We start from the raw sequence: 225278 nt of genomic DNA, 5'->3' as shown, positions 1-225278 counted from the left end.
TGTCACGCACGGCGCGAAGCCCCTGAGGCTACAACGTGCGCCCTCCGGGTCTAAGCCCCGGGGTCTTGTTGTTCAAGCCACACAGGATACAGAAGCGCAAAGCTATGACTCACCCAGTCGACAAACGCATGTACCTGCGGTGCAAGATGCGTTCTGCTTGGATACAACACGGACACCGGACGCGGCCTTGGCCGAATGCTTTCAAGTACCTCCACCAAAGAGCCGTCAGCCAGGTACCGCTCCAGCGTGATCCCCGGTGCCTGAAGAATGCCAAAACCGGCTACGCCACATTGCACATAGGCATTGGACTCATTGACGACGATGCCTCGGTGGCTGGTATAACCCCTGTCGATGCCGCCCTGCGAGAACTGCCAAGGGAGCGGCCGGTGGCTATGACCGGATAGAAAACGTATGCAATGGTGAGTATCCAGCGCCTCCAGAGTCTCCGGCGCCCCGAATTCATTGATATAGTCAGGCGCCGCGCACGTCACCATGGTTGCCATACCAATACGTCTGGCCACCAGACTGGAGTCTGGTAACTCTCCGATCCTGAGCACGCAATCCACACCCTCTGCAATCAGATCCACCGTACGGTCGGTCACCCCCAAAGCCATTTCGATTTGCGGATGACTATGGGTGAACGCTCTCAAACTTGTAATGAAGGCCGGTTGGGAAAGCGCCGATGGGATATCAACGCGCAGTTTTCCGCGAAGAGATGCCCCCGCAGCATCGAACATGGAGGTTGTCTCAGCCAGGCGACCGAGAATATCCATGACCCGTTCGTAGAACTGCTCACCCTCAGTGGTCAGTCGCACTTGTCGGGTTGTACGCTGAAAAAGTCGCACCCCAAGTGTCGCTTCCAGCTCCTGTATGGCTCTGGTGACCTGAGGGCGCCCCAATTGAGTGGCATCAGCGGCTTTCGTGAAGCTCCCAAGCTCGGCAACGCGAACAAAAACCTGCATTGATTGAAGCAGTTCCATACACCCTCGATCATTTTGTTGCTGCTTTAAGGGATCAATCCTGGGGCATTGTTGCTTCTAAAGACAACAGTGCTGTTCTACTTGGCGCATTTATTGTTGTCCACCCAAAAGGAACAATGGCTGCACCCTCACCCGATATCACGGGTGCCCTTTAAGGAGAAACGAAATGAAAGCCTGGCTTTTGAATGATTTTGGTCTCGACAATTTAGTGTTAAGTGAAACCCCCACTCCAGAACCAAAAGCTGGAGAGTTGCTGGTCAAAGTGGGCGCTGTTTCACTCAACTTCCGCGACAAAGCCATCGTCGACGGTATTTACGAACCCCATAAGGTGCCCAAACCGCTGATACCCGTGAGCGATGCAGCAGGAACCGTAGTCGCTGTGGGGGAAGGCGTCAGCCGATTCAACGTGGGCGACCGGGTAAACTCGCACTTGTATTCGCGCTGGATTGATGGCGCTCCTGGCCCGGACGAACCCGATTACTGCTTTGGCTCACCCCTGCCAGGCGGGCTGGCCGAGTACATGATCATTCACGAGGATAGCGCTGTGCGCGCCCCCGATAACATGTCGGACGAAGAAGCTTCGACACTGCCTATCGCCGCGCTGACGGCCTGGTATTCACTTGTGGACTACGGCCAGATCAAAGCCGGAGAAAGCGTGCTCGTGCAGGGTACGGGCGGTGTGTCGATCTTTGCTGTGCAACTGGCTACCGCGTTGGGCGCCAAAGTCATTGTCACCTCGAGCAATGACGCGAATCTGGAGGCTGCCATGAAACTGGGCGCAGTTGCCGGGGTGAACTACCGGACCTACCCGGACTGGGAAGAACAAGTGCTGAAGCTTACCGACGGCAAAGGGGTCGATTTGCTGCTGGACGTGGCCGGTGGCAATGGCCTGAACCAGTCAATCGCAGCGACCAAGGCGGCTGGCAAGATCGCACAAATCGGTTTCCTGACAGGACAAACCACCGCGCTTGGCCTGATGCCGTTGATTTTCCGGCAGACGACCATCCGTGGCATCGCAGTCGCGCCACGCTCGTCGTTCGACCGCATGAACGCCTTTCTTAACGAGAACCAAATCAAACCCGTCATTGACAAGGTCTATCCATTTGCAGAAGCTCGCCAAGCTTATGAACACTTGGCGAGGGGCGCTTTCGGCAAGGTCGTTATCAAGATCGCCTGATTGCTTGTGGGGGTAATGTTGAGTTACCCCTGCTTGTTGACACGGGTTTGCTTCTGAGAACGGCCAAGGGCTTTCTTTTCATTCGAAACCTGCAACTTCAAGCACTCTTGCAGACCGAATTCTACAAATATTCATACTTTTAGTTCGTGTGCGACCTCTATGCCACGCGTTAACTTCGCTCAAGGCATCGCAAAGCCGATGGCAACTCGTTAAACAGTTTCTGGTACTCCAAAGTGAAATAACTCGAATGGCTAAACCCCCAACGTTCGGCAATATCGGCAATGCTTGCATGGGGATCTTCTTTCAATGCGCGGCGCGCACCGTTCAATCGAACCGAGCGCATATAGTGGATAGGTGTCACCGCAGCCACGGACTGAAAACTGTACTGAAGTGTGCGTCGTGATACTTTCAAACGTCGACAAAACTCAAGTACGTTTGATGAAGCTGCAGGTTCTTCTATCAACCACTGATGACACCGTTCAACAATGTAACCGCGGGTACTTGGCCGCGGCGATTCCTGAGGAACATTAATCACTCGCTCCAACCATTCGACGACCAGGACCGTCAGCGACTGCAATGTCGCGCTTGTCGGCGATCCCTCCATTAAAGACTTGAACATCACTATGCCAGGCACTAAACGGTGTGCTTGCAGGCACACTCGCTTGGGCCGATTCAGTTGCATCAATGCATGGAGTACTGCTTCGTCCAACAGCCCGCGTAATGTTGCATAGGGAATCGACATGCAGAGTACATCCATGCCCGCCGGAGTAAAAACACGATATTCGTCGTTCGGCAGCAGCACCGTGGCGTATTGTTCGGCCATCACCCCTTGATCATCCACTGCTGGCCAAGCAAGCGGGAATAAGAGGTTAACTGCATTCTGCGGGAGGCAGATGTGCTGGATAACCTGCTGATTGAGACGCTCACGAAACAGCTGAACTTCACCCGCCTGGACTACATCCAACCGCCCTTCGAGGCTGCCGCAACTGAGCTGGTCATAGCGCTGTCGCCAGCCTGGCAGTGCGTTGGCATGCTCGACAATATCGGTTGTTCGAAGGGACTGGCGCACACTGAACCTCTACGGGCTGAACCCTGCAACGGGCAAATGTTACAAATTATTAGCAAGCGTTATGCCAATAGCCCTCCCCCCTTCACTACGCGCTAAACGCCCCTGAGGATCCATTTCAAGCACCAACTTAATGCATCCTTGCGTTAAGTTAGTGCACTTCTTTAGCACAACTCACATTAAAAGCCTGCGGCATGATGAATTGCCAATTTGTGTTAAATGCCGCCAACAACTGCACCTTAAAGTGATTGTGCCTGCCCGCTTTCGATTACGTTGCTGGGAACTTTAAGGACTCCACTTATGAGTAAGACACTCAAACGCCGTCACTTTAAATTAGCTCCGATGGCCTTGGCATTAATCTTTGCCGGCCTTACTTCAACCGCCCATGCACATGGCGGCGCAGCGCAGATGGTGCCTCTAAAGTCGACCCTGGAAAACTTTGGGGCCACTGTCAAATGGGACGACTATGCCAACCTCTTCGTTATTTCCAAAGACGGGGCCTATGTTAAGGTAAAACCGAACAGCCACGTGGCGATGCTTAACGGCAAAAGATTTGAGCTTAGCGTACCGGTGGTTTTCAAAAACAATACAGCACTGATGTCGCACGACTTCATTAATGAAGTATTCCAGTCTGGCCTGGATAAAACCTTTAGCGTCGAAACCCGTCCACATCCACTTAATGCTTTGAGTGCCGACGAGATCAAGCTCGCTGTCGAGGCGATCAACCGTTCAGCGCACTACAAACCCAATTTCCGGTTCACGGAGATATCGCTCCGGGGGCCGAAAAAAAGCGAAGTGTGGGACTTCATCTATACCGGAAAACCCGTGAGTCAACCTCGCGAAGCCGCTGTGACCGTCCTCGATGGCAGGCACGTCGTCGAAGCCGTGGTAGACCTGGGCACCCAAAAAGTTCTGAGTTGGGAAGCGATCAAGGATGCGCACGGGATGGTCTTGCTGGACGACTTCGCGACCGTGCAGTCTGTCATAGAAGGCAGCACTGAATATGCTCAGGCGCTGGCCAAGCGTGGCATCAACGATCCCAAGAAGGTCGTCACTACTCCGCTCACGGTGGGCTATTTTGATGGTAAAGACGGCCTTACGCAGGACAAACGCTTGCTTAAGGTGGTCAGCTATCTGGATGTCGGCGATGGTAACTACTGGGCTCATCCGATCGAAAACTTGGTCGCCATCGTCGACCTGGAAAGCAAGAGCGTGATCAAGATCGAAGATGCAGGGATAGTGCCGGTGCCAATGAAGCCCACGCCTTATGACGGGCGCGGACGTAAAGCGGCAACCGTCAAGCCACTGGAGATCATCGAACCTGAGGGCAAGAACTACACGATCACCGGTAACAGCATCCACTGGCAGAACTGGGACCTGCATCTGGCACTCGATTCGCGGGTAGGCCCAGTGATTTCCACGGTCACCTACAACGATCAGGGCAAGAAACGCAAAGTCATGTACCAAGGTTATTTGGGCGGCATGATCGTGCCCTATGGTGATCCAGACGTGGGCTGGTACTTCAAAGCTTATCTCGATTCCGGGGACTACGGCATGGGGACTCTCACCTCCCAGATCCAGCCCGGCAAAGACGCGCCTCAAAACGCAGTGCTACTGGACGCGACCATCGCCGACTACAAGGGCTCGCCCACCAAAATCCCGCGCGCGATGGCGATCTTCGAACGTTATGCAGGCCCGGAATACAAGCATCAGGAAATGGGCCAACCCAACCTCAGCACCGAGCGCCGGGAACTGGTCATTCGCTGGATCAGCACCATCGGCAACTACGACTACATTTTTGACTGGGTCTTCCAAGAAAACGGGGTAATCGGTATCGACGCCGGTGCAACGGGCATCGAGGCGGTTAAAGGCGTGAAGTCCAGCACCCTTCATGACGCCACAGCCAAAGAAGACACTCGCTACGGTACCTTGATCGACCACAATATTGTCGGCACCACCCACCAACACATCTACAACTTCCGCCTGGACATGGACGTAGATGGCGAGAACAACTCGTTGGTCGAACTTAATCCGGTGGTTGCCAAAAACGACCGCGGTGGGCCGCGCACCAGCACCATGCAAATTGACCAAAACGTGGTCAGCACTGAACAGCAAGCTGCGCAAAAGTTCGATCCCGCGACCATTCGCCTGGTCAGCAACACGGGCAAGGAAAACAAGATGGGCTATCCGGTTTCCTACCAAGTGATCCCGTATGCCGGGGGGACGCACCCGGTGGCTAAGGGCGCCAACTTCGGCAGCGACGAATGGTTGCTTAACCGACTGAGCTTCATGGACAAGCAAATATGGGTGACCCGTTACGACCCTCAAGAGCGTTATCCCGAAGGGCAATACCCGAATCGCTCTGCAACGGATACCGGTCTGGGCCTGTTCACAGCCAACAACCAATCGATCGAGAATAGCGACAACGTGGTGTGGCTGACCACGGGTACCACTCACGTGGCACGCGCAGAGGAGTGGCCGATCATGCCAACCGAATGGGTTCACGTACTGCTCAAGCCTTGGAACTTCTTCGACGAGACCCCCACACTGAACCTCAACTCACCGAAATAAGCACAGCCTTTGCAGCCGTTTCCAACGACCCCCGCTTTGCCTGCGATTAGTCATATATGCAGATTAAAACCCATGACGCGCCTGCACACAGTTTGAAAACGCTCGTCAACGAGAAGGTAAAAGTGGCCACTGATACCGACTGGAAGTTAGTGACCAAGGCGGGCCTTGAGGCCATTACTCAAGAAATCTTGAAGCAGCTTTAAGCGGCTTCAGTGCATTCTCTGCGACCGTCTATATCAGTGACCAACGTCATAATTGGCCACGGGTGTATTCGGTCCTTTTCGTTGTGGCTGAGGCGAAAGAGGATTTCAGTGAGCATGTGCGCAACATTCCCAGTTTGAAGAAAGGCACCCGTCAAGGAAGCGGCTCGTTGAGTCAGGTAAGGTTTTTTTCGAAATAAACGCGCTTGAAACCCTCTTCCTCGCGGCGCGCCACTTTTCTATAACCGAGCTTGGAGTAGATCGAGAGGTTGCGAAATCGGCGACCATCGGAGCGGGCTTGCGCCCGATCATTGGCACATATCGCGCATAGGCCTGTTCAGCACAATCTTTGATAACGGGTTCATCACATGCTTGGGCTAGCCGAATCATATAGGTCTGCTAAGTCACAGGGGATTCAATACTGTCCGAGTGGCCTCCCTGTAGCAACATCTGCTCGACCTTCCATGGCTTTCACGATTTAACACGTACCAGCGTTGTGATGGTTGGGAGTAATGAGACTGGAAAAGCGCGCAGCGTATGCTGCGTGAAGGGTTATCGACACTTTGGCGAGTGCCAGAAACGAGAATCAAAACTGGCAGTGCCCGGTGATCGTCTACATTCGGCCAAAAGTAGACAATCGACATGAAGTTACTTGCCAATGATATATGGATATACGTATATTCGATTTTTCATATGTACAGAGCGACCCATGATCACTCCTCCCGAAGTCTTTAAGAGCCTCGCTGACGAAACCCGCGTCCGCGCCATGCTGCTCATCGCCGATCAAGGTGAACTCTGCGTCTGTGAACTGATGTGTGCGCTTGACGACAGCCAGCCGAAAATCAGCCGCCATCTCGCGCAACTGCGCAGCAATGGTTTGCTGCTTGATCGCCGTCAGGGCCAGTGGGTCTATTACCGTCTCAACCCGGATCTGCCAGCGTGGGTGCGCGAAATCCTGCAAGTGACGTCCCTGGCTAATGCTGATTGGCTAAAGGACAACGTCGTCCGCCTGCAGGACATGGACGGACGTCCGGTGCGCGAAGCTGCCTGCTGCTTAATCCGGATGAGAGAGTTTTGAAATGTTGCTGGCTTTCGCTGTTTTCGTCTTCACCCTCGTACTGGTCATCTGGCAACCCAAAGGATTGGGCGTCGGTTGGAGCGCCACGTTCGGTGCCGTGATCGCTCTGGCTGTCGGTGCCGTTTCGCTGCAGGACATTCCTACAGTGTGGGCCATCGTCTGGAACGCCACCGCCACGTTTATCGCGGTGATCATCATCAGCCTGCTGCTGGATGAAGCCGGCTTCTTTGAATGGGCGGCACTCCACGTTGCACGATGGGCAAAGGGCAGTGGCTATCGACTGTTTGCGTTCTGCGTGTTGCTCGGCGCGGCAGTGGCGGCAGTGTTCGCCAACGACGGTGCGGCGCTGATCCTTACGCCTATTGTCATGTCGATGTTGCTGGCGCTGCGCTTTTCACCGGCGGCGACGTTGGCATTCGTGATGGCTGCAGGGTTCATTGCAGACACGGCCAGCCTGCCGCTGGTGGTGTCCAATCTGGTCAACATTGTCTCCGCCGACTACTTCGGCTTGGGCTTTGCCGAATATGCATCGGTGATGGTGCCGGTGAGTCTGGTCAGTGTCGCGGCGACGTTGCTGGTGCTGTTTGTGTATTTCCGGCGCGATGTGCCACAGCGCTACCCAGTTGAGGCGCTTCAGCAACCCAAAGCAGCGATTCGTGACCACGCCACCTTCGTGGTCGGCGGCTGGACACTGCTGATATTGCTGGTCGGGCTGTTCACTCTGGAACCACTGGGGATTCCTGTCAGTGCCGTCGCGGCATTGTGTGCGGCGATCCTTTTTGCGGTCGCTGCCAAGGGCCACAAGATCGCTACCCGACGGATTTTGCGTGATGCGCCGTGGCAAATCGTGGTGTTCTCGCTGGGCATGTACCTGGTGGTGTATGGCCTGAAGAATGCCGGGTTGACTGACCTGCTGGCCGCCGTCCTCGACCGCCTGGCCGGGCAAGGTTTATGGAGCGCCACCCTCGGCACCGGCCTGCTGTCCGCGCTGTTGTCATCGGTGATGAACAACATGCCCAGCGTGCTGATCGGTGCACTGTCGATCCAGGCCAGCGACGCCCAAGGGCTCGTTCGCGAAGCGATGATCTACGCCAACATCATTGGCTGCGACCTTGGCCCGAAAATCACCCCCATCGGTAGCCTCGCCACGTTGCTCTGGCTGCATGTGCTGGAACGCAAAGGTCTGCGCATCACCTGGGGCTACTACTTCAAGGTCGGCATTGTGCTGACCCTTCCTGTTCTGTTGATCACTCTTTCGGCGCTAGCACTGCGCTTGAGCCTTTGATGTCCACCAAAAGCGGTAGGAGCAATCCATGCGAGTTCTGTTCATGTGCACGGCCAACAGTTGCCGCAGCATCCTCTCTGAAGCCATGTTCAATCATCTTGCGCCAGCGGGATTCGAAGCGGTCAGTGCCGGCAGTTTTCCTAAAGGTCAGGTGTTGCCGCGAAGCCTGTCGACGCTGCAACAGGCCGGCATCGCCATTGTTAGCCTGCACAGCAAAGGCAACGATGCCTTCGAAAGCAACCCGCCGGACATCGTCATCACCGTGTGCGACAAAGCCGCCGGCGAGACTTGCCCGGTGTATTTCGGCACCGCGCTGAAATCCCACTGGGGACTGGAAGATCCATCCGATGTGAATGGTGACGACGCGACGATTGACGCAGCTTTCCGAGCGACATTGGCGCGCATCGGACTACGCTGCCAGGCCTTCCTCGATCTGCCCTTTGCAACCCTCAGCCGCGATGAATTGAAAACCGCACTCGACCGAATCGGCACGTTTTAAGGAGAACCCATGTCCGCCCATCTACCCAACCTCGACCTGACCTTGTTCGATGGCGGCAAACCGGCGAAACCGGGCGAGCACAAACCGCGCATCCTGCTGCTTTACGGCTCGACCCGCGAACGCTCGTTCAGCCGTCTGCTGGTAGAGGAAGCCGCGCGCCTGCTCGAACACTTCGGCGCCGAAACGCGAATCTTCAACCCGTCCGACGATTTTGAAACGGAGGCAGGCGTGAAATCTGGAGAAGTCACGCAAAAGTCACGCACATGAAAAAGGCAAATGCGGTAAACATTGGCCTAAGTCATTGAAAAATATGGTCGGGACGGAGTGATTCGAACACTCTACCCCTAGCACCCCATTCAAGCTTGTATCTCTACAGGCCGCTAATTTCAAGGCTTCGCGCTTGGCGCTCGCTGCAACGATGCCCAACAGTGCTGAACCGTGAGTGACAAAGTCACTCGAAAAGTCACTCAACCTTTTTTGCCCCCCAACCGACTTCCTACCGACCGAACACTATCCCAAGCCTGCCGACATAAAACCCTATCCAGCCGCTTCAGCAAAGCCCCCGTTGATGGATTGGGTTTAGTTCTCCTCCGCAGCCCGGCCCGTCTAGCCCTAAGGGACGGTGAGGTTAAGGGCTTCTCTGTTCATGAGCTTTATCTCTAACCCCCTCACTACCTTCCACTGACTCACCTTCTGGCTAGGCACCTGCATCTTGGTACGTACAATAAACGTATCTATTGACAGCCCTCCAACCCAGCGCTACCATGTGTCTCGTACGGCTTATGTACGTATGCAAATGACACATAAATCAAAGCCGATTACGAAGTATTAATCAACCACAGATGCCATAAACCACGAAGGAGTCGTAATGGAAAGTACTCGAGAAGGAGCTCAGCTCGTAGAGAGCTGGACGTAAACCAGAAGAAGGAAGTGCATCACTTTATATATCGATACACACAGAGGAAAGCACTATGTCTTTTGTAGCAGAGACACTACAGGGTGCAAAAACTGCAAGACTTGATCTTAAAACTACAGAATTTGCAAAAGAATTTATTCGTAAAGCAGCAACCATTTCCGGTTTAGATATGACCTCTTTCATATTGGCATCGGCTTTCGAAAAAGCTGAGGCAGTTATGGATACATATCAACGGATTGAACTTTCGGAGAAAGCCTTCGCTCGAGCGCACGAATTAAGCCGAGCAAGCTCCGAAGCCCCGAAGGCCCATAAAAATCTAGTAAAACTATTAAGGAGTAGAAATGAACGATCCAGACCTAACATACGCCCAGGTGAATCTGAATGATGCGTTGGAGGATGTAAAACTTCCGAAGAAATTTAGCTGTGGGGATGCCATACTCGACAAGTATGTAAACTCGGGCAATCTCAAACGCGCGATTCAGTCTGAGAACCTTCACGCCACCGGCATGTTTGATGATACGAAAGAACTCATCGGCTTCATGACGGTGGGCTTCGGTATCTTAGATAAGACCCGGGTGAAGACGTTCCTTAAAGGAAACCAGCCTCCACAGCTTCCTGTGGCGAAGGTCATCATGATCGCTGTTGATGAGCGCCATCAAGGTCTCGGGCTTGGTACAGACCTGATGCTGGAAGCGTTCACCAAAGCAGTGACCGTTCACAAAACGATCCCGTTGAAGGGTGTTTACCTTGATGCAGCCCCTGGCAAGGAAACGTTCTACTCTGAGATGTTTGGGTTCACGGCTCTTGAAGGGCCAGGCCCCGCCGGTAGTACTCCGATGTATATCCCAATTGAGAACGTCATCGCCGCCCTTTTGGAGGCAGACAATCTCGAGTAATGAGACGAGGCCATGCCCAGCTCACCATAATGGCTAGCAGTAAACCTGCTAGCCATTTTTTTATGCGCACCCATCCTCCCCAACCTTATAAAGCACAAACCGATCAGATTATCGAGAGTCAAACTAGGGGACAGCGTGCCACTCCCCGCTCAAGCTGAACTTCACGAAATAGAACTAACCCGAATGTATTCCATTAGGCTGGGCATAAAATGATGGATTGGACTTACTTACCGTCCCACGCAATAAAATAAAGGCCGAGATAGCGGTTAAAAAACCGCCGTACCAATTTCGTACCAGCAGTATATGCCTTCATCAAACTTGGCTTTCTCTCTCACCTTCTGTAGCAAAGATTAAGCAACAGCTTTCGGCTCCAATCGCGAACACTGTCGTTGCATTCCAACCCCCTGATCCCGTCACTCCGTCCGATCCATGGATTCCAAGCTGCTACGCTCTCTTTTCACTGAGGAATCGCCATGCCGAACTCAGACCTACTCCATCACTGCTGTACAAAATCAATGAAAACCAATTCGCCTTGGAGGCTGCCATTTTAGAACTCTCGAGCTGGGTTGAGCGGCGTGGTTCAGCCGAGGTCGCCGACAACATCCGCTGCACTCTGTCGGCTATCGACCGTAAAGAGGAATTCATCAAGATGACACTTGCAGTGATGATGGCACCGGCTGTCGACTGGCAGTAGTGCCTTGCCCTTCTGTACTAGCTCGATTCAACGGAAAAGATTTGGCTCTAATGATAGGCAGCAATCAGCCAATTCTTGACGCTTGGATCGGCGGTCACCCAGTAGGAGTGAGCGTACGCTGAACGCATCTCGCGATTACTCACACAGTAACCTTGCAGCACCTCGCCAATAAACACCATCATTCTAAGAAAACGCTGCTCTGAAGCGTCGCCCCATGATACGATCCGCTATTTAAATGCCAAGAAGACCTTACATTATGCATATTAAAGAGCTAAGCTTATATAATGTATACAAGGACGGAGAGACCTCAAGATTAAAATTTGAGACCCCTTTAACCATTCTTACTGGTTATAACGGAAGCGGCAAAACAACTCTTCTTGGGATAATTCACAGCACCTTGTCTATGATAGCAGGGGAGGAGTACCAGTTTCCAAAAAGCAACTGGGGCTGCGAAATATCGCTCAAAAATGAAACAAAGCTATTTCATGCAAAAATAGCAAGACCAGTAAAACCAAATTTTAAGCCTCCAACCTTGAAAGGTCGAAAAGAGACTATTGATCCAGCGGCGCTCGAGAATTTCTACAAAAGAATATTTAGCGAAACTATAGATCCAAGTAAACAGATTGACACCATCGTTAAGAAAGAAGGGGAAGGTCGCCCGAGCCTTTCAATAAACATTGTCAACATCATTAGAAACACTCAAAACGAAGAAGTCAAACTTAGCTCTACGCTATACTGCGATGAAATTTTCAACTCTAAAGAACAAGAGTATGAATCACAAAAACTAGAAGAGCTTGATATATTTTCCAAAAACAAGAATCTCGATAAAACCCTATTACTTTTATTAAAAGACTTCTCCAGCGAAGTATCGGACAGCAGCACATCCACCAAAGTTTACGAACAATGGCAGGAACTACTCGAAATAATCAACCTAGACCAACTTAAGGCCAAGAAAGAACTTGCCGAGCACATACGCTCCATAAGAAATTTCAACATTAAAAAAACTGATACCAACACATTTCTTGAGGAGGCAAACATATTCTTCAAGAAAACTCACCGCACATTAATAATCAACGAAAAAAATCTACTTGCCTTAAAAACAAACAGAGGCGAAGTTCAATGGTACGACTTTTCTAAAGGCGAAAAAACTTTAATTTGCCTGTTGCTTGCCGCCCACTTAAATCGGTCTGCAGAAAAGATTTTTCTTCTTGACGAACCTGACCTATCTCTTCACATCACTTGGCAAAAACAACTATTACCCAGCCTTCAAAAACTCTCTCCTAACTCTCAATTTATTGTTGCCACCCACTCCCCTGCCCTTGTTGGGCGTTGTGAAAATGAAAAAATCATTAACATTGCATCGCTTTCAAGGGCTTGAAAATCATGGAAGAATTTGGTTTTTGTATCGACTCGGAATACATTGAGGCGCAATCATTATTTGACGAACATCCTGAAACAACGCCAAAGGAAGTCATAGTCTGGACCGAGTCAGAAGATGACATACGCCTATGGATGCAAGTGTTCGTAGACAATGAAGAATTTACTTTTACATTCTTTCCTGCAAACAAATTTAAAACTGCGGACGGCACCTCCAGCAACGGCTGCAGCAGACTAATCAAACTATACGACTCTAAAGATATAGTGCCAGGCAAACAGAATATTATTTGCCTAGATAGCGATTATAAATTTGTTGCCAAACAAAGTGCTGATTACAATGGGAGAGATTATTACACCCCGCACTTTTATTGGACCTACGTACACTCAAAAGAGCATATCTTTCTAGATTGCGACCTTGTAGATGATATTGTTTCGCACTCTACTTGCACACCGCCAACCAAACTTAAACAGCACACAAATGAAATCTATAGCGCTATAGCCCAGCAAATTTATTCACCTCTAAGCTCAATAATTTTTTTAATGTCGTTGAACTTTGACAGACTCACCGACGAAACCGAAGATTTCAAAGTAAGATTCCGCGATTCTCTATTTATTCTTCTGCTCCTAAGAAGAGGAATTCTCGACTTCACCTCATGCAAAATATGGAAATCCTTCTTGCTCGCCATGCAAGAACTTGACAACACCCTAACAAAGCATATTTCAGACGCAAATAAAACAACCAACCTATCAAGATTCCGTCAAAAACTCACAGACATTGGAATAACGTCTAACAACATATACCTATTCACAAGAGGGCACGACTGGGAGCCGGTAACAAAACACATTACCAAGTGCTACCTCGAGCTCATCCAAGAGCAAAAATTTCAAGAAATAAGATCGACATCAAAGCAGATTGAGAAGGACATTCAAGCAATTAGAAATAAGACCCCAAAACTCGAACAAGCTTTATTGAGTGTAATACCAAGAGTCGATAACTTTCCATTCTTCCAAGACACACTAAGAGAAGCTCGCTCTGTTTATGGCGATAAGTCTCAGCGTTAAAGCAGATGATTTAATGTAAAATTCTTCACGTTCAACCCCTCGGCTTTTAAGCGCGAGGGGGAGATACACCCACGTCTCGCACTCAGCCAACATGCCCAATCCTAAATTCATGTCTTTGGTGACAGTGTTAGCTCGACCAACATGTGCTGGTTTAACTTTGGTTGAACCACTCTCACCACCTCGCGCCCCTTCAGAAGGGCTAGGTCTAATAGCAACTCGTTCCCTTTTTCATAGAAAAAGCCAGAGTTCGCCCTCGGTTGAATACGGTCGATGGTGGTTTCTGGAAACAGACAGGGTCTCCATCCATCTGAGCTCCTGATGATTAATCGCCCCCTGTCTCAAATCATACGCCTGCCGTTTTCAGCTTCCCAAGCTGATAAAGAGGGTTCGATTCCCTTCACCCGCTCCACTATTTTCAAGGCATGTAGCTGTGTTCAGCCTTTACCGCATCCCATTGGGAGTCGTATTGGGCGACGTTTGATTAAATCAGTCGCAAGCAACCGAAAAGCCTGACCCCTACCGGCGTATAGGTGCCAATCCTAAAATCTGTGGGGGTTCGAAAAAAAGTAATATTAGTAATATCCTCTCCGAAAACCAGCGACAGCCCGCGTAGATCAGGGCCTCCAGAGCTTTTGAGGAGAGGCGATATTTAAGCGATAGGCAGGCGATATTATTACCTTTCTATGGAGCTATATTTTCATTCCTTAAAACTCAATGAATCCGGGGTTTGACGGAAATATTACTTTTCGTATCGCTTCATATTACCTTCCCTTGTAATACCGAAAGACCACTGAAACCGGGGCCTTCAGGCCCATTACCACCGCCGTATAGCTAATATCGCTCTTTTTGAAACGACCACCCTCCCCTTAAAAATCAATATCAATAAAACGACGTTTTTTCGTTTAGCCTGGATCAGTTGCATAAAGGGAAAGCTTATCGTTGATCGTATTCAGCTCTGTGAAAACCATCAAACACGGTACAGCCCCCGTCAGTCCTGGCCTGCAGTGAATTAAGTCTCTCCCCATACCCAGCCAGCCCCCGCCCAAATAAGATCGTGCGCGTTTCTGAAAATCCACCGAAACCAACGTTTTCAAAGTTTTCACCCAATGAAACCGGGGTTCCATCGCTACCCCGTCCGAGACCGTACTGAGAAGCACCGTGCAACCGTGCTGCCTTTCCCTTCAAAACTTTGCATTCTGTGCAATGGCCGATCCCCTGCAGAGCCCAACGGCCCGCCTTGGTTGCCGGTTCGTTTGCACTACATCCGGATTTGCACAAAAAAAGGACGCAAGGCCCGTCGGCGGGAGGGGGATAAGTGCTTTTTCTTAAGTTTTTTATTCTTGGCAGAGATTTTCCATTGACGTGATTGCGTATCCGTCAGATGTTCTGTTTTTTTGAATATCGAGGTTGTATCTGATGCTTTATGTCTATTCGAGCAAAACTGCACTCAAAATCCATACTGAACGGGATTTGATAGGGGAGCTTCGTGACAAGGCTGGAGACGAAGATATCGAAGGGGCGTTGCGTACTTGCGGGTACTTGAAAGAGATAACGATAGGTGACGAGGACTATGCCGAAATAGAGCTTTTTTTGGCACGTCCGGGAGAAGAGTTTGGAGCTGTCGCCCTAGTTAATTTTGGCGGAAGGATTGAGACCTATGCCATGGCGACGTTTCATGATGCACTCGACTTCCTGAAGGAGTACACCCCAACCATCAAGACAATCGTCGAATTGGCTGATCGGAAGATATTAGAAGAGCTCAAATATAAATAACTGCTTATGAACGAAAGAAAAATCCCACATTAGGAGTGGTTTTCTGCAAGCTCAGTTAGCAGCTGAGTTGCTTTCCTCGCATGGCACTGCAACGATCATCAGTCCATACACGGGAACGGTCAATACAAAGTACAGTACTTTAAAGAGTGACCGCTCCTAGCTTTGTCGAGAACAAGGCCGCTTTCACGGCATCTGCGGTGAAAGCGGCCGCATTACTTGGTACCGGCGTTGGCCCATGCGTATGCCCAGCCAGTTGCGTGTTCATCTGCTGTACCAGGTCGAGCAAATCACACACCACCTGGAACAGGTTCACGCTTTCAGATCCGATATGGTTCTTAGGCGCAACCAACCGCTGACTAACCCCCGCCACGCTCTTACGCAGCCCTTCGATACGTTCCTGCATATCCCCACCCACCGTGGCGTTATGCTTCTGCCCCACGACCAGGTTCAAGTCCCGGCCGGTGGCCTGATGCAGATCATCCACCGCCGCCAAGCTCGCAGACCCGCCAGACAGCAGTTTCAACGCGCCCAGCGCCTCTATTTTCTTGATCCCGCCCACTGACTCGGTTGAATGGTCGTCCACTGTCCTGGTGTGGTTCTGGAAGGTCTCAGTGTTATCCAACGCTACCACTTCGCGCTCGATCGCCTTGTCCTGGATCTTGCCGTCAGTTTGGCGCAGCCAATTGCCATCGGCATCGACCCGTTGCTGGCACGCTTCGCTGTGTTGCCAAACCTGATCCCCTTTCGGGACTTTGGGCATGCTCAGGCCGTGCGGGAGGATGGTCTGGATATAGGGCTTGTGCGGCAGGCCGTAAGCGAAGCACACGACCACTTGAGTGCCTTCTTCGGGAAAGGCATAGATGCCCATTTCTTCGCCGCCCGTGGGCAGCGGTAGCGGCACTCCGTCCAACATGGGTAGATCCGGATCCGGCTCGCCATCGGGCAACAGCACTTGAATATCCACGGCATAGCGCGGGCGGAAGTCGTCGCAGATCCCGGCGCCGCTGGGGGCATCGGCCACGGCCACGACCCGGGCAAAGCGCGGCAGGTGGTAACCGCCTGAGAGCTCGGGGAATTGTCGTTCTACGCTACGGCGGATTGCGTCGTCCATCGGATGGCCATCTGGTTGTCGACGAGGGCCACACTGGTGATGCGCTCGCCTTGGTTGATTGTTGCACCTGGTCGCAACCCGGGAAGGGCCGCGATCAGTGCGCTTTGATTGCCCTGGTAGCCGTCGAATAGCTCGGCAGGCAGTTGTAGCGGCGCTCGCACGCCAAAGAAGCTGTCGGCCCAACTGCCCACAAACACTTCCCCATCGCCTTGCTGCTGCCAGATAAAGTCGGGGATGTTGAACACGCGGGCCATACTGTCCATCGCTTGATAACCCGCCGCCAGGCTGTAGAAAAACGGGGCTTTTACACTGGCGTACGCTTGTGCCGGCACACGAAAACGCAGGCCGGTGTGTTGGCTGATTTCGGTCAGCACGGCGCGCAGATCCACGTGACGCAGGTTCAGCGGCAGCGCTTTGGCAAGGATCGCGGCCATCTCGCGGCAGAACAGCACCTGCTGCACGCTGTTGGCGGCGGTGCAGCGCTCGACGTAGCCAATGAAGTGGCGTTGCAACGTGCTCTCGTTGTAGCCGATGTCGAGTGTGACAAGCCCCCTCACGGGGGCAGCGGCTTGAATGGTGAACGTGGCCCGGCCCGGGCTTTTCAAGTCCAGCCGCACCTCGTCTTTGACCAAGGTCACCGGCTCGCCGTTGATGCTGAGGATCTTGTGCAGTTTCATGCGCCACTCACCCCGCCCAACCAGCCATCGACCTTTTTCAACGTGGCTTCAAAGCCTGTCAGTTGCTGCTCGCCTTCGGCCGAATCGGCGCCGGTACCGCCGCCACCACTTCCCACAGCCGCGCCCGGGCCCGATTGCGCCTTGACCCCATTGGCCGGGCGCCGCCCTTCGACTTTCTGCGGGTTGGAGACTTTTTCGCTCAAGGTGAACTGAATCCGCCAGGCACTGAGGGTGTCGTCTTCCCGGGCGCTGACGCCTTCGGAAAACTCCACCTGACGGATGCCGAACGCGCTCGCGGTGTCATTCACCACCCGATAAGTTTTGAGCTGGCCACCGCCCTCGGTGGCTTCGGCCATTCGCATCAGGTCGCGAAGTTGCACCTGGTCAACGTAGGGAATCATCATCGAAGCGGTCAGGGTCTTGGGCTTAAAACCCTTGTGCGCGGTTTCGGTGTTGCTGGTCTGGCCCGAAAGATCAGCGGCTTCAATGCGCATATTCGCGGTGATTTTCAGGTTCTTGCCGCGCACCTGTTCGCCATCGAGTAGTAGCGTCATAGGCCCACCAGTTCGCGCACAAAACTCAAGCCCTGTTCCGACCCCACCAGCAACACACCGGCACACAGCACCCACTCATGCCCCGGGGCTTCTTCCTTCAACAGATCCCTGCGCAAGTCGCTGGCTGTTCCCGGGCCGATCATCCGCGCGCGCAGGCTGCTGTCGGCATGGCCACCGGCGAGCAAGGCCTTAAGGTCGTTCAGTTGTTGGTCGCGTCCTTGCTGCTGCGCCACCTTGCGTTTGGCCAATGCCGCCAGATCGCTCATCGGTGAGCTGTCAGCCGCGTAGCTTTCCAGCACCGCCAGTTGGCCGGACATGGATTGTTTGGCGGCCTTGAGCAAGGTACAGCGCTCCAGCGGCAACGCCTGCCAGCGCGGCAATGTCCCGGCGCTGGGCAGTTCCCACTTTTCGGTTTCCAGTTTCGACAGGTGCCGCGCCCGGCGTTCGGCGCGCACCAGGTCAGGCATCGGCAGCAACGCATTGAACCGGGACAAGCTTTCGGCCAACTGGTCGAGACGAGTGGCCAGAAAACATCAAGCACAATGCGTACTGCGGCCCATCCGGGCGGCTGGCATCGCTGACATCCACCAGTTTGTTGGCCAGTTGCTGCACCAGGTTCGGCGCTGACAGAAAGCGCTGGTAGCCCGTGCCTTGGCCCACGCCGCTTTGAAACGGCGTCACCACCAGACAGGCCGGGGCTTCACCCATCTGCTGGGTCAGTGCCGATCGGCCCGCATCAATCGCGCCTTGGGCCGCCGCACCCACTGGCCCCGGGTTAGTACTGGTCATGCCGTCAAGCCCGCTCAAGCGCAGCGCCGTGCTGACCAACTCGCCGCTGGCCAGATCCTTAGCCGTGCTCAACTGGCCCATCCATTGGGTGGCTTGCTCGGGCCAGCGCAGGGTTACGGGTGCCCAGCTCATGAGATGGCCGCCCCCCAGTGAATGGCGTCGGCAGCCTTCAAGTCGTTGTTGGTCAGCGCTTGATCGAGTTGCTGTTTCAACTCATTGGCGTACACCAACAGCTTCATTTTGAATTGGTTGAAGTCCTCCCCCACTTGCCGCAATTGCTGGGCCGTGTGCAGGCGAAAGACCTTTTCACCCTGGGCATCACGGCAGGGATAGTGCATATCAATACCCAGCAAAATGGCCGCGTTCAGGTTTAACTGGTCATCCAGCTGACTGCTGTAGTCAGCGCGTGTGCCAATGGCGCTTGAAGTGAAGCCCGATGTGATGGCTTCTTCACAACGCTGATCAATGTCTTGGCGCGTACGCAATGTTTGCTGTTGCACGTTGAGCTTATAAGGCCGGAATTCCAGCAGGTTCTTGAGGTAGTACGGCTGCTGATCCTTGCGGTAATTCAACGAGCCGTCATAGATATTCTTCGCCACATCGACGGCTTCGTCCGGAATCGAATCCCCATGCAAAGCCGTTGTATAGCGGGTCAGAATCAGGCCATCGGCGGCCAGTAGAAAACAGAAACGGGCCATGTTTATTTCCCCAACGCCAAAATGAAGGCTTGGCCTTCGTAAGAGAAGGTAGCGCCCGCGTTCCACACAAACCGCGAGTTATCGACAACTTGGTGAACTATCCCGACGTTGTTACTGAAACCACCCACCGTGGTGGACATAAGACCGAACACCATCCCGAAGCACTCGGTTGGGAACGGCGTCGGGAAGTAGCGGTAGTCAGCGCTTGAAAGGCATTCGTTAGTGGTCGCCCATTGCAGCACCCAACCGCCCAGCCAGGTCGGTGCGGCAAAGTACCCGTTACGCCCGATCGACCAGGAGCAACCCCGGCGCAGTTTCTTGGGGGTGACGATGGTGCTGTCATCACCACCTGCATCGATTTGCGCGTCAGTGGCAATCCGGGCCACACCCAGATCGGCTGTGCTCGCGACCTGCGAGCTGTCCACGATCAAACCCTGCCCTTCAAAGCTAATCGGATTGGCGCCTGCCTTGGCCCGTCTCATCAACAACTGACCGTTACTCGCGGCGATTAAGATCGCAGGCAAGGCCGTGTTGTGACGCATCCAGGACGAACCGTCCCAGTAACAATTTTGCGACAGACAGGATTCGGTGATGGAACTCAAAAAACCAAACTGTCCCGCATGAATGTCCAGGCTGTTATTGGGCAGCGGGTTCAGGATTGGCACGGCGTCGGTGATGCCGTACTCCCTTAAAGTAGTGCCTTTGTTCGCCTTATTGCCCAATGTGGTGTTGATCGTGCCAATGTCTTTATTAATCTGGACTACAGCGTTATTGGTTTTGTCGATTGCTTTGTTGATCGGCGTTAGCAGCTCATCCACTTGCGTGTAGCTGTAAGTATTTCCGCTGTCCATGAGCGTGCCACCGTAACTCCAGACAATCGGGTTGGCCCCGGCGCTGACCTTGCGAATAGTGGCCCGACCGTCCGTGACGGCAACGCACACCGCCGGTTTGCTGGTGTCGTGGCGCATCCACTGGCTGTCAGCCCAGTAGCAGTTTTGGCACAAGCTGGACTCAAGAATCGAACTGACAAAAGCAAAATTGCCCGCGTGTAGATCCAGGCTGTTACTGGGCAGCGGATTCAGATTGGGCAGCGCATCGGTGATGCCATAGCCGCGCAACGTGGTGGCCTTGTCGGCTTTCGTGCCAAGCGCAAGGTTGAGCGCCGTCAGCAGCCGATCAATTTCAACGATGCTGTAGGTGTCGCTACTGTCACGAATGGACGCCGATGACGTCCAGGCAATCGGGTTGTCGCCCGGGCCTACCCGTTGCACGCGCAAACGCCCCCCGCCACCAATCAACACGACAGCAGGCTGGGTGATGTCGTGGCGCAACCAATCACCGCCATTCCAGTAGCAGTTCTGGCACACGTGGGTTTCATTTTCGGCAGAGACAAATGCGAATTTGCCCCCGTGCAAATCCAGACTGGTGCCCGGCAACGGATTGACGTTCTGAATGGCATCGGTGATGCCATAGTCTTTTAACGTCGTGCCCTTGTTGGCCTTTTTCTGCAACTCAGACTCAACCCAACTGCGCCCGGCGAAATGCTTCACCAGTGCATCGGTGATCGGCTGAGACTGGCGCGTATCGGTCAGGGTGTCGGAGTTGGGTATATCCGCCAACGGGACAACGTAATGGCGCACCCCGGCGCTGTCGGAGTAGTCCAGTAAAGGATCGCCAAAGGTGACGGCCCAACTGACCACGGCATCGCTCAGTTTTCGTTCAAGGTACACATTCAGCCAGGCTTTAGTGGGTAATGTGGCCGGGACTACCGGCGTAGCGGCCGCTGTAAATACCCGCAGGCCTTCAACGTAAGCAATGCCGGGCTTGAGTTGATAGCCCGCCCCAACCTTTTCCAGTTGCAGACCCGTACCGAAGAAGCACGCACGCCCGAACATGTCCCGATTACTCAGGCGCTCGCGCTCGTCGATGCTGTGCAGGCGCACGGTGAAGTCGTGCTGCCAAGTCTTGGCGTCGATGGTGATGCCAGTCAGCGCCTGGGCGCCGTCGAACACCACCAGAAAGTTGCGGGTCACGTTGTTGCCCAATTGTAACGGCGGGATGTTGCGGCGCTTTTGTTGCAATGGCACATAGGCCACGGCCAGCAACACGTTCTCGGCAGTTTCAAGGCCGATCCAGTTCCAGTCGAAGTCCCCGATTTCGCTGCCCATCATCAAGCTGTAAACCACCTGATTGGGGTTCACAAAGCCTTTTTGGGTCACGTCGTAGGTGGCCACAATCTGACCCGCCGGCGGCTTGGGCAAGGCACGGTTAACCGCACTATTGGGATCCAGCCCGGGCACGTTGGCCAACACAAAGCGGCTGACGATCAGGGATTGTTGTGCGCCGACTTTCTGCGCAATCAGGCTTTCGCCTGCAAGGGTAATGCTGGCACCCACGGGAGGCTCCTACAGGCTGGCAACCAGCGTTTGCTGGTCGTCGTTAAAGTCCACCGCGACGATGCGCAGCGATACAGGGGTAATGGTCACGAAGTCATAACGGCGGCAGGTGCGCCCGTACTGCTGGATCAGCACCCGCATCAGTTCCGGGTTTTGCGACAGTTGCGAGTCAGAGAGGCGCAGTAGCACCACATCCCAGTCCCGATCGGGCAAGCGCTCGTCGATCTCGACGTAACCCACGCCTAAGCGTTGCAGGATGCGTTTGAGGCCCGCCGTACTGCCCGCGTCCACGGCATTGATAAAGGCGAACTTGACCCGAAGCCGGTACAGGCTTTCGGGCTCGTCCTTGAAGCGGCTTATGTCGCGCTGCCAAGCCAGCAGATCGAGCACGGTCAGGTGGCAGGTTTCGGCGTCCATTTGCAGCAGGGGCCACTGCAACCAGCCTTCCACCTTGTCCCACCAGGACTGACCTGCGGCCTTGAGTTTGGTCAGCTGCGGGCCGTCCAGCCAGAAGGGTAAATTGAGCTTGATCATGCGAGCGTCACCACCAGGCTGTTGATACGGGGGATGCTCAGTTCGGAAATGATGTCGGCATTATCAAAGTGCAGCGACTCGATACCCGGGAACTGTTGGTGCAGCTCTTCGCCCAGACGGCTGAAAGAAAACCGCGACTGCGGGTACGTCAGGGTCGGCTGAAAGTCCGTGGCTGTGCTTTCACGGAACGCCGCTCGCACAAATAACGCCACGTCATCGCGCAGGCTGTCACGCTTTTCATTGCCGATCAGGGCGCGTGGCCACAGCGTCAGGCGGATGGCGTGCTGGGTTTCCGGCATGACCATCACCACCAGATCATCGCCGTGGCCATGGTTGCCCTGGTCACGGATATGGGCGTTGATTTGCTCCAGATAGGTTTCGGCCGGCACGTCGGCTTCGAACAACACATAGGCGTTGGCACTGCCCGGGCCACGGGGTGCGCCGTGCAGGAAATACACGCCGTCCGGACGTACGCCCGGGAAGGCCGAGATCATCGCCCGGTACACCGCGTCGGTGTGCCACTGGTTGACCGCCGAGAACTGATTGCGCACCCGCAAACGCAGTTGATCGTCGGGTTCTGGATCTGCCCCGGGAGCAATCAGCCAGCCGTCGGGGTTCACCACCTGAGCAATGCCCGCCAAGGGCACCGGCAAGATCGCGTAGTAACCCGGCGCCAAGTTATAGCCGCTGCCCTCTTCCTGCGCTTCGACCGGGATTTCGAGCTGCAACAGCCCATCGGCAAAGGTCGCGGGTGTGGTCGTGACCATCTGATAGATATGCCCATTGATGGCGGCGGACTGCACCACGATGCCCGCAGGCAGCTCCAGCGTCCCACCGGCCGCAATGCGCGTAAACAGCATCATGCCGGTGGCCTTGGTCGCGCCCTTGCGTTCGACGTTTACCGCCCAGGCCAGCATATCCAGCCAGGTATCCCCGGCCGTTTTGACAAAGAAGTTGGGCAACACGGTGTCGCTGATAAAACTGATCAACCACAGCACCGGCTTGGTCACCAGTGCGGTGATCAACCGCCAGAACGGCGAATAGGCGCTGGTGTTGCTCAACTTGCTGCCTTGCGCCGCGACTTCACTTTCCCACGCCTTGCGCAACCCGGCCTCGGTGGTCGGGATCCCGGCGTCTGTCAGCGCCTGTTTAAAATCTACCTCGCTCACACATACACCTCGATCGCGCCGAATTTAAGGGTCTTAGCCGTCACCAGGTACTTGCCCGAGTCATAGGGTTCAATCAACGCCGTGCCCGGTACCAGGCGCACATCGGCCTCCACCAGCAGCTCCAGTTGTTGAATGCAGTCGCGCTGACGCAGACGGCTGCGTTCGGCCACCAACGTCACCAACAAGCCGCTTTCGCGGATCATGTGCGCAATGTCCTGGGCGATACTGGCGCGGTCATCGATGAGCAACGGCTGACGCGACGGATCCAGCGACAGGTCGTTGTCCACAATCAGCAGGTCGATGTAGTCACTCATCCGCCCACCGCCATGCTCATCATGTTTTCAAGCTCCAGGGCGTTCATGGGTTTGGTGTTGGTGATGGTCAGGTTCTCTACATGGGTGCCCTTGTTCTGGGTCTGGTTGTTGTTCTGGATGCTGCTCAACAGCCCGCCCTTGGGCACGGCGTTGGGCCGCGACGGCGACAGGCTGCCCAGCGAACTGTTAAGGCGTTCCTGACTTTGCTCAGACTTAACCTGCGGCGGTGCTGCCATCACCAGTGCCGGGGCTTGGCGTGGCGGTTGTAGCGCATCGATCTGCGGGACTTTGGGGGTTTGAATCTGAGGCGCTGCCAGTAAAGACGGAACCAACGGTTGACTGGCCGCCATGACCAGCGGCGACGGTTGCGGCACCCGGTTCAACGGGGTCTGCATCTGCGTCAGCATGCTGGGGGCAGCTTGCGGCTGTTGCGCCATCACCAAGGGCGGCGCGGGCTGTGCCTGAATCTTCGACATGGCCAAATCGGGCACTTTCGGCGGAGCTGGCAAGTCGCCAAAGGCGGCATCGATCTGCACGCCCGGGATCTTGTTCAGCATCGCAATCAGGCCATTGATGGCACGTTTGAAAATGGTGGTAATCCCGTCCCATGCCGCCTTGGCCATGCCTGTCCAGCCGCCCATGGAGCTGAACCAGTCGCTCAAGCCTTTGAGCTGGTCACTGACCCACTGGAACGCCGCGCTGTTCATCAGCGCGCTTGTCCATTCATCCCAGTAGTAAACGGCCGCCGCCACGGCAGCAATCAGCGCAACCACGCCGACCACCACCCACACAATCGGGTTGGCCAGCAGTGCCGCGTTGACCAGCCAAATCGCGCCTTGCCACAGCAACATAGCGCCACGAACAAGGCCCATCCACGCGACCATGGCCGCCATGCTCAACACAAAAGTAGTGACCAAGACCACGTGCATCAGGAACATGGCGATACTGCGAAAACCCGTCCAGGTGAGGATTTTCCAGACGGTAATCATGCCCAGCCAGACCATTTTCCCCAGCCCCACCACCAGCGTCAGCGCCGACATGGCCACCGTAATGCCGAGGATGGTCAACGCCGCGATACTCACCACGCGGGTGATGTTGGGGAACAACTGCGACCAACGCGTCAGGGTCTGGGCAATGCCGGTCAGCTTGGCCATCAGCGGTTCAAGAATCGGCATCAACGCCTGACCGAAGGCAATGCGCAGCGCCTGCACAGCGGCGCCGAATTGCTGCCACGGATCGACCATGGCCCGGGCCATCTTGTCGGCGCTCTCCAGCCCGCGCACGTTGGCCAACTGCTCCATGCCGTTGCGCAGCCGCCCGGTGTCCTTGGCCAGTGCGCCAATCACCCGCGCCCCCTCGCCACCAAATGCATCGGTCAACGCAGTGCCAGCGGCAGCGGTGGTCAGGTCGCCAAACTTGCCTTGCAGCTTGTCCAGGATGTCGAGCATTGGCAGCAACTTGCCGTTCTGGTCGGTGAACTTCATCCCCAGCTTCTCGGAGCCAGCGCCGATGTTTTCAAACAGCGCCTTGTACATGCCCCCGGCGTCGCCACCTTCCATGGTGCTGCTCAGCGTACCGATCACCGCGAACTGCTCGGCCAGGTCGACACCCGCCGTGGTCGCGATCGCACCGACTTCATTGAACGCATCCTTGAGCTGGGCGCCGTCGGTGCGGAACAACTGCACCGCCAAGGCGGTTTGCCCGCCCATCTTCTCGACCCACTGGCTTTTACCCATGGCGTCGGCCTGATCTTTGAACAGGTTGTACATCGTGCCGACGTAAGCGCCCATGGTGTCGGCGTCGGTCTTGGTGGCCTTGGCCAACAGGTTGCTGGTGTTGGTGAACGTGGCCAGTTGGCTGCCGCTCAAGCCCTTGATCGCACCTTCAATGCTGTACGCCGAGGCCACAAAGTCGCGGGCGTTTTCACCGTAGGCCACCGAGAATTCCAGCGACTTGCGGTTCAGCGCATCCAGCGCGTCTTCGGCCACGCCCAGCGAACGGACTTCGCCCAGGGCGCGGTTCATTTCCAGCGCCGGTTCCAGTGACTGACTGATCGCAACGCCCGCACCCACCATGCCCGCAAGCCCAAGGCCCATAGTCTTGATGTTGTTCTGCCCCTGCTCGGCCAAGTCCGAAAAGCTGGTCTTGACCCGGCCCAAGGGCGCGGTGATCTTGTCGGTCAGGCTCAAGATAAAAGCTAGCCGGGCGCTGCGATCTGCCATGTGAATTTATCCGTTCAATGCGTAGGCAATGCCATTGGCCACGGCGATTTCCATCCTTCGCCAGTGCTCATCCTCCAGCCACTTGGCCGTCCCCATCACCTCGGCAGTGGGTTCGGCACCGGGCAGCCAGCGGTTGGCCAGGGCCACCAACTGGCCCAAGCCGTTTTCGCTTAGTCGTTCGGCGTGCTCGAGGGCTTTTTTACGGCGATCTCAACGTCAGGGCTGTATTCCTCCAGCAATGTGCCGGCCAGTTGCATGACCAGCACCGGGTTGGCCAGCAGCGGTTTCAGGGTGGCGCGCTGTTCCTGTTTAACCGTGCTGACCAGCAGGTTGTTGGCCGGGGCCACCTTGTTGGTTTGGGTCAAGGCGTTGAAGTACTTGGTTACGTCCTGCGGGGTCAGGTCGAAAGTGAATTCGGCTTCGCCTACTTCCAGGGTGATTTCGCGACGTTCAGACATGGGATGTTTTCCGTTCAGGTTTAAAAGTGGGTGATTGGGGTTAGCGCAGGCAGATCCGGCGCACGTGGTCTTGCAGCCCCAGGATCATTTCTTTACTCAGGGCGAGCTGATCGCGGAGGGCGAAATAATCCGGTCGAGCGTCTGTTGCGAGTTCGGCGGTGCCTGCATCAGCCACGCGGCCGGGGCTGGTTTCGCTGGGCTCGGTGGCACGGCACACGGCGTTGACACGCAGCCGCTGACGGCCAGCATCAACATCACGCAGCAACTCGCTGTTTTCAAAAAGTGCATGGTTCAGTGCCTCTGTTCGGGTGCGGTCAATGTCGTCACGGTCAGCCAGCATTTCGCCGCTGATCCGGGCCGCTTCGCGCAGGCCGGTGACTTCGGTTTGAGCGGTGGCCAACGCCTGTCGGGCGTCGTTGCGCTCATCCATGAGGCGGTCAAACAGCAAACACATCGCCGCGCCCGCCAACAGCCAGAGCAAGGTCGAACTGATCCCGTTCACAGGCTCGCCTCGCACAGCTTCACTTCCGCCAACCGGCGCGCATGCAAGCCCGGGACAAACACCTTGCGGCCCTGGGTGTCAGTCACATAAGCCCACACGGGTGTTTTGCCGTCCGCCGCCCAAGCCAAGGCTTTACAGCCTTCGGCCATGCGTCCGGCATTGATCAGGCCCACCGCACGACTGGCACAGGTGCTGGGCATACCGACGTTATGGCCATGGCTACTCAGGGCATCGAAAGTGTCCTGGGCAACCCGCTGGTTGGCCAGGCAGTCGGCAAGAGCGAGCTGTCCCTTTTCAATCACCAGTTGCTCAACTTCGGCGCAACGGGCCGCTGACCAGTAATCACCCACCACCACCGGATAAGGGCTGGTATGGCGGGTAATCCCCTTGCAAACCGTGGGCAGGCCACGGGCCAGGGTGTCGGCATACACCAGGTTCTGGCCCTCGCCTTCCCACTTGCCCAGAAAGGCGATCAACGCAGCGCTGGTCAACGCAATCGCGCCGGTAGCGATCTTGTGGCGCAGGGTCATAACTTATCCTTCCAGTCACGCAGCATCTGGCGGTACTTGGGGGCCAGCAGCACGATTTGCAGCACCATATAAAGGGCGGTCAGCATGTAGGCCACCGCCGACCAGTCGACAGCGCCGGTCGCGCCGGTTGCCGCCACACCGATGGCCGGTGACGCCTTCACAATCGCCATGGCGGTGTCCTGAGCGGCCTGATTTGTGCTCATCGGCGGCCCTCTTTCTCAAACAGTGACTGGCATGGCACGCAACGCAGCATCCCGCCCAGCGCTTGTCGAGCGGCGGGAATCGCGTTGTCACAGTCCAGACACTCAGTGCGGCTTGGCCCGGTCGGGCGCGCAGTGGCCAGCTGGGCGGCAATCGCCTGATCGCGCTGACGTTGCTCCAGCGCCTGGGCGCGATCGAACGGGCAGACCATCAGCTCAGCCCCTCAGTCTCGGCAGCGGCCAGATACGGCACGCCGTTGATGCGGATAAAGTCCGGGCTGGTGACGTCAAACGGCACCTTGTGTTTGGATTTCTCGCCGCCTTTGGGGTCGATGCTCAACAGGCTGGACACCTTCAACTTGCAGCCGAAGGCCTCAATGCGAAGCTCCTCATCGCCGGTCTTGGCGAAGAACACTGTGTCGAAGGGTTCCAACTGGCGAAAGCTGCCAGCGGTGCGGGCCGCATCCATCAGCAGGCCGAAGTTGTAGCTGTCCAGCTCAAACTCACCACTGGCCGACACATCGCCATCCACGTGGCCATTGGGCACGCCACGGGTCTGCGCCACGGCGCTGTTATCGGTGACATCGAGGGTGCAGCTCTCCACGTGAACCAGCAGGTCGCCCAGGTTCACGTCAAAATTCTTGCCGCCAATACGTGACATAAAGGGTTACTCCGTGGCGTCGTTGGAAAGATCCAGGGCGATATTGGCCGTGATGTCTTTCGGGCAGTTGTGGGGTTTGAGCTTGATGTAGGCCTCTACGGCGGTTTTGCTCTTCCAAACCAGCACGATGTCGCCGTCCTTCGGGGTCTGGATTTCACCCGGGAACACCTGACCGGCAAACGTCACGGACTTGGCCATGGCACGCAGCGGCGCCATCAGCGCGTTGATGTTCACCGCCATGCTGTTGGGTGTGCTGTTCAGGCGGCGATCGCCCACGCGGCGGATCAATAACGGGCGCACCTGACGTGCCGCCTTGTCAGCCAGACGCAAATGCTCGATCACCTGAAAGTCACTGGCCGGGGTGTCCAGCAGATTGCCGTCGCCCCAGTACACGCCGGGATAATCTGGGTAGGTCTGCGAGACCGAGAACCGCGCCTTGTCCAGCTCGGCCCGAATGGCAGACGGCAGCGGTACGCCTTCGGCATCCACCGGCACCGGCCCAAGGCCCAGCACCGCACCGCTGGCCACCCGCATCGGCGTGTCGGCAATGCTCATCGCCGCATTGGCCAAACGACCGGCCAACACGCCCAAATCGTTACCGTGCAACTGCGGCACCACCAACACACGGGGTGCGGCCACGTCCGCCGTAATGGCCTTCTGTTCGGTCAAATACTGCGACCACGGCTGCACTGCACTAATGCCTGCACTGCACGCCATCACAAACGAGCGACGGCCATACACGTTGTTCAACGCCACCGCGGCATCGTTCATTTGCGACAGCTCAACGCCATCAATCACCGGCGTGGTGATCAACACCGCCTCGACTGAAAAGCCTTGTTGCTGAGCCTTCTCCAGCGCCACCGTCCACTCACCGTCTGCACTGACGGGCGCTGCCAGACAGGCCCAGCGGTCGCCACCGTTCAAGCGTGCAGCGGTGATCTGGGTTTTCAGGTCGCTGGCCGGAATGCCCAGCTCGTTGTCCAGGTCACTGTCGGTATTAAGGGCCAACAACTTGCCCACGTTCTTGGTCGCCGGGCCAATAAAGAGGAAATAACGCTCGATCGCGGTCACTTCCCCCTGACCCAAATTAAGGTTGTTAACGCTGACTTTGCCGAGTGCCATGTGGTGCCTCGTTAGCGGGGTGAATTAAGGATTTGTTCAAACACTTGGTTAACCAGGTCGCGGGTTTCATTGCCGCTGCTGACGCCGAGGAACTGACGTTTGGGCAGGGTGATGTCCCAGCTTTGCGCGCCCGAGGACTCGGCTCTTTCATCATTCAAAATGCGGATCAACAGACCGGCCTTGGCGTAATTCACGTGTTCCTGAATCCATGCCACCGAAGGTCGGGTTAAGGTCTTTTTGCCCTTCTGACGGGTACGAAAACCCAGACGGCGCAAGCGCTTGGCTTGCTTGTCCGTGCAGGCGATACCGGGCGGGACTTTGTTCCAGCGGCGCATCTGCGCGGCAGTACGGCGCTCGCTGACCCCGTTGTGCTGCTGCGAAGCGACCCAACGGGTCAGGGCATTTTTCCAGCCCAGTTCGGCCTCATTCGGACTGACGCGGGTGACTTGCAGCAGCTTGGCCAACCCGGCTTCCATCTTCTTCTTGCCCTTGGCTGAACCTTTGCGCTCAGCGAACGGCGAACCGTCCAGGTTCTTCTGCTCACGCACCCGCTTGCGGCTCATCGAGCGCACGCGCTTGGTCACGTTATTCAACAGACGGCGGCGCAACTGCGGCGGCAGATCCAGCAATGCCAGCTGCGCGTCCACGTTGAGCAAACCGCGAATATCGAGGTCGAGTGGATTAGCGGCCATGACTGCCCACCTCGCCTTCTTCCGCGATCCACAGATCAAATGGCACAAATGCCCAGGTCTGATCGAACGCCTCGATTTCACCGGCAGGGTCTTCGGCCAAATACTGCGGCTCGACAAACTCCACCGTGACTTCCACATCCGCCAGATCGCTGTCCAGCATGTCGATGGCAAACGTCATCGACGGCAGCCCGTCGCGGTCGCGGTCGTGGTTCTCCAGCCAACTACCCAGCAAGGCCATCAACCGCCCCGGATCATCCGCAAAGCGCTCCAGCACAATCGTTGCGCTGTAGTGCATGTCCGCGAAGTGCAGCCCCTTCACATCCGGCTTCCAGATCAAATCCAACGTGACCTGATTGGCCCAGCTATCCAACTGCTCGGGCATCACCAGATTGCGTTCGATCAAATACGTGGTCAGTGCTTTCAGCTTGTTCATAACAACGCCGCCGTCATACGCCCACGGCCTTGCAGCGAGCGCACAGCCTGCTGACTGAAAGACAAAAAGGTTTCGGCGCGCTCCGGGGCTTCCTTGCCCGTGTTTTCGGCGCTGTCACGGCGGGTCACTGTGGCAAACTGGGTCAACAGGCTGGCTTTAGCGCGTGCATACACGGCGCGCTTGTACGTCGCTACGTGAAAAGCACGCTCGGGCAGCACCATAGGGTCAGCAGATTCCACACAGACAACGCCTACGGATTGCCACCTGGACTTGCAGCGCGCCAAATCGGTATTGACCTCGACCATGGCAGTGGTCAGATCCGCGACCAGCATGTCGCCCAGGTACTCACCCGGCAGGCGATAGCCTTTCTGGAACTCGCTCACCGACAAGTCCGGCCAAAAGCCGTCATTGTCGATTTGCTGTTCCACCAACGTGGTGGGTTTGCCTGAAAAGCTCATTGCTGGCCGCTCAAATAGGGCGGGAGAACTGTTTCAGGGAGGCAGGCCATAAATGGCTAACTCTCATCCACAGTTTCCCGCTGGGGGGGTAGTCGGTTATTCAGTGGCCGGTGCGGCCTGTTGCTTCGCCAACGCCTTACGGCACTTGGATATGCGGGTTTCATTACCGGCTTTGGGGTACAGCTCGGTCGAGCGCTCAAGGTGCTTGATTGCGGTGCTCAACTCCCCTGCTTCCATGGCGCGCATGCCGATCAACTTGTGGTACTTGCTCGGGATCTGCTCCGTCAGTTCCCACTTGCCATCGACAAGGGGCAGCATGTTCGACAGATACGGCTCAGGGCTGCGCTGGGCGGTGTACTCGGCAAAAGCCCACTCGATCACTGCGTCAGCGACAAAGGTCTGAATGTCGCGGCGCTTGAAACGCTCCGGCATCACCTGACCCTGCTCGATCGCAAAGTCCGCCAGTTCCAGACCGTCTTCAAACTGCTCGGTGTCGAACAGCCAGACCATCACCTGCACCAAGACACGGTTGTGGAAATTCAGGCCCGACTCGCAATAGCGCTGCACATAGTCCTGATACTTGGGCAGCAGCTCGTCGCGCTTGAGCGACTGACGCCCAGCCAGCCCCTTGATCGCACTCAGGCGCTCAAGGTCTTGATCCAGCGCGGCTTCTTGCAGCATCAGATGCTTGCGGGCATTGGCAGGACTGCTCAGCGCATCGGCAGGCGAATAAGCCACCGGAGCACCGGCCGCCGCGACGGCAGCGGCGGTGCCCAGTGCCAACGTGCGGCGCTTGTGGGTCAGGGCCAGGCTCACGCTACAAGCTCCACGTTTTCAGTCAGTGCGATCTTTTCCAGTTGCTCGATCACATAACCTTCGTTGCGGCTGTTGTAGTCCTCAACGCGGGAGCGCTTAGGGTTGTCGACCGTCTGCTTCCGCCAACTGGAGTCCTGAAAGTAGATCGACAGGTTGTCCCAGCTGGTGACCAGCACGGCGTTGACCGGAAAGTTCGGCACACTGAACGACGGCAGACCGCCGTAGGTTGAGATGACCTGAGCGTTTTCGATACGCTCCTTTTCGGTCGGGGTGTCGCCCTGTTTGGTGTACAGCTTGGCCTTGTCAGCCGCCAACAAGTCGCTACCGATGATCGCGATCAGATCACCGTCTTCACGCAGGATTTCGTCAACCATTTGCTTGGTGTCATGCACCAGGGCATCAAGGTTGGCGTAGTCCCCACCCGCACCCAAAGTGATCTTGCCAGCGGTCGCGCCTTCTTTAAGCACTTGCTGCGGGGCATCTTCGCGAAGCTGCTGCAACCAGCCTTTGTTCACGTCCTGCAACTTGGGGTTGGCTTCCAGATCGGTCTGGGCTGCGGCACTGGTGCCGTGAAAGCCGATCACAATGCGGTCTTGCGCGATACGCTTTTGCACAGCGGCTGAGTAGCGGTCTTTGAAGTCTGGGAACTTCGCCCAAGCATCGATCTTGGCGTACGGCAGGCCCACGTCCGACTGGGTATCCGCCAGTTCGTAGGTCGTGTGCTCCAGCGCCGAAGCGTCCTTGGCCTGCCGATCGGTGGTTTTAGTATTGGTACGGCCGGTGACCGGGCCATTCACACCGATAAACACCTTCTCACCCTTGATCTCGCTGACCGGGATGATGTTGATGCGTTCCAGAAAATCCGCTTTCGCCGTGATCGCGTCGTTCAGTTCCTGCGCGACCGAAGGATCGACGCTGAACATTCTGCTGGCACGTTCGACACCGTAGGTTTCAGCGATTGCGTCCTGCAACTCGGCGTATTGTTTGGCGCCCTTGGCGCTCAGTTGGGCCATGTCAGAACACCCGCTTTTTAGGAGTGTTTACAGGGCCAGCATTACGCGGCAACTGTCGACCGATTGAGGTGTTCTGCAAGGTGCTGAACTGCTTTTCCAGCTTCGACAATGCAGCCATAACAGCCTTGTTCGATCCGCCGCCATTACGGCGGAACTCACGCTCTTCTTCGGCAGTGGTGACGATTTCGTCTACAGCTGCGCTCACATCATCGATCAGGGCTTGATCAGGTTCTGGGGCGTCTTCGGCAGCAGGCTCAATCACGGCCTGAATGCCAGCAGCGACAACCAGTAGTTGCGCTAGCAGGGCTTTCAAAGCCGTCGCGGTAGCTTCATCCATTGGGGGTTTGCTCTCGGTGGAGGGTGGGGAGGTTTCGGTGGGCTTGTCGTCTGAAGAGAAACGCTTGAACAGGTTCGTGAGCGCGCCAATCAGCTTGCCCAATTCGCCCTGGGGTTTGTCTTCGCTCAAATTGCCCAGTTCGACAGAGGCGGCGTAGTACGCGGCTTTGTCGGTGCGGTTGGAGAAATACAGTTCCTGAGTGCCCAGGCTTGCAGGCTCATCGGTGACGGCAAGGCCGGTGAGATAGGCTTTGCCGGAATTGGCGAAGTTCGGACGAATTTCGATGCTGGTGAACAGCTTTTCGCCCTGATCGTTCAGCCACAGTAACTTTTGGTTCGGCTTGAGTTGGGCTTCAAGGGCAACTTGGCCCGGCTTCAAATCATCCCCTTCTTCAACCAGGCGCACCGCAAAGACAGTGCCGTGCGAACCGCTCCAGCGTTCGTGCTCAGCCCAGATCACAGCCGTGTAGGTTGAAGGTGTGTACGTCTCAGCAATATCACGCAGTTCCTGGGGAAGGATTTCACGGCCATCAGTGGTCGGGCCGCTGGTGGCGACACGTTTCCAGTACGAAACAAGGGAACGGGGCATGGGTGATAACTGCGCTCAATCGGTTGAATGAGCCGCCAAGATAGGGAGCGATCGGGGCTGAAACAAACGGTTCAAATACGCCCTTCTCCTATTTCGAGCTTCTAGGATATTCACGGAACTTAACATCACGTTTTCGGCGTTTTCGCCGCATAGACTGCGGCCCATGCTCTATTCAACCGAAGTCAAAGAAGCCGCAAAACGTCTGTTTCTACGCCGCTGCAAGGCCAAAGAAATTCAGGCGCAACTCAACCTGCCCAACATCCGGATCGTCTATTACTGGATCCGCCAGGGCGGGTGGGAAGACATGCTGTCTGACGAAGAACCGCTGACCGCGATCGGGCGGCGTATCACCCTGCTCCTAGACAAAGCCAGCAGCCTGAGCAAAGACGACCTGAACGAACTGGATCGACTGACCAGCATTCGCGAACGATTGATCAAGCAAGCCCTAAAACCCGTGCAGGCCTCCCCTGCCGAATCTGCGGGCGAGCCGCAAGAGCGTCCACACGGCTCGCGTGAACGATCCAGCCGGGGCAATAGCGGTGGCAAGAAACGTGAAAAAAGGGCCAAGAACGACATCAGCGGCCTGACCGAAGTGGACTTCCTGGATCAGTTCATCTCCAAGATGTACGGCTACCAAAAAGAGCTGTTCGCGGCCAAACAGAACCCCCTCACGCGCCGGGTGCGCAACATCCTGAAAAGCCGTCAGGTTGGTCTGACGTATTACTTCGCCGGTGAAGCCTTCATGGATGCTGTGCTGAGCGGCGACAACCAGGTATTCCTATCTGCCAGCCGATCGCAGTCGGAGATTTTCCGCAGCTACATCATCCAGTTCGCCCAGCAATGGTTCGGCATCGAGCTTACCGGCAACCCAATTACGCTGAGCAATGGCGCCGAGCTGCGTTTCCTGAGCACCAACAGCAGCACCGCCCAGGGCTACCACGGTCACGTCTACGTCGACGAATACTTCTGGATTCGCGACTTTGAAAAACTCAGCACCGTGGCCAGCGCCATGGGCACCCACAAGAAGTGGCGTAAAACCTACTTTTCAACGCCCAGCGCGGTGTCGCATCAGGCGTACCCGTTTTGGTCTGGTGAAGAGTTTCGCAACAGTAAGCGCGGTAAAAAAGCGGGCGGCACTTGGCCGACCGATTCGGCTTACACGCTAGGCGCGCTATGCCCGGACGGCCAATGGCGCAAGACCATCACCATTCAGGATGCGATCGACGGGGGCTGTGATCTGTTCGACCTGGAACAGTTGCAGTTGGAGTACGACGAAGACAAGTTTCAGCAGCTGTTCTATTGCAAGTTCATCGACAGCACGCAAAGCGCGTTTGGCCTCAAAGACCTTGAGCGCTGCTACTCCGACCTGTCGCTATGGGAAGACTACAAACCCGAAGACGAACGCCCTTATGGCAACAGCCCGGTTTGGCTCGGTTACGACCCCAGCCGCACCCGCGACGATGCCACCTGCGTGGTCATTGCCCCACCGCTGGAAACCGGGGCGAAGTTCCGCATCCTTGAAAAACACAGTTGGCGGGGTCAGTCGTTTAAGTACCAGGCTGAACAGGTCAAGAAGCTCACAGAACGCTTCAACGTACAACACATCGGCATCGACACAACCGGCATCGGCTACGGCGTGTTTGACCTGGTGCGCGACTTCTACCCGCGTGCGACCTCGATCCACTACAGCCTCGAAACCAAAAACACCCTGGTGCTCAAGGCACAGGACACGATCCAAGGCAGCCGTATCGAATGGGATGCAGGCTGGACCGACATTGCCCAAGCATTCCTGACCATCAAGCGCGGTACCACCGGCAGCGGCCAAATCACCTACAGCGCTTCACGCACCGAAGCCACCGGCCACGCCGACATTGCCTGGGCAATCATGCACGCCTTGGCCAACGAACCCTTGAATACGAACAAGCGGCGCCGCAGCCGCTACATCACGAGCGGAACCCATGCCCAAAGCACCACGCAAACAGCACCAGGTCACACAGCAGGCACGCCAACAGCAGCCCATGCGCGCGTTTACGTTCGGGGAACCCGAACAAGTCCTGAGCGGCAATATTGGCGAATACGTGGGGGTATTCCCCAGCGACGACGGCGATATCTACAAGCCGCCGGTGTCACGCAACGGACTGGCCAAACTGCTGCGCGCCAACGCGCACCACGGCGCTATTCCCAAGTTCAAACGCAACCTGCTGTTGCGTGAATTCATTCCATCGGCGGGCTGTAGCGCCCGCACCATGGGCTGCGCGGGTCTGGACTACATGGTGTTTGGTGACGCCTTTCTGTACTGCGACACCAACACATTCGGCCAAGTCCTGGAGCTGAAACACCTGCCATCCATCAACATGCGGGTCAAAGTAGATGGCGGTTATCGAATGCTATTGCCGGACAACAAGCACATGGACTTTGAATCGGATGAAATCGTCCACGTCATGGACTACGACGTGGAACAGACCATCTACGGCTTGCCCGACTATCTCGGCGGCATGCAGGCATTGTTGCTCAACGAAGCCGCGACCCTGTTCCGTCGCCGCTACTACAGCAACGGCGCGCACGCGGGTTACATCTTCTACACCAACGACCCCGACCTGACCGAAGAAGACGAAACCAACCTGCGCGAACAAATCAGCGCGAGTAAAGGCGTGGGTAACTTTCGGTCGATGTTCGTCAACATCCCCAACGGCAAGGAAAACGCCATCCAGATCATCCCCGTGGGCGACTTTCAGGCCAAAGACGAACTGGAGAAAGTGAAGAACATCACCCGTAACGACGTGATCGCGGCATGGCGAATGAACCCCGCACTGGCCGGCATCATCCCGGAAAACAGCGGTGGCTTTGGTGATATTGAAAAGATTGATCGGGTTTACACCAGCAATGAGATACGGCCCATTTGCCAGTTGTTTAACCAATTGAATGATGTGTTGAGGGAGGATCGACGGATTGGGTGGCGGGAAGAACACAAGGTGAGTGAAACGGCTCAACACGAATGATCAATTAAAAGATCAAACCCTCAACTTATGGCAAAATACTGATCATTAGGACGCCCTGGGGAGGGATCATGCGGGTTTATTGTAAAGAGTGCGGGAGCAAGGGAAGGATTGCATCAAGGGATGAACTGTCAAAAGAGTTTGCAAAACTCTACTGCCAATGTGGATCTGCTACCTGCGGTCATACGTGGGTTGCCAATTTGACGTTTTCTCATACCCTCAGCCCATCAGCACAGGCAGTCGATCGCTTATTGTTCGACCGCCTGCGGGATATGTCCCAACTCAAGCAACGCGAACTGTTTGATCTTTTGAGTACGCGCCCCTCTTCGGCTTAAATGTTCTCAGCGGCCGACCAAACCGGTGCGTATGTATTACTCAGCGCGAGTGCCTCGGTCACTCTCAGCACGCGCTTCTGCTCATACTCAGGCATAGATCTGAATAGATGAATAAGACCCTGCTCCCGGCTTGTAAGTGGGAGCCATTCTGTTTCAGAGCCGTTTTGCAATTCGCCCAATTTTATACGATCCAACATGTCCACTACTCCATAACGTATCTACTGAATCGACGTTATCGGGACATGCAGGCGTGACTGGATCAATCCTCAGCGCTGAACAAAAAGAGTCTTGTCCATTAATTTGAGCTGAAATCTTTCACCTCAGACATTGCACTGACAATTCTATAAACAGACTGTTTGTCGTCAGGATTCAGCGAGCGATAGCGGGTAATCAGTGTCTGCTCAACGTCATCCATACCACCGACTTCTTGGGTGAATCGCCGTCCTGTCAGGACGTATTGCACATCAACACCCAAGCCCTCCAGCGCCATTAGATAACGAACGTCAGGCGCACCCGTTCCTAGCTCATAGGCTTTTTGAGTTCCTCTACTCACGCCCACTTGCAGCCCAAAATCGGTCTGATTCAGTCCCAAGCGGTCGCGTTCTTCCCTTAGGCGATCACCTAACCCTTCCGATTTGATCATTTTTTTGCTCACAGATATTGACTTGACCAATTTTTTGACCAAGAATTGCCACACATAAACACGAAGTAACACGGACGAACACTATGCCCGCCACCCTCACAACCGAGCAAGCCCGCGCAGCTCTTGACCGCAAAGGAGTAAGCATCGCGGAGTTCAGTCGAAAAAACAGTCTGAACAAAAATCTGGTCAGTGACCTATTAAATGGGAGAAAGAAAGGGCTTCGTGGAGAAGCACACCGTGCCGCAGTTCTCTTGGGCATTAAAGACGGCGTAATTGAACAGTAACGGCAACGACTTAAAGGGAAAAACAGAAGATGAAAATCGTCGTTCTAAAGACTCGCAGGGATGTGGTCAGTGAGCTGATCAGGACTCTACCTGGTGGCTGCAAATTCGCTTCAGATCTGCTCGGCATGAAACAAAAGAAGTTTGAAAACCATGCCTACGAAAGCAACAAAAGCAGCCCTCTCACTGCTGAACAGGTGTACCGACTGGAGCAAGTCACTGGAACAACGCATTACCCCGAATACATTGCAGCAATGTACGGCGGCATGTATGTGCCCGTTGCTGATCCTGACTCACTGGACAAAGTTGAGCTGTACACAATGTGCGTTGAGACGGCAGCCAAACGCGGGACTGTAGACCAGATCATTGCCCAAGCGCTTGAAGACGGCGTTATCGATCACGCTGAAGCTGAGGCCATCCTCAAGGCTGAAACCCTCCACATGGCAGCAAGGCGAGCCGAAGTACAGGCAGTGATACAGCTGCATGCGAAGCAACCGGCGCTCACCGCTCGATAAATCCCAAGCTCCACCCAACCAATCAATCGCCTGTCCCACCACTGTGGGTTTGGGTGAGCTGCGCTCGATTTAGAGGTTTCATCATGGGAAACGCCGTAACTGTCACCACAAAACTGTCCTCGGCCCATGCCGAAGCACTGCTGGCTGCCATGCGTGCGCAGTACCTGCTGAGCCTGAACGAACACTGGTACGCAGACGAATATCGTTACGTCCCCCAGATCGCAAGACACAAGTCGATTCTTGAAAAATCCCCTGTCATGGCAGCCCAGAAAAGCCTGATGGCCGCCCTATCCCTCAGCCTTAAAGCAGTGAAGTAACCATGAGAGAAGATCTGCGTCACGACATCCTGCAGCGCATAGAGGCCGAGTTCGGACTCAAACATCGCGCACCTACAAATTATATGCGGGGCGGCACTTGCCCTAAGTGCAATAAAAAAGAGCTGTACACCCGTTTTGACAGCCCTTGGCAACTGGTCTGTGGTCGCCAAGAAAAATGTGGCCACACGGTGCACGTCAAAGAGATTTACGACGATCTTTTTGAAGATTGGAGCAAGCGCGTACCAGCGACAGAAAACGCACCAACAGCAACTGCACGTGCCTATCTTGAGTTCGCCCGCGGCTTTGATATTTCGCTGATCGCAGGCTGGTTCACGCAGGAAACTTATTACTCCGCTCAGCACGATGCAGGCAGTGCAACAGTTCGCTTTGCCCTTGAAAAAGGTGGTTATTGGGAGCGCCTTATAGACAGGCCAGCGCGCTTCGGAAAAATGAAAGCTCGCTTCAAGCCGGGCGAGTCATATAAAGGCGTTTGGTGGTGCCCACCGTGCGTGGACGTTTTAGAAGCTAAAGAGATATGGATTGTCGAAGGCATATTCGACGCGCTCGCCTTGGTTCATCACAACATTGCTGCTGTATCCGCAATGTCTTCGAATGCCTTCCCTGCCGACTCACTGGAAGCTCTCGTAGCTGCACGACCGGGCAACTTGCCCAAGTTGGTGTGGGCACTTGATAACGAACCAGGCGCGCACGCTTACACCAAACGTTGGGTTCGGATGGCCCGCGAGCTTGGATTTAACTGTGAAGCTGCGCAAATCCCTCAGAGGGAAAACAAAAAGTCTGACTGGAATGATCTACACCAACGGTGGCAGTTTCTCGACGAGGGCGAGAAACGTGATGCTCAGGTAGACAAAGATCTGACGATTGCTCGCCATCACGGCGCTCTTTTAATTGCTGAAAGCGCAACTGAGAAAGCCTTGGTGATGTTCGACTGGAAGCGTCGGAGCGAATTTCACTTGGAGTTCGGTAACCGTCTGTACTGGTTCAAGCTCGATCTTGAGAAGTACAACAAGGCTATTCAAGAGCTTGAGGACAGCGAGCATCACGACGACCAGCAACTGAACAACAAACAGATGCGGGCCAAGGCAATGCAGCAATGCGGCGCGTTACAGCGTATCGCTACCTGCAACCCCAAAGCCCTGTACTACCAAGAGAACAAGCTCACGGATGAGTCCTGGTACTACTTCCGAATCACGTTCGCTCACGATGCGGCGCCGATCAAAAACACCTTTACCAGTTCACAAATCGCATCCTCAGCGGAGTTTAAAAAGCGCCTGCTTGGCATTGCCCCCGGAGGCATGTTCACCGGTACCACTCAACAGTTGGATGCGTTCATTGAAGAACAAACCGACGCCCTCAAGACCGTTCAGACTATCGACTTCACCGGCTACACCCGTGAGCACGGCGCGTATATCTACGGCGACGTAGCGGTACGCGACGGCAAGGTATTCAAACTGAACGAAGAAGATTTCTTCGATATGGAAAGGTTGAGCATCAAGACCCTGAGCCAGTCGGTCATTCTCAATCTGAACACGGACTTGGAGAAGTTCGACACTGAATGGCTGGACATCATCTGGCAGTGCTTCGGTGCCAAAGGTCTGGTCGCACTCGCATTCTGGTTCGGGTCACTGTTTGCGGAACAGATCCGTCAGCACCAGAAAAGCTACCCCTTTATGGAAATCATCGGTGAGCCAGGCGCAGGTAAGTCCACGCTGATCGAGTTCCTGTGGAAAATGTGCGGCCGTATCGACTATGAAGGCTTTGACCCCACCAAAGGTACCCCGGTAGCTCGGGCGCGGAACTTCGCCCAGGTCGGCAACCTGCCGGTGGTACTCATCGAGTCAGAGCGGGAAAAGACGGACGGTAGCCAGACCAAGCAATACGACTGGGACGAACTCAAGACCGCCTACAACGGCCGGAGCGTCCGCTCAACTGGCGTAAAGAACAACGGAAACGATACCCGCGAGCCTCCATTCCGTGGAGCTGTAGTCATCGGCCAGAACCATGCCGTAAATGCATCCGAACCCATACTGCAGCGACTTGTACATATCGCCATGACGAAGGATGGGCAGACACCGCAGACCAAATTATTGGTGGAAAAGCTGGAACGTATGCCGGTCGACCGCGTGAGTGGTTTCCTGATCAAAGCAACGATGAAAGAAAGCATCGTGATACAGACCATTCGCGAACAAGTGCCGGTCTACGAGCAAAAGCTGCTGGCTTTGCCAGAAATCCGCACCGTCCGGATCGCAAAAAACCACGCTCAGCTACATGCATTGATAGATGCGTTGGTTCACGTTATCCCGTTGAAAAAGCACCAGGTAGAAGCGGCCCATGCGGAGATCCAGACCATGGCCAAGGATCGCCAGCTGGCAATCAACGCTGACCATCCGATCGTCGTCGAATTTTGGGAGCTCTACGAGTATTTGAACAGCGAAGCGGGCGGACTGAATCACTCCCGCAATGACGGCCTAATCGCTGTGAATCTCAACGACTTTGCAAAGGAAGCCGCAGAGAAACGCCAAAAGGTGCCGGATCTGACAGAACTCAAACGCCACCTTAAAACCAGTAAGTGCCCCAAGTTCATAGAGACAAACAGAAACGTCTGCTCGGCATGGGATGTCGACACCGCTAACAGAGCGAAGACAGTGCGGTGCTGGATGTTCCAGACAGCCTAACCCCCTCCCCAACTTCTGACGTAACGAACAGTAAGGAAAGAGTTATGGCAAATCGAAGCGCTGCGCAAATTGCCCCCTTCCTCCCGCGCTTTATTCGCATCGGAGAGGCATACGGCTATCTCGGCATGTGCCGAAACGAATTCAATAAAACCGTTCGACCACACGTTCGGGAATTCCCGATCGGAACACAGGGTGTCGGGTTCGACCGACTGGAGCTTGATGCGTGGGCCGACGCCTACATTCAGGCTATGTCGATTGAAAAAGCAGCCAATCAGGACAACAATCGGCCCCGCAGCGAGCGCCAGCGCGGATCCACAGGAGATACGCAATGGCCCAAAAAGCAATCACCGGCCTCCAGAAAATGCCGAGCGGCATCTGGAAAATCGACAAAAAGTACAGAGGAGAACGAATTCAAGAGAGTACTGGCACTTGTGACCGCGCAGAAGCAGAGCAGTACCTGATCCACTTGCTGGAAAAGCTTCGACAGGAAAAGGTCTACGGCGTCAGAAAGGTAAGGACTTGGCGAGAAGCGGCAACCCGCTTCTTGCTGGAGGTGAAGGATCAGGCGTCAATCCATATATCTGCAACCTATATGGCTCAACTTGATCCTTTCATTGGGGACATGCCGATTACGCACATCGATGATGACTCCTTGGCACCGTACATTCATTCCAAGCTGCACCCTGCCGAGGGCAAGCCTGTGACGAATCGCACGGTCAATATTGCCCTTCAGCGGGCAATCAGGGTTCTCAATCTATGCGCGCGCAAGTGGCGTGATGATGAGCGCAGACCATGGCTCGATGTTGTGCCGATGATCTCGCTGCTGGATGAGAAGACGAACTGTCGCAAGCCCTACCCGCTTTCTTGGGAAGAGCAGTCGATCTTGTTCGCTGAGCTGCCACCACACCTGCAGACCATGGCCATGTTCAAGGTCAATACGGGGTGTCGGGAGCAGGAGGTTTGCAAGCTTCAATGGGATTGGGAAATCGCGGTACCGGAACTGGATACCACGGTGTTTTTGATTCCGGCTGGGTTCGGCGGACGAAGCGCAAAGTCTGGCGTGAAGAACCGGGACGAGCGCCTGGTGGTTCTCAACACCGTGGCCAAGTCGGTCATTGAAAAGCAGCGAGGTCAGCACAAGTTGTACGTCTTCCCTTTCGGCAAGCCAGACGGCGATGGGGACGAAACAATGGTTCACCGCATGAATGACTCAGCCTGGAAGAAGGCCAGGGTCAGGGCGGCGAAGAAATGGCAGGAGAAGTATTTGCGGCCGGCACATGATGGCTTTGCCAGAATCCGCATACACGACCTGAAGCACACCTTTGGGAGAAGGCTGCGTGCAGCAGGCGTGACTGAGGAGGATCGCAAAGCATTGCTCGGCCACAAGAATGGCAGCATCACCAGTCACTACTCAGCGGCAGAGCTGGACCAACTGATTGAGGCTGCAAACAAGGTATCAGTAACCGACTCACGCGCACCAGCGCTGACGATCCTGAAGAGGAGGCAGGGGTAACAGGAAAACCCAAGGTCACTCGAAAAGTCACTAGGGTAGAAATGAAAAAGCCACCCAAAAGGTGGCTAAGTCATTGAATTATATGGTCGGGACGGAGTGATTCGAACACTCGACCCCTAGCACCCCATGCTAGTGCGCTACCGGACTGCGCTACGCCCCGACTAGGCGTTACATCTATCTCACAACTTGCGAGAACGTCGAGGAATATACCTTAAGGTTTTGAAATACGGAAGTATTTAAAACCAAGATTATTTACGAAGTACCTGTAAAACATCTTCGAGCTCAGAGATCGTTTGACGGATCAATTGCTTGTATTGGGTGGTATCGTCCTTGGCCTCATCACCAGAAAGCCGCAAACGCGCCCCACCGATAGTGAAGCCTTGGTCGTAGAGCAATGCGCGGATTTGCCGGATTATCAACACGTCCTGTCGCTGATAATACCGGCGGTTTCCGCGACGCTTGACAGGGTTGAGTTGAGGAAACTCTTGCTCCCAGTAGCGCAGTACATGCGGCTTGACCCCACACAACTCGCTTACTTCGCCGATGGCGAAGTAGCGTTTGCCTGGAATTGGCGGGAGCTCGTCGTTATGACTTGGTTCCAGCATATGCCTCTACTCGGGCCTTCAATTTCTGCCCTGGACGAAAGGTGACCACACGGCGAGCCGTGATCGGGATTTCCTCTCCCGTTTTCGGATTGCGGCCAGGCCGCTGTCGCTTGTCACGCAAATCAAAATTGCCAAAACCTGACAGTTTGACCTGTTCATTGTCTTCAAGAGCGTGTCTGATTTCTTCGAAAAACAACTCTACCAACTCTTTGGCTTCGCGTTTATTCAGACCCAGCTCTTCATAAAGACGTTCTGCCATTTCAGCTTTCGTCAGAGCCCCCATACGTCACTTCCTTAGCGTGGCGTTCAACCTTTTTTCGAGCGAGGTGAGGATGTTTTGTGTCGTGGTATTCACCTCATCGTCATTAAGAGTGCGCGATGGATGCTGCCAGGTCAAGCCAACTGCAAGGCTTTTTCTAAGCGGATCAATACCTTTACCCTGGTAAACGTCAAATAACCTTAGGTCAGTGAGCCACTCCCCTGCATTTTCACGTATTACATCCAGTACGGCACTGGCTGCTACTTCCCGATCCACCAGCAACGCCAGATCACGACGAACTTCAGGGAAGCGCGATAGCTCTTGGAATTTAGGCATTTTGCCCAAAGCCACTTCAGCCAAAACCAGCTCGAATACAAACACAGGTCGATCCAAGCCCAACGTTTTCGAAAGCTCTGGATGGATTGCCCCCACAAAACCTACTTCGCGGCCATCACGCTCGATGCGTGCAGTCTGGCCAGGATGCAGTGCGGGGTGTTTGCCAGGCACAAAGGTAAATGCATCCAGCGCGCCAGCAAAACCCAAGACCGATTCGACGTCAGCTTTGACATCGAAAAAGTCCACGACCTCACGGCCTTGCGCCCAACCTTCAGGCAACCGAGTACCGCAGACAACACCGGCGAGCATTGGCTCTTGTTTCAAGCCTTCTAACTGACCGACAAAACGCAAGCCGCTCTCAAAGAGACGAACACGATCCTGTTGTCGGTTAAGGTTATGCTGAAGCGCCTTGACCAAACCAGGCCACAAGGTCGCACGCATAGCAGCCATATCATTGGAGATAGGATTAGCCAGCAATAGCGGCTCTACCCCCGGGCTGAAAAGTTCGAACTGTTTAGGGTCGATGAAGCTGTAAGTAATAGCTTCCTGATAACCACGCGCAACCAGCAAGCGACGCAGCTCTGGCAAATCGCTGCGCGCCTCTGCTTTTGCTTGTGGTGCAAGACGGGCTTGCGGGTAACGAACAGGCAAGCGGTTGTAGCCGTAAAGACGCGCCAGCTCTTCGATCAGGTCTACTTCAAGACTGATATCAAAGCGATGACTTGGCACTTCAACACGCCACTGCCCTGCTCCCTCAGCGGTAATGGTCAGGCCCAGCGCACTGAGCAGACGCTCAATTTCGCTGTCGTCCATTTCCATACCGAGCATTTGACTGATACGGGCTGCACGCAATGTAATGGGAGCAATCGAAGGCAAAAATTGCTCGTTGACAATTTCGACGATTGGACCGGCTTCACCGCCTGTAATGTCAAGCAGCAGACCTGTAGCACGCTCCATCGCTTCACGGGCCAGCTTCCAATCCACCCCACGCTCGTAACGGTGCGAGGCGTCAGTATGCAGGCCATAGGATCGGGCTTTACCCGCTACAGCGATCTGGTCAAAAAAAGCACTTTCGAGGAATATATCGCGGGTACTGGTTGATACACCGCTGTGCTCCCCACCCATGACACCCGCAATAGCCAGGGCTCGGGTGTGATCAGCAATCACCAGCGTATCACTGCGCAGTGTGACTTCCTGCCCGTCGAGCAGCACAAGCTTCTCGCCTTCCTCGGCCATGCGCACACGAATGCCACCATTGATCTCGGCGAGATCAAAAGCGTGTAGCGGCTGCCCTAGCTCAAGCATGACGTAGTTAGTGATGTCGACGGCAGCATCAATGCTCCGCACATCGGCACGACGCAAGCGCTCGACCATCCACAGCGGAGTTGGCCGGGACAAATCAACATTGCGAATGACACGGCCCAGGTAACGCGGACACGCAGCAGGCGCCAGTACTTCAACAGGACGCACTTCGTCATGCATGGCCGGGACTGGGGTCACTACCGGACGAGTCACCTCAGTTGCGTACAACGCACCCACTTCACGAGCCAAACCGGCCAGAGAAAGGCAGTCGCCACGGTTAGGGGTTAAGTCGACTTCGATACTGGCATCTTCAAGGTCGAGGTATGCGCGGATATCTTCGCCAACCGGCGCATCGGACGGCAGTTCCATCAGGCCGTCATTGCCTTCGCCAACTTGCAGCTCAGCTTGCGAGCACAGCATGCCGTTTGATTCGACACCTCGAAGCTTGGCTTTTTTAATTTTGAAGTCGCCCGGCAGTTGCGCGCCGATCATCGCAAACGGGATTTTCAAGCCTGGTCGCACATTGGGTGCGCCACACACAACTTGAAAAGTCTCTACACCGTTACTGACCTGACAAACACGAAGCTTATCGGCATCCGGGTGTTGCTCGGTGCTCAAGACTTCACCCACGACAACGCCACTGAATTCACCGGCGGCCGGCGTTACGCTGTCGACCTCAAGGCCGGCCATCGACAGACGAGCAACCAGCTCGTCACGATCTACCTGCGGGTTAACCCAACCACGCAGCCATTGTTCACTGAATTTCATCCTGCTCTCCTAAAAATTCGTTACGACTAGCGAAATTGCGCAAGAAACCGCAAGTCGTTGTCGAAGAACAGACGCAAGTCGTTCACGCCGTAACGCAGCATGGCCAGACGCTCCACGCCCATGCCGAAGGCAAAGCCAGAAAACTCTTCCGGATCGATTCCGGACATGCGCAGCACATTCGGGTGGACCATGCCGCAACCCATGACTTCGAGCCAGCCGGTCTGTTTGCAAACGCGGCAGCCTTTACCGCTGCACATCACGCATTCCATATCGACCTCAGCAGAAGGCTCGGTGAACGGGAAGTACGATGGGCGGAAACGGACGGCTAGCTCTTTTTCGAAGAAAACTCGCAAAAACTCTTCGATGGTGCCTTTCAAATCAGCAAAGTTGATATCACGGTCGACCAACAAGCCTTCGACTTGATGGAACATCGGGGAGTGAGTGATATCAGAGTCGCTACGGTAAACACGACCCGGGCATACGATGCGGATAGGGGGTTGTTTCGATTCCATGGTGCGGACCTGTACCGGGGAGGTATGGGTGCGCAACAGCATGTTTGCATTGAAATAGAAGGTGTCATGCATCGACCGGGCCGGGTGGTGACCTGGGATGTTGAGCGCCTCAAAGTTGTGGTAATCGTCTTCAACTTCCGGGCCTTCGGCAATGCCATAGCCAATATGAGTGAAGAACTGCTCAATACGCTCCAGAGTGCGAGTGACCGGATGCAGACCACCCGAGGTCTGACCACGGCCTGGCAGGGTCACATCAATGGACTCGGCAGACAGTTTGGCGGCCAGATCAGCCTCATCAAACAGTGCCTTGCGGGCATTGAGAACCTCTGTAACACGCTCCTTGGCAACATTTATAAGGGCGCCGACTTGCGGACGCTCTTCTGCGGGCAAATTCCCCAGGGTCTTCATCACCTGAGTCAATTCACCCTTTTTGCCAAGGTATTGAACCCGGATTTGCTCCAGGGCATTGATATCTTCAGCGCTTTGCACAGCCTCTAGTGCTTGAGAGACCAGCGCATCCAGGTTTTCCATGTACAGACTCCAGATACAAAATAGGGGAAGAGCTTGAAGGCTCTTCCCCTATTTAAGACGTTTAGCACTCGAACCCACACAGGTGAGCTCGAGTAACTGTCGGGGGTACTTAAGCCAAAGTGGCTTTAGCTTTCTCGACAATTGCAGCAAACGCCGCTTTTTCGTTCACTGCCAGATCAGACAGAACCTTACGGTCGATCTCGATGGAAGCTTTTTTCAGGCCGGCGATGAAACGGCTGTAAGACAGACCGTTGATACGTGCACCAGCGTTGATACGAGCGATCCACAGAGCGCGGAACTGACGTTTTTTCTGACGACGGTCACGGTAGGCGTATTGGCCTGCCTTGATTACCGCTTGCTTGGCAACACGGAATACGCGTGAGCGTGCGCCGTAGTAGCCTTTAGCCAGTTTCAGAATTTTTTTGTGACGTTTACGGGCGACAACGCCACGCTTTACACGAGCCATGAGTTACTTCCTCTAGTCTTAACCAAAAATTAACGAAGGCGCAGCATGCGCTCGACTTTTGCAACGTCAGACGGATGCAGCAAGCTGCTACCGCGCAATTGACGCTTACGCTTGGTCGACATTTTGGTCAGGATGTGGCTCTTGAAAGCGTGCTTGTGCTTGATACCGTTAGCAGTTTTCAGAAACCGCTTAGCAGCACCACTTTTAGTCTTCATCTTTGGCATGTTCGGATACTCCGCATTCAGTTGATAAACATAATCAGAAGGCCTGCCGTGCCCAATTGATTACTTCTTCTTTTTCGGGGCGATGACCATGATCAGCTGGCGTCCTTCCATCTTAGGATGCTGTTCTACAGTCCCGTATTCCACAAGGTCAGCTTCAACCCGCTTCAACAGTTCCATACCCAGCTCCTGGTGGGCCATCTCACGGCCGCGGAATCGTAACGATACCTTGGCCCTGTCCCCATCACTCAGGAAACGTACCAGGTTGCGCAGTTTTACCTGGTAATCCCCTTCCTCCGTCCCTGGACGAAACTTGATTTCTTTAACCTGGATTTGTTTCTGGTTTTTCTTCGCTGCGGCAATCTGCTTCTTCTTTTCGAAGATCGACTTGCCGTAATCCATCAGCTTACAAACAGGGGGTACTGCATCAGCGGAGATTTCCACCAAATCCAGTTTGGCCTCTTCAGCCTTAAGAAGCGCTTCTTCAATCGGGACAATGCCAAGTTGCTCGCCCTCAGCTCCGATTAACCGAACCTCGCGTGCCGAGATATTCTCGTTGATCGGGGCTTTCGGTGCAGCTCGTTTATCTTGTCTCATTTCACGCTTAATAATAATTACTCCGTATCATGGCGACCACGCCGGGAAACCGCTTGTGCGAGGAATTCAGCGAATTGCGCGACGGGCATTGAGCCCAGGTCAGCACCTTCACGTGTACGCACAGCGACAGTCTGCATCTCGACTTCCCGATCTCCAATAACCAAGAGATAGGGAACCTTGAGCAAAGTATGCTCGCGGATTTTAAAGCCGATCTTTTCATTTCTCAAGTCAGACTTGGCACGAAATCCGCTCTGATTGAGAGTTTTTTCAACTTCAGCGGCAAAATCTGCCTGTTTATCAGTGATATTCATGATCACTGCCTGAGTCGGCGCCAGCCATGCCGGGAATGCACCCTCGTAATGTTCGATCAAAATACCGACAAAACGTTCAAACGATCCAAGGATCGCGCGGTGCAGCATGACGGGGTGTTTGCGACTGTTGTCTTCGGACACGTATTCCGCGCCCAGACGGATCGGCAGGTTGAAATCGAGCTGTAAGGTACCACACTGCCAGACACGACCCAGACAATCTTTCAGGGAAAATTCAATTTTAGGCCCGTAAAAGGCCCCTTCACCTGGTTGCAGATCGTATTTCAGACCCGCACTGTCAAGGGCTGAAGCCAATGCGCTTTCGGCACGATCCCACAATTCATCCGATCCCACACGCTTTTCAGGACGAGTGGACAGCTTGAGCTCAATATCCTTGAAGCCGAAATCTGCGTAAACATCGAGTGTCAGCTTGATGAAAGCAGCGGACTCAGCCTGCATTTGTTCTTCTGTACAGAAGATGTGGGCGTCGTCCTGAGTGAATGCACGAACGCGCATAATCCCGTGCAACGCGCCGGATGGCTCGTTACGGTGACAAGCACCAAATTCGGCCAGACGCAGTGGCAATTCGCGGTAGCTCTTCAAACCCTGATTGAAGACTTGCACGTGGCAAGGACAGTTCATGGGCTTGATCGCGTAATCACGGCTTTCTGACTCAGTCGTGAACATGTTTTCAGCGTAGTTAGCCCAATGACCAGACTTCTCCCACAAGCTGCGATCAACAACCTGAGGAGTCTTGATCTCCAGGTAGCCATTTTCGCGCTGAATTTTACGCATGTACTGCTCGAGCACCTGATAAAGCGTCCAGCCATTCGGGTGCCAAAACACCATACCCGGCGCTTCTTCTTGGGTATGGAACAGGCCCAGGCGCTTACCGATTTTACGGTGATCGCGCTTTTCAGCTTCTTCGATACGCATGATGTAGGCAGCGAGTTGCTTTTTATCAGCCCAAGCCGTGCCATAGATACGCTGCAGTTGCTCGTTCTTGGCATCACCGCGCCAGTAAGCGCCGGACAGCTTGGTCAGTTTGAACGACTTCAAAAAGCGCGTATTCGGTACGTGAGGGCCGCGACACATATCGACGTATTCTTCATGGAAGTACAAACCCATGGACTGTTCATCTGGCATGTCTTCAATCAGACGCAGCTTGTAATCCTCGCCACGCTGAGAAAAAAGCTCGATGACTTCAGCACGGGGAGTCACTTTCTTGATGACGTCGTAGTCTTTCTCAATCAACTGCTGCATGCGCTTTTCGATAGCCGCCATGTCATCCGGGGTGAACGGACGTTCATAGGCGATATCGTAGTAAAAGCCTTCGTCAATAACAGGACCGATAACCATTTTGGCCGTCGGGTACAACTGTTTGACTGCATGACCGACCAAGTGGGCGCAAGAGTGGCGAATGATCTCCAGCCCCTCTTCATCCTTAGGCGTGATGATCTGCAAGGTAGCGTCGTGCTCAATCAAGTCACAGGCATCAACCAGCTTGCCGTTGACCTTGCCGGCCACGGTGGCTTTGGCCAGACCTGCACCGATTGAAGCGGCGACATCCGCAACAGATACCGGATGATCGAATGAGCGTTGACTACCGTCGGGAAGAGTAATAGTTGGCATGGCGCCTCCTCTCCTAGTGGTGACCCCTACCAAAGGTCACGTGGGTTGGGATGAGCCAGTACGCGATTCGGAGGTATGCCTGCCTCACAGTGGCAGGAGCCTTACGGCAAACCGAAAACCGAACCAGAGTGACTGGAGTTCAAATCAAAAAGGTTTATGGCTCTGCATTGATGCGCTGTGCACATGCAATCGCATGAATGGCCAGGGGCGGCATGCTAGCACAGATGAATTCTCGCCGCCCTTCTCCCTCAAGCACGCACAGCGTAATTAAGTCGCCTTTGCAAAATTGTGAACTTGAGCTTCATTATTCCCTCAGATATTGCGTGAACCACTCTCTGCCTCAACGACTTAAAGGAAGATTCACATGCGCATGATTCGCTTATTCGCCTCCGCCATGCCCTTGGCATTGCTGCTGCCCTTGACCGCCCATGCGGCCAAGTGGCCTGATAATGTGAAAAAGGATTACATGAAAGACTGCGTGGCGGCAGCCAGCCAAAACGTGAGCCAGAAAGATGCCGAGCAGCACTGCGCTTGTGGCGCGGACCAAATTGCTAAAAATTTTACGACTCCAGAAATCCTAGAGCTCATGGATAAGAAAAAGCAGCCGAGCGTTGAACTTCGCACTCGGGCTTTGGATGCTATCCAATCCTGCAAAGCCAAGCCTAAAGCAGCAAAATAGAGTGGCCTTTTAGGCTAAGCGCCCCTGAATTTGCGTCAAATAGCCATAAAAACATGCTCAGGTTAAAAAAAATTAATCATTTGCTGCTTTTTTTTGCTTGGTCCAAAGGCTTGAAACCCCCATAAATTGGGGGGTTTGAGGTTATTGATTGTCAGAACAGCAGCTAACAATGCAGCAAACTACTGTTCAGGGGGGGTTCCAAACCGCACATTTCGACTATGATAGCTGAGTGTGCCCAGTTGGCCTGAGCAGCACAGTACTACTGAAAATATAAGTTTCTTGGAGATACACCATGTCTAATCGCCAAACCGGCACCGTAAAATGGTTCAACGATGAAAAAGGCTTCGGCTTCATCACTCCTCAAGGTGGCGGTGACGACCTGTTCGTACACTTCAAAGCTATCGAAAGCGACGGTTTCAAAAGCCTGAAAGAAGGCCAAACCGTTTCCTTCGTGGCTGAGAAAGGCCAAAAGGGTATGCAAGCTGCACAGGTTCGTCCGGAGTAAATCTCCTTCGAACAAAAAAACCCCGTCCATGTGACGGGGTTTTTTGTGCCTGACACAATGCTACATCCGGTTAACCGCAGTTAATTCGCGTGATGATTGCATTGTTGTCCGCGTTGAGATTCAGCCTATCCGAACGATACTCAAGCGTCATAATGTCTGAGGGCAACAAAATTCGGGCCTCTTGGGCACCGGCTTTTTTACGGGCCTGCTCCAAAAGTTCGGACGATGCCTTTTGACCGATGGCAAAATCTGCTGCCTTTGCATCGCAGCGAGTATGCCCCGCCTCGACCACTGGCTCTTTAACAGACTGAGCCGTACCGCACCCGGACAAGCCTAAAACCGCCACCAACGCCCCCAATGACACTAGCTTCCAAGACATGAAGCCTCCTTAAAATAAATGTTCTGAACCTTTGCGACAGCTCATGGGCAAATAGGTTGCACAGGCCGCCGGCAAAAAATGATTACCCGCGAAGGCTAGAGTTTGCTTGAGCTATAAAAACGTGCACGCCTCCATACATAACAAAATGTGTAACCAGCCTCAGTAAATATCAATGTAATCAAACGCCGGATTTGGCCAGTTATTCTTCAATGCATTGTAAATTTGCCTGACCCAAACACCATCACTTGCCGCAACTTTGCCAACGTAGCCTGAGCCGGCAGCCCAGGTTTCTAACCTGAACAACAGTCCGTCAATGTCAACGCCTCCCACGACGCCTGCAGAGAGGTAGGCCAAACCGGTTTTGGTGACGCGCAATTGCGTATGCATATCGTCACTGGCAGATGCCAACAGTTCACGCACGGCCTCCTCTGTAAGCGCCTCAGGTTTTTTCAAATCAATGTGCATGGCCGCCCTACCCTTAAAAAATATAAGTGTGATGCACCATAGCCGAGTGCGGAAGCTGCAATGCCAAACATGTGATTAAGTGTCGCCTCGTAATGGCGTCTTGCCAGGACTTTGCTAAAATCGTCGCTTGAACGGCCTCTTGAGATACCCATGACTACAGTCACCATCGATGCAAACATAAAAGCCAAATGGCTCCAAGGGCAGTGTTCTTATAGCCCAGGAAGCCCTGAAGAGCTGGCTATCATCGGGATTGACCTTTTAGTCAAAGAGCTTGGCACAGATGCGGCCCGGGCCTTTACCAATCAACTATTTGAAAAATACAAAGACACGACCTTGTCGACCTCAACGTGAACTTGATCCCGGTCGACAAGCTCGTACACCTGCGCCTTGTTTGCAAATCGTTCAACCCTGATAGGCTGCCGTCGATTCCCGCAGCACAATATTCGGCGTTACGATGCGCTGCTCCACTTCCCGCTCAGGTTCAGAAATACGCCGCAGTAATAACTGCGCAGCCATCTCACCCAATTGCAGAATCGATTGACCGACAGTGGATAACGCCGGATAGACATAACGGCTCATCTGCACGTCATCAAACCCGATAACTGAAAGATGGTCCGGCACTCGGATCTTGCATTCTGCCGCCGCACGCAAGACACCAATCCCCATCAAGTCGTTACACGCAAAAATGGCTGTAGGTCGATGACCTTCAAACAACTTGACCGCCGCCTGATAACCGCCAACACAGCTAAAATCACTCTCAAGCATCCAGTAATCTGGCACTTTAATACCTGCTTCAATCAATGCACGTTGGTACCCAGCCATGCGCAACTGGGCAACGCGGGTGATGGCAGGCCCCGTAATACAGGCAATTGCCCGATGCCCCAGATCAAGCAAATGACGAGTGGCCAGATACGCGCCCAGCTCATGATCGATACGCACGAGATCTGCATGAATGCCTTCCAGATTGCGGTCAACTATCACCATAGGGGTTCGCACACCCAGCAACCCACTCGCCAGCCCTACATCACCGCCGGCCGAGGCAACAACCAGACCGTCTACGCGCTTCTCCAATAGCACCCGCAGGTAGTTGCGCTGTTTGGCCGGGTTATCGTCGCAGTTGCACAAAATGACGCAATAATTATTGCGTTCGCAGTAATCCTCTATACCCCGCGCCAGCTCGGCGAAATAAGGATTCAGGCTATTGGCCACCAACAGTCCAATCGTGGCTGTAGTCTTTGCCTTCAGAGAACGTGCGACTGCGCTGGGTACATAATCAAGATGCGCAATGGCTTCCTCCACTTTCAAACGCACCGGTTCACTGACAGGGCGAGTCTTATTCAGTACATGAGAAACTGTCGTGTAGGAAATACCTGCCATTGCCGCTACATCTTTAATGGTTGCCATCGATTAATTCCATCGCCGTACCCGTTTACCGGGGTAAATATCCAGTCACCTCGTCAATATGACAGCCCCCCGACTGCACGGGAAGAACGCCCATACTGCCCAGTTCAACGCATGCTCTAAAACCGGCAGTGCACCGTCGCCCCACGAGTGCAAGCCCTGCACAGCAGAGCACCGGTCGACTCTCCGAACAAAGAGAACGACATTTGTTCGGAAATCCGGCTTTTCTCAAGCTAGATAATTCCCGTCTTGAAATTTTTGCTTTCAAATCATAGCGTTATGGAAACAATTAAATACTTACTGTATTGGCACAGTTAGTGCTCTCTTGTACACATCGTGTTGCCGAACAATGCAATGCGGCGCACAAGATGCCTTGCATCAACGTGGTCACCAATAAGAGAGAAAACAATGAAAGCATCGGTTTTGAAAACACTTGTTCCAGGCACTTTGGCTCTTCTCCTTTCCCTGCCCTTCGCCCACGCTCAAGAAGCCGCCAGCAAACCCAATGTGGTTATTCTGGCAACCGGCGGAACCATTGCAGGTGCAGGCGCGAGCGCTGCCAACAGCGCAACCTATACCGCCGCCAAAGTCGGTGTCGACCAACTGATTGCAGGCGTGCCCGAGTTGAGCCAACTGGCCAATGTACGCGGCGAGCAAGTGATGCAAATTGCATCCGAAAGCATTACCAACGAAAACCTGTTGCAGCTCGCTCGTCGTGTCGCCGAACTGGCTGACAGCAAAGATGTCGATGGCATCGTTATTACCCACGGTACTGACACGCTGGAAGAAACGGCTTACTTCCTGGACCTGGTTGAGAAAACCGATAAACCCATCATCGTTGTTGGCTCCATGCGTCCAGGCACTGCCATGTCAGCAGATGGCATGTTGAACCTATACAACGCTGTCGCTGTTGCCGGCAGCAAAGACGCTCGCGGTAAAGGCGTCTTGGTCACCATGAATGACGAAATCCAGTCCGGCCGCGATGTCAGCAAAACCATGAACATTAAGACTGAAGCGTTCAAAAGCCCGTGGGGGGCTTTGGGCATGGTCGTTGAAGGCAAGTCCTATTGGTTCCGTCTGCCCTCAAAGCGTCACACCATGAACTCTGAGTTCGACATCAAAAACATCAAAACCCTGCCGAACGTGGGTATTGCCTATTCGTATGGCAACGTTGACGACAGCGCCTATAAAGCACTGGCAAAAGATGGCGCCAAAGCCATCATCCACGTGGGTACGGGCAATGGTTCTGTGTCTTCGCGTGTAGTACCAACCCTTCAAGCCCTGCGTAAAGAGGGCGTGCAGATCATTCGGTCTTCGCACGTTAACAACGGCGGGTTCGTGCTGCGTAACGCAGAACAACCCGATGACCAAAATGACTGGGTGGTTGCTCATGACCTCAACCCCCAAAAAGCCCGAATTCTGGCAATGGTCGCCCTGACCCAAACCCAGGACAGCAAAGAGCTGCAACGTATATTCTGGGAATATTGATACCCCCACGCCGAGCGCTGCCCAGCGCTCGGTTTTCGACTGCTTGTTCTCCCGAATGAGCAGTTTTCACATTAGTTTCTAAGACTTGCGCACTAAAACAAAAAAACGCAGTCCCATCCGCAGCCTGAGTGGTTCAAACAGTTGCCAAATGAAGCGCAGTTAAATACTGTATGCACATACAGCAACCAAGGATCGCATCATGGCTAAAAAACCGGCGAAAGCGCCAGCCCTCCCAAGCCCCTATGAATTGTTCGGAGCGCGCATACAAAAAATTATCAGTTCACCGAAAGCCCAGAAAGACAAAATGGCCGTGCTCGAACGGCAAGAGGGTGACAACCCTGAGTTCTGGGAACGCCTGCTAGAGGAAATTTCTGAAAACGATAACGTCACGATCGCTCACCGCGATGATGGCGGGGTCAATGTTTTCTGGACCGTACCAGAGGAAGATTGAATCAATGAGGTTTTGTTTGCTGGCGTTAGTCAGCCTCTTTACCGTGTTAAGTGCTCAGGCCGCAGCCCCAAAAACATTCAGCGAAGCCAAAAAAGCGGCCTGGAAACTCTACGCACCGCAGTCCACCGAGTTTTATTGTGGCTGCAAATACACAGGCAACCGGGTCAACCTTAAAGCCTGTGGCTATGTCCCTCGTAAAAATGCCAACCGGGCAGCACGCATCGAGTGGGAACATATCGTTCCTGCCTGGCAAATTGGCCATCAACGTCAATGCTGGCAAAACGGTGGCCGAAAAAACTGCACCCGCAATGACCCTATTTACAAAGTAGCGGAAGCGGACCTTCATAACCTGGTCCCCAGCATCGGCGAGGTTAATGGTGATCGCAACAATTTCAGTTTTGGCTGGCTGCCTGCACAGTCGGGCCAATATGGCTCGTGCCTGACGCAAGTCGACTTCAAAGCCAAAAAGGTCATGCCCCGACCGTCTATTCGCGGCATGATTGCGCGCACCTACTTTTACATGAGCAAACGATATAATTTGCGCTTGTCCAAGCAAGACCGTCAGCTTTACGAAGCCTGGAACAAGACTTACCCGGTCCAGGCTTGGGAACGCCAACGCAACCAAACCGTCGCTTGCGTCATGGGTCGCGGTAATGAGTTCGTCGGCCCGGTCAACCTGAAAGCCTGTAGCTGAACACCCCTTCATTCGCCGCTTGGCGCCAGTCTTGAGCCTCTCAGTCATAAAGGCTCAAGACGCCCCTTCCAACTGAGCCCTGCCCCGCCCTGACAACGAAGTTTCGACGCTCATTTATTGCCGAACACCTAATGCTCGGCTATTACTCAGAGCATGATAAAACCCGCCCGCTCCAACGAAAAACAAAGCGCAATTGATGAACTTGTCCATCGTATTAAAAGTGGGCTGTTCGCCGACGGCCATCTGCTGCCCGGCGAAGCGCAGCTGTCGCAGGAATTGCAGGTCAGTACTGGCACATTGCGAGAAGCGCTGGCCGAGCTGGAAAGAAGAAAGTACATCGCGATGCAAACCGAGGGCGGAGCGATCGTCACTTATGACGGCTTCACCCTTGACCAAAGCAACGGCTGGACTCAAGCACTGGCTGATACGGGTGCACGAATTAACACCGAAGTGTTGCGACTTGAAGTCGTAGAACGCCCCGAACTGGCGCTGCAATTCGGCATTCGTCACTTCGTTGTCCTAGAGCGTCGGAGACGTCAGGAGGATGGCATCGCCATCTCTCTGGAGCGCTCACTCATGCCCGCCACCGGAGGCCTTGAGGGCCTGCCTCGAGTCGGCCTGATAGACAATTCATTAACAATTACGTTGGCGGCCTATGGCTTCGTTGCTGATCGCGGCGATCAGTGGATTAGCGCGCACCCGCTCAATGAGCAAGATGCAGCGTTACTTGAGCGCACACCAGGGACAGTTTTTATTAAGGCTTTGCGCACGACCTTCGATCGCCACAACCGTTTTATGGAGCAGGTCGAAAGCTGGCTGGACCCTCAACACTTTCGGATGTATCAATCTTTCGGAGCCAGGAAGGAAATCAACAGATTTTGATTTTTATAATAAAAACATCGACTTAGAAAAATAAAAAGCTTCCTTCTCACTTCGGTTCCACACGGGTTAGAACCTGCAACCCGACCAAAGACTGTAAGAAAAAATGTACAAAACTGTCAGGAAAAACTGGAAAATGCCGGAAGTGCTGTTTTAACCTTATCTCTTTGGCTACCCACCGAGCAGCATTGGCGCCCGACTCCAGCCACAGGATGTCGGGTTGACTGCGTGATTCCGGGTAGCGTTTTCTCTGACTTGTGACGTTAATCTTGAAACTCATCATTATTGCTATTTACGTTTGCTCCATTGCCTATGTCCACCTTCGAGGCAAAGTCCGCCACAAACTGGGACGTCAATTGAGCGACCATTCGACCTTTCTGGCCCCCATCAACTGCTTTCTCTACCTGTTTTCGAAGGTTCCGAGCCAGCCCTACTACAAACCCGCCGACTTTGCCCAATTGCAGCTTTTGCAGGATCACTGGCAAGAAATCCGTGAGGAAGCGCGCAACTTGATGCAAGCGGGTGAAATTAAACGCTCTGAGCAGCCGAATGATGTCGGCTTTAACTCATTTTTCAAAAGCGGCTGGAAGCGCTTCTACCTCAAATGGTACGGCGATAATCACCCTTCCGCGGTAGAGATGTGCCCGCGCACTACCGAACTGCTCAACAGCATCGGCACCATCAAAGCGGCCATGTTCGCCGAGCTGCCACCCGGCTCAAAACTGGTGCGCCATCGTGATCCTTATGCGGGCTCATTGCGCTATCACTTGGGCCTGGACACGCCCAATGATTCGGGCTGTTATATCAATGTCGACGGCGAAAACTACTCTTGGCGTGACGGCGAAGCGGTCATCTTTGACGAAACCTTTATCCACTACGCAGAAAACACTACCGATAAAAACCGCATCATCCTGTTCTGCGATGTGGAAAGACCTATGAAATTTCGTTGGGCCGCCTCTTTCAACCAATGGTTCAGCCGCACAGTCATGGCCTCGGCCAGCTCGCCTAATGATGCCAATGATAAAACGGGCAACCTGAACCGCGCCTTTACCAAACTGTATAAAATCCGCTTGCGCGGAAAAGAATTGAAAAAGCGCAATCGCACGCGCTACTACCTGGAAAAATGGGCCATTTTTGGCGGCCTGCTCGGATTGTTTCTACTGATCTAAGCCCATGCGGCGCTATGGCATAGCGACTGAGCCGCTTCAGTCGCTACTTGATCACTAAGGGGGGCAAAGTCCCCAGCAATGAAACAGCCGCAACCGCCATCAACCCCAATGACCACTCAAGCGTCACGCTGCGACGCAAAACAGTGAAACGACCCGCGCGACTCATCACCAGATTGAACAATGCCAGCAGCAGCATCACGCCCACCACGATGACTTTTATCAGCAAGATCAGGGCGAATCCCTCGAATAAAGGCGTTGGCCAGATTGCGCCGGTCAACACCCGGGTATTGATCAGGCCCGTCAGTATGATCCCTGCAACCAATACAAAACCCACGCTACTGAAGCGCCGCAAAACTTGATCCAAGTCTTGCCTGGCGGGGGGCACCAATACCCGCAATAAACCCAGCAAACCGCCCAACCACGCCCCGACGCAGACCAGGTGAATAAACTGATTGAGCATCAACAATTGTCCACGCCAACCTTCGAGCATCGCGCCATGCCCCACGGGCGCAAGGGTGGCCAAAAGCAACAGACCTAACAGATAACCCGTCCTGGAAGACGAACGAACCTGAAGGACGATGAGTAGCAATACATTAATCAATAAATGAGCAGCCCAGACCTGACCAAAAAACGTGCTGCCCAATACTAACCACACTGTCCCTACATTAAGGGCTTCAGGCCAACTGCCCGCCATGGAATGGGTTGCCAAGAGTAACCAGGCCAGAGCGCTGAACAATGCCAGCCATGCCAAGCCGCGCTTGATCCAGCCCTTGGTTCGGTCATAGGTACACGTCATCCGGCCGCGAGGCAGTAAGGGCCCAAAGACACAAAAACCGAACAGCAAGAGCACAGCGCTAAAATGCACAAATCGACAAACAACCATAGCGCTGAACATTAATTCATTGGCTCACTGTGAACGTGTATTGGCCTTGGCTTTTGTGAGTATCGACAGAGACCACGCTCCATTTGACGGTATAAAGACCGGGCGTTAAAGGCGCAGCTGGCGTCACAACCAGCACTTTTTTGTCGTCTTTTTCGGTAGCCACGCTACGCACCTTCAGCGAAGTGTTTTCGCGAACGAGCTCCACTTTGCTGAATGCTTGCTCAACCCCCTCACTGAATTGCAGTCGCAGTTCTTTTGCATGCGCAACGGCGGTATCGGCGGCAGGTGTCGAATGCTCCAGATGGGCATGAGCGAATGCTGATCCTGCACTGGCCATCAGCGCCAGCAACGCAGCGGTTCTGAAAACTCTTTTCAAAAAAACAACAGTCATGGTGCAGAGCCCTTAAGTAAAAGTGTGCGGGGATGATACTCGCCTACTTTACATGAGGCTCTTGAGCTGCAACCTGAATCATTCCTCCAGCACCAAGCCACCTGGCGGTAACGGCAAAGCCGTTTTATATCTGACTTGTTTGAGGGCAAAGCTGGAGCGAATGTTGGCAACGCCCGGCACCTTGGTCAAAAAATCCATCATGAAGCGCTCTAACGCCTGAATGCTGGGCACCAGTACCCGGATCAGGTAATCCGGGTCTCCCGCCATCAAGTAGCACTCCATGACTTCAGGACGGTCTGAAATCGCCGCCTCAAACTTATGCAGGGCTTCTTCTACCTGTTTCTCAAGACTGACATGAATAAACACATTCACATGCAGGCCCAACATATCCGCGTCCAACAACGTCACCTGCTCACGAATCAAACCATGCTCTTCCATCGCCTTGACGCGGTTAAAACACGGTGTGGGTGACAGATTGACCGAGCGGGCCAAGTCCGCATTGGTGATGCGAGCATTCTGCTGAAGACTGTTGAGAATCCCGATATCCGTCCGATCCAGCTTTCGCATGAGACAAAACCACCTGTTTTTTATGTTTATGCAGAATTCTTATCCTTAAACCGTTCAAAGCACAACGAACTACAGAAAAATATTCTTCACTGTCAGGAATATGATGGTTGTAGGACAGTTTTGAGAAACATCAGACAGATCCTGGATAGAACATTAGCTCCCGCGCCCTAATAAACACGACAAGATCGAGCGTAGAGAAAGCCATGAATGAATATGCACCGCTGCGTCTGCACGTTCCTGAACCCTCTGGCCGCCCAGGCTGCAAGACTGACTTCAGCTACCTGCGCCTGACCGATGCAGGTCAAGTCCGCAAACCCCCAATCGACGTAGAACCGGCTGATACTGCTGATCTTGCCAAAGGCCTGATTCGCGTGCTTGACGATCAAGGGCAAGCGCTTGGTCCATGGGCCGAAGGCGTATCATCCGAAGTGATGCGCGCAGGCATGCGTGCCATGCTTAAGACACGCATCTTCGACACTCGCATGGTCGTTGCCCAGCGCCAGAAAAAAATGTCTTTCTACATGCAAAGCCTGGGTGAAGAAGCCATTGGCACCGCTCAAGCGCTGGCCTTGAACATCGACGACATGTGTTTTCCCACCTACCGCCAACAAAGCATCTTGATGGCGCGTGACGTGCCGCTGGTGGATCTGATCTGCCAATTGCTGTCCAACGAGCGCGATCCGCTCAAGGGGCGTCAATTGCCGATCATGTACTCGGTACGCGATTACGGCTTTTTTAGTATTTCCGGAAATCTGGCGACTCAATTCGTTCAAGCTGTTGGCTGGGGCATGGCGTCAGCCATTAAGGGTGACACTAAAATCGCTTCAGCCTGGATAGGCGACGGCGCAACCGCCGAGTCCGATTTCCATACTGCCCTCACTTTTGCCCATGTCTATCGCGCGCCGGTCATTCTGAACGTGGTCAATAATCAATGGGCCATATCGACGTTCCAGGCCATTGCGGGTGGGGAATCAACTACTTTTGCCGGCCGAGGTGTTGGCTGTGGCATCGCCTCGCTGCGGGTCGACGGCAATGACTTTGTCGCAGTCTATGCCGCCTCCGTGTGGGCCGCAGAGCGTGCCCGCCGCAACCTCGGCCCCACCCTCATTGAGTGGGTCACGTATCGCGCAGGGCCCCACTCAACGTCTGACGACCCATCCAAGTACCGTCCTGCCGATGACTGGAGTCACTTCCCGCTGGGCGATCCTATTCTGCGGTTAAAACAGCATCTCATTGCTACAGGTCATTGGTCCGAAGAGGAGCATGCCGCGGTCAGCGCCGAGCTTGAGGCTGAAATCATAGGTGCTCAAAAAGAAGCCGAGCGCTTTGGCACGTTGGCAGGCGGTCAAATGCCAAGCGCGGCGACCATTTTTGAGGACGTGTACAAAGAGATGCCCGAGCACTTGCGCCGGCAACGTCAGGAATTGGGGTTATAACCAGATGAACGACAACAATAAAATTCAAATGGAGAACGCCGTGAGCACCAGCACCATGACGATGATCCAGGCCCTGCGCTCGGCTATGGATGTGATGCTTGAGCGCGATGACAACGTGGTGGTGTTTGGTCAGGACGTGGGCTATTTCGGGGGCGTGTTCCGCTGTACCGAAGGCCTGCAAGCCAAATACGGCAGTTCACGGGTGTTTGACGCCCCCATCTCCGAAAGCGGCATCGTCGGGGCTGCGGTTGGCATGGGTGCATACGGCCTGCGACCTGTCGCCGAAATCCAGTTTGCCGATTACTTCTACCCGGCTTCCGACCAGATCGTTTCTGAAGCCGCACGCCTGCGCTATCGCTCGGCAGGTGAGTTTATTGCACCCATGACCCTGCGCATGCCATGCGGTGGCGGCATCTACGGTGGCCAAACCCATAGTCAAAGCCCCGAAGCAATGTTCACTCAGGTCTGCGGTCTGCGCACCGTGATGCCCTCCAACCCATATGACGCCAAAGGGCTGTTGATTGCAGCCATTGAAAATGATGACCCAGTGATCTTCCTTGAACCCAAACGCCTGTACAACGGCCCGTTTGATGGTCATCACGAACGTCCGGTCACGCCTTGGGCGAAACACCCTGCCAGTGCCGTGCCCGATGGTTACTACACCGTGCCGCTGGATTGCGCCGCGATTGTGCGCCCGGGCACTGAAGTCACCATCCTCACCTACGGTACCACTGTGTATGTGGCTCAGGTCGCTGCTGAAGAAACCGGCATTGACGCTGAAGTGATTGATTTGCGCAGCCTGTGGCCACTTGATCTGGATGCGATTGTGACCTCCGTCAAAAAAACCCGTCGCTGCGTTGTCGTGCACGAAGCTACCCGCACCTGCGGTTTTGGCGCCGAGCTTATCGCGCTGGTCCAAGAGCACTGCTTCCACTACCTGGAAGCGCCGATTGAGCGTGTTACCGGCTGGGATACGCCCTATCCACACGCTCAGGAATGGGCCTACTTCCCGGGCCCGGCGCGGGTTGGTGCGGCTTTGCAACGGGTTATGGAGGTTTAAATGGGTACGCACGTCATCAAAATGCCGGACATCGGTGAAGGCATTGCACAGGTCGAATTGGTGGAATGGTTTGTCAAAGTCGGCGATATGGTCAGCGAAGATCAGGTGGTTGCCGATGTGATGACCGATAAGGCGACCGTGGACATCCCCTCCCCCGTGGCCGGGAAAGTACTGGCCCTGGGTGGACAGCCCGGCGAAGTCATGGCGGTCGGCAGCGAGTTGATTCGGATTGAAGTTGAAGGCGCTGGCAACCTGCGCGAAAGTTCTCCGCCGCTCGCAGAACCTATTCCTGAGCCCCCAAAAACGGCGCCTCAAGCTCGCATCGAAGGGGCGGCTGTCTCAGCCCCGGCAATCAAGTCTGCCCCTGCCCAACGCCCAGCACCTGTAGCCAGGGAAGCGAACGAACGACCCCTGGCTTCTCCGGCAGTCAGAAAGCGCGCATGGGATGCGGGTATCGAGCTGCGTTTTGTCGTAGGCAGCGGCCCGTCAGGTCGAGTGCTGCATGACGACCTTGAGCTGTATCTGGCTCAGGACAACCGCTCACCGTCAGCACCCGCCAGCGGCTATGCCAAACGCACCGACGAGGAGCAAATCCCGGTTATCGGTCTGCGGCGTAAAATCGCCCAACGCATGCAGGATGCCAAACGGCGCGCCGCGCATTTTAGCTATGTCGAAGAAGTTGACGTGACCGCACTTGAAGAGCTGCGCGCACAACTCAATCACAAATGGGGCGAGAGCCGGGGCAAGTTGACTCTCTTGCCGTTTTTAGTCCGGGCCATGGTCGTGGCCTTGCGCGACTTTCCGCAGATCAACGTGCGCTACGACGACGAAGCGCAAGTCATCACCCGCTTTGGTGCGGCCCATATTGGCGTTGCGGCGCAAAGCGTTAACGGCTTGATGGTGCCAGTGGTGCGCCATGCAGAAACGCTGAGCTTATGGGCGGCATCCGATGAAATCGCGCGTCTGGCTAACGCCGTACGTTCCGGCAAAGCCACGCGAGAGGAACTGACGGGGTCCACCATCACCCTGACCAGCCTGGGTGCACTGGGCGGCATTGTCAGCACGCCAGTGGTCAACCTGCCTGAAGTCGCCATTGTGGGTGTCAATCGCATCGTGGAGCGCCCAATGGTGGTCAAAGGCCAGATCGTGATTCGAAAAATGATGAACCTCTCCAGTTCGTTCGACCATCGTGTGGTAGACGGCATGGACGCGGCGCAATTTATCCAGGCCATGCGTGGCTTGCTCGAACAACCTGCCACCTTGTTTTTGGAGTGACCATGCAGCCCACTCAACACACCACGCTGCTGATTATCGGCGGCGGTCCCGGCGGTTATGTGGCCGCCATTCGTGCAGGGCAGCTGGGCATCCCGACGGTCTTGATTGAAGGCCAGTCGCTGGGCGGCACGTGCCTCAATGTCGGCTGCATCCCCTCCAAGGCGCTGATTCATGTCGCCGAACAGTTTCACACCACGCAGCGCTACAGCACCGGCACCTCGCCACTGGGCATCAAGACACAGTCGCCGACGCTCGATATTGGCCAAAGCGTGCAATGGAAGAACAGCATTGTCGACCGCCTGACCACAGGCGTTGGCGCCCTGCTAAAAAAGCATGGGGTCAGGGTTATTCAGGGCTGGGCCACCGTGCTGGATGGCAAAGCCGTAGAAGTCGAAGGTCAGCGCATCGAGTGCGAGCACTTGCTGCTGGCCACCGGCTCTCAGACTGTCGAACTGCCAATCCTGCCTCTGGGCGGTGCGATCATTTCATCTACAGAAGCCTTGCAGCCCACTGCGATTCCTAGGCGTCTGACGGTTGTAGGCGCGGGCTATATCGGTTTGGAGCTGGGAATCGCCTATCGCAAACTGGGCGCAGAAGTCACTGTAGTTGAGGCTCGTGACCGTATCTTGCCGACCTACGATAAAGAACTGACGCTACCCGTGGCCGAATCCCTTAAGGCATTGGGGATCACACTGTATCTGGAGCACAGCGTCGAGGGGTTTCAGGCCAGCACCCAGACTTTGTCAATGCGTAATCGCTTGGGCGAGAGCCAAACGCTGGAAACGGATCAGGTATTGGTAGCCGTTGGCCGACGCCCACGAACACAAGGCTTCAACCTCGAAACGTTAGCGCTCGACATGAACGGCCCGGCGATTCGCATCGATGGCCGTTGCCAGACCAGCATGCGCAACGTGTGGGCCATTGGCGACCTGACTGGGGAGCCAATGCTGGCACACCGAGCCATGGCCCAAGGCGAAATGGTTGCCGAAATAATTGCGGGCAAACATCGCGAGTTCAATCCCGGCGCCATTGCGGCCGTGTGTTTTACCGACCCGGAAATCGTCGTGGTTGGCAAAAGCCCGGTCGATGCCGAGGCGGCAGGTCTGGATTTCATTAGCGCCAGCTTTCCGTTCGCAGCCAATGGACGGGCCATGACCCTGGAATCCAAAACCGGATTCGTCAGGGTGGTGGCACGGCGAGACAACCACCTGATTGTCGGTTGGCAGGCTGTAGGCGCCGGGGTTTCCGAACTTTCGGCCGCGTTCGCTCAGTCACTGGAAATGGGCGCGTGCCTGGAAGACATAGCCGGCACCATTCACGCTCATCCAACCTTGGGCGAGGCCGTACAAGAAGCCGCGTTGCGGGCTCTGGGGCATGCTCTACATCTGTAAATGTTTACTCTGTCCTGTGAGGGTCAGCAATGTCCGATTCTCACAGGGTTTGCTACCTCACGCAGCAAGCAACACTGGGCGTGAAGACCCAAGACCAGTAGAATCGCGCTCTTTTTTCCAGGGCGCTCGTCATGACCTCTCCCAACACTCCAAAAGAAGCCGAGTCCCAGACCAATGAATTGGTCTTTGGCCTTGATGACCGCCCTAAGCCGTGGATCGCGTTTCTGGCCGCGTTGCAGCATCTGCTGGCGATCATTGTGCCTATCGTCACACCCGGCCTGCTGATTTGTCAGGCGCTGGGTGTCTCGTCGCGCGACACCAACATGATTGTGTCGATGTCACTGGTGATCTCCGGCATCGCCACCTTTGTGCAATGCAAGCGCTTTGGCCCCTTTGGGGCAGGCTTGTTGATCGTGCAAGGTACGAGCTTTAACTTTGTCGGCCCCCTGATTGCAGGCGGCGCATTAATGGTGAAACAGGGCACGCCCGTTGAAGCCGTGATGGCGGCTATATTCGGCGTAGTGATTGCCGGTTCGTTTATCGAAATGGGCATTTCGCGTGTCTTACCCTTTGTAAAACGTATGATCACCCCCCTCGTTACCGGAATCGTGGTGCTGATGATCGGCCTGACGTTGATTAAAGTCGGCTTGATCAGCATGGGCGGCGGCTTCACCGCGATGGGTAACGGCACCTTTGCCAATGGCGAAAACCTGATGCTGTCAGGCGTGGTGTTGGCCATTATCGTCATTCTCAACCGAATCCCACTGGTGTGGATGCGCAGTTGCGCCATCGTTATCGCGCTGGCTGTGGGTTACGCACTGGCGGGCTATCTAGGCCGTCTGGACTTCACCGGCATGCACCAGGCCGAATGGTTTCAAGTGCCCGTGCCACTGCATTTTGGCCTCGGTTTCTCTTGGGCCTTGTTTATTCCGATGCTGGTGATTTACCTGGTGACGTCACTGGAAGCCATTGGGGATGTAACAGCGACCAGCAAAGTTTCGCGCCAGCCTGTGGAAGGCCCGCTTTGGATGCAGCGCATCAAGGGCGGCGTACTGGTTAACGGTGCCAACTCGCTGCTGGCAGGCCTTTTCAATACTTTCCCAAGCTCGGTCTTTGCTCAGAACAACGGCGTGATCCAACTCACCGGCATTGCCAGTCGTTACGTAGGCATCTGGATCGCTGCCATGCTGGTGTTGCTGGGGTTGTTCCCAAGCGTAGCGGGTGCGATCCAAGCGGTACCTGAACCCGTACTAGGCGGTGCAGCGATGGTGATGTTCGGCGCAGTTGCCGCTTCGGGGATCAATATTCTGGCCAGCACCACGCTTGATCGTCGTGCACTGCTGATTATTGCCGTGTCATTGGCGTTGGGTCTGGGTGTGTCTCAAGTGCCCGAATTCCTTGCCCACATGCCGGCAGCGTTGCGCAACGTATTAGAGTCTGGCGTCGCAACAGGGGGTATATGTGCCTTGCTACTGAATTGGTTCTTGCCGGAAGTCAAAAAAAACTGATCTCGCCCAAGTAGGGCTGTGGGCCATTTGGCTAGCAGCCTGGACTTGACGTACTTTCTGACAGACGCTATAGCCAAATTCAACACGAGCCTTTCCCTATTTCACTCTATGGATTACGCTTTTTGTAACCCTGATGCCAACTTTGGCTACGAATATGAGCACTTACGGTGAAAGGCTGAAGCACGAACGTTTGCGTCTCAAGCTGACGCAAGCGCAGATGGCCCATGCAGGTGGCGTTAAACGTCAGGCACAAGGCTTTTACGAGCGCGATGTGACCTTGCCTCGCGCCCCTTATCTGGCAGCCATTACAATGCTGGGCGTTGATGTGCTGTTCATCATTACCGGGCGCAATAGCTTGCAAATAGGTGCTCCTGTGCAAAAGCCCCATAATCACAGCCTGCCTTCGCGCAGATAATGCCTTACCCATTGTCTATGGAGATCAGCGTGACCGAACCCGGAACCCATCATCAAAAAGCCCTCGACCGCTTTCTCGATGAACATTCGCAGGTGGCTCAATCACTGGAAACATTGAACCCGTTAGCCGCACGTGCCATGGGCCAGTCGATGAAAGAGTATCGGCAGGAGCGCTTGAACGAAGCCTTTGAAGCCGAAGCTGAACGCTTGGGATTGTTTGCTTGGGAACTGACGCTGCAATTGACCAGTGCCACCCGGCAAGAATTTGAGGCACAGCGCTTGGAGGTTCACCGCGAAGTGGCACAAATGGCGGGCATGGCGTGGGATGAATATTGCGAGATGCATGGTCTCGTGAGTCAAAAGTCCACCCTGTAAACAGACGCTCTACGAAGAGGGCTGGCGACTTGGCCGCCAGATGCTGGTGCAAACCTTCTCCAGCAATGCTTTGTTATGGCTGAACACAATCATCCCCAGTTCCCTTCGCTTGGCCTCTTCCAGCAACACTTGCCAGACCTGCGCCTGAATATGGGCATCCAGTTGGGCCGTCACCTCATCGGCAATCAAGTAACGCGTGCGGGGGTCTAACGCTCTGAGCAAGGCAATACGGGCCAACTCCCCACCCGACAATTCGTCGGGTCGACGCGCCAGCCAGGCCGGGTTCACTGCCAGACGCACTAACCAACTTGCATCTGGTGACCAAGCATCGCGAAGGCTTTCACCCGTGGTGCGATAAGGATTGAAGGTTTGCTCGGGATGTTGCGGCACCAGCTGAATAGGGCAATAGCCGGTCTTAGACAAGGGCTGTCCAGCGACTGTCACGCTGCCCGAAGCTGCGGTTTGCCATTGCGCCAGCACTCTGCCCAAGGTTGTTTTGCCATAGCCGCTGGGCGCTGATATTCCATGAAGATCACCCGGATTGACTGCAAACGACACTGAATCCCACAGTCGCCGGCCTCCTTGCACAATAGTCAGATGGCGAACTTCAAGCATAGGTAAAGCTCCCATTAGCAAGGAATTGCTGCTCAGGCAAAGCGGCCCACAGTGATTGCACCCATGGGCTTCCAGCATTTTCACGGAGCGCTTGGGGAGTTAGCGTTTCGTGCAGTTCGCCACCGTGCAGCACCGCGATTTTGTCGGCAAACCGCGCCGCCAGCGCCAAGTCATGAGTCACCCATAAGATCCCACGTCCCTGCTGACAAAAACCCTTGAGGTGCGTCAGCAATTGGCAAGCATGCTCGTCATCCAGCCACGAGGTGATTTCATCAGCCAGAATATATTGAGCATGGGTCAGGGCTGCACAACTGGCCAGTACGCGTTTGGCCATACCGCCCGACAGCTTGCGCGGGAACTCTTCCACTAATTCGGGCTGAAGGTTGTAATGCTGGAGTTGCTCGGCCACCTCGCCCAAACCCAGTTTGACTCCGCTTAATTGTGCCGCCCGCAGCAACTGCGGCCCCACCCTGATCAGCGGGTTCAAGGCACTGACACCCTGCGGCACATAGCACAGTGTTTTCCCGCGCTGGTCGACCTTAAGCGACTCTCCAAGCACCTGGCCATCCAGCAGAATCTCGCCACGACAGCGCATATTGTCAGGCAACAAGCCCAACGTGCTTTGCAGCAACAGACTTTTACCTTCGCCACTGGAACCCACCAGCGCAACCAGTTCGCCAGGCCGTACTTCAAATGAAATACGGCTCAACAAAGGGTGCCAGGTTTTATGGCCGAGCCAATGATAGTGAGCAATATCAATTGCGAAATCGGCGAATTTCAGCATCAGGTAATCCTTATCCAGAGTTGCTGCAATGCGCGTGCAAACTGGTCAAACACCAGAACCAGACTGACCAGAATCAAACCCGGAAAAAACGCCAGCCACCACGCACCGCTACTCAAATGCCTCAAGGCATCTGCCAGCAATAGCCCTAACGACGGATCATGCGGCGCCAGACCGAACCCCAGGAAACTCAGCGCTGCAGAATGCAGAACCGCGTGCGGAAACATCAGCAAAGTACCGATGATCCACTGTGGCATGAGTAACGGCAGTAAATGATGGCGCCAGCGATAAAAGCTGCTGTTTCCCAATCGATGCGAGAGCATCACATAGTCAGTCTCACGAATGCGCAGGATCTCGGCGCGCAAGATCAACGCCAAACGCGGCCAATGGGTCAACGCCACGGCCAATATTACCCCCTGTTTCCCGCCCCCCAACGTGAAGCAAATCAATACCAGCAATAAGAGATGAGGCAATGCCAGCATGCTGTCGATTACCCCGCGTACCAAGTAATCCAGGGTTTTATTGAGTGAGCATAAGCTGGCCGCGAACAGCGCCAAAAAACCGCTGCTAAAAGCCGCTGTCAGGCCTATTTGCAAGCTGGTGGTCATGCCCTGAAAAGAACGAAGCCACAGATCGCGTCCCAGGCTGTCAGTCCCGAACCAGTCGTGAGCCGAAGGCGGTTGACGGCGCGCCAGCAAATCCATCGGTACGTCCATGCCGGAGATCGACACGCCATAAGCAATCAACAGCAATAACATCAACAACGAAGCACACAGCCTGAATAACGCGTGATTTGGGTTGTAGGTCATGACTGACGCGCCGCCCCCCGATTGAGGTGCAGTAACAGCGCATTGGCGATGCTATTGCTGGTAAAGACCAGTACGGCACAGAACATCACAATCCCCATTAACAACGGAATATCACCGCGCAAACCCGCATCAATGGTTGCTTGCCCTAGGCCAGGATAGGCGAATACTTTCTCGGCCAGCAGCGAGCCGCCAATCAACTCCCCTACGGATGCAAATTGCAAACACACAGCAGGCGTGACGGCATGCCGAACAATATGAAAGTTGACCATTGGCCAACCCTTGTCACCTTGCGCATAGGCGTAACGAATAAATTCACTGTTCATGACCTCGGCCACCCGTGAACGGGTATGGAGCGCGATGTTCCCTACCCCCAGAATGCCGAGGGCCAGCATGGGGAGAATCAAGTGCCTGAGCTTGTCACCCCACGTCGCTGTTTCAGCGGTGCTGCCGGGAGTCCAGGCACAACAGATGGGCGCCCAGTTAAGCGTCACTGCAAACAGCGATAGCAACAAAAGTCCAATCCAGAACGTCGGCAAGGACGCCATCACATACGACAGGGTTGATATCACCCGATCCGGCCAGCGATTCAAATAGCGCCCAGCCGTCAGCCCCAGAGCCAGCCCGACAATCCCGGAAAAGATCCACGCACTGGCCAGCAATGCAAAAGAAGTGGCAAATCGCTCGCCAATCACCTGAGATACGGGGGCGTTGTAGAGCATCGAATACCCAAAATCGCCCTGTAACACTTGGCTAAACCAGTGCAAGAACCGCTCCCACAACGGCAGATCCAACCCCCAGCGGGCGGCAATCATTGGGTATTGTTCAGGCGGGACGTGCAACAAATCGTTGCCTATATAGGCTCGTATGGGGTCGACAGGTGAAAAGCTGAGCAACGTAAATGTGCCTGCCGCCGTGACCAGCAACAGGCCCATCAAACGCACGACAAAGAGCGCTATACCGCGAATCACTGACAGGTCCATTTCCAGCCATCTAGGCTATTGAGCAGCGACCATGAGCCGTGGATTTCCGGGGCGCCTTTACCCAGATCTATGCACTCATCGGTCAGGTATGTGTGCTGGACGTTGAGTAGCCAAGCCCAGGCAGCGTCACCTTTGACCCCGGCACCCGTTTTACCGTCCCATTCCACTTGCTGCCAAAATGGCACCGCTTGTTGCCAGGTCGGCGCATCCAATGCTTGCTGAAGATGCTGGTCGACCACCGGGTTCTGGTAATAGCCGGGGTTGTAATATTCAACGCCCGCCGCTTTGCTGCTGTAGTGGTGATAAAGCTCCATCGGGTCGAGGCTGCCCCAACCAAATAAGGTTGGATTGGCGTGCATATTTCGCTCTACGGTTTCCCAGCTACCCGACTTCAAGTCGACATCAATGCCAATGGGCTTGAGCATCGAACGCACTGCCTGAGCTAAATCACGGCGCGTCGCATCGCCACTGGCATACCACAGGGTAATTTTTGCCGGCAGGCCGTTTTTCTCACGTATACCGCTGGCCGTTTCAACCCAACCCGCTTGATCGAGAATCTGTTTGGCCTTGGCGATATCACCATCCTTGAAAGCTGCCTGCGGGTTATCCCACGGCAACCCCTGCACCCCGGTATAAGCCGGGATAGCGTGACCTTCGAGAATTTGATCTGCCAGCAATTGCCGGTCAATGGCGTAGTTGATGGCCTTACGGATCGCCACATCGGCTGTCACATCATTACCAATGGGATAGCCATGCTCATCTTTTTTGCCCGAGTGAGTGGTCGGCAACACAATGCCCCGATTTTCTACGCTGGGCCGTACCCACAGCTTCATACCCGGCGCAGGCGTTACCGCCAACGAAGGGGCGATACGCACGATGCCTAATTGCTTGCTTTGCGCGGCAGCAGACGAGCTGTCCTCATCGAGAAACACAAAGACCAGCTTATCGAAATCATTTTTCTGGCCCGCATAATGCGGGTTGGCCTCAACAATCAGTTGTTGGCCCGGTTGATAGCTGACCAGACGGTAAGGCCCGGCACCAATAGGGTGTTGCGCATAAGTTTTGGCGTCGTACTTGTCCGCAGACACGATTCCCAGCGATCCAAGGACATTGACGAAGGTGCTTTGCGGCGCTTTGAGCTGAATGCGCACAGTCAAAGGGTCAACCGCCTCAGCCTTGAGGAAGTTCCCCATGTCCACTTTGCCGCCACTGGCCGCCGCGTTGTTGTAGGTGTAAGCCACATCTTTGGCTGTGAGTGGCGAGCCATCTGAGAATTTAAGGTCGGGCTTGAGCTTCAGTGTCCAAGTTTTTCCATCCTCACTGGTCTGGTACTCGCTAAGCAGGAAGCTGTTCCAGGACAAGTCCTCGTTTTGCTTGAGCAAAGGACTGTGCAAGAGCAAGTAACTGCCGTGACTCCAACCCAGCATCGGATCAAATCCTTCTGTTGGCTCATCACCGATGGCCAGTTTCAGGGTTCGTTCCTGAGCTGAATAAGCAGGTGCCACCAGCACGCTTAGCAAAGCAGTGGCCATTAAGGTGTTACGCATCCATGCAGGCTTGAACATCTATCCTCCTGAAATTAAATATTTTTACCGACATGGTCTCGACCGACCGCGGCCACTTGCTACCGTGCCCATCAGTAATAGCACTCTGGTTTCAAATATCCAGCGAGGATGTGATCTTTCATGGCGATCCTCATACGCCACGCATCATTCAGTAACATTTGAGGTAGGAGACGTAGCGAAAAGAGGCCTTTCATCGCCGCTCTTTCAGAGCACGTAAACAGGCTGTGCTATACCGATAGGAATGATTTGTTCCGTCACAGTCAATAGGTTTACCTGACAGAGGTTCGCATGTTCAAAGGTCTAACGAGTCACCTCAATGAGAAGAACGTCCACTCGCTCAACGTCGTGCCGTCCAACAATATCGAACTGTTTGACTGCTACACCGGGCTGATTCTGGGCAACCTGTACCGCAACTTTCCGCTGCCTGTGACCCTTACGGCAGAAAATTTTATCGATTACAAAGTCGCGGGTGCCGATAACCGTGCAGCCTTGGAAAAAGAAGAAGACCTTTTTATGGGCACCTTGAAATGGCTGGCTGACGTTGGCTACATCCATTTCGACGGGATGTCAGGCGTTTCGTTTTTCGAGGTTGTACTCACCAATCCTGGGCTGCTGATATTGCGAGCCTTCCCCGAAGGTACAGACACCGCCCCCACCATCGGCGAGAAACTGTCGCACTGCATCAATAACGAAAGTAATGCCGAGTTGCGGGGGCTGGTGTCTGAGGCGTTGAATTTAGGCAGCCGAATGATCAGACCGATGACTCGATCGGGGATTTGAACCAGGTGCACTGATCTGCATGCCACTGCAAAGCTTCAACGCTGGCCTTAAACGAAGGCGATAACGGCAGGTTTAGTGGCATGCCTTCATATTGATCATAGAGTGACGGTCGCAACTGTGGCGCCAAGCGAATACGCAATGTCTGCGGTTCTATAGCAATCAAATACAAATCAAACAATGTATGCAGATCAGCCCTTAACAATAAGCCGTTAGATAGTGCATGGGTATATTCGCCCATATAGGGGTGAATATGCGCAGCCTCTAGTACCTCAGGCTGATCGCACCCGGTAATAGCACACCTCGTGCCGTATACGGCCAACAGCCCTTTACGAAAAGCTGATTGCCCTCTGCGCCGAACAATACTGGCTACTACACGCTTCCTCGCATCTTGAACATTTACGGGATCGAATGCGTGTGACTGCTCAGCTTCCTTTGCAGCAACCTCAACCTCTAACTGAACTGAATCTTGTTCGCTAAGGTGCGGCATCATTGCTAACAATCTTGTCTTGATGGCTGAACCAATATTCTTTTGTGGTTTTAAGCCGACTACCCAACCAAGCCCAGACTGCTCATAAAGTGCCGAAATATTCTGCATCCTACGCTCAAACGCGCCTTCATCGCGTCCAAAACGATTAGCTAAATCGCGATATACATGAGCCTTAACAAACTTCATTTCCTCCGTTTGCATTCTCAACATTTCGCGATAAGCATCAACCGAGGCGGCCAGCTCTGCATCACTCCATCCTTCAGTCATTAATCTCTCCACCTATGGCGCATAAGCGCACCGACAAGTAGGAGAATTTACCCGACAAAGTAGGACATAACTAATCCCAAGCTAAACAACCTGCCTTAACCTATAAATGTGCCTCAACCACCCACCTCACCTTCGCCAAAGCCATACGCAACGTCCCCATATCTACAGAGCCCAGGGCGAGTCGTATGGCGTGTGGTACATGGGCGGAGGTTGTAAACGGCTGCGCGGTCGAGACGGATACCTGCTCGCGCATCAAGGCAATGACGACTTGATCGGCTCGGCCATCCTCCGGCAAAGGTAACCAGACAAAGTAGGAAAACGGGTGGCGCACAACGGGAAGCCCTTCCAGAGCCTCCCCTGCAATGATTTGCCTGGCCTACGCATCTTGACGCTTCTGTCGCTCCAAATGGCTGACGGTGCCATCGTCTAACCAGCCAGCAGCAATAGCGGTCATGACCCCCGGCGTATTCCAGGCCGTGACCCGAATTATTCGCTCCAACGCAGCAATCATGCAGGCCGGTGCGGCGATAAATCCAATGCGTAAGCCGGCGGCAACACTTTTGGAGAGGCCCGACACATACACTGTCCTTTCCGGAGCCAGTTCGGCCAACGGTGGTGGCGGGTTCTCAACTAGAAAGGCGTACGCCGCGTCTTCAATGATCTGCACATCATGAGTGCGCGCGATGGCTACCATGCTCTCTCGCTGCTCCAGGCTCATGACCCATCCCAGCGGATTGTGCAGCGTGGGCATGCAGTAAACGGCACGAACTAACCGGCTACGGCAAAGCTTGTCGAACGCATCGAGATCAGGCCCTTTATGAGTGACAGGGATGGCCAGCACCTCTAGGTGCAGCGCGAGCGCTAACGCCTTGAAACCGGGGTAGGTCAACGCATCAACCGCAATCACATCACCGGGATTGAGCAGGGTCATGAGCGCTACTGTTAACCCATGTTGTGCGCCATTGACTATCAAGACTTGCTCGGCCTGCACATGCAAGCCGCGTGACTCCAAATGGCGTGCCACTGACGCGCGCTCATGCAAACGTCCGCCGTGAGGCTGATAACGCAACAGCGACTCAAGATCCCCCGAGAGCGCGAGCTGACGTAATGCAGTGCGCAGCAGCTCGGCCTGACCTGGTACTGAGGGGTAGTTGTAGTTTAAGTCATGCATGCCTGCCGTCACTGCGGGCTGATCAATGCCGTGACCGGGCGGCAATGATGTCTCCCTGACGAACGTGCCGCGCCCGGCCTCACCACTGACGAGCCCCATAGCCTCAAGTTCTGCATAAACACGACTGGCCGTCACCAGCGCCAAACCCTCTGCGGCGGCCAACTGCCGATGCGTGGGCAAGCGAGTGCCTGGGAGCAAGCGCGCGGCGCGTATATCTGCAGCAAATGTATCAACCAGCGACTTATAACGTGAACGCGGCATCAGGGCTGTATCCATGACAATTTTTTGATTGTCATCGATCATCCACCCTAGGATGCGTTGCATGCAATCTCGCAAATGGCCTTGGGTGTGCAACTCGATGGAACGTACCTGTGAACAGCAAAGCCGAGCACCTTCAAATACTCTGAGCGGATGGATAAACGGTTTTATTGGCGTCGTGATTTTTAGCGGATCATTGCCCGCCACACGGGTTGCAGTGTTGGAATTTGATCCCGTTTTCCTGACCGTCGCTCGGGCAACCCTCGCTGGCATATTGGCGCTCTGCGTGTTGGTTTTGCTGAAAAGCAAACGCCCTGAACCCCGCCAGCTTTATCCGTTACTGATAGTGGCCATTGGCGTTGTGGTGGGCTTTCCATTACTCACTGCGCTGGCTTTACAGCATGTTACATCCGCACACTCAATTGTCTTCCTCGGCATGCTGCCACTTGCCACTGCGGGATTTGGTGTATTGCGCGGCGGCGAGCGCCCGCAGCCGGCATTCTGGTTCTTCTCGGTACTGGGCTGCGGGCTGGTGGTCGCGTTCGCTCTGAATCAGGGACTGACAGCGTCCCCCACAGGCGACGTTCTGATGCTACTGGCAGTCATTGTCTGCGGCCTGGGATATGCCGAAGGGGCAAAACTGGCGAGAGTCTTAGGCGGCTGGCAAGTAATCTCTTGGGCCTTGGCACTATCGCTGCCCGTGATGGCACCGCTGACCTGGGTATTAGCGCCCTCCTCCTTTGCTTCCATTGGCACGCCCGCATGGCTCGGTCTTGGGTATGTTTCATTTTTCAGCATGTTTATCGGATTTATCTTTTGGTATCGAGGGCTCGCCCAAGGAGGCATCGCCGCAGTCGGACAACTCCAACTGCTGCAACCCTTCTTCGGGCTCGCATTGGCGGCGACCCTCCTGCATGAAACCGTGAGCATCGGCATGTTCAGCGTGACGGGAGGCGTCATCTTGTGCGTGATCGCGGCCAAGCGGTTTGCGACATAAGCGTTCAGTGGGGGGGTTCCTTTTGCGTCCAATTATGATTAACGCGTAAAGACTCACGGCAACATCGCGACACCCGTCTTCATCGCTTCATCGCAGGTGCCCCGCCAATTTCCGCACTTCGTCAGCAACGACAGCCAAGCCTTGAACCTACTCACCCGCGCGGGCAGCTTCAATCGCAGCCAAAAACCGACTGTTTCGGCTGATCTGGAATGGGTATAGCGAGCAGTCCTAGGGATGGGGGGCATCCGTGAAGTGGGCTAATAATTTCCTATACAATAAATTTTAGTTGTATAAGTTTTATGGCTCGCTTTCGAAATCACTGGATTCTGTAGATGAACATGACTCGCCGGCTACTCCCCGTCTTGGGTGACCAGCTATCTTTCAATCTCGCCTCATTGCAGGGGCTTAATACTCAAAGCGATACAGTGCTCTTGGCCGAGGTGATGGAGGAAGCCAGCCATGTCCCTCACCATCCACAAAAAATCACTCTGATCTTTAGCGCAATGCGCCATTTCGCAGAGGCTCTACAAGCGCGTGGAATTCGGGTGCAGTACGTTACGCTCGATGATCCAGAAAATACTGGATCGTTGCCGAGCGAGTTACGCCGTTGGCAGGCCCTCATGCAACCAGATGAAATACACATCACGGAGTGCGGAGACTGGCGTCTGGAGCAGTCACTTAAGGACTGTGGCCTAGCGATCCAGTGGCATTCCGATAGTCGTTTTCTCTGCACGCGCACAGAGTTCTCCAGTTGGGCGAAAGGCAAGAAGCAACTGCGCATGGAGTTCTTTTACCGTGAAATGCGTCGCAAGAGCGGATTACTACTGAATGGTGACGGCAGCCCCGTAGGAGGCGCTTGGAACTTTGATACGGAAAATCGTAAAGCCCTGCCCAAGAACATAAGGCCCCCAGCACCCGCCCGATTTCCGCCAGACGCGATAACCCAAGCTGTTCTTGCCTTGGTTGCAAAACACTTCACCAGCCACTATGGGGCCCTTGATACTTTCGACTACCCGGTGACTCATGCCGACGCCCAAGCCCTGTGGGACTACTTCCTCGACTGGGGCCTTGCGGCGTTCGGTGACTATCAAGACGCTATGGCCAACGAAGAGCCTTTTCTGTTTCATGCAAGGATCAGCGCTGCGCTCAATATTGGCCTATTGGATCTTCGTCAGCTTTGCAGCGATGTGGAGTCAGCCTACTGGTCTGGCAACGTTGCACTGAACGCTGCTGAAGGCTTCATTCGTCAACTGATCGGCTGGCGGGAATATGTCCGAGGCGTCTACTGGCTGAAGATGCCTGAATATGCCGACGGAAATGAATTCAGCAACACAAGGTCGCTTCCAGAGTTTTATTGGACAGGCCAAACAAAGATGAACTGCATGCGCCAAGCCATCAACCAAAGCCTTCAGCATGCCTACGCGCATCACATCCAACGGCTAATGGTTACCGGCAATTTCGCTTTGCTCGCAGGTATCGCGCCGAATCAACTATGTGAGTGGTACCTGGCAATCTACATGGACGCGTTTGACTGGGTGGAGTTGCCCAACACGCTTGGCATGGTCATGCATGCAGACGGCGGCTATATGGGGTCTAAGCCTTACTGTGCGAGCGGCCAGTACATCAAGCGCATGTCTGATTATTGTCGTGGCTGCGCGTACAAAGTGAGCGAAAGCACCACAGATGACGCGTGCCCTTTCAATGCTCTTTATTGGCACTTCCTGATGCGTCACAGCGACCGCCTGCGCAGCAATCACCGTATGGGCATGCTGTATAAAAACCTCGACCGGATGCCTGAATCCAAGCAGCAAGCGCTTTGGCAACGTGGTCAATTGTTGCTCGCAAAACTAGATCACGGTGAGTCATTTTGAAAAAGAGTGAACTCCCGGTCAAAACCTGCATGACCTGCGGCCTACCGTTCACATGGCGGAAGAAGTGGGCACGCTGCTGGGAAGACGTACGTTATTGCTCGGAGCGTTGCCGACGCAGCAAACTTGCTAAATGCTGAGCCAAAAAAAGGGCCTAGATTTTCATCTAAGCCCTTTTTTACTTAATGTGGCGGGAAACCAGGGATTCGAACCCTTATCTAAGGTTCAACCCTATCCTCCCTCAACGAGTAAAATGATGACCCAACCCGACTCAGGTGTCAACGCCAATAGGTTCGGGCGCTCATGCAGATCCAAAGTGAAATCACATTAAGGATTTTCAGCATCCATTAAGACGCAACTCGTTGCACCTTATTAATTGCACCTTATATCTAGGGAAATGCTGGCTAAGCGTGAGCCACGTCGTGCTTGTTCTGAGGTGCCGGGGTGGAACTCCGAGAATGATCAGCATATAGAGGATAGCTTGTGCGGCATGAGCTACTCCGTTTGTTCCTCAGCATGCAATTGTGCTTGACCTTCACCAACGCCAACCATCTGAAGACCACAACTCGCCGCACTAAACGCCAATCCGGAGCGTTGAGATGCGAGTAGCTCGCTCTCCGGGGATCGCAAAGCTGCAAATCTTGAGAAGCTAAAAGCTAGGTATGCTGCGACACAACTCGGAGATGCGTAACCCCCATTGTCGAGCTTTTGAAAGGCTTTCGAGGACGACGATCGCGCCCTCTAGGGCTTATTTGAGGCCATTATTACACGTAGTTTTGCGCTGTCTGGTCGTGGCCAACGGATCGAGTTGAATGCGCTCGGGACAACACAGAAAAATCAGGAATGAGTGCGGCGACTCAAGGCATACGTCAGCAACAGCTCGCTCCCTTATTGACCCGCAAGCCAGGCAACAGTAGCATCCGGCTAAGCGATTACCTGAATCGCGCGGTCGGCACGCAAAGACTTCGTCACAGGCGATACACCCTCCTTATACTCACGCAATCAACAGTCGTCATTCGCGGGCAGCCGACACCGCTATCGACCGGAGCTTGCGATGATTCTTCCAATTTTCCCCGCTGATCTCGAACGCAAAACAGGCATGAAGAGTGCCGCTCGCTTCCTTTTTAAAACGTGGCCTGGCGTAAAGCCGATCATGCATACGCAGGCACTGAATCTTCTTGCCAAGGGTCTTGGATATGACAGCTACCACCACGCCAAGAAGCTTGCATCGTCATGGACTGATGCTCGGCCGGACATCGATATCCACTCGATTGAGTGGAATCTTTCGCGCGTACTCAGCGAGGAATTTCAGGCATCCGACAATCCTAGGGTGTTCATCGATCTAGGTAATCTCCATGCCTACATTCAAACCATCCCCTTGCATCACCTGACCGTCTTCAAACGCTTTCCAGAGCTGCTCGAGAGGGAGCATTGGTTTCGGCTCCCTCCTCACGACGAACAATCGCCCTTCGGGAGGTATCAACATAGTCCGGTCATCCCACTTGAGACCAACTGGCGAATTTCCGAGAACAACGGCAGTGACGAGCCGGGCTATGCATCACCGAGGAATTGACGCGGCTACAATGTCGCGCTCCTCGTGAAATAGATGCTCACCTGACTGCCTGCTTGAGCCTGGCCCAGGTGGCACGTTTGGCGATGGTGTGCGAGCCTTCTAAGGCCTACTCAGCACTGCCGTCGCCTCAGCCTCAATCGCCATCTACATCCATGGCTACATTTCGTAGCACAAATCCACATTTGACATCTGGCGGCGATTCGGACGCTACAAACTGATCGAATCCTTCGATTTTACAAAATATTGATATGCGCCATTGTAACGCCACTATTACCTGATAGGATTCGAGCTTCCCCACGGATGGAATAGACAGATGAAGGCGCTGATCGACGTTATACCCACGGCTGAGCAGCTTGCGCTGTTTTCCCGAGTCACATCTGGCGTTGATGTGATTCGAGGAGCCGCAGGAAGTGGGAAGACGACTACAGCCCTCCTCAAGCTGCGCACCAGCGTGGCGTTCTATTTAAATCGCGCGCGGCGGCAGGCTGAACCCCGACCTGTGAAAGTCTTGGTACTGACGTTCAACAGAACGCTTCGTGGCTACATAAACGAACTCACCGAGCGGCAACTGGGTCAAGAGCCTCTCATTTCGCTGGAAATAGCCACCTTCAACAAATGGGCCCAGCGTTTGACCGGCGCCCGGAACATTCTCGATCTGGAAGTTGCATCAGCCCATCTCCGCCGACTCGCCGCTGCCGCAGGGCTTGAGTCTGAATTCGTTGTTGAGGAAGCTCAGTACGTTCTTGGTCGTTTCCACATTGATGAATTGGACGACTACTTGTCTGCACGCCGAGATGGACGAGGCGTGACGCCTCGGATGGAACGTCCGGCCAGGCAGCAGCTCCTTGAGCTCGTCATCCGACCCTATCTTGGATTCAAAGCAGAGCATGAACGGGTAGATTGGGGGGATCTGGCGTGCGACCTAAGCAACACTCAGCTTGAGCAATACGACGTAATCGTGGTGGACGAGACCCAGGATTTCTCGGCAAATGAGGTACGAGCGGTGCTCAATCAGCGCTCGGCGGACGCCTCAGTGACCTTCGTACTCGATAGTGCTCAACGCATCTATTCACGCAACTTCACGTGGGTTGAGGTCGGGGTAAGTCTGCGCCCGGAAAAGAGCCATACCCTGCAGACCAACTACCGGAACACCCGTCAGATTGCTCGGTTCGCGAGTGCCATGCTCACAGGGCTCCTGATCGACGATAACGGGACGATGCCAAATTACGCTACCGCAAGGGCTGATGGGCCGAAACCGATCGTCTTGAGAGGCTCGTACCCGAATCAGGTACGCGGAGCGATAGAGTTCCTTCGCGACATTGATCTCACCCAACAATCTGTAGCGTTTTTGCACTACAAAGGCTGGTTTCGGGATCTGATACCCGCTCTGAATCGTGCGGGTCTGCCCTTCGTCAATCTGACCGGCTCTCCTGTATGGCCAGAGGGGCCTGAGAACATCGCATTGTGTACGCTGCACTCCAGTAAGGGCTTGGAGTTCGATCACGTCATCATGATAGGCCTGGACGGTTCTGTTCTTCAGGTAGACATGCCTGATGATGAGGATCAAATCGATGTGGCAGAACACGAACCATCAGCGCGGCTGCGCCGCCTGGTCGCAATGGGCGTGGGAAGGGCCAGGGAAAGCGTCCTGATTGGATTCAAGCCATCCGATGCGCCGGACATTATGCATTTCGTAGATGATGATCTGTATGAAGGCCGGGACGTATGACTATTCAGCAGCTGATTGCGGAGCGAGGCATCGAGTCCATCCTCCACTTCACCACCAATCGCGGCTCCCTTGGGCTCTTTGCATCAAGGGCGCTCAAATCTCGCCAGCGCCTTAACGCAGATCAACAGCTCAAGCACATCTTCCAACCTAATGCGCGCTACCGAGACAAGGATCGGGCCTGGCTGGATTATGCCAACCTTTCCGTCAGCCAAATCAATACCGCGTTCTTCAGAACGTGCTCCGGTAGCTGGCATAAGGAGAAGGATTTTTTCTGGTGCATTCTGGATTTCACGCCTGAAATACTGCTTCACGATGATGTCTGGTTCACGACGACGAACAACATCTATACCAACGTCGAGCGTGCAAAGGGCCCTGAAGGGTTGGAAGCCATATTCCAGACCCCAATTCATCAGTACCTAGCAAATTACTCACATCGTTCCGCCAATCATCCGAGTAATCTCCCGACCTGCAACCAAGCCGAGATCCTGTATCCCCAAGAACTGTCGACAGACCATTTGCAACGTATCTACGTGCGTTGCGACAATGACAGTGACGAGCTAGCGGGTCAGATGGCTGCAACGGGGCATTCCCCTGTCAACGTAGTGGTTAGGCCAGAGCTGTTTGAAAGGATCAGGTGAGTAGAGCAATGTCAGAAAATAGGCTGCAACGCACAATTTCATCGGCGCTATGGGCAGCCTACGGCGACGCCATGGGATTCCCGACGGAGCTCGCTTCCGAAAACCTTGTCAGCGAACGACTCGGTCAGCCACGCTCAACCAGAACGGAGCAATGGCAGAGGATTATCGGCGGAAGATTCGGCGCTCAGGTCGTCCTTCCTGCAGGAAGCTATTCAGACGATACTCAACTGCGTCTTTCGACCAGTCGCGCGATCTCAGGTCAAGGATATTTTGATGTAGAGGCATTTGCCAAAATAGAACTGCCTATTTGGCAGGTCTATGCGCTGGGAGCCGGACGAGGAAGCAAGTCAGCAGCGAGCTCACTCTGCAATCGGAGCACGAACTGGTTCAGCAACTTCTTCAACGGGTATGTGAATGGCGGCGGCAACGGTGCAGCGATGCGCGTCCAACCTCACGTATGGGCCGCTGCAGACGTTACAAACAAGCCTTCGTATCTGGTTGATGTCATCCGTAACGCCATTTGTACTCATGGACACATGCGGGGTATCGCGGGGGCTGTTGTGCATGCAGTTTCTCTAGCCCACGTATTCCAACACGGGCGTGTGCCCAATGAAACAGAGTGGTTCCAATTTACATCCGATATCCGGAGTATCCCTTCTCTGATCAGAAGCGACTCGGAGCTCGCAACGTTCTGGGCGCCTACGTGGGAAAAGGCTAGTAACACGTCGCTTCAAATTGCTGTGGATCAGGTTGCGGCTGAATGGGAAGCTTCTGTTGGTAACGCGGTTAATTGCCTGGCCAACAAATCGGCATCACCTGCTGAGCTCTATGTTGAGATAGTCACCAGCGACAAGGGACTGAGCGCCGAAGAAAGAGGCTCAGGACTCAAATGTGCCCTGTTCGCAAACGTCGCAGCACTTCTGGGCCAGCGAGTAGGCTCCCAGGAGATCATTGAGCAGGTAGTCAATTTGCTTAACAGCGATACTGATACGATCGCGACCATGGCGGGTGCATTGATAGGCGCTGCACACCCAGATGTCAGATGCTTGGGTGAAATCCAAGATGAAACTTACCTGCGCCAAGAAGCAAAGCGCCTGTACGCTATCAGTCAAGGTGGACGTGCTGAGAGCTTTACCTACCCAGACATGCTCTATTGGCAAGCCCCTAGGGCTGTGATTGATTCGTTGGAAGCCACTCCAGCAGGCCTCGAACTCTTGGGCTTGGGTAAGGTTAAACCGTCTGGCCGAATCTTCTCCGGCAAACAAAAGTCGGCAGTGTGGCAATGGTTTACGGGTGATTGGGGTCAGACATTGCTCATTCGCTGTCGCCCTGCACTATTAGGTAACGAAGATGCCGTAATCGAAACTCGGAAGGCATCGCCCCCGGTGAGTAATACGGTCGATATGTTTGATGAGCCCACTACGGTCAGTGAGAAACAACCAGCCGTTGAAGCGCCTATTCAACGCCATAATGTATTGCCCGAGGTGAGTGCCCCTCCTTTAGAGTCGGTACAGCCTGTACAACCGATACTACCCACGGCGCATGCTGACTACGTCGCTCCGCGCGAGACGGGATCTCTTGAGCCTGGCAGTCACCACTACGGTGGCCAGACACAAGACAGCATCGCCCCGCCCGACCTGGATGCACTGACCAATGAGGCGATCAAGACATTTGATCCAACGGTCATAGGCCAGCACTTGTTAGACCTTTCTGAATTCCCCAATGGGATTTATCTATGTGTGGCCTACTCATCGATCATCGCTAAGGCACGTGTGGCGCGTCTGCGCAGCAAACGTAAAGAGCAGGCCTGACTGACTCAGGAAGAATTCGTTGGGGATCCTCGTCATTGGGGATCCAGGTCATCCAGGATGCAAATGCTGGATGAATAGCCCCTAGTTTCGTAGACACCTTCATGCCTTAAAATGAGGCCAATCAGGAGGTGCTATGAGCAACCCACGTTATCCCGAAGAATTCAAAATCCAAACAGTCAATCAAGTGACCGAAAAGAAGCTGCCTGTCGCTGATGTAGCGGCGCGTCTCGGCGTGTCGACGCATAGCCTCTATGCCTGGATAAAGCGCTACAGCAAACCTCAAGAAGAACGGCAGCAGGATGATGATCAGCACGCTGAACTGCGTCGTCTGCGAACGGAACTCAAGCGCGTCACTGAAGAGCGAGACATATTAAAAAAGGCCGCCGCGTACTTTGCCAAGGAGTGCGGTTGAAGTAGGCCTTTATCAAGCAGCGAGCCGGCGACTATTCCATTCGACGGCTTTGCCTGACGCTGAAAGTCCATCCCTGCGGTTATTACATCTGGTTGTCTGAGCCACAATCTGCATGCGCTAAAGACGACCAGCGACTGCTAGGTTTGATCAAGCACTCATGGTTGGAGAGCGGAGGCGTTTATGGTTATCGTAAAATCCATGACGATCTGAGCGAGGTCGGTGAGGATTGTGGTCGTCATCGTGTGGCGAGGCTGATGCGTCTTGAAGGTCTCCGTTCTCAGACAGGTTATAGACGCCGCCCTGGAAAGTACGGCGGTAAGCCGGCGGTCGCCTCACCCAATTTGCTGAGGCGCCAGTTCGATGTCGTGGAACCCAACAAGGTTTGGGTAACCGACATCACCTACATTCGTACGTATGAAGGCTGGTTGTATTTGGCGGTGGTGCTGGATCTGTTTTCTCGTCAGGTCATTGGCTGGTCAATGAAGGCGCAGATGACCAGTGATTTGGCTATTGATGCGTTGTTGATGGCGGTTTGGAGGCGTAAACCGAAGCAAGGGGTGATGGTTCATTCCGACCAGGGCAGCCAGTACAGCAGCTCCGATTGGCGCAGCTTTTTGAGCGCAAACAATTTGGTTGCCAGTATGAGTCGCCGAGGCAACTGCCATGATAACGCCGTGGCCGAGAGCTTTTTCCAACTTCTGAAACGGGAGCGGGTCAAACGAAAAATATATACCGTGCGGGAAGATGCTCGTAGTGATGTGTTCGATTACATCGAGATGTTCTACAACGTAAAACGCCGCCATGATTTCAACAATCAGCTGTCACCGGTAGAGTTTGAAAAGCGTTACGCAATGAGCTTGCAAGGTGTCTAGAGAATCCGGGGCGATTCAATGCATTTCTCAAGTGTAATCCTTTCTAGTGAAGCGTTATGAAGTCAGCACCAGCCGCTAAAAGCTGATAATCGGTTACTGTCTGGACTAGCGAATCAGCCAATATTTTCAGTTGATCAATTTCCTCTTGTGGGCGGCCTAAAGTTTTAGCCTCACGATAAAGACGCAGAGCTTCTAAGGCCTCTAAGATCAACGGCTCGCCAGCCTCAGTCATTCCCAGAATTGTCCTCTTCATCAATACCCGCCCTCTCAGTAGTCAAATCAGTATAGCGGTTGCCCACTGACAGTCAGCCTCGACCCAGAGCTGTCGCTGGCCAAAGACAGTTATCGGTCACTTGCATGCTTCCTTGCGCAGTAACCTGCCAGTCAGCTCGCGGTATTTACCACGCGTAAGCACGAGTCACGTCGGTAACTGGGCGAATGCTTCTGACAGAAACCGGGACACTTTGCGCTCAGCATGGGAGAGGGTTAGCTGATTGGCACCGCTATCAACAAGCCCCTCTAAACCTTGGATTTGCTCTCGCAAAACCTTGAGATCAGAGCCAGGCTAAGAGCGCAATTGAGAGCCCGCACAGAGCGGGCTTTTGTAGAGAAGGTTCGTTTGTTACCGGTTGAATCGTTCGACCAATGAGTACTGGGTCGTCGCTGTTTGAGTTAATTCTTTGCTGAGCTCTGCCGAGCTTCTTGCTTGTTCAGATGTTTGATCTGCAAGATTTGCGATGGTCGTAATGTTGCGACTAATCTCCTCTGCAACGGCAGTTTGCTCTTCAGTCGCTGCGGCGATCTGGGTGGTCATATCAGTAATGTGAGCTACCGCATCACTAATACCGACCAATGCCTTGTCAGCTTCTAGTACCCAGGCGACTCCTTCTTCAGCTTGGCGATGTCCATTCTCCATGGTTTTAACAGCACTATTTGACGAGGTTTGCAGCTTGGAGATCAGGCTATGAATTTGAATAGTTGACTGAGTGGTGCGTTGTGCCAACTGACGCACCTCGTCTGCAACCACAGCAAAACCTCGGCCCATATCTCCAGCACGTGCAGCTTCGATCGCGGCATTCAAAGCAAGCAAGTTGGTTTGATCGGCAATACCTTTAATGACATCGACAACCGTTCCGATTTCATTGCTGTCTTTAGCTAACTGTGCAACCGCTTGGCCAGTCTCTCCGACAACGATCGAGAGGCGTTGGATGGCCTCACGTGTATCTCGAGCTACATCACGGCCCCGTCCTGTTAGCTCATTGGCTTCTTGAGTAGCGCTAGCGGTTCTCTGAACGTGGGTTGCGACCTCCTGCGTGGTCGCAGCCATCTGACTAACTGCAGCTGACACTTGCTCAGTCTCGACTCGCTGACGTTCAAGTCCGCGCGAGCTATCTGAGGCAAGGTTATCCGACCTTTCAGCCAGACCAGTGAGCTGCTCTGCGGTGTCTTGCAAACGAGTAAGGCAAGTCTTGAGCCTCGATGCCTGGCTCACAAATGCGGTTTCAAGCCGCGCCTGTGGGCCGCGCTCATCGCTATACATCTGTGCAATTAACTGATCCGAGGTTGTGGGGTCAGCCATTTTCAACAGATGCAGCGCCCCTTGATTTTTCTGACGCGAAACAATCAGCCCGAAGAGAACAGATATTAATACCGCCAAGGTTAATGCCAGAGAAGTACTGAAAAATACTCCCCCTAAGGAGCCCACTAGCCCCATAGCCAAAAGTGGTAGCCAGTCCATGAGGATAGGTTTCCATTTGTCACTGCTGGGGATAGCCGACTTGCCTAGGTTTAGGCGATTGTAAAGGTTCTCTGCGCGTCGAACTTGATCGGTCGTAGGCTTAACCCTGACCGATTCATAACCAATTACCTGGCTACCCTCGAAAATTGGAGTGACATAAGCATTCACCCAGTAATGGTCGCCACTGCTAGTTCGGTTCTTTACGATACCCATCCAAGGCTGGCCTTGTTTGAGAGCGCCCCACATATGAGCAAATATGGCAGAGGGGACATCGGGATGTCGGACGATATTTTGGGGCGCGCCTATTAGATCTGACTTATTGAAACCGCTGATCTCGACAAAAGCATCATTGCAATACGTAATGACACCTCGTGCATCAGTTGTAGAAATAAGTTTTTGTTGCGCTCCCAAGGCAATCTCGCGCTGCGTGACCGGTTGATTGTTTCTCATTTAGATAGATCCCTTGCCCTGTGTCAAGGGTATCGGCAGCTAATATGAAAAGCTTAATAAGTATTTCCATAGGGTATTTTGCACCTGGTAATCCGTCTGCGCTCGGAATGCGGCCCATTGGCAACAACGAACAAGCTGCCACCAAACTCTATGAGTCCTCCATCGCGTCAACACGACCAAGGTGTAAAACAGATCCAATAAATAGCCGCTTCGCGCAGGCTGTAACTTTCCTTGAAAAATAAAAGCCACGCTTACTTTATTCAATCCGCTTAACCTTGCCGCCAAACACTAAGAGTCATTTGTCGACAGTGTCGTAACTTGCGAAGCGTCATCATTACCACGAGCAGAACAGACCCTGTTACGACCAGCTTGTTTTGCACAGTAAAGCGCATCATCCGCTCTAACAACTAACTTACTTGGGGTATCTCCCGAGGGCAGCGCGAATGCTACACCCATGCTAACAGTCACCCGAACTAGACTTTTACTTGTTGAAATCTTTGAACTTTCAATCGCCAGCCGTAACTTCTCTGCAACACCGACGGCGCTTGCCCCATCCGTACATGGGAGGATCACACCAAACTCCTCCCCCCCTAGCCGCCCAAAACTATCATGTGCTCGAAGTTCGGTGCAACACACAGCAACCACCTGTTTCAGAACAATATCTCCAATCGGATGCCCATACGTATCATTTACTTGCTTGAAATAATCAATATCAATCAATATCAAGCTTAACTTCGTACCGCAGGATTCTGAATCCCTGAACTCCTTCTCAAGGACTTCTAAAAAATGGCTCCTGCTCAGTGCGCCAGTTAAAATATCAACATTTACAAGTTCCCGAAGAGTTTTGTGAGCCTGCTTGAGGGCTTTTGCATCCTTCAAATGCTGCCACACGGTGGAATATATCAACAAAGCAAAAGACAGTAGCAATATCGTGACAGCACTTGCACAGAAAATTAGCACTCTATGACGCTTACCAGATGACATCAAATAATCTTCAGGTGAAAGCTGAACAAGAACAACCAAGCCGGCGTCTTCTAAACGACGGTATGCGGTCAAGCTCTCAGACCCATCGAATGCACTAATTCCTCTATACAGCCCTTCAGGCAACGCTTCCTTAACAAAATATGGCGCACTTTTCAAAAGCAATAGCTCGCCAAAATCAATAGCGCCACTATCCTTTGATGCCACTGCACGAGGAACACGATCCATACCTACAAGAGCAATCAAACCATTAGTCCCAACATTAATTTTTTTATAAAAATCCGAAAAGAAAGACATAGGGATTGACACTACCACGACCCCTGAGAACTTATCACCCTCAATTATTGGTCGAGTGAACTGTATAGACCAAATACCAGAAACCCTGCCAAACACGGGCTTACTAATAAATAACTTATCTTTTGAAGGGTTATCACGATGGGCGCGAAAATGATCGCGACCACTCAAATCTACCGCGCCAAAGGCTGGGGCTAGCGACGAATAAACTAGCATCCCCTCCGGAGAAATCAGCGCAACTTGAGCAACCATGTTCCCATAAAGTACAAGTTCCTCTTTAACTATGCGCCCAAAATCATTACGATCTTTAACAGCATGCTCACGCAAATCTTGAGTTAAAGTATCTACAAAACGAACCACGCTTTGAACGTGCACATCGAATGCAACGGCAAGATTCATAGCATCACTACCCGCAGCTTTTTCTACCAAAACGTTCTCTTGATCAAGCCAAGCATGGAGCGTGCCCCACATAGGCACGAGCGTGATCAATAGAAACGCGATGGCTGCTAAGCCCGCTTTCGTTTTGGTAGCACGATGCTGGTACAATCTGAACCTCCATTACTGACCAATAGCCATTAAGATAACTATTCAGATTAGTGACATCATTCAACATACCTAGACACCTGAGCATCAGCTAATCAAAGTATCTGACTAGACCTTAAAAACAGAGCAGCACAATAGACTTGCTGCAACCTCCAACCCTTTCGCCTAGAGTAATTATAGTACAAAAACCCGAACTACAGACTGAGGCTAAAGGGGCAAGCTCCTTATAGCGCTTTGTTTGGTTCGATCAACTAACTGGTTCAGAATCTAAAGACAGCACCTCCAAAACATGTTGATTCCATCACTCCTTTTTTTACTTGCCGATACTTCCTGGGTAGGTTTTCAGGGCGATCAGCCCATGGTCGCCGACGATTCGTCTAGCATGAGCTCGGTCAAGTTGGGCTCTATGGGCGCAATAAACCACGCCGCAGTTGTGGTCAGTCACAACCGGTTGTGGCGGTGACATCGAGTGGCACTGACAGCCGCAGATCAGCAGCAAAGCGGTCACGAAGGCGTGCTTGTTTGGTTTTTCAATCGGTCAGCTTTGGCTGTCAGATTCTGCGCGAGGGTCGAGTTGGGTATTGGAATTTGCAGCATAGTCCGGATCGTTCAATCAAAAGCTAAACGCCATCAGCGAAAGTTTTATTCGGTTCCAGGCCAGCAAGAATCGCTCAGCGAAAATGAAGACTTGTGAATCGTTCAGCCCGGACATCAAATATTCATTGGCCGGAAATACGTGTTATCGATCTGGTCAGCAGGTTTGAGAGTCTGACTGTGCTCCCAGTATCGTGTCCACGGTTTCAGCCTAATCGGGTCGTGCGCTACGTTCTAATAGGTTAAACAAGTACATTCCGGCCAACATGGCCAATACGAATATGATGATTTGGCCGTGCCCTGTAAGCAGAATTGTTAACGCTGGCCCAGGGCAGATCCCCGCAAGACCCCAACCTATACCGAACAACAGGCTGCCGCCAATCAAGCGGGAATCCAACTCCCTTTTCATTGGAAACTGCATCGGGGCACCCAACAAGGATTGTTTGTTTTTGCGCGCCCAATTCAAGGGAATAATCGCCACCGCGATGGCCCCACCCATCACCAGTGCGAGTGATGGATCCCAGGCCCCGGCCAAATCAAGAAAAGCTAATACTTTGGCGGGATTCGCCATGCCTGCCAGGAGAAGACCAAGGCCGAAGATCAGTCCTGCAAAAAAGGCGGTCAACTTGATCATTTTCATGCTCCCACCACATGACGGATGACGTACACCGTTGCAAAGCCAGCAAACATAAAGCACATCGTTGCCGTGATGGATCGTGCTGAGAGTCGAGAGATCCCGCAAACGCCATGGCCGCTTGTACAACCAGATCCGTAACGAGTACCCACTCCGACAAGCAAGCCCGCAATGATCAGCGTCGGCCACCCTGCCTTAATCTCGATCTCTGGCATTACGGTAAACGCTCCCCACAACAACGGAGAAATCAGTAGACCAAGAAGAAATAACGCCTTCTCACTCCAACCCTCACTATCGAATCGCAGCACGCTTCCAAGCAGTCCACTGATGCCGGCGATGCGTCCATTCGCGAGAATAAACAAGCTAGCAGCCAGCCCTATCAAGGCGCCTCCAGCTAATGAAGTCCAAGGCGTGAAGTTGATCCAATCAATGCTCATTTTGCATCTCCTGCATATAAGTGCTGGTAAAAGACATGGATTTCAAAGGTGTCACCTGAGATTCTGAGCTCCCCCTAAAGGCGATCAAAGACCCTGTCGAGACCCGTGTAGGATTTCAGCCCCTGAATCCGCCCGGGCTCTCCTAGAGATATCGAAGCCTCAAAAGGACACAAGATGAGGCAAGGCTCGATCAGTCCGCTTTTGGCTGGTTGCCGCATTTCAGGAGGGGCATCTCTAGGCGAATAGTGATTGCTGAATACCTCAGAAACCCGGGGCGATTAATATTGATCCTCTGGGTATCGCAAAAATTACCGTACGCAGTTACTCAAAGTGGTTACAACGCATAACGTAAGTCAGCCACGAAGCTTGATCCTAGTCACCGGATGTGATGTGGTGGCCGATACAGAAAGACTATTCCCATTCGCCAACTATGGCGCTCGCGACTTTTATTTTTCCAGCATCACGAGGTTTCATGCAGATTGAGTTACAGGAGATTAGCGACCACCTCTATCGTTTCGCTCCTTTTGATGCCCTGCCAAAGGAGTCGGTAGACGCCATCGCTCGGCGAATTGAAGTGAGTTATTTCAAAGCCGGCAGTGACATTCTTGAAGCCGGTGCGACCATTCAGGATCTGCATTATGTTCGTAGTGGTGCGGTGGAGATTTACCGGCGTAATGGTGAGCTCTATGACCGTCTCGTCGAAGGTGACCTATTCGGTCAGGCAGGTCTGTTACGTAGCAACAAGGTACGCTTTCCCGCCCGAGCGTTGGAAGATAGCCTGATCTATTACATCCCTGCCGACGTTTTCGCTGACCTTTGTGCGCAACATGATGCTTTCGCTGACTTCGTTGAAGCAGAGGGAAACTCGAGACTCAAAACTGCTGTTGAAGCTCAGGGGCGTGCTAGTGAGCTTATTCAGCTCAAATGTCGCGCCCTTATCTCACGTCCCTTGGTGTGGGTCACGTCAGATATCTCTGTCGGCGGCGCTGCAAAAATCATGACTGAGCAAAGTGTATCCTGCGTTCTAGTCATGTCTCCAGCAGGTTTAAAGACGGCTGAAATAGAAGGGATCGTCACAGATAGAGACCTTCGCACGCGATTTGTTGCAGTGGGCCTAAACGCTGACGAAACTCGTGCCAGCGACATTATGACAGTCGATCCGGTTGTAATTGGCTCCGATGATTCAGTGTTTGAAGCCATGCTTGTGATGTTGCGCCGCAATATTCATCACTTGCCGGTTGTGCACGATGGTAATCCAATTGGCCTTATAAACCTGTCGGATATCATCAGGTACGAATCGCATAGCAGTTTGTACTTGGTTAACAGAATCTCTAACCAGACCTCAGTTGAAGGTCTGAGATCACTTTTGCGTGACCTGCGAGGAACCTATATCCGCATGGTGCGTGACGGGGCTACTGCGCACATGATCGGAAGCGCGATTTCAGGTATTGGCCGTGCCTTTACCCAGCGTTTGCTTGAGCTGGCCGAGAAAAAGTTAGGCCCGCCTCCAGTGCTTTACTGCTTTATGGTTTTGGGATCAATGGCGCGTGATGAGCAGTTGTTAGTGACCGACCAGGACAACGCGTTAGTACTCGACGACAGCTTCGATCCGATCCAACACGACTCTTACTTCCGAGCCCTGGCAACGTTTGTTAGCGATGGACTGGCCGCGTGCGGTTACAGCTACTGCAAGGGCGGGGTCATGGCGACCAACGAGCAGTGGCGACAGCCTTTGAAGGTATGGCGAAGTTACTTCGATCAGTGGATCGAAAAACCTAATCCAACTACGTTGCTTAATAGCTGTATTTTTTTCGATCTGGATGGGGTTTTTGGCAAGCTTGAGTTGGTACAAGAGCTTAAAGACCTGTGCGCTCGAAAAGCCAGTACACACCCTGTATTTCTAAGCGCAATGGCTCGTATTGCCCTTAATCGAACGCCGCCATTAGGATTCTTCCGTACTTTTGTCGTTGAGACTGACGGACAGCAAAAAAGGATCATCAACCTTAAAGGGCGTGGCACGGCACCGCTGACCGACCTTATCCGGATTCATGCGCTAGCATGTGGCAGTACCGCTCAGAACTCATTTGATCGCATGGATGCTATAGCCCGCAGTAAAGTCATTCCTCCAGAAGCATTAAAGCAACTTCGGTACGCACTAGAGTTCCTGTCGATGGTGCGTATTCGACACCAGGCGGACGCACTTGAACAGGGGGCATCACTCAATAACTACATTGAGCCCGAGCGCTTTTCTAGCAGTGAACGACATAACCTCAAAGAAGCGTTTCAGGTGTTGAGCAATGGCCAAAATTTCTTGCGATTCCGATATCCTTCAAAGGGCCGCTTTTAGCGATGAAAAACCTAAAAAAGCAGCCTAAAAATAGAGTGCTGGACTGGTCTGCCGAGTTCGAGACATTGGCGAAGATTTCGGTTAATCCTCTATTACGAAAGTTCTATCAAGCTGGCGCGGTTTCAGCGCTGGCACCCATTGAGAGCGTTCAACTGCTGGCCATGGACGTAGAGACTACCGGCCTTGACTCACAGTCCCACAGCATGGTGAGTATTGGTGTTATGCCGTTCACGCTGAATCGTATTTGTTGCGGGAATTCACTTTACTGGGTGATAAAACCATCGTCCGAACTGAATGAAAAGTCAGTGACCTTTCATCACATAACCCATGCCGAAATTTTAGATGCCCCCGTGTTTGCGCAGGTGCTTGATCCTTTGCTTGAAGCCATGGCGGGCAGAGTGATTGTCGTCCATTACCGGAATATTGAGCGCGCCTTCTTGGATCAGGCAGTGCGTAGGTATTTAGGTGAAGGCCTTAAGTTTCCAGTCATCGATACGATGCAGTTAGAGGCACACTTCCATAGGCAAAAAATTAGCTGGTTCGGCCGACTGATTGGACGCAAGCAACAGTCCATACGGCTGGCAGACAGTCGCTCTAGGTTGAACCTGCCGGCTTATCACGCACATCATGCATTAACCGATGCTCTCGCGACTGCCGAGTTGTTGCAGGCGCAGATAGCAACTCACTACTCGCCACTCACACCTGTCGGTGAGTTATGGAATTGAACCAAGTTAATAGCTTCAAGGTGCAAGCAGATAGATATGTTACACCTTGAAGCTTGAGGTCAATCTTACCTATAGCCTAGCTCATACTGACTAGCGAGGCTCAGACATTAGTCCTTTCACTAGAGAGATACACCCTATCATTAGAACTATTGCGAAAGGCAACCCCGTGGATACTGCCATTGCCTGCAGTGCCACCAGACCGCCCCCCAATAGCAGAGCAATCGCAATCACGCCTTCGATTACCGCCCAGAACACCCGTTGAGGAACAGGCGCGTCAACCTTGCCTCCAGCTGTGATGGTATCGATCACCAATGAGCCGGAGTCAGAGGAAGTAATAAAGAACACTATGACCAGAATAATACCTAGGAATGAGCTGATCTCCTTGAGGGGGAGCTCTCCCAGCATGGCGAACAACTTCAGCTCTAAGACCGCGTCCTTGACTCCCATAAGGCTTTGAGTGGTCACTTGGTCAATTGCCGTACCGCCAAACGTAGTCATCCATAATACAGAAACTACTGAAGGCACAAGTAGAACAGAGATCAGAAACTCTCTGACAGTTCGACCACGACTGACGCGAGCGATAAACATGCCTACAAATGGTGACCAACTGATCCACCAAGCCCAGTAGAAGGCAGTCCAGCCTTGAGTGAACTCGATATCAGTACGTCCAAATGGGTTTGAGAGCGCAGGCAAATATTCAACATAAGTCACCAGATTTTTAAAGAATCCAGTGAAAATAGCCAGGGTCGGCCCCACAATGATTACGAACACCAACAAGAGCAGCGCAAGCCCCATATTGATCTGGGAAAGCATTTTGACGCCCTTGTCCAAGCCGGAAAGGACTGACCAAAGAGCGATTATGGTGATCCCAACGATCAGTACAACCTTGCTCAGATTCGTCGATTTAACTCCGAAGAGATATTCAATACCTGCAGCAGCCTGTTCTGCGCCAATCCCTAAAGAGGTCGCCAAACCAAATAGCGTGGCAAATACCGCTAGTATATCGATGATATGTCCCGGCCATCCCCAGACACGCTCACCCAATAGTGGATAAAAAATTGAGCGTATTGAAAGCGGCAAGCCTTTGTTATAAGAAAACAATGCTAAAGACAGCGCCACAATCGCGTATATAGCCCAAGGATGGAGTCCCCAGTGAAAGATGGTAGCCGCCATCGCCAAGTCAGCAGATGCCTTCATATCACCTTCGGCACCTCCTAGGGGCGCCCAATCCGTGCGTAAACCGCTCGCATCGACTGTCACACCTCCCATGGAAGCAGCGTAATGCGACATGGGTTCGGCTACCCCATAAAACATCAACCCAATGCCCATCCCCGCAGCAAAAAGCATTGAAAACCAACCGACGTAACTATGGTCTGGTTTGGCATCTCTGCCGCCCAAACGAACCTTGCCCAGCGGAGAGAAAATAAGTGCAATGCATAGCAAGACAAAAACGTTCGCAATGCTCATGAAGAGCCAGGCTAGATGGCTGGTTAGCCAGTTTCGAATGGAGCTAAAAAGGGGTTCTACTTCATTCTGCAATGCCAACGTCAAAATCACGAATAGTAAAATGGTGGCTGCTGAAATGATGAAAACTTTACCGTGGATATCGAGTGAGAACGAAAACTCTCCCTTGATGTTGTCTTGACCAATGACATAGTCAGTATCGATAAGATTGGCCGCTCCAGTAGGAGCAGGAATGCCTTCACTGGGTTGAGAAGGTGTGTTTGGACTATCATCCGTAGGCTTTCCAACCATAAGATTCCCCTTTTGAGATTCACGTCATAAAACGTGTAATTATCAATATCCCCGCTGTTCCTATGGTAAAACGAGATTTTAGCCAAGCTATCCTAGCAAGCTTTGGGAAAAAAATTTCTAAAACCTCAGCTCTTTTAACTTCTTACCAGAGACTTCTCTCGCGTAGCCTTTGCAGGCTTGCAACGCGATTAGTCCCTAATCGCCGTCGCCGTAGACTCCGATAATTCGTTGGGCATGCGCTGAAACAAGTTGGTTTCTAAGGGCACCATAAGCCATGCCGCCGGCACCGGTGGTAGGTTGCACTGCGTCACGAACCATTCGTAGCTCCGTCAAGTTGGACTTAAAGCCGCAGGTCGGCAGTAGCAAGCGATCACCCAGGCGTGATTGTTTGGTTTTTGCATCGGTCAGAGTTCGGCAATAGGATCGGTCACTGGCTGCCAGCGATTGCTCCAGCGTAAGGAACTTGCCCTGCTCTGCCAGAACCCGCGTGGGGCTGGCATTGGCCAGAAGGGTGAACTTGGTTTGGTGGGCAGCTTCCTTGGCGACCAATTGCTCATCGTAGGCGTGGCCTGCCACGGCCATGCAGTTCACGCGCTGCCCACCATCAGGGCAAGGATGATCAGCAGCACCCAGAACCGTATCCGCCATCACGCCAACACCTTGAGCGCTTGGGCATACAACGCTTGCCGATCGGCCACTCCATTCTGGTCACCATTGATGCGCTGGGTGATCCTGTCGAACTGACTAGTGTCGGCAAAGGTGTTGTCGGTCTCTTTGCCAACTAGCCCCGTCGGTGCGATTAAACGCTTGTGGCTCCGGTCGTGCCTAGGGATATTCTCTAGCTCTCAGCTTAAGCAATACAACCACTCATCCACGCACGGAACTATGAACTGGGGGGGGGCTGTTTTTAAAGTCGATGTCGCTAATACGACGGGGAAAACCGTCCTTGTTTATCAGGTTATTGTTTTGATACTCAGCAGGGGCGGTCAGGATGGGTCGTAATCTGGGGGAGTTGGCTAACACTAAGCTTCTATGGCCAGAAACGCACAGATTTCAGCGTCAGATAGGAGTTACTCAAGAGCCTCTGGAGATGCTTGAATTCTCCGCCGAGAAGATCAACCACCTATCTCAAATAACATACAAAAAAGGGCCCTCGAAGGGCCCTTTTGTACTCAAACCAAAATCACTTGGTCAGCCAGGACTCAACGGTATCTGAGCCGTGTTCTGCCTTCCACTCCTTCAGACCTTTGTGATTCCCACCTTTGGTTTCGATGACCTCGCCAGTGTACGGATTTTTGTAGACCTTCACCTGACGTGGTTTACGAGTGCCAGCTTTGGATTTCACTACTGGAGCGCTGCGGCCAACCTGAGGATCTAACAAGTTGATTACGTTAGAGAGGCTGTAACCGTATTCAGCAAGCAGAGCGCGTAGCTTCGTTTCGAACTCTATTTCCTTCTTGAGGCCAGCATCCCCTTTCAGGGCTTCGAGAGCCTCGAGTTGTTCAGCAAGGTGTTTTTCAAGTTGACGGAATTCAGCAAGTTTAGACATGTTTAGTCTCTACGTAGTTAGTATCCTAACAATACACCAAACTCTGGGATTAGCCGTAAATAATTTAGGTATCAGATGTAGTGGTCAACTCATCCCGGACACGGTTTTGAGTTTTTCTTCCGTTTTCGCTGGGGCCAATCCATCGTTAAATTGATGAGGTCGGATCCAGTTGTAGTGATGCAAGCGCTTACCGTAAAACTGCCTGGCGCTTGATGCCGTTTTTAATGCTGTGCTACCTCTGCGCCTACCTCGACCGGGTTAACGTAGGTTTCGCCAAGCTCCAGATGATGAGTGATTTATCCCTCAGTGAGACCGTATATGGGCTCGGAGCTGGGGTGTTTTTTCTCGGTTATTTCCTGTGCGAGGTGCCCAGCAATCTCATCCTCCACAAGGTTGGAGCTCGGCGCTGGATCGCACGCATTATGATTTCGTGGGGCATCATTTCTGCCCTCTTCGCTTTCGTCGAAACAGCTTGGCAGTTCTACACGCTGCGTTTTCTACTTGGCATCGCAGAGGCAGGTCTTGCGCCTGGCTTACTGCTCTACCTCACTTACTGGTTTCCTTCCTATCGCCGCGCGAAAATGACGGTGCTGTGGTTCATCGCCATCCCGCTTTCCGGAATGATTGGCGGGCCTCTTTCAGGCTGGATCATGACGGAGTTTGCCGGCTTCCAGGGTTGGGCTGGCTGGCAGTGGATGTTCGTCCTTGAAGCCATTCCAACTGTCATTGTCGGCCTGATGGTGCTTGCTTACCTTAAGGATGGCGTCCAACAGGCTACCTGGCTGACCGATGAAGAGAAGGCGCTCGTCAGCAAAGAGTTGGCCGAGGACAACAGCCAAAAAGTCACGCACGCCTCGGTCGCAGAGTTTCTGCGCGATCGGCGCCTGTGGATTCTGGCCTGCATCTACTTTTGCGTGGTCATGGGCCAATACGCGATCACTTTCTGGTTGCCAACCCTGATCCGTAACGCCGGTGTTGCCGACACCATGCACATCGGTTTACTCACCAGCCTGCCGTATATGTGCGCCATCGTGGCAATGGTGTTTATGGGGCGCAGCGGGGACAAACACCAAGAGCGTCGCTGGCACCTGGTCGGGCCAATGATTGCGGGCGCGCTGGGCCTAACGCTGGCGGCAGTGTTCGGAGGCAACCTGGTTCTATCGGTATTGAGCCTGTGCCTAGCGGCGGCAGGTGTTCTTTCTGCCTCGTCACTATTCTGGATGTTGCCTACCACTTTGCTCGGTGGAGTCTCCGCTGCTGCGGGTATTGCCGGGATCAATAGCTTTGCCAATCTCGCGGGGTTCTGCTCGCCTTATCTGATTGGATGGATCACCACCACAACCGGTTCAAGTGCCATTGGTATGTATCTGATCACTGGTGTGCTGTGCATAGGCGCCTGCTTGGTACTACGCATTCCTGCCGCCTCGGTCAATCGTTGAGTTAACGGAGAATTCCCCATGACTGCCACCCCAACTCATGCATCGTCCACTACTTTAGTGCAGCGCGCTCACAACATTCGCCGCCACGCTTTGCGCATGGGCCAAGTTCAGGGCCAAGGCTATGTAGGTCAGGCGTTAGGTGCAGCGGACTTGCTAGCCGTGTCGTACTTCCATGCTTTGAACTACAAACCTGAAGACCCGGAGTGGGAAGAGCGCGATCGCTTTTACCTCTCCATCGGTCACTACGCGATCGCGCTATATGCAGCATTGATTGAAGCTGAAATCGTGCCCTTGGACGAACTCGAAACATACGGTTCAGATGACAGCCGTTTGCCCATGTCTGGCATGGCCACCTACACACCTGGCATGGAGATCACAGGTGGATCGCTTGGCCAAGGACTGGGAATTGCGGTGGGTGCCTGCCTGGGCTTAAAGCGCAAAAAATCTGCGTCATTCGTTTACAACCTGCTGTCGGACGGCGAACTGAATGAAGGCTCCACTTGGGAAGCAGTGATGTCGGCCTCTCACTGGAAACTCGACAACCTCATCGCCATCGTCGACGTCAATAATCAGCAAGCCGATGGACGTTCTAGTGAAGTGTTGGCGTTTGAACCTATCGTCGATCGATGGCAAGCGTTCGGCTGGTTTACCCAACGAGTAGACGGCAACGACCTGGACGCATTGGTAAAGGCGTTCGACGCAGCCCGCAGTCATCCAGGTTCTCAGCCCAGAGTCATTATCTGCGACACCAAAATGGGCAAAGGCGTGCCATTTCTGGAAACCCGTGAGAAGGCGCACTTCATACGCGTGGATGAGCATGAATGGGATCTTGCACTGAACAACCTCGATGAGGGGAAAACTGTATGAGCACTACAAATACCAATTCGGCTCAAGCGCCCGTGGTTGTAAAGAAGAAACTGACGACCTCAGCGATGATTGCATCTATAGCCTCTGAAGGTCAGGCCACTAAATCCGCCCCATTTGGTCACGCGTTGGCAGCACTCGCGGATCAGCGAGCAGATATCGTCGGCTTGTCTGCTGACTTGTCAAAATACACTGACTTGCACATCTTCGCCAAAGCTCATCCCGACCGCTTCTACCAGATGGGAATGGCCGAGCAATTGTTGATGAGTGCGGCAGCCGGAATGGCGCGTGAAGGCTTCGCACCCTTCGCCACTACCTATGCGGTGTTTGCCTCGCGTCGCGCCTACGACTTCATCTGCATGGCGATCGCTGAAGAAAATCTTAACGTCAAAATAGTTTGCGGCCTGCCAGGCCTGACCACAGGTTACGGCCCAAGCCACCAGGCCACAGACGACTTGGCCATCTTCAGAGCGATGCCAAATCTGATGATTATCGATCCTTGTGACGCTCTTGAGATCGAACAGGCAGTACCCGCTATCGCGGCCCATCAAGGGCCCGTTTACATGCGCTTGTTACGGGGTAACGTACCGCTTGTGCTCGACGAGTACGGGTACAAATTCGAGATTGGTAAAGCGAAGACATTACGTACCGGTAATGACGTTTTGATCATCTCCACCGGGCTTATGACGATGCGCGCATTAGAAGCTGCTAAAGAACTTCAGGCTGATGGCGTTGATGTCGCAGTACTGCACGTACCTACTATCAAGCCTTTGGATGAGCAGACCATTCTTGCTGAGGCAAGAAAGCCAGGGCGGCTAGTTATAACCGCTGAAAATCACTCAATCATTGGTGGTTTGGGAGAGGCAGTGGCAACGGTATTGCTGCGCAATGGTGTAACGCCATCGTTTAGACAAATTGCTCTACCGGACGCTTTTCTTGATGCGGGAGCGCTTCCAACGCTGCACGACCGCTATGGCATTTCAACTCAGGCCGTGTGTGCACAGATCAAAAGTTGGCTATAAAAACCTGAACCTGCAGGGGGTCAATTTAGGCCTCCTCGCCGCCCTCCCCCGCCATTAGAACCCAAGTCTACAATGACATTAAAACTGAATCAGAATGTCTAGAAAACTCGGGGCGATTCAGTCCTCTAGGCTGAGGTATCCCATATCGAACTCCTAGCTATGAATGTACTCGCTGAATATCACTGCATGTACGCTCCACAATGTTCAAAGACGCCACCGATAGCGTGCAACAACATTAAAATCGGCCCTTCGCGCCAGCGCCTACAAAAACCAGCTAACAGCAGGAGATATATTGTGCGCATGATAACCTCGGCTCAGACACACTGTTCTGAGAACTCACCTTGAGCACAGCCACCGTACCCAACGATTTCAACGCACTGATCAATGCACCAAAATTTTCGTACGACCCGGTTGGTCGGCGTCAAATGAAGCGTTGGCAGTTCATCGCGGAATACATCTACAAAAGCACATCCACAGAGACGTTGCTCGAAGCCCGAGGCAGAGCTGAAGGCTACATCCATGGTCTTAGGGACGCTGGGCACTTATCAACGAGAGACACCGACCGTGACAACCACATTTTGAGTATTGTCCAACGGAGGCGTGAGTTTTTGCAGAAACTGCTGAACGAGTTCGGTTAGTGAAGAAGGGCTAACTGTGAATCCATCCGATGGAAAAATGAGTTTCACCGGATAGCGGCAACTTGTAGCGCTCCGCACATCTAATTCGGAGCGCTGCTGATCAAAACCGTAATAGCCATCCAGCGCTCATCAACTGCCATGCAGTAATACCTCCACTACGCCAGAGATCGAGCATTCAATCTTCTGACTCGAGACGATCACACGATCGAAGCAACTCAAGAAAACTACGTCGCCCACCGCCGCGCTTGAAGCTACCAACGAGGTAATTCCCCTCCCCCGTCTCCAAAAGCCAGAAACGTCCTTCTTTCCATGCCCTTTGAATTTTCGTCGTGCAAATGATTCCGCCATTGGCTATTCGATACTCCTCGTCTTCCTGGAGGTGATCGAAGAATACGCCAAGGCACCTGTCTTCTATGATCACCGCATCGCTGATAAAAGCTGTAATGGCTACGGTGTATTTTCGAAGACTTGCCTGTACAAGACGACTCAGTTGAAAGTCACTGAGATACTTACTATGAAATTCGACTTCGATGATTTCTGGCATCCGGCCAAAGCTCCAAAATGACTCAACTGTATTTGAGGCGCTCATTGCTTAACCTGCTTTCATAGAAAATGCGGCACCCACACTGGCCTCTTTTCTAAGGCCCGATCCCCAGAGGAGGTAGACAGTACTTTTGGTTTCAAACATGCAGCCTTCAGTGAAGAATTTGCCGAAGTTACTGCGTACCCACATGGCTGGCTGGAAACGACCTTTACTGTCTAGGACGATTTCGTGAGCGAAAAGCGTCATGGGAAGTAGACCAAGACTCGTAAGCTTTTCCCTTTCAACTGGCGTCACGGAGAGGTCGATTAAGATCCACTGTTTCACCACACAGAATGCTTTGCCTGGAAACATCTTTGCTGCCAAAGAGATCAATTCTTCTTCAGAGCCCTGCCAGCCAGGCGACTCATCTCCGGTTCCGTAAAGTAACTGCGAGATTTCATTCAAAGTGACCATTCAAAAACCTTAGATTCACACTAAATACCACCCGCTCGAGCAGCTCATACCCGCTAGTTTGGATCTATAAACTCCGAGCCCAGTGGAGGACACTGACGAGATCTATTCACTATCAAACCACCACCAAGCACTCAGGATCGAAGCCTGTACTTTGACCCGGGTAGCCGCGCGGATTGGAAACCACTTGGCACCCATTCTTGAGGAAGTCTGTTGCAAAATGCGTGTGCCCATATATCCAAAGATCAGCCTTGATAAGTAATTCTGACCAATCGTTCGCATAGGCCGCAGCCAGATGCCCGGAGTGATCATCACCCATATGATCCAACACAGGTGCATGGTGTGTGACCACCACTGTTTTGCCGTCGAAAGGTCTATTAAGCTCTTGGGTTAGCCATAGGTGAGCTCTCATTGACTTAGCGACTAGGTCGTCTGGACGCAAGCGCCTGTAATCTAAGTCGGCTCGAATCACCAAAAAATCGTTCATCGAATCCCATGCAACCCGCTTGGCCGCAACCACATCACCTGTAGCCGAATAATCTGTCCAGGCAGTTGTAACCAAAAAACGTGTGCCGTCGAGAATGAGCATCTCGTTTTCGAGTACATGCACATGGGGCAATGCCGCGTCTTTCATTTTTCGCAGTGTGTGACCTATGTGCCCGCCGTAGTACTCATGATTGCCACACACATAGATAACAGGGCACTGGAATGTGCCATTCGCCCAAGAGACTCCACGCGATTTGATATCAATGTCACCAGCGAGAATGACTACATCCGCATCGCTTGGGGCGGGATCGAACCGAGCGAACTCGAGGTGCAGGTCAGAGTAAATCTGAATTTTCATAACGGACGACCAGTTTCGATTTAGTTGTACTTTGGATACCGCTGCGGCGGCCGGCCTCCGAGCATTGCTCGCCTTGCAAGGAGAGACTGCGTTTACGTACTTGGATTAAAAAATCACTCGAAGCCCTTTAAGAGAGTGAGCGTCAATAAGACGACCTGGGGCATCGGTATAAGCCTTTTCGTCATCTATGTTGTGAAGACATACCCGACATCCCGTGGAGTCATATCCCACCAGCAACCCCGAAAGCCCCTCCATGATCCACTTGCCGTTTTTGTTCATCCACCCCGGCGTGACGACCTGAATTTCCGTAACGACAAACTCGCTGGTTTGTTGGGAAAGTATTTCTTCGAGCATATCGATGTCACTAATCATCATGGTGCGTGGCCACACCTTGCCATCCAAGCACTCTTCAAGAACGACGTGATACCAAGGATGAGCCAAGTGGCGTTCAAATATCCGCCAGTTTGAATACCCATCCCCAAAGATATTAGGGGTGCCCTCGGCAAAGGCTTCATGACTTCTAAACATTTCACATTCCCGTGGATCTACAGACCGCAGTTGCAGCTGACATCATTGATAAAGAGACAGTATCGCGGCGAGACTGGCTGACTTTTCGTCGCCGTCTCCCATCAAAACGTACACAGTGTTTTTGGTTTCAAAGAGAAAACCATCTTGGAATGAGATGACCATGGTGCTTCTCACCCAATTCCCATAATCGAAGCGTCCTCGGCTGTCTAGGATGACTTTTTCGGCGAAAACAAAGAGCGGCAGGTGGCCATGAGCGTGGATTTTGGTGAGATCACCATCGCTCGCTATCGCACGCACGATTGTCCACTGCTGGACGATGCAAAAGCCTTTGTTTGGGAAGCGGGTCTGCGCGATATGAATTAGCGCTTCTTGACTTTCTCCAGATCCAGAGCGGGGCTCTCCGGTGGTGGATAGGAGCTCGCCGGATGCTTGGATTTCTTCGAATCCCATGCTTCATTCCCGTCAATACATGTCATATGTTAAAGCGCATCACCGTTAGGAAAGCTCACGGAAGCGACACTACCTCGGGCATTGCCTTCTCATGAATAACGAAACCAATCGACCCGAAATAAGGATTATATAACGTGTTATGGGTCGACGCAATGTGGCTTTATCCTCTGTTTTGTAGAGGATCATAAATGTCTCTCAGCGAAGCATTTGCGGCCGTTGTCCGGGCCTTGAGACAGAAATCAGGAATGTCCCAGGACGACCTACCTTTAATTGATCGCTCTTACCTGAGCCGCGTGGAGCGCGGAAAAGGGAACGTTTCGATCGAAATGCTTTTGAAAATTTCAAAAATGCTGGACGCTGAGGCCACTGTTCTAATGCTCCTAACAACTTCTTTGCTTTCTGAGGAGGCGACAGATGTGGCATTGGAGCGGATCTCGAGGAAGCTAAAGACGTTGAAAGAGACTGGAGTGATCGAGTTGATCTCCAGCGACGGTATGCCACGCCGACATGGACGACCGTCCAGTCTCGCTGCAAGTGAAAGGCTAAAACTTGCCCCCCAGCTGAAGCAGAAGGGATTATCTAATTCAGAGATTGCTCGAGAATTAGACGTATCTAAGTCGACCGTGCAACGATATCTAGCCAAGTCTGCTCATTAAAATTTAACGCTAAAATTTCCGATTTGATGAACTAGCTCTCAGGCAAATCTCTAGCGATGCAATTCAGTGTTTTTTATGTGCCCGCAGAGGATCACAACGGCTGAGAACCCTCCGAATAAGTCTGATTTTCGCTTGGAAAGCCTGCTGGAGCCCACGTATTTTCTGGGGGCAGCTCTGCCTGAAACGACTTGTTCGGAGTATCCATAGGTGTGAAGCTCAGTCGTTTGAGCCATCCGGCTGGCTGTTGGCTATAAGAGCGACAGTCGACAGGTCGCTCAAGCGTTCAGCGCAGTACTTTGGCTTTACGTCGACGATCCTCAATCCGATCTCGTATCATTTGAAGATGCTCCAGTTCTTCGTAATTTCGGATCATGTTAAAAGGCCCATAAAGTCCGGGCTGCGGACGATAGGTATTCTCTTCCCCTGGGAGAATCGTTTCGATAGCATCGTGCAACTCGCCTTTCAGATCATCAAGTAAATCTAATAGAAAAGCTGCATCAGATGAGTCGCCCTCAACCCCATCATTGGCCGTCTCGGCGACGCGGTACCCAAGACCTCCAACTCCTGCATCTAAGTTTCGAATGGTCTGTTCGAGCAACGCGATTTTACTTTCAAGACCGGCACATCGATACTTCAACGCCTCATACTCTGCAACGGAGACTGTATTACTACACTCAACGTCAGTTTCAAAATCAAAGGCTTGCTCAAGAACTTCACGATATTTCTTATTTTTTAGGAGTGTGACATGGCTCATCGGCTTGAGCATGTCACTATCTCCGGCGTTGACTGATACGAACTCTTTCGCCTCGAACTCGGTAACAATTTTGGCCACATCCTTGGCCAAGCGTGTGATATTTTTATAATCCGCATTTGTCAACGTCTTAAGGGCATGAATAATATGAGCTATTCGCGCATTTCGGTTGCTATCTCTGTACTCGCAAAATGGATCTCGAACATGTTCTCTCATTCATGCTCCAAAGGCACAAGTCCGATACGAACTCCGATGTCCTGCTTCGGCTTCTCCATGTATTGTAGCTGCTCTGTTGCTCGACCTATACGAAATACATCTTGGACTTGTAGCGCACCGGTTGTCAGCATACTCCCAACTTGAGAGGCCAGTTGATGTGCAGGCGAACTGAAGTCCGGCTTAAGGATCTCCTCGAACCGCCCTTTGCTCATGAGCAGAGAAGTCCTCATGTAAGCAAACTTTGTGTCCAGATGCGAGCTAGTTACATCTGGGAAATTTTGCACGTCAATCAGACGCTTAATTAAGTGCTCGCCTTCCGTGAGCGAAATTTTCTCGTAGTGCGCAGCAAGCCCAACGCTCTCTTTCATGAAAAAGCTCTGCAGTTGGCCACTTCGAGCCATCTGATACAATTGCTGCTCGATCGCTTCCAAGGCATAAGCTTCGCGCGCATGGCGATCATATTCAGCGTTGAGATCTTCTAGAGTACGAGGATTACGCGCTCTGGCTTTCAGGGCTCTGTACTCATCGATATGTCTGAGAACACTGATCATCATTTCCTTTGCTTTGTCTTTCTCGGCGCTGATTGCCCCCAGGTGATCAACCCCCCGGATCGCGTACGGGCAAAGCGCACAGGGTCGACCAACGCCAAACTTTTCGACAACTTCCTTAGGACACCGATTGTCGAATGGACAAATGTGACAATTGTTATAAGCGAGCTTCGTGTAACGCTTGGCTCGCAACACTTCGATTCCGCTTTCGCCTTCCTTGACACCGGTAAGACTGATCAGCCCGTGGGTCTGGATCGCTTTGACAGCATCCACCTGAATACTTTTCATAAGACGAGTGTTCATCTCCAATACTGCTTGCGCGAGCTCTGGAGCATCCCCCTGTCCCAAAGCGTCCATATTTTTATTAAGGTAGTCGGCCAGCAACTTCTGGTGATCGGGCATACTCTTACCATCGAAAATGGCGTAATACCAAACCAGCTCTTCTGTCTGCCCCGTCATGAATTGACCGATAATCGAGGGCGGAAGGAAACGAATTGCTTCAGATACAAAACCCGCCCTCAACGCGTGAGGTGTATGCGGACTGGTCAGATCCGCCATGGAGATCTTGCCGAGAAAAGTTGCGTCATAAGAGTCGATTTCCAGCCTAGTTTTACCCTCTCCCTTAAGATAAACCAGTGGTTCTCCAGAACAATCACCAATTGTCTCTCTGATGAAATACTGTAACATGAGCATATACATTGGAAAATATCGATAATTTTTCCAATTTGAATCGCTCACCCCCTCACCAGGACGCCTAAACAGTGGTTTGTATTGACCGAACTTAGAACCTTCAACTCCGCCATACCATATATTTTCAGCGTAACTAGGGTGGGAACATTTATCATACCAAGCGCGCTGACGATGCATCACATCGACCACATGCCTAGATACGATTGCAGTCCACTCACCGTGTGATTTATCGCTACTTACAAAAAGAGGCGCCAGCTGGCTTTTACTGTAACTATCCATCACACAGTCATAGCGCTCTTTATCGAGCCAAACAATGTGATGCTGTCGTAAACCCGTTTCACACATCAACTGCGTAATTCGGATCTCATTGGGAGAAATCATTTTTAGAAGATTACCTTCAATCTCATAGTCGATCACACTATAAAATCTCGGCAAAAATTCCATTCGCTGAACAACACCATCATGATAAAAAATTGGGCAGTAATTGAGAAGATCGAGATTAACTGATCCAACACCCCTTGTCTCCTTGCTAAGTAACCCTGCCCAAGCGTGGCTCTCAAGAAGATCCTGAAGAACTGGCTGATGTAACTGCCCACCCAGAACCCCACGCATTTCACCCGCAGCCATCAGATTGATGTGCATTACAAGATATTCTAAACTGTAAAGCATACTCAAAAAAGTTGAAAAATAATCCCTAGGAATTATTTTTTTTACAGTTCCAGCACGCTTTTCGATTGACGGATAGCAAGAAGCTGAGAAATTATTAGTAAAAAGATTGGCATCAGGCAAAATCTCCCGATTGCTTTGCACATAAGTACAAAAATCATCCACAATGAGCACGCGACTATATTGAGTTTCGTTTACCCAGCCATGCTCTGAAGCATATAACTCCATATATTTTAGGAATGTCATAGGTGGCTCTTTTTTGTACTGCAAAAAGCCTTCCGTAAAAATGTGTTGGCGTGTAAAAAAAATAGTACAATTAAAGTCCTTCAAGTTTTTCGGATATCCTTCCAAAGAACCATCACGAGCCAAGTAATATCCAGGCAGATAACACGACAAATAACTCAGAAAAAGATTCAATACCATAATATGATTACTTGCCCTCTGCAGTCGCTTGGACAGCAGATATGACCTAAACATTCCATCAACCAAACCAACGAAACTGCGGATAACCGGATGCATTGACTCGTAAATAGAATCGCCTCCATCCTTGGACTTTGTATTGAATAAGGGCTTAATCCGATGCTGCCCAAAAAGAGTTTTGAAAATTTTCTCAAAATCGAATGGTCGAGTCCCCCTAGAAAGTTCTAATGCGGCGCTACGAGCCTCAGCGAGCGCTACATTAAAGCTTGAAGCACCAATCTTGATTCTGCTCCTAGGTAGCTTATCACGCTCTTTTTTCCGTTTCGCCGCTTGAACTTTACGATCATCCTTAGCAGATTTATACTGCTCAACAATATCCACCGCCATTTCCTTCTTCTCCTGGAACGGATGCGCCAACATCAGGAGAAAGTCCGCAACAAAGTATCTGCGTAAAGGTTTATCCCCGTTGCCATAGCAATTATCAAACAACTTTTGACAATCGACGCGATTCATCTCGCCAACGGTATAAAAATCAGTGCTAAAAAGCAGGCGAACCCAAAAGTTCACACGACTGCTACCGTCATTGAACTCTCCTCGTTTGAAAATGCTAGGTAGATTCGACTTTGGGTGGATCCCTCTGATCATTTTGAGACATTCGACGTCAAGCTCCTCACACAGATGGTCAAACACTCCGTCATTGTGAACAATCGTCTGCATCGCGAGCGGCGCCAATAATACTCGCCGAGCCCAGAGCACAACAAATACCAACCGAAAAAATGCGGAAAGCGGATCATGGTATGTACTAGGCACACTCCTGAGCTCACGATCAATATCGCATAGTCTCGTTTGCGACCCCCTAAATGTGAATGATAGAGTCGCCTCAATCTGAGCACGCCCCCACGTATCAACACTTAAGCTTGAAGAAAACACGTTTCTAATCTTCGAGGCCACTGTATAGTTCACCGAAGAGTCACCACTTAAAGAGGAGTATGCTTTTCGCACGAAAGCCACTGCACGTTTAAACTCACATTGCACTTGCTCATCATCAACGAGCCAAAGTGGCGTTTCGCTGCTGAGATTAATCATTCTCTCGCCCCTTTTTCAACTCTTCTCTAAGCTGCTCGACTTCGTTTTCCAAATGCATGATTTGAACGGTTGAAACACTATAATTAGAAGCAGACATTCTTAGCATGTTGATAGCTGCGAAGGTCGCATCAAGCATTTTTGCATCTCGGCGGGCATATCTCTCAGTAGACTTTATTGATTTATGCCCCATCAAATGCTGAACAACCTTCAGGTCAAGCCCGAACTTTTTTGGATTGGCCGGGCTAGGACAATGATTAAGCAAGTAATACGCATACATATGGCGCAACGAATGAAAACCGTAGCTCTGCCCCGTCACTTTGATAGCCGCGGCATTAAATCGCGCCCAAACGGTCTGGTAAGAGGCCGGAATGGGCTTTCCATTTCGGAGGTTTCGAAACAGAAATCTGTGGAACACCGGTTGATGTCGAGCCTTTTCCTGTGCCCGCTGCTCTTCCATGTATTCGTTCAAATATACCCAAAACACTGATGCAAATGGTTCGATAAGATAGGTAGCAGTAGTCGCGCGCCCCTTGTGCGTGACGTTGTTGAGCGTTCGCTCTGACACATACTTGCTCAGTACGTTTCTGCGACTGGCAGGGTCGATAATTAGAACCTTCTTCCCGCTGGGATTATCAACATCGATAATGATATCTTCCAGCTGAAGCGTCAGCGCTTCAGAAATGCGCCCCCCTGAGGCAGCGAGCAACGACCACAGAACAGCATCCCGCAGACAACTAGCGCTGTTGATCAGCTCCATGCACTTATCGATAGGGAATGCTTTGTCGTCGCCACCTGCATTATCTGTGTAAGCGAGTGTCGAGGGCTTAGAGACTGCTGACAACCTAGTGCGTTTTACTCGTCTGGCGCCACCGGCTACGCAGCCCGCAAACCAGCTCTTAGACTTGATTGCATACTGAACTTTCGTGGTTGCATCCTCAGACCGTCCTTCTGTTAACGGTAAAGGGGATATCGGTACCTCAGAAATATATCCACTACTCTGGAGCTCAATCAATCCTTCCCGCGCGGCTTCGCTTGCGACCAGAAACGAGTTAACACCAGCGAAATGTACCCCAATGGAACTACCACTCAAGCTCTTACAATCGAGAACTTTTGCAACGCTTCGTGCAATTACGGACTCACTTTTGGCGCCATATACAAGATAACTTTCGTACGCATCGAGAGCATCCTTCAATAATATGGCAGTGAGGCCACCGTGCAGCACATCAACTTTATTTAAATAGTTTAATAACTTTTTGACAGCGAAAGCATATGCCTTCAAAGACTTAACTTTGCGCTTTCTTGCAATTTGATATGCCCACTCGTCAAAACACTTGGAAAGACTTTGATCAGGACAGATCAGTCGGTAGGTTGGCAACCCATTACGGGTCGTTTCTATAAGCTCAGCGAATTTCATATCTTACAACGACTCTAACAAGAATAAAAAAACAAGCTTCCCAGCCATTTCTTTTCAAGCTTGCCACAAAATCGAACCGCTCCACAATAGAAAAACAGCGCAACGCCTTATTTTTTAAAGAGTATAGCACTAGTATACTCATAACTAACGGCGGACTTAATGAGTATATGTTTCGTGTACTCTTTAGCTGCAACGACCCATATAAAAGCAATCTAACAGCATGCTCTTAGCCTCCTTCGACAACCGCCCTTGAATGAGCAAAGCCTATTTTCGACAGGAAATCTCTTACGATCACTGGACTGCGCTGGAACCGCGCGAGCCAGCGCAGACCACACAGTTGGGAGGTGTGGAACAGGACAATCGTCGCTTGGTCGACACGGTATTTTGGAATTGTGCATACCGTCGCGCTCTGGCGCGACCTGTCGCCGACTACAGTGACTGGAAAAACTTCCAACGACGCATCTGTCGCTGGCGCGATAACGGGCGTGGGAGTCAATGCTGGAGAAGGAGTCGCACTAGGCGTGAATGATGATGGTGGCCGCCACTGCAAGGTCACCCACACTCCGCCGGGTGCGAGGGGGGGGGGTAGTCAGGGTAGAAACCGAGTACATCGTTTACGTTTAAGACCGGGCACATCGTTTACAGGTATTAATCATGGTCAGGAGGTACTGACCATGCCCTGGAAACGAGAGTCCCTAATGGATCAGCGAGTTAAATTAATCAGCGACTGGCTTAGCGGTAACTACAGCAAAAGCCAGTTGAGTCGCCGTCATGGCATCAGCCGTCCCACGGTTGATAAATGGCTAAACCGGTATGCAGATCGAGGCTCTGATGGCCTCAAAGAGCTGTCCCGCAAGCCGTACCACTGCCCGCACCAGACGAGTGACGAGATCATCAGCAGACTGCTCGAAAAGAAAAACGAGCACCTGGATCGCGGCCCGAAACAGCTGATCCAGCGCTTGCGAAATGCAGAGCCTGAGATTGTCTGGCCTGCTGCAAGTACCGCGGGGTTATGGCTGAAGAAAGCTGGACTCGTATCGCCTCGTAAGCGCGCTCATCCCCGCCCTCATAGCTCGGCCAAGTTACGCGAGGCCAATGAACCCAACCAAACCTGGTGCGCCGATTTCAAAGGTCAGTTCAGAACCAAGGACGATCGTTGGTGCTACCCCCTGACCATTACAGACCACGCCAGCCGCTATCTACTGCTTTGCAGAGGTCTTCTCGGCACTCACGGCGAGCCCACGCGGCAAGGCTTTGAGTGGGCGTTCAGGGAGTATGGGATACCTGATGTTATACGAACCGACAATGGCTCGCCGTTCGCCTCAACTGGCTTGGCGAGGCTATCGAGCCTGTCGGTATGGTTTATCAGGCTCGGCATTTATCCGGAAACGATCAAGCCTGGGCGCCCGGATCAAAACGGTCGGCACGAACGCATGCACCGCACCTTAAAAGCCGCTGTACTCAAGCCTGCGGCCGATAACCTGCTACGACAACAGTTGCTCTTTGAAGAGTTCGTGCACGACTTCAACTACTACAGGCCCCACACTGCTTTGGACATGAAAGTACCCGCCGAAGTGTACAGCTCATCGGCAAGGATTTACCCGGGCTACGTACCTGCGGTGGAGTACGGAGAAGATGTGGATGTAAGACGAGTACGAAGCAACGGAGAGATCAAATGGAAAGGCTCGCACATATTCTTGGGCGAAGCCCTGATAGGCGAGCAAGTAGCTTTGAAGGAAGTAGCTGATGATGTGTGGGATCTGTACCTTTGCAGCTACCCTTTGGGCAGGCTTGAGCGCGGTGCAAAACGCGTCTCAAGCCTGTAAATGTGTAAACGATGTACCCGGTTAGATGTGTAAAGGATGTACCGGTCTCTACACAGCGAATCCTCCAACACCAAGATACATCTGGTCGTGGATGCGTATGGCAGCGACTTCACGTCATTTGCCCCCCCAAGTTCCCCCGCGGATTGCAAACAGGCTCCCAACGCTCCCGGAGGCATGACGGCAGATCACCGATCTTCCGAAAAAGACAACGTTAGCGATGCCATTTTCGAACAAGCCCCACTCCAAGGAATGCACGTGTAGTTTCCATCACGCAAAAAACCACAAGGCATCTCGCCCCCGTGACAAGCGCCTGTACCGTCATCGCAATCCGGTCGATATCACTTTTTATTTATCAAGCAGTAGCGCGGCGATGCCACACGCCTGCCAAGAATTTGCCATCGCTGCTCGCTCCCGCAGACATGCTAACTGGCACCTTAGATACGCATCTCGGGACGATACGTTTTAGAGGGATGAGTAGATATGGAAGATGACAAACCTGAAGGTGCTACGACAACGCGAATCCCCGCATAAGGCGCTACAAGTAGCAACCAGAATGCTGCGCCTTGCCAAAGAGGCGACGGAAACCCGACTAAGGAATCAAAAACTACTTTCTTGCAGGCGAAAAAAAAGGGCTTAGGTAACACCTAAACCCTTGATTTTACTGATTCTCGGCGGGGAACCAGGGATTCGAACCCTGGGAACGCTATTAACGTTCGCCGGTTTTCAAGACCGGTGCATTCAACCACTCTGCCAATTCCCCGATGTTCCGATAAAACGCTTTGCAAAGGTGCAACAGAAGCTAGCCTTGGATAAGAACCCTGGGTACGCTATTAACGTACGCCGGTTTTCAAGACCGGTGCATTCAACCACTCTGCCAATTTCCCGGATACTGCTGTCGTTGCGGGCGCCATAATACCTGAATGAAACACGTTGTCAAACTCTCTTGATCCCTTGTTTCAGAGCCTCTGCTATGATCTTTGCTACTTAACATTTCCAAACACAGGAGTTTCGCCATGCGCGAACAGGATTACGCGGTTAATAACAGCGTGCAGGCCGAGCAGCTAGAGGTCAGCCGTGTCCTGCGCAACACTTATGGTCTATTGGCTCTGACCCTCGCTTTCAGTGGTGTGATGGCTTATGTCTCTCAACAGATGAGGGTCGGCTATCCCAATATTTTCGTAGTGCTCATCGGTTTTTACGGGCTGTTCTTTTTGACCAACAAGCTGCGTAATTCGGCTTGGGGCCTTGTATCCGCCTTTGCTTTGACCGGTTTCATGGGTTTTCTGCTAGGCCCGATCCTCAACCGTTATCTGGGCATGCAGGGTGGCGCTGAAGTCGTCAGCTCCGCTTTCGCCATGACCGCGCTGGTGTTTGGCGGCCTGTCTGCCTACGTGCTGATCACTCGTAAAGACATGAGCTTTCTGGGTGGTTTTATCACTGCCGGGTTCTTTGTGCTTCTGGGCGCCACATTGGCAAGCTTCTTCTTCCAGATCAGCGGCCTGCAATTGGCTATCAGCGCCGGTTTCGTTCTGTTTTCTTCGGTCTGCATTTTGTTCCAGACCAGCGCCATCATCCAGGGCGGCGAGCGCAACTACATCATGGCAACGATCAGCCTGTATGTGTCTATCTACAACCTGTTCATCAGTCTGCTGCAAATTTTTGGCATCATGAGCCGCGATGACTGAGTAACGCCGCTAGATGAAAGCCCGCTTCGGCGGGCTTTTTGTTGTCTGTAGCAAGCATCTTTAGACATCTGGCTTTATCATTGCCGAAGATTTGCTGACAGAGTCTTCCCATGAAATTTGCCATTGCCCTTTATTCGGCAGCCCATGCGCCCTCTTCTCGCCGAGCCCTGCGCTTTGCAGAGGCAGCGTTGGCGGGTGGGCACGAGATTGTTCGGTTATTTTTTTATCAAGACGGCGTGCATAGCGCTTCAAGCAATTGTGTGACGCCGCAGGATGAACTTGACCTCGCACAACAATGGGCTGCGTTCGTCAGCAGCAACCAGCTGGACGGTGTGGTGTGCATTGCAGCTGCTTTGCGCCGCGGGGTGTTGAATGAAGAAGAAGCAGCCCGCTACCAACGCCCGGCGATCAACCTGCATGCACCCTGGGAGTTGTCTGGGCTCGGCCAGTTGCACGATGCTATTCAGTCGGCTGATCGGCTGATCTGTTTTGGAGGGCCTTGATATGCCTAAATCATTACTGGTGATCAGTCGTCAGGCGCCTTGGTCTGGCCCTGGCGCTAAAGAGGCATTGGACATTGTGCTAGCTGGCGGCGCGTTCGATTTGCCCATCGGCCTGATGTTTATGGATGACGGCGTATTTCAGCTGATGCCTGAGCAGAAAGCCGCCGCCCTTCAGCAAAAAAACATAACGGCTAATCTGCAAGCCCTGTCGATGTTTGGCGTGGATGATCTTTTTGTATGCGGCTACAGCCTGACCGAGCGCGGCCTCTCAGCCACTTCGTTCGTAGTCGACGATGTTCAGCTACTGTCGCCAGAAGAAACACGCACTCTTATTGACCGCTACGACCAAGTGATCACCCTCTAATGTCGACCCTACACGTTCTGAGCCACTCCCCCTTTTCTGATACGCGTCTGGCCAGCTGCTTACGTATTCTGGGCACTGGGGACGCGTTGCTGCTGTGTGGTGATGCGGTCTATGGCCTGCAGCCCGACAGCAATGTACGCCAGCTGCTTGAAGAAAATTTTGCTACACAGACGCTCTTTGTCCTCGAAGAAGACCTTGTAGCACGCAGTCTGGAATGCCCTCAGTGGGTTACCGCTGTCGATTACCCCGGCTTCGTCCAACTGTCGATTCAGTATGACAAGGTCAACACATGGCTATGAATGCACTCATCGTCAACGACAAAACCATTGAGCTGGATAAAGACGGCTATCTGGTCGATCTCAACGACTGGTCTGCCGAGGTTGCCCAAGCGCTGGCCGAGCAGTCAGGTATTGATTTGAGCCGCGAGCACTGGGAAATTCTTGAGCTGTTGCGTGAGTTCTATCAGCAATTTGAGCTGTCGCCTGCCACACGCCCACTGATCAAATACACCGCCCTCAAACTGGGCACTGAAAAAGGCAACAGCCTGTACCTAAATCGCCTGTTTAATGGCACCCCCGCCAAACTCGCCGCCAAGCTGGCGGGCCTGCCGAAGCCGACCAATTGCTTATGATTACCCCCACTGCACTGGCTCTTGAAACGCCACCCGAACACCCCTTCGCACAATTTGTACGCATTTTGGGCAAAGGCAAACGCGGCGCCCGCAATTTGACCCGCGAAGAGGCTCGTCAGGCGATGGGCATGCTGCTGGATGAAAAAGCTGAAGACACACAACTGGGCGCGTTCCTGATGCTATTGCGGCATAAAGAAGAAAGCCCGGAGGAATTAGCCGGCTTTACCGAAGCCGTGCGCGAGCGTCTGACAGCACCCGCTATCCAGGTCGACATTGACTGGCCCACGTATGCCGGTAAAAAACGCCATTTACCCTGGTATCTATTAGCGGCTAAGTGTCTGGCCCAAAATGGCGTGCGTATTGTGATGCACGGTGGCGGCCCTCATACCGCGGGTCGGCTGTATAGCGAGCAACTGCTCAATGAGCTGGCTATTCCGCTGTGCCGTAACTGGCAAAGCGTGCAAGAAACACTGAATACAGACAATTTGGCGTTTATCCCGTTGCAGGACTGGGCACCGCAGTTGCAGCGCATGATTGATCTGCGTAATACCTTGGGCTTGCGCTCTCCGATTCACTCTTTGGCGCGCATTCTCAATCCCTTAAAGGCTCGATGTGGCCTGCAAAGTATCTTCCATCCGGGTTATCAAAGCGTACACCGTGAAGCCAGCGGCCTGCTGGGCGATACCAGCATTGTGGTCAAGGGTGACGGCGGAGAAATTGAAATCAACCCGGATGCCAACAGCCATCTGTACGGCACCACGGCAGGTGTTAGCTGGGACGAAGAATGGCCTGCACTGTCCGCGCAGCGTCATGTGAAACCGGCCACGCTGGACCCCGCCCACTTAAAAGCAGTATGGCGAGGTGACGTGGAGGACAGCTATCCCCAACTGGCCTTGCTTTCAACCATGGCGCTTGCCTTGCGCGGGCTGGGAACGCCGCGTGAACAGGCCTTCGAATTAGCCAAGAGCTACTGGGACAATCGCAACAAATCGATTTAACTGATGAGTAATGCCCATGTTTTGCGCTTTTTGTTCGAACTCAGCCTACTAGACTGAGTTCCAACGAAAAATGCTACGGAGTTTCTTATGGGCTTGTTAATCGATGGGCGCTGGCACGATCAGTGGTACGAAAGCAGCAAAGACGGTGCTTTTCAGCGAGAGCAGGCGCAACGCCGCAACTGGGTAACGCCCGATGGCTCGCCAGGCCCAACCGGGACTGGCGGGTTTGCGGCGCAAGGGGGCCGTTACCATTTGTATGTCTCCCTCGCATGTCCTTGGGCTCATCGCACGCTGATTACCCGCCAGCTCAAAGGGCTTGAGTCGTTGATTGACGTTTCGGTGGTTAGCTGGTTGATGCTGGAAAACGGCTGGACGTTCGACAAGGCCTTTGGCTCTAGCGGAGACAAGCTGGACGACTTCAGTTTTCTGTACCAGCGCTACACCCGGGATACGCCTGATTATACGGGTCGCGTCACCGTACCCGTGCTTTGGGATACGCAGCAACAGTGCATTGTCAGCAACGAGTCGGCCGACATCATTCGCATGTTCAACACCGCATTTGACGGTTTGACGGGTAACACGCAGGACCTGTACCCGCCATTGCTGAAGACAGAGATCGACCGCTGGAATGAGCGTATTTACCCGGCACTGAACAACGGCGTTTATCGTGCGGGATTTGCCACCTCGCAATCGGCTTATGAGCTCGCCTTCGACGATGTGTTCCGCGAACTGGATGATCTGGAAGCTCACCTCCAAGACAATCGTTATCTAGCAGGCCAATATTTGACCGAGGCTGATATACGACTGTTCACGACACTGATTCGTTTCGATGCCGTGTACTACAGCCACTTCAAATGCAATGAACGTCGAATAACCGATTACCCGCACTTGTCCAACTGGTTACGCGAGATTTACCAATGGCCTGGTGTTGCTGCGACAGTAAATTTCTCCCACATCAAAGGTCATTACTACGCCAGCCACCGCATGATCAACCCCACGGGTATCATCCCAAAAGGGCCGGCGCACCACTTCACTGAACCGCACAATCGCAACCTTCTGCCCGGCCAAGGTATTTACCTCAGATAACACCGTACATCCAACGAATCAGCGCCATGCAGAGCATTAAGACTGGCCGCACACGCCTGCGGCCAGTAGCATCTGGCGCACTGATTACGAGAGTCCCACCCATGCTTATTCCTTACGACCAGCTTGAACCTGACACCCTCACTCGCCTGATCGAAGATTTCGTAAGTCGCGACGGCACAGACAATGGTGATGACACGCCCCATGAAACCCGCGTGCTACGCGTGCGCCATGCACTCAGCAAGGGGCAGGCAGTGATTTTCTTTGACCTTGAAAGTCAGCAATGCCAATTGGTGCCCAAGCACGCAGTACCCAAAGAGTTCTTTGATTAAGACTCGCTCGATGGCTTGTTCAACTGCTTTGCCGCCAGTTCGTCTTTTAATCGATCGTAAATTTCTGATCGGTGAACCCCGATATGCCTGGGCACCTCGATTGCTAACCTGACCTGCTGACCGTTAGTAGAAATAATACGCACGGTCATGTCTTGCCCCAGTGAAATCACTTCGCCGATGGTGCTAGTCAGTATCCGCATGGCTTTCATCTCAAGAGGTGACAGGCCATCAAGACTGCACGCCGTAAAACAGTGCTTCAATCCCTACAGGGCAATTCATCCAACACCTACGCTCGTAGGAAATCCTTCCTACAGCAATTAAAGAAGCCACCTACTTAAAAATCATCAAACAGCTCTTCATCCGCTAAATACCCTAGGCCGAGGTAAAACGCGGGCCCAACAAAATAATGGTTGCGCCTGCAACACACAGGCCGAGCCCTATCCAGTCAGAGCTTAATGGGCGGATACGCTCAACAACGGCGAGCCAGGCAATGGACGTCACAATGTAAATTCCGCCATAGGCTGCATAAGCCCGACCTGCATAAACAGCTTCTACTTTGGTCAGGAGCACGGCAAATACAGCCAGACTGAAAATCGCCGGAACCACCCACCACGCGCTCTTGCCCTGACGCAGCCACATCCAAAAACCGTAACAACCCGCAATTTCAAATACGGCCGCCAAAAAAAACCAAATGTAGTTAAGCATGTGAAGCCTCTCCCATAGTGCAGCGCGCAACCCTACTCGCGGCCCACGCCCGGATCAATGTTGAAATCTTTTAGGGCGACGTTAAATAAATTTGAATTATCCGGCATCAGCAACAGTCGGACTTTATAAGCACAGCCCAACTCATGTTCTTCAAGCGGTGCTCAACAAGCGAGACCTTGGCGGAACACATCAACAAGGAAATAATCATGACCACAATCCTTCTCATCATCCTGATTTTGCTGTTAATCGGTGGCCTGCCCGTGTTCCCGCACTCAAAAAGCTGGGGATATGGGCCATCAGGCATTATCGGCGTTGTATTGGTTGTGCTGCTGGTATTGCTGTTACTTGGCAAAATATAGCGCTGGCGTCTTAAACCCCCGCGCAATAAAAAAAGAGGCCTAACGGCCTCTTTTTTTATGACTTACAGCATGATTGCTTACTTCGGATCTTCTACACCTGCAGTGTTATCCAGCAAGCTTTTGGTCGCCGTTTGCAAGAAAGACTCGAGCTTCTGCTTGAGTTCGGCTTCCTCTGGCGAGCCAGCCACTACTTTAGCTTCAGGGTTGGCGCCCAGGGTGTACTGCCACACTTTACCGGGCATATCCTTCGGCTGGACCAAGATGTGGTCATCACTGAGGATTGCCACCGTCTGATCACTGCCCGACGGCTTGATGATACCTCTCCCTTTGTCACCTTCCGGCAAGGTCAGTAAGTCACGACCCCAGCACTGCTGACGGAACTCACCGCCCAGACGACCCATGATGGTCGGCACAATATCGACCTGAGTACCTACCGTATCGTTGCGCGCGCCAAACTTCTCCTGAATGCCCGGCCCGATCAGCAACAAGGGAACGTTGAAACGGCCTAAGTCCATTTCGGAAATTTGCTGTTCGTTACCGAAACCGTGATCGCCGACCACTACAAAGAGTGTTTCCTTGAAATAGGGCTCTTTACGCGCTTTTTCAAAGAACTGACCCAAGGCCCAATCCGAATAACGCATCGCCGTTAAATGCTCGTTCAGCGAACCGCGATCAGTCACAGGTTCCACTGGCAGCGGTGTCGGCAACGCATACGGCGTGTGATTGGACAAGGTTTGCAGCAAGGCATAGAAAGGCGCCTTGCCTTCACGTTTTTTCAGTTCTTCCAGACCACGGTTGAACATGTCCTGATCAGACACACCCCACGTCGGATCCGAGAACACAGGGTTAACAAAATCATTACGCCCCACAAAGGTCGTCATACCCTGATTGCTGAAGAAACCTGACTGGTTGTCCCATGCAAAATCGCCGTTATAGACATAAACGTCATCAAACTGACGAGCGCTCAACAACTCCGGCAGACCGGACAGCTTGTGGCTGCCTTCCGGGGTTTGCATCAGGTATTCAAAGCCTGGCAAGTTCGGGAAGCACGCCATGGTCGCAAACATGCCTTGGTGGGTATGCGTACCGTTGGAGAAGAAGCGTTCGAACAGCAGACCTTCTTTGGCTAATTGGTCAAAGTAAGGTGTGACATTGCCAGGACGGCCCAAAGCACCTACCGAATGGCCAGCGAAGCTTTCCATCAAAATCACGACAACGTTTTTGATCGGCAACGTTTTTTCCGCAGGCGGAGTGGTATCGCGGCGCACGGGTGCCGTATCCGGATCAACCAGCTTATCGTTCTCGGTCAGCAACATATCGCGCACGGTCTGCTGCGCGACCGAATCGTCCAACGTAGGCTTCCAGACATTGGTGCGATCATCCGAGAAACGGCTTTTTGCCGCTGTAATCAATGATAGGGAACCATTGAGCCCCAACTGGTTGGCGAAGTTGGAGTCTGTTGTGTAGGCATCACCCCAACGCAGCGGCGGACCCTGGCGCAGCGTACCGCGTGCAGCGACCACGCACACCAGCAGCAGCACAACGAACACGGCAGTACGGCCATACCATGGGGCTACGCTTGGCGCTTGACTCGAGACACCCGCTACAGCGCGTGGACGCGTCAGGCGATCTGCACTGCGGAAGGCAAAATACAAAATGACTGTACCCACCGCCCATGCCAACAGATAGCGAACCACCGGGAAGCCGTACCAGAGCATGCTCATAACGGTTTTCGGGTCTTCCTTCACATACTGGAAAACCAGACCGTTAAGACGCTGATGGAATTCCCGATAGAAGTCCATTTCCATCAGGCCCAAAAACAGCGCCAGACTGGAAGCGGCTGTCAGCCAGAAGCGCAGTACGCCCCGGCAAGCCATGGCTTTGACGCTGAGGAATGCCAACACAGACGGGATGCTGAGATAGACCACGATTCTCAGGTCAAATCGCAAACCGTTTGCGAACGCCTCCAGAAAAGTCGAAGCCGGGGTATCGAGCATCATTTCTCGGTTATAAACCAGCAAGGCCACCCGCAGCAGGGTGAACATCACCATCATGATCAAGGCACAGAGCAGCGTAAACGCCAGATGCGATTTGACGGTCGGTTGCAACACACGCGTAGTCGCATGCTGTTGTTTTGGGGCGTCCGGGATTGCCATGTTGTTAAGGACCCATTGGTTCAGATTGAGTGGCTTTTATTATGCAGCGCCCTGCCCTGTGATTTCTCTACGATTGGAGGCAACCGGTAGATCACGTGGGCAGAGCAAATGCGGCATGACCGTCAATGGTATTCCACTGAGGTCAATGCTCTTTATTAAGCAAAATTTTCAAATAAGAGGTATCGCAATGCCCCTATGAGGGGAGCGGATTCACTCGGATGCCGACATTTTGCGCGCGAATTGTCCTAAACCTTCCGTGAAAATTTCGTACAAGAGAACATCTTGAAACATAAGGACGCGCTGAGAAAGACTTTATGCGACAGGCCTACCCACCCCCTCAAGCACCGTGCAGATATTGGGGGAGCAGGCGCGTCAGCTCAAACCGTCTGTTAATCGTTACTTGGTTTGTTAATAGCCTGCAACACATATTGCGGTAGGGCAAATGCGCCGATATGGATCTCGGGATTGTAGTAGCGGGTCACGATGCCGCTTCCGGCGAAACGCTGGCGCAGGGTCTCAAGGGGCAATTTGCGGTAGGACTTGTTGGTAGCCCCCCACGCAAATGTCATCGCGCCGCCGATGTAAGTCGGCACAGCGGCCTGATAGAAATGCCAGTCTGCGAAGAGACTGTTCATACGCCCGGCCGTGGTCTTCACTTCGTTCAATTGCATGAACGGGGTACCGTTTTGCGTTACCAGTACACCGCCATCATTCAGGCAACGATGACAAGCCTGGTAAAAGTTTTCGGAAAAGAGCACTTCACCCGGCCCGATCGGATCAGTGGAATCTGAAATGATGACATCGAATTTTTCTTCAGTCGTGGCGACAAAACGCATGCCGTCATCGATCACCAGGTTCAGGCGCGGATCGTCGTAAGCACCTTTGGAGTGGTTAGGCAGAAACTCTTTGCACATATCCACCACGGTGCCATCGATCTCGACCATGGTGATATGTTCAATGCCACGGTGCTTGGTCACTTCACGCAACATGCCGCCATCGCCACCGCCAATGATCAAGACGCGCTTGACTGCACCGTGCGCCAGGATAGGCACATGGGTGAGCATTTCGTGGTAAATGAACTCATCGGCTTCGGTGGTCTGGATAACACCGTCCAGCGCCATCACCCGGCCCATGACCGGGTTTTCAAAAATCACCAGATGCTGGTGCTCGGTACGCACTTCATGCAGCAATTTGTCCATGCGAAAACGCTGGCCATAGCCTTCATAAAGGGTTTCTAGATAGTCGGTTTTTGGTGTTTCAGTCATGGGTAGTCCCTTGAATGCTGATGGCAACGGACGGTCACCCGCCCATGATCGGCAGTCAAGCCGTGAATCGCCTTCGCAATTCACTGACTTAACTGCCCAAGAAAGGCGCGCATTCTACGTCGAGGAACCTGACAGGTCGAACCTTGACGTTGACTGACTCAGCGGTTCTCCACCTTAAGCGGGGCGTGAACCGCTGGATTGATGGTTCAAATCCGCACATTACCCCTTGGCCCGGCGATGGCCCAAATAATCAGCCCCAATACTGGCAACAGGATGATCAGCAAGATCCAGAGAATTTTCGCCCCCGTTCCGGCACCGCTTTTGATCACATTGATGATGGCCCAAATATCCAGCGCCAGAATGATGAGACCAATCAGACCGTTAAACGTAGAACCCATGATGATGCTCCCGAGTGAGTACTTGTCTACTTAGGATAGTCAGCTGTGGCCAGGGTTCCGTTTTTTATTACAGCCCGTACTGGATCAAACGTGAACTGCGATTTTAAGGGCTTCCAATGATGGGGCAGCGCTAATCCCGACGGCCTCACACAGTTGCAGCACACGTGGCACGTCTTCACCGTAGACCAGCACGACCTGAAGCTCGTCATCCAGCGGTTGACTCACATTCATCAGCACATACCCGCCTTTATCCGCGGACATGCTGCCCATCTGGATCTGAATCCGGTTCAGTGCCGTCAGCGCTTCGGTCTTGGCCAGTTGTTTAGGTTTGATGTTGAACGTCACATCCGGGCCAAACGACGCCACGATTTGCTCAAACAATTGCATATAGGTATCGGCCTGGAACAAGACCGTTTCAGGCAAGCTGCCCATCACAACCCACTCCCCCAGTGAGATGGGGAACGTATCGTCGTAGTTGATATCTGGATTAGCAGCTAGAAAGGCAGCAGGGTCAGCGTAGGCCTGAGCCGCTTCATCAGCGATTTTGGCTATGTCGTCGTCGCTCAGGCACCCAGAGCTGATTTTACTGATGAGTTCGACGAGAGCAGTTTTCATGGGCAAACCTGTCACAGGGAAAAAGAGGGCGCGCAGGATATATCAAATGCGCCCCCCGAGCACATGCCATCAGCCCAGCAGTTTTTCCAGCTGTTCAGTGGTATCCACAGCGCCCATGGTCCTTGCCGCATCCAGCGCAGTCGTACCGCTGGAGTCTTTGGCTTTTGGGTCGGCGCCTTTACTGATCAGGAAATCAATGATGGCCGCACGGTTGAACATGGCCGCCATCATCAATGCTGTGCGGCCGTCAAATGAAGCACCTTCGACTTGGGCGCCGCCCTCGACCAAGGTCTGCACCATCGCCAGATCACCTTTGAATGCAGCGCCCTGAATCGGGCTTTGGCCGTTGTCATTGCGAATTTCAGGGTCGGCTTTATGCTCAAGCAACACTTTCACGGCTTCAATATGCCCGTGATAACTCGCCAACATCAGCAAGGTATCGCCTTTGTGGTTACGCAGATTGGGTGGCAAGCCTTTGCTCAACAACGCTGCGAGCATGGCTGCATCGCCTTCACGGGCTTTGTTAAAGACCTGTTCGGCGAAGTCTGCGGCTTCTTCTGGGGTCATTTGCCGATTTTGATCTGCTGGCTTGTTATCTGACATATGAGGCTCCGTGTTCGCTACAAAAAAGCCTAGTTTCCTGACACTCCCCCCGCCTGTCACCCCCTTTATGTGTACGGCATTGATAGCAATGATCAATAAGCGTACCCATCCGCACAGATTTTTCCTGAATGAGTGATCACGACTGGGCAAATTGCAGGGTGAACTTTTAGCACTCATGCAAAATGCACGAGAGCGTAATTGCAGATATTTAATAACCAATTGATTTATAACGCTTTTATTTAATTATTCGACTGGCACAGTCCCTGCAACTCTTACTTCATACAAGCCTTCCACGCGCTAATGGAGATGAAGACATGAGTCTGATCCAAGAAAAATTCACTTCCCTGTTCTCGAATCACAAAGTCACCGTTAAGCCTCGCCCGGATGGTGGCGTATTGCTGACACTGTGTGACAGCGATGGCAAACAGACCCAGCGCTCTATTTCTTATGCTCAATTGCACACCGCCGAGCAATTGACTTGGGTGATCAGCGCCATCCGCCGTGACCTTGCAGGTAACGCCAGCGAATTACCGACCATTTCGATGCTGCAAAGCCAGCATCGATTTGCCTTGCCTTCGTACCATTCCGCGTAATGGCAACGAGAATCGCGCACAAACAAAAGCCAGCAGTTGCTGGCTTTTTACTGTGTTGCAGGGTGCCCCGAGTTAAAGGTGGGTCACGTCAATATCGGCAAAACTGCTGACGGTCTTGTGACCTTGCAATTCTCCACCATCGCGAGCCAGTCCACAGGTTTGCATACCCGCCGCTTGAGCCGCATCCAGCTCTAGGACGATATCTGAAAGAAACAGGATTTTCCCGGCCGGGCAGCCGATGGCTTCGGTGATATGCCGGTAGGACTGTGGTTCACGCTTGGGACCTGACGTGGTGTCAAAATAGCCACTGAACAGAGTCGAGAGATCGCCCGCATCGGAGCAGCCGAATATCAACTTCTGCGCTTGAATCGAACCTGACGAGTACACATACAGTTCATACCCCTTCTCATGCCAGCGCTTGAGGGCGTTCACCGCATCCGGGTAAACATGACCCTTCAACTCGCCCGCCTCGTAGCCTTGCTTCCAGACCATGCCTTGCAAAGCCTTGAGCGGCGTAGCCTTGCGGTCCTCGGCAATCCATTCGCCGAGAAGCTCGATGACCCGCTCGATATCTGCTTCGGGTTCGCCGCTGTCCAGTCGCACTGCACCCAACTGCATGGCCACTTCTGGCTCTTCAGCGTGAGCCCGAACAAAATCGGGCATATGCTTGGCCGCATAAGGGAACAACACGTCAAAAACGAAGCTGACGGCGCTGGTCGTGCCTTCAATATCAGTGAGGATGGCCTTGATCGGCATAGAGGTTCCTTAATCTTCGAGACGGGGAAAGCGGCTGGCGATGTCTTCACCCGTAAAGTTCGCGACCCAGCCTTCAGGGTTATTGAACAGGCGGATAGCCACGAAATGGGGATGTTCGCCCATATCAAACCAGTGAGGTGTGCCGGCTGGCACTGAGATCAGGTCGTTTTTCTCGCACAGCACTGCATAGACATAATCGCCAATGTGCAACGTGAACAACCCTCGCCCGGCAACGAAAAATCGCACTTCGTCTTCGGCATGACGATGCTCATCCAGAAACTTGGCGCGCAATTCAGCTTTCTGCGGGTGGTCGCTGTTCAGACTGATGACGTCCACGGTGATATAGCCGCGCTCAGTCATTAACTGATCAATCTGTTGACGATAAGCACTGATCACTTCTTCCTGAGTCGCACCCGGCTGGATCGGCGCTGCGGCTTGCCAACGATCAAAGCGCACACCCTGCTCGGCCAGGGTGGACTGGATGTCTTCAAGGTGCGTCAACACCTTGTTCGGGAGTTCGGGGCTGGAGGTGTGATAAACGGACAGGCTGCTCATGGATACGGTTCCTCGGCATAAGTGTGCGCTTTCGGCTTTTGCAGGCCGTTCAGGCAAACCATTGAATTCAGGCAGTGAGCTTCTTCACGGTGAAGTCAGCGTTAACGGTTAAGTACGGCACGGGTTTTGAGCTCACATTCAAACAAGAACTCGAAGGCCTCGATCTGACGCAGTGCATCGCTCATTCGCGCCCCCCATGTGTACAGGCCGTGTCCACGGATCAAGTAGCCCACGCAGTCAGGGTGAGCCTCAAGCCACGGCTGAACGTTGGCAGCCAAACGCTCGATGTCCTGATCATTGTCAAAAATAGGCACCTGCACTTTCGACGCGTGGGTTGATACCCCGTTGAAGGCTTTTTGCAGCTCGTAGTCTTCAAATTCAAGGCTGTTACCGGGCGTAAGCCGCGACAGCACGGTCGCATTGACCGAATGCGTGTGCAACACCGCACCAATTTCAGGCCGCCAGCGGTAAAGCTGTGTATGAAGCAAGGTCTCGGCAGAAGGTTGTTTGCCTGGCTCAAGGCTATTACCCGACAAATCGGTAGCCAGTACATCATTCAGGCCCAACTGGCCTTTATGTTTACCTGAGACCGTCAATAATGCCTCGGTGGCCGACAGTCGGGTCGAATAGTTACTACTGGTGGCAGGCGACCAGCCACGACCGTATAAAAAGCGCCCGGCTTCTATGATTTCCAGGCTCAGGTGTTCACGGGTAAGGCTCATGGCCTGTCCTCTTGCAGTCGAGTTGCGATGATAACGGCTGCGGCCAGTGCTGCGGCGCTTGCCATACTAAAGGTGATAGTCGGGCCGAGTGTGTTCCAGCTGTAACCGGCATAAAGCGCACCCACGGCGCCCCCGATGCCCGCCAATGTGGCGTATAGCGCTTGCCCCTGACCTTGTTGGCCGGGGGCGAAACTGCGTTGAACGAAGGCCATGGCACACGCGTGAAAACTGCCAAAAGTGGCCGCATGCAGCAGTTGAGCCAGCAACAATACCCACAGGTATTCGGCAAACGAGCCCAGCATCAGCCATCGCAGGGCGGCCAGTAAAAAGCTGACCATAAGCACTCTGCGCACCGAAAATGCCAGCAAGATACGCCGCATGGCCATAAACATCAGGACTTCTGCCACCACACCCAACGCCCACAGCAGGCCAATCACACCCCGGCTGTAGCCCAAGTCTTCAAGGTGCAGGGTCAGAAAGGTGTAATACGGCCCGTGGCTCATCTGCATCAATGCGACACAAGCAAAAAACGCCAGCACGCCGGGTCTACGCAACTGCTGTATAAAACCGCCGACCAGCACATTGCGCCCCTGGCTGGACGGCCGCGCTCCGGGAACCCACAGGCTGCACAGCACAATGCCTGCCATTATGGCGAGCACAGCAGCAGGATAAATATCCAGATCCAGCCACTCAAACAGGCGCCCCAGAATCACCACGGCCAGAATGAAACCAATCGAGCCCCACAGCCGGATCTGACTATAGCGCTCGGGCTGCTGGCGCAAATGGGCGAAGGTGATGACTTCGAACTGCGGCAGCACCGCATGCCAAAAAAACGCATGCAGGGCCATGACCAATGCCAGCCACGCATAGCTCTTGCTGACAAAGATCAGGCTGAAACTGAGCAAGGTGCACAGTGCACCGAGCCGAACAATCAGCAAGCGTCGCCCCGTATAGTCGCCTAGCCAGCCCCAAAGATTAGGCGCCACACAGCGCATCAACATCGGGATGGCCACCAACTCGCCTATTCTGGCGCTCGAGAAACCGAGATGGTGGAAGTACAGCGCCAGGTACGGCGCGGTAGCACCCAGCAAGGCGAAGTAGAAAAGATAGAAACCTGACAACCGCCAGTAAGGAAGTGGTGCCACGGTCGTCAGACCACGGCACCCACACACCCCGGCATTACAACTGACCCAGCACAGGCGTGCTCACACGCACATCGGCATTTTGCCCACGGTGGCGCAGCAGATGGTCCATCAGCACAATGGCCATCATGGCTTCGGCAATGGGTGTGGCGCGAATGCCGACACAGGGGTCATGGCGACCTTTGGTGATCACGTCGACCGGGTTGCCATGAACATCTATCGAGCGCCCCGGCGTGGTGATGCTGGAGGTGGGCTTCAACGCGAGGTGCGCAACAATCGGCTGACCGGACGAAATACCGCCCAAAATGCCGCCCGCATTGTTGCTCGCAAAACCCTCAGGCGTCAGCTCGTCGCGGTGCTCGGTGCCGCGCTGGGCAACGCTGGCGAAACCTGCGCCTATTTCAATGCCCTTGACCGCATTGATGCTCATCAAGGCATGGGCCAGTTCAGCGTCCAGACGATCAAAAATCGGCTCACCCAACCCAGGAATGACACCTTCGGCCACCACCGTGATTTTGGCACCCACCGAGTCCTGATCGCGACGAAGTTGATCCATATAAGCCTCAAGCTCTGGCACTTTGTCCGGGTCAGGGCTGAAAAAGGCGTTTTGCTCGACCGAATCCCAGGTCTTGAACGGGATTTCAATCGGGCCCAGCTGGCTCATATAGCCCCGGATTACAATGCCCTGGGTCGCCAGATACTTCTTGGCGATCGCACCCGCAGCAACCCGCATCGCAGTTTCACGTGCAGAACTGCGCCCGCCACCGCGATAATCACGCTCACCGTATTTATGGTGGTAGGTGTAATCGGCATGGGCGGGGCGAAACAGATCTTTGATCGCCGAATAGTCTTTGGACTTCTGGTCAGTGTTGCGAATCAGCAGGCCAATGGCACAGCCCGTGGTGCGCCCTTCGAACACACCGGAAAGGATCTCGACTTCGTCCGGCTCCTGACGCTGCGTGGTGTGACGGCTGGTGCCGGGCTTGCGGCGGTCAAGATCGCGCTGCAAGTCTTCAAGGGACAGCTCAAGCCCGGGCGGGCAGCCATCAACAATGGCGACCAACGCCGGGCCATGGCTTTCGCCTGCGGTGGTGACAGTGAACAGCTTGCCGTAGGTATTGCCGGACATGCAGGGAGCTCCGCGAAAAACAGTTGATTAGATTCAACCTCGTTTACTATGCGCGCCAGTATACGCAGGCTGCCCTACTAGTTCATCCTCCAACCTTACTCATCCGGGTTTGTAGAACCGGCACATTAGACAATGATGGCGTAACGATGCTGCGAATATTCTTTTTAGCGCTGACCCTGTTCTGCACTCAGGCCCTGGCGGCCACTTCCTCTAATGTTCTGCTGCGCCCTATTGAACTGGACACTGGCTCCGGCACACTTTACGGCTCACTGGTGCTTCCAAAAAGCGACAAGCCAGTGCCTGTCGTGCTGATACTGGCGGGCTCCGGCCCAACTGACCGTGATGGCAACAACCCGATTGGCGGGCGCAACGATGCCTTGAAAAAACTGGCATGGCGTCTGGCCCAAAGCAATATCGCCAGCGTGCGTTTTGACAAGCGCGGGATTGCCCAAAGCCAGCCCGCAACCCCGGATGAGCGGCAACTGAGCGTGGACAAATACGTTGACGATGCCGTGGCCTGGGGCGAGAAGCTCAAGGCAGACCCGCGCTTCGGCAAGGTATTCGTATTGGGCCACAGCGAAGGTGCCCTGATTGCCAGCCTCGCGGCCCCGCGCATTGGGGCCGCCGGTGTGATCTCGATTGCGGGTACAGGGCGCCCGGTCGGCGCGTTATTGCGTGAGCAACTGCAACGTAATCATTTGCCCCCCGCCTTGCTCAAACGCAGCTTTGAACTGATCAGCTCACTGGAAGCCGGCCATACCGACGATAACGTGCCCAAAGACCTCGAAGCCGTGTTCCGACCCAGCGTGCAGCCGTACATGATCAGCCTGCTGCACTACAACCCGGCCACCGCTTTTGCGGCATTGAAAATGCCGGCACTGATTATTCAGGGCACTCACGACATTCAGGTCGACGTCAAAGATGCGCGCTTGCTCAAGGCAGCCAAACCCGATGCCGTCCTGACGTTGATCAATGGCATGAACCACGTGATGCGTATTGTCCCGATGGACATGAAGCGTCAGGTTCAGTCCTACAACGACCCCAATCAGCGACTCGCGGGGGAATTGGGCGATCGAACTGTGCGCTTCATCACTAAAGTGAATGCAGGCAAACCCTCCAGTCCTGCGCATAACGGCCGATAAGCCGGTGTCGGCGGCCTTTGCTTGCCCGACATACCGGGCTTGCACAGGATTCTGCCGTTATGAGCGACACCCCAACACCACACGCGGGCACTGAAGAGCCGGCACCGCCCGAGGCGACCACACGCCCTTGGGCGGACGTGCAACCCGAGCATTTCAAAATGCTGCGCCTGGCACCTCTGCCAACGGATCGCAGCACGGGCGCTCGGCCGTTGCGTTTTGTCCAGTTCGGGTACACCGAACGCCACAACAAAGACTTCAGCCTCTTGCGCTTGAGCATCCTGCTGCCCAACCAGAAAGTGCGCAAAGAACAGAACCATCTCGACGTCTGGCTGGACCATGCCACCCGACAAGTGAGCATCACCCCCGAGAGCGGCTTGCAAATTGAACCTCTGAACCGAGGTATCGGACGCTTCCTGATGGCGCAGGCCATCCTGTGGGCGCAGAAAAAATATTCGCGCTACACATTTGAAAAAATGAGCTTGCCGAGCCGGGATGCCTTGAGCGAAGACACTCGACAGCGGCGCGACCATAGCTTGCGCACCCAAGGCTTTGACGTGGTGTACGAAGATGCCCTGCATCTCAAAGCCCACATAAAGGCCGTAGAAGTCAGTGACCTCTACTCCACCTGGAACAGTGAAAAATTGCAGCTAGTGGAAATTCTTGAAGCCGCGCAGATGCTCCAGCAAGCCGAACAGACATTGCAGGAGCAAGAAGTAAAATTGCGGACCAAAGAAGACAGGATCAGCAAGTTCCAGCGAGAAGACATCGGCTTACGCTTCACCATCACCTGCCTGGTGGCCTTTGCGGTGTTTCAGGCCGCCCTGCTGATCTGGATTGCGACGCACCGTTAGGTGCGCATTGCACAAGCAAAAAACTATAGCCGCTGACGAGCAGCCTTCGTTCCTCGTCAGCAGCTACAGGCCCTTCTTAAACGCGCGAAGCAAACAGCGCTTGATGTTCCCGGCATTGCTGCGCGGTCAGCATAAACACGCCGTGACCGCCACGTTCAAAGTCCAACCAGGCAAAATCAACTTCCGGGTAAAGGGCTTCAACGTGAACCTGACTGTTGCCCACCTCAACAATCAACAAGCCTTTTTCGGTCAAGTGATCAGCGGCTTCGGCCAACATTCGGCGCACCAGGTTCAGCCCGTCATCGCCGCACGCCAGACCCAATTCAGGCTCATGCTGATATTCCGCCGGCATATCGGCAAAGTCTTCAGCATCGACATAGGGCGGGTTTGACACGATCAGGTCAAAACGCTGACCCGGCAGGCCATCGAAGCCATCGCCCTGAACGGTATAAACGCGCTCATCCACACCATGGCGTTCAATGTTTTGATTGGCGACTTCCAGGGCTTCATACGACAGATCGGCCAGCACCACTTCGGCGTTCTGGAATTCGTAGGCGCACGCGATGCCGATACAGCCCGAGCCGGTGCACAAATCGAGGATGCGCGCAGGTTCACTGGCCAACCAGGGCTCAAAACGTTTTTCAATCAGCTCACCAATCGGCGAACGCGGGATCAACACGCGCTCATCAACGATAAACGACATGCCGCAGAACCAGGCTTCACCCAACAAATAAGCGGTTGGCACACGCTCTTCGATTCGGCGCTTGAGCAAATGCTGCACATTGACCAGCTCATCGTCCTCAAGGCGGCAATCAAGGTAGCTGTCCGCAATTTCCCAGGGCAGGTTCAACGCACCCAGCACCAATTGACGGGCTTCGTCCCAAGCATTGTCGGTGCCATGACCAAAGAACAGCTCTTCCCCATGAAAGTGGCTAACGGCCCAGCGAATATGGTCGCGCAATGTGCGCAGGCGGGAAGTGATCAATGGTCTTACTCCTAAAAATCGACCGGCGATTCTAACAGCCAAACCTCTACACAGCCAAAGTTGTGCCCAGCGGGGGTTTGCCCCCAGACACTGACGCTAAAACCAGGCCTGAAGGCGCGGTTCGTTCGGTTTTGCAAATTTTTGTACTGATGTGCTCACACTTGACATCGCTGTAGGCCAACAACTACGTGCCTTACACGACTAGTCATTCACATAAACGCTCGGTCAGTGGAGAATGTCGCAAAAGCCCTACCCAAAGGAGCCCCTGAATGTCCGCTTTAAAGACGATGTTTCAACTTACCGGGCGTGGTTATGCCGCAGCCAGCCTGAGTAATGCCAGCCTGCTGATCATCGATGCGCAGAAAGAATACCTCAGCGGGCCTTTGGCCCTGTCGGGGATGGAGGCCGCCACCGCCAACATCGCCGCGCTCCTCGAAGCAGCCCGCAGGGCCAAGCGCCCGGTAATCCACGTACGCCATCTGGGCACCGTTGGCGGCCTGTTCGACCCTCATGGCGAACGCGGCGAGTTCATCAAAGGCCTGGAGGCCACGGACGATGAAGTCATCATTGAAAAGCGCATGCCCAATGCTTTCAACGACACAGGTCTGAAAGATGCGCTGGAAAACGCCGGCCCGCTGGACTTGATCGTCTGCGGCTTCATGAGCCACTCCAGCGTCAGCACCACGGTGCGCGCCGCCAAGGACTATGGTTTTCGCTGCACGCTGGTCGAAGATGCATGCGCCACCCGCGACTTGCCCACACGTGACGGCTTCATCCCCGCCGCCGACGTGCAGAGAACCGAAATGGCCATCATGAATGACAACTTCGCGACGTTGGCACTGACTCAAAACCTTATCTGATCGCCCCCCCCTGTTAGGCGGACTCTTGCGCCGCCTATCGGTAAATCCACGCTGCTACACGTTTAGCCTTCATTTCTGAACATCTTCCGGAACAACCTGCCTATGTTCCTGTCGAAGGGCCGATACCCTTTAAGGAAATATCGGAATGAAGATCGCCGATGGTTTTGATGCGCGGCGCTTGCGTCCCAAAGCACACAGTAACTGGCGCTCGCGACTGGTTCTGACCTTCGCAGCTCTGCTCACCCTCTGCGGCGTACTTTTGCTCGTAGTGGGCGCCAGCAGCCTGATTGGCCAACCGGCGGCGTTGGGCGACCTCAACGCCAGCCCCGCAGGTGCTGCTATCGTTCTCGTCATCGGCTTGTTAATCAGTTGGCTGGGTGTCTGGCTATGGCGCCGTTGTCGCCGTCAGATGCGCCAACCCATGGGCCTTAACATGGCTGCGCACCTGATGAAAAAACGCGACTGAGGCACATCCAGCGCACGATAGCCGTCGACTTGGGTAAACTGTCCGACCTTCGCGGAGGCTGACATGCAAGACGACGACTTTTCTCTTTTTAAAAATGAAATTCGCGGTGTTAAACCGATCAAACATGATCGGGCTGACACTGGAAAACCTAAAGCTGACCGTGCGCAACTGGCCAAACTGCGGCAAAACGCTATCGTGCGCAGCAATGAAACCATTATCGACGGCTTGTCTGACCAGTTTGTCATTGATGTAGGCCCTGAAGATCAGTTGAGCTGGGCGCGTGACGGCGTGCAAGAAAGCCAGATGCGCAAACTTAAACTTGGCCAGATCAGCTTTGAGGGCAGCCTTGACCTGCACGGCATGACCGTTGAGAAGGCCCGGGAAACCCTGTGGGAGTTTCTCAGCGAAGCCACCCGCCTCGAAGTACGTTGCGTACGTGTGACGCATGGCAAAGCCGTGCGCCTGGACGGCAAACGCCCCATGATCAAAAGCCACGTCAACACGTGGCTGCGACAGCACTCACAGGTACTGGGATTCTGCTCCTGCCAGGCCAAACACGGTGGCGCCGGAGCGGTATACGTCATGCTTAAACGCACCATGATGGAGGGCCGCGACGAATAACGTCGTGTCGCGACAAAGGGCTTGCCCGCAGAGGTGATCTGCGCCCACCGTTCCCAATACCGCGTACGCGCCGTAGTCCTTTAGCGACTCAACCGGTACAAAAAGAACCATTCAAGGGGGGGCGCAACACCCCAATGCTGTCAGTTAATGTCTCTTTGCGTTAAAGGCATTTCTGAGTGATTAGGCGGACGCGCTTTTGCGCGAACCGTGCCAAATACGAATTTCATCGCACGTCGCTCATGCAACGGGAGGTGCACCTACGCTACCATGTGCCCCATGGCAGGCATGAACCCTGCGTTTATCACCAATCAGCTTGGCCACAGCGTGCAGGGGTTGCTATCAACTGACGCTCAATGGTTTGATTCCAGCCCTGACTGGAGCGAGCTCGGGACACTCGAACACAGCATGATTGGTACAACATTGGTACGACCCGACGAAGTGCCACTATGAAACCCGCATGGAATATAGCCCTGTGACATTGGAACAAAACTACACCGCCATTCTGGGCCAGCTTGGTGAAGACGTCACCCGAGAAGGCTTGCTGGACACACCCAAGCGTGCCGCCAAGGCCATGCAGTACCTGTGCCGCGGCTACGAGCAGACGCTTGATGAAGTCACCAACGGTGCCTTGTTCAGCTCTGACAACAGCGAAATGGTACTGGTCAAGGACATCGAGCTTTACTCGCTGTGCGAGCACCACTTGTTGCCGTTTATCGGCAAGGCTCACGTCGCGTACATTCCAAGCGGCAAAGTGCTGGGCTTGTCAAAAGTCGCGCGCATCGTCGACATGTATGCCCGTCGCCTGCAAATTCAGGAAAACCTGAGCCGCCAGATCGCCGACGCCGTCATGCAGGTAACCGGCGCCCTGGGTGTTGCCGTAGTGATTGAGGCCAAGCATATGTGCATGATGATGCGCGGTGTCGAGAAGCAAAACTCGTCGATGATCACTTCGGTGATGCTGGGCGAGTTCCGCGACAATGCGGCCACGCGCACTGAGTTTCTCAGCCTGATCAAGTAACGCGGCGTGCCAAAGAAAACCGGCGTTCATCGCCGGTTTTTTTTCGCCTGCCAATTTCAGGTAAGCTTCGCGCTTTATTAAACGCCAATGAGGCTTTTACTGTGATTATCAAAGCGCTTCGCGTAGGCCTGGGTCAGTTGATCATCGCGGGCGATTTCATGACTCGCCCCAACAAAAAACAACGCAGCGCAGCTGCTCAGGCGGTGGTCGATAAGGCCGCCAAAGACCTGACGCTGTACCAGTTTCATGCCTGCCCGTTTTGTGTAAAAACCCGTCGAAATTTGCGTCGTTTGAATGTGCCTGTGGCACTGCGTGATGCCAAGAATAATGAGCAGGATCGTCAGACCCTGCTGGAGCAAGGCGGCAAGATCAAAGTGCCTTGCCTGCGCATCGAAGAAGACGGCAAGACCACCTGGATGTACGACTCCAAGGTGATCATTGACTACCTGAACCAGCGGTTTGGCAACGTCTAACCCGCTGCCAGCGTTTTAGTCCTGCACAAGCGGAACCTCTCTGGCGCCAAGACCACTCACTCCAGAACTGATAACCGCATCAGCACATAGAGCGAGTGGCAACATGTTCATTTCAAGTTCGGCTGTAACTCAAAAACACCCCTCTGCCACGTCTGACGCACCCTGCGACACACCCGGTGAGTTCAAGCACATTACAGAGCTGGGACAAAAGCTGGGCAGCGGCAGCCAGAAAGATGTGTTCCATTCCCGGCAAGACCCTCGCCAGTGCATTTGCCTGTTCCGCCCGGGTACCACTGGGAGTATCCCTGCCCAGGACTATGCCGCTAAAGAGCTGGCCACCACCAAACGCTTGAAAGCGCTGGGTTTCCCTGTGGTGGACGCCCATGCGCTGGTCAAATACGGCAACACGGTGGGCGTGTCGAAGGACTTCATTCATAACGCCATCGATTCCGAAGACATCGTGCAGAACCGCACCTCCCTGCCCACCAAGGCATGGTTCAACGAAAATGTGGTCAATGACTGCAAGGCAATCATCAACACATTGAGAAGCCACAGCGTGCACATTGAGGACCTGCAGTTCCTTATCGACAGCAATGGCCACGTGCTGATCAACGACCCGCGTGACATCGTGCGTTCTTCACCCGAGAAAAGCGTGGGCAAGGTCAATGAACTGCGCGCCCATGCACTCAATAATTTGCTGGATGACAGTGACTGAGGACTGGGGTCGTCAAAACGTAAAAAACCGCCGCTGCGCTTGATTGCGAAGAAGGCGGTTTTTTTAACCGTCACGCCATGCTCAAGCGAGCATGGCGATATGACGAGGATGACTGGCCACCCGCTGCAGCCAGCCTTGAATGCCCGGATAAGCACTCAAATCAAAACCACCCTGATGCGCCACATGGGTGTACGCATACAGCGTCACGTCGGCGATGGAGTAATGCTCGCCCACCAGATACGGCGTGCGACCCAGCTGCTGCTCCATCACGTCCAGCGCCTTGTAACCGCGCGTCTGCAGCTTGCGATATTCCTCAAGACGCTCCGGCGGCAAGCCGAGGTAAAACTCGATAAACCGCGCGACCGCAATGTAGGGCTCATGGCTGTACTGCTCGAAAAACTGCCACTGCAACACCTGCGTGCGTAGACGCGGCTCGGTTGGTAAAAAGTCGCTGCCATCGGCCAGAAAGTTAAGAATCGCATTGGATTCCCACAGGCATGTGCCGTCTTCCAGCTCCAGCACCGGCACTTTGCCGTTCGGATTTTTAGCCAGAAACGCTGGCGTTTGCGCTTCCCCTTTGAGAATGTCGACCGAGTGCCACTGATACTCAAGGCCCAGCAAATGCAGCATCAACTTGACCTTGTAACAGTTGCCCGAGTTGTAATCGCCGTAAACCTTGAGCATCACCACTCCTTTAGGCCGCCTGTGCGGCCTGTGCTTGACGGATAACAGAAGCAAGACGCTTGAGACCTTCGTGCAGACGCTCAGGGTCGATATGGCTGAAGTTAAGGCGCAGGCTGCCGACGTTTTCATCCGGATTGGCAAAGAACGGCTCACCCGGCATAAACGCCACGTTCTGCTCCAGCGCAGGCTTGAGCAAAGTACGAGTGTCGAAGGGCTGCTTGAGCGTCAGCCAGAAGAACAGCCCGCCTTGTGGTACATGCCAGTCTGCCAAGTCACTGAAATGCTCTTCGAGCGCCAGCTGGAAACCATCGCGGCGCACACGGTAGAAATCACGCAGTTCGGCCAAATGATTGCTCATCTTTTCAGTGCCGATCCACTGCAAGGCTTGCCATTGACCGACCCGGTTGGTGTGCAAGTCCGCCGATTGCTTAAGGCGCAACAAATGCGGGAACAAATCCGGGCTGGCAATCAGGAAACCGACACGCAAACCCGGCAGTAAGGTTTTGGACACAGTCCCGGTGTAGATCCAGCTGGCTTTTTTCAGTCGGCTGACAATAGGCGTGGCGCTGCCACCATCGAAATTCAGTTCACGGTACGGCTCATCTTCAATCAGAGTGACCCCGAACTCGTCCAGCAAAGCCGCCACAGCATCACGTTTGGCCTCGCTGTAACGCACCGCCGACGGGTTCTGGAAGGTCGGAATCAAATAGATGAACGCAGGCGTGTGCTTGCTCAGCTCTACGCGCAGAGCCGCCAGATCCGGGCCGTCGGCCAGCAGCGGGAAGCTTAAGCATTCAGCACCAAACAGTTGGAAGATCTGCAGCGCAGCCAGGTAGGTCGGCGCTTCGAGCATGATCTCGGTGCCTTTGTCGATGTACAGCTTGGCCGCCAGATCCAGCGCCTGTTGCGAGCCGCTCAGCACCATCACTTGGCTAGCGTCGCAATCCACACCCAATGCACGGGCTTCAGCGGCCAGTACCTCACGCAACGCCGGCTCGCCTTCGCTCATGCCGTACTGACCCATCGAAGCGGGCATGTCGCTCCAGTCCACTTTTGGCAACATGGCTTCAGCCGGTAGACCGCCTGCAAACGACATGACTTCCGGACGTTGGGCCGCAGCCAGAATTTCGCGAATCAAAGAGCTTTTCAGGCGGGAAATACGTTCGGAGAAGGCCATACAGATCACCGGTAGCAGAAGTAATTGGAAATAAGTCAAACTGGTAGACCGAAATTACGCCGCGAAGCCTAGATACGTCAATATGCTTGACCTTAAAAATCCAACCACTCAGCGTGCCGCCATGGAAGCATTCTTCTTTGGCTATCAAGCGTTTACCGCCAAAGCGGACGAAATGCTGGCGCGCCGCGGACTGAGTCGGGTGCATCAGCGCATCGTTTTTTTTATCGCCCATCACCCTGGCCTTAGCGTCAAAGAACTGTTGTCGCTGCTCGGTGTGAGCAAGCAAGCGCTGAACACGCCCTTGCGCCAGCTGATTGAGCTGGGACTGGTGCGCAGCGTGGCTCCCCAGACTGACAAGCGTAAGCGACTGCTGGAGTTGACCGCCTCGGGCGTGCGCTTTGAAGCCAATTTACGCCGCGAACAGGTCAAGCTCATGCAACGGGTCTTCGCTCAGGCAGGCGAAGAGGCGGTCGATGGCTGGCTGACAATCAACACGGCACTGGGACAGAGCCGATTGCCTTGATCTTCCGCATCAACTCAAAACAAAACTTGCTTTTTTTGTATACAAAGTCATAAATCGAGTGACCCGGCAATGGTGCGCGGGGGATTGTGCATGGAGGACGTGATGAGTCTGGAAACCTGGCTGCTGTTCAGCAGCGCGGCATTGATAGTGATCCTGATACCGGGGCCACTCTCGCTCTTGATGATCAGCAACAGTTTGAACTATGGCTTACGGCGTTCTTATCCAGCCTTTCTGGGCGGGGTGTTTGCCTCCATTTGCCTGCTCAGCGCCTCGGCACTGGGCTTGGGTGCCCTGCTGCTGGCTTCGGAACAATTGTTCAGCGTGCTGAAAATCGTCGGTGCGCTGTACCTGTTTTATCTGGCCTGGCAGAGCTGGAAACAATCACGCGAGCCTGCCACGGCGGCGAATGTTCCTGACGCCGCACCGAAACCGCGCTTTGGCGCACTGTTTGGGCGCGCGTTTGTACTGGGCGCCAGCAATCCGAAGGATATTTTGTTCTTTGCAGCCTTCTTGCCGCAGTTTCTTAGCCCTCAGCAGCCTTTCCTCCCACAATTGCTGGTCATGATCGCAACCTGGACCGTGCTCGACCTGCTGTGCAAGCTGGCCTACGGCCTTGGCGCCCACGGCGCGGCGGGCTATTTGCGCAGCGGCAAGGGCCAGAGCTGGTTTAACCGCGTCAGTGCCGGGTTGTTCAGCGTGGCGGGCACCGCGTCGTTATTGAGCCGTTAGTCAGCCGCACGCCGAGCCTTGTAGCCGCTGACGAGGAACGAAGGCTGCGATCGACGATGCAATCGTCGTAGGTTCTATGAGGGACTTTTGATCCCTTGGCAATGTGGTGAATAGGGTGCAGCGCAATGGAAAATTACGATGGCTGCGCCACCGATCGCAGCCTTCGTTCCTCGTCAGCGGCTACGAGATTTGCGTTTAATGCGGGCAAAAAAAAGCCCGCAGTGTGAGCGGGCAAAGAACCACATGCGCAGATCGAAAACCGTTAGCTGCCGCGATACGTCGAGTAGCTATAGGGCGATATCAGCAGCGGCACGTGGTAGTGGTCCTGCTCGGCACTGATCCCGAAACGCAGCACCACCACATCCAGAAACGCAGGCTCGGGCAGTTGCACACCCCGCGCACGGTAGTAATCCCCCGCACTGAACTGCACCTGATAAACCCCGGACTGATAGTCATCCCCTTGCAACAGCGGCGCGTCGCAACGACCGTCACTGTTGGTCAGCGCCGTCGCCACCAGCGTCAATTGCGTACCGTCCACTCTGTATAGCTCGACCTTGATCGAGCTGCCCGGACAGCCGTGTGCAGCATCCAAAACGTGCGTAGTCAAACGTCCCATACGATTGCGCAACCTCCAGCCAGCGGTAAATAAAAACAGTGCCAAACCTTTTTGGGGCCACCCAAAACTACGGCACTGCGAAGATTAAGACACTTATAAAAAAAATTGTACACAATTAAAACGCCATTTACGCTCAGCCCGCAAAAGCCGCGGCTCTAGGCCATATTCCTCAAGAGCTAGGATCTAAAGCGACTTCAGATTCATAACCTGACCAATCAGGCAAGTTTCTTGCAAGTACCCTTCCGTGATCAGGCATGATAAAAATGCACCCATGCAGGGTTACAAATGGATTGCAAAGTTGTATACAATCAGGCCAACGCAGTGACGCCAGGTCTGGCCAATCAACTGTTAACACCCACAATAAGGAAGACTGCAGTGAGCGCCGACTATCCACGCGACCTGATTGGTTACGGTCCACACCCTGTGCACCCTCATTGGCCGGACAACGCCCGCATCGCCCTGTCTTTCGTACTCAACTACGAAGAAGGGGGGGAGCGCAACATTCTCCACGGCGACAAAGAATCTGAAGCGTTCCTCTCAGAAATGGTGTCTGCGCAGCCACTGCAAGGCGAGCGCAACATGAGCATGGAATCGCTCTATGAATACGGCAGCCGCGCCGGTGTCTGGCGCGTGCTCAAACTGTTTCGCGAATTCGACATCCCGCTCACCGTCTTCGCCGTGGCGATGGCCGCCCAGCGCCATCCGGATGTCATCCGCGCGATGGTTGCCGAAGGCCATGAAATTTGCAGTCACGGTTATCGCTGGATCGACTACCAGTACATGGATGAAGCCCAGGAACGCGAGCACATGCTCGAAGCGATTCGCATCCTCACCGAGATCACCGGCGAACGCCCTCTGGGCTGGTACACCGGGCGCACCGGCCCCAATACGCGGCGACTGGTGATGGAAGAAGGCGGCTTTTTGTACGACTCCGACACCTACGACGATGACCTGCCCTACTGGGAACCGAACAACCCAACTGGCAAAGCGCATCTGGTGATTCCGTACACGCTGGACACCAACGACATGCGCTTCACGCAGGTGCAGGGTTTCAACACCGGCGAGCAGTTTTTCCAGTACCTCAAGGACGCATTCGACGTGCTTTACGCCGAAGGCGCCGAATCGCCAAAAATGCTTTCCATCGGTTTGCATTGCCGCCTGATTGGCCGCCCTGCCCGTCTGGCCGCCCTTAAGCGGTTTATTGAATACGCCAAAAGTCACGAACAGGTCTGGTTTACCCGCCGCGTCGACATTGCCCGCCACTGGCACGCCACTCACCCTTTCAACGCAGAGACTGCCCTATGAGCGCCTTCACCACCCTCAAGCCTTCCCAACTGAGCCGAGAAGCGTTCGTGGCAGCCTTTGCCGATATTTACGAGCACTCGCCGTGGGTGGCCGAAAAGGCCTACGACTTGGGCCTGGACGCAAGCGTCGATGACATCCAGACCCTGCACCAACGCATGAGTGACATTTTGTTGAGCGCTGATCACGCCAGCCAGCTGGCACTGATCAATGCTCACCCGGACCTGGCCGGCAAAGCTGCCGTTCAGGGCCAACTCACCGAAGCCAGCACCCACGAACAAGCTGGCGCCGGTATCCACCAATGCACGGCCGAAGAGTTTCAGCGCTTCACCGAGCTGAACGAAGCCTACAAAGCCAAGTTCAAGTTTCCCTTCATCATGGCGGTAAAAGGCAGCGACCGGCACCAGATCCTCGCCGCGTTCGAAACGCGCATCCACAACCCGGCAGACGTCGAGTTCACGTGTGCGTTGGCAGAAATCAACAAGATCGCCCTGTTCCGATTACGCCAGCTCTAAGCCGGGCCGGCACCTGTCGGTAACGGATCCCCAGCCACTTATTTAAAGGCAGACCAGAAGAATGAAAGCTTACGCCGTACCGTTCGAGAAATTCGTCAACTTGGCCGATGCCCGCCTGGGCACCAAAATCATCTCCGTGACCGATGATTGGTTCGCCGATGCCAACCGCCTGTTTCAGCCGACCCCGGCCGTATGGAAGGAGGGCGTTTTCGATGACAACGGCAAGTGGATGGACGGCTGGGAGTCGCGCCGCAAACGCTTTGAAGGCTATGACAGTGCTGTCATCCGCCTCGGCGTGCCTGGCTCGATCAAAGGCGTGGACATCGACACTTCATTCTTCACCGGCAACTTTCCGCCGTCTGCCTCTCTAGAGGCCTGCTTCCTGGCCTCGGGCGAACCTGACGCCAACACTCAGTGGGTTGAAGTGCTGTCAGCCGTCGAACTGCAAGGCAACAGCCACCACTACCACGAAATCAGCAACGACCAGGCGTTCAGCCACTTGCGTTTCAACATCTACCCGGACGGCGGTGTAGCACGGCTGCGTGTCTATGGTGTGCCGTTCCGTGACTGGTCGGCCGTGGGTGACAACGAGCAGGTTGACCTGGCGTCAGCCCTTAACGGGGGCCGTGCCCTCGCCTGCTCCGACGAACACTTCGGGCGCATGAGCAACATCCTCAACCCGGGCCGTGGCATCAACATGGGTGATGGCTGGGAAACCGCACGTCGCCGCACGCCCGGCAATGACTGGGTCATCGTTGCGCTGGGCCATGCCGGGGTCATCGAGCAGATCGTCATCGACACCCTGCACTTCAAGGGCAACTACCCGGACTCCTGCTCGATTCAGGGCGCCTTCGTCAAAGGCGGCACCGACAGCCAGATCGAAACCCAGAGCCTGTTTTGGCGTGAACTGCTGCCCAGCCAAAAAATGGACATGCACGCCGAGCACAGTTTCAGCGAGCAGATCAAAGACCTTGGCCCGATCACCCACGTTCGTCTGAACCTGTTCCCGGACGGTGGTGTAAGCCGCCTGCGCATTCTGGGCAAAGTCGCCAAATAACGCCGCAACTGTAGCCGCTGCCGCAGGCTGCGATGGGTTGCGAAGGGCCTTCAACAGCAGGGTCGCTTCGCAACCTATCGCAGCCTTGGGCAGCCTTGGGCAGCCTTGGGCAGCGGCTACAAAAGCAAAACGAACACCTGACAGTCATTAGAAAAAGAAGACCACCATGCGCACATTGACGATTGAACCTTTGACCAAAGAGGCCTTCGCGCCCTTTGGTGACGTGATTGAAACCGATGGCAGCGATCACTTCATGATCAATAACGGTTCGACCATGCGCTTTCATCGTCTGGCCGAGGTCGAAACGGCTACGCCAGAAGACAAAGCCATCATCAGCATCTTCCGCGCCGACGCGCAGGACATGCCCTTGACCGTGCGTATGCTGGAGCGCCATCCGCTGGGCAGCCAGGCGTTTATTCCGCTGCTCGGCAACCCCTTTCTGATCGTGGTCGCGCCAGTTGGCGATGAACCTGTATCAGGCCTGGTCCGCGCTTTTGTCAGTAATGGCAGGCAGGGCATTAATTACCATCGCGGCGTCTGGCACCACCCGGTGCTGACGATCGAAAAGCGGGATGACTTCCTGGTGGTTGATCGCAGTGGCAGTGGCAATAACTGCGATGAGCATTTCTTTAAAGAGGATGAGCAATTGATCCTCGCCCCCCACCAATAAGAGAAGGCCTCAACGTTCAAAAAAGAACGACGGGCAAGAGGTAAAGACTGTGGAAGCACATCTAATGGAATGGCTGAATCTGAGCGTACGCTGGATTCATATGATTACCGGTGTGGCCTGGATCGGCGCGTCGTTTTACTTTGTCTGGCTGGAGAACAACCTCAATCGGGCGCACCCCAAAGACGGCCTGGCTGGCGATTTATGGGCGATTCACGGCGGTGGTATTTATCACCTCGAGAAATACAAACTCGCCCCCCCGACCATGCCGGAAAACCTCCACTGGTTTAAATGGGAAGCCTATTTCACCTGGATGTCAGGGATTGCCCTGCTGTGCCTGGTGTTCTACTTCAACCCCGCGCTGTACCTGATCGCTCCCGGCAGTAGCCTGAGCGGCCCTGAAGCGGTGGCCATCGGGATCGGCTCATTGGTTGCCGGCTGGTTCATCTACGACTTTCTGTGCGACTCCGCCCTGGGCAAACGCCCGGCGTTGCTCGGTTTTATCCTGTTTGTATTGCTGGTTGCAGCGGCGTTCGGCCTGAGCAAAGTGTTCAGCGGACGGGGTGCCTACCTGCATGTCGGCGCCATCATCGGCACCATCATGGTCGGCAACGTGTTCCGCATCATCATGCCCGCTCAGCGCGCACTGGTGGCCGCGATCAAAGAAGGCCGCTCACCCGATCCGGCACTGCCGGCCAAAGGCTTGTTGCGTTCGCGCCACAACAACTACTTCACCTTGCCGGTGCTGTTCATCATGATCAGCAACCATTTCCCGAGCACCTATGGCAGCCAATACAACTGGCTGATTCTGGCCGGGATCGCGGTGCTGGCCGTGCTTGTACGCCACTACTTCAACACCCGCCACAACAGCCATAAATATGCCTGGACCCTGCCGGTCGCCGCGCTGAGCATGGTCTGTCTGGCCTATGTCACCGGCCCTAAACCACCTTCTACCGCGCCCGAAACCGCCAAGGTGATTCAGTACCAACCGCTGCCTGAAACAGCAGTAGGCGGGGTCAAAGCGGCCGATGCCCCGCCACCGGCACCTGCTACCGCCGCAGCACCCGCAGCCCCGGTCGCCAGCGTTGATTTCGAAAAAGTCCATGCAGTGATTCAGGAGCGCTGCACGGTCTGCCATTCCGCCACGCCCACCAGCCCGCTGTTCAGTGCGGCCCCGGCAGGTGTGATGTTCGACACCGCGCAACAAATCAAAGTGATGGCTGCCCGTATTCAGGCCCAAGCCGTCGCCAGCCCGATCATGCCGCTGGGCAACATCACCCAGATGACCCAGCAAGAGCGTGATCTGGTCGGCGCCTGGATCAATGCAGGAGCCCAAACCAACTGACGTTCACCCCGCGGGCGCCGTTAAAAGCGTCCGCCTTTACACACCACTAGCTCACAACAATAAAAATGACCGAGGTGTTGCATGTCCGAGTTAACCGAACCGCGCATACCCGCCGTGACCGCCCCGCCGCCCATTCAGCGGTTGCCGTTGTTGCAATTGATTCTGGTCGGTTTGCAGCATGTGTTGTTGATGTACGGGGGCGCCGTTGCGGTGCCGTTAATCATCGGACAGGCCGCCGGTCTGAGTCGTGAGGAGATTGCTTTTCTGATCAACGCCGACCTGATGGTGGCGGGTATTGCAACCATCGTGCAGTCGCTGGGCATTGGCCCGATGGGCATTCGCATGCCCGTGATGATGGGCGCCAGCTTTGCCGCAGTGGGCAGTATGGTGGCAATGGCCGGCATGCCGGGCATTGGCATGACCGGCATTTTTGGTGCCACCATTGCGGCTGGTTTTTTCGGCATGATCATTGCGCCGTTCATGTCCAAAGTGGTGCGCTTCTTTCCGCCACTGGTGACTGGCACCGTGATTACTTCCATCGGTTTATCGCTGTTTCCAGTCGCTGTGAACTGGGCAGGCGGCGGCAGCGCAGCCGCACAGTTCGGCTCGCCGATCTACCTGTTTATTGCAGCGTTGGTGCTGGGCACGATCTTGTTGATCAACCGCTTCATGCGCGGTTTCTGGGTCAACATTTCGGTGCTGATCGGCATGGCCCTGGGCTATATGCTGTCAGGCGCCCTGGGCATGGTCGACCTTAATGGCATCGGCCTGGCGCCGTGGTTTCAGGTGGTAACGCCCTTACACTTCGGCATGCCGGAATTTCACTTGGCGCCGATCTTGTCCATGTGTCTGGTGGTGGTCATCATTTTTGTCGAGTCCACTGGGATGTTCCTGGCGCTGGGCAAAATCACGGGCCAGGAAGTCACCCCGCGCATGTTGCGTCGTGGGCTGCTGTGTGATGCCGGGGCGTCGTTTCTGGCGGGCTTTTTCAACACCTTTACCCACTCTTCTTTTGCCCAGAACATCGGTCTGGTGCAAATGACGGGGGTGCGCTGTCGCTCGGTGACCATCATGGCCGGGGTATTTCTGATTTCCTTGAGCCTGCTGCCCAAGGCCGCGTTTCTGGTGGCCTCGATTCCGCCTGCCGTGTTGGGCGGTGCGGCTATCGCGATGTTCGGAATGGTGGCCGCCACGGGGATCAAAATCCTCCAGGAAGCGGACATTGCCGACCGTCGCAATCAGTTATTGGTGGCGGTCAGTATCGGCATGGGGTTGATCCCTGTCGTACGTCCGGAGTTCTTCGCCCACCTGCCCTTGTGGATGGGGCCTATCACCCACAGCGGTATTGCGATGGCCGCTGTGAGCGCGGTGTGCCTGAACTTGATGTTCAACGTCATGGGCGGCGCCGGGCGTGCCGCCATGAGCGGGCATGTGCATCAGCATTAACCCTTGACCCTCACCCCAACCCTCTCCCAAAGGGAGAGGGGGCAGATAGGGGGGTAATGAAAATCCGCTTTTGCCTTTAGTCCCCTCTCCCTCCGAGAGAGGGGCAGATCGGGGTTTTTTTGAAAATCCGCTTTTGCCTCTAGTCCCCTCTCCCTCCGGGAGAGGGCTAGGGTGAGGGCGCTTTTGCAGTAAAAAACAATAAAAAGGGAGTTACCCATGCACTGCAAACACTGGGGCGTCACGCTCGCGGGTGGGTTTTTGGCTGCCAGTCAGGCCATGGCCGGTGATCTGTTTTTATGGCAGACCAATAGCCTGACTTACCTCTACGGTAAAAACTTCGCCATCAACCCTTCGATTCAGCAAACCGTCACTTTCGAGCATGCCGACAAATGGAAATACGGCGACAACTTTCTGTTTGTCGACCGCATTTTCTACAACGGCAAGCCAGACCCCAATAAAGGCCCCCATACCTACTACGGCGAGTTCAGCCCACGCCTGTCATTCGGCAAAATTTTCGATCAGAAACTGGAATTAGGCCCCATCAAAGATGTGTTGCTGGCCATGACTTACGAGTACGGCGAAGGTGACAGCGAAGCCTATCTGATCGGCCCGGGGTTCGACCTCGCCGTGCCAGGGTTCAATTACTTCACTCTGAATTTTTATCGCCGCCACACCGAAGGGCCACGCCCTGGCACGGGCACTTGGCAAATTACGCCCTCGTTCTCCTACAGCATTCCCTTGGGCCGCTCCAACCTGTTGATCGATGGGTATATCGACTGGGTGGTCGACAACGATCAAAACTCGCGCGGCACTTACCACTCAAACCTGCACATCAACCCACAAATCAAATATGACTTGGGTCGCGCGCTGAATCTGGGCGAAAAACAACTGTATGTCGGCATTGAATACAGCTACTGGAAAGATAAATACGGCATCGAAAACAGCAGCCGCCTGGACACTAACCAGAATACCGCCAGCGCCCTTATCAAAGTCCACTTTTAGTTTAAACAGGTGCCCTGCCCTACGATTGCGCTCATCTTCACCCCATGCGCAATAACAGGGCACTTGAGTGCAAAGCCCAGAGCCAGTATTCTGCGCGCCCTCTCAAAGGCGAGCCTTGTTTAAAGCTGACTTCAAAGCCAACTTAATGCGTCTAAACAACGCGTTTAAACTCTTTTATCCACCTTATTTCACTCAACTGCCGCGTGGCAGCCGAGCGATACATGTTGGCCGAAAATAGTTATGGCCCAGTCTTTGCTCTAAGCATTAAACCTGACCTTTCAGGCAACTTTTAGTATTGATTATATAAGCCGAAACCAAGGCGCCAATTCAGAGCGCAGGTTCACATAACGGCAGCAACCTTAACGTTTGGAGCAACCGAATGAAGCGCACACTTACCGGCCTGATGCTTGCGGGGAGCTTGTTGGGCGGGACCACGGCCGTCGCCGAAGACCTGTTTCAGTGGCAAACCAACAGCCTGACGTATTTGTATGGCAAGGACTTCCAGGTCAACCCGAAGATTCAGCAAACCCTGACCTTCGAGCACGCTGACGGCTGGAAATACGGTGATAACTTCTTCTTCCTCGACCGTATTTTCTATAACGGCAAGGAAGACGGCAACGTCGGCCCTAACACCTACTACGGCGAATTCACTCCTCGCCTGTCGTTCGGCAAAATCTTCGACCAGAAGCTTGAATTTGGCCCGATCAAAGACGTGCTGTTGGCCTTGACCTACGAGTTCGGCGAAGGTGACTCCGACGCTTACCTGATCGGCCCGGGCTTCGACTTGAACGTGCCGGGTTTCGACTACTTCCAGCTGAACTTCTACCAACGCTTCCCGGAAGGCAGCCGCGCCGGACGTGGCGTATGGCAGATCACCCCTGTGTGGTCCTATACCATTCCCGCGGGCAAGTCCGATGTGGTCATCGACGGCTACATGGATTGGGTCGTGGATAACGACCAGAACTCACGCGGCACTTACCACGCCAACCTGCACTTCAACCCACAGATCAAATATGACTTGGGCAAGGCATTGAGCTGGGGTCCCAAACAGTTGTACGTCGGTGTTGAATACGACTACTGGAAAAACAAATACGGGATTGAAGACAGCAGCACGTTCAAAACCAACCAGAACACCACCAGCCTGTTGGTCAAGTACCACTTCTGATCCTGATCGGTAACTGCGGACGCGCAAGGAAGCTGCGTCTCAGCGCTGCGACACTATCTTCCCACTTCCCGCACAGAGCCTTTACACTCGCGCGCATTCCAATGCTGCGGAGCCTGTATGGCTAACCCTTATCGCGAGATTTTCAGCGCCCCCGGAACCAAGGCCTTTTGTGCTGCGGGCCTGATCGCGCGCATGCCAATTTCCATGACCGGCATCGGCATCATCACCTTGCTTGCGCAATTGCACGGCTCGTATTGGCTGGCCGGTGCTGTCGCCGCCACCTTCGCACTGGGCATCGCAATGTGGGCGCCGCAGATTTCCCGCTGGGTTGACCGATACGGCCAGAGCCGCGTGCTCCCTGGCGCTGCCGCGATTGGGGTGTGCGCGCTGCTGAGTTTACTGTTATGCAGCCATCTGGGTGCTCCCGACTGGACGCTTTTTGTGTTCGCCGCGTTGTCAGGCTGCATGCCCAGTATGCCGGCGATGGTACGCGCACGCTGGAGCGAGCTGTATCGCGGCTCACCCAAATTACACACGGCCTTCTCGTTCGAATCGGTACTCGACGAAGTGTGCTTTATTGTCGGCCCGCCGATTTCTGTGGGCCTCAGCGTGGGCCTGTTTCCCGAGGCTGGCCCGCTGTTGGCAGCCATCTTTCTGGCCGTCGGCGTGACCCTGTTTGTGCTGCAACGGGATACCGAACCGCCCGTGCACCCGCGCAGTGATACGCACAGCGGCACCGTGTTGCGACAAGGGGCAGTGGTGATTTTGATGATGGCACTGCTAGGACTCGGCACCATTGTCGGCACCGTCGACGTCGTCAGCGTGGCCTTTGCCCAGCATCAGGGCCAACCGGCTACCGCCAGCATCGTACTGTCGGTGTACGCGCTGGGTTCATGCATCGCCGGGCTGGTGTTTGGCACACTGAAGCTCAAGACACCGCTGCCCAAACTGTTCCTGTTCGGGGTCGCAGCCACTGCGCTCACCGTAGTGCCGCTGATGTGGGTCAGCAGCATCGCCACGCTGGCAGCCGCCATGTTTGTTGCCGGTCTGTTCTTCGCCCCCACCCTGATTACTGCGATGGGGCTGGTGGAAAATATCGTCCCGCCCGCCAAATTGACCGAGGGTCTGACCTGGATGATTACCGGGCTGGGCATCGGTGTGGCGCTGGGCGCCGTCGCTGGAGGCTGGGTGATCGACGCGTATGGTGCCCAGGCCGGTTTCAGCGTATCGCTGGCTGCGGGCCTGGGCATGCTGCTGTTTGCTGCGTTGGGGTATCGCTTGTTGCAAAACAGCACACACCCGCAGACACCCTCGCCGGCTTAACCCTTCACGGCGCGCCAGAGTTTACTGACGCCCGTGACCACCGCCAGCACCACGGCACCGGCAATAATGCCGGCCACGGCGTTGACCAGCGTCGGCACAATCACCGACAGCGGGCCGACAAAGGGGGCAACGCTGGCAGTAATGCTTTCGACCCCGTGATGCAACACCGGCACGCCATGGGTCAGGATGCCGCCGCCGACCATAAACATGGCGGCGGTGCCAATAATGGTCAGGCTTTTCATCATGTAGGGCGCGGCATTGAGCACGACTTGGCCGAAGCCGCGCTGAAAGCGCGGCCAGGCGCCTTCACCGGTTTTGTGGGTCAAGTACAGGCCGCCATCATCCAGCCGCACGATACCCGCCACCACACCGTACACGCCGATGGTCATGACAATCGCAATGCCTGACATCACCACCACTTGCTGAATCAGCGGTGAATCCGCCACGGTGCCCAGCGTAATGGCAATGATTTCAGCCGAGAGGATAAAGTCAGTGCGAATGGCGCCCTTGATTTTATCTTTCTCAAACGCCACCAGATAGACCTCGGCATTGGCCAGAGCTTCCTGCCTGGCTTTGCGCTTCGCTTGGGTGTCGTCCTGACTGTGCAGAAACTTATGCGCCAGTTTTTCAAACCCTTCGAAACACAGATACGCACCGCCCACCATCAGCAACGGCGTCACAGCCCAGGGGATGAAAGCACTGATTGCCAACGCGGCAGGCACCAGGATCAGCTTGTTGCGAAACGAACCTTTGGCCACCGCCCACACCACCGGCAGCTCGCGATCAGCGCGCACGCCAGAAACCTGCTGCGCATTGAGCGCAAGGTCATCGCCGAGCACCCCGGCGGTCTTTTTGGCGGCCATTTTGGTCATCAGTGCGACGTCATCGAGTACGGCGGCGATATCGTCGAGCAACATCAGCAAACTACTGCCAGCCATGAAAGGGTATTCCTTGAGAGTTGAATTAACGCAAGCATAGCGCGTAAGCACCCTCGAGCTGCAATCTTGAGCCGCTCGCAAGCCCGGTGCTACCATGCCCGACCGCCCGAGTCGGCAAGGAAAGACCCGTTTTATGAGCAGCATCCGCGAACGTAATAAACACCTGATTTTGCGAGCCGCCAGCGAAGAGTTCGCTGACAAGGGCTTCGCCGCGAGCAAAACCAGCGACATCGCCGCCAAGGCCGGTGTGCCCAAGCCCAATGTTTATTACTACTTCAAGTCCAAGGAAAACCTCTACCGCGAAGTGCTTGAGAGCATTATCGAGCCGATACTGCGCGTCTCAACCCCGTTCAATGCCGACGGCGAACCCAATGAAGTGCTGAGCAACTACATTCGTTCAAAAATCAAGATTTCCCGCGACCTGCCGTTTGCCTCAAAAGTATTCGCCAGCGAAATCATGCACGGCGCACCGCACCTGAGCGAAACCCAGGTGGATTTGCTCAACGCCCAGGCCAAACACAACATCGAGTGCATCCAGACCTGGATCGACCGCGGCCAGATCGCCCCGATCGACCCGCACCACTTGATGTTCAGCATTTGGGCGGCGACGCAGACCTATGCCGACTTCGACTGGCAAATCTCCGCCATCACCGGCAAGGCCAAACTCGACGACAGCGATTACGAAGCGGCGGCACAAACCATCATCCGCCTTGTGCTCAAAGGCTGTGCGCCGGACTGATCCTGTGTAGCCGCTGCCGCAGGCTGCGTTCGGCCGCGAAGCGGTCGTAAAATCAGCGTTCAGGGCGTGTCAGGCACACCGCAGGTTCTGGGTTGCGACTGCTGCGCAGCCGATCGCAGCCTGCGGCAGCGGCTACAAAGGGCTAAGCCACAACACCCGCATCCGCGTGAAAGCCTTGTGCCTCTATCGCGCTGATTGCACATTGCTCGTCAATGTCCGAAGTATCGCCGCTTATCCCCACCGCGCCCAACACGTTTCCGTCCTCATCACGAATCAACACCCCACCCGGTACCGGCACAATATCGCCGCGACCCATGCCATTGAGTGCCGCGTAAAAAGCCGGTCGCTGCTGAGCATCTAGCGCCAGCAACCGCGACCCCTTACCCAGCGCAACGGCGCCCCACGCCTTGCCAATCGCAATACTGGGCCGCAACAGACTGGCGCCGTCTTCGCGCTGCAACGCCAGCAAATACCCACTGCTGTCGAGTACCGCTACGGTCAATGGCGCCGCATTTATCTGACGGGCTGCGCCCAGCGCCTGCGCGGTCAGGTTTAAAGCGACTTTCAAGGTTAAAGCACTCATGGTTGCCGTCCTTATCGTGTTATTGGAAAGCCTTTAGGCGCCTGTTTACAGCCAACCTAATGAGCCAATAGAACACAATATTAATGATGTTTGTATACAACTTTTCACTCATCAAAAATTCATGACCCTATCAACCCTAGAGATAGAGGGACATTCAGAGTACATCGACGTCTTCAATAAAACTCATTGACCTCTTGCCGCGAGGATGAATACACTCGCCACACAGCCACTTGTATACAATTACAAAACGTAAGAGGCACAAAGCAATGAGCAAAATGAGAGCAATCGAAGCCGCCGTTTTGGTGATGCGTCGCGAAGGTGTCAATACCGCATTCGGGATCCCCGGCGCCGCCATTAACCCGCTGTACTCAGCCCTGCAAAAGGTGGGCGGTATCGATCACGTCCTTGCTCGCCACGTGGAAGGCGCCTCGCACATGGCCGAGGGCTACACCCGCACCAAGGCCGGAAATATTGGTGTGTGCATCGGCACCTCAGGCCCGGCGGGCACCGACATGGTGACCGGTCTTTACAGCGCCTCGGCCGACTCGATCCCGATTCTGTGCATCACCGGCCAGGCACCACGGGCACGGATGCACAAAGAGGATTTTCAGGCGGTCGACATCACCAGCATCGTAAAACCAGTCACCAAGTGGGCAACCACCGTGCTGGAGCCAGGCCAGGTGCCGTATGCCTTCCAGAAAGCCTTTTTTGAAATGCGTTCCGGACGCCCCGGCCCGGTCCTCATCGACCTGCCCTTTGATGTGCAAATGGCAGAAATCGAATTCGATATCGACGCCTACGAGCCTTTACCCCTGGCCAAGCCGTGTGCGACCCGTGTGCAAGTGGAAAAAGCCCTGGCCATGCTTGATCAGGCCGAACGGCCGCTGCTGGTCAGCGGCGGTGGCGTGATCAATGCCGATGCCAGTGATCGGCTAGTGGAGTTCGCCGAACTCACCGGCATCCCGGTAATTCCGACCCTGATGGGCTGGGGCACGATCCCTGACGATCACCCGTTGATGGTCGGCATGGTCGGCCTGCAAACCTCGCACCGCTACGGCAACGCTACCCTGCTCAAGTCTGACGTGGTGCTGGGCATCGGCAACCGTTGGGCCAACCGTCACACCGGCTCGGTGGAGGTGTACACCGAAGGCCGCACATTCATCCATGTCGACATTGAACCGACCCAAATTGGTCGGGTGTTTACCCCCGATCTGGGCATTGTGTCCGACGCGGGGGCTGCCCTTGATGTATTCCTGCAAGTCGCCCGTGAATGGAAAGCCGCTGGCAAATTGAAAAATCGCAGCGCCTGGCTGCAAGACTGCCAGCAACGCAAAGCGACCCTTCACCGCAAGACTCACTTCGACAACGTGCCGGTCAAACCGCAGCGCGTGTATGAAGAGATGAACCAGGTGTTCGGCAAAGACACGTGCTACGTCAGCACCATCGGTTTGTCGCAGATTGCCGGTGCTCAATTCCTGCATGTCTATAAGCCGCGCCACTGGATCAACTGTGGTCAGGCCGGCCCGTTGGGTTGGACCATCCCGGCCGCGCTGGGGGTGGTCAAGGCCGACCCGCAGCGCAATGTCGTGGCCCTGTCGGGGGATTATGACTTTCAGTTCATGATCGAAGAACTGGCCGTAGGCGCGCAATTCAACCTGCCCTACATCCACGTCGTGGTGAATAACTCCTACCTGGGCTTGATCCGTCAGGCACAGCGCGGTTTTGAAATGGATTACTGCGTGCAATTGTCGTTCGACAACCTCAACGCACCGGAACTGAATGGCTATGGTGTCGACCACGTCGCCGTTGCCCAGGGCTTGGGCTGTAAGGCGTTGCGCGTATTCGAGCCGGGGCAGATCCAGCCTGCATTGCGCCAGGCTCAAGCGCTGATCAAAGAGTTCCGCGTACCGGTGGTGGTCGAAATCATTCTGGAACGCGTGACCAATATTTCGATGGGCACCGAAATTAACGCCGTTAATGAGTTTGAAGACCTGGCGCTGGTGGGTAACGATGCACCCACCGCCATTTCGATGCTGGATTAATCAATCGCCCACCCCCTCCCTCTCCCGGCGGGAGAGGGACAAAGCAGGAGTTCACCATGCCGCGTTTTGCCGCCAACCTGTCCATGTTGTTCACCGAACAGGATTTCCTTGTCCGTTTTCAAGCGGCTGCCAATGCCGGTTTCCACGGCGTCGAATACCTGTTCCCTTACGACTACAGCTCTGCCGAGATCAAGGCACAGCTGGAGGCAAACAAACTGACCCAAGTGCTGTTCAACTTGCCGGCCGGAGACTGGGCCAAAGGCGAGCGCGGGATTGCCTGCCACCCGGATCGGGTTGAAGAGTTCCGCGCCGGGGTCGATCTGGCCATCGCCTACGCTCAAGTCCTGGGCAATGAGCAAATCAACTGCCTGGCGGGCATTCGGCCACAAGGTGTGGACGACGCGACCGTCGAAAACACCTTCGTCGCCAACCTTAAATACGCCGCCGACAAGTTGCAGGCCGTGGGTATCAAGTTGGTGATGGAAGCGATCAATACCCTCGACATTCCCGGCTTTTACCTGAACAACACCCGTCAGGCGCTGGCGATACAGGGCAAGGTCGGCAGCGCCAACCTGTTTTTGCAATACGACATCTACCACATGCAAATCATGGAAGGTGATCTGGCCCGCACGATGCAAACCCACCTGAGGCAGATCAACCATATCCAACTGGCCGACAACCCTGGCCGTCACGAACCAGGCACCGGTGAAATCAACTACCGCTTCCTGTTCGACCACCTTGATCGCATTGGCTATCAAGGCTGGGTGGGCTGTGAATATAAACCGCTGGCCAGTACTGAAGCGGGTCTTGGCTGGCTCAAAACCCATAACGCAGTTTAACGGCGCGCCAACACTCAATAAAAACAAGAGGATTTGTCATGGCTAAAATCGGATTTATCGGCACCGGAATCATGGGTTCGCCTATGGCCAGCAACCTGCAAAAGGCCGGGCACAGCCTGTTCCTGTCGACCCATCACGGCGCCGCCCCCGCTGAACTGTTGGCCGCGGGCGCCGTGGCGCTGGCCAGCCCCAAAGAAGTGGCTCAGGAAGCCGAGTTCATCATCGTCATGGTGCCCGATACCCCGCAGGTCGAAGATGTATTGTTCCGTGAAGACGGCATCGCCGCGGGCCTGAGCCCAAACAAAGTAGTGATCGACATGAGCTCGATCTCACCCACCGCCACCAAGGCCTTTGCAGAAAAAATCAACGCCAAAAACGCTCAATACCTCGACGCACCGGTATCGGGGGGTGAGGTAGGCGCCAAGGCTGGGACGCTGAGCATCATGGTCGGCGGCGACGAACAAACTTTCCAGCGCGCCCTGCCTCTGCTGCAAAGCATGGGCAAGAACATCACCCTGGTCGGCGGCAATGGCGACGGTCAAACCGCGAAAGTGGCCAATCAAATCATCGTTGCCCTGAACATTCAGGCGGTGGCTGAGGCCTTGGTCTTCGCCGCCAAAAACGGGGCTGACCCGGCCAAAGTCCGTGAAGCGTTAATGGGTGGTTTTGCCTCATCCAAAATCCTCGAAGTGCATGGCGAGCGCATGATCAAAGGCACGTTTGATCCGGGTTTCCGCATCAGCCTGCACCAGAAGGACCTCAACCTGGCACTGGCGGGCGCACGTGAACTGGGGATCAACCTGCCCAACACCGCCAACGCGCAACAAGTTTTCAGCACCTGCGCGGCACTGGGCGGCAGCAACTGGGATCACTCGGCGCTGATCAAAGGCCTGGAACACATGGCCAACTTCTCGATTCGCGACGAGTAACCCCGCACAAGCCGCTGACGAGGCACGAAGGCTGCGATGGGCTGCGAAGTGGCCCTTTTCGCGGTTTTCGTCCCCTGCCCGCACGCGTCCCCAGAGTAGCCACCATGAACGCCCCCTCCCTCAGTCAACACTGCCCCGACTGGGCCACCGCCCTGTGCGCGGGTTTTAGTCAGATCTTCCTGCAACGCCGGCCGGTGTGCGGCGTGTTGTGCTTGCTGGCCATTTTGCTCTGCGCCCCTACCCTGCTGGGTGGCGCGTTGCTTGGCGGCGTTGCGGGGCTGTTAACCGCACAACGTCGCGACTATCCCAAGGCACAACGACAGGCAGGCCTCTACAGCTATAACGGTGTTTTGCTGGGCCTGCTCTTGGCCCACCAACTGCCCTGGTCAGCCATGCTGCCCCTGCTGATCATCGCCTGTGCCGGAGTGAGTAGCATCCTGATTCATCACTGGCTCAAGCACGCGAACAATGCCTACACCGCGCCCTTTGTCGGCATCGGCTGGGCCCTGCTTTACCTCAACAGCTCGCCCACCCCTGTGATCGCCCAGGAACAGCTTATGAGCGTCCTAACACTGGCGCAGGCCCTGTTCACCGGTATCGCTCAAGTCATGCTGATGGACCACCCGCTGGCCGGGCTGTTGATTGTGATCGGCCTGTGGCTGAGTAACTGGCGAAGCGCCCTGTGGGCACTGACAGGTTCATTGGCCGGGTTGGTGTGTGCGCTCTGGCAACACGACACGCAAACCGCTTTAAGCGGCCTGGCCGGTTACAACCCGGCGCTGGTAGCGCTGGCCCTGAGCCAACAGTCACGGCGCATCTGGCTGCCGCTGCTGGGCATTATCGCCAGCCTACTGATAACACCTGCACTGGTCGCCCTTGGCCTGCCTCTATTGACCGCTCCTTTTGTGCTGGGATGCTGGCTGGTGCTGGCCTGCCGGCGCCTGTTTGTCCGCTCGAACACGCAATCCGGGTTGCGCATTGAGCGCTAATCCCTGACTCTGCTGGGATTCGGGATTAGAGCAACCTGCATGAACAACCAAGATTGGCGCCAACGCCTCTACGTGATGGTGTTTCAAACCGACACCGCGGCCGGACGCCGCTTCGACAAGACATTGTTACTGATCATCCTGTGCAGCCTGGTGATCGTCGTGCTCGACAGTATCGACAGCATTCACCGTAACTATGCCCATGTGCTGGCCTATATCGAATGGGGCTTCACCTTTGTCTTTGCGGTGGAGTATGGCCTGCGCCTGTATTGCTCCCCTAAACCCTTGCGCTATGCCTTCAGCTTCTATGGATTGGTGGATCTGTTGGCTATCTTGCCGGGGATTCTGGCGATTTATTACAGCGACGCGCAGTACCTGCTGATTATTCGCATCATCCGCATGCTGCGCATCTTCAGGGTGCTCAAGCTGGTGCCTTATTTAAGCCAAGCCAACTACCTGCTCTCGGCGTTGCGTGGCAGCAAACAGAAAATCGTCGTGTTTCTGGTCAGCGTGTGCACCCTGGTGACGGTATTCGGCACCTTGATGTATGTGGTCGAAGGCCCGGAACATGGCTTCACGAGCATTCCGGTGAGCATCTATTGGGCCATCGTCACCCTGACCACTGTGGGTTACGGCGATATCGTGCCCAGAACCGTCATCGGACAAATCATCTCGGCCATGGTGATGATCACCGGCTATTCAATCATCGCCGTACCCACCGGGATTTTCACCGCCGAGTTGAGCAACGCCATGCGCGGCGAAAAGCTCGAACACGACTGCCCCACCTGCAAGAAAAACCGCCACGAATCCTCGGCGTCTTTTTGCTCGCGCTGCGGTAATGCGCTATTTACCAAAAACGTATAAACAAAGTGCTTTTTAATCTTTTAAGGACTATGCGCCAGCCGCTATAGTCGCGAGCAAAGTGCCCCTATTGCTCCCTATAACAAGGACTCTGCAGTGAAAAAACTCTTTACCGCCTCCATTATGGCCGCTGGCCTGGCGCTGGGCGCTGTCGCCCATGCCGCCCAGCCACCTCTGCTGAACGTGTCCTACGACGTCATGCGCGACTTCTATAAAGACTACAACCCCGCCTTCCAAAAGCACTGGGAAGCCGAACACAAAGGTGACAAACAAACCATTCAGATGTCCTTTGGCGGCTCCAGCAAACAGGCGCGCTCGGTCATTGACGGCCTGCCCGCAGACGTCATCACCATGAACATGGCCACCGACATCAATGCCTTGGCCGACAACGGCAAACTGGTGCCTGAGGACTGGGTTACCCGCCTGCCGAACAACAGTGCACCCTTCACCTCGGCCACCGTGTTTATCGTGCGCAAAGGCAACCCAAAAGGATTGAACGACTGGCCTGACCTGCTCAAGAATGGCGTGCAAGTGATCGTCCCCAACCCGAAAACCTCGGGTAATGGCCGCTACACCTTCCTCTCGGCGTGGGGCTACGTGCTTAAAAACGGTGGCGACGAGACCAAGGCCAAAGACTTCGTGGCCAAACTGTTCAAACAGGCGCCTGTGCTGGATACCGGCGGCCGTGCAGCCACCACCACCTTTATGACCAACCAGATTGGCGATGTACTGGTGACCTTTGAAAACGAAGCGGAAATGATTGCCCGCGAGTTTGGCCGTGACCAGTTCGAAGTGATCTACCCAAGCGTTTCGGCTGAAGCCGAGCCGCCGGTGACCGTGGTCGATAAAGTGGTCAACAAAAAGGGCACACGCGAAGTGGCAGAAGCCTACCTCAAATACCTGTGGTCGCCCGAAGGTCAGGAAATTGCCGCCAACAACTACCTGCGCCCTCGCGACCCGGCAGTGCTGGCAAAATATAACGATCGCTTCCCGAAAGTCGACTTCCTGTCGGTGGAGAAAACCTTCGGTAACTGGCGCGACGTGCAGAAGAAATACTTCAACGATGGCGGCGTGTTCGATGAGATTTACAATCAGTAGGTTGTGAAGCTGCAAGCTTTAAGCGGCAAGCGGCAAGTTAGAAGTAGTACAGGGTCTGCCTCTAGCTTGTAGCTTGCGGCTTGCAGCTTGCAGCTTGCAGCTTGCAGCTTGCAGCTTAAGCTGTACATCCAACCAGTAAAAATACCTTGCTCTATTGCCCGTGACTGCTCATGCTGCGCCTCTTCTGCGAAGCGTGAATGAGTGGACCAATGCGGCTGTTTTTGTGTGAAAAACCCTCCCAGGCCAAAGACATTGCAGCCGTGCTCGGTGCCAGCCGACGCGGTGATGGCTGCTGGGTGGGGGCCAATGCCACGGTCACGTGGTGCATAGGCCATCTTCTTGAAACAGCCCCGCCGGACGCCTACGACGAACGCTACAAGCGCTGGGTGCTGGCTGATCTGCCGATCATCCCCGCCAAATGGAAAATGCGCGTCAAGCCCAAAACCGCGAGCCAGTTCAAGGCCGTCAAGCGCTTGCTCGGCGAAGCCAGCGAACTGGTAATCGCCACCGACGCCGACCGTGAGGGTGAAATGATCGCCCGTGAACTGGTCGAGCATTGCCGTTATCGCGGGCCCATTCAGCGCCTGTGGTTGTCCGCACTGGACGACGCCTCCATTCGCAAAGCATTGGCCGCACTCAAGCCCGGCGCTGAAACCTTCAACCTCTACCACTCGGCCCTGGGCCGCTCCCGGGCTGACTGGCTGATCGGCATGAACATGAGCCGCCTGTTTACCCTGCTGGGGCGTGAGGCGGGTTATCAAGGCGTTCTGCCGGTGGGTCGGGTACAAACGCCGACACTGCGGCTGGTGGTCGACCGTGATCGCAGCATCAGCGACTTCGTGCCCGTCGCCTTCTGGGCCATCGACGTACAGCTCAACCACGACACCCAGCTGTTTACCGCCCAATGGCGCGCTGACCCCGACACCTGCGACGATCAAGACCGCTGCCTCAATCAGGCCCATGCGCAACAGGCAGCGGTTGCCATGCAAAACGCCAACAGTGCCCGGGTGATCAAACTGCGCACCGAGCGCATGCGGGAAGTGGCCCCCCTGCCCTTCGACCTGGGCACCTTGCAAGAGATCTGCTCGAAAAAGCTCGGTCTTGGCGCTCAGGAAACCCTCGACATCGCTCAAGCGCTGTATGAAACCTACAAATTGGTGACCTACCCGCGCAGTGATTGCGGTTACTTGCCGCAAAGCCAGCATGGTGAAGCGCCCGCTATCCTTGCCGCCTTGGCTCATGCCGATTCGGCGCTAGCGCCGCTGGCCGGGCACCTTGACCCCCAGCGCCGTTCTCGGGCCTGGAACGACGCCAAAGTCAGCGCTCACCACGGCATCATTCCTACAGCTGCGGCAAAGAACCTTGAGCGCCTGAGCGGCAAACACCGTGCGGTTTACACGTTGATTCGCGCGCGCTACCTGGCGCAATTTCTGCCCAACCACGAATATGACCGCACCCAGGCAGACTTTGATTGCGCGGGCCAGGCCTTGCGCGCCGTGGGCAAGCAAATTGTCGAGCCCGGCTGGAAGCGCGCCCTGCCCGAAGCCCTCACCCCGTCCAAAGGTCGCGAAGCCCCGGCCCCACAACCATTACCACGCTTGCTCGAAGGGCTGGACTGCGCCGTTGCCAACGTCCACCTCAAAGACCTGTGGACCCAGCCGCCCAAACCTTTCACCGAAGGCGACCTGATCAAAGCGATGAAAAACGTCGCCAAGCTGGTGCAAGACCCACTGCTCAAACAAAAACTCAAGGACACCACGGGCATTGGTACCGAAGCGACCCGTGCCGGGATTATTCAGGGTTTGATTGATCGAGGTTACTTGAGCAAAAACGGCAAGGCCCTTGCTGCCACGCCAGCCGCATTCAGCCTGATTGATGCCGTGCCCCGGGCCATCGCCGACCCTGGCACCACTGCTATCTGGGAACAGGCTCTGGATATGGTGCAAAGCGGCGAAATGCCCCTCGACATCTTCGTGGCCAAACAGGCCGCGTGGATGAGCAAACATATCGAGCGGTGCAGCGCCATGACCATGACTATCAAAGGCCCGGCCAGCCCGGCGGGCGTGGCACCTGCGTGGAAGAAAAAACGCAAGAGTGTGGCTACGAAAACCACCACCAAGCGCGCCGTGAAGAAAAAATAACGATGGTAATGGCCTCCTAATTACTCACGCTCCTGGATATCTGAAAAGGGCGCATATTCCTTTCTGCCCGGAAAGCGGCTGCGGCAGAAAAAACAATGCACTTTGCTATAGCCAGGTAACTGCTTCAGCACCTCTGAAAGCGTCACAGTTTTCCCTGGCTTAATCGTCAAGACATCGTGGAAATTTAGAGCGTCGATGTCTGCCAGTGACTCGATGGGCGGCTTAGGATTCAACGCCTGACTTTGATGGAAAAATGAAGAAACACCGCTTTCAAACGCCTCAGAGTACGCCAAGTTGTAATCCCGAGACTCTTCCCCCACCTCGATCACCTCCACAGGGGCCACCGTTATTTTTCGCGCCTGAAACCTGAAAAAATCATTGGGCCGAGCGATTAAATCAGTCTCTTGAGGCGTGTAAAAATTCAGTACATGGCTGGAACCTCGGACTTTGTGTACCGGCGACCGCAAATTGCCATGGGCTTGTATGATCAGTTCTTTGGAGGCCGAAGGGCTGTGCAACTCAAACTGCTTGATGGTGAATTTTTGATAATCCAGAGTGACCGACTTATCGTAATTCAAGCCACTGGCACTGCGGTACGCATACAGCCCAAGATTATTGACTAACAAAACACTACCCCACACATAAGGCCGTTGTGTGGGCACGACAGCCCTGCGATCCGGTTGCTTAGGTTTCTCTAAGGAGTGGTAAGGCATTGCCATCGCTCCTCTTGAAGGGGCAGGACAGAACGAAGTCGACCGCGCTACAACGGGACATGCGAAAGCAGACCGCTGCGTCCCGTTTGAGCCTAACAGGCTAAAACCTGCTGCTGAACTGTCATTTATTACAGCTCAACAGCGTCATGAATAACGCGCCAATCAAGCCTGCCCGCCCGTTGGAGCTCTCCTCACAGATGAGTGATGGCTCAGAAGTATTACTTGAACTGCCGACTTAACCCCGGTGGCACGCCACTGATGTCGGTTTCTTCCCACGGCCCGTTGGGGCTGACGGCGCGGCTCCAGCCGTTGTTCCAGCGGTAATAGGCGCGCTGTCGATAGAACACATTGGTCTGGTCATCCAGCACATACACCCCAAGGCGGGCATCCCAATGGCTCGGACCACCCGGCGGCGGCGCGAAGGTGGCCGAGGTGCGCGGCAGCGGCTTGGGCGGTTTCGGGATGGGCATGTCCGGCAGCGGCTTGCCAGAGGGCTGTGGCGAGGGCTGCGGCGCAGGCGTGGAAGGTTGAGTCGGTTCGTAAGGCTGATGAACCGCACAGGCGCTCAGACCTAACGCCAGGCTGAGCAAGGTGATGCGTGCAAGTGGATTCATGACTATTTCTCTTGTTTACACATTATTCAGGCAAGGATTTTTGGGGTGGGTCCGCTGACCAAGGCATGCAAAAACCTGTAGCAGCTGACGAGCTCCGCGAGGCTGCGATCGGCGGCAAAGCCGCCGTAAAACCATTCAATCCGGTGAGTCAGGCGTATCACAATGAGCGGGTATGTGATGGCTCAAACACCCTGCTCATTGAACTTGCGACGATTGCATCGTCGAACGCAGCCTCGCACTACTCGACAGCTACTACGAGGTTGGGCGTCCTACGCGGTCAGCCATGGTTATTGCTTATCCGGGCTATCAATCGTCAGTTGCTGCAACTCACGGGTGCTGCTGGCCATCGGCTGGCTGCGCCCTACCCACTCGCCCGCCGTCGGCTGACCGGCACGCGAGATACGGGCCATCAGTATGACTTCAGGAAAGTTGGACAGTTTCAATTGCGGCATCATGGCGTCCACATCGCCCAGCTCCACGGTAATGGGCAAGTCCGCCACGGTGACACGCTTCACCGCCAAGGGCGCCGGTGGGCCCGATACTGCACGGGCGAAGATAAACACGCTGTCTCCCGGCAAAACGGTCGCTTTGGCCGCATCAGCAAGGTCCACACTGACTTTGATTGAGGCCAGCGACTTGGCCTGTGGCGCTGTTACCAGTTTTGCACCACTGGCCAGCAATTGCTCACGGGCCTTTTCAATGCCGCCTTGCAAGGCCGCACGCGCCGGATCGCCCTCGGGCAGTTCATTCATCAAGCGCTGCCAATAACCGATCGCGTCTGCAAAACGCTTGTCCTCAAAGGCTGCTATCCCCAGCAACCCAAGACTGGTGACTTCTTTGGGATCGGCTTTCAAGGCTTCATCGGTCAGCGCCTGGGTTTTCTCGCTCCACTGTTTGTTGTCGGCAAAGTACTGAGCCTGCGCCCACTGGCCTAACAATTCAGGCTGACGACCTGCCAGCGTGGCACTGCGTTCAAACACGCGGGCAGCGTCGGCCGGACGGTTTTGAGCCATGTAGGCGCGCCCCAGAAAGTACCAGCCCTCAGCCGATTCAGGCTGCGCGTCTGCCGCACGTTCCAGACGCGACACCATGTCCTCGAGGGACTGCGGCGGCTGGGAAAACTCTGCCGTCAGCTCAACCTTGTCGCTGGCGCCAAAATGCAAGTACAGGCCCAAACCCAGCACCGGCACCATGATCGCAGCTAACACGGGCAGCGCTTTGCCCAAACTCGAAACCCGCGCCGGGGCCACACCTTCCGTGTCGGCCAACAGTTCGCGCGCCGCTTCTGCACGGCCGTCTTCAAACTGCTGCGCGCTCAACACGCCGTCTTCGAACTGGGCCTGCAACTCGGCCAGACGTTCTTGATACAGCGCCACATTCAATGCGGTACGGTCTTCCTCACGCTGGGCACGGCGCCCACGCAACACCGGAATCAATAAAAAGCTGAGGGCAATCAGCAGCAGCAAACCGGCTGCGAGCCAGAATTCAATCATCTTGGTTTTTATCCAGCAAAGCGGCGAGGCGCTGACGCTCCTCGGCAGAAAGAGAGTCCGCGCCTTCGGCCTGCGAAACCCGTCGACGGCGCCCGACGATCACGCCGATCAGCACCACTCCGCCGACCAGCAAGGCCAGAGGACCAAACCACAGCACAGCGGTTTTGCCGGTCAGGGCCGGTTTGTAGCGTACAAAGTCACCATAGCGATCGACCATAAAGTCGATGATCTGCTGGTTACTTTTACCCTCACCGAGCATGCGGTAGATCTCACGGCGCAAGTCGGTGGCAATCGGCGCATTGGAGTCGGCAATGTCCTGATTCTGGCACTTGGGGCAGCGCAGCTCCTGTGTCAATTCACGAAAGCGCGCTCGCTCGGTGTCATCGGCAAACTCATAGGTGTCGATGGCCGCATGGGCCGCGCCGGTCAATGTCAGGCCCAACGCAACAGCCGCTAACCAGCGCTTCATGGCCGGGCCTCGTCAACCAACGCCTGATAACGGCTGGCCAGTTGTTCGCGCCAGACCGTTTCGTCGATGACACCGACAAACTTGTGACGAATCACGCCTTGGCTGTCGATCAGAAAGGTTTCAGGGGCGCCGTACACCCCAAGGTTCAAGCCTAACGAGCCATCAGCATCGTTGATGTCGAGTTGATAGGGGTTATGGAAGTCCTTGAGCCACTTCTTCGCGTCGGCATTGACGTCTTTGTAGTTCACGCCATAAATCACCACGCCCTGCTCGGCCAGCTTGGTCAGCACCGGGTGCTCGACCCGGCACGAGATGCACCAGGTGGCCCAGACGTTGACCAGTGCCGGTTTGCCCTTGAGGTCGGCTTCAGTCAGGGTGTTGTCGCCCTCAACCGACGGCAAGCTGAACGCCGGGAACGGCTTGTCGATCATCGCCGAGGGCAACTCGGTGGGGTCCAGATACAGACCTTTGTAAAGAAACCACGCCATGCCTAAAAACACGGCCAGCGGGATCAGCATCAACCAGCGCTTCATACAGCGGCTCCCGTCATGCCCAGCGCATCACGCACACGGCTTTTCACCTTGACTCGATAACGACGGTCCATCGCGGCCAGCAGCCCGCCAAAGCCCGTCAACAAACCGCCGAACCAAATCCAGCGGACAAAGGGTTTCACATGCACCCGCACCGCCCACGCGCCGTCACCCAAAGGCTCACCCAACGCCACATAGAGGTCACGGGTGAACCCTGCGTCGATCCCGGCTTCGGTCATCATGGAGTTCTGTACCGTGTACAAGCGCTTCTCGGGGTGCAGCACGCTGACTTCCTTGCCGTTACGGATCACACGCACCGTGCCTTTGTCCGAGGTAAAGTTCGGCCCTTCGAAGTGGCGTGCGCCTTCGAACATAAAGTGATAACCGCCCAGCTCCATCGACTCGCCCGGTGCCAGACGCAAATCTCGCTCGGCACTGCTTTGGCTCGACAAAACCACACCCAGCGCGCAGACCGCGATGCCCAGGTGGGCAATCTGCATCCCCCAATAACTGCGCGTCAGGCTGCGCAGCCCTTTGATCAAGCCTTTGTGACGGGTTTTGTCGCCAATGTCGCGCACCCCGGCCAACAACACCCACGCGGCCAGCATAAAGGTGGCCAACACCGCCCAATTGAAATCGCCCCACGCCAAACCCGCAATCACCGCAAGCGCCGCGCTGCCCAGTAACACCGGGGTCAGCATGCTCAGCAGCCATTTGAGCGGGGTGTCTTTCCAGCGCACCAGCACACCCACCGCCATCACCATCATCAACAGGGCCATCAACGGGATAAACAGCGCATTGAAGTACGGGGGGCCGACCGACATTTTGGCACCGCTGATGGCATCCAGAATCAACGGGTACAACGTGCCCAGCAAAATCATTGACGCGGCCACCACCAGAATCAGGTTGTTGCCCAGCAGCAAGGTCTCACGGGACCACAGCTTGAAGCTGACATGGCTTTTAACGACCGGCGCACGCAGCGCAAACAAGGTCAGTGAACCGCCCACCACAAATAGCAGGAAGATCAGGATAAACACGCCGCGCTCAGGGTCGGAGGCGAAGGCATGCACCGAGGTCAACACACCCGAGCGCACCAGAAACGTGCCCAGCAAACTGAGCGAAAACGCAGCAATGGCCAGTAACACCGTCCAGCTTTTGAACACACCGCGCTTTTCCGTCACCGCCAGCGAGTGAATCAACGCAGTGCCTACCAGCCACGGCATGAAGGAGGCGTTTTCGACCGGGTCCCAGAACCACCAGCCGCCCCAGCCCAGTTCGTAGTACGCCCACCACGAGCCCAAGGTGATGCCGATCCCGAGAAAGGCCCAAGCGACGATGGTCCAAGGGCGCGACCAGCGTGCCCATGCAGCGTCCAGGCGTCCCCCCAGCAGGGCGGCGATGGCAAAGGCAAAGGCCACCGAGAATCCGACATAGCCCATGTACAACATGGGCGGGTGAACAATCAGGCCAATGTCCTGCAAGAGCGGATTAAGGTCATTGCCGTTCGCAGGAATTTGCGGCAACAGGCGCGCAAAAGGATTTGATGTGACGATCAAAAACAGCAGAAAGCCGATGCTGATCATGCCCATGACCGCCAGTACCCGCGCCAGCATCACCTGCGGCAATTGCCGCGAAAAGATCGACACGGCAAAGGTCCAGCCGCCCAGAATCATCGCCCACAACAGCAACGAACCTTCGTGAGCGCCCCACACGGCGCTGAATTTGTAGTACCACGGCAGCGCGCTGTTGGAATTGCTGGCGACATACCTGACCGAAAAATCATCCGTCATGAACGCGTAGGTCAGGCAAGCGAACGAAAACAGCAGGAAGGCGAACTGGCCCCAGGCCGCAGGTTGCGCCAGGCTCATCCATAACTTGTCGCCGCGCCAGGCGCCCAGCAGCGGCACAATGGCCTGCACGATGGCGAAGCACAGGGCCAGAATCATGGCCAGTTGGCCCAATTCAGGAACGATCAATCCAAACGTCATTACTTAACCTCTTTGGCCGGGACAGGTGCCGACTGGCCACTTTCTTTGAGTGCCTTGGTGACTTCGGGCGGCATGTACTTTTCGTCATGCTTGGCCAGTACTTCGTCGGCCACCACCACACCCTGAGCGTTAAGCTTGCCCAACGCGACGATGCCCTGCCCTTCACGGAACAGATCCGGCAGGATGCCGCGGTACTGAATGGACACTGACTTGTTGAAATCAGTGACCACGAATTCGACATCCAGCGAATCCCCGGAGCGTTTAAGCGACCCGGCTTGCACCATACCGCCTGCGCGGATTCGCGTGTCCAGTGGCGCTTCGCCATTGGCAATCTGAGTCGGGGTGTAGAACAGGTTGATGTTCTGTTGCAAAGCACTCAAGGCCAGCGCAACAGCAGCGCCGACGCCGACCAGAACGGCGAGAATGATGATCAGACGTTTCTTGCGCAGCGGGTTCACTTCGCGTTCTCCCGGCGCAGACGACGCGCCTCTTGTTGCAGATACCGACGGCGCGCCAGCAAGGGCAGCGCCACGTTCAACCCCAGCACCGCCAAGCAAATGCCGTAGGCCGACCAGACATACAGCGCATGATGGCCCATGGCCAAAAAGTCGCTCAAAGAATCAAAGCTCATTGGGTGCCCTCCAGCGCTTTCAACACTTCAGCCTTTGCCCAACTGCTGCGGGCCTCGCGCTTGAGCACCTCAAGGCGCATGCGCAACAGCAATACGGCGCCAAAGAAGCAGTAAAAGCCGAGCACAGTCAGCAGTAAAGGCAGCCACATGTCCACCGGCATCGCGGGCTTTTCGGTGAGGGTGAACGTGGCGCCCTGATGCAGGGTGTTCCACCACTCCACGGAGTATTTGATGATCGGGATATTGATCACGCCGACAATAGCCAGCACCGCACAGGCCTTGGCGGCGCTGTCACGATTGCTGATGGCGTTGCCCAGGGCAATCAGGCCGAAGTACAGAAACAGCAAAATCAGCATTGAGGTCAAACGTGCGTCCCAGACCCACCACGCGCCCCAGGTCGGCTTGCCCCAGATCGCCCCGGTGACGAGTGCAACTGCCGTCATCCAGGCGCCAATGGGCGCCGCACTTTGCAGGGCAATGTCGGCAATTTTCATCTTCCATACCAGCCCCACGACCCCGCACACGGCCAGCATGACGTAACAAGACTGCGCCAGCATGGCCGCAGGAACATGGATATAAATAATTCGGAAACTGTTGCCTTGTTGGTAGTCCGGCGGCGCAAACGCGAGCCCCCAGACCACCCCGCAACTGATCAGCAACACGGCGGCGCAGCTTAACCACGGCAACAGCCGCCCACTGATGGCATAAAACCATTTAGGCGAGCCGAGTTTGTGAAACCAAGTCCAGTTCATCACGCTGTTTCCATCACGGTGCCAGTCACGACAGGTTGAGTGCCGTGCCAGCCAGGGTCTTTACTGGCCTGTGTGGGGCCAGACCTCATTATTCGCCGACGCTGATTTTCAGCCCGGCCGCTATAGCAAAAGGTGTCAGGGTGACGGCCAAGGCAGTCAAACTGCCCAGCCACAGTAAATATCCACTCGCAGGCATGCCTTGCAATGCCGCCTGCAAGGCGCCACTGCCTAAAATCAGCACCGGAATATAAAGAGGCAAAATCAGCAGCGCCAGCAACAGCCCGCCCCGTTTGAGACCCACGGTCAACGCAGCGCCCACGGCGCCGAGCAAACTGAGTACCGGGGTACCGAGCAACAGCGATATCAGCAGTACCGGCAGGCAGGCCACCGGCAACCCCAGCATCAACCCCAGCAGTGGCGAAAGGATCACCAGCGCCAAGCCGGAAAACGCCCAGTGTGCAAACACCTTGGCCAATACCAGCAGCGCCAGCGGGTGCGGTGAAAGCACCCACTGTTCGAGTGAGCCGTCTTCATAATCACTGCGAAAAAGTCCGTCCAGCGAAAGCAGCACCGATAACAGTGCGGCGACCCACAGCAGTCCCGGAGACAGGGTTTTCAACAGCTGTGTTTCGGGGCCGACCGCCAGCGGAAACAAGGCGATCACCAGCGCAAAAAACACCAGCGGGTTGAGCAGTTCAGCCGGGCGGCGAAACAACAGGCGCGCTTCACGCGCCACTAACGTGGCGAACACATTCATGGTGCCCAACGCCCCAGGTCAATATCGCGATAACCGGGCGGTGTGCGGCTCAGGGTGTGGTGAGTGGTCAGCACCACTGCGCCGCCGCGCTCGCAGTGGCTGGCCAGGTGTTCTTCAAGCTCGGCGACGCCTTGTTTGTCGAGCGCGGTAAAGGGTTCGTCGAGAATCCACAGCGGTGGGCTGTCCAGATATAAACGGGCCAGAGCAACGCGACGCTGCTGACCGGCCGACAACGTATGGCACGGCACATCTTCAAAGCCCTTAAGGCCGACGGCGGCCAAGGCTACCCAAATAGCCTCACGGGCGGCAGGCCGATGCAAAGCACACAACCAGGCGAGATTCTCTTCAGCACTGAGCAAATCCTTGATGCCGGCCGCGTGACCAATCCACAGCAGGTGGCGGCCCTGCCCCTCAAGCGCTTCGCCATTGAGGCGCACTTCGCCCGCAGTGGGCTGCATCAGACCCGCCAATACACGCAGCAGGCTGGTTTTGCCGCTGCCATTGGGGCCACTGATTTGCAGCATGTCGCCACTGGCCAGATGCAGGTCGAGGTGTTCGAACAATATCCGCCCGTCACGCTCACAGGCGAGCGCTACGGCGTCTAGAAGAGGGCTGGTCACGTAATTGAGGCCTTCACGGTTCAAGTCGGCTCAGGCGCGGCCGTTAAAGTGATGCAGGATAAATGCATTTGCGGCCTGTTTAAGAGCGCTGGATCAAACATTTGTGATGTTCTGCCACTCTCTAAATGACGGGGCGGCATTATACATGCCATGTCCTACATAAAAGAGGGCATTTTCGACAGGTTGTAACGATGAAAAGCGACATGACTATTCCGCCTATCCTACCTGCCAACCGGGCCAGTGTACGCCCCGGCGTCTCTGGCGCGCAGATGCTCCAGCTGTTGTCTCCCCTGAACGGCCTGATAGGGCCCGGGCAAAGTGCTCAGGCGCAGGTGCTGTCGCTGAAACAGGCCGATGCCAGCTTCCAACTGCTGCTTAAACTGACCCTCGAAGGCGGGCGTCAAACTAACGTGCAAGTCAGCAGTCTCCAACCCTTCGCACTGGGCACGTTATTGAACGTCAGCCAATCTTCAGCGGGCAGCCTGACGATCAATCTGCAACAGGCCTTGAGCAGCGCCGCCGCCCCGCTCACCCGCCTTGACCTGCAACAGTTACCGGTGGGGACGCTGCTGCAAGGCAAAGTGCTGACCACCCAAGTACTGGCCCAGTCAGCCGGGGAAGCGCCGACCTATCGCTCACTGGTCAGTGTGCTCAACACCGCCGTAAGCACCCATACCCTGACGCTGGACAGCCCGCAACCGTTACGGGTCGGCAGTTTGTTGAGCGCACAGGTTGAAGATGCACACACCTTGAGTTTCGTCCCGCTGAGCGGTCGACAAGACCAATTGGCACTGGCGCAACAACTGGCAGCCCAGCAAAGCCGCCAAGGTTCATTGCAAGGGCTGCTCAGCGCTCTGCAAAAGCTGGCCCCCGGCGATGACATGCCTGACCCGTTACGCGCGAAGATTGACTCACTGCTGGCCGCTTTACCGACTGCGCCGCAGTTGAGCAACCCTGCCCTGCTGAGATCAGCCCTGCTTAACAGCGGCGCCTTTCTGGAAGCCAACCTGCTCAATGGCCAGCCTCAGTCGCTGAACGTAGACATGAAGGCCACGCTTCTGCGCCTGATTGCGCACATCCTGCCCGGCACGCCTGCCAATTCCAACTTCAACCCCGGCATCGCTGCCAGCACCCAGGCGCAGGCCATGCCGAACTTTGTGCGCAATGCTTTGGGCATGCTTGGCCAGATCAGCGCCAAGCCGCAGAACGGGGGGTTTCCGCTGCCACAACGCACGCTGCACAGCGGCGATGGCGAAGACAGCCTGCAAACCCTTCTCAAGTTGGCCGCCGCGGCCCTGTCACGCTTGCAAAGTCATCAGCTGTCCAGCCTTGAACAAAGTACACGCACGGCGGAAGGCAATCAGCTGACCACCTGGCAGCTTGAGATTCCGATGCGTAACGCCCATGACATCGTGTCTTTGCAGGTCAAATTCCAGCGCGAAGACCCACCCGAAAAAGAGACACAGGACAGCCCTGAACTGCGCGAACACAAAGACCCGCTGTGGCGCGTTGAACTGGCCTTCGACCTGACACCGTTGGGCCCTTTGCACGTACAGGCGCAGCTCATTCGCGGGAACCTGTCGGGGCACTTGTGGGCACAGCGGGTATTTACAACCGAACTCATTACCAGCCAGTTAGGTCATTTGCGCCAACGCTTGAACGATGCAGGATTGACGGTGACTGATCTCGTCTGCCATCACGGCACGCCACCGCAAGGTGGCCAACGCCCTCTGGAACAACGCTGGGTGGATGAAACAGCATGAACCGACAACCCGAACCACGTCAGGCCATTGCGCTTAAATACGACGGCAAACAAGCACCCACGTTGACCGCCAAAGGCGACGATGCTTTGGCAGAGGCCATTTTGCAACTGGCCCGCGAGCACGAAGTGCCGATTTACGAAAATGCCGAACTGGTGACACTGCTGGCTCGGATGGAGTTGGGGGACAGCATCCCGCAGGAGCTGTATCGAACACTGGCTGAAATCATTGCTTTTGCCTGGCAACTGAAGGGCAAATTCCCGGTAGGGTTCGACACCGATGAACAGCCCGTGGAGCGTGATATCACCCCAGGCCAAACACCTTAAACAGTAAAGAGCACGCCGGGGCTAAACTGGCCCCGAACGAAGTGTGCTTATCACTTCAAATAAACATGAATCAACACACTTCCAACAACACACCTCGGTAAAAGCGAATAAATTGTGTAGGCAAATTCCTCAAACTCTAGGGATTATTCTTACGCACCTTTAAATTGCACTTACCTATAGACCCGCTATAACTAAAACACCGTCAAGCACGACCACTGACTCGATAGCTTATTCAGCCATTCATTGTGAGGCCGCTCTATGTCAAATTTAGCGCAGGGTCTTTCATTCAGTATTGCAACACCGCACTTCAAATCATCAACCTTGGGTATGTCTGAGTACTTTTTATCTGCCAATTCCTGTGATGCCGCCATAAGCGCTGCACTTTCACTGACCTTCAACCTCCCGCACTTATGCGGTTTGGGCGGTGATGCAATTATTATGCAGTCGCGTCAGGGCCAGTTCGATCTGCTTAATGGCACTGGAAAAACAGCACACAATCAACACCGACAAAGTTATTTAACAAGAGGGTTAACCTCGATTCCACGCCGGGGCATTTACAGCACCATGATCTATGGGTGCCCCAGTGCTTATGACCGCTACGCACACTCACACACGATTGATATTAACCGCGTGTGCCATTCGCTGATAAAACATGATTTAAGTCATGGCTTAGTCGCGACCGACAGTTTATCCCGAACGGTTATTAACGCACTTAATGAAACCACGGCGTCGACCCGCTTCTCCCAATGGAGTCATTGCTTTACTCATGCTCATGGCTTTGAGTCACTGCATCGCCACACACTGAATGCAATCAACCGAGAAGGATTCTCGTCACTGTATACCGGCGTTCTAGCCGAACAGGTACTGAATGCGATGTCATCCTGTGACCCCTCGCTCTACAGCGCTTCAGACTTTTCAGCGTTCGAACCTAACGTGTCAGAAACCCGAAGCACTGACTTTATGCAGGCCACGATCACCGCCCATGGCAGCAACAGTCCATGGCGGGAGCTGTTCCTGTTGTTAAAGATTTATCAATTAAGTGCAGAAGACACTGACGTGCTCACCCCGCGGCAGTTCTGCACGGCCGCAGGGCTTATAGACCTATTACTGGAAAAACAACCCCTGACAGCAGTGCAGAGTGACCTCACCTTGAGCCAGCACGCGGCGGCTATCTATCAGCAACTTAAATTCGGTGATCGCGAACCGGTCGCGCAAACCTCTAAACCTTCCCACACTGTTTTTATGGCCTGTGCCGAGGCCGACGGAACATTAACAGGCATTACCAATTCCATCTTTACACCACTGGGCGCCTTATTCGAAATTGAAAACACCGGCATTCTGCTGTCCAATCGCGCTTTTTCTTTTAATGGCCCTCACTGGGTGTCTGACTTCAAAGGCTCGGCCCCCGCCAAACATACAACCAATTGCGTGCATGTCCGCTGCCGTGACCTTGAATTTATTATCGGCACTTCTGGCGGGCCCGTTCAGTCGCAAACTCTGGCCTTCATCATTAATAAAATCGTGGCGCAACAGTGTCCGATTCAAACCGCTATAGCCAGCCCCCGTTATGCCAATCTCGGGTGTCACCCTAAAACCCGAGCGACAACCTATTTAAGTGAATCGGAACAGGCCGATCCTGTTTTCACCTGCACTCACGGGCTGTCCGAAAAACTCGGGGTGGTACAACTCGCTGGCATCAACACCTTCAATGGCCGGGTGTTCGCCTCAGCCGACCCCCGCAGCACTGGCGTAGCGCTGGCCTTATGAACGCGCCCACCCTCACGGCGAGCCATGCACAGATCCTCACGGTGGCCGCCGCCTTCTTTCTTGAGGTACTGGATGCCACCGTGATGATTGTGGCAATCGTGCCCATGGCCAACGATATAAACGCCAGCATCAGCGAAGTCACACTGTCATTGGCCACGTATGTGTTGGCGCTGGCCGTTTTCACACCGCTCAGTGGTTATCTGTTCAACCCGCTGGGGCTTGCTGGAAAATTTCAAGCAGGCTTGCTGATATTTTTCGTGGGCTCATGGGTCTGCGCCCTTAGCCCTGACCTTTTGACCCTATGTTTTGCCCGGTTTATTCAAGGCTTTGGCAGTGCGTTAATTGTTCCTGCCGGACGCGCCTTGATACTGTCCTACACCCCCAAACATCACATGCCCAGAACCATGGCCTGGTTGATCGCCCCTGCGCTCACAGCCCCGATGGCTGCACCCTACATCGCCACGCTGATGTTAGGCGCAGGGGGCTGGCGCATGATCTTTGTGTTTGTCGCGCTGTTGGCCGTTGGGCTCTTTATTGCCTGTCGGCTTTGGCTGCGGTCCCTGCCCAGCCCCCTCAGTCAACCCTCAACACTGAACCGCCCGGCCTATGCACTCTGGAGCTTGTTTTGCGGGGCATTGTTTATGGTGTTTGTGTTCAGCTCGACTCACCAAGGCTACTTCGCCGCTATTGCCGCTATCTGGACGCTGGTCGGTGGCGCACTGTTGACCTTAACGCTGCGTTACGCCCGCCACACAACACTGTTTGATCTAACGCTGCTGAATAACCCACTCTTTAAGCTCAACCTGATGTCCGGGAGTTTATTTCGGATCAGTATCTATGCCTTTCCAACGCTGCTGATCATCGGCTTGATGAAAGATGCCGACGCCTCGGCCGTGTTCACCGGGCACTGTCTGTTTTTTATATTCGCCGGCAACCTCCTCGCAAAACCGGTGGCCGTAAAACTACTCACCGGTTGTCGTCACCTCAAACCCTTCTTTATCGGCGCGTCACTCGCCACCACCCTAAGCCTGGGGCTGTTCTATAACACGCGTTTGATTGAGGAGCCGATCACACTCTGGGGGTTATGTTTTGTACATGGCTGCGCGCGCTCGGTTCAGTTTCTCGGTTACTCCACCACCAGCCTGTGGGGCATAGAACAACTCCGTCTTCATAACGCCACAGTCTTGATGAGCTCAGTGATGCAGCTCAATGCACTGATCGGGCAATCAGTGCCTGCGCTGCTGGCCGCGTTTTATATGCCTGACCGCTGGCTAACGGGTGAATCGGACGGCACCTTTTTTCAAGTAGGCCTGGCAACAGTGACCGTATTGTCATTGATGACCGTGCTAACGGCGGTGTGTTTGCCCAGCGCTAAAAGATTATCCACCCCGCGATAAATAACTCATCACCTCTTCACTGACTCACTATTCGCCCCTGCGCGCAGCAGGGTTATGCAAGGAGCTGAAGATGAAAACAGTTACTTTAAAAACCTCTGTTGAAATCCCGATAGAAGGGGTTCCCCTTCTGACTCAGTTTGTCTCTTTTAACGGCATTGATGAGGAACACTTTGCCTTGCTGATTGGCAACTACCGAACGCTGCCCGTACTTACCCGTATTCACTCTGAATGCCTGACCGGAGATGTATTTGGTTCCAGGCGTTGCGATTGCGGCGCGCAATTAAAAGAAGCGCTACGCACAATGACCAGCCGCGGCGGCGGGGTTTTGATTTACCTGCGTCAAGAAGGCCGTGGCATTGGTCTGTATTCGAAGTTTGATGCCTATCAACTTCAATCCCAAGGTATTGATACCTTTACCGCCAATCAAATGCTCGGGTATGCCGATGACTTGAGAGAGTTCGACGTGGCCGCCGACATGCTCAAGGCACTGAGCATTCACACCATTGACCTCATCACCAACAACCCGGCGAAAGTCACGGCATTAATCGCCTGTGACGTCACCATCAACAAAACGATTCCGTCTGGGGTGTTCCTGACCCGGGAAAACGAACATTACTTGCGCAGCAAAATAAACCTTAAACAACACACCATTAATTTAAATAATAAAAAGGAGTCATGAACATGCCCTCCTATATTTTGAACTTCTCACCCACCGGAATGATTCCGAACAAACGGATGAATCCTCACACGCCCATTAGCGTGTCGGAAATCATCGAAGACGTATTAATGGCGGCCGAACGTGGCGCGTCCATTGCCCATTTACATGCCCGCGACGCTAAAACAGGCGAGCCGACCTGTGACCTCAGCACCTTCGCGGCGATTATTGAAGGCATTCGCCAACACAATAAGCAGCTGATCTTGTGTGTTTCATTGAGCGGTCGAAATATAGCCGACCCCGAGCGCCGGGCGCTGCCACTGACGCTGGACGGCGAAGCGAAACCGGACATGGGCTCATTAACCTTGTCGTCTCTGAATTTTCCCGCCCAACCCAGCATTAACGCCCCGGACACCATCGACTACCTGGCCCGGCAAATGGCGTTAAAAGGCATCTCGCCAGAAGTTGAAATATTCGATGTCGGTATGTCGAACTACCTTCATGTGTTGATCAAGAAACAGTTAATGCCGCCCAAGGTGTACGCCAATATATTGCTGGGCAATGTCTTTGGCGCCCAGCCCAGTTTTGCCCATATCGCAGCCCTGATCAGCACCTTGCCAACGACCGTCGTGAGTTCATTTGCGGGCTTGGGCAGCTATCAACTTCGCAGCAACACCTTGGCCCTGGCGTCCGGCCACGGTATTCGCATCGGGCTTGAAGACAATATCTGGCTCGATCACGAGCGCACCACGCTGGCAAGCAACCGCAGTTTGCTGCAGCGCATTACGGCTATCGCCAGCCATCTGGAACTGACACCGGCAACCCCCGAGCAGGTACGCCAACAATTGGGCCTTAACCCCGGCAAGGGACTTTATGGTCTGGCTGATCAGCGCACGGATAAAGGAGCGGCATGATGGAAAATATCTGGTTAACCCCACAAGGCTATCAACGCACCTCTAAACACTTGCAGAAACGCTGCCTGGAGTTGCTGCTGTCCTTCGCACCGGTCACCGGCAAATTACTGGACGTAGGCTGCGGAACCGGCAATACCCTGCTGTTCACTGAACCGAAAAACATCGAACACTACACGGGCATCGATATTTCCGAGGACATGGTGGCGTACGCCAGCCTCGCCCACGCCGCGCCTAATGTCAGATTTATCGTCAGCGACTTTCTGGACTGTTCACTGGAACATGTGCCGCTGTTCGACACAGCGATATGCGCGGCCTGCTTGCACTGGTTTATCCCGCGTCAGCAAGCGGTGATCGATAAATTAGCAGCGCTGATCAAACCGGGCGGTCTGCTATTTTTGTCCTGCGCCTTTGAGTTTGACTACGTACCGGGCGAACGGCACATTCACGAACGGGTACTGACACAGATACGAAACCGCTACCCGAGCATTGGCGAACCCGTCGTGTTCGACGACTACAGGTTCAATCGAAACTCGATCATTTCTGCCCTGCCAGATTTCACGATCCTGCGCTCGCACCGCATCGAAGAACACGTTCAGTTCCAGACCTTTGAAGACTTCAAGGATTGGCACTTGGGCAGCGGCTCCGTGGTGCATGGCCAATTTGATGAAAGTATTCGTGACCTCGCCCTCAACGATTACTACCACTGCCTGTATGAGCACTATTGCGCGGGGCGCTACAGCACGGCCTATTCAACAGTGCTGTTGCTGCTTGAAAGGAGGAGTGCCTGATGTATACCGGGATTGTTCAAGGCACCGCACAGGTCAAATCAATCGCATTGGGCGCCGGTCATACCCAGATTGTTCTGGCCCATCCGCTGTTCGACCACATCGACATCGGTGCCAGCGTGTCGGTCAATGGCACCTGCCTGACCGTGACGGCCTTTGAATTGGGCACAGCGTCGTTCGATATTTCTCAACGAACAGCCGAAATCACCACACTCAAGCACCTGCGCATTGACCAGTGGGTGAATATCGAACGCTCGCACCGCACAGGGCAGGAAAACGGCGGGCATGCGCTTTACGGGCACGTTGAAACAACGGCTCGTGTTGTTTTATGGCGTGTGCGAGGTGATGCCGTCGAGGCGGAGTTTCAATTGGACCCCAGCACCCTGGCATATGTGTTCAAAAAGGGCTTTATCGGTCTTCACGGTTGCAGTTTGACGATTGATCGTCTGGACGAAACGCGGCGCACACTGACCGTCAACCTGATCCCGCAAACGCTGGCTCTGACTAACTTGAACAGCTTGCAGGTGGGGGATCGGGTCAATGTCGAAATTGACCAGACCACCCGCACGCTGGTGGATACCTTGCACAGAGTGCTGCGCAAGGTCTGAACCCCTGTAGCCGCTGTCGAGCTTTGCGAGGCTGCGAACGGCGGCGCAGCCGTCGCAAACCGGGGTTCTCGGTAGATCAGATAAAACGAGGGCTCCGGTTTGGCGACGATTACATCGCCTATCGCCGCCTCGCGGTGCTCGACAGCGGCTACAGGGAGTTGCGCTAACCCTTGTGCATCTTGCTCATCAACTCGGCTTCAGCTTGCGTCAACCCGCACGACTGGGTCAGCTCGTCGACACTGGCGCCCATGCTCACCAGACGCGCGGCTTGATTGAACGAAAGGCTGGTGGGATCACGTTGCTCCAGCTGCGCCAGCTTTTCGGGCAGCGGCGCGACCATGGCACTCAGCTCCAGCAAATCTTCGCCCATCTGCACGCTACCATTCTGGTAAGTGTCCAGACGCCGCGCGAGCTCCTTGATACGGCGGTCACGGTCGGCATCCGCCGTCGCCTGCTGCGTCGACAGATTGCGCTGGCGACGCAGGTGAGAACGGAACTGCCAGAGGGTGATCACCCATAAGAGCGCCAGAACGATTACTGCTGCCTCAAGGATCAATCAGATGTTCTCCAGGTCCGACCATTCTTCTTCGGTCATCATTTTGTCCAGCTCAACCAGAATCAGCAGCTCGCCGTTCTTGTTGCACACACCCTGGATAAATTTGGCCGACTCATCATTGCCCACATTCGGCGCCGTTTCGATTTCAGACTGACGCAGGTAAACCACTTCGGCCACGCTGTCGACCAGAATGCCAACCACTTGCTTGTCAGCTTCGATGATCACGATTCGCGTGTTATCGGTGATTTCAGCGTTATGCAAACCAAACCGCTGACGGGTATCAATGACCGTGACGACGTTGCCGCGCAGGTTGATGATGCCCAATACGTAAGAAGGCGCACCCGGTACAGGAGCGATTTCGGTGTAGCGCAGCACTTCCTGCACTTGCATCACGTTGATGCCGTACGTTTCGTTGTCCAGCTTGAAGGTGACCCATTGCAGGATCGGATCTTCACTACTCTGTTGTGCGGCTGACTTGTTCATGCATCAAACCCTTAACTAATAAACAGCTGATGGTGATCACGGGCACTGGACTCAAACCTATCCCTTGCCCTGGGTGATCAACTCGGCCAACTGCTCCACGTCCAGCAGCGCGCACATGTGTTCAATCACCGTGCCGGCCAGCCAGGGGCGTTGTCCGCGCTGAGAGCGCCATTTGATCTGGTTAGGGTCCAGGCGCAACGAGCGGCTGACTTGATGCACCGCCAACCCCCATTCGTAGCCCTGAACCGAAATAACGTATTGCAAGCCCTCGCGAAAATCATCGCGATAGCGCTCGGGCATCACCCAGCGCGCCGTGTCCAGCACCTTGAGGTTGCCGCTTTGGATGGGCAACAGGCCCAAAAACCAGTCAGGCTGACCGAACAAGGGCGTCAACTCACGCCCGTCGAGTGAATAGATAGAACCCAAACAGACCAGCGGCACCGCCAACGTCAGACCGGCTACGTCAAACAGCAAGCACTCGAAGGGTTCAGAGGCCCAAGCGGGTCTGCCGTCTTCCGGTGTCGGCAAAGGCGTGGCAACCATGCGTGGACGGTGGGCCTCAACCAACGGGTTGACGAAGGCTTCAGCCGCCACACCTACGGTCGCCAGCTCAACCGGCACCGCATGCGCACGGGCATCGCGCACTTCTTCTTCGAGCATGGCGGCACGGAACTCATCCAGCTCCGCGCTTGGCGACTCGGGAGCCGTGACGTGAGGCTCATCTTCAATGGGCGGCAACGCCTCGGTGGCATCAAACAGCAAATCATCGAGATAAGACTGCAACGCCAATTGCGGGCGAGTCGATACGGCTATCGGTTGTGTCATAAGGTGACCCATTCAACGGCCTCACATCTGAGGCTTGTAGACGTTATCGGCTGCACGCAGCGGATACTTGAATACACCCTCACCTCACACCGCCTGCGGTGAAAGCTGGCGGGTCAAGACGTGTTTGAGCAGCGCACGGTAAGCGATCACACCACGGGTTTTGTCATCGAACTGTGAGGGTGTCTGCCCTGCCCGGCTGGCATCGCGCAAGCGCGTATCGACCGGAATAAAGCCCTGCCACAAGGTGTCCGGGTAGAGGTCGCGTAACACCCGCAAGGTGCTGATGGACGCTTGCGTACGGCGGTCAAACAAGGTCGGCACGATGCAGAACGGCAGCTCTTGCGGACGCGAACGGTTGATCATGCTCAGGGTGTGGACCATGCGTTCCAACCCTTTGAGGGCCAGGTGTTCGGTCTGTACCGGAATCACCAACTGCTGGCTTGCCGCCAATGCATTGACCATCAGCACACCCAGAATCGGCGGGCTGTCGATGATTGCGTAATCATAGTCCTGCCACACTTGCGCAAGGCTGCGTGCAATCACCAGCCCCAATCCGCTTTGACCCGGCGCTTGACGCTCCAGCGTGGCGAGTGCAGTGGTCGCTGGCAGCAAGGAAATATTGTCGTGGCTGGTGGGCAGCAGCAACTGCGCCGCCAACCCTGGCGGCACTTGACCTTTGTGCAAGAACAAATCGTAGACGCTGCGTTCAAGACCATCGGGGTCATAACCGAAGTAGCTGGTCATGGAACCGTGCGGATCGAGATCGACCACCACGACGCGTTTACCCGCTTCGGCCAGCAAACCGGCCAGTGCGATGGATGTGGTCGTCTTGCCGACGCCACCTTTTTGATTGGCTACTGCCCAGACTCTCATTTAATGGTTCCTCCCGGCTTCGTACCTGCCGGCCGAAAATCTTATAAGGGCGACGACGGAGAATTGACGGCATCCCCACCAACCCGTGGCTTTGTTTGCTGCGGTGCAGTTTGTGTGCCAGCGCGCTTGAGCGCGGCATCGGCAGTCGCGTTGGCGCTGCCCACGCCGGTCAGGCTTCGGCGAACTTCAAGATTGCGCGACACCACCAGCACCACGCGACGGTTCATGGCCCGACCTTGTGGGGTGGCGTTATTGGCCACCGGCTGAAATTCGCCGTAGCCCACCGAGGCCATGCGTGCGGGGCTGACACCCTGCATCGCCAACATGCGCACGATACTGGCCGAGCGGGCTGACGAGAGCTCCCAGTTGGTCGGGTATTGCGACGTCCGAATCGGCTGGTTGTCAGTAAAGCCTTCGACATGAATCGGGTTATCGAAAGGTTTCAGGATCGCGGCCACTTTGTCGATGATGGTGAAGGCCATGTCGCTGGGCATGGCGTCGCCGCTGCCAAATAACAAACTGGAGTTCAACTCGATCTCGACCCACAGCTCATTACCGCGCACCGTCAATTGATTGGAAGCGATCAAATCGCCAAACGCACGGGCGATGTCATCGGCAATGGTTTTGAGCGGGTCAGCACTCATCTGGCCGATGCCGGCATCGGTGTGATCACTGTCCTTGATCAACGGCTCGGCGGGTGTGGTGCTCAGCGGTCGCTCATCACCGATCGGAATAGGCTTCATGCTGCGCTCCGGGTCGTTGAACACCCCCACCAGCGCCTGCGAGATCACCTTGTATTTGCCTTCATTGATCGACGAAATGGAGTACATGACGACAAAGAAAGCAAACAGCAAAGTGATGAAATCCGCGTAGGACACCAGCCAGCGTTCGTGATTGACGTGCTCATCTTCGGAGCGGCGGCGGCGACTCATGGTTAACCTACAAAGCCTTGCAGTTTGAGTTCGATGGAGCGCGGGTTTTCGCCTTCGGCGATCGACAGAATGCCTTCGAGCAACATTTCGCGGTACAGCGACTGGCGCTGGGCAATGGCTTTAAGTTTGCTGGCCACCGGCAACAGCACGAGGTTGGCACTGGCTACGCCGTAAATGGTCGCCACAAAGGCCACGGCAATGCCGCTGCCCAGTTGGGCCGGGTCAGCCAGGTTGCCCATCACATGGATCAAACCCATCACCGCACCGATGATGCCTATGGTCGGCGCATAACCGCCCATGCTTTCAAAGACTTTGGCGGCCTCGATGTCGCGGCTTTCCTGGGTCATGTAGTCGACTTCCAGGACACTGCGAATGGCTTCGGGTTCTACCCCGTCGACCAGCAGTTGCAAACCTTTACGCGAATAACTGTCAGGCTCGGCATCGGCCACGCCTTCCAGGCCCAGCAGGCCTTCCTTGCGCGCCGTAAGGCTCCAGTTAACGACCCGGTCAATGCCGCCAGCCATGTCGATGTGCGGCGGAAAAAGAATCCAGCGAACCGTTTGCATGGCGCGCTTGAACGCGCTCATTGGCGATTGCAACAGCGCCGCGCCCACCGTGCCACCCAATACAATCAAGGCCGCCGGGCCATTGGCTAAAGCGCCGAGATGGCCGCCTTCCAGGTAGTTGCCGCCGATAATGGCGACAAACGCCATGATGATGCCGATCAGGCTCAGTACATCCATCAGTGGCAGGCCTCGATCAGGTGGCGTCCGATATCGTCAAGGCTGTACACCGCATCCGCCAGGTTGGCTTTGACGATGGCCATCGGCATGCCGTAAATCACGCAACTGGCTTCGTCCTGTGCCCAGACCGCGCTGCCGCTCTGCTTGAGCAAGCGCGCGCCCTCACGGCCGTCCGCGCCCATGCCGGTCAGCACCACCGCCAAAACCTTGTCACCGTAGGACCTGGCCGCCGAGCCAAACGTGATATCCACGCACGGCTTGTAATTAAGCCGCTCGTCCCCGGGCAGGATGCGCACTGCACCGCGGCCGTCGATCATCATTTGCTTGCCACCGGGGGCGAGCAATGCCAACCCCGGACGCAACATATCGCCGTCCTCCGCTTCCTTGACGCTGATGCGGCACAGTGTGTTGAGACGCTCTGCAAACGCCTTGGTAAACGCCGCCGGCATGTGTTGAACCAGCACAATGGGCGCCGGAAAATTAGCCGGCAATTGGGTCAGAACCCGTTGCAACGCCACTGGCCCACCCGTCGACGTGCCGATGGCCACCAACTTGTAGGCTTTGCGCTTGGGTGCTGCCGAGACCGGGGCAGTCGTTGAGCGGTTGGCAATGGGCGTAGTACGAGCTGGGGCAGTTGGCGCGGGCGGCGGCACAAAGCCACCCAATGCTGGCTTGCTGGACACTGATGCAGATGCAGGCCCAGGTGATGCTGCGGGCGCTGCACTGTAGCTGGAGAGACGACGGTTGCTGCGCGAAATGCTGTGAACCTTTTCGCAGAGCATCTGTTTGACCTTCTCGGGATTACGCGAGATGTCTTCAAAATTTTTCGGCAGGAAATCCACCGCCCCGGCATCCAGCGCGTCGAGTGTCACCCGGGCGCCTTCGTGGGTCAGTGAAGAGAACATCAACACCGGGGTCGGGCAGCGCTGCATGATGTGGCGCACGGCCGTGATGCCATCCATCAACGGCATCTCGTAATCCATGGTGATCACGTCAGGTTTGAGGGCCAGCGCCTGATCAATGGCTTCCTTGCCATTGGTGGCCGTACCGATCACCTGAATTGTGGGATCAGCCGAGAGAATTTCCGAGACGCGGCGGCGGAAAAAACCGGAATCATCCACCACCAGGACTTTGACTACCATAAACACTCCGTTAGGCGGCGCGAACGCACCGCCCACACCACTAGAATCAAATACGCCGCGAAGCGTAGTGCTTGAGCATGCTCGGCACATCGAGGATCAAGGCAATACGGCCGTCACCGGTTATGGTGGCGCCCGACATGCCCGGCGTGCCCTGAAGCATCTTGCCCAAGGGCTTGATGACCACCTCTTCCTGGCCAACCAGTTGATCGACCACAAAACCGATGCGCTGGGTGCCTACCGAGAGAATCACCACATGCCCTTCGCGCTGTTCTTCGTGAACTGCGGATGCCACCAGCCAGCGCTTGAGGTAGAACAGCGGCAGCGCCTTATCCCGCACAATTACCACTTCCTGACCATCGACCACATTGGTGTGCGACAGGTCGAGGTGGAAAATTTCGTTCACGTTGACCAGCGGGAAGGCGAACGCCTGATTGCCCAGCATCACCATCAATGTCGGCATGATGGCCAGCGTCAGCGGCACCTTGATCACGATTTTCGAGCCGCGACCCAAGGTCGATTCAATGCTCAGGGAGCCATTGAGCTGGGCGATCTTGGTTTTCACCACGTCCATGCCCACGCCGCGCCCGGACACATCACTGATTTCGGTTTTGGTCGAAAAACCGGGCGCAAAAATCAGGTTGTAACAATCGGACTCGCTCAGGCGATCAGCGGCGTCCTTGTCCATCAACCCCTTTTTGACGGCAATCGCCCGCAGCACGTTGGCGTCCATCCCTTTGCCGTCATCAGAGATCGACAGCAGGATATGGTCGCCCTCTTGCTCGGCAGACAGGATCACCCGGCCGCAGCGGGTTTTGCCGGCGGCTTCGCGCTCTTCGGGGGTTTCGCACCCATGATCAACCGCGTTGCGCACCAAGTGAACCAACGGATCGGCCAGCGCCTCGACCAGGTTTTTGTCCAGATCGGTTTCTTCGCCCACCAACTCAAGGCTGATTTCTTTTTTCAACTGGCGGGCCAGGTCGCGAACCAGACGCGGGAAGCGTCCGAAGACTTTTTTGATCGGCTGCATACGCGTCTTCATGACCGCTGTTTGCAGGTCTGCCGTGACCACATCGAGGTTGGAGACGGCCTTGGCCATTTCTTCGTCGCTGCTGTTAAGGCCAAGCCGCACCAGACGGTTACGCACCAGCACCAGCTCGCCGACCATGTTCATGATGTCGTCCAGGCGTGCAGTGTCCACTCGTACGGTGGTCTCGGCCTCGCTGGCATGCGCCTTTTCCGGCTGCGCAGCAGGCACGCGTGCCGGGGCTGAACGTGCCGGGGCCGCGTCGACCGACTTGGCCGCGACCGCAGCCACCGGTGCATCCAGTGCAGGGCTTTGGGCAGAAAACTGGCCCTTGCCGTGCAGCTCATCCAGCAAGGCTTCGAATTCATGATCACTGATGTGATCGGGGTTAGCCGCAGGTTCTTCAACGCTGTGTACGGGCGCTGTTACCACCACGTCCAGGGCATCGGTATTGAACGATCCTTTGCCATGCAATTGATCGAGCAAGGCTTCAAATTCATCGTCGGTGATTTCATTGCTGGCCGGCGCAGTGGCTTCGACTGTGGGCTCTGAGGCAGCGCTGGTTACGGTATCCGGCGAGAACTGCCCTTTGCCATGCAACTGATCGAGCAACGATTCAAACTCGGCATCGCTGATTTCATCGCTGGCCAGTGCGGGCGGGTTCGCCGGTTGAGGTTCGGCCGCGGCCGCCTTGACCGCGTTGAGCGAGTCGAGCAGTAGTTCAAATTCGCTGTCGGTAATGTCACCGGCAGGCTCAGGCTGCCTGGCCGGTTCAAGCGCAACCGCCGGCTGGCTTGTCGCTGGTTCGGCCAAACGTGCCAAGGCCGCCAGCAGTTCGGGCGTGGCCGCCGTGATCGGGCTGCGTTCACGAACTTCGGTAAACATGCCATTGACCGCATCCAGCGCTTCAAGGACAACGTCCATCAGCTCGGCGTCTACGCTTCGCTCACCCTTGCGCAGGATGTCGAACACGTTTTCGGCAATATGGCAGCACTCCACAAGCTCATTGAGCTGTAGAAAGCCGGCGCCCCCTTTTACAGTGTGAAAACCGCGAAAAATTGCATTGAGCAAGTCCGCATCATCCGGTCGGCTTTCCAGCTCAACCAGTTGTTCGGACAACAGCTCTAGAATCTCGCCGGCTTCAACCAGGAAATCCTGAAGGATTTCTTCATCGGCGCCGAAGCTCATGTACGTGCTCCTTGAAATAGGGTCTTTGGACGCCGCCGTGCAGAAACGCACGGGGGCATTCACTCAGAGCCTAGAAACCTAAACTGGATAATAAATCGTCAACATCATCCTGGCCGGACACGACATCTTCACGTTTATCGGCATGGATCTGCGGACCTTCACCCTTCGTCAGGTTTTTTTGCGAAATATTTTCAGCACGCAGTGCCTCACGGTCGTGTTCGATACCGGCAAAGCGATCAACCTGGCTGGCCATCAACACCAGCTTGAGCAAATTGCTTTCAACGTCGGTGACCAATTGCGTCACCCGCTTGATCACTTGACCTGTGAGGTCCTGATAATCCTGGGCCATCAAAATATCCGTGAGGTTGGCGGACACCTGGGTGTTCTCAATGTCGCTGCGCGTCAAAAAACTGTCTACGCGACGCGCCAGCTCGCGGAACTCCTCGGCCCCCACTTCGCGACGCATAAAGCGTCCCCAGTCGACACTTAACGCTTTGGCATCCGTGCCCAGCGCATTGACCAGCGGTGTGCTGCTTTCGACCAAGTCCATCGTCCGATTGGCCGCCGCTTCCGTCAGTTTCACAACATACGCCAAGCGATCGGCTGCATCGGTGATCTGTGACACTTCTTCGGCACGCGGCATGCCCGGATCTATTTGAAAGTTGACGATGGAGCTGTGCAACTCGCGGGTCAGCTTGCCGACTTCCTGATACAGGCCGCGGTCGCGGGTCTGGTTCAGTTCATGAATCAACTGCACCGCCTCGCCGAACTGCCCTTTTTCAAGGCTTTCGACCAATTCGTGCGCATGTTTTTTCAGGGTCGATTCAAACTCGCCCTGAGTCGCTTCTTTATGCTCCATTGCGCCCCCCTTCCCGCCGATCAACCGATGCGTTCAAAGATTTTTTCGATCTTGTCTTTGAGCGCCTGAGCCGTGAACGGCTTGACCACATAACCGTTAACCCCGGCTTGGGCCGCTTCGATGATTTGCTCGCGCTTGGCCTCGGCCGTCACCATCAGGACGGGCAAATGCTTGAGCTTTTCGTCGGCTCGCACTTGGCGCAGCAAATCGATACCGCTCATGCCGGGCATGTTCCAGTCAGTCACCAGAAAATCAATGCTGCCCAACTTGAGGATCGGCAACGCGGTGTTGCCGTCGTCCGCCTCGACCGTGTTCGTGAACCCGAGGTCACGCAACAGGTTTTTAATGATCCGGCGCATCGTTGAAAAGTCATCAACGATAAGGATCTTCATGTTCTTGTCCAATACGGCCTCCAAGCGGTCTTTGCCGCGCTCACACTCTGAGCGCGCCATTCAATCAATTCGGTAATTATCAAAAGCCCGTCAATTTCGTAGCAGTTGCCACAGGCGACGTTCGGCGGCAAAGCCGTCGTCAATGCAGCGACTGCGGTGTATCTGCCACACCACGGGCTCAGGATTGACGATCGCTGCGCAATCGAACGCAGCCTGCGGCAGCTGCTACGAATGAATCAGTGTTTCAATGTGCGCGCCACTGGCCCAGACGGGCGCGCAAACGCGCGGCACACTGACTGTGCAACTGGCTGACCCGCGATTCGCTGACCCCCAGCACTTCGCCGATTTCCTTGAGGTTCAACTCCTCGTCGTAATACAGCGCCAGCACTAGACGCTCACGCTCAGGCAACAGACTGATGGCGTCGGTCAACGCCACCTGAAAGCGCTCGTCTTCCAGATCCCGAGAGGGTTCAAGGTGCGCGCTGGCGCCATCTTCATGCAGCCCTTCGTGCTCACCGTCCTGCAACAGATCATCGAAACTGAATAAGCGACTGCCCAGGGTGTCATTCAAAATGGCGTAATAATCATCAAGGCTTAACTGGAGTTCGGCCGCAACCTCGTGATCTTTAGCGTCACACCCGGTTTTTGCTTCAATAACGCGAATTGCGTCACTGACCATGCGCGTATTGCGGTGTACCGAGCGGGGTGCCCAGTCGCCCTTGCGCACTTCATCGAGCATGGCGCCACGAATGCGAATGCCCGCGTAGGTCTCAAAACTCGCACCCTTGGTCGCGTCGTACTTGGTCGACACTTCAAGCAGGCCGATCATCCCGGCCTGGATCAAATCATCCACCTGCACGCTGGCGGGCAAGCGCGCCAGCAGGTGATAGGCAATACGCTTGACCAACGGTGCGTAGCGCTCAATCAGTTCGTACTGATTGTCGCGTGACGCCTTGCTGTACATGCGATAGCCGCTCGCGGTCATCAATGCCGTCCTCCACCTGCTTGCTGCACAAGACGCTCGACAAAAAATTCGAGATGGCCTCGGGGATTGGCCGGTAAAGGCCACGTGTCGACTTTCTGCGCGATGGCTTTGAAGGCCAGCGAGCATTTGGAACGCGGGAATGCTTCATACACGGCGCGCTGTTTTTGCACGGCCTTGCGTACGCATTCGTCGTAGGGGATGGCGCCTACGTATTGCAGGGCAACATCAAGAAAGCGGTCCGTGACTTTGGTCAGCTTGGCAAACAGGTTGCGGCCTTCCTGCGGGCTTTGCGCCATGTTGGCCAATACCCGGAAGCGGTTCATGCCGTAATCGCGGTTCAGCAGTTTGATGAGCGCGTAGGCATCCGTGATGGACGTAGGCTCATCGCAGACCACCAGCAACACCTCCTGGGCGGCGCGAACAAAACTCACGACCGAATCACCGATCCCGGCGGCGGTATCAATCACCAGCACATCGAGGTTGTCACTGAGCTCGCTGAACGCCTGAATCAGTCCAGCATGTTGCGCCGGGCTCAGGTTGACCATGCTCTGGGTGCCAGATGCGGCCGGTACGATACGAATGCCGCCGGGGCCTGTGAGCAATACATCGCGCAGCTCACAACGACCCTCGACCACATCGGCCAGGGTGTATTTGGGGGTCAGTCCCAGCAGGACATCAACGTTGGCCAACCCCAGATCAGCGTCCATCAACATCACACGTCGACCCATTTCGGCCAAGGCGATGGACAAATTCACTGACACGTTAGTTTTACCGACGCCACCCTTGCCGCCGGTTACTGCGATCACCTGTACGGGATGCATGCTGCCCATGATCTTTCTTACCTTGTCTTACTTAGACGCGGCTACAACGGCTGGCTGCGCGTGCCCATTGGCACCACACCTTGCAAACCATCGATGTAGGTACATTGCAACTCATCGTGTGTCGCTCAACCGACCCGATCGCGGGGGTTGGTATAGATATCAGCAAACATGTCGGCCATGGCCTCCTCGCTGGGATCTTCCTGCATTTGTACACTGACGGCGCGACTCACCAACTGATGACGACGCGGCAGATGCAGGTCGTCCGGGATACGCGGGCCGTCGGTCAGATACGCCACCGGCAAATCGTTGCTGATCGCCAGGCTCAGTACTTCGCCCAAACAGGCGGTTTCATCGAGTTTGGTCAGGATACATCCGGCCAGACCGCAGCGTTTATAGCTGAGGTAGGCGGCCTGCAACACTTGCTTCTGACTGGTGGTGGCCATTACCAGGTAATTGCGTGCCTTGATTCCGCGCCCCGCCAGGCTTTCCAGTTGCAGGCGCAGGGCTGGATCACTGGCTTGCAGGCCAGCGGTGTCAATCAACACCACGCGCTTGCGCGCCAAGGGTTCGAGCGTCTGCCCCAACGACTGGCCCGGCGCCACATGCGTCACCGGAACGTTGAGAATCCGGCCCAGGGTCTTGAGTTGCTCCTGAGCGCCAATACGAAAGCTATCCATGCTCACCAATGCGATATGTTGCGCGCCGTACTTGAGTACATAGCGCGCCGCCAGCTTCGCCAGCGTTGTGGTTTTACCCATACCAGCCGGGCCGACCATAGCAATCACGCCGCCTTCTTCAAGTGGCTCGATCTCCGGGGTCGTAATCATCCTCGCCAGGTGCGCCAACAACATGCGCCAAGCCTGACGTGGCTCTTCAATTTCGGCAACTTGTGCCAATAAATCACGGGACAGCGGCCCCGACACACCAATGCGTTGCAACCGGCGCCACAAATTAGCTTGCGCAGGTTTGGCGCCTTGCAACTGGTTCCAGGCCAGCGAGCCCAGTTGCACTTCGAGTAATTCACGCAAGCCATTGAGCTCTGAACGCATGCTGTCAAAGACACGACGGTCAATGCCGGGCGCAAGCGCCGGAGCCGGACGCGGCGGCTCTTCGAGCGTCGGCTCGATCAGCGGTTCGGCAGCGGTCAAGGGCAAGCCGGCAAACAGTTGGCGATTGACCTCACCGTCGCCTTCGCCGCGCAGGCTTAACTCGGCCTGCGCCGAGACTATTTTGGACTGGGTCTTGCGCAGCTCTTCTTCAAGCTCCACGTTTGGCACACGAGGGGCCAGGGCAGATAGCTTGTAATCCAGCGCTGCGGTCAACTCAACGCCACCGGCGATGCGGCGATTGCCAATAATGGCGGCATCAGCGCCCAGCTCATCACGTATCAGCTTCATGGCCTGACGCATGTCGGCGGCGAAAAATCGCTTCACTTGCATAAATCAAACCTCAGCCGTTCGGGCCTACTGTCGCAACAATCGTGACTTGCTTGTTATCCGGAATTTCCTGGTACGCCAGCACATGCAGGTTAGGCACGGCCAAACGGCCAAAGCGTGAAAGCATTGCGCGTACCGGGCCTGCCACCAGCAAGATCACCGGGTTGCCTTGCATTTCCTGACGTTGCGCCGCGTCAATCAATGAGCGCTGTAGCTTTTCAGCCATGCTCGGCTCCAGCAAAACGCCCTCTTCCTGGCCTTGTCCGGCCTTTTGCAAACTATTGAGCAATATTTGTTCCAACCTGGGTTCCAAGGTGATCACAGGCAGCTCGGACTCAACGCCTACAATGCTTTGCACGATAGCGCGGGACAACCCGACGCGCACGGCAGCCACCAAAGCGGCAGTATCTTGACTCTTGTGAGCATTGTTGGCGACGGCCTCGGCAATGCTGCGAATATCGCGAACGGGCACTTGCTCAGCCAGCAGCGCCTGCAACACTTTGAGCAACTGAGAAAGGCTCAATACCCCCGGCACCAGTTCTTCTGCCAGCTTGGGCGAAGACTTGGCCAGCAACTGCATCAACTGCTGCACTTCTTCATGACCGATCAGCTCATGGGAGTGTTTGTACAGAATCTGGTTCAAGTGGGTCGCCACAACCGTACTGGCGTCCACCACCGTGTAGCCCAGCGCCTGGGCCTGATTGCGCTGACTGACCTCAATCCACACCGCTTCCAGGCCAAAGGCCGGGTCTTGGGTGGTGATCCCGTTGAGCGTGCCAAACACCTGCCCCGGGTTGATGGCCATTTCTCGATCCGGGTAAATCTCGGCCTCGGCCAGAATCACCCCCATCAAGGTCAAACGGTAGGCACTTGGGGCCAGATCGAGGTTGTCGCGAATATGCACCGTGGGCATCAGAAAACCCAGATCCTGAGAAAGCTTCTTGCGCACGCCTTTGATCCGCGCCAGCAATTGGCCACCCTGGTTGCGGTCCACCAACGGGATCAATCGATAGCCCACTTCAAGGCCAATCATGTCGATGGGCGTGACGTCATCCCAACCCAGCTCTTTGGTCTCTTGGGCGCGGGCCGGGGAAGGCAACAAGTCTTGCTGCAACTTCACTTCCTGCAAGGCCTGAGTTTTGGCTGCGCTTTGCTTCTTCCACATCAAATACGCCACGCCACCCGCGACGGCCGCCAGACTCAGAAAGGAGAAGTGCGGCATGCCCGGCACGATACCCATGACCCCCATCAGGCCTGCCGACACCGCCAGCGCTTTGGGCGAGGCGAACATCTGCCGGTTGATCTGCTTGCCCATGTCTTCGGAGCCGGAGGCGCGGGTGACCATGATCGCCGCGGCGGTGGACAGCAGCAACGAAGGCAACTGCGCCACCAAACCGTCACCGATGGTCAGCAAGGCGTATACCTTGCCAGCGTCAGTAAAGGTCATGCCGTGCTGAAAGATACCCACCGCCATGCCGCCGATCAGGTTGATAAACAGAATCAACAGACCTGCAATCGCATCCCCGCGCACGAATTTACTGGCACCGTCCATGGAGCCGTAAAACTCGGCCTCCTGGGCGACTTCCTGACGCCGCAGCTTGGCTTGGTTCTGGTCGATCAGGCCCGCATTGAGATCAGCATCAATGGCCATTTGCTTGCCGGGCATGGCGTCAAGGGTAAAACGTGCGCTCACCTCGGAAATACGCCCGGCACCTTTGGTCACGACGACAAAGTTGATGATCATCAAAATCGCGAAGACCACGATACCGACCACGTAATTGCCGCCGATCACCACCTCACCAAAGGCCTGAATCACCTTGCCGGCCGCGGCATGACCGTCCTGACCGTGGAGCATGACCACACGGGTGGAAGCCACGTTGAGTGCCAGCCGCATCAACGTCGCGACCAGCAAAATGGTGGGAAATACGGCGAAGTCCAGCGGGCGCAGCGCGTAGACGCAGACCAGCAGCACAACGATGGACAGGGCAATGTTGAAAGTGAAAAACACATCGAGGAGAAATGGCGGAATGGGCAACATCATCATTGCCAGCATCACTAACAGCAGCAACGGCACGCCCAACTGCCCTTGCCCCAAACCGGCCAGGCCGTTACGCGCTGTGTTGATTAACTGAGAACGATCCAATGACATTGCAACAAACCTTTAGCAAACTTTTGACGCTGAATGCGCCGTAAAGCCTGCCTTTGCAAGAAGCCTTCCAACTTTGGCCAATTGCCACATCAGAATCAAAAGCTACCCTCACCCTAGCCCTCTCCCAGAGGGTGAGGGGACTGGCCGTGTCGAGCTTTTGATTTGCTTTTGATCTTAGGCGCCCCGTTAACCACGCTGGCCGCAGGCGGGTATTGCGCAGTGGCTGCGTGCGGGCATGCCGAGCCACAGCGAGGCACCGAGTGGTAGGGGCAAGAGCGTTTGGTTACTTTGCGCTGCTCAAAGTGACGCGGCGTAAGGCCGCAACCCTGAGTGGCCGTTACGGCAGTAATGGATATCTCACAGTCCCTCAGCGTTTCAATCGCGGGCAAGCCCGCTGCACAAAGGCTTGCTGCATCGCTTCAGAGTTGTGTAAAAACCTTTTGGAGTGAGGGTATGGGTCCCGCCATCAATTCCATCGCCATTCACCCAAATCAATCACCAGGCATGCGCTGCTGTTGGCACCAAACACCACGTCAATCTTGCGGTTAGGCTCGTATCGCTCGCTACCATGCCCGCCAATCAAAATATCGCCACAACGACCATCGCGGGTTCTTGGACGATCTTTCCAGACCGGGACACTGTCCAACTGCAACTGACGCACCAGATTGCACAGGATAAAACTGCGCACACAACGCCCATTGATGCCTTCAAAGCTCAGAGACTTGCGCAAAAATTGCAGGATGCTGTCGCGCTCCTTGAAGCACCGATCCATGATCGCTGAGTAATACTCCTCACTGCCCCACCCTTGCGGAGCGGTGGGCAAAGAAATTACCGCCAGCAAGTTGGAGCCTTCGGTGCTAAACCCGACGATGCGCTGATCAGAGAGTTGATCTATCCAGAAAATCGCAAACGTACCCTCCAGCGCAGGGAACTTGGGGAATAACCCATCCAGGTCTACATGCGCCGTGGCAAAAGAATCACTCAACGCATAAGTGCGAACGGCACCATCAGGAATCAGGGTTAACTCGATCGACATCGCGCCTCTCCTTGCCTGCACACGAATTAATGTGACACCTGCTGTCACAAGTTAAGCAGATTTGCACGAAGCCTCTACTGACAAAAATGACAGTGATCCGGGCAATCCTGACAGTACCCCGCGAATCGCATAAAGCTCAGCATGGTTCACCCCACGCGTTTGATGGCGAGAGCACATGAAAAAGACACTACGCTGCACCTATCACTACGATCCACTCAACCGATTAAGCGCCGTGCAGCCCGAACGACAATCAAACGGCCTGCGGTTTTATTGCCAGAACCGGATCGTCACATCCCTCCATGACAATACGCAACACTCGATCATGCACACTGGCGATCAAGTGCTTGCCCAACAGTCACACGAGGCCCATGACTCAACCAGCACCTTGCTCGGGACCGACGCACAGCGTTCTGTAATGCACGCAGTGAGTGGTACAAAACAGCAGGTCTTTGCCTATTCGCCATTTGGTCATACGCCCGCCATGCAGGCTCATCATCTATTAGGCTTTAACGGTGAACGGGCAGATCCAATAACAGGCCATTACTTGTTGGGCAATGGCTACCGGGCGTTTAACCCGGTGTTGATGCGCTTTAATAGCCCGGACAGTTGGAGTCCATTTGGCAGAGGCGGTATCAACGCATACGCCTACTGCGCAGGAGACCCCATCAATTGCCAGGACCCCACAGGGCATGTGCTGAACAAGATTTTGAAAATGGTGCCATTGCCACCTCCCAGGCCGGCATCAACGCTGAGCACTAAAGCAGTTATCGCCAACGTGCCTGCACAGCCACAAAAAATGCTTCAAACGCCCATTGGCAGAAGGTCCTCAGATGTGTCGGATGCCCTCAAGGCTAAAGAGCGCCTGCAACGCGACCCCATCATAAATGGCAGTTCGAAAAATGATCTGGTTGCCTTTCACGGCTCTACTAAGCAGCATCAAGAAAGCTTGGCCGCTGGATTGAGTGCGCAAAAAATGGGTACTCGAAACGGGCTCGATAGCGGCCCGGGATTTTACGCAACGCCCAGCTTTAAATCCGCCCAAGGATGGGCAAGCACCTCGAAACGGGCCGAGAACAGCACACCCCAGGTATATGGTGTTTATGCCAAGAATTTTCACAGCCTCAAAAATGGACGCGACTACACCCTAAGCACTGAACTCAATACTGAAATAGCTGAACACATACAAATTATTTTTCGAGAATCGGCTTATCCGGCATTGTCGATAGCGCCGTTGGCCCGCAAGAACATCACCATTCGAATGACATCGTTTGAGGCGCCGTTTTGATATACAGATTATTCATCGCGGCGTAAATCTGGCGGAATCGGCAAATCGTCAAGGGGATCAGGCCGCTTGCCCTTCCCTGCCTGGTATTGGCGAATCTGGTACACGTACGCCAGCACCTGCGCCACGGCCAGATACAACCCGGCCGGGATTTCCTGATCGAGCTCGGTGGAGTAATAGATGGACCGCGCCAATGCAGGCGATTCCAGCAGCAAGATGGTGTGCTTGGCGCCAATCTCACGAATTTTCAATGCCAGAAAATCACTGCCTTTGGCCAGCAACATCGGCGCCCCGCCCTTTTCAGGGTCGTATTTGAGCGCCACCGCGTAATGGGTCGGGTTGGTGATGATCACATCAGCGTCCGGTATGGCCGCCATCATGCGTCGCTGGGACATCTCCCTTTGCAACTGGCGAATGCGTTGTTTGACCTCAGGGCGGCCTTCTTGATCCTTGTGCTCGTCGCGCACTTCCTGCTTGGTCATCAGCAGCTTCTTGTGGCTTTCCCACAACTGCACCGGCACGTCCACCGCAGCGATCAGGATCAACCCGCAAGCCATCCACAAAGCGCTCCAGGCCACCACTTGCAGACTGTGAATCACCGCCTGTTCAAGGGGTTCCTGAGCAATGCGCAACAAGTCGTCAATATCGGACTGCAAAACCAGCAACGCGACAATCAGGACGATAAAAAACTTGGCCAAGGCTTTGAGCAACTCGACCAGCGCTTTGGCCGAGAACATGCGCTTGAGCCCGGCGGCAGGGTTCATGCGGCTGAATTTTGGCGCCATGCTGCCTGCGGCAAACAACCAACCGCCCAGCGCGATAGGCCCCACCAGCGCGGCAATCAACAAGGTAATCAATACCGGCTGTACGGCGAGCAAGGCGACTTTGCCGGAGTGCAGTAAAAACGCGCCCATCGAGTCGGTGTTCAGCAGGGTCTCGCGGCTGATGCTGAAGTTGTAACGCATCAACTCCATCATGTCCTGGGCCAGCGCACCGCCAAAAATCAGCAAGCCTATAGAGCCGGCCAGCATGATGGCCAAGGTGTTGAGCTCTTTGGAGCGCGCGATTTCACCCTTTTCCCTGGAGTCTTTTTTTCGCTTCTCCGTGGGGTCTTCTGTTTTATCGGCACCACTTTCGCTTTCTGCCACTATTTGGCCCTCGCCAGTTCGCGAAGAAACTGCAACGCCTCGGTGGCCAGCGGCTGATACTGGTTGAGGATGTCGGCCATGCTGATCCACAGAATCACCATGCCCAACACCAACGTCAGCGGAAAGCCGATGGCGAAGATGTTAAGTTGTGGCGCAGCACGGGTCATCACACCAAAGGCAATATTGACCACCAGCAAGGCGGTGATCGCCGGCAATACCAGCAACAAGGCAGCGCCTAGCACCCAGCCGAGCTTGTTGGCGATTTCCCAATAGTGGTTGGTCAGCAAGCCACCGCCCACCGGCAAGGTCGTGAAGCTTTCGGTGAGCACCTCAAACACCACTAAATGTCCGTTCATGGATAGAAACAATAACGTCACCAGCATGGTGAAAAACTGCCCGATGACTGCCACGTTGACACCGTTGGCCGGGTCGACCATCGAGGCAAAGCCCATGCCCATCTGAATCGCGACAATCTGCCCGGCCACCACAAACGCCTGAAAGAACAGTTGCAGCGAGAACCCCAACAAAGCACCAATCACGATTTGTTCGGCGATCAGCATCAAGCCGCTCAGGTCCAGCGGATTGACGGTGGGCAGCGGCGGCAAGCTGGGCATGATCGCCAGGGTGATGGCCAGCGACAGAAACAGCTTGATGCGCTTGGGCACCAGGGTCGTGCCAATGATCGGCATCGTCGTCAGCAGAGCACCCACCCGGAACAGCGGCAGCATAAAGCTGGCGACCCAAGTACTGATCTGCGCGTCTGTCAGGGCGAGCAGTGACATTTAGCCGATCAACTGCGGAATGCTGCCGTACAACTGCAGGATGTATTCCATAAAGGTTTGCACCAGCCATGGCCCGGCCACGATCAAGGTCACCAGCATGACCAACAGGCGCGGAAGAAAGCTCAAAGTTTGCTCGTTGATTTGAGTGGCCGCCTGAAACATCGCCACCAGCAGGCCCACCAGCAAACTGGGGATAACCAGCACCGCGACCATTATCGTGGTCAGCCACAGCGCGCTGCGAAACAGATCAACCGCAACTTCCGGCGTCATGCGCTACACCCCGCCAAAACTACTGGCCAGGGTGCCAATAATCAGCGCCCAGCCATCGACCAGTACAAACAGCATGATTTTGAACGGCAGCGAGATGATTAACGGCGAGAGCATCATCATGCCCATGGCCATCAACACACTGGCCACCACCAGATCGATGATCAGGAACGGGATGAAAATCATAAAGCCGATCTGGAACGCGGTCTTCAGCTCAGACGTGACAAAGGCCGGTACCAAAATGGTCAAGGGCGCGGCGTCGGGTGTGGCAATGTCGGTGCGCTTGGACAGGCGCATAAACAAGTCGAGATCGCTGGTACGGGTTTGCGCCAGCATAAAGTCCTTGATCGGACCTTCGGCCTTGAGAATGGCGTCCTGCGCGGACATTTTTTCGGCGAGGTAAGGCTGCAAGGCGTCGTTATTCACCTTGTCGAACACGGGCGCCATGATAAACATCGTCAGAAACAGTGCCATGCCAGTGAGGATCTGGTTCGAGGGCGTTTGTTGCAAACCCAGTGCCTGACGCAGGATCGAGAACACGATGATGATCCGGGTAAAACTGGTCATCAACATGACGAACGCCGGAATAAAACTCAGCGCGGTCATGATCAACAGAATTTGCAGGCTGACCGAATATTCCTGCTGACCATTGGCGCCGGTGCCCAGCGTGATGGCCGGGATGGACAGCGGATCAGCACCCCACGCCAGCGGGGCAAGCAACGCTAAAAACAGCGCGACAACTAAACGCATTACGGCTTGTCCTTTTGCTGACCCAGTACTTCCATCAATCGCTTGGCAAATTCGGGCGTTGCCTTTTGCGCCGTGTCCGGCACCTGCACAAGCTCTTTAAGCACATGCAAGGGCGTAATGCGCCCCGGCGTCAGCCCCAACAGGATTTGTTCGTTGCCCACCTGCACCAGCACCAGACGGTCACGCGCCCCCAGTGCCCGCGAACTGATCAACTCGATGACCTGCCCCTGCCGTGTACCGGTGCTCTGCACTCGCCGCAACAGCCAGGCCAAAGCAAAAATCAGCCCCAGCACCAGCAACAAGCCCATGACCAACTGCATCAGTTGACCACCCACGCCTGCACTCACCACAGGCGCAGCCGTGGCCGCCGCGCTGACCACCGGCTCCGCTGCCAGCGCGCTAAGGGGCAACGCCAATAAACCGCCGAGAAACCGCTTCACTTAGCGCAGCTTCTTGATGCGTTCGCTTGGACTGATCACGTCGGTCAGACGGATACCAAACTTTTCGTTGACCACCACCACTTCGCCATGAGCGATCAGGGTGCCATTCACCAGGACATCCAGCGGTTCGCCGGCCAGACGATCCAGTTCGATGACCGAGCCCTGATTGAGTTGCAGCAAGTTGCGGATATTGATTTCGGTGCTGCCCACTTCCATGGAAATGGACACCGGAATATCCAGAATCACATCCAGATTGGGACCGTCCAGCGTCACCGGCTCGTTGTTGCGCGGCACGCTGCCGAACTCTTCCATCGCCAGGCGATTAGAGACCGGTTTGCTGGCCGCATCAGCCGCCAGCAGCGCATCAATGTCCGCCTGACCGACATCGCCGGTTTCCTCCAGCGCTGCCGCCCATTCATCAGCCAGAGCCTGATCTGCAGCAGTTGTATCGTGTTCGTTAGCCATGGGTGTCCTCGGCGAGCAGTCAATCGTTAACACAGCATTTTTTTAAAAGAGCCGGCGCCTAGCGCCGACCGATAGGCTCAACCACTTGCAAGGCAAGATTGCCTTTGTGCGAACCCAGTTTGACCTTGAACGAAGGCACGCCATTGGCGCGCATCACCAGTTCGTCATTCAGCTCAATCGGGATCACATCCCCCGGCTGCATATGCAAAATGTCGCGCAGACGCAACTGACGGCGGGCCACGGTGGCGCTCAAGGGCACGTTGACGTCCAGCACGTCTTCACGCAGGGCCTTGCTCCAGCGCTCGTCCTGATCGTCCAGGTCAGACTGGAATCCGGCATCGAGCATTTCGCGCACCGGCTCGATCATCGAGTACGGCATGGTGACGTGAAGATCGCCACCCCCACCGTCGAGTTCGATATGAAAGGTCGAGACCACAACGGCTTCGCTGGGGCCGACAATATTGGCCATCGCAGGGTTCACTTCCGAGTTGATGTACTCGAAATTGACTTCCATGATCGCTTGCCAGGCCTCCTTCAAATCAACGAAGGCCTGCTCCAGCACCATGCGCACCACGCGCAACTCGGTAGGCGTGAACTCACGGCCTTCGATCTTGGCATGACGACCGTCACCGCCAAAAAAGTTGTCCACCAGCTTGAACACCAGCTTGGCGTCGAGGATGAACAGCGCCGTGCCGCGCAACGGTTTGATCTTGACCAGATTGAGGCTGGTGGGCACGTACAGCGAATGCACATACTCGCCGAACTTCATCACCTGCACCCCGCCCACCGCCACGTCCGCCGAACGACGCAGCATGTTGAACATGCTGATGCGGGTGTAACGGGCGAAACGCTCATTGATCATTTCCAGGGTCGGCATGCGGCCCCGGACAATCCGGTCCTGACTGGTCAGGTCGTAACTTTTGACACTGCCGGGCTCGGCAGCTACTTCGGCCTGTACCAGACCGTCGTCGACGCCATGTAACAGCGCGTCAATTTCATCCTGGGACAGCAGGTCTTGCACGGCCATGTCGTGGTCCTACTGCAATACAAAGTTAGTAAAGAGCACCTGATCGATCACTACTTTTCCGAGTTCTTTCTGCGCGACTTCCTGCACGCTGGCAGTCGCCTTCTGACGCAGCATTTCCTGGCCGACCGGGGTGGCCAGGTTATCGAACGATTGCCCGGAAAAAAGCATCACCAAATTATTGCGAATGACCGGCATATGCACCTTGAGCGCATTGAGGTCGTTCTGATCGCGGGCCTGCAGGCTCATGCTCACTTGCATGTAGCGCTGGCGACCATTGGTATTGAAATTCACCACGAACGCCGGCGACATAGCTTCGTAAATGGCCGGCAGCTTAGCGCTGGAAGCCTCGGCCGCTGGCGTGGAATCCTCGCTGGCAGACTTCATGAAATACCAGGTCGCGCCCACTGACACGCCCATCGCCAGCAGCACGGCCACTGCGATCAGGATAATCAGCTTGAGTTTGCCTTTATCGGCGGGGTCCTTTACTGCGTCGCTCGTCGCCATGCCAATAATCCGTCACTTTTAGGGTTTCACAGGTGCACGCAAAGGCAGAGCAAGTGTTATGCCAGAAGCTAGACTGAGGCGTGTTTCAGACAAACCACAGGGTGCTGCGTTGTCGTGAGGGGCAGGTTCATCGTAGAGTCGGATCGCTTTCATGAAGGCTCATGATCAGGTAAATACCATGCTGCTTGATGTGCCCAGTGCAACACCGCTGTTCTGGCGCGACGCTGACTTGCCGTTCATCGAGGCACGCTCGATTGCGGACGGTCGCAAGGTCAGCTACGCCCGGCACTCCCACACGATTTTTTCCATTGGCGCGATCACTTCGGGCCGCTGTGAGTACTTGCACGAAAAGACCCGCCTTGAAATCGGCGCCGAAACGGTCGTATTGATGAATCCGGGCAACGTACACGCCTGTAATCCGGTCGACGATCAGCCCTGGTCTTACGTGATGCTGTATGTAGACCCTCAATGGCTGGCGGGTATTCAGCACGCGTCAGAGTCGATTGATAGCCCGTTTTTTGAACCGGTCGCAGCCACTCACACACAGTCCGCCGAGGTGTTTAAAGCGCTTGTCGACTTCTACACAACACTGGTCGACCCCAGCGTCGCTGTAATGGCCAAACATGAAGCCGCCATTGGTTTTTTCACGCTGATGCAGCAGACACTAGCGCGCTCGACTGCGCCTATGAAAATGACCAGCCCCAAAGTCGAACGGGTTGCGCAATTTATCGATGCGCATTACCTGAGCAACATCCGCTTGCAGGACATGTGCGACGCGGCGAATTTGTCGGAGGCCTACCTGATACGCGCCTTTGAATTGCGCTATCACATGACACCCCACGCCTACTTGCTCAATCGGCGGATACAACACGCACAAAGGCAACTGCGCAACGGGGCCTCCATCGCCGACATCGCTCAGCAAGCGGGCTTCTCTGACCAGGCGCATTTCCAGCGTGTGTTCAAAAAACACATCGCCGCCACACCCGGCCAATACAAGGCTTAAATCATCAGCAGCGACGCGGCACACCCGGCCAGCATGACTGCCATGCTGCGATTGAGCAGACGAATGCGCGGCGCACTGCGTAAAAATCGAGCCAGAAACGCACCGGCGTAGGCCCAACAGCCGACGGACAGGTAGCAGACCCCAAAATAGATCAAGGCAAACCAGCCAATCAACGTGGCCTCGCCACTGGCGACAAACGCCCCCATGCCTGCTACCGCTGCCAGCCAGGCTTTAGGGTTCAGCCATTGCATGGCAGCGCCTTGCATAAAGGACGGCGGCGGGATGGCGCTTTTAACATCGAGACGCCCGTCACTGACGGCCAGTTTCCAGGCCAGGTACAGCAAAAAAGCCATGCCAGCCCAGCGAATCAGCTCGGTCAGCACCGGCCACCGCTCCAGCACTTCGTGCAGGCCAAAACCGGTAAACAACAGCAGCACGACGAAGCCTACCGTGGCGCCCAGCACATGGCGCAAACTGGCGCCCAGGCCGTATTGCATCCCGCAGCTCAGGGCCACGACATTGACCGGCCCGGGGGAAATGGACGCGGCTAATGCAAACGCTGCCATTGATAAAAATACACTCATGGTCCGTGCTCTCCGCTCTATGACTGAGCGCTAAGGGAATCATCTTGAGCGGGCCATGTATTGAACAAAACTGCTCTGATGAGCGAGCTTGTTATTGGCTTGTTATTGGCTTGTGATCTGCTTGTGATCTGGCTTTTGACTTGGCTTTTGATCTGCCGCCCCTTCGGGAGGCCGAGTGGAGGTTTCGCGGAGTGGGTCGACCGGCATGGATGCCGGGAGAGCTGCGATCGGGCCATGGATGGCCCGTCGCAGCGTGCCCACGGAGCGGAACCGGAGTGAGGGGCACCTGAGCGAAGCGAGGGCCGTACGCGGGGGCGGAAGCGCTTTGGTTACTTTGCCGCTTTTGCAAAGTGACACGCCGTAAGGGCGTAACCATAACTTCAACTAGACGCTAGTAATGGATATGTACTCGAAGCTTTTAATAGGCCCGTGTACATATCCATGTAATACGTTAAATCTTTCTACGGGTTCCGCCCTTACGGCGGCTCACTTTTGTCAAACAGCCGAGTGTCGGACCACCACAAAAGTAAGCAAAAAGTCCTTGCCCCCGCGTACGGCCCTCGCTTCGCTCAGGTGTCCCTCACTCCGGTCCCGCTCCGTGGGCACGCCGTGACGGGCCATCCTTGGCCCAACACGGCTCTCCCGGCATCCATGCCGGTCGACCCACTGCGCAGAACCTCCATTCGGCCTCCCGAAGGGGCGGCAGATCAAGATCAAAAGCCAAATCAAAAGCCAGATCACACGCCAGATCACACGCCAGATCACAAGCTACTTACGAGCTTTGGCGCTGACTGGGGACGAACGTTGCAACTACAGAGTTGGGCTTACGCGTAATAATCCACCGCACTGCTACCCAGTACGACACGCGGCGCTAAAGGCTCTGCTACAGCCCCCGCAGGATCCTCAGCACTAGTGCTCTCAAGCCTTTGGCCCCCAGAGCTACTCTGTGCCTGATGCTCCTGACCCTGACCTTGCCATTGACGCGATTGATCAGAGACATTCACGTCAACCTGCCCCATGCCTTGCTGGGCAAACATCTCCCGCAGGCGGTGCATCTGGCTGTCCAGCGCCTCACGCACACCCGCATGGCCGCTGACGAAGTTAACCTGAGCCGCCTGATCGGCGCTGATGTTGACGCGAATGTCCAGACGCCCCAGTTCCGCAGGCTCCAATTGAATATCGGCCGATTTGAGGTTGGCACTGGACAGGTACATCACCCGGTTGACGACTTCTTCAGACCAGCCGCTCTGGTGCATGGCTAAAGGCTGGTTGATCGGCAGCGCGTTGGCTGTTTTGGGCACCGCTGCCTGAGTCAATGCAGCCAGACGGTTGGAAAAGTCATCGACCCGCGTGTCGCTGGACGCGCTTTTAAGGTCTTTTAGGCCCTCATCGATCAGCCCTTTAAACGCTTTATCGCCCCCTTCACCCTGCTCTGCTGCATCGGCTTGCGCGTCAATCAACAGGGCTACAGAAGTGACAGGTCCTTGAGTGTTCGCTGCATTGTTGTCTGCGCTGCCAGATTTGGCTGGCGCCTTGCTACCGGCAGAAATATGACCGCCCTGTTCCATTGCCAGCCGTAATGCAGGCAAATCATCCAACGGGTCGGCGGGCGGTTCAGCGGTGTCGTCCGCCACTGGTTCAGGCTGAACCTGGGTGGCGGCGATCAACGCCAGCGTGGGCGGCGGCTGAACATCGCCCTGATTCGGCTCGACACTGGCTTGAGGCTCGGTTGATTCGACCACCGGCGCCGTGGCAAGCGGGTCCGGCGCGGGAGCCGTGTCGCCCAGGGGGGCAACGCTCCGGTCAGTGTCCGCAGTGTCCTTGGCCTTGCCAGCAGGCAAGGATTTGCCGCTTTCGGCAACCGTCGATGATGTCTTGGCGCCTGCCATCTGCTTGGCAACCGGTTCCGGCGCTTTGTTAAACACTGGATCGGACGCCTTGGCATACACCCTGGAAAATGTTTGCCGGCCGGCTTCAGCAGGCTGTGCAGCCTTGCTGGCAGCGGCCTTGGACGCTGCGGCGGCAGGTGATGATAGAAGCGGGTTGGCAGCAAATGGCATTGATGAGTCTCCGCTGCACGGCAGGCGTAGGTGCAGGTCAGAGATTCAGAGCAAGGTTCGGGCCAATTTGGCCCATTCAGTTCGAGGCGGACTCGGACGCGGCGTAACGCTGTCGCTCGGCGACATAAAGTCGACGGACCATTTGGTACTCATCACTGATTTCGATAACGAGTGCCTCGACACCCGCCAACTGCTTTTTGTGTGCACGCTCTTCAAGCTGACCGCACAGGTGCGCCAAACGAATGGCACCCATGTTGCTGCTACTGCCCTTGAAGCTGTGAGCAACCGATGTCAGGTCGCTGGCGAGATGGGCAGATTTAAGCTGGTCGAGGCGTTCTTGCGAGTCCGAAAGAAAGGTATCGAGCAGGTCTGCAAACCCGCCCTCCATCATGTCGCGTAAGGCATTGACTACGTTGGGGTCCATATGAATGTCAGACACTTGCTCACTCCTTGATCAAGAATGCACAGATTATGCCTCAGCCTCCCACGAAAACTCTACGGTCGCGCTTCGACCATCGTCGGACCAACGTACCTGCGGGCACATATGCCGGATCAAACTGACCCCCCGACCCGATAAACGGTCTCTGTCCAAGGGCCTGGCCAGGATGCTGGCGACGTTAAAGCCTGCACCGCTGTCTTCCACGCAGAGCACCGCCCTACCGCCTTCGCGCAGGGGTATTACGTGTAATTTCACACGCACATAACCGTCCTTCAAGGTGGCCAGACGCTCTTTGCGCAGCTCGTAATATTTTGTAAACCCTTGAGGGTCGCGTTTGAGGCTTGAGTCCAGGCCCAGCACGCCATGTTCCAGCGCATTGCTGTAAAGCTCGGACAGTACTGCATGGATAACCGCCCCTTGGGGCCGCAACCCATGAACCTCCATCAGCAAATGCAACAGATACGGCAGCGGGTTGAACTGTTGCAGCGAAACGGCGCGAAACTCAAAGCTGGCCGACCAGTCAAGCGGACTGCACTGGCCACTGTCGGAATAGAGCATGGCCGGCGCGCCCAACTTCTGCGGCAACTGTGAGGTGATATGCACCATGCTGATGTCATCACGGCTGCTCCCTTGAAAATCGCGCAGCGCCTGTTCAACCTCGGTAATCAACTGTTGCGGATCGCGGTTGTGTGCAATCACCCGCTGCAAGCGCTCGACCCCAAACAGCTGATCATCGGGACCACTGGTCTCGATCACCCCATCCGTCAATAAAAACAGTTGATCACCGGGCAACATCGGCCACACCTGCGTGCCATGGTCGAAGCGCTGCGCGGGCAACACACCCAAAGGCAAATGCTGCGAAGTCAGGATCGTGTCATGACCCGTCAAACTCAGTAGATAGCCATCGGGCATACCGCCATTCCAGACTTCTACACTGCGCCGCAGCGCGCTCACACAGGCCAATGTGGCGCAGCAAAACATGTCAGTGGGCAATATGCGCTTGAGCTTGGCGTTCATTTCTCGAAGTATCTCGCCCAACCTGTAGCCCTTGGCCGTCATGCTGTAGAACACCTCAGCCAGCGGCATCGCGCCAATCGCAGCCGGCAATCCGTGGCCGGTGAAGTCGGCAAGCAACAGGTGTGTATCGCCGGTCGGGGTGTAGGCGGCCAGCAATAAATCGCCATTGAACAGCGCATACGGTGACTGCAAATAACGAATATTGGGCGCACTCAAACACCCTGAGTGCGCCACCCGATCAAACACCGCTTTGGCCACACGCTGTTCATTGAGCAGATAGAGGTTGTGCCGCACGATTTGATCGCGCTGTTGCAACACCGTGTCTTGCAAGCGCCGCAAGCGATCCATCACGGTGATTTTCGCCGCCAGCACCAATGGGTTGTAGGGTTTGATCAGCACATCGTCGCCGCCCGCTTCAAGCGTACGCGCCAACGCGTGCGCGTGATCAAGCGAGGTGAGGAAAATCACCGGCACCAGTGCATCACCGGCCAGCGCCTTGATCTGGCGAGTGGCCTCAAACCCGTCCATCACCGGCATCAAGGCGTCCATCAACACCAGATGTGGACGCTCGCGGATAAACAGTTCGACGGCCTCAGCACCATTGAACGCCAACAGCACATGGTGCCCCTGCTTTTGCACGATCTTTGAAAGCAGCATACGGTCAACCGCGCTGTCTTCAGCAATCAGTATCGTCAGCGGGCTGTTCACGTGATATCGAACAGTTGGTTGAAGTTAGAAATGTCCAGGGTTTTGCTGACATCCAGGCTACTGTTGATGATCCGGATATCCGACTCATCTGCGCCTGCATAATCGCGCAACATCAACAACATCCCCAGCGCCGAACTGTCGAGGTAGGTGGTGTCCTTCAAATCCACCACGATCGATTGCGGCTTGGGCTGAAGTTTTTCGTAAGCGTCACGAAATTCTTGATGCTTGGCAAAATCGAACCGGCCTTTGATCGCGATTGTCAGTTTGCTGCCGTCTTCCGAAATTACGGACGTAACTGCCATAAGCGTGCTCCCGTGTCAGGTGTCGGTTTGACAGAGAGACTATAGACGGTCAGATAACGGAGCACTTGCAGCCTTGGCTTCTGGTCAGTGACTACTCGATTGGCGCTATCCGCACCAGACGCTGAGACAATTCGTCCATCAGCTTTTGTTCGCGCTTGTCTTCCAACTGGCGGGCTTCATCGGCGTAGCGCTGCACCAGCTTGCGCAACCCTTCGACCCGGGCGTAGGCCTGTTGCCAGGTTTCGCGGGCCTTGTTGAGGTTGTTTTCATGCCACACCAGACTTTGCCGTTGCTGAGAGACCGCGGTTTCCAGCTGATTAAGAAAGTACTGGTAGTTGCGCATCCATTGCCCGCTCACACCTTGACTGCCACGTTCGACCCATTGCGCCTGGTAGTCGCCACGGAAGTTTTCGAGATCGCCGAGTTTGCTGTTGGCCAGATTGACCTGCCCCTGAAAGTGCCCAAGGCGCATGGCCGCAGCCTTTTCGGTTTTCTCGGCCATGTCGACCACAGGCGCAAGACGCGCTGCCCTTCCATCTTTGGCCACGAACGGTTACCCGCCAGCTGCAGGAGCAAAAAGGCTGGCCAAATGGCCTTCGCTTTCAGCCATGCTGATCTTGTCGTTAAGGCCTTGACGCAAATAGCCCACCATCGCGGGCTGCAAGGTGATGGCCGTATCGGTTTCACGATCACCGCCCGGCACGTAGGCACCGACACTGATCAAGTCTCGCGCTTGTTGGAAACGCGACCACAGTTGCTTGAACTGCTGCGCGCGACGCATGTGCTCTTGCGTGACCACTGAAGGCATAACCCGGCTGATAGAGGCTTCAATATCAATCGCCGGGTAATGGCCTTCTTCGGCCAGGCGACGGGATAAAACGATATGACCGTCGAGCACGCCCCGCGCCGAGTCTGCAATCGGGTCTTGCTGGTCATCACCTTCGGACAGCACCGTGTAAAACGCGGTAATGGAGCCGCCCCCGGCCTCGGCATTACCGGCGCGTTCGACCAGCTTGGGCAATTTGGCAAATACAGAGGGCGGGTAGCCCTTGGTGGCGGGCGGCTCGCCAATGGCCAGCGCGATTTCTCGCTGCGCCTGGGCGAATCGGGTGAGCGAGTCCATCAGCAACAAGACATTCTTGCCCTTGTCGCGAAAGTATTCAGCAATCCGCGTGCAGTACATCGCTGCACGCAAGCGCATCAACGGCGCATCATCGGCAGGCGAGGCGACCACCACTGAACGCTTGAGGCCTTCTTCACCGAGACTGTGCTCGATGAACTCCTTCACCTCACGGCCCCGCTCACCGATCAGGCCCACCACGATAATGTCGGCCTCGGTGAAGCGCGTCATCATCCCCAGCAACACACTCTTGCCCACACCCGTACCGGCAAACAAGCCAAGCCGCTGACCGCGCCCCACCGTCAATAACCCGTTGATGCTGCGAATGCCCACATCCAGCGGTACGCTGATGGGATCGCGGTTAAGCGGGTTTATGGTCGGACCGTCCATTGGCACCCAATCTTCGGCTTTCATCCCGCCTTTGCCGTCCAGCGCCCTGCCCGCCCCGTCCAGCACACGCCCGAGCATACTCATGCCCATCGGCAAGCGCCCGGTGTCGGCTAACGGCACCACGCGGGCGCCCGGCGCGATCCCGGCGACACTGCCCACCGGCATCAGGAAAATCTTGCTGCCGGAAAAACCCATGACTTCGGCTTCGACTTCGACCGGATGAAAGCTGTCGTCGTTGATCACCAGACAACGGCTGCCCATCGCCGCGCGCAGGCCTTCTGCCTCCAGGGTGAGACCGACCATGCGCAGCAGGCGACCTTCGACCACTGGCTGGGCAGGCAACGATACGGCCGACGCATAGGTGCTCATGCGTTTGGCAAAACTGGTTCGCTCAAGGCGCATCGGGGGTGTCCAGGTCGACGGCGATATCGGCCGCAGCGGGATGCAGCGCTTGCTCGTGAAGCTGATCGAAGAGTTGGCTCATCGCCAGCTTGATGCGCGTCTCAATACTGGCGTCGATACGACTGTGTTCGGTTTCAATACGGCAACCACCGGGTTGCAGCGTGTCGTCTTCGACAATTCGCCAGCGCTCTTCATGGCGCTCGCGCAGGGCTTTAATCTGCTCAAAATCCTGAGGATTGATGAACAGGCGGATATTGTCAGCCCCCATCGGCAACAGTTTCAGGCCCTCGCGCAGCACCTGCTCAATCTGGCGTGAATCGGTTTTCATTTCGCGCTGGATGACCTGGCGCGTCATGTGTTCGACCAGTCCGACCATGGCTTTTTCAAGCTGCATGTCCTGCTCGGCCAGCGGCGCCATTAAGTTGTTCATCAAACGCTCGAGACTGGCGACCTTGGCCGTCAGTGCAGCCTCGGCTTCCTGACGCACCTTGAGCTGGGTGCTGTGAAAGCCTTCTTTTTCGCCAGTCGCAAAGCCTTCGTTATAAGCCTCCTGACGAATGCTTTCGAGCGCTTCGAGGGTCAGTGGCTGGACTTCATCCAGCGGCACTTCTTCGACTTCCTCGGGCACTTCTTCGACGATCTCCGGTTGCGGTTCAACCGGATCGCGCCAAGGGTCGAAACTGGGCAGGCCCCACAGATCAAAAGCGCCCACATCCTTGGCGCGAATCACATCTCCCGGAGAGTCACCGTTGCTCACTTAGATCATCTCTTCGCCGCCCTTCCCGCCGAGAACAATATCTCCGGCTTCGGCCATACGGCGGGCGATGGTGAGGATTTCCTTTTGCGCCGTCTCGACATCACTGACGCGAACAGGGCCCTTGGCTTCAAGATCGTCGCGCAACAGTTCGGCTGCACGCTTGGACATGTTTTTGAAGATTTTCTCCTGCACGTTGTCGTCAGACCCTTTGAGCGCCAGCACCAGCACATCGGAGGACACTTCGCGCAGCAGCGCCTGGATACCGCGGTCGTCGACATCGGCCAGGTTGTTGAAGACAAACATGAGGTCTTCGATCTGACCGGACAGGGTCTCGTCGATATCGCGAATCGAATCCATCAACTGTGCTTCGATCGAACTGTCGAGGAAGTTCATGATGTCGGCCGCACGCTTGATGCCACCTAAAGACGTACGGGCCGAATTGGAATTGCCGGAGAACTGTTTTTCGAGGATCTGGTTCAGCTCCTTGAGCGCTGCCGGCTGCACGGTATTGAGCGATGAAACGCGCAGGATGATGTCCAGACGCGCCTTTTGATCAAAGTGACCGAGCACTTCGCCCGCTTGATCCGGGTCGAGGTAGGCCACCACGATGGCTTGAATTTGCGGGTGCTCGTAACGAATGACATCCGCCACCGCACGCGGCTCCATCCATTTCAGACTGTCCAGGCCGCTGGTGTTGCCACCCAGCAGAATCCGGTCGATCAGGCCGTTGGCCTTGTCTTCGCCCAGCGCCGAGGTCAACATTTTGCGGATGTAGCTGTCGGAGCCAACGCCTAGGCTGGTTTGATCGCCGACAATCTCGACGAACTCGCTCATCACCTGCTCGACCTGCTCACGGTGGACGTTGCGCATTTGCGCCATCGCCACACCCACCCGCTGGACCTCTTTGGGGCCCATATGTCGCAGCACCTGGGCCGCATCGGCTTCACCGAGCGACAGCAACAGGATCGCGGCCTTGTCGACGCGGCTCAGCTTGGCGTTCGCGGCGGCGCGGTTATCACTCATCGGCATTGATCCACTCTTTAACGACCTGAGCCACACGGCCCGGGTCTTCTGCTACCAGACTCTTGATGGCATTCAACTGCGCGTCATAGCCTTCGCTCGGACTGGGCAACAGGATGCTTTTCGGCCCGCCCAGGCTGACCCGGTCGTTGGCCAGTTCGCCGTCCAGCCCGCCCATACCGGCCAGCTCGGCGTCGCTGCCAATACCCGCCACTGGCTTGTTGCGACCGTTGCCGGTGAGGTTATTGAGCACCGGGCGCAACACGCCAAACACCAGCACCAGAATAAATAGAACACCTAGCGCCTGTTTGAGCACATCCCAGAACCAGGGCTGCGAATAAAACGGAATATCGGCGATGACTTCTGCGCGCTCGGTAGAGAACGGCACGTTGATCACACTGACGCTGTCTCCCCGGCTGGCATCGAAACCCACGGCGTCCTGCACCAGCCGTGTAAAGCGCGCCAGTTGGTCGCTGGTCCACGGCACTTGGGTAATTTCCCCATTAGCCGGGTTGACGTTGACCTTGTCGTCGATCACCACGGCCACCGACAACCGATTGACCTTACCCTGCTGCTGCTTGGTGTGACTGATAGAGCGGTCGAGTTCGAAATTGCGCGTCGATTGCGTGCGTTTGTCTGCCGGATAAGGTGCGAGCATGGGCTGGCCGGTGGCCGGGTCCATGATCTGCTGACCGTTGGCATCAAGCAAAGGTTGGCCGGGCTGAACCATGCCAGCGCCAGCACCCGCGGCTTGGCCTGTTTGTTGCGGTGCCGTGGCCGGGCCCGGAGGCTGATTGCTCAGCGCCCCCGGAACGCCTTGCGGGCCATTGCTGGCGGTGCGTTGCTCGTTGGTCGATTGCTCGCTGCGCAGCGCCGGTTGATCCGGGTTGAACTGTTCGGAGGTGGACTCGACCGCACTGAAATCGACATCGGCGGACACTTCAGCCTTGTAGCGGTCATTGCCCAGCACCGGTTGCAGGATGTTGTGCACGCGCTGGGTGAGCAGGCCTTCCATGCGGCGGCTGTAATCGAACTGCTTGCCTGCCATGGTCAATTCGGAGTTTTCCGCTTGATCAGACAGCAGATTGCCTTTTTGGTCGACGACCGTGATCTGCGACTTGCTCAGCTCAGGAACACTGGTGGCCACCAGGTTGATAATGGCCAATACCTGCCCCGGCTCAAGCGAGCGCCCGGCGTACAACTCGACCAGCACTGACGCACTCGGCTTGCGTTCGTCACGGACAAAGACCGAGCTTTTGGGGATGGCCAGGTGCACGCGGGCAGCCTTGACGTTGTTCAGGCTGGAAATGGTGCGGGCCAGTTCGCCTTCGAGACCGCGGCGGTAGCGCGTGGCTTCCATGAACTGGCTGGTGCCCAGACCTTGATCCTTGTCGAGGATTTCAAAGCCGATATTGCTGTCGGTCGGCGTGACCCCGGCGGCGGCGAGTTTGAGGCGCGCACGGGCAACGTCGTCGGCCTTGACCAGCAAGGCGCCCGAGTTCGGCTCAACGGTGTAGGCAATGTCGGCGGCGGCCAGAGTTTCGGTGACCTGCTTGGCGTCCATCCCGGCCAGACTGCCGTAAAGCGGCCGGTAATCGGGTTGTTGCGACCACAGGACTACGGCAAAGCCGATTGCCACGCTGGCAGCCAGACCGACCATAAGGCCGACCTGACGCAACATGGTCATTTCGGCCAGGTTGTCCAGAAAGGAAAGGCCAAACAGCGGAGGCTTGCCGCCCGCCGGGCCGGTATTGGCCGGAACGTTATCCGTGAGTGCATCTGCCATGACTTGATATCGCCCTTAAACCGGCATCTGCATGATGTCTTGGTACGCTTGAACCAGTTTATTACGTACCTGGGTCAAAGCCTGGAATGAAACGCTGGCCTTTTGCGAAGCAACCATCACATCCGTCAGATCGACACCACTCTTGCCGATTTCAAAAGCGTTAGAGAGTTGAGTCGACGCCTGCTGAGTATCGCTGACCTTGTTGATCGCGTTACCGAGCATGTCGGAGAAGCTGCTGGCACCCGCTTCAGGCGCGGCTTGCACAGACGATTTCGATTGCGCCATCGCGTCCATTTGCATGGCCCGCATATCCAACATCAATCGATTAAATTCAATACCTTGGCTCATAGACCACTGCCTCCGACAACCCGCATTTTTTTGACGCTGGGACAACGCTTACTGGGTTAAAGCAACAAAGATGCCAGCTCTATGTCACGTCGCGTGATTAACGTAACAAAACGTCGCGTCTGCGGATTGAAAATCAAGATCAACCCTCACCCCAACCCTCTCCCAAAAGGAGAGGGGGCTGTACAGAGTGATATTCGGATTCAGCGCCCGTGCATGATCAGCTCCCTCTTCTTCCGAGAGAGAGCTTTACCGAGCCGTATTCGGATTCAGTGTCGCGCTCAAGGTGAATGATCGCTTGAACATCCCCCAATCAGTCCCCTCTCCCTCCGGGAGAGGGTTAGGGTGAGGGCAACTAGCTCGACGCAAACAAATACGCCTCTACATCCATCCCGGCGTCACGCATTTGCGCCAGTTTGTAGCGCAAGGTTCGCGGGCTGATTCCCAGCCGCTCAGCCGCTTCCTTGCGCCGCCCGCGCTCGTTGCGCAGGGTATCGATAATCATCTGGAACTCACGACGGCGCAGGTCTTCACCCAACGCCCCGGCCGAATCACCCGCTTCCACCGGCAAGGTTACGGCCAGCACCGGCAACGGCGCACAGGCCACCGGCCCGGCCAGGCAAAAATCGGCCGCCTCGATCAAACCGCCCTGCTGCAAAATCAGCGCGCGCTGGAGTGCATTGTCCAGTTCACGCACATTGCCAGGCCACGGGTAGCCCGTCAGGGTCGCTTTGGCCTCAGACGAGAACCGTACCGCCGTGTGTTTCATTTTGCTGATGTGCCTGGCCAGCATGCGCTCAGCCAACGGCAGAATATCCGCCGTGCGCTCGCGTAAAGGACGCCAGGCCAGCGGAAACACCGAAAGCCGGTAAAACAAATCTTCACGAAAGCGCCCCGCCGCCACTTCAGCGGCAAGATCCCGGTTGGTCGTGGCGACCACCCGAATATCCAGCACTATCGGCTTGCGCCCTCCTACCCGCTCCACTTCGCGCTCTTGCAACACCCGCAGTAACTTGGCCTGCAAACTCAGGGGCATTTCGGAAATTTCGTCGAGCAACAACGTACCGCCGTCCGCCTGCTCGAACTTGCCAGCCTGCGCCGCGATGGCGCCGGTAAAGGAACCCTTCTCATGACCAAACAAGGTGGCTTCAAGCATGTTGTCGGGAATGGCTGCGCAATTGATCGCGACAAACGGCTGCTCAGCACGGCTCGAATGCTGATGGATATAGCGTGCCAGCACCTCTTTACCTGTGCCCGACTCGCCCGAAATCAATACCGTAGAATCACTGCGCGCCACCCGAGCCGCTAATTCCAGCAACTGCACACTGGCCGGCTCAACCGCCACCGGCCCGAGCGTGTCGACCACCCCCAGACTGCCCAGCGCATGGCGGGCCACCAGTTCAAGCAAGGCCTTGGGCTCAAACGGCTTCACCAGGTAATCGGCCGCCCCTTGACGCATCGCGTCAACGGCACGCTCCACGGCACCGTGGGCCGTCATCAACAGCACCGGCAACTGCGGCTGACTCGCACGTAAACGGCTGAGCAATTGATGACCATCCATACCGGGCATATTGACGTCGCTGATCACCAGACTGAACGATTGCTCGGCAACCGCCAGCAACGCTTCTTCAGCCGAAGCCACGGCATGAAAACCATGACCGGCCAGCATCAGCGTGTCCACCAAGGCTTCGCGCAAGGCGTGATCGTCTTCGACCAAGAGGACTTTGATTCGCATGACCATCAGTTGTGCTCCGTCGCGCTGTGGATCAACGGCAAGCTGATCAACACACAGGTGCCGCGCCCCAGCCGCGAACGCATGTGCAATTGCCCGTGATGCGCGCGCACCACCGCATTGACCACCGCCAACCCCAACCCGGTACCCGTGGCTTTAGTGGTGAAAAAAGGCTCGCCCAATCGCTCAAGCACGTTGGGCGCAATGCCGCTGCCACTGTCACTCACGCACAAGCGCAACACTGTGCCGCGTGCATACAGGTGCACTTTAAGGCGCACCTGAGGCGTGCCGGCTTGCAGGGCGTTTTCGATCAGGTTTAACAGGGCACCAACCAGCGTGTCTCGGTTGCACAGCAGTTGCCCCTCATGAGCATCACACTGCCAACGGATGGCCACCCCCTGAACATGGGCCTGCGCGGCTGACTGTAGCGATTGCAACAAGGCAGCGGACGATACTCGGTCCGTCAATGGCAGTTCACCACGGGCAAACACCAGCATGTCACGCACCTGATGCTCCAGCTCATGCAGCCGCTCTTTGAGGCGCCCGGCAAAACGCTGCTGGGTCTGCACCGGCAGTTCCTGTTCAGTCAAATGACTGGCGTAGATCAACGCTGCGGACAAGGGTGTGCGAATCTGGTGGGCCAACGAAGCCATCATGCGACCCAGTGACGACAGGCGCTCATGGCGCGCGAGCTGATCCTGCAAGCGACGGGTTTGTGTCAGGTCATTGAGCAAGACCAACTGCCCGGGCTCGGCATCCAGCGAACGGGTAGCAATGGACAGACGCCGGCCATCCTTGAGCGACACTTCGTGACCATCATCTTCACGCGGTGCAAAGCAGCGGGTAATCACCTGTCGCCATAATTCGCCTTGTAGCGGCTCACCGAGCAGTTCAATGGCGGCCGGATTGGCCTCGCGCACATGACCGCGATCATCAATAACGATGACCCCGCCCGGCAATAGATCAAGGAGGTTTTGCAGCCGGTTGGCCAGCCGTTCCTTCTCCGCCAGCTCGGCCATGCGCTGGGCACTGACCATGGCCAGTTCGCCCTTGAGCTCGGTCACCCGGGCTTCAAGCAGGCTGTAGGAATCGCTCAACTGAGTCGACATGTTATTAAACAGCGAGAACGCTTGCTCCAGGCCTTCACGACGGGCTGGCTGGGTCGCAAGCGCAAGGCCCTGCCCTGCGAGGTCAGGGGCCGAGGCGTGTTGGGCGGTATGGGGCATGAGGCATTCTCGCTTGGCTGACCGTCATAAAACGGTTCGTTACACCCAGCAAAGCAATACCCGTGCCTGAAACTCTGATGCAGACGTGTAGCCGCTACCGAAGACCACGAAGGGCCGCATGGCGGCCCAGGGTTTACACGCGAAAGGTCAGTCTTCTAACTGCTCTTCGCCTTCGCGACGGCTCATGCCGTATTTGCGCATTTTTTCGACCAGGGTGGTACGTCGAATGCGCAGGCGTTCGGCTGCCCGGGCGACGATGCCATTGGCATCGTCCAGCGCTTGCTGGATCAACCCCTGCTCCAACCCGCCCAGGTAATCCTTGAGGTCAAGCCCTTCTGGCGGCAGCATCGCGGAGGAACTGAAATCGGGAACGCTGTTATTGATCGCCACGCGCTCCTCCATTTCACTGAACATCGGGTCTGGAGCCTGCTCGTCATCGTCGTCCACGTAACGGAATTTCTTCGGCAGCTCAGCCACGCCAATCACACCATACGGATGCATGATCGCCATGCGCTCGACCAGGTTGGCCAGCTCTCGCACGTTGCCCGGCCAGGCGTGCCGGCATAAGGACATGATCGAGACAGAGTTAAAGCGAATCGAACCGCGCTTTTCGTGTTCCATGCGCGAAATCAACTCGTTCATCAACAACGGGATGTCTTCGACGCGCTCGCGCAACGGCGCCATTTCGATCGGGAAAACATTGAGGCGGTAGTACAAGTCTTCGCGGAAAGCGCCGACTTCAATCATGGTTTCGAGGTTTTTGTGCGTGGCGGCAATAATGCGCACATCGGCGCTCTGGGTCTTGTTGCTGCCCACACGCTCAAAGGTGCGCTCCTGCAAGACGCGCAGCAGCTTGACCTGCATCGGCAGTGGCATATCACCGATTTCGTCGAGAAACAGCGTGCCGCCGTTGGCCAACTCGAAACGCCCGGCACGGCTGGTGATGGCGCCGGTGAAAGCGCCCTTCTCATGACCAAATAATTCGCTTTCGAGCAACTCGGCAGGAATCGCCCCGCAGTTGACCGGCACAAACGGCGCGTCGCGGCGCTTGGAGTGGTAATGCAGATTGCGCGCAACCACTTCCTTGCCGGTGCCGGATTCGCCGAGGATCAATACGCTGGCGTCGGTATCGGCCACTTGCTGCATCATTTGACGCACGTGCTGAATGGCGCGGCTGGTACCGACCAGACTGCGAAACAGGTTGGGTTCACGGTGACGGCCGCGCTCACGAGCCTTGTCGTACATCTCGCGATAGACCTGAGCGCGGTGCAGGGAATCAAGCAATTTGCTGTAGCTGGGGGGCATTTCAAGGCTAGACAAGACACGGCGACGTTGGTCTTCAGGCAACTCTGCCGAAGAAATTTCACCTAAAAGCATAACGGGAAGGAACTCATCCCACTCTGCCACTGTCCTAAGCAAGCTCGAAATGCCGCCTGCGATGTTTACAGCGCCTACCAGCACACACAGCACCTCGCGACTGGAGGTCAGGAGACTGACATCTTGTTCCCATGCGTGGCTGGTGCTGGCTAAATTTTCTTCACCCAGAAAATTTAGAATCACCGCCAAATCACGGCGGCGAACGCTATCGTCATCGATCAGCAGAATTTTGGTTTCACGCCACATGCAATAGCAACTTCCCTAGTCAGCTCAATACCCGGATGGCAGGGCATTATTTAGCCGCCCTACCCTGTTGGATACTTAGGACGACTGAAACAGGATACAGCACTAGTTAAGTCATAAACCCACATACAGTCAAATTTATGGCGCACTGCGTCAATAAACCACACATTTTTTATGCCTTAACCGAACAAATGGTAAACCTTTGAAGCATTTTTTGCTTGGTTGATCTGGGACATCTGATCCACCAGCTGTTGCCGCTCACCCGTCGCCGCCTCCAGCAACATGCGATACACCACCAACAACCCTTCCAGATTCTCGCGCAATACAGCCTCGTCCACCGGCGCTTCATCCAGAACGCTCTCGACCGACTGGCGGCAAGCCAGGTCCAATTCGCCAATAGCTTCCCAATTACGTTCTGCCAGGGCATTGATCAGCGCATCACGGGTTTCTTGAATTCGTTGCAATTGGCTCATAACGCACTCCTCGGCGACTCAGACGGATTTACTCAGGCGCGATCTCATCCCAACCACTTTTAACCGTAATCAATAAACGCGCGACTTCGTCGATGATTTCGGGATCGTTTTTCAGGTTGGCTTGAAGCAGGCGCGAGCCCATGTATTCGTACAGGTCATCCAACTGACGAATCGAAGCCGGGTCTTCGGCCTTTTTCTCATCCAGCCCCTGACGCAGCCCGACAATGATGTCGATGGCCTTGCCGAGCAATTCGCCTTTTTGCGCAATATCTCCGCGCTCCATTGCCCCTTTGGCCTGAGCCATGCGATCAAGCCCACCCTGCATCAACATTTGCACCAGCCGATGCGGGCTGGCCTCGGAGATCTGAGCGTGGGAATTGACCTTCTGGTACTGGCGAAGGGCTCTCATGGGATTCATGTTTCTACCTCGTAACAGGGACCGCTGGAAAAATAAGCGCTTGAAATAAACGACTGAAAAGACGCCACTGCGTTGTATGTCGACGTGACGACACAGAACTTGAGCGCTGCTTATCAGGTCGATTTAGGATTGTTCAGCGAATTCAGCGTGGTCATCATGCTGGTGGCCGATGCCGTGATTTGAGCGACCAGCGTGTCCATCGCGTTGTATTTAGCCATCAACGACAGTTGCAGGCTGTCCATGCGTGTTTCCAGCGCTGTCTGCTGCTTGGTCAGGTCATTGAGGCTGGTGGTCAAACTGGCGGAACGCGCCGCGAGGATGCCGGTATTGCTTCGTGCATAGTCGGCCGTCGAGTTTTGCAGGCGCATCAGCAAGCCTTTGTCACCGGTGAAAATGCTTTTGAGATCCGACGCATTGGTGGCCACCGCGGCATCCCACTTCTTGTCGTTGATTTCCAGCAAACCCGAGGTCTGGTTGGTGCTCACACCAAACTGCGCCAGCGACTTCAATTCACCGGTACCCGACATGGCATTGAGTTCATTGCGCAAGGTAGACGTCAGGGTGCGCATGGTGGCATCCCCGGTCAACGCGCCCGCGGTCTGCGTGCCGTCTTCGCTCTTGGTGACTTTGGTCTCGGCGTTGATGGCCGCGAGCAAGGCGTTGTAGGTGTCCACAAAGCCTTTGACCGCCGACTTGAGCTGAGTCGAGCTGGTGGACACCGACACCGTGGTCGCAGCGGCGCCGCTGGCGGTTGGCGCAATTAATTGAAGACTGACACCACTGATCGCGTCGGCAATGTTATTGGTCTTGGACACCATGTCGATGCCGTCGATGCTGTACAGGGCGTTTTGTGGCGGATCGATCACCTTAAAGGCGTCTTCCAGGCCACTGTCACCTTCCAGACTGAGGTCGCTGCCCTCGCCCATGGTGGTCGTGGTCAAGACCATGCGCGACCCATTGGCATCGGTCAGGATGTTGGCACTGATGCCCTTGGCGCCGTACTGGCTGTTGATCGAGTCGCGAACCTGCTGCAAGGTCGCACCGGCCGGTACGCTGACATCAAACTTGGTATCGCCCTGCTTGATGATCAGATTGCTCGGCGTGGAGCCTGTATTGACGACTGAACTGGCGCCCTTGTCGAAAACCTTGGTGGAGATTTTCGACGCGGTAGCCAATTGCTCGACTTTAAGCGCGAAGCTGCCGTTGGACGCACTGCCGCTCAAGGTCACCTTGGCGGTTTTCTCATCCGACGAGGTGGCGGTCAAACCGCCGAAAATGGTGGTGGTGTTCATCGTCGCCAAGGCCGAGCGGAAACTGCTCAAGGCCGACTGAACCTTACCGATGGACGACAGCGTGGTGGTTGCTTTCAGTGATTGGTTATTGATTTGTGTTTGCTTGGGCGCTTTTTCAGCCGCAACCAACGACTTTACAATCGCCTGAGTATCGACGTTCGAACCGATACCGCTAACCGTTGTACCTGCCATCATCCTTCTCCTTATCCAGTGGCTGCTGTTTTGTTGACGAACAACGCCTCAAGACAAACAGCAACAAATTTCGTGCCAGCTCAGACTTTACTTTGAAACAGCAGGCTGTTGGCATTGGTCAAACTTTGCGCCAGTTTCAGCGCGGCTTCCGAGGGAAGCTGACGGATCACTTCACCACTGTCCGTGGCAATCACCTTGACCACCACCACACCGGTGGAGTCATCGATGGAGAAATCCAGATTGCGTTGAGTCGATTGCACAAACTCACGAATATCCGAGACTGCTTTTTCCAGCTCATCGCGCTGGGGGATGCGGTCCGCTTCAACGCTTTCAGCCTTGGGCTGAGCGTTGGCAGCCGACGGGTTCAGTACCTGCACCGACGGTGAGTAAGCGTGGTTCAGCTTGACACTCATGTCCATGACGCTGCCCTCTTCACTGAAAAAACAAAAGGGCGCGTAAACGCGCCCCTCCGTTTGTTACCAAGCGCTGGAATTACTGAAGCAGTTTCAGTACAGCGGACGGCAGCTGGTTAGCCTGGGACAGGATTGCAGTGGAAGCCTGTTGCAGGGTTTGTTGCTTGGTCAGCTGAGCAGTTTCCGATGCGAAGTCAACGTCCTGGATCGCGCCACGTGCCGCAGTGGAGTTGTCCGAGATGCTGCGCAGGTTGGAAACCGTGCTGTCGAAACGGTTTTGCACGGCACCCAGGTCAGCACGCTGGGAGTCGATGTTCGAAATCGCCTGAGTAATAACGGCAATGGCGTTTTGCGCGCTGGTTGCAGTCGTTACATCGGTATCTGCGATAGTGGTTTTAACGGAAGCCTTGGTTAGGTCCGCGCCACCAGCACCCGTTGCAAACACCCCACCAACACCCGTACCGCTCAACGAGTAGCCCTTGGCTGAGTCCAGAGATACAGCACCGGTCGCAATAATTTTGTCACCGGCAGCAGCCAATGGAGTGGCAGTGGTAGCGAAATCACCAGCGCCATCTTTGACCTGAACCGAAACACCTGGTCCGCCTGCAGCGCTGGTGAATTCGAAGTTCTCACCCGAGTCGGACTTGATAGACAGTGTTTGCGCACTGCTATCAAAGTTTACAGTGATGCCCAACTTGGCCGCGTTGGAACTCAACTGGTCAGCCAGACTATCAAGGTCAGTAACGCCTACAAAGTCTACGTCTTGACCGCCAACTTTCAGGTTGAAGTTCGCAGGGGTGCCCGCAGCAGCAGTAACCGTCAATTTAGCTTCAGTGCTGGCGGTTGCAGACAGACCACCGATCAAACCATTCAGTTGAGTTGCAGTCTTCTTGGCCGAGTCACCCTCACCTACAGTGATTTGTTTGCTTTCACCACCACCGGTAACGCTGATATCACCACCAGCCACACCTTTGTCTGTAGGCACAATCGCAACAGACTTAACTTGCTGCGAACCAATGGCGTTAGCCGACACATCACCCATGGTCATGTTGATGGTCTGGTTGGCGTTAGCACCGATCTGGAAAGCGGTGGTACCGAACGAGCCGTCCAGCAGGTTCTTGCCACCGAAGGTGGTGGTGGTTGCAATACGGGTCAGTTCCGAAGTCAGGGCCGCGTACTGGGCGTTGTTCGACTTGCGGTCTTCTGCACTCAGGGAACCGTTGGCAGACGACAGGGCCAAGGTACGCATGGTTTGCAGAATGTTGGTGGATTCCTGCATTGCGCCTTCAGCGGTTTGCGCAATGGAGATACCGTCACCGGCGTTCTTGATCGCTGTGCCCAGGCCGTTGATCTGGCTGGTCAGACGGTTGGAGATTTGCAGGCCGGCCGCATCGTCTTTAGCGCTGTTGATACGCAGGCCGGAAGACAGGCGCTGCATGGAAGTCGACAGAGCCGTCGAGGATTTGTTCAGGTTGTTCTGAACATTCAGCGATGCAAGGTTGGTGTTTACGGTTAAAGCCATGACGAAATCCTCACTGGGTAATTACTGCGGCTTCCGGCCCTGGCAACCGCCGGGTGTGGCCTAGAGAACCTTCGTAATAGTTATCGTCGTCAATGCACGTTGCTTGAGGGCTTTTTTGGATTTTTTTAATGGCCGAGGGCCATCCCTTGTATTTCAGGGGGTTAGCGGGGGTTTTAGACCGGGGTAAGCGTGGGAAACAGCCCTCACCCTAGCCCTCTCCCAGAGGGAGAGGGGACTAAAAGCAAAAGCAGGTATGCAACGACACCGATCAAGTCCCCTCTCCCTCTGGGAGAGGGTTAGGGTGAGGGGCTTTTGGCCGACACCTACAAAACGATCGGTCGACGCCCGGAAAACGAGTGAGCCAAGGTCCCGCCATCCACCAGCTCCAACTCTCCGCCCAACGGCACACCGTGGGCAATACGCGAGGCGATCAACCCTTTGTTGCTCAACAACTGGGCAATGTAATGCGCTGTCGCTTCACCCTCCACCGTAGGGTTGGTCGCCAGAATCACTTCACTGAATGTCCCCTGCTCAGCAATCCGCGCCATCAATTGCGGAATCCCGATGGCCTCCGGCCCCAACCCATCCAGGGGCGACAAATGCCCCTTGAGCACGAAATAACGTCCGCGGTAGCCGGTCTGCTCAACGGCGTACACATCCATCGGCCCTTCAACCACGCAGAGCAAGGTGTCATCACGGCGCACATCGGCGCACTGCGGGCACAGGTCATCTTCGGTCAAGGTTCTGCACAGACGGCAATGCCCCACGCCGTCCATCGCCTGACTCAAGGCCAGCGCCAGACGCGACCCGCCACTGCGATCACGCTCCAGCAATTGCAGGGCCATGCGCTGTGCGGTTTTTTGACCCACACCCGGCAAGGTACGCAAGGCATCGATCAATTGGCGAATAAGGGGGCTAAAGCTCATAAGGAAAGGTCCGACAAAACAACGAGAAGCGGTTTATACCCGCAGGGTGAAACCAGGTCAAATACCCGTAAAACAGGCAAAAAAATGCCAGGCGCGGGGCCTGGCATTTCAGCGCCTTAGAACGGCATCTTCATGCCCGGCGGCAGTTGCATGCCAGCGGTAACGCCCGACATTTTGTCCTGGCTGTTGGCTTCGATCTTGCGCACGGCGTCATTGACGGCAGCGGCGAACAAGTCTTCAAGCACTTCGCGATCATCTTCACTCACACCTTCCAGCAGTGTCGGGTCGATGCTGACGCGCTTGATGTCGTGGCGACCGGTCATCACCACCGTCACCATGTCGCCACCCGCTTTACCGGTGACTTCGGCGTTGGCCAGTTCTTCCTGCATCTTGGCCATTTTTTCCTGCATTTGCTGCGCCTGCTTCATCAGGCCGGCCATGCCACCTTTCATCATGGGAATCACCTCAAACGTTATTTGGACAATGCACCCGCGGTCTAAAGAACCCCGGGCTGTAAAAATTTACCTGTGACATTACGAAGCCTTGGCCTCTTCAACGTCGACAGGCTGGATCGTATCGTCGCGAACTGCCGCACCGAACTGTTCAATCATTTTTTGCACCAGCGGATCTGCGTAAATCGACTCTTCAGCCAGACGCTGTCGCTCTGCCCGAAAGCGTGCCGCTGCCTGAGCCGGGGTTTCCTGCTCTGGCTTGACCAGCTCAATCGTGACTTTGAGTGCGCGCTGGTGGTACTGGTTCAGTGCGTCATTGAGTCGGCGCTGCTGGGTCGCGTTAAACAGCGCACTGTGCGCCGGGTCCAGATGCAACAGCCAGTTATCCCCTTCCACCGCCATCAAGGTGCAGTTGGCACCAATGCTCGCGGTCATCCCCGATACCGGTAATTTGGGGAACATATTCAGCCATTCAAGGGCCAGGCCCGTGGCCGGCATTGCCGCCGGCAGAGGTTCTGGCTCTGGCGCAGGTTCAGCGGCATGCTCGCTGGCCAGCTCATCCAGGTAGCTGTAGGCAGCCGAGTCCATGTCCGGCTCGATGTAGTCTTCATCCAGCGGCGGCTCGTCATCGCGATCCATCCCCGACAACGCGGCGTCAACCTGATCCACCGTGGGCTCAGGCATGGACGGCGCCACCCACTCGGGGGCGTCCGGCACCACACTGTCGGGCGTCGGCAACGGCATCGGCGGCAACTCGGGCGGTTCGCTGACCGTATCCAGCATCGGCTCAGGCACTGGCGTGTCATCGACCACCGGGACAGACGGCTCGTTCCACGGCAAGTCCACTGGCGGTGGCGCAGTCACTTTGGGCGCTTCTACAGGTGCCGGTGCGCTCTCGACGACCGGCTCAGATGTGGGCGCCTCAACAATCGCCGCCTTGGCGACTGGCGTAACAGGCTTCGGCGCCGCCACGGATTGAGCGGAATCAACTGTGGCCTGGCTGATCCCCACTGGCTTTAACGGCTGACTCGGTGAGTCTGTCGCATCCGCCGGGCGGAAGGCCAGCATGCGCAGCAAGACCATCTCAAAGCCGCCTCGCGGGTCGGGCGCCAGCGGCAAATCGCGCCGACCAATCAGGCCCATCTGGTAATAAAACTGCACGTCTTCCGCCGGCATCGCCTTGGCCAGCGCCAGCACGCGATCACGATCGCCGTGACCGTTGTCGACGCCTTCAGGCAACGCCTGAGCAATGGCAACGCGATGAAACACGTTTAGAATCTCGGACAGCACGCCATTCCAGTCCGGGCCTTGTTCGGCCAAATGACGAACCGCCTCAAGCAATGCCCGCGCATCCCCTTCAATCAAGGCATGCAGCAGATCGAAAACCTGACCATGGTCGAGGGTGCCGAGCATCGCCCGCACATCCGCCGCCAGCACTTTACCCTCACCGAAGGCAATGGCCTGATCGGTGAGGCTCATGGCGTCTCGCATCGAGCCATCGGCCGCACGCCCCAACAACCACAGTGCGTCATCTTCGAACGGAACGTTCTCGACACTCAGCACGTGGCTCAGGTGTTCGACCACGCGCTCAGGGGTCATGTTTTTCAGCGAAAACTGCAAACAACGAGAAAGGATGGTGGCGGGCAGTTTCTGCGGGTCAGTGGTCGCCAGAATGAACTTGACGTAGGGCGGCGGCTCTTCAAGTGTTTTCAGCAGCGCATTGAAGGAATGGCTGGAGAGCATGTGCACTTCGTCGATCAGGTAGACCTTGAAGCGCCCACGGCTCGGGGCGTACTGCACGTTGTCGAGCAGCTCGCGGGTATCTTCGACCTTGGTGCGACTGGCGGCGTCGATTTCGATCAGGTCGACAAAGCGCCCTTCATCAATCTCCCGGCACACCGAACACTCGCCGCAGGGCGTCGAGGTAATACCTGTTTCACAGTTCAGGCATTTGGCGATGATCCGCGCAATGGTGGTCTTGCCGACACCTCGCGTCCCGGTAAACAGGTAGGCGTGATGCAGGCGCTGACTGTCCAGGGCGTTGATCAGAGCCTTGAGCACATGGGTCTGGCCGACCATTTCGCGGAACGAGCGCGGACGCCATTTACGTGCAAGAACCTGATAACTCATTGATAACCGTCGCGTCTGAAAAGCGGAAGGGGCTAATGCTAGCGGAGCAAGGGCAAAATTGCATCCGATGCGCACTTTAAACTGCTTGGCGCAGTTGAAGCAGGTTTTCTACGCCCACACAAAAATGTCGACTCAGGCATAAAGCGTCGATTGATTTTTAGATGAGGGAGATGCTGAATTTCTGACTAAAAGCCCTGCGCAAATGAGGACTTTTAAAATGGAGGCAACCCCACCAGCCACACCCCGGCACACAATGTTCCCGCTGTGGCTGCTTCCTTCCGGATCTGACCAGGTTCACGGGTAATCGTTGCGGAGGGACCGATAGGGTCACCATAACACCATCCGCTTAGCAGCGAACGGCGCCATTGTACCTGTCTGAGAAAAACTTACAACCGCCATGACCGAATAAAAAATGAGCCGGCTCAATGACTTGGATTCAGAGGTGGCACTCTCTCAGTTGAAAGCGCGGTTTATTCACTCACGCGAGCGGCGGCAGCCGCCGCTTTAGCCTGCTCAACCCACAGGCGTTTTCGTTCCTCAAGCTCCTCGGCTTTTCGCACGGCCGTCGCGGCCAGCGCGGCGGTTAACACGGTTTGCAGGGCCGGGGTGGTCGCGGTGGTTTCATCGAGCGCGGGTGGCAATGGCAATGTATCGAGCAGCTTCACGATGCGGCCGGTGTCCTGGGTAAACGCGCGAACGCCTTGGGTGTCTTCAAGCATCGGCAAGGCCACGCCAGTCAGCGTATCAATGGCGCTGAACTCTGGCGCCCCGACCTTGCCGCGAAATACCGGAAGACCCAGCGAAGGTATGATGAGCCCGACCAGAT

General features: G+C 55.1%; 233 protein-coding genes, 2 tRNA genes, 1 other RNA gene and 8 pseudogenes. 101 read left to right on the top strand and 143 right to left on the bottom strand.

The window, feature by feature from the left end:
* Positions 1 to 50: 50 nt before the first annotated feature.
* The gene (locus ACI7MX_RS07975; RefSeq protein ID WP_405588331.1) at positions 51 to 980 is read right to left on the bottom strand and encodes a LysR substrate-binding domain-containing protein; all 930 of its coding nucleotides are present in this window, start codon (positions 978 to 980) and stop codon (positions 51 to 53) included.
* A gap of 166 nt (positions 981 to 1146) precedes the next feature.
* Between ACI7MX_RS07975 and ACI7MX_RS07970 the strand changes: the two genes are divergently transcribed.
* Entirely contained in the window at positions 1147 to 2157 is a 1011-nt protein-coding gene (locus ACI7MX_RS07970) for an NAD(P)-dependent alcohol dehydrogenase (RefSeq protein ID WP_405588328.1), read from the top strand.
* A gap of 169 nt (positions 2158 to 2326) precedes the next feature.
* Here ACI7MX_RS07970 and ACI7MX_RS07965 read toward each other — a convergent pair whose 3' ends face one another.
* Positions 2327 to 3226, bottom strand: coding sequence for a helix-turn-helix domain-containing protein (locus ACI7MX_RS07965; RefSeq protein ID WP_405588325.1), 900 nt, complete (start codon positions 3224 to 3226; stop codon positions 2327 to 2329).
* 297 nt (positions 3227 to 3523) lie between these two features.
* Between ACI7MX_RS07965 and tynA the strand changes: the two genes are divergently transcribed.
* From tynA to ACI7MX_RS07905, 12 genes and pseudogenes are all read left to right on the top strand, one after another.
* The gene (tynA, locus tag ACI7MX_RS07960) at positions 3524 to 5794 is read left to right on the top strand and encodes a primary-amine oxidase (RefSeq protein ID WP_405588322.1); all 2271 of its coding nucleotides are present in this window, start codon (positions 3524 to 3526) and stop codon (positions 5792 to 5794) included.
* A 56-nt stretch (positions 5795 to 5850) separates the two neighbouring features.
* Positions 5851 to 5997, top strand: coding sequence for a hypothetical protein (locus ACI7MX_RS07955; protein WP_405588319.1), 147 nt, complete (start codon positions 5851 to 5853; stop codon positions 5995 to 5997).
* A gap of 706 nt (positions 5998 to 6703) precedes the next feature.
* Positions 6704 to 7072: a metalloregulator ArsR/SmtB family transcription factor gene (locus ACI7MX_RS07950; protein ID WP_405588316.1), complete on the top strand. Its 369-nt coding sequence runs from the start codon at positions 6704 to 6706 to the stop codon at positions 7070 to 7072.
* Between the two features lies 1 nt (position 7073).
* Positions 7074 to 8357 carry an arsenic transporter gene (locus tag ACI7MX_RS07945; protein WP_405588313.1) on the top strand — a complete coding sequence of 428 codons (1284 nt, stop codon included), beginning with the start codon at positions 7074 to 7076 and terminating at the stop codon, positions 8355 to 8357.
* A 28-nt stretch (positions 8358 to 8385) separates the two neighbouring features.
* Positions 8386 to 8856 (top strand): arsenate reductase ArsC, encoded by a 471-nt coding sequence (locus ACI7MX_RS07940; protein ID WP_314485948.1) that lies wholly within the window; start codon positions 8386 to 8388, stop codon positions 8854 to 8856.
* Between the two features lie 9 nt (positions 8857 to 8865).
* Positions 8866 to 9060: pseudogene (locus ACI7MX_RS07935) on the top strand (NADPH-dependent FMN reductase); the annotation flags it as partial.
* Positions 9061 to 9827: 767 nt separating this feature from the next.
* Positions 9828 to 10157 carry a DUF1778 domain-containing protein gene (locus ACI7MX_RS07930; protein ID WP_405588310.1) on the top strand — a complete coding sequence of 110 codons (330 nt, stop codon included), beginning with the start codon at positions 9828 to 9830 and terminating at the stop codon, positions 10155 to 10157.
* Positions 10114 to 10668: a GNAT family N-acetyltransferase gene (locus tag ACI7MX_RS07925; RefSeq protein ID WP_405588307.1), complete on the top strand. Its 555-nt coding sequence runs from the start codon at positions 10114 to 10116 to the stop codon at positions 10666 to 10668. Before ACI7MX_RS07930 ends, ACI7MX_RS07925 begins: the two co-directional genes overlap by 44 nt.
* A 473-nt stretch (positions 10669 to 11141) precedes the next feature.
* Positions 11142 to 11362: pseudogene (locus ACI7MX_RS07920) on the top strand (hypothetical protein).
* 256 nt (positions 11363 to 11618) lie between these two features.
* Positions 11619 to 12740 carry an AAA family ATPase gene (locus tag ACI7MX_RS07915; protein ID WP_405588304.1) on the top strand — a complete coding sequence of 374 codons (1122 nt, stop codon included), beginning with the start codon at positions 11619 to 11621 and terminating at the stop codon, positions 12738 to 12740.
* A 5-nt stretch (positions 12741 to 12745) separates the two neighbouring features.
* A complete protein-coding gene (locus ACI7MX_RS07910; protein ID WP_405588301.1) occupies positions 12746 to 13801 on the top strand; it encodes a DUF4435 domain-containing protein in 1056 nt (351 codons plus the stop codon).
* A gap of 1416 nt (positions 13802 to 15217) precedes the next feature.
* Positions 15218 to 15574, top strand: coding sequence for a hypothetical protein (locus ACI7MX_RS07905; protein WP_405588299.1), 357 nt, complete (start codon positions 15218 to 15220; stop codon positions 15572 to 15574).
* Between the two features lie 139 nt (positions 15575 to 15713).
* On the opposite strand, the gene ACI7MX_RS07900 is transcribed toward ACI7MX_RS07905, so the two are convergent.
* From ACI7MX_RS07900 to ACI7MX_RS07785, 24 genes and pseudogenes are all read right to left on the bottom strand, one after another.
* A complete protein-coding gene (locus ACI7MX_RS07900; protein WP_405588296.1) occupies positions 15714 to 16685 on the bottom strand; it encodes a hypothetical protein in 972 nt (323 codons plus the stop codon).
* Positions 16658 to 17362, bottom strand: coding sequence for a hypothetical protein (locus ACI7MX_RS07895; RefSeq protein WP_405588293.1), 705 nt, complete (start codon positions 17360 to 17362; stop codon positions 16658 to 16660). Before ACI7MX_RS07895 ends, ACI7MX_RS07900 begins: the two co-directional genes overlap by 28 nt.
* Positions 17359 to 17916, bottom strand: a complete 558-nt coding sequence (locus ACI7MX_RS07890) for a DNA-binding protein (protein WP_405588290.1) — start codon at positions 17914 to 17916, stop codon at positions 17359 to 17361. The genes ACI7MX_RS07895 and ACI7MX_RS07890 overlap by 4 nt, the downstream gene beginning before the upstream one ends.
* Positions 17913 to 18837: pseudogene (locus ACI7MX_RS07885) on the bottom strand (hypothetical protein). The gene ACI7MX_RS07890 and the pseudogene ACI7MX_RS07885 overlap by 4 nt, the downstream one beginning before the upstream one ends.
* Positions 18834 to 19403, bottom strand: coding sequence for a hypothetical protein (locus tag ACI7MX_RS07880; protein WP_405588288.1), 570 nt, complete (start codon positions 19401 to 19403; stop codon positions 18834 to 18836). Before ACI7MX_RS07880 ends, ACI7MX_RS07885 begins: the two are co-directional and overlap by 4 nt.
* Positions 19404 to 19405: 2 nt before the next feature.
* Positions 19406 to 21799: a phage tail protein gene (locus ACI7MX_RS07875; protein ID WP_405588285.1), complete on the bottom strand. Its 2394-nt coding sequence runs from the start codon at positions 21797 to 21799 to the stop codon at positions 19406 to 19408.
* 9 nt (positions 21800 to 21808) lie between these two features.
* Positions 21809 to 22333: a phage tail protein gene (locus tag ACI7MX_RS07870; protein ID WP_405588282.1), complete on the bottom strand. Its 525-nt coding sequence runs from the start codon at positions 22331 to 22333 to the stop codon at positions 21809 to 21811.
* Entirely contained in the window at positions 22330 to 23502 is a 1173-nt protein-coding gene (locus ACI7MX_RS07865) for a baseplate J/gp47 family protein (protein WP_405588279.1), read from the bottom strand. Before ACI7MX_RS07865 ends, ACI7MX_RS07870 begins: the two co-directional genes overlap by 4 nt.
* Positions 23499 to 23816, bottom strand: a complete 318-nt coding sequence (locus ACI7MX_RS07860; RefSeq protein ID WP_146386000.1) for a DUF2590 family protein — start codon at positions 23814 to 23816, stop codon at positions 23499 to 23501. Before ACI7MX_RS07860 ends, ACI7MX_RS07865 begins: the two co-directional genes overlap by 4 nt.
* The gene (locus tag ACI7MX_RS07855) at positions 23813 to 26038 is read right to left on the bottom strand and encodes a phage tail tape measure protein (RefSeq protein WP_405588276.1); all 2226 of its coding nucleotides are present in this window, start codon (positions 26036 to 26038) and stop codon (positions 23813 to 23815) included. Before ACI7MX_RS07855 ends, ACI7MX_RS07860 begins: the two co-directional genes overlap by 4 nt.
* A 6-nt stretch (positions 26039 to 26044) precedes the next feature.
* A complete protein-coding gene (locus ACI7MX_RS07850) occupies positions 26045 to 26188 on the bottom strand; it encodes a DUF6890 family protein (protein WP_371928855.1) in 144 nt (47 codons plus the stop codon).
* 20 nt (positions 26189 to 26208) lie between these two features.
* A complete protein-coding gene (locus ACI7MX_RS07845; RefSeq protein ID WP_153433166.1) occupies positions 26209 to 26496 on the bottom strand; it encodes a putative phage tail assembly chaperone in 288 nt (95 codons plus the stop codon).
* A gap of 40 nt (positions 26497 to 26536) precedes the next feature.
* Positions 26537 to 26998 carry a lysis system i-spanin subunit Rz gene (locus ACI7MX_RS07840; protein WP_405588273.1) on the bottom strand — a complete coding sequence of 154 codons (462 nt, stop codon included), beginning with the start codon at positions 26996 to 26998 and terminating at the stop codon, positions 26537 to 26539.
* Entirely contained in the window at positions 26995 to 27528 is a 534-nt protein-coding gene (locus ACI7MX_RS07835; RefSeq protein ID WP_405588270.1) for a lysozyme, read from the bottom strand. Before ACI7MX_RS07835 ends, ACI7MX_RS07840 begins: the two co-directional genes overlap by 4 nt.
* Positions 27525 to 27731, bottom strand: a complete 207-nt coding sequence (locus ACI7MX_RS07830; protein ID WP_146386008.1) for a hypothetical protein — start codon at positions 27729 to 27731, stop codon at positions 27525 to 27527. The genes ACI7MX_RS07835 and ACI7MX_RS07830 overlap by 4 nt, the downstream gene beginning before the upstream one ends.
* Positions 27728 to 27940, bottom strand: coding sequence for a TraR/DksA family transcriptional regulator (locus ACI7MX_RS07825; protein ID WP_153433164.1), 213 nt, complete (start codon positions 27938 to 27940; stop codon positions 27728 to 27730). The genes ACI7MX_RS07830 and ACI7MX_RS07825 overlap by 4 nt, the downstream gene beginning before the upstream one ends.
* On the bottom strand, positions 27940 to 28389 hold the full coding sequence (locus tag ACI7MX_RS07820) for a phage protein (RefSeq protein ID WP_146386012.1): 450 nt from the start codon (positions 28387 to 28389) through the stop codon (positions 27940 to 27942). The genes ACI7MX_RS07825 and ACI7MX_RS07820 overlap by 1 nt, the downstream gene beginning before the upstream one ends.
* Before the next feature lie 6 nt (positions 28390 to 28395).
* Positions 28396 to 29511, bottom strand: a complete 1116-nt coding sequence (locus tag ACI7MX_RS07815; RefSeq protein ID WP_405588265.1) for a DUF2586 domain-containing protein — start codon at positions 29509 to 29511, stop codon at positions 28396 to 28398.
* Positions 29512 to 29522: 11 nt separating this feature from the next.
* Positions 29523 to 30203, bottom strand: a complete 681-nt coding sequence (locus ACI7MX_RS07810) for a virion morphogenesis protein (protein WP_405588262.1) — start codon at positions 30201 to 30203, stop codon at positions 29523 to 29525.
* The gene (locus ACI7MX_RS07805) at positions 30193 to 30636 is read right to left on the bottom strand and encodes a phage tail protein (protein ID WP_153383237.1); all 444 of its coding nucleotides are present in this window, start codon (positions 30634 to 30636) and stop codon (positions 30193 to 30195) included. The genes ACI7MX_RS07810 and ACI7MX_RS07805 overlap by 11 nt, the downstream gene beginning before the upstream one ends.
* The gene (locus tag ACI7MX_RS07800) at positions 30633 to 31094 is read right to left on the bottom strand and encodes a head completion/stabilization protein (protein WP_405588258.1); all 462 of its coding nucleotides are present in this window, start codon (positions 31092 to 31094) and stop codon (positions 30633 to 30635) included. Before ACI7MX_RS07800 ends, ACI7MX_RS07805 begins: the two co-directional genes overlap by 4 nt.
* Positions 31095 to 31190: 96 nt before the next feature.
* Positions 31191 to 31910: a phage terminase small subunit gene (gpM, locus tag ACI7MX_RS07795; protein WP_405588255.1), complete on the bottom strand. Its 720-nt coding sequence runs from the start codon at positions 31908 to 31910 to the stop codon at positions 31191 to 31193.
* Complete coding sequence (locus ACI7MX_RS07790) at positions 31907 to 32923, bottom strand: phage major capsid protein, P2 family (protein ID WP_405588252.1); 1017 nt, start codon at positions 32921 to 32923, stop codon at positions 31907 to 31909. Before ACI7MX_RS07790 ends, gpM begins: the two co-directional genes overlap by 4 nt.
* Position 32924: 1 nt before the next feature.
* Positions 32925 to 33848, bottom strand: a complete 924-nt coding sequence (locus ACI7MX_RS07785) for a GPO family capsid scaffolding protein (protein ID WP_405588249.1) — start codon at positions 33846 to 33848, stop codon at positions 32925 to 32927.
* 163 nt (positions 33849 to 34011) lie between these two features.
* Here ACI7MX_RS07785 and ACI7MX_RS07780 point away from each other — a divergent pair, with 163 nt between their 5' ends.
* The 3 genes from ACI7MX_RS07780 (at position 34012) to ACI7MX_RS07770 (ending at position 37179) form a co-directional block, all read left to right on the top strand.
* Positions 34012 to 36060 (top strand): terminase large subunit domain-containing protein, encoded by a 2049-nt coding sequence (locus ACI7MX_RS07780; RefSeq protein ID WP_405588246.1) that lies wholly within the window; start codon positions 34012 to 34014, stop codon positions 36058 to 36060.
* The gene (locus ACI7MX_RS07775) at positions 35972 to 36847 is read left to right on the top strand and encodes a phage portal protein (RefSeq protein WP_405588243.1); all 876 of its coding nucleotides are present in this window, start codon (positions 35972 to 35974) and stop codon (positions 36845 to 36847) included. The genes ACI7MX_RS07780 and ACI7MX_RS07775 overlap by 89 nt, the downstream gene beginning before the upstream one ends.
* Positions 36848 to 36915: 68 nt before the next feature.
* Entirely contained in the window at positions 36916 to 37179 is a 264-nt protein-coding gene (locus tag ACI7MX_RS07770) for an ogr/Delta-like zinc finger family protein (protein WP_153380934.1), read from the top strand.
* A gap of 295 nt (positions 37180 to 37474) precedes the next feature.
* Here the strand turns inward: ACI7MX_RS07770 and ACI7MX_RS07765 are convergent, their stop codons facing one another.
* Positions 37475 to 37822, bottom strand: a complete 348-nt coding sequence (locus ACI7MX_RS07765) for a helix-turn-helix transcriptional regulator (protein WP_314399467.1) — start codon at positions 37820 to 37822, stop codon at positions 37475 to 37477.
* 83 nt (positions 37823 to 37905) lie between these two features.
* Here ACI7MX_RS07765 and ACI7MX_RS07760 point away from each other — a divergent pair, with 83 nt between their 5' ends.
* The 6 genes from ACI7MX_RS07760 to ACI7MX_RS07735 all read left to right on the top strand — a co-directional run bounded on the left by ACI7MX_RS07760 (position 37906) and on the right by ACI7MX_RS07735 (position 43144).
* Positions 37906 to 38106 (top strand): DNA-binding protein, encoded by a 201-nt coding sequence (locus tag ACI7MX_RS07760; RefSeq protein ID WP_153380930.1) that lies wholly within the window; start codon positions 37906 to 37908, stop codon positions 38104 to 38106.
* A 29-nt stretch (positions 38107 to 38135) separates the two neighbouring features.
* Positions 38136 to 38618 carry a YmfL family putative regulatory protein gene (locus ACI7MX_RS07755; RefSeq protein ID WP_405588239.1) on the top strand — a complete coding sequence of 161 codons (483 nt, stop codon included), beginning with the start codon at positions 38136 to 38138 and terminating at the stop codon, positions 38616 to 38618.
* A gap of 83 nt (positions 38619 to 38701) precedes the next feature.
* Positions 38702 to 38935 (top strand): hypothetical protein, encoded by a 234-nt coding sequence (locus tag ACI7MX_RS07750; protein ID WP_405588236.1) that lies wholly within the window; start codon positions 38702 to 38704, stop codon positions 38933 to 38935.
* 2 nt (positions 38936 to 38937) lie between these two features.
* Positions 38938 to 41631: a toprim domain-containing protein gene (locus ACI7MX_RS07745; RefSeq protein WP_405588233.1), complete on the top strand. Its 2694-nt coding sequence runs from the start codon at positions 38938 to 38940 to the stop codon at positions 41629 to 41631.
* A 44-nt stretch (positions 41632 to 41675) separates the two neighbouring features.
* A complete protein-coding gene (locus ACI7MX_RS07740) occupies positions 41676 to 42092 on the top strand; it encodes a hypothetical protein (RefSeq protein WP_314399443.1) in 417 nt (138 codons plus the stop codon).
* Positions 41993 to 43144, top strand: a complete 1152-nt coding sequence (locus tag ACI7MX_RS07735; protein ID WP_405588427.1) for a tyrosine-type recombinase/integrase — start codon at positions 41993 to 41995, stop codon at positions 43142 to 43144. Before ACI7MX_RS07740 ends, ACI7MX_RS07735 begins: the two co-directional genes overlap by 100 nt.
* A gap of 83 nt (positions 43145 to 43227) precedes the next feature.
* On the opposite strand, the gene ACI7MX_RS07730 is transcribed toward ACI7MX_RS07735, so the two are convergent.
* The 9 genes from ACI7MX_RS07730 to thrS form a co-directional block, all read right to left on the bottom strand.
* Positions 43228 to 43304: transfer RNA gene (locus tag ACI7MX_RS07730), tRNA-Pro, on the bottom strand.
* Positions 43305 to 43392: 88 nt separating this feature from the next.
* Complete coding sequence (locus ACI7MX_RS07725; protein WP_122782897.1) at positions 43393 to 43749, bottom strand: MerR family transcriptional regulator; 357 nt, start codon at positions 43747 to 43749, stop codon at positions 43393 to 43395.
* Positions 43730 to 44032, bottom strand: a complete 303-nt coding sequence (gene ihfA, locus ACI7MX_RS07720; protein ID WP_002553164.1) for an integration host factor subunit alpha — start codon at positions 44030 to 44032, stop codon at positions 43730 to 43732. The genes ACI7MX_RS07725 and ihfA overlap by 20 nt, the downstream gene beginning before the upstream one ends.
* Positions 44033 to 44035: 3 nt before the next feature.
* Positions 44036 to 46414: a phenylalanine--tRNA ligase subunit beta gene (pheT, locus tag ACI7MX_RS07715; protein WP_405588226.1), complete on the bottom strand. Its 2379-nt coding sequence runs from the start codon at positions 46412 to 46414 to the stop codon at positions 44036 to 44038.
* A 26-nt stretch (positions 46415 to 46440) separates the two neighbouring features.
* Complete coding sequence (gene pheS, locus ACI7MX_RS07710; RefSeq protein WP_405588223.1) at positions 46441 to 47457, bottom strand: phenylalanine--tRNA ligase subunit alpha; 1017 nt, start codon at positions 47455 to 47457, stop codon at positions 46441 to 46443.
* A 109-nt stretch (positions 47458 to 47566) separates the two neighbouring features.
* Positions 47567 to 47923 (bottom strand): 50S ribosomal protein L20, encoded by a 357-nt coding sequence (rplT, locus tag ACI7MX_RS07705; RefSeq protein WP_003442184.1) that lies wholly within the window; start codon positions 47921 to 47923, stop codon positions 47567 to 47569.
* A gap of 29 nt (positions 47924 to 47952) precedes the next feature.
* A complete protein-coding gene (gene rpmI / locus ACI7MX_RS07700; protein ID WP_002553160.1) occupies positions 47953 to 48147 on the bottom strand; it encodes a 50S ribosomal protein L35 in 195 nt (64 codons plus the stop codon).
* A 60-nt stretch (positions 48148 to 48207) separates the two neighbouring features.
* Entirely contained in the window at positions 48208 to 48759 is a 552-nt protein-coding gene (gene infC, locus ACI7MX_RS07695) for a translation initiation factor IF-3 (RefSeq protein ID WP_169835808.1), read from the bottom strand.
* A complete protein-coding gene (thrS, locus tag ACI7MX_RS07690; protein ID WP_405588217.1) occupies positions 48759 to 50681 on the bottom strand; it encodes a threonine--tRNA ligase in 1923 nt (640 codons plus the stop codon). Before thrS ends, infC begins: the two co-directional genes overlap by 1 nt.
* A 364-nt stretch (positions 50682 to 51045) precedes the next feature.
* Between thrS and ACI7MX_RS07685 the strand changes: the two genes are divergently transcribed.
* Together ACI7MX_RS07685 and ACI7MX_RS07680 are read left to right on the top strand one after the other, a co-directional pair.
* Complete coding sequence (locus tag ACI7MX_RS07685; RefSeq protein WP_314481967.1) at positions 51046 to 51360, top strand: hypothetical protein; 315 nt, start codon at positions 51046 to 51048, stop codon at positions 51358 to 51360.
* Between the two features lie 292 nt (positions 51361 to 51652).
* Positions 51653 to 51865, top strand: a complete 213-nt coding sequence (locus ACI7MX_RS07680) for a cold-shock protein (RefSeq protein WP_003179963.1) — start codon at positions 51653 to 51655, stop codon at positions 51863 to 51865.
* Positions 51866 to 51935: 70 nt separating this feature from the next.
* Here the strand turns inward: ACI7MX_RS07680 and ACI7MX_RS07675 are convergent, their stop codons facing one another.
* Entirely contained in the window at positions 51936 to 52244 is a 309-nt protein-coding gene (locus ACI7MX_RS07675) for an I78 family peptidase inhibitor (protein ID WP_314481966.1), read from the bottom strand.
* A 159-nt stretch (positions 52245 to 52403) separates the two neighbouring features.
* The gene (locus ACI7MX_RS07670) at positions 52404 to 52709 is read right to left on the bottom strand and encodes a hypothetical protein (RefSeq protein ID WP_405588211.1); all 306 of its coding nucleotides are present in this window, start codon (positions 52707 to 52709) and stop codon (positions 52404 to 52406) included.
* A gap of 150 nt (positions 52710 to 52859) precedes the next feature.
* Between ACI7MX_RS07670 and ACI7MX_RS07665 the strand changes: the two genes are divergently transcribed.
* Complete coding sequence (locus ACI7MX_RS07665) at positions 52860 to 53060, top strand: hypothetical protein (protein ID WP_314481962.1); 201 nt, start codon at positions 52860 to 52862, stop codon at positions 53058 to 53060.
* Positions 53061 to 53111: 51 nt separating this feature from the next.
* Here the strand turns inward: ACI7MX_RS07665 and ACI7MX_RS07660 are convergent, their stop codons facing one another.
* Positions 53112 to 54113, bottom strand: coding sequence for a LacI family DNA-binding transcriptional regulator (locus tag ACI7MX_RS07660; protein ID WP_405588208.1), 1002 nt, complete (start codon positions 54111 to 54113; stop codon positions 53112 to 53114).
* 405 nt (positions 54114 to 54518) lie between these two features.
* On the opposite strand from ACI7MX_RS07660, the gene ACI7MX_RS07655 reads away from it, so the two are divergent.
* From ACI7MX_RS07655 to lpxO, 5 genes are all read left to right on the top strand, one after another.
* A complete protein-coding gene (locus ACI7MX_RS07655) occupies positions 54519 to 55598 on the top strand; it encodes an asparaginase (protein WP_314481958.1) in 1080 nt (359 codons plus the stop codon).
* 199 nt (positions 55599 to 55797) lie between these two features.
* Entirely contained in the window at positions 55798 to 56049 is a 252-nt protein-coding gene (locus ACI7MX_RS07650) for a DUF1654 domain-containing protein (RefSeq protein ID WP_314481956.1), read from the top strand.
* A 4-nt stretch (positions 56050 to 56053) separates the two neighbouring features.
* On the top strand, positions 56054 to 56743 hold the full coding sequence (locus tag ACI7MX_RS07645; protein WP_314481955.1) for an endonuclease I family protein: 690 nt from the start codon (positions 56054 to 56056) through the stop codon (positions 56741 to 56743).
* 153 nt (positions 56744 to 56896) lie between these two features.
* Positions 56897 to 57625, top strand: a complete 729-nt coding sequence (locus ACI7MX_RS07640; RefSeq protein WP_314481953.1) for a GntR family transcriptional regulator — start codon at positions 56897 to 56899, stop codon at positions 57623 to 57625.
* Between the two features lie 266 nt (positions 57626 to 57891).
* Positions 57892 to 58791 carry a lipid A hydroxylase LpxO gene (gene lpxO / locus ACI7MX_RS07635; RefSeq protein ID WP_314481952.1) on the top strand — a complete coding sequence of 300 codons (900 nt, stop codon included), beginning with the start codon at positions 57892 to 57894 and terminating at the stop codon, positions 58789 to 58791.
* Positions 58792 to 58834: 43 nt separating this feature from the next.
* On the opposite strand, the gene copD is transcribed toward lpxO, so the two are convergent.
* The 3 genes from copD to bkdR all read right to left on the bottom strand — a co-directional run bounded on the left by copD (position 58835) and on the right by bkdR (position 60632).
* Entirely contained in the window at positions 58835 to 59686 is an 852-nt protein-coding gene (gene copD / locus ACI7MX_RS07630) for a copper homeostasis membrane protein CopD (protein WP_405588202.1), read from the bottom strand.
* A 4-nt stretch (positions 59687 to 59690) separates the two neighbouring features.
* Entirely contained in the window at positions 59691 to 60065 is a 375-nt protein-coding gene (copC, locus tag ACI7MX_RS07625) for a copper homeostasis periplasmic binding protein CopC (protein WP_405588199.1), read from the bottom strand.
* A gap of 78 nt (positions 60066 to 60143) precedes the next feature.
* On the bottom strand, positions 60144 to 60632 hold the full coding sequence (bkdR, locus tag ACI7MX_RS07620; RefSeq protein WP_122782912.1) for a Bkd operon transcriptional regulator BkdR: 489 nt from the start codon (positions 60630 to 60632) through the stop codon (positions 60144 to 60146).
* A 203-nt stretch (positions 60633 to 60835) separates the two neighbouring features.
* Here bkdR and ACI7MX_RS07615 point away from each other — a divergent pair, with 203 nt between their 5' ends.
* The 7 genes from ACI7MX_RS07615 to ACI7MX_RS07585 all read left to right on the top strand — a co-directional run bounded on the left by ACI7MX_RS07615 (position 60836) and on the right by ACI7MX_RS07585 (position 68091).
* Entirely contained in the window at positions 60836 to 62068 is a 1233-nt protein-coding gene (locus ACI7MX_RS07615; RefSeq protein ID WP_405588196.1) for a 3-methyl-2-oxobutanoate dehydrogenase (2-methylpropanoyl-transferring) subunit alpha, read from the top strand.
* A 4-nt stretch (positions 62069 to 62072) separates the two neighbouring features.
* Complete coding sequence (locus ACI7MX_RS07610; RefSeq protein WP_122782914.1) at positions 62073 to 63128, top strand: alpha-ketoacid dehydrogenase subunit beta; 1056 nt, start codon at positions 62073 to 62075, stop codon at positions 63126 to 63128.
* Positions 63129 to 64403, top strand: coding sequence for a dihydrolipoamide acetyltransferase family protein (locus tag ACI7MX_RS07605; RefSeq protein ID WP_405588193.1), 1275 nt, complete (start codon positions 63129 to 63131; stop codon positions 64401 to 64403).
* 2 nt (positions 64404 to 64405) lie between these two features.
* Positions 64406 to 65794, top strand: a complete 1389-nt coding sequence (lpdA, locus tag ACI7MX_RS07600) for a dihydrolipoyl dehydrogenase (protein ID WP_405588190.1) — start codon at positions 64406 to 64408, stop codon at positions 65792 to 65794.
* Between the two features lie 131 nt (positions 65795 to 65925).
* The gene (locus tag ACI7MX_RS07595) at positions 65926 to 67302 is read left to right on the top strand and encodes a nucleobase:cation symporter-2 family protein (protein ID WP_405588187.1); all 1377 of its coding nucleotides are present in this window, start codon (positions 65926 to 65928) and stop codon (positions 67300 to 67302) included.
* 154 nt (positions 67303 to 67456) lie between these two features.
* Positions 67457 to 67717, top strand: a complete 261-nt coding sequence (locus ACI7MX_RS07590; RefSeq protein WP_314481936.1) for a helix-turn-helix transcriptional regulator — start codon at positions 67457 to 67459, stop codon at positions 67715 to 67717.
* A 29-nt stretch (positions 67718 to 67746) separates the two neighbouring features.
* Positions 67747 to 68091, top strand: a complete 345-nt coding sequence (locus ACI7MX_RS07585) for a DUF6388 family protein (protein ID WP_405588184.1) — start codon at positions 67747 to 67749, stop codon at positions 68089 to 68091.
* Positions 68092 to 68100: 9 nt separating this feature from the next.
* On the opposite strand, the gene ACI7MX_RS07580 is transcribed toward ACI7MX_RS07585, so the two are convergent.
* Genes ACI7MX_RS07580 through ACI7MX_RS07560 form a run of 5 tightly spaced genes read right to left on the bottom strand, consistent with a single transcriptional unit; the run spans position 68101 to position 72841 of the window.
* Positions 68101 to 68706: an ATP-binding cassette domain-containing protein gene (locus tag ACI7MX_RS07580; protein WP_405588181.1), complete on the bottom strand. Its 606-nt coding sequence runs from the start codon at positions 68704 to 68706 to the stop codon at positions 68101 to 68103.
* A complete protein-coding gene (locus ACI7MX_RS07575; RefSeq protein WP_314481928.1) occupies positions 68699 to 69490 on the bottom strand; it encodes an ATP-binding cassette domain-containing protein in 792 nt (263 codons plus the stop codon). Before ACI7MX_RS07575 ends, ACI7MX_RS07580 begins: the two co-directional genes overlap by 8 nt.
* Complete coding sequence (locus ACI7MX_RS07570; RefSeq protein WP_314481923.1) at positions 69490 to 70296, bottom strand: ABC transporter permease; 807 nt, start codon at positions 70294 to 70296, stop codon at positions 69490 to 69492. The genes ACI7MX_RS07575 and ACI7MX_RS07570 overlap by 1 nt, the downstream gene beginning before the upstream one ends.
* On the bottom strand, positions 70293 to 71276 hold the full coding sequence (locus ACI7MX_RS07565; RefSeq protein WP_314481920.1) for an ABC transporter permease: 984 nt from the start codon (positions 71274 to 71276) through the stop codon (positions 70293 to 70295). The genes ACI7MX_RS07570 and ACI7MX_RS07565 overlap by 4 nt, the downstream gene beginning before the upstream one ends.
* Positions 71261 to 72841, bottom strand: a complete 1581-nt coding sequence (locus ACI7MX_RS07560; RefSeq protein WP_405588176.1) for an ABC transporter substrate-binding protein — start codon at positions 72839 to 72841, stop codon at positions 71261 to 71263. The genes ACI7MX_RS07565 and ACI7MX_RS07560 overlap by 16 nt, the downstream gene beginning before the upstream one ends.
* 288 nt (positions 72842 to 73129) lie before the next feature.
* On the opposite strand from ACI7MX_RS07560, the gene ACI7MX_RS07555 reads away from it, so the two are divergent.
* A complete protein-coding gene (locus ACI7MX_RS07555) occupies positions 73130 to 73621 on the top strand; it encodes a hypothetical protein (protein ID WP_314481914.1) in 492 nt (163 codons plus the stop codon).
* Here ACI7MX_RS07555 and ACI7MX_RS07550 read toward each other — a convergent pair.
* Both ACI7MX_RS07550 and ACI7MX_RS07545 read right to left on the bottom strand, forming a co-directional pair.
* Positions 73593 to 74375 carry an HNH endonuclease gene (locus tag ACI7MX_RS07550; protein WP_314481911.1) on the bottom strand — a complete coding sequence of 261 codons (783 nt, stop codon included), beginning with the start codon at positions 74373 to 74375 and terminating at the stop codon, positions 73593 to 73595. The two genes, ACI7MX_RS07555 and ACI7MX_RS07550, sit on opposite strands and share 29 nt — an antisense overlap.
* A gap of 100 nt (positions 74376 to 74475) precedes the next feature.
* Positions 74476 to 75807 (bottom strand): annotated as a pseudogene (locus ACI7MX_RS07545) (PLP-dependent aminotransferase family protein).
* 97 nt (positions 75808 to 75904) lie between these two features.
* On the opposite strand from ACI7MX_RS07545, the gene ACI7MX_RS07540 reads away from it, so the two are divergent.
* Positions 75905 to 76801, top strand: a complete 897-nt coding sequence (locus ACI7MX_RS07540; RefSeq protein ID WP_405588424.1) for a DMT family transporter — start codon at positions 75905 to 75907, stop codon at positions 76799 to 76801.
* A 102-nt stretch (positions 76802 to 76903) separates the two neighbouring features.
* Here the strand turns inward: ACI7MX_RS07540 and ACI7MX_RS07535 are convergent.
* Positions 76904 to 76981 (bottom strand): annotated as a pseudogene (locus ACI7MX_RS07535) (methyl-accepting chemotaxis protein); the annotation flags it as partial.
* Between the two features lie 152 nt (positions 76982 to 77133).
* Between ACI7MX_RS07535 and ACI7MX_RS07530 the strand changes: the two are divergent.
* From ACI7MX_RS07530 to ACI7MX_RS07500, 7 genes and pseudogenes are all read left to right on the top strand, one after another.
* A complete protein-coding gene (locus ACI7MX_RS07530; RefSeq protein ID WP_405588172.1) occupies positions 77134 to 78672 on the top strand; it encodes a cryptochrome/photolyase family protein in 1539 nt (512 codons plus the stop codon).
* On the top strand, positions 78669 to 78809 hold the full coding sequence (locus ACI7MX_RS07525; protein ID WP_314481903.1) for a DUF2256 domain-containing protein: 141 nt from the start codon (positions 78669 to 78671) through the stop codon (positions 78807 to 78809). Before ACI7MX_RS07530 ends, ACI7MX_RS07525 begins: the two co-directional genes overlap by 4 nt.
* 914 nt (positions 78810 to 79723) lie before the next feature.
* Positions 79724 to 80242: a hypothetical protein gene (locus ACI7MX_RS07520; RefSeq protein ID WP_153328363.1), complete on the top strand. Its 519-nt coding sequence runs from the start codon at positions 79724 to 79726 to the stop codon at positions 80240 to 80242.
* 313 nt (positions 80243 to 80555) lie between these two features.
* Positions 80556 to 81971, top strand: a complete 1416-nt coding sequence (locus ACI7MX_RS07515) for an AAA family ATPase (RefSeq protein ID WP_153328361.1) — start codon at positions 80556 to 80558, stop codon at positions 81969 to 81971.
* Complete coding sequence (locus tag ACI7MX_RS07510; RefSeq protein WP_153328359.1) at positions 81968 to 82609, top strand: DarT ssDNA thymidine ADP-ribosyltransferase family protein; 642 nt, start codon at positions 81968 to 81970, stop codon at positions 82607 to 82609. Before ACI7MX_RS07515 ends, ACI7MX_RS07510 begins: the two co-directional genes overlap by 4 nt.
* Positions 82610 to 82617: 8 nt before the next feature.
* On the top strand, positions 82618 to 84420 hold the full coding sequence (locus ACI7MX_RS07505) for an ADP-ribosylglycohydrolase family protein (RefSeq protein WP_153328357.1): 1803 nt from the start codon (positions 82618 to 82620) through the stop codon (positions 84418 to 84420).
* A gap of 133 nt (positions 84421 to 84553) precedes the next feature.
* A pseudogene (locus ACI7MX_RS07500) lies at positions 84554 to 85704 on the top strand (IS3 family transposase).
* Between the two features lie 43 nt (positions 85705 to 85747).
* Here ACI7MX_RS07500 and ACI7MX_RS07495 read toward each other — a convergent pair.
* The 5 genes from ACI7MX_RS07495 to ACI7MX_RS07475 all read right to left on the bottom strand — a co-directional run bounded on the left by ACI7MX_RS07495 (position 85748) and on the right by ACI7MX_RS07475 (position 91375).
* Positions 85748 to 85936 (bottom strand): hypothetical protein, encoded by a 189-nt coding sequence (locus ACI7MX_RS07495; protein ID WP_405588166.1) that lies wholly within the window; start codon positions 85934 to 85936, stop codon positions 85748 to 85750.
* A 390-nt stretch (positions 85937 to 86326) separates the two neighbouring features.
* Positions 86327 to 87892: a PAS domain-containing methyl-accepting chemotaxis protein gene (locus tag ACI7MX_RS07490; protein ID WP_301462156.1), complete on the bottom strand. Its 1566-nt coding sequence runs from the start codon at positions 87890 to 87892 to the stop codon at positions 86327 to 86329.
* Positions 87893 to 88180: 288 nt separating this feature from the next.
* Positions 88181 to 89713, bottom strand: coding sequence for a sensor domain-containing diguanylate cyclase (locus ACI7MX_RS07485; RefSeq protein WP_301462155.1), 1533 nt, complete (start codon positions 89711 to 89713; stop codon positions 88181 to 88183).
* Between the two features lie 802 nt (positions 89714 to 90515).
* On the bottom strand, positions 90516 to 90938 hold the full coding sequence (locus ACI7MX_RS07480) for a DUF6691 family protein (protein ID WP_037031739.1): 423 nt from the start codon (positions 90936 to 90938) through the stop codon (positions 90516 to 90518).
* A gap of 2 nt (positions 90939 to 90940) precedes the next feature.
* A complete protein-coding gene (locus ACI7MX_RS07475) occupies positions 90941 to 91375 on the bottom strand; it encodes a YeeE/YedE family protein (RefSeq protein ID WP_169917087.1) in 435 nt (144 codons plus the stop codon).
* Between the two features lie 472 nt (positions 91376 to 91847).
* Between ACI7MX_RS07475 and ACI7MX_RS07470 the strand changes: the two genes are divergently transcribed.
* Together ACI7MX_RS07470 and ACI7MX_RS07465 are read left to right on the top strand one after the other, a co-directional pair.
* Entirely contained in the window at positions 91848 to 93722 is a 1875-nt protein-coding gene (locus ACI7MX_RS07470) for a DUF294 nucleotidyltransferase-like domain-containing protein (RefSeq protein WP_301462152.1), read from the top strand.
* Between the two features lie 2 nt (positions 93723 to 93724).
* The gene (locus ACI7MX_RS07465) at positions 93725 to 94447 is read left to right on the top strand and encodes a 3'-5' exonuclease (RefSeq protein ID WP_301462151.1); all 723 of its coding nucleotides are present in this window, start codon (positions 93725 to 93727) and stop codon (positions 94445 to 94447) included.
* Positions 94448 to 94537: 90 nt separating this feature from the next.
* On the opposite strand, the gene ACI7MX_RS07460 is transcribed toward ACI7MX_RS07465, so the two are convergent.
* From ACI7MX_RS07460 to ACI7MX_RS07450, 3 genes are all read right to left on the bottom strand, one after another.
* Positions 94538 to 96202 carry a BCCT family transporter gene (locus tag ACI7MX_RS07460; RefSeq protein WP_301462149.1) on the bottom strand — a complete coding sequence of 555 codons (1665 nt, stop codon included), beginning with the start codon at positions 96200 to 96202 and terminating at the stop codon, positions 94538 to 94540.
* Positions 96203 to 96397: 195 nt separating this feature from the next.
* On the bottom strand, positions 96398 to 96850 hold the full coding sequence (locus ACI7MX_RS07455) for a lysis protein (RefSeq protein WP_301462148.1): 453 nt from the start codon (positions 96848 to 96850) through the stop codon (positions 96398 to 96400).
* A gap of 535 nt (positions 96851 to 97385) precedes the next feature.
* Positions 97386 to 97751, bottom strand: a complete 366-nt coding sequence (locus ACI7MX_RS07450; protein ID WP_301462147.1) for a histone-like nucleoid-structuring protein, MvaT/MvaU family — start codon at positions 97749 to 97751, stop codon at positions 97386 to 97388.
* A gap of 149 nt (positions 97752 to 97900) precedes the next feature.
* Between ACI7MX_RS07450 and ACI7MX_RS07445 the strand changes: the two genes are divergently transcribed.
* Genes ACI7MX_RS07445 through ACI7MX_RS07435 form a run of 3 tightly spaced genes read left to right on the top strand, consistent with a single transcriptional unit; the run spans position 97901 to position 101076 of the window.
* On the top strand, positions 97901 to 99190 hold the full coding sequence (locus ACI7MX_RS07445; protein ID WP_405588421.1) for an MFS transporter: 1290 nt from the start codon (positions 97901 to 97903) through the stop codon (positions 99188 to 99190).
* Between the two features lie 18 nt (positions 99191 to 99208).
* Complete coding sequence (locus ACI7MX_RS07440) at positions 99209 to 100057, top strand: transketolase (RefSeq protein WP_301462090.1); 849 nt, start codon at positions 99209 to 99211, stop codon at positions 100055 to 100057.
* The gene (locus ACI7MX_RS07435) at positions 100054 to 101076 is read left to right on the top strand and encodes a transketolase family protein (RefSeq protein ID WP_301462089.1); all 1023 of its coding nucleotides are present in this window, start codon (positions 100054 to 100056) and stop codon (positions 101074 to 101076) included. Before ACI7MX_RS07440 ends, ACI7MX_RS07435 begins: the two co-directional genes overlap by 4 nt.
* Positions 101077 to 101889: 813 nt before the next feature.
* Here ACI7MX_RS07435 and ACI7MX_RS07430 read toward each other — a convergent pair.
* The 5 genes from ACI7MX_RS07430 to ACI7MX_RS07410 all read right to left on the bottom strand — a co-directional run bounded on the left by ACI7MX_RS07430 (position 101890) and on the right by ACI7MX_RS07410 (position 104530).
* Positions 101890 to 102303 (bottom strand): hypothetical protein, encoded by a 414-nt coding sequence (locus tag ACI7MX_RS07430; protein WP_301462087.1) that lies wholly within the window; start codon positions 102301 to 102303, stop codon positions 101890 to 101892.
* 3 nt (positions 102304 to 102306) lie between these two features.
* Entirely contained in the window at positions 102307 to 102711 is a 405-nt protein-coding gene (locus ACI7MX_RS07425) for a DUF6957 family protein (RefSeq protein WP_301462086.1), read from the bottom strand.
* A 112-nt stretch (positions 102712 to 102823) separates the two neighbouring features.
* The gene (locus tag ACI7MX_RS07420; RefSeq protein ID WP_301462085.1) at positions 102824 to 103552 is read right to left on the bottom strand and encodes a metallophosphoesterase family protein; all 729 of its coding nucleotides are present in this window, start codon (positions 103550 to 103552) and stop codon (positions 102824 to 102826) included.
* A gap of 105 nt (positions 103553 to 103657) precedes the next feature.
* Entirely contained in the window at positions 103658 to 104080 is a 423-nt protein-coding gene (locus tag ACI7MX_RS07415; protein ID WP_153328829.1) for a hypothetical protein, read from the bottom strand.
* Positions 104081 to 104122: 42 nt separating this feature from the next.
* Positions 104123 to 104530 (bottom strand): DUF6957 family protein, encoded by a 408-nt coding sequence (locus ACI7MX_RS07410; protein WP_153328831.1) that lies wholly within the window; start codon positions 104528 to 104530, stop codon positions 104123 to 104125.
* Between the two features lie 188 nt (positions 104531 to 104718).
* Here ACI7MX_RS07410 and ACI7MX_RS07405 point away from each other — a divergent pair, with 188 nt between their 5' ends.
* The gene (locus ACI7MX_RS07405) at positions 104719 to 105186 is read left to right on the top strand and encodes a helix-turn-helix domain-containing protein (RefSeq protein ID WP_153328834.1); all 468 of its coding nucleotides are present in this window, start codon (positions 104719 to 104721) and stop codon (positions 105184 to 105186) included.
* A 283-nt stretch (positions 105187 to 105469) separates the two neighbouring features.
* Here ACI7MX_RS07405 and ACI7MX_RS07400 read toward each other — a convergent pair whose 3' ends face one another.
* From ACI7MX_RS07400 to ACI7MX_RS07390, 3 genes are read right to left on the bottom strand one after another with little or no spacing between them, the layout of a single operon-like run.
* Complete coding sequence (locus tag ACI7MX_RS07400; protein WP_153328836.1) at positions 105470 to 106153, bottom strand: hypothetical protein; 684 nt, start codon at positions 106151 to 106153, stop codon at positions 105470 to 105472.
* Entirely contained in the window at positions 106150 to 109563 is a 3414-nt protein-coding gene (locus ACI7MX_RS07395; protein WP_153328838.1) for a hypothetical protein, read from the bottom strand. Before ACI7MX_RS07395 ends, ACI7MX_RS07400 begins: the two co-directional genes overlap by 4 nt.
* The gene (locus tag ACI7MX_RS07390; protein WP_153328840.1) at positions 109556 to 110977 is read right to left on the bottom strand and encodes a site-specific integrase; all 1422 of its coding nucleotides are present in this window, start codon (positions 110975 to 110977) and stop codon (positions 109556 to 109558) included. Before ACI7MX_RS07390 ends, ACI7MX_RS07395 begins: the two co-directional genes overlap by 8 nt.
* A gap of 674 nt (positions 110978 to 111651) precedes the next feature.
* On the opposite strand from ACI7MX_RS07390, the gene ACI7MX_RS07385 reads away from it, so the two are divergent.
* Positions 111652 to 112803 carry an integrase core domain-containing protein gene (locus ACI7MX_RS07385; protein WP_178114888.1) on the top strand — a complete coding sequence of 384 codons (1152 nt, stop codon included), beginning with the start codon at positions 111652 to 111654 and terminating at the stop codon, positions 112801 to 112803.
* A gap of 672 nt (positions 112804 to 113475) precedes the next feature.
* On the opposite strand, the gene ACI7MX_RS07380 is transcribed toward ACI7MX_RS07385, so the two are convergent.
* Positions 113476 to 113563 (bottom strand) — tRNA-Ser (locus ACI7MX_RS07380).
* Positions 113564 to 113816: 253 nt separating this feature from the next.
* Between ACI7MX_RS07380 and ACI7MX_RS07375 the strand changes: the two genes are divergently transcribed.
* From ACI7MX_RS07375 to ACI7MX_RS07340, 8 genes are all read left to right on the top strand, one after another.
* Positions 113817 to 114488, top strand: coding sequence for a Bax inhibitor-1/YccA family protein (locus tag ACI7MX_RS07375; RefSeq protein ID WP_314481764.1), 672 nt, complete (start codon positions 113817 to 113819; stop codon positions 114486 to 114488).
* A 110-nt stretch (positions 114489 to 114598) separates the two neighbouring features.
* Positions 114599 to 114991, top strand: coding sequence for a sulfurtransferase complex subunit TusD (gene tusD, locus ACI7MX_RS07370; protein WP_314481761.1), 393 nt, complete (start codon positions 114599 to 114601; stop codon positions 114989 to 114991).
* A gap of 1 nt (position 114992) precedes the next feature.
* Positions 114993 to 115355 (top strand): sulfurtransferase complex subunit TusC, encoded by a 363-nt coding sequence (gene tusC, locus ACI7MX_RS07365; RefSeq protein WP_314481758.1) that lies wholly within the window; start codon positions 114993 to 114995, stop codon positions 115353 to 115355.
* The gene (gene tusB, locus ACI7MX_RS07360; protein ID WP_314481755.1) at positions 115355 to 115654 is read left to right on the top strand and encodes a sulfurtransferase complex subunit TusB; all 300 of its coding nucleotides are present in this window, start codon (positions 115355 to 115357) and stop codon (positions 115652 to 115654) included. The genes tusC and tusB overlap by 1 nt, the downstream gene beginning before the upstream one ends.
* Entirely contained in the window at positions 115651 to 115986 is a 336-nt protein-coding gene (locus tag ACI7MX_RS07355; protein ID WP_405588418.1) for a TusE/DsrC/DsvC family sulfur relay protein, read from the top strand. The genes tusB and ACI7MX_RS07355 overlap by 4 nt, the downstream gene beginning before the upstream one ends.
* Positions 115983 to 116984 (top strand): glycosyl transferase family protein, encoded by a 1002-nt coding sequence (locus tag ACI7MX_RS07350; RefSeq protein WP_314481752.1) that lies wholly within the window; start codon positions 115983 to 115985, stop codon positions 116982 to 116984. The genes ACI7MX_RS07355 and ACI7MX_RS07350 overlap by 4 nt, the downstream gene beginning before the upstream one ends.
* An 87-nt stretch (positions 116985 to 117071) precedes the next feature.
* Positions 117072 to 118070, top strand: coding sequence for a glutathione S-transferase family protein (locus ACI7MX_RS07345; RefSeq protein WP_405588147.1), 999 nt, complete (start codon positions 117072 to 117074; stop codon positions 118068 to 118070).
* 101 nt (positions 118071 to 118171) lie between these two features.
* Positions 118172 to 118399 carry a YheU family protein gene (locus ACI7MX_RS07340; protein ID WP_314481746.1) on the top strand — a complete coding sequence of 76 codons (228 nt, stop codon included), beginning with the start codon at positions 118172 to 118174 and terminating at the stop codon, positions 118397 to 118399.
* Here the strand turns inward: ACI7MX_RS07340 and ACI7MX_RS07335 are convergent.
* Together ACI7MX_RS07335 and ACI7MX_RS07330 are read right to left on the bottom strand one after the other, a co-directional pair.
* Positions 118396 to 118599, bottom strand: coding sequence for a carbon storage regulator (locus ACI7MX_RS07335; RefSeq protein WP_314481743.1), 204 nt, complete (start codon positions 118597 to 118599; stop codon positions 118396 to 118398). The two genes, ACI7MX_RS07340 and ACI7MX_RS07335, sit on opposite strands and share 4 nt — an antisense overlap.
* Before the next feature lie 172 nt (positions 118600 to 118771).
* Positions 118772 to 119104, bottom strand: a complete 333-nt coding sequence (locus ACI7MX_RS07330) for a YnfA family protein (RefSeq protein ID WP_314481740.1) — start codon at positions 119102 to 119104, stop codon at positions 118772 to 118774.
* A 200-nt stretch (positions 119105 to 119304) separates the two neighbouring features.
* Here ACI7MX_RS07330 and ACI7MX_RS07325 point away from each other — a divergent pair, with 200 nt between their 5' ends.
* A complete protein-coding gene (locus ACI7MX_RS07325; protein ID WP_314481981.1) occupies positions 119305 to 119463 on the top strand; it encodes a DUF3309 family protein in 159 nt (52 codons plus the stop codon).
* Positions 119464 to 119540: 77 nt separating this feature from the next.
* Here the strand turns inward: ACI7MX_RS07325 and ACI7MX_RS07320 are convergent, their stop codons facing one another.
* From ACI7MX_RS07320 to ACI7MX_RS07300, 5 genes are all read right to left on the bottom strand, one after another.
* A complete protein-coding gene (locus ACI7MX_RS07320; RefSeq protein WP_405588142.1) occupies positions 119541 to 121619 on the bottom strand; it encodes an LTA synthase family protein in 2079 nt (692 codons plus the stop codon).
* A gap of 389 nt (positions 121620 to 122008) precedes the next feature.
* Positions 122009 to 122884 (bottom strand): polyamine aminopropyltransferase, encoded by an 876-nt coding sequence (speE, locus tag ACI7MX_RS07315; RefSeq protein ID WP_314481735.1) that lies wholly within the window; start codon positions 122882 to 122884, stop codon positions 122009 to 122011.
* A 206-nt stretch (positions 122885 to 123090) separates the two neighbouring features.
* Complete coding sequence (locus tag ACI7MX_RS07310; RefSeq protein WP_122782940.1) at positions 123091 to 123282, bottom strand: PLDc N-terminal domain-containing protein; 192 nt, start codon at positions 123280 to 123282, stop codon at positions 123091 to 123093.
* Between the two features lie 84 nt (positions 123283 to 123366).
* Positions 123367 to 123897: a hypothetical protein gene (locus ACI7MX_RS07305; protein ID WP_314481733.1), complete on the bottom strand. Its 531-nt coding sequence runs from the start codon at positions 123895 to 123897 to the stop codon at positions 123367 to 123369.
* Positions 123898 to 123966: 69 nt separating this feature from the next.
* Positions 123967 to 124500: an ankyrin repeat domain-containing protein gene (locus ACI7MX_RS07300; RefSeq protein WP_405588137.1), complete on the bottom strand. Its 534-nt coding sequence runs from the start codon at positions 124498 to 124500 to the stop codon at positions 123967 to 123969.
* Positions 124501 to 124814: 314 nt separating this feature from the next.
* On the opposite strand from ACI7MX_RS07300, the gene ACI7MX_RS07295 reads away from it, so the two are divergent.
* Positions 124815 to 125093 (top strand): DUF3509 domain-containing protein, encoded by a 279-nt coding sequence (locus tag ACI7MX_RS07295; RefSeq protein ID WP_314481728.1) that lies wholly within the window; start codon positions 124815 to 124817, stop codon positions 125091 to 125093.
* 72 nt (positions 125094 to 125165) lie between these two features.
* Here the strand turns inward: ACI7MX_RS07295 and mtnC are convergent, their stop codons facing one another.
* From mtnC to aroC, 5 genes are all read right to left on the bottom strand, one after another.
* Positions 125166 to 125849, bottom strand: coding sequence for an acireductone synthase (gene mtnC, locus ACI7MX_RS07290; RefSeq protein ID WP_405588134.1), 684 nt, complete (start codon positions 125847 to 125849; stop codon positions 125166 to 125168).
* Positions 125850 to 125858: 9 nt separating this feature from the next.
* On the bottom strand, positions 125859 to 126404 hold the full coding sequence (locus tag ACI7MX_RS07285) for an acireductone dioxygenase (RefSeq protein ID WP_314481722.1): 546 nt from the start codon (positions 126402 to 126404) through the stop codon (positions 125859 to 125861).
* Between the two features lie 101 nt (positions 126405 to 126505).
* On the bottom strand, positions 126506 to 127126 hold the full coding sequence (locus tag ACI7MX_RS07280; RefSeq protein WP_314481719.1) for a methylthioribulose 1-phosphate dehydratase: 621 nt from the start codon (positions 127124 to 127126) through the stop codon (positions 126506 to 126508).
* A complete protein-coding gene (locus ACI7MX_RS07275) occupies positions 127123 to 128271 on the bottom strand; it encodes an MFS transporter (RefSeq protein ID WP_405588130.1) in 1149 nt (382 codons plus the stop codon). Before ACI7MX_RS07275 ends, ACI7MX_RS07280 begins: the two co-directional genes overlap by 4 nt.
* 34 nt (positions 128272 to 128305) lie before the next feature.
* Entirely contained in the window at positions 128306 to 129397 is a 1092-nt protein-coding gene (aroC, locus tag ACI7MX_RS07270; RefSeq protein WP_314481713.1) for a chorismate synthase, read from the bottom strand.
* 146 nt (positions 129398 to 129543) lie between these two features.
* On the opposite strand from aroC, the gene ACI7MX_RS07265 reads away from it, so the two are divergent.
* Both ACI7MX_RS07265 and ACI7MX_RS07260 read left to right on the top strand, forming a co-directional pair.
* A complete protein-coding gene (locus ACI7MX_RS07265; protein WP_405588126.1) occupies positions 129544 to 130539 on the top strand; it encodes an alpha/beta hydrolase in 996 nt (331 codons plus the stop codon).
* A 59-nt stretch (positions 130540 to 130598) separates the two neighbouring features.
* Positions 130599 to 131390, top strand: coding sequence for a hypothetical protein (locus ACI7MX_RS07260; RefSeq protein WP_314481706.1), 792 nt, complete (start codon positions 130599 to 130601; stop codon positions 131388 to 131390).
* Positions 131391 to 131466: 76 nt separating this feature from the next.
* Here the strand turns inward: ACI7MX_RS07260 and prmB are convergent, their stop codons facing one another.
* A complete protein-coding gene (prmB, locus tag ACI7MX_RS07255; protein WP_314481704.1) occupies positions 131467 to 132375 on the bottom strand; it encodes a 50S ribosomal protein L3 N(5)-glutamine methyltransferase in 909 nt (302 codons plus the stop codon).
* Positions 132376 to 132644: 269 nt separating this feature from the next.
* Here prmB and ACI7MX_RS07250 point away from each other — a divergent pair, with 269 nt between their 5' ends.
* From ACI7MX_RS07250 to hopBF1, 7 genes and pseudogenes are all read left to right on the top strand, one after another.
* Positions 132645 to 133235 (top strand): cysteine hydrolase family protein, encoded by a 591-nt coding sequence (locus ACI7MX_RS07250; RefSeq protein WP_314481702.1) that lies wholly within the window; start codon positions 132645 to 132647, stop codon positions 133233 to 133235.
* Positions 133236 to 133380: 145 nt separating this feature from the next.
* Complete coding sequence (locus ACI7MX_RS07245; protein ID WP_314481700.1) at positions 133381 to 133701, top strand: hypothetical protein; 321 nt, start codon at positions 133381 to 133383, stop codon at positions 133699 to 133701.
* A gap of 63 nt (positions 133702 to 133764) precedes the next feature.
* Entirely contained in the window at positions 133765 to 134322 is a 558-nt protein-coding gene (locus ACI7MX_RS07240; RefSeq protein WP_059762984.1) for a Smr/MutS family protein, read from the top strand.
* Positions 134323 to 134553: 231 nt separating this feature from the next.
* Positions 134554 to 134772: pseudogene (locus ACI7MX_RS07235) on the top strand (site-specific integrase); the annotation flags it as partial.
* A 22-nt stretch (positions 134773 to 134794) separates the two neighbouring features.
* Positions 134795 to 135340, top strand: a complete 546-nt coding sequence (gene folE, locus ACI7MX_RS07230) for a GTP cyclohydrolase I FolE (protein WP_314481979.1) — start codon at positions 134795 to 134797, stop codon at positions 135338 to 135340.
* Positions 135341 to 135441: 101 nt separating this feature from the next.
* Positions 135442 to 135813 (top strand): glutathione S-transferase N-terminal domain-containing protein, encoded by a 372-nt coding sequence (locus tag ACI7MX_RS07225; protein WP_405588120.1) that lies wholly within the window; start codon positions 135442 to 135444, stop codon positions 135811 to 135813.
* Positions 135814 to 135916: 103 nt separating this feature from the next.
* A complete protein-coding gene (gene hopBF1, locus ACI7MX_RS07220) occupies positions 135917 to 136528 on the top strand; it encodes a T3SS effector protein kinase HopBF1 (protein ID WP_405588117.1) in 612 nt (203 codons plus the stop codon).
* An 81-nt stretch (positions 136529 to 136609) separates the two neighbouring features.
* Here hopBF1 and ACI7MX_RS07215 read toward each other — a convergent pair whose 3' ends face one another.
* On the bottom strand, positions 136610 to 137212 hold the full coding sequence (locus ACI7MX_RS07215) for a glutathione S-transferase family protein (RefSeq protein ID WP_405588114.1): 603 nt from the start codon (positions 137210 to 137212) through the stop codon (positions 136610 to 136612).
* A 10-nt stretch (positions 137213 to 137222) separates the two neighbouring features.
* The gene (locus tag ACI7MX_RS07210; RefSeq protein WP_405588111.1) at positions 137223 to 138389 is read right to left on the bottom strand and encodes a PLP-dependent aminotransferase family protein; all 1167 of its coding nucleotides are present in this window, start codon (positions 138387 to 138389) and stop codon (positions 137223 to 137225) included.
* 82 nt (positions 138390 to 138471) lie between these two features.
* Here ACI7MX_RS07210 and ACI7MX_RS07205 point away from each other — a divergent pair, with 82 nt between their 5' ends.
* The gene (locus ACI7MX_RS07205) at positions 138472 to 138912 is read left to right on the top strand and encodes a MarR family winged helix-turn-helix transcriptional regulator (protein WP_405588108.1); all 441 of its coding nucleotides are present in this window, start codon (positions 138472 to 138474) and stop codon (positions 138910 to 138912) included.
* A 102-nt stretch (positions 138913 to 139014) separates the two neighbouring features.
* Positions 139015 to 139641 (top strand): LysE family translocator, encoded by a 627-nt coding sequence (locus tag ACI7MX_RS07200; RefSeq protein ID WP_405588106.1) that lies wholly within the window; start codon positions 139015 to 139017, stop codon positions 139639 to 139641.
* A 262-nt stretch (positions 139642 to 139903) separates the two neighbouring features.
* Here the strand turns inward: ACI7MX_RS07200 and uraH are convergent, their stop codons facing one another.
* Complete coding sequence (gene uraH, locus ACI7MX_RS07195; RefSeq protein ID WP_314481679.1) at positions 139904 to 140257, bottom strand: hydroxyisourate hydrolase; 354 nt, start codon at positions 140255 to 140257, stop codon at positions 139904 to 139906.
* A gap of 375 nt (positions 140258 to 140632) precedes the next feature.
* Here uraH and puuE point away from each other — a divergent pair, with 375 nt between their 5' ends.
* The 9 genes from puuE to ACI7MX_RS07150 all read left to right on the top strand — a co-directional run bounded on the left by puuE (position 140633) and on the right by ACI7MX_RS07150 (position 150079).
* Entirely contained in the window at positions 140633 to 141562 is a 930-nt protein-coding gene (puuE, locus tag ACI7MX_RS07190) for an allantoinase PuuE (RefSeq protein ID WP_314481676.1), read from the top strand.
* Complete coding sequence (uraD, locus tag ACI7MX_RS07185; protein ID WP_314481673.1) at positions 141559 to 142074, top strand: 2-oxo-4-hydroxy-4-carboxy-5-ureidoimidazoline decarboxylase; 516 nt, start codon at positions 141559 to 141561, stop codon at positions 142072 to 142074. Before puuE ends, uraD begins: the two co-directional genes overlap by 4 nt.
* Positions 142075 to 142135: 61 nt before the next feature.
* Positions 142136 to 143131: an allantoicase gene (gene alc / locus ACI7MX_RS07180; protein WP_314481670.1), complete on the top strand. Its 996-nt coding sequence runs from the start codon at positions 142136 to 142138 to the stop codon at positions 143129 to 143131.
* Between the two features lie 166 nt (positions 143132 to 143297).
* Positions 143298 to 143801 (top strand): ureidoglycolate lyase, encoded by a 504-nt coding sequence (locus tag ACI7MX_RS07175; protein WP_122782970.1) that lies wholly within the window; start codon positions 143298 to 143300, stop codon positions 143799 to 143801.
* A 49-nt stretch (positions 143802 to 143850) separates the two neighbouring features.
* A complete protein-coding gene (locus tag ACI7MX_RS07170; protein WP_314481664.1) occupies positions 143851 to 145143 on the top strand; it encodes a urate hydroxylase PuuD in 1293 nt (430 codons plus the stop codon).
* Positions 145144 to 145224: 81 nt separating this feature from the next.
* The gene (locus ACI7MX_RS07165) at positions 145225 to 146589 is read left to right on the top strand and encodes a nucleobase:cation symporter-2 family protein (protein WP_405588100.1); all 1365 of its coding nucleotides are present in this window, start codon (positions 145225 to 145227) and stop codon (positions 146587 to 146589) included.
* 216 nt (positions 146590 to 146805) lie between these two features.
* Entirely contained in the window at positions 146806 to 147591 is a 786-nt protein-coding gene (locus ACI7MX_RS07160; protein WP_405588097.1) for an outer membrane protein OmpK, read from the top strand.
* Between the two features lie 379 nt (positions 147592 to 147970).
* Positions 147971 to 148756 carry an outer membrane protein OmpK gene (locus tag ACI7MX_RS07155; protein WP_314481657.1) on the top strand — a complete coding sequence of 262 codons (786 nt, stop codon included), beginning with the start codon at positions 147971 to 147973 and terminating at the stop codon, positions 148754 to 148756.
* Between the two features lie 117 nt (positions 148757 to 148873).
* Positions 148874 to 150079, top strand: coding sequence for an MFS transporter (locus ACI7MX_RS07150; protein WP_405588093.1), 1206 nt, complete (start codon positions 148874 to 148876; stop codon positions 150077 to 150079).
* Here ACI7MX_RS07150 and ACI7MX_RS07145 read toward each other — a convergent pair.
* A complete protein-coding gene (locus ACI7MX_RS07145) occupies positions 150076 to 151017 on the bottom strand; it encodes a DUF808 domain-containing protein (RefSeq protein WP_405588090.1) in 942 nt (313 codons plus the stop codon). The two genes, ACI7MX_RS07150 and ACI7MX_RS07145, sit on opposite strands and share 4 nt — an antisense overlap.
* Positions 151018 to 151150: 133 nt before the next feature.
* On the opposite strand from ACI7MX_RS07145, the gene ACI7MX_RS07140 reads away from it, so the two are divergent.
* A complete protein-coding gene (locus ACI7MX_RS07140) occupies positions 151151 to 151756 on the top strand; it encodes a TetR/AcrR family transcriptional regulator (protein ID WP_314481648.1) in 606 nt (201 codons plus the stop codon).
* Between the two features lie 142 nt (positions 151757 to 151898).
* Here the strand turns inward: ACI7MX_RS07140 and ACI7MX_RS07135 are convergent, their stop codons facing one another.
* Positions 151899 to 152339 carry a heme-binding protein gene (locus tag ACI7MX_RS07135; protein WP_314481645.1) on the bottom strand — a complete coding sequence of 147 codons (441 nt, stop codon included), beginning with the start codon at positions 152337 to 152339 and terminating at the stop codon, positions 151899 to 151901.
* Positions 152340 to 152605: 266 nt separating this feature from the next.
* Here ACI7MX_RS07135 and gcl point away from each other — a divergent pair, with 266 nt between their 5' ends.
* The 7 genes from gcl (at position 152606) to ACI7MX_RS07100 (ending at position 161235) form a co-directional block, all read left to right on the top strand.
* A complete protein-coding gene (gene gcl / locus ACI7MX_RS07130) occupies positions 152606 to 154381 on the top strand; it encodes a glyoxylate carboligase (RefSeq protein ID WP_405588086.1) in 1776 nt (591 codons plus the stop codon).
* Positions 154382 to 154437: 56 nt separating this feature from the next.
* Positions 154438 to 155220, top strand: a complete 783-nt coding sequence (gene hyi / locus ACI7MX_RS07125; RefSeq protein WP_405588083.1) for a hydroxypyruvate isomerase — start codon at positions 154438 to 154440, stop codon at positions 155218 to 155220.
* Between the two features lie 38 nt (positions 155221 to 155258).
* Positions 155259 to 156149: a 2-hydroxy-3-oxopropionate reductase gene (locus ACI7MX_RS07120; protein WP_405588080.1), complete on the top strand. Its 891-nt coding sequence runs from the start codon at positions 155259 to 155261 to the stop codon at positions 156147 to 156149.
* Between the two features lie 104 nt (positions 156150 to 156253).
* A complete protein-coding gene (locus tag ACI7MX_RS07115) occupies positions 156254 to 157138 on the top strand; it encodes an urea transporter (protein ID WP_405588077.1) in 885 nt (294 codons plus the stop codon).
* A gap of 39 nt (positions 157139 to 157177) precedes the next feature.
* The gene (locus ACI7MX_RS07110) at positions 157178 to 157999 is read left to right on the top strand and encodes an ion transporter (RefSeq protein WP_405588074.1); all 822 of its coding nucleotides are present in this window, start codon (positions 157178 to 157180) and stop codon (positions 157997 to 157999) included.
* A gap of 93 nt (positions 158000 to 158092) precedes the next feature.
* Positions 158093 to 159094: a sulfate ABC transporter substrate-binding protein gene (locus ACI7MX_RS07105; RefSeq protein WP_405588071.1), complete on the top strand. Its 1002-nt coding sequence runs from the start codon at positions 158093 to 158095 to the stop codon at positions 159092 to 159094.
* 209 nt (positions 159095 to 159303) lie between these two features.
* Positions 159304 to 161235 carry a DNA topoisomerase III gene (locus ACI7MX_RS07100; RefSeq protein WP_405588068.1) on the top strand — a complete coding sequence of 644 codons (1932 nt, stop codon included), beginning with the start codon at positions 159304 to 159306 and terminating at the stop codon, positions 161233 to 161235.
* Between the two features lie 20 nt (positions 161236 to 161255).
* On the opposite strand, the gene ACI7MX_RS07095 is transcribed toward ACI7MX_RS07100, so the two are convergent.
* From ACI7MX_RS07095 to ccmA, 11 genes are all read right to left on the bottom strand, one after another.
* Entirely contained in the window at positions 161256 to 161948 is a 693-nt protein-coding gene (locus ACI7MX_RS07095; protein WP_405634564.1) for a putative adhesin, read from the bottom strand.
* 218 nt (positions 161949 to 162166) lie between these two features.
* Positions 162167 to 162562, bottom strand: coding sequence for a hypothetical protein (locus ACI7MX_RS07090; protein WP_314481621.1), 396 nt, complete (start codon positions 162560 to 162562; stop codon positions 162167 to 162169).
* Positions 162563 to 162849: 287 nt separating this feature from the next.
* On the bottom strand, positions 162850 to 164055 hold the full coding sequence (gene ccmI, locus ACI7MX_RS07085) for a c-type cytochrome biogenesis protein CcmI (protein ID WP_405588061.1): 1206 nt from the start codon (positions 164053 to 164055) through the stop codon (positions 162850 to 162852).
* The gene (locus ACI7MX_RS07080) at positions 164048 to 164524 is read right to left on the bottom strand and encodes a cytochrome c-type biogenesis protein (RefSeq protein WP_314481617.1); all 477 of its coding nucleotides are present in this window, start codon (positions 164522 to 164524) and stop codon (positions 164048 to 164050) included. The genes ccmI and ACI7MX_RS07080 overlap by 8 nt, the downstream gene beginning before the upstream one ends.
* A complete protein-coding gene (locus ACI7MX_RS07075; RefSeq protein ID WP_405588058.1) occupies positions 164521 to 165057 on the bottom strand; it encodes a DsbE family thiol:disulfide interchange protein in 537 nt (178 codons plus the stop codon). The genes ACI7MX_RS07080 and ACI7MX_RS07075 overlap by 4 nt, the downstream gene beginning before the upstream one ends.
* Entirely contained in the window at positions 165054 to 167027 is a 1974-nt protein-coding gene (locus ACI7MX_RS07070; protein WP_314481977.1) for a heme lyase CcmF/NrfE family subunit, read from the bottom strand. Before ACI7MX_RS07070 ends, ACI7MX_RS07075 begins: the two co-directional genes overlap by 4 nt.
* A 14-nt stretch (positions 167028 to 167041) precedes the next feature.
* Positions 167042 to 167500, bottom strand: a complete 459-nt coding sequence (ccmE, locus tag ACI7MX_RS07065; protein ID WP_314481613.1) for a cytochrome c maturation protein CcmE — start codon at positions 167498 to 167500, stop codon at positions 167042 to 167044.
* Positions 167497 to 167673 carry a heme exporter protein CcmD gene (ccmD, locus tag ACI7MX_RS07060; RefSeq protein WP_314481610.1) on the bottom strand — a complete coding sequence of 59 codons (177 nt, stop codon included), beginning with the start codon at positions 167671 to 167673 and terminating at the stop codon, positions 167497 to 167499. The genes ccmE and ccmD overlap by 4 nt, the downstream gene beginning before the upstream one ends.
* Positions 167670 to 168428 carry a heme ABC transporter permease gene (locus ACI7MX_RS07055; RefSeq protein ID WP_314481608.1) on the bottom strand — a complete coding sequence of 253 codons (759 nt, stop codon included), beginning with the start codon at positions 168426 to 168428 and terminating at the stop codon, positions 167670 to 167672. The genes ccmD and ACI7MX_RS07055 overlap by 4 nt, the downstream gene beginning before the upstream one ends.
* Positions 168429 to 168513: 85 nt before the next feature.
* Positions 168514 to 169182: a heme exporter protein CcmB gene (gene ccmB / locus ACI7MX_RS07050; RefSeq protein WP_405588053.1), complete on the bottom strand. Its 669-nt coding sequence runs from the start codon at positions 169180 to 169182 to the stop codon at positions 168514 to 168516.
* On the bottom strand, positions 169179 to 169802 hold the full coding sequence (gene ccmA, locus ACI7MX_RS07045) for a cytochrome c biogenesis heme-transporting ATPase CcmA (protein ID WP_405588413.1): 624 nt from the start codon (positions 169800 to 169802) through the stop codon (positions 169179 to 169181). The genes ccmB and ccmA overlap by 4 nt, the downstream gene beginning before the upstream one ends.
* A 191-nt stretch (positions 169803 to 169993) precedes the next feature.
* Between ccmA and ACI7MX_RS07040 the strand changes: the two genes are divergently transcribed.
* From ACI7MX_RS07040 to ACI7MX_RS07005, 8 genes are all read left to right on the top strand, one after another.
* Positions 169994 to 171565 (top strand): flagellar hook-length control protein FliK, encoded by a 1572-nt coding sequence (locus tag ACI7MX_RS07040; protein ID WP_405588050.1) that lies wholly within the window; start codon positions 169994 to 169996, stop codon positions 171563 to 171565.
* Positions 171562 to 171888 (top strand): EscU/YscU/HrcU family type III secretion system export apparatus switch protein, encoded by a 327-nt coding sequence (locus ACI7MX_RS07035; RefSeq protein WP_314481599.1) that lies wholly within the window; start codon positions 171562 to 171564, stop codon positions 171886 to 171888. Before ACI7MX_RS07040 ends, ACI7MX_RS07035 begins: the two co-directional genes overlap by 4 nt.
* 258 nt (positions 171889 to 172146) lie before the next feature.
* Entirely contained in the window at positions 172147 to 173655 is a 1509-nt protein-coding gene (locus tag ACI7MX_RS07030; protein WP_405588046.1) for a gamma-glutamyltransferase, read from the top strand.
* Positions 173652 to 175052, top strand: coding sequence for an MFS transporter (locus ACI7MX_RS07025; RefSeq protein ID WP_405588043.1), 1401 nt, complete (start codon positions 173652 to 173654; stop codon positions 175050 to 175052). Before ACI7MX_RS07030 ends, ACI7MX_RS07025 begins: the two co-directional genes overlap by 4 nt.
* Positions 175053 to 175122: 70 nt before the next feature.
* Complete coding sequence (gene ribA, locus ACI7MX_RS07020; RefSeq protein ID WP_405588040.1) at positions 175123 to 175731, top strand: GTP cyclohydrolase II RibA; 609 nt, start codon at positions 175123 to 175125, stop codon at positions 175729 to 175731.
* Between the two features lie 2 nt (positions 175732 to 175733).
* A complete protein-coding gene (locus ACI7MX_RS07015; protein WP_405588037.1) occupies positions 175734 to 176621 on the top strand; it encodes a 3-keto-5-aminohexanoate cleavage protein in 888 nt (295 codons plus the stop codon).
* Complete coding sequence (locus ACI7MX_RS07010) at positions 176621 to 177409, top strand: class I SAM-dependent methyltransferase (protein ID WP_314481585.1); 789 nt, start codon at positions 176621 to 176623, stop codon at positions 177407 to 177409. The genes ACI7MX_RS07015 and ACI7MX_RS07010 overlap by 1 nt, the downstream gene beginning before the upstream one ends.
* Positions 177409 to 178014 (top strand): riboflavin synthase subunit alpha, encoded by a 606-nt coding sequence (locus tag ACI7MX_RS07005; RefSeq protein ID WP_405588034.1) that lies wholly within the window; start codon positions 177409 to 177411, stop codon positions 178012 to 178014. Before ACI7MX_RS07010 ends, ACI7MX_RS07005 begins: the two co-directional genes overlap by 1 nt.
* A gap of 163 nt (positions 178015 to 178177) precedes the next feature.
* Here the strand turns inward: ACI7MX_RS07005 and ACI7MX_RS07000 are convergent, their stop codons facing one another.
* The 15 genes from ACI7MX_RS07000 to ACI7MX_RS06930 all read right to left on the bottom strand — a co-directional run bounded on the left by ACI7MX_RS07000 (position 178178) and on the right by ACI7MX_RS06930 (position 193458).
* Positions 178178 to 178570 carry a DUF2802 domain-containing protein gene (locus tag ACI7MX_RS07000; protein WP_405588031.1) on the bottom strand — a complete coding sequence of 131 codons (393 nt, stop codon included), beginning with the start codon at positions 178568 to 178570 and terminating at the stop codon, positions 178178 to 178180.
* On the bottom strand, positions 178571 to 179053 hold the full coding sequence (locus ACI7MX_RS06995) for a chemotaxis protein CheW (RefSeq protein WP_314481575.1): 483 nt from the start codon (positions 179051 to 179053) through the stop codon (positions 178571 to 178573).
* Positions 179054 to 179110: 57 nt separating this feature from the next.
* On the bottom strand, positions 179111 to 179878 hold the full coding sequence (locus ACI7MX_RS06990) for a CheW domain-containing protein (RefSeq protein ID WP_405588028.1): 768 nt from the start codon (positions 179876 to 179878) through the stop codon (positions 179111 to 179113).
* Positions 179879 to 179962: 84 nt separating this feature from the next.
* Positions 179963 to 180751: a ParA family protein gene (locus tag ACI7MX_RS06985; protein ID WP_314481569.1), complete on the bottom strand. Its 789-nt coding sequence runs from the start codon at positions 180749 to 180751 to the stop codon at positions 179963 to 179965.
* A gap of 41 nt (positions 180752 to 180792) precedes the next feature.
* Positions 180793 to 181683 (bottom strand): flagellar motor protein MotD, encoded by an 891-nt coding sequence (motD, locus tag ACI7MX_RS06980; protein WP_405588024.1) that lies wholly within the window; start codon positions 181681 to 181683, stop codon positions 180793 to 180795.
* 2 nt (positions 181684 to 181685) lie between these two features.
* Positions 181686 to 182426 (bottom strand): flagellar motor protein, encoded by a 741-nt coding sequence (locus ACI7MX_RS06975; RefSeq protein ID WP_314481562.1) that lies wholly within the window; start codon positions 182424 to 182426, stop codon positions 181686 to 181688.
* On the bottom strand, positions 182426 to 183568 hold the full coding sequence (locus ACI7MX_RS06970) for a chemotaxis response regulator protein-glutamate methylesterase (RefSeq protein WP_405588021.1): 1143 nt from the start codon (positions 183566 to 183568) through the stop codon (positions 182426 to 182428). The genes ACI7MX_RS06975 and ACI7MX_RS06970 overlap by 1 nt, the downstream gene beginning before the upstream one ends.
* Positions 183569 to 183614: 46 nt before the next feature.
* A complete protein-coding gene (locus ACI7MX_RS06965; RefSeq protein ID WP_314481557.1) occupies positions 183615 to 185780 on the bottom strand; it encodes a chemotaxis protein CheA in 2166 nt (721 codons plus the stop codon).
* 70 nt (positions 185781 to 185850) lie between these two features.
* Entirely contained in the window at positions 185851 to 186639 is a 789-nt protein-coding gene (locus ACI7MX_RS06960; protein ID WP_314481554.1) for a protein phosphatase CheZ, read from the bottom strand.
* A gap of 20 nt (positions 186640 to 186659) precedes the next feature.
* Positions 186660 to 187031 carry a chemotaxis response regulator CheY gene (locus ACI7MX_RS06955; protein WP_194286260.1) on the bottom strand — a complete coding sequence of 124 codons (372 nt, stop codon included), beginning with the start codon at positions 187029 to 187031 and terminating at the stop codon, positions 186660 to 186662.
* Positions 187032 to 187275: 244 nt separating this feature from the next.
* Complete coding sequence (fliA, locus tag ACI7MX_RS06950; protein ID WP_314481551.1) at positions 187276 to 188019, bottom strand: RNA polymerase sigma factor FliA; 744 nt, start codon at positions 188017 to 188019, stop codon at positions 187276 to 187278.
* On the bottom strand, positions 188016 to 188846 hold the full coding sequence (gene fleN / locus ACI7MX_RS06945) for a flagellar synthesis regulator FleN (protein WP_314481548.1): 831 nt from the start codon (positions 188844 to 188846) through the stop codon (positions 188016 to 188018). Before fleN ends, fliA begins: the two co-directional genes overlap by 4 nt.
* Before the next feature lie 116 nt (positions 188847 to 188962).
* On the bottom strand, positions 188963 to 190276 hold the full coding sequence (flhF, locus tag ACI7MX_RS06940) for a flagellar biosynthesis protein FlhF (RefSeq protein ID WP_405588015.1): 1314 nt from the start codon (positions 190274 to 190276) through the stop codon (positions 188963 to 188965).
* Positions 190277 to 190286: 10 nt separating this feature from the next.
* Positions 190287 to 192416 (bottom strand): flagellar biosynthesis protein FlhA, encoded by a 2130-nt coding sequence (gene flhA, locus ACI7MX_RS06935; RefSeq protein ID WP_405588409.1) that lies wholly within the window; start codon positions 192414 to 192416, stop codon positions 190287 to 190289.
* Between the two features lie 472 nt (positions 192417 to 192888).
* The gene (locus ACI7MX_RS06930; RefSeq protein ID WP_122783009.1) at positions 192889 to 193458 is read right to left on the bottom strand and encodes a hypothetical protein; all 570 of its coding nucleotides are present in this window, start codon (positions 193456 to 193458) and stop codon (positions 192889 to 192891) included.
* Positions 193459 to 193633: 175 nt separating this feature from the next.
* On the opposite strand from ACI7MX_RS06930, the gene ACI7MX_RS06925 reads away from it, so the two are divergent.
* Positions 193634 to 194743 (top strand): RHS repeat-associated core domain-containing protein, encoded by a 1110-nt coding sequence (locus ACI7MX_RS06925; protein WP_405588012.1) that lies wholly within the window; start codon positions 193634 to 193636, stop codon positions 194741 to 194743.
* An 8-nt stretch (positions 194744 to 194751) separates the two neighbouring features.
* Here ACI7MX_RS06925 and flhB read toward each other — a convergent pair whose 3' ends face one another.
* The 8 genes from flhB to fliL are packed head-to-tail and all read right to left on the bottom strand — an operon-like array spanning position 194752 to position 200123.
* A complete protein-coding gene (gene flhB, locus ACI7MX_RS06920) occupies positions 194752 to 195888 on the bottom strand; it encodes a flagellar biosynthesis protein FlhB (protein ID WP_405588009.1) in 1137 nt (378 codons plus the stop codon).
* Complete coding sequence (gene fliR, locus ACI7MX_RS06915) at positions 195888 to 196670, bottom strand: flagellar biosynthetic protein FliR (RefSeq protein ID WP_314481534.1); 783 nt, start codon at positions 196668 to 196670, stop codon at positions 195888 to 195890. The genes flhB and fliR overlap by 1 nt, the downstream gene beginning before the upstream one ends.
* The gene (gene fliQ / locus ACI7MX_RS06910) at positions 196671 to 196940 is read right to left on the bottom strand and encodes a flagellar biosynthesis protein FliQ (protein WP_314481530.1); all 270 of its coding nucleotides are present in this window, start codon (positions 196938 to 196940) and stop codon (positions 196671 to 196673) included.
* A 3-nt stretch (positions 196941 to 196943) separates the two neighbouring features.
* Positions 196944 to 197687, bottom strand: coding sequence for a flagellar type III secretion system pore protein FliP (gene fliP / locus ACI7MX_RS06905; protein WP_314481527.1), 744 nt, complete (start codon positions 197685 to 197687; stop codon positions 196944 to 196946).
* On the bottom strand, positions 197687 to 198127 hold the full coding sequence (gene fliO / locus ACI7MX_RS06900; protein WP_405588004.1) for a flagellar biosynthetic protein FliO: 441 nt from the start codon (positions 198125 to 198127) through the stop codon (positions 197687 to 197689). The genes fliP and fliO overlap by 1 nt, the downstream gene beginning before the upstream one ends.
* Positions 198128 to 198592 (bottom strand): flagellar motor switch protein FliN, encoded by a 465-nt coding sequence (gene fliN, locus ACI7MX_RS06895; RefSeq protein ID WP_314481524.1) that lies wholly within the window; start codon positions 198590 to 198592, stop codon positions 198128 to 198130. It abuts the gene before it with no gap.
* Between the two features lie 58 nt (positions 198593 to 198650).
* Positions 198651 to 199619 carry a flagellar motor switch protein FliM gene (gene fliM, locus ACI7MX_RS06890; RefSeq protein WP_314481520.1) on the bottom strand — a complete coding sequence of 323 codons (969 nt, stop codon included), beginning with the start codon at positions 199617 to 199619 and terminating at the stop codon, positions 198651 to 198653.
* Positions 199620 to 199628: 9 nt separating this feature from the next.
* Positions 199629 to 200123 carry a flagellar basal body-associated protein FliL gene (gene fliL, locus ACI7MX_RS06885; RefSeq protein WP_405588000.1) on the bottom strand — a complete coding sequence of 165 codons (495 nt, stop codon included), beginning with the start codon at positions 200121 to 200123 and terminating at the stop codon, positions 199629 to 199631.
* Between the two features lie 151 nt (positions 200124 to 200274).
* Between fliL and ACI7MX_RS06880 the strand changes: the two genes are divergently transcribed.
* Positions 200275 to 201126, top strand: a complete 852-nt coding sequence (locus tag ACI7MX_RS06880) for an AraC family transcriptional regulator (protein ID WP_314481515.1) — start codon at positions 200275 to 200277, stop codon at positions 201124 to 201126.
* Here the strand turns inward: ACI7MX_RS06880 and ACI7MX_RS06875 are convergent.
* The 24 genes and pseudogenes from ACI7MX_RS06875 to ACI7MX_RS06760 form a co-directional block, all read right to left on the bottom strand.
* Positions 201123 to 201710 (bottom strand): LysE family translocator, encoded by a 588-nt coding sequence (locus ACI7MX_RS06875; protein WP_314481512.1) that lies wholly within the window; start codon positions 201708 to 201710, stop codon positions 201123 to 201125. The two genes, ACI7MX_RS06880 and ACI7MX_RS06875, sit on opposite strands and share 4 nt — an antisense overlap.
* Before the next feature lie 824 nt (positions 201711 to 202534).
* Positions 202535 to 203770 carry a flagellar hook-length control protein FliK gene (locus ACI7MX_RS06870; RefSeq protein WP_405587995.1) on the bottom strand — a complete coding sequence of 412 codons (1236 nt, stop codon included), beginning with the start codon at positions 203768 to 203770 and terminating at the stop codon, positions 202535 to 202537.
* Between the two features lie 76 nt (positions 203771 to 203846).
* Positions 203847 to 204209, bottom strand: coding sequence for an Hpt domain-containing protein (locus ACI7MX_RS06865; RefSeq protein WP_314481507.1), 363 nt, complete (start codon positions 204207 to 204209; stop codon positions 203847 to 203849).
* 30 nt (positions 204210 to 204239) lie between these two features.
* A complete protein-coding gene (locus ACI7MX_RS06860; RefSeq protein ID WP_405587992.1) occupies positions 204240 to 205934 on the bottom strand; it encodes a SpoIIE family protein phosphatase in 1695 nt (564 codons plus the stop codon).
* Positions 205931 to 206236, bottom strand: a complete 306-nt coding sequence (locus ACI7MX_RS06855; protein WP_314481501.1) for an STAS domain-containing protein — start codon at positions 206234 to 206236, stop codon at positions 205931 to 205933. Before ACI7MX_RS06855 ends, ACI7MX_RS06860 begins: the two co-directional genes overlap by 4 nt.
* Before the next feature lie 91 nt (positions 206237 to 206327).
* Complete coding sequence (gene fliJ, locus ACI7MX_RS06850; protein ID WP_314481498.1) at positions 206328 to 206783, bottom strand: flagellar export protein FliJ; 456 nt, start codon at positions 206781 to 206783, stop codon at positions 206328 to 206330.
* A 6-nt stretch (positions 206784 to 206789) separates the two neighbouring features.
* The gene (fliI, locus tag ACI7MX_RS06845) at positions 206790 to 208148 is read right to left on the bottom strand and encodes a flagellar protein export ATPase FliI (RefSeq protein ID WP_314481495.1); all 1359 of its coding nucleotides are present in this window, start codon (positions 208146 to 208148) and stop codon (positions 206790 to 206792) included.
* Positions 208138 to 208905, bottom strand: a complete 768-nt coding sequence (gene fliH, locus ACI7MX_RS06840; protein ID WP_405587987.1) for a flagellar assembly protein FliH — start codon at positions 208903 to 208905, stop codon at positions 208138 to 208140. The genes fliI and fliH overlap by 11 nt, the downstream gene beginning before the upstream one ends.
* Positions 208906 to 209928 carry a flagellar motor switch protein FliG gene (gene fliG, locus ACI7MX_RS06835; protein ID WP_314481490.1) on the bottom strand — a complete coding sequence of 341 codons (1023 nt, stop codon included), beginning with the start codon at positions 209926 to 209928 and terminating at the stop codon, positions 208906 to 208908.
* Positions 209921 to 211711 (bottom strand): flagellar basal-body MS-ring/collar protein FliF, encoded by a 1791-nt coding sequence (fliF, locus tag ACI7MX_RS06830; protein WP_314481487.1) that lies wholly within the window; start codon positions 211709 to 211711, stop codon positions 209921 to 209923. Before fliF ends, fliG begins: the two co-directional genes overlap by 8 nt.
* Positions 211712 to 211726: 15 nt before the next feature.
* Positions 211727 to 212059, bottom strand: coding sequence for a flagellar hook-basal body complex protein FliE (gene fliE, locus ACI7MX_RS06825; protein WP_314481485.1), 333 nt, complete (start codon positions 212057 to 212059; stop codon positions 211727 to 211729).
* Between the two features lie 352 nt (positions 212060 to 212411).
* Positions 212412 to 213791 carry a sigma-54-dependent transcriptional regulator gene (locus ACI7MX_RS06820; protein WP_405588406.1) on the bottom strand — a complete coding sequence of 460 codons (1380 nt, stop codon included), beginning with the start codon at positions 213789 to 213791 and terminating at the stop codon, positions 212412 to 212414.
* Positions 213792 to 213796: 5 nt separating this feature from the next.
* A complete protein-coding gene (locus tag ACI7MX_RS06815) occupies positions 213797 to 214897 on the bottom strand; it encodes an ATP-binding protein (RefSeq protein WP_314481969.1) in 1101 nt (366 codons plus the stop codon).
* A gap of 264 nt (positions 214898 to 215161) precedes the next feature.
* Positions 215162 to 216637 (bottom strand): sigma-54 dependent transcriptional regulator, encoded by a 1476-nt coding sequence (locus ACI7MX_RS06810; RefSeq protein WP_314481482.1) that lies wholly within the window; start codon positions 216635 to 216637, stop codon positions 215162 to 215164.
* A gap of 176 nt (positions 216638 to 216813) precedes the next feature.
* Complete coding sequence (locus ACI7MX_RS06805) at positions 216814 to 217107, bottom strand: flagellar protein FliT (protein WP_314481480.1); 294 nt, start codon at positions 217105 to 217107, stop codon at positions 216814 to 216816.
* Positions 217108 to 217135: 28 nt separating this feature from the next.
* Positions 217136 to 217525 (bottom strand): flagellar export chaperone FliS, encoded by a 390-nt coding sequence (fliS, locus tag ACI7MX_RS06800; protein WP_122783032.1) that lies wholly within the window; start codon positions 217523 to 217525, stop codon positions 217136 to 217138.
* Between the two features lie 113 nt (positions 217526 to 217638).
* A complete protein-coding gene (fliD, locus tag ACI7MX_RS06795) occupies positions 217639 to 219009 on the bottom strand; it encodes a flagellar filament capping protein FliD (protein WP_405587980.1) in 1371 nt (456 codons plus the stop codon).
* An 80-nt stretch (positions 219010 to 219089) separates the two neighbouring features.
* Positions 219090 to 219428 carry a flagellar protein FlaG gene (locus tag ACI7MX_RS06790; protein ID WP_405587977.1) on the bottom strand — a complete coding sequence of 113 codons (339 nt, stop codon included), beginning with the start codon at positions 219426 to 219428 and terminating at the stop codon, positions 219090 to 219092.
* Positions 219429 to 219501: 73 nt separating this feature from the next.
* Entirely contained in the window at positions 219502 to 220944 is a 1443-nt protein-coding gene (locus ACI7MX_RS06785; protein ID WP_405587974.1) for a flagellin, read from the bottom strand.
* A 323-nt stretch (positions 220945 to 221267) separates the two neighbouring features.
* Positions 221268 to 221870, bottom strand: coding sequence for a recombination mediator RecR (gene recR / locus ACI7MX_RS06780; RefSeq protein WP_122783036.1), 603 nt, complete (start codon positions 221868 to 221870; stop codon positions 221268 to 221270).
* A 116-nt stretch (positions 221871 to 221986) separates the two neighbouring features.
* On the bottom strand, positions 221987 to 222325 hold the full coding sequence (locus tag ACI7MX_RS06775) for a YbaB/EbfC family nucleoid-associated protein (protein WP_122783037.1): 339 nt from the start codon (positions 222323 to 222325) through the stop codon (positions 221987 to 221989).
* 78 nt (positions 222326 to 222403) lie between these two features.
* The gene (gene dnaX, locus ACI7MX_RS06770) at positions 222404 to 224452 is read right to left on the bottom strand and encodes a DNA polymerase III subunit gamma/tau (RefSeq protein ID WP_405587969.1); all 2049 of its coding nucleotides are present in this window, start codon (positions 224450 to 224452) and stop codon (positions 222404 to 222406) included.
* A gap of 227 nt (positions 224453 to 224679) precedes the next feature.
* An RNA gene (ffs, locus tag ACI7MX_RS06765) (signal recognition particle sRNA small type) lies at positions 224680 to 224776 on the bottom strand.
* A gap of 146 nt (positions 224777 to 224922) precedes the next feature.
* Positions 224923 to 225278 (bottom strand): annotated as a pseudogene (locus tag ACI7MX_RS06760) (DUF2235 domain-containing protein); the annotation flags it as partial.

Source organism: Pseudomonas sp. 2024-210 (genome assembly GCF_045062345.1).
GTDB lineage: Bacteria > Pseudomonadota > Gammaproteobacteria > Pseudomonadales > Pseudomonadaceae > Aquipseudomonas.
Note: the sequence above shows the minus strand (reverse complement) of the source record. Positions and strands in the feature narration are given on the sequence as shown.

Bases quoted from the DNA above. Each gene is read 5' to 3' on its own strand.
- ACI7MX_RS07975 (WP_405588331.1), bottom strand. From the start codon at position 980: ATGGAACTGCTTCAATCAATGCAGGTTTTTGTTCGCGTTGCCGAGCTT.
- ACI7MX_RS07970 (WP_405588328.1), top strand. From the start codon at position 1,147: ATGAAAGCCTGGCTTTTGAATGATTTTGGTCTCGACAATTTAGTGTTA.
- tynA (WP_405588322.1), top strand. From the start codon at position 3,524: ATGAGTAAGACACTCAAACGCCGTCACTTTAAATTAGCTCCGATGGCC.
- ACI7MX_RS07955 (WP_405588319.1), top strand. From the start codon at position 5,851: ATGCAGATTAAAACCCATGACGCGCCTGCACACAGTTTGAAAACGCTC.
- ACI7MX_RS07950 (WP_405588316.1), top strand. From the start codon at position 6,704: ATGATCACTCCTCCCGAAGTCTTTAAGAGCCTCGCTGACGAAACCCGC.
- ACI7MX_RS07945 (WP_405588313.1), top strand. From the start codon at position 7,074: ATGTTGCTGGCTTTCGCTGTTTTCGTCTTCACCCTCGTACTGGTCATC.
- ACI7MX_RS07940 (WP_314485948.1), top strand. From the start codon at position 8,386: ATGCGAGTTCTGTTCATGTGCACGGCCAACAGTTGCCGCAGCATCCTC.
- ACI7MX_RS07930 (WP_405588310.1), top strand. From the start codon at position 9,828: ATGTCTTTTGTAGCAGAGACACTACAGGGTGCAAAAACTGCAAGACTT.
- ACI7MX_RS07925 (WP_405588307.1), top strand. From the start codon at position 10,114: ATGAACGATCCAGACCTAACATACGCCCAGGTGAATCTGAATGATGCG.
- ACI7MX_RS07915 (WP_405588304.1), top strand. From the start codon at position 11,619: ATGCATATTAAAGAGCTAAGCTTATATAATGTATACAAGGACGGAGAG.
- ACI7MX_RS07910 (WP_405588301.1), top strand. From the start codon at position 12,746: ATGGAAGAATTTGGTTTTTGTATCGACTCGGAATACATTGAGGCGCAA.
- ACI7MX_RS07905 (WP_405588299.1), top strand. From the start codon at position 15,218: ATGCTTTATGTCTATTCGAGCAAAACTGCACTCAAAATCCATACTGAA.
- ACI7MX_RS07900 (WP_405588296.1), bottom strand. From the start codon at position 16,685: ATGGACGACGCAATCCGCCGTAGCGTAGAACGACAATTCCCCGAGCTC.
- ACI7MX_RS07895 (WP_405588293.1), bottom strand. From the start codon at position 17,362: ATGAAACTGCACAAGATCCTCAGCATCAACGGCGAGCCGGTGACCTTG.
- ACI7MX_RS07890 (WP_405588290.1), bottom strand. From the start codon at position 17,916: ATGACGCTACTACTCGATGGCGAACAGGTGCGCGGCAAGAACCTGAAA.
- ACI7MX_RS07880 (WP_405588288.1), bottom strand. From the start codon at position 19,403: ATGGCCCGTTTCTGTTTTCTACTGGCCGCCGATGGCCTGATTCTGACC.
- ACI7MX_RS07870 (WP_405588282.1), bottom strand. From the start codon at position 22,333: ATGATCAAGCTCAATTTACCCTTCTGGCTGGACGGCCCGCAGCTGACC.
- ACI7MX_RS07860 (WP_146386000.1), bottom strand. From the start codon at position 23,816: ATGAGTGACTACATCGACCTGCTGATTGTGGACAACGACCTGTCGCTG.
- ACI7MX_RS07855 (WP_405588276.1), bottom strand. From the start codon at position 26,038: ATGGCAGATCGCAGCGCCCGGCTAGCTTTTATCTTGAGCCTGACCGAC.
- ACI7MX_RS07845 (WP_153433166.1), bottom strand. From the start codon at position 26,496: ATGTCTGAACGTCGCGAAATCACCCTGGAAGTAGGCGAAGCCGAATTC.
- ACI7MX_RS07835 (WP_405588270.1), bottom strand. From the start codon at position 27,528: ATGACCCTGCGCCACAAGATCGCTACCGGCGCGATTGCGTTGACCAGC.
- ACI7MX_RS07830 (WP_146386008.1), bottom strand. From the start codon at position 27,731: ATGAGCACAAATCAGGCCGCTCAGGACACCGCCATGGCGATTGTGAAG.
- ACI7MX_RS07825 (WP_153433164.1), bottom strand. From the start codon at position 27,940: ATGGTCTGCCCGTTCGATCGCGCCCAGGCGCTGGAGCAACGTCAGCGC.
- ACI7MX_RS07820 (WP_146386012.1), bottom strand. From the start codon at position 28,389: ATGTCACGTATTGGCGGCAAGAATTTTGACGTGAACCTGGGCGACCTG.
- ACI7MX_RS07815 (WP_405588265.1), bottom strand. From the start codon at position 29,511: ATGGCACTCGGCAAAGTCAGCGTTAACAACCTTAATTTGGGTCAGGGG.
- ACI7MX_RS07810 (WP_405588262.1), bottom strand. From the start codon at position 30,203: ATGGCCGCTAATCCACTCGACCTCGATATTCGCGGTTTGCTCAACGTG.
- ACI7MX_RS07805 (WP_153383237.1), bottom strand. From the start codon at position 30,636: ATGAACAAGCTGAAAGCACTGACCACGTATTTGATCGAACGCAATCTG.
- ACI7MX_RS07800 (WP_405588258.1), bottom strand. From the start codon at position 31,094: ATGAGCTTTTCAGGCAAACCCACCACGTTGGTGGAACAGCAAATCGAC.
- ACI7MX_RS07790 (WP_405588252.1), bottom strand. From the start codon at position 32,923: ATGGCCCAACTGAGCGCCAAGGGCGCCAAACAATACGCCGAGTTGCAG.
- ACI7MX_RS07785 (WP_405588249.1), bottom strand. From the start codon at position 33,848: ATGCCCCGTTCCCTTGTTTCGTACTGGAAACGTGTCGCCACCAGCGGC.
- ACI7MX_RS07780 (WP_405588246.1), top strand. From the start codon at position 34,012: ATGCTCTATTCAACCGAAGTCAAAGAAGCCGCAAAACGTCTGTTTCTA.
- ACI7MX_RS07770 (WP_153380934.1), top strand. From the start codon at position 36,916: ATGCGGGTTTATTGTAAAGAGTGCGGGAGCAAGGGAAGGATTGCATCA.
- ACI7MX_RS07765 (WP_314399467.1), bottom strand. From the start codon at position 37,822: ATGATCAAATCGGAAGGGTTAGGTGATCGCCTAAGGGAAGAACGCGAC.
- ACI7MX_RS07760 (WP_153380930.1), top strand. From the start codon at position 37,906: ATGCCCGCCACCCTCACAACCGAGCAAGCCCGCGCAGCTCTTGACCGC.
- ACI7MX_RS07755 (WP_405588239.1), top strand. From the start codon at position 38,136: ATGAAAATCGTCGTTCTAAAGACTCGCAGGGATGTGGTCAGTGAGCTG.
- ACI7MX_RS07750 (WP_405588236.1), top strand. From the start codon at position 38,702: ATGGGAAACGCCGTAACTGTCACCACAAAACTGTCCTCGGCCCATGCC.
- ACI7MX_RS07745 (WP_405588233.1), top strand. From the start codon at position 38,938: ATGAGAGAAGATCTGCGTCACGACATCCTGCAGCGCATAGAGGCCGAG.
- ACI7MX_RS07740 (WP_314399443.1), top strand. From the start codon at position 41,676: ATGGCAAATCGAAGCGCTGCGCAAATTGCCCCCTTCCTCCCGCGCTTT.
- ACI7MX_RS07735 (WP_405588427.1), top strand. From the start codon at position 41,993: ATGCCGAGCGGCATCTGGAAAATCGACAAAAAGTACAGAGGAGAACGA.
- ACI7MX_RS07725 (WP_122782897.1), bottom strand. From the start codon at position 43,749: ATGCTGGAACCAAGTCATAACGACGAGCTCCCGCCAATTCCAGGCAAA.
- ihfA (WP_002553164.1), bottom strand. From the start codon at position 44,032: ATGGGGGCTCTGACGAAAGCTGAAATGGCAGAACGTCTTTATGAAGAG.
- pheT (WP_405588226.1), bottom strand. From the start codon at position 46,414: ATGAAATTCAGTGAACAATGGCTGCGTGGTTGGGTTAACCCGCAGGTA.
- pheS (WP_405588223.1), bottom strand. From the start codon at position 47,457: ATGGAAAACCTGGATGCGCTGGTCTCTCAAGCACTAGAGGCTGTGCAA.
- rplT (WP_003442184.1), bottom strand. From the start codon at position 47,923: ATGGCTCGTGTAAAGCGTGGCGTTGTCGCCCGTAAACGTCACAAAAAA.
- rpmI (WP_002553160.1), bottom strand. From the start codon at position 48,147: ATGCCAAAGATGAAGACTAAAAGTGGTGCTGCTAAGCGGTTTCTGAAA.
- thrS (WP_405588217.1), bottom strand. From the start codon at position 50,681: ATGCCAACTATTACTCTTCCCGACGGTAGTCAACGCTCATTCGATCAT.
- ACI7MX_RS07685 (WP_314481967.1), top strand. From the start codon at position 51,046: ATGCGCATGATTCGCTTATTCGCCTCCGCCATGCCCTTGGCATTGCTG.
- ACI7MX_RS07680 (WP_003179963.1), top strand. From the start codon at position 51,653: ATGTCTAATCGCCAAACCGGCACCGTAAAATGGTTCAACGATGAAAAA.
- ACI7MX_RS07675 (WP_314481966.1), bottom strand. From the start codon at position 52,244: ATGTCTTGGAAGCTAGTGTCATTGGGGGCGTTGGTGGCGGTTTTAGGC.
- ACI7MX_RS07670 (WP_405588211.1), bottom strand. From the start codon at position 52,709: ATGCACATTGATTTGAAAAAACCTGAGGCGCTTACAGAGGAGGCCGTG.
- ACI7MX_RS07665 (WP_314481962.1), top strand. From the start codon at position 52,860: ATGACTACAGTCACCATCGATGCAAACATAAAAGCCAAATGGCTCCAA.
- ACI7MX_RS07660 (WP_405588208.1), bottom strand. From the start codon at position 54,113: ATGGCAACCATTAAAGATGTAGCGGCAATGGCAGGTATTTCCTACACG.
- ACI7MX_RS07655 (WP_314481958.1), top strand. From the start codon at position 54,519: ATGAAAGCATCGGTTTTGAAAACACTTGTTCCAGGCACTTTGGCTCTT.
- ACI7MX_RS07650 (WP_314481956.1), top strand. From the start codon at position 55,798: ATGGCTAAAAAACCGGCGAAAGCGCCAGCCCTCCCAAGCCCCTATGAA.
- ACI7MX_RS07645 (WP_314481955.1), top strand. From the start codon at position 56,054: ATGAGGTTTTGTTTGCTGGCGTTAGTCAGCCTCTTTACCGTGTTAAGT.
- ACI7MX_RS07640 (WP_314481953.1), top strand. From the start codon at position 56,897: ATGATAAAACCCGCCCGCTCCAACGAAAAACAAAGCGCAATTGATGAA.
- copD (WP_405588202.1), bottom strand. From the start codon at position 59,686: ATGTTCAGCGCTATGGTTGTTTGTCGATTTGTGCATTTTAGCGCTGTG.
- copC (WP_405588199.1), bottom strand. From the start codon at position 60,065: ATGACTGTTGTTTTTTTGAAAAGAGTTTTCAGAACCGCTGCGTTGCTG.
- bkdR (WP_122782912.1), bottom strand. From the start codon at position 60,632: ATGCGAAAGCTGGATCGGACGGATATCGGGATTCTCAACAGTCTTCAG.
- ACI7MX_RS07615 (WP_405588196.1), top strand. From the start codon at position 60,836: ATGAATGAATATGCACCGCTGCGTCTGCACGTTCCTGAACCCTCTGGC.
- ACI7MX_RS07610 (WP_122782914.1), top strand. From the start codon at position 62,073: ATGAACGACAACAATAAAATTCAAATGGAGAACGCCGTGAGCACCAGC.
- ACI7MX_RS07605 (WP_405588193.1), top strand. From the start codon at position 63,129: ATGGGTACGCACGTCATCAAAATGCCGGACATCGGTGAAGGCATTGCA.
- lpdA (WP_405588190.1), top strand. From the start codon at position 64,406: ATGCAGCCCACTCAACACACCACGCTGCTGATTATCGGCGGCGGTCCC.
- ACI7MX_RS07595 (WP_405588187.1), top strand. From the start codon at position 65,926: ATGACCTCTCCCAACACTCCAAAAGAAGCCGAGTCCCAGACCAATGAA.
- ACI7MX_RS07590 (WP_314481936.1), top strand. From the start codon at position 67,457: ATGAGCACTTACGGTGAAAGGCTGAAGCACGAACGTTTGCGTCTCAAG.
- ACI7MX_RS07580 (WP_405588181.1), bottom strand. From the start codon at position 68,706: ATGCTTGAAGTTCGCCATCTGACTATTGTGCAAGGAGGCCGGCGACTG.
- ACI7MX_RS07575 (WP_314481928.1), bottom strand. From the start codon at position 69,490: ATGCTGAAATTCGCCGATTTCGCAATTGATATTGCTCACTATCATTGG.
- ACI7MX_RS07570 (WP_314481923.1), bottom strand. From the start codon at position 70,296: ATGACCTACAACCCAAATCACGCGTTATTCAGGCTGTGTGCTTCGTTG.
- ACI7MX_RS07565 (WP_314481920.1), bottom strand. From the start codon at position 71,276: ATGGACCTGTCAGTGATTCGCGGTATAGCGCTCTTTGTCGTGCGTTTG.
- ACI7MX_RS07560 (WP_405588176.1), bottom strand. From the start codon at position 72,841: ATGTTCAAGCCTGCATGGATGCGTAACACCTTAATGGCCACTGCTTTG.
- ACI7MX_RS07555 (WP_314481914.1), top strand. From the start codon at position 73,130: ATGTTCAAAGGTCTAACGAGTCACCTCAATGAGAAGAACGTCCACTCG.
- ACI7MX_RS07550 (WP_314481911.1), bottom strand. From the start codon at position 74,375: ATGACTGAAGGATGGAGTGATGCAGAGCTGGCCGCCTCGGTTGATGCT.
- ACI7MX_RS07540 (WP_405588424.1), top strand. From the start codon at position 75,905: ATGGAACGTACCTGTGAACAGCAAAGCCGAGCACCTTCAAATACTCTG.
- ACI7MX_RS07530 (WP_405588172.1), top strand. From the start codon at position 77,134: ATGAACATGACTCGCCGGCTACTCCCCGTCTTGGGTGACCAGCTATCT.
- ACI7MX_RS07520 (WP_153328363.1), top strand. From the start codon at position 79,724: ATGATTCTTCCAATTTTCCCCGCTGATCTCGAACGCAAAACAGGCATG.
- ACI7MX_RS07515 (WP_153328361.1), top strand. From the start codon at position 80,556: ATGAAGGCGCTGATCGACGTTATACCCACGGCTGAGCAGCTTGCGCTG.
- ACI7MX_RS07510 (WP_153328359.1), top strand. From the start codon at position 81,968: ATGACTATTCAGCAGCTGATTGCGGAGCGAGGCATCGAGTCCATCCTC.
- ACI7MX_RS07505 (WP_153328357.1), top strand. From the start codon at position 82,618: ATGTCAGAAAATAGGCTGCAACGCACAATTTCATCGGCGCTATGGGCA.
- ACI7MX_RS07495 (WP_405588166.1), bottom strand. From the start codon at position 85,936: ATGACTGAGGCTGGCGAGCCGTTGATCTTAGAGGCCTTAGAAGCTCTG.
- ACI7MX_RS07490 (WP_301462156.1), bottom strand. From the start codon at position 87,892: ATGAGAAACAATCAACCGGTCACGCAGCGCGAGATTGCCTTGGGAGCG.
- ACI7MX_RS07480 (WP_037031739.1), bottom strand. From the start codon at position 90,938: ATGATCAAGTTGACCGCCTTTTTTGCAGGACTGATCTTCGGCCTTGGT.
- ACI7MX_RS07475 (WP_169917087.1), bottom strand. From the start codon at position 91,375: ATGAGCATTGATTGGATCAACTTCACGCCTTGGACTTCATTAGCTGGA.
- ACI7MX_RS07470 (WP_301462152.1), top strand. From the start codon at position 91,848: ATGCAGATTGAGTTACAGGAGATTAGCGACCACCTCTATCGTTTCGCT.
- ACI7MX_RS07465 (WP_301462151.1), top strand. From the start codon at position 93,725: ATGAAAAACCTAAAAAAGCAGCCTAAAAATAGAGTGCTGGACTGGTCT.
- ACI7MX_RS07460 (WP_301462149.1), bottom strand. From the start codon at position 96,202: ATGGTTGGAAAGCCTACGGATGATAGTCCAAACACACCTTCTCAACCC.
- ACI7MX_RS07455 (WP_301462148.1), bottom strand. From the start codon at position 96,850: ATGGCGGATACGGTTCTGGGTGCTGCTGATCATCCTTGCCCTGATGGT.
- ACI7MX_RS07450 (WP_301462147.1), bottom strand. From the start codon at position 97,751: ATGTCTAAACTTGCTGAATTCCGTCAACTTGAAAAACACCTTGCTGAA.
- ACI7MX_RS07440 (WP_301462090.1), top strand. From the start codon at position 99,209: ATGACTGCCACCCCAACTCATGCATCGTCCACTACTTTAGTGCAGCGC.
- ACI7MX_RS07435 (WP_301462089.1), top strand. From the start codon at position 100,054: ATGAGCACTACAAATACCAATTCGGCTCAAGCGCCCGTGGTTGTAAAG.
- ACI7MX_RS07430 (WP_301462087.1), bottom strand. From the start codon at position 102,303: ATGAGCGCCTCAAATACAGTTGAGTCATTTTGGAGCTTTGGCCGGATG.
- ACI7MX_RS07425 (WP_301462086.1), bottom strand. From the start codon at position 102,711: ATGGTCACTTTGAATGAAATCTCGCAGTTACTTTACGGAACCGGAGAT.
- ACI7MX_RS07420 (WP_301462085.1), bottom strand. From the start codon at position 103,552: ATGAAAATTCAGATTTACTCTGACCTGCACCTCGAGTTCGCTCGGTTC.
- ACI7MX_RS07415 (WP_153328829.1), bottom strand. From the start codon at position 104,080: ATGTTTAGAAGTCATGAAGCCTTTGCCGAGGGCACCCCTAATATCTTT.
- ACI7MX_RS07410 (WP_153328831.1), bottom strand. From the start codon at position 104,530: ATGGGATTCGAAGAAATCCAAGCATCCGGCGAGCTCCTATCCACCACC.
- ACI7MX_RS07405 (WP_153328834.1), top strand. From the start codon at position 104,719: ATGTCTCTCAGCGAAGCATTTGCGGCCGTTGTCCGGGCCTTGAGACAG.
- ACI7MX_RS07400 (WP_153328836.1), bottom strand. From the start codon at position 106,153: ATGAGAGAACATGTTCGAGATCCATTTTGCGAGTACAGAGATAGCAAC.
- ACI7MX_RS07395 (WP_153328838.1), bottom strand. From the start codon at position 109,563: ATGATTAATCTCAGCAGCGAAACGCCACTTTGGCTCGTTGATGATGAG.
- ACI7MX_RS07390 (WP_153328840.1), bottom strand. From the start codon at position 110,977: ATGAAATTCGCTGAGCTTATAGAAACGACCCGTAATGGGTTGCCAACC.
- ACI7MX_RS07385 (WP_178114888.1), top strand. From the start codon at position 111,652: ATGCCCTGGAAACGAGAGTCCCTAATGGATCAGCGAGTTAAATTAATC.
- ACI7MX_RS07375 (WP_314481764.1), top strand. From the start codon at position 113,817: ATGCGCGAACAGGATTACGCGGTTAATAACAGCGTGCAGGCCGAGCAG.
- tusD (WP_314481761.1), top strand. From the start codon at position 114,599: ATGAAATTTGCCATTGCCCTTTATTCGGCAGCCCATGCGCCCTCTTCT.
- tusC (WP_314481758.1), top strand. From the start codon at position 114,993: ATGCCTAAATCATTACTGGTGATCAGTCGTCAGGCGCCTTGGTCTGGC.
- tusB (WP_314481755.1), top strand. From the start codon at position 115,355: ATGTCGACCCTACACGTTCTGAGCCACTCCCCCTTTTCTGATACGCGT.
- ACI7MX_RS07355 (WP_405588418.1), top strand. From the start codon at position 115,651: ATGAATGCACTCATCGTCAACGACAAAACCATTGAGCTGGATAAAGAC.
- ACI7MX_RS07350 (WP_314481752.1), top strand. From the start codon at position 115,983: ATGATTACCCCCACTGCACTGGCTCTTGAAACGCCACCCGAACACCCC.
- ACI7MX_RS07345 (WP_405588147.1), top strand. From the start codon at position 117,072: ATGGGCTTGTTAATCGATGGGCGCTGGCACGATCAGTGGTACGAAAGC.
- ACI7MX_RS07340 (WP_314481746.1), top strand. From the start codon at position 118,172: ATGCTTATTCCTTACGACCAGCTTGAACCTGACACCCTCACTCGCCTG.
- ACI7MX_RS07335 (WP_314481743.1), bottom strand. From the start codon at position 118,599: ATGCGGATACTGACTAGCACCATCGGCGAAGTGATTTCACTGGGGCAA.
- ACI7MX_RS07330 (WP_314481740.1), bottom strand. From the start codon at position 119,104: ATGCTTAACTACATTTGGTTTTTTTTGGCGGCCGTATTTGAAATTGCG.
- ACI7MX_RS07320 (WP_405588142.1), bottom strand. From the start codon at position 121,619: ATGGCAATCCCGGACGCCCCAAAACAACAGCATGCGACTACGCGTGTG.
- speE (WP_314481735.1), bottom strand. From the start codon at position 122,884: ATGACTGAAACACCAAAAACCGACTATCTAGAAACCCTTTATGAAGGC.
- ACI7MX_RS07310 (WP_122782940.1), bottom strand. From the start codon at position 123,282: ATGGGTTCTACGTTTAACGGTCTGATTGGTCTCATCATTCTGGCGCTG.
- ACI7MX_RS07305 (WP_314481733.1), bottom strand. From the start codon at position 123,897: ATGAAAACTGCTCTCGTCGAACTCATCAGTAAAATCAGCTCTGGGTGC.
- ACI7MX_RS07300 (WP_405588137.1), bottom strand. From the start codon at position 124,500: ATGTCAGATAACAAGCCAGCAGATCAAAATCGGCAAATGACCCCAGAA.
- ACI7MX_RS07295 (WP_314481728.1), top strand. From the start codon at position 124,815: ATGAGTCTGATCCAAGAAAAATTCACTTCCCTGTTCTCGAATCACAAA.
- mtnC (WP_405588134.1), bottom strand. From the start codon at position 125,849: ATGCCGATCAAGGCCATCCTCACTGATATTGAAGGCACGACCAGCGCC.
- ACI7MX_RS07285 (WP_314481722.1), bottom strand. From the start codon at position 126,404: ATGAGCAGCCTGTCCGTTTATCACACCTCCAGCCCCGAACTCCCGAAC.
- ACI7MX_RS07280 (WP_314481719.1), bottom strand. From the start codon at position 127,126: ATGAGCCTTACCCGTGAACACCTGAGCCTGGAAATCATAGAAGCCGGG.
- aroC (WP_314481713.1), bottom strand. From the start codon at position 129,397: ATGTCCGGCAATACCTACGGCAAGCTGTTCACTGTCACCACCGCAGGC.
- ACI7MX_RS07265 (WP_405588126.1), top strand. From the start codon at position 129,544: ATGCTGCGAATATTCTTTTTAGCGCTGACCCTGTTCTGCACTCAGGCC.
- ACI7MX_RS07260 (WP_314481706.1), top strand. From the start codon at position 130,599: ATGAGCGACACCCCAACACCACACGCGGGCACTGAAGAGCCGGCACCG.
- ACI7MX_RS07250 (WP_314481702.1), top strand. From the start codon at position 132,645: ATGTCCGCTTTAAAGACGATGTTTCAACTTACCGGGCGTGGTTATGCC.
- ACI7MX_RS07245 (WP_314481700.1), top strand. From the start codon at position 133,381: ATGAAGATCGCCGATGGTTTTGATGCGCGGCGCTTGCGTCCCAAAGCA.
- ACI7MX_RS07240 (WP_059762984.1), top strand. From the start codon at position 133,765: ATGCAAGACGACGACTTTTCTCTTTTTAAAAATGAAATTCGCGGTGTT.
- hopBF1 (WP_405588117.1), top strand. From the start codon at position 135,917: ATGTTCATTTCAAGTTCGGCTGTAACTCAAAAACACCCCTCTGCCACG.
- ACI7MX_RS07215 (WP_405588114.1), bottom strand. From the start codon at position 137,212: ATGCTCAAGGTTTACGGCGATTACAACTCGGGCAACTGTTACAAGGTC.
- ACI7MX_RS07210 (WP_405588111.1), bottom strand. From the start codon at position 138,389: ATGGCCTTCTCCGAACGTATTTCCCGCCTGAAAAGCTCTTTGATTCGC.
- ACI7MX_RS07205 (WP_405588108.1), top strand. From the start codon at position 138,472: ATGCTTGACCTTAAAAATCCAACCACTCAGCGTGCCGCCATGGAAGCA.
- ACI7MX_RS07200 (WP_405588106.1), top strand. From the start codon at position 139,015: ATGAGTCTGGAAACCTGGCTGCTGTTCAGCAGCGCGGCATTGATAGTG.
- uraH (WP_314481679.1), bottom strand. From the start codon at position 140,257: ATGGGACGTTTGACTACGCACGTTTTGGATGCTGCACACGGCTGTCCG.
- uraD (WP_314481673.1), top strand. From the start codon at position 141,559: ATGAGCGCCTTCACCACCCTCAAGCCTTCCCAACTGAGCCGAGAAGCG.
- alc (WP_314481670.1), top strand. From the start codon at position 142,136: ATGAAAGCTTACGCCGTACCGTTCGAGAAATTCGTCAACTTGGCCGAT.
- ACI7MX_RS07175 (WP_122782970.1), top strand. From the start codon at position 143,298: ATGCGCACATTGACGATTGAACCTTTGACCAAAGAGGCCTTCGCGCCC.
- ACI7MX_RS07165 (WP_405588100.1), top strand. From the start codon at position 145,225: ATGTCCGAGTTAACCGAACCGCGCATACCCGCCGTGACCGCCCCGCCG.
- ACI7MX_RS07160 (WP_405588097.1), top strand. From the start codon at position 146,806: ATGCACTGCAAACACTGGGGCGTCACGCTCGCGGGTGGGTTTTTGGCT.
- ACI7MX_RS07155 (WP_314481657.1), top strand. From the start codon at position 147,971: ATGAAGCGCACACTTACCGGCCTGATGCTTGCGGGGAGCTTGTTGGGC.
- ACI7MX_RS07150 (WP_405588093.1), top strand. From the start codon at position 148,874: ATGGCTAACCCTTATCGCGAGATTTTCAGCGCCCCCGGAACCAAGGCC.
- ACI7MX_RS07145 (WP_405588090.1), bottom strand. From the start codon at position 151,017: ATGGCTGGCAGTAGTTTGCTGATGTTGCTCGACGATATCGCCGCCGTA.
- ACI7MX_RS07140 (WP_314481648.1), top strand. From the start codon at position 151,151: ATGAGCAGCATCCGCGAACGTAATAAACACCTGATTTTGCGAGCCGCC.
- ACI7MX_RS07135 (WP_314481645.1), bottom strand. From the start codon at position 152,339: ATGAGTGCTTTAACCTTGAAAGTCGCTTTAAACCTGACCGCGCAGGCG.
- gcl (WP_405588086.1), top strand. From the start codon at position 152,606: ATGAGCAAAATGAGAGCAATCGAAGCCGCCGTTTTGGTGATGCGTCGC.
- hyi (WP_405588083.1), top strand. From the start codon at position 154,438: ATGCCGCGTTTTGCCGCCAACCTGTCCATGTTGTTCACCGAACAGGAT.
- ACI7MX_RS07120 (WP_405588080.1), top strand. From the start codon at position 155,259: ATGGCTAAAATCGGATTTATCGGCACCGGAATCATGGGTTCGCCTATG.
- ACI7MX_RS07115 (WP_405588077.1), top strand. From the start codon at position 156,254: ATGAACGCCCCCTCCCTCAGTCAACACTGCCCCGACTGGGCCACCGCC.
- ACI7MX_RS07110 (WP_405588074.1), top strand. From the start codon at position 157,178: ATGAACAACCAAGATTGGCGCCAACGCCTCTACGTGATGGTGTTTCAA.
- ACI7MX_RS07100 (WP_405588068.1), top strand. From the start codon at position 159,304: ATGCGGCTGTTTTTGTGTGAAAAACCCTCCCAGGCCAAAGACATTGCA.
- ACI7MX_RS07095 (WP_405634564.1), bottom strand. From the start codon at position 161,948: ATGCCTTACCACTCCTTAGAGAAACCTAAGCAACCGGATCGCAGGGCT.
- ACI7MX_RS07090 (WP_314481621.1), bottom strand. From the start codon at position 162,562: ATGAATCCACTTGCACGCATCACCTTGCTCAGCCTGGCGTTAGGTCTG.
- ccmI (WP_405588061.1), bottom strand. From the start codon at position 164,055: ATGATTGAATTCTGGCTCGCAGCCGGTTTGCTGCTGCTGATTGCCCTC.
- ACI7MX_RS07080 (WP_314481617.1), bottom strand. From the start codon at position 164,524: ATGAAGCGCTGGTTAGCGGCTGTTGCGTTGGGCCTGACATTGACCGGC.
- ACI7MX_RS07075 (WP_405588058.1), bottom strand. From the start codon at position 165,057: ATGAAGCGCTGGTTGATGCTGATCCCGCTGGCCGTGTTTTTAGGCATG.
- ccmD (WP_314481610.1), bottom strand. From the start codon at position 167,673: ATGAGCTTTGATTCTTTGAGCGACTTTTTGGCCATGGGCCATCATGCG.
- ccmB (WP_405588053.1), bottom strand. From the start codon at position 169,182: ATGAATGTGTTCGCCACGTTAGTGGCGCGTGAAGCGCGCCTGTTGTTT.
- ACI7MX_RS07040 (WP_405588050.1), top strand. From the start codon at position 169,994: ATGAAAAGCGACATGACTATTCCGCCTATCCTACCTGCCAACCGGGCC.
- ACI7MX_RS07035 (WP_314481599.1), top strand. From the start codon at position 171,562: ATGAACCGACAACCCGAACCACGTCAGGCCATTGCGCTTAAATACGAC.
- ACI7MX_RS07030 (WP_405588046.1), top strand. From the start codon at position 172,147: ATGTCAAATTTAGCGCAGGGTCTTTCATTCAGTATTGCAACACCGCAC.
- ACI7MX_RS07025 (WP_405588043.1), top strand. From the start codon at position 173,652: ATGAACGCGCCCACCCTCACGGCGAGCCATGCACAGATCCTCACGGTG.
- ribA (WP_405588040.1), top strand. From the start codon at position 175,123: ATGAAAACAGTTACTTTAAAAACCTCTGTTGAAATCCCGATAGAAGGG.
- ACI7MX_RS07015 (WP_405588037.1), top strand. From the start codon at position 175,734: ATGCCCTCCTATATTTTGAACTTCTCACCCACCGGAATGATTCCGAAC.
- ACI7MX_RS07010 (WP_314481585.1), top strand. From the start codon at position 176,621: ATGGAAAATATCTGGTTAACCCCACAAGGCTATCAACGCACCTCTAAA.
- ACI7MX_RS07005 (WP_405588034.1), top strand. From the start codon at position 177,409: ATGTATACCGGGATTGTTCAAGGCACCGCACAGGTCAAATCAATCGCA.
- ACI7MX_RS06995 (WP_314481575.1), bottom strand. From the start codon at position 179,053: ATGAACAAGTCAGCCGCACAACAGAGTAGTGAAGATCCGATCCTGCAA.
- ACI7MX_RS06990 (WP_405588028.1), bottom strand. From the start codon at position 179,878: ATGACACAACCGATAGCCGTATCGACTCGCCCGCAATTGGCGTTGCAG.
- ACI7MX_RS06985 (WP_314481569.1), bottom strand. From the start codon at position 180,751: ATGAGAGTCTGGGCAGTAGCCAATCAAAAAGGTGGCGTCGGCAAGACG.
- motD (WP_405588024.1), bottom strand. From the start codon at position 181,683: ATGAGTCGCCGCCGCCGCTCCGAAGATGAGCACGTCAATCACGAACGC.
- ACI7MX_RS06975 (WP_314481562.1), bottom strand. From the start codon at position 182,426: ATGGATGTACTGAGCCTGATCGGCATCATCATGGCGTTTGTCGCCATT.
- ACI7MX_RS06970 (WP_405588021.1), bottom strand. From the start codon at position 183,568: ATGGTAGTCAAAGTCCTGGTGGTGGATGATTCCGGTTTTTTCCGCCGC.
- ACI7MX_RS06965 (WP_314481557.1), bottom strand. From the start codon at position 185,780: ATGAGCTTCGGCGCCGATGAAGAAATCCTTCAGGATTTCCTGGTTGAA.
- ACI7MX_RS06960 (WP_314481554.1), bottom strand. From the start codon at position 186,639: ATGGAGCATAAAGAAGCGACTCAGGGCGAGTTTGAATCGACCCTGAAA.
- ACI7MX_RS06955 (WP_194286260.1), bottom strand. From the start codon at position 187,031: ATGAAGATCCTTATCGTTGATGACTTTTCAACGATGCGCCGGATCATT.
- fleN (WP_314481548.1), bottom strand. From the start codon at position 188,846: ATGGGCAGCATGCATCCCGTACAGGTGATCGCAGTAACCGGCGGCAAG.
- flhF (WP_405588015.1), bottom strand. From the start codon at position 190,276: ATGCAAGTGAAGCGATTTTTCGCCGCCGACATGCGTCAGGCCATGAAG.
- ACI7MX_RS06930 (WP_122783009.1), bottom strand. From the start codon at position 193,458: ATGTCGATCGAGTTAACCCTGATTCCTGATGGTGCCGTTCGCACTTAT.
- ACI7MX_RS06925 (WP_405588012.1), top strand. From the start codon at position 193,634: ATGAAAAAGACACTACGCTGCACCTATCACTACGATCCACTCAACCGA.
- fliR (WP_314481534.1), bottom strand. From the start codon at position 196,670: ATGTCACTGCTCGCCCTGACAGACGCGCAGATCAGTACTTGGGTCGCC.
- fliQ (WP_314481530.1), bottom strand. From the start codon at position 196,940: ATGACGCCGGAAGTTGCGGTTGATCTGTTTCGCAGCGCGCTGTGGCTG.
- fliP (WP_314481527.1), bottom strand. From the start codon at position 197,687: ATGCGTTTAGTTGTCGCGCTGTTTTTAGCGTTGCTTGCCCCGCTGGCG.
- fliN (WP_314481524.1), bottom strand. From the start codon at position 198,592: ATGGCTAACGAACACGATACAACTGCTGCAGATCAGGCTCTGGCTGAT.
- fliM (WP_314481520.1), bottom strand. From the start codon at position 199,619: ATGGCCGTGCAAGACCTGCTGTCCCAGGATGAAATTGACGCGCTGTTA.
- fliL (WP_405588000.1), bottom strand. From the start codon at position 200,123: ATGGCGACGAGCGACGCAGTAAAGGACCCCGCCGATAAAGGCAAACTC.
- ACI7MX_RS06880 (WP_314481515.1), top strand. From the start codon at position 200,275: ATGAAGGCTCATGATCAGGTAAATACCATGCTGCTTGATGTGCCCAGT.
- ACI7MX_RS06875 (WP_314481512.1), bottom strand. From the start codon at position 201,710: ATGAGTGTATTTTTATCAATGGCAGCGTTTGCATTAGCCGCGTCCATT.
- ACI7MX_RS06870 (WP_405587995.1), bottom strand. From the start codon at position 203,770: ATGCCATTTGCTGCCAACCCGCTTCTATCATCACCTGCCGCCGCAGCG.
- ACI7MX_RS06855 (WP_314481501.1), bottom strand. From the start codon at position 206,236: ATGGCAGTTACGTCCGTAATTTCGGAAGACGGCAGCAAACTGACAATC.
- fliI (WP_314481495.1), bottom strand. From the start codon at position 208,148: ATGCGCCTTGAGCGAACCAGTTTTGCCAAACGCATGAGCACCTATGCG.
- fliG (WP_314481490.1), bottom strand. From the start codon at position 209,928: ATGAGTGATAACCGCGCCGCCGCGAACGCCAAGCTGAGCCGCGTCGAC.
- fliF (WP_314481487.1), bottom strand. From the start codon at position 211,711: ATGGCAGATGCACTCACGGATAACGTTCCGGCCAATACCGGCCCGGCG.
- fliE (WP_314481485.1), bottom strand. From the start codon at position 212,059: ATGAGCCAAGGTATTGAATTTAATCGATTGATGTTGGATATGCGGGCC.
- ACI7MX_RS06820 (WP_405588406.1), bottom strand. From the start codon at position 213,791: ATGCGAATCAAAGTCCTCTTGGTCGAAGACGATCACGCCTTGCGCGAA.
- ACI7MX_RS06815 (WP_314481969.1), bottom strand. From the start codon at position 214,897: ATGTCGACTCAGTTGAGCGATTCCTACAGCCTGCTTGAAGCCCGGGTG.
- ACI7MX_RS06810 (WP_314481482.1), bottom strand. From the start codon at position 216,637: ATGTGGCGTGAAACCAAAATTCTGCTGATCGATGACGATAGCGTTCGC.
- ACI7MX_RS06805 (WP_314481480.1), bottom strand. From the start codon at position 217,107: ATGAGCCAATTGCAACGAATTCAAGAAACCCGTGATGCGCTGATCAAT.
- fliS (WP_122783032.1), bottom strand. From the start codon at position 217,525: ATGAATCCCATGAGAGCCCTTCGCCAGTACCAGAAGGTCAATTCCCAC.
- fliD (WP_405587980.1), bottom strand. From the start codon at position 219,009: ATGGCAGGTACAACGGTTAGCGGTATCGGTTCGAACGTCGATACTCAG.
- ACI7MX_RS06790 (WP_405587977.1), bottom strand. From the start codon at position 219,428: ATGGACATGAGTGTCAAGCTGAACCACGCTTACTCACCGTCGGTGCAG.
- ACI7MX_RS06785 (WP_405587974.1), bottom strand. From the start codon at position 220,944: ATGGCTTTAACCGTAAACACCAACCTTGCATCGCTGAATGTTCAGAAC.
- recR (WP_122783036.1), bottom strand. From the start codon at position 221,870: ATGAGCTTTAGCCCCCTTATTCGCCAATTGATCGATGCCTTGCGTACC.
- ACI7MX_RS06775 (WP_122783037.1), bottom strand. From the start codon at position 222,325: ATGATGAAAGGTGGCATGGCCGGCCTGATGAAGCAGGCGCAGCAAATG.
- dnaX (WP_405587969.1), bottom strand. From the start codon at position 224,452: ATGAGTTATCAGGTTCTTGCACGTAAATGGCGTCCGCGCTCGTTCCGC.